We start from the raw sequence: 181,115 nt of genomic DNA on the forward strand, positions 1-181,115 counted from the left end.
GCAGATGGACCAGGTCCAGCGCCCGTTACCCTGGGCAAGCGACGACGCCAAATGGACGATCGCCACCCGCATCTTTTGCCTGGCGGAGCAGCCCTGAGGGGAGAAACCGCAAATTTCCGTCATTTGTGGGTGGTGCCGCTTACAGGACTCGAACCTGTGACCCCCGCATTACGAATGCGATGCTCTACCAACTGAGCTAAAGCGGCATATCCCCCGGTGCGGCCCTGGACGGGCTGTCGCGAGGGGGCGGCGCTTATCATCTGGTTCGGCGCCTGACAAGCGCTCAGGGCCGCAATCGCATCGCGCCACCCCTTTACGCAACGTTTACCACGCCGGGTGCAGACAGTTCCCGTAACGGGCTGGTCCAAGGCCCTTAAGGGTGGCTTTCTGCATGGATAACGTCCGCGGTTTCGAAGAGGATCGGGGGATCGAGCACGATCACGATGCGGGCGCGAGCGGCGTCGAGGATCCGCGACTCGATATCGGCACCGACGAGCGGCGCATGCATGTGCGCGCCTATAATCACTGGGTCTCGCTGCTGCGCGGGCGCGCCTATCCCTCGATCGAGGATCTCGATCCGGCCAATATCGCCGATTTCGGCCCGCACAGCGTGCTGCTCGATTTCTCGAACGGCATCGAGGATCCGGCGATTCCCTATCTGGGCAAGCTGCTGCGCGAGGAATGCGCGCTCGATCACAATGTCACTCATATCGCCCAGGTGCCCAGCCGCTCGCTGCTGTCGCGCCTGACCGACCATTATCTGCAGATCATCGCGAATCGCGCGCCGATCGGCTTCGAGGCCGAGTTCGTCAACACGCGCGGCCACAACACCATGTATCGCGGCATCCTGATGCCCTTTTCCTCGGACGAGGATTCGATCGACTACATCTATGGCGTGATCAACTGGAAAGAGCTGGTCGACGCCGAGACTCAGGCCAGGCTGGATGCCGAGGTCGATGCCTCGCACCGCACCGCGCCCAAGCCCGCTGCGACCGCGCCGGCCTGGGCCGATGGTCCGAGCGCCGGAATCGAGTCGCTGGAAGAGGAAGAACCGGCGGGCCGCGGCATCGGATCGAACGCGCCGAGCGGCAGCCTGACCGACCAGCTGATGCTCGCGCAGCAGACCGCCGCCGCGGTCCGCGCCGCCGACACGCGCACGCGCAGCACGCTCTACCGCGCGCTCGCCCGCGCGCATGATTTCGCCGCTGCCGCCGATGCCGATCCCACCGCCTATGAGCTGCTGCTCGATCATGCCGGCATCGCGGTGCAACTGCGCGCGCCGATGACGCCGGTGGTGAAGCTCGTCTTCGGCACCGATTACGACAAGACCCGCCTGACCGAATACGCCGCCGTGCTCTCCCATGCCCGCCGCATCGGCGTGGCACCGGGCGGGCTGACCGACTTTCTCGATGGCTTCGAGGGCGGCATCAAGGGCGTGGTCAAGGCCGAGCGCGATGCGAAGAAGCCGGCGTCAGCGCCGAAATCAGCCGATCCGGCCACCGTGCTGGATGCGCGCCCGGTGCTCGCCAGCCTGACGCTGGAGACGGGGCTTCACCTCGGCGACTATGTCGTCCTGCTCGCCCGTGCGGGCGACGGCGACACGCTCGATATCGTCGCGACGGTTGACGGCGATATCGCCCTTACCCAGCGCGCGATGCGCCAGGCGATCAGCTGACCGCCGGCGGATCGCTGGCCGGGAAGCTTTCCACCAGCGCTTCATCCAGCTCCCGGTCGAGGCGCCGTGCCTGCGCCGTCCCGGCCAGCCATCGCGCCAGATTGGCCACGTAAAGCTGCGCCGATCGCCATGCCTCGGGGGTCGCGACCAGGCTGCCGCCCGGCGGCTCGGTCACGAAGCTCGGCGCGCCATGCGCCACGTCCCAATTATAATCGACGAAATGATGGAAGGTGGATTGCGCCACCGCCGGCCCGGCACCGTCCCGCGGCTCGAACGCCACCGCGATCGCGAATTCGGCCCCGGTCACCTTGCTGCGGCCAGTCGCGATGACGCGTGCGCTCGGATCCTCGGGCGGTGCCGACACATCGCCTTCATGCGGGTGAGCGGGCAGATAGCGCAGGAAACCCTCCGGCGCCTCGGGGTCGGCGAGCAGCGGATGGACCGGGTCCGCCGGCACGATCTCCTGATAGTCGCCGTTCGAGCCCGAGTGAAAGTTCGGCCAGAGAATATAGGTCGTATAGGGATCGTCGATCGCCTGGCGCGCCGGATCGGGATCGACATTGTGCGTATGGAAATGATGCGCCCGGCCGACCCCGCCCAGCTCGCAGACTGACGACCCCAGGTCCATATGGTCGCGCGACACGAGCAGGCCGCCCCCGCCCGCGCGGAACCGGCCGATCGCGGCGCATTCGGTCGCGTTCAGACCGTCGCCGACATCGACCGCGAACAGCCACAATTCGTCGAAATCGCTCTCGTCGATCCGCGCCAGCACGGGGTCGTCGGCGCCCGGCGGTGCCGCCCGGTCGCGTGCCGTCACGTCGTAGAGCGGGGCGCCGTCGTCACCGCGCGCGCCCTCCAGCAGCCCACGCAGCACGGAGAAGCGCGCGACGCTCCAGTCGTCCTCGGCCGGCTCGATCGTGGTTTGCAGCAGGATGCGGATTGGCGTCGGCACGGTTTGATCCTCAGTCGCTCGGCGGAAGCCCGCAGCCCTCGCCCAAGGGCATAGATAGGCTGTGCGACCCGCTTTTCACCCCGTACCTAGGGCGTAATTGACGCTTGCAACGCCGTCCTCCTAAGCGCGTCATTGCCATTTCCGGCCGATCGCCCGGATCGAGTCGGAAACCGCGCTGGGGCAAGAAGGGCAGGAGCGTGGCGGAATACGTCTTCAAGCCGCACGAAAAGCCGACGCTGCCGGGGTCGCCGGCCAATCCCGACCACCCGTCGCACCGCCGCGTCTTCTATTTCCTCATCGGCTGTCTGATCGGCATCACCGGCGGGCTCGGGAACGCGCTGGTCACGGTCAATCTCAACTTCGCGCAAGGGACGCTCGGCCTCAACAGCAACGAGAGCGCCTGGCTCACCGCCGCCTATTTCATGACCAATGTGACGGCGAACCTGCTGCTGGTGAAATACCGTCAGCAATTCGGGCTGCAGCCCTTCGTCCGCTATACCGTGGGTGCCTATGCCGCGACGACGTTGCTACATTTGTTCCTCCATGATTTCTGGACCTCGGTGGCGGTGCGCGCAATGAACGGCATCGCCGCCAGCGGCCTGACCACGCTTACCATCCTCTATTTCTTCCAGGCGATGCCGGCGCCGAAACGGCTGGCCGCGGTGATGATCGGCATCAGCATCCCGCAGCTCGCCTCGCCGTTGGCGCGGGTCTTCTCGCCCCGGCTGCTCGAATGGGGCGACTGGCACAATCTCTACTGGTTCGAATTAGGCCTTGCGCTGGCGACGCTCGCCGCGGTGATGAGCCTGCCGCTGCCGCCGAGCGAGCGCGAGGACGTGTTCGAACCGCTCGACTTCCTTACCTTCGGCCTGTTCGCACCGGGCCTGTGGCTGCTCATCGCCGTCCTGTCCGAAGGGCGGATCGAATGGTGGACCGACCGCGCGTGGATGGGATGGGCACTCGCCGTCAGCGTCGCGCTGATCGCCGCAGCCGTGATCGTCGAACACCGCCGCGCCAACCCGCTGATCAACACCCGCTGGCTCGCCACGCGGGAGGTGCTGCGGCTGATGGCGGTCGCGGCCTCTGTCCGCGTTCTGCTGTCGGAACAGGCTTATGGATCGGTCGGGCTGCTGACCGTGCTCGGCATGATCAACGACCAGATGGTCGTGCTCAATGTGATCGTCGTGCTCGCCTCGATCGCCGGCCTCGCCACTGCGGTACTCACCTTCCGGCCCGACAATATCGCCCGCCCGATCACCGTCGCGGTCATCCTGATCGTGATCGCCTCCTTTATGGATGCCAACGCCACCAACCTCACCCGCCCAAGCAGCTTCTATATCAGCCAGGCGCTGATCGGCTTCGCCTCACTGCTGTTCCTCGCCCAGGCAATGGTGATCGGCATCGCGCGCACCCTGCTCGCCGGCGGGCGCAACTTCATCAGCTTCGTCGTGCTGTTCAGTATCAGCCAGAGCATGGGCGGCCTGGTCGGCAACGCCCTGCTCAGCACCTTTCAGGTGATGCGCGAGAAATTTCACTCGCATGAGCTGGTCCAACACATCGTGATGACCGACCCGCTGGTCGCCGCGCGTATTCGCGCAGGCGGCGGCGCGATCGCCGGCGTGGTCGGCGATCCGGCGCTGAGGAGTGCCCAGGGTGCGGCCATCCTGGCACAGCAGGTCGCGCGCGAGGCAAACATCCTCGCCTTCAACGACGTCTTCCTGCTGGTCGGGGTGCTCGCGATCCTCGTCGCCTTGTGGGGCTTCGCGATCCGCTGGTCGGTCCGGCGGCGGGGTGAAAAATCGCCAGTCGTCCTGTTGCAGCAGGCGATGCAAAAGGCACAGGCGCAACAGGAACAATGAGATGAGCGACACCAAAACGGAAGCGCCGCCAGCAGCCGAGCCCGTTCCAGCCGTCGATCTGCCTGCGGAAGCGGCCCCGAGCAGCTGGCGCCCCGCGGTCAAGACCCCGCCGGTGATCATCCTGATCGTGCTTCTGGCGCTCTGCGCGATCCTGGCCATCCTCTATGCCTGGCGCCTGCCGCCCTTTGCCGGCTGGAGCGAGAAAACCGACAATGCCTATGTCCGCGGCCGGGTGACGATCATCAGCCCGCAGGTCAGCGGCTATGTCACCGAGGTCCCCGTGCAGGATTTCACCGAGGTGAAGGCCGGGCAGGTGCTCGCCACGATCGACGACCGCATCTACCGCGCCCGCGTCGCCCAGGCCGAGGCGAATGTCGCGGCGCAACAGGCGGCGCTGGCCAATTCGAGCCAGGCGCAACGCTCGCGCGAGGTCGCCATCCAGAGCCAGGATGCCGGCATCGCCAATGCCACCGCCCAGTTGGTCCGCGCCCAGGCCGATATGAAGCGCGCCCAGGCGCTGGTCGCCGACGGATCGATCTCGACCCGCGAATTCGACCAGACCCGCGCCACCCTGCTCGCGGCGGAGGCGGGCGTGCGCCAGGCCCAAGCCAGCCGCTCGATCGGCACTCAGGACGTGCGCACGGTGGTGGTCGGCCGGAGCGGGCTCGAAGCTTCGGTGGAGGCAGCCAGGGCGCAGCTCCGCCTCGCCCAGATCGATCTCGACAACACCATCATCCGCGCGCCCGAGGCAGGGCAGCTGTCCGAGATCGGCGTGCGCCGCGGCGCCTATGTCACGGCCGGCGCGCAATTACTGTTCCTCGTGCCGCACAATGTCTGGGTGGTCGCCAACTACAAGGAAGCGCAGACGCGCGACATGGTCGTCGGCCAGCGCGCGCGCTTCAAGGTCGACGCGCTGGGCGATGCGGCGCTAACCGGTCATGTCGAGAACATGGCCCCCGCCGCCGGTTCCGAATTCGCCGTGCTAAAGTCGGACAATGCCACGGGCAATTTCGTGAAGGTCGCGCAGCGTATCGCCGTGCGTATCCGGATCGACCCGGGCCAGCCGCTCGCGGCCCGTCTGCGGCCCGGCATGTCGGTCGAGCTCAGCATCGACACCCGTAAGCGCCCATGATCCGGGCAGCATCCGTCGCGCTGCTGATGCTCGCGTCCTGCGCCGGCCCGGCGGTGGAAACAGCCAGTGTCGCCCCCGTCGCACCACCCGCCGCCTGGCGCACCGACGCCGGGCCGGTCGCCCCGCTCGACCGCACCTGGTGGCAGGCGTTCGGCGATCCCGCGCTGACCGCGCTCGTCGAGAAGGCGCTGGCCAACAACCCGGACATCGCCATCGCCGCCGGCCGCATCCGCGAGGCGCGCGCCAATCTCGACCTCGCCCGCTCGCAGATGCTCCCCGCGATCGATGCCGGCATCAGCGGCGGCCGCTCGCGCTCGGTCAGCGCCTTCGGCCAGCCGCTCGAGCAGAACGCGTTGCAGCCCCAGCTCCAGGCAAGCTACGAGATCGACCTGTTCGGCCGCCTCGCCGACCAGCGATCGGCCGCGCGCAACGCGTATCTGGCAAGCGAGGCGGCGCGCGATGCCGTCCGGCTCTCCGTCGCTGCCGCCACCGCGAGCGGCTATGTCACCCTGCGCGGCCTCGACGCGCGGCTCGAGGTCGCCCGCTCCACGCTCAACGCCCGCACCGAATCGCTGCGCATCGCCCGGTCGCGCGTCGGCCGCGGCTACTCCCCCAAGCTCGAACTGCAACAGGCCGAGGCCGAATATGAGGCGACCGCGCAGATCATCCCGCAGATCGAGCTCGGTATCGCCCGCACCGAGGACGTACTCAGCACCCTCACCGGCGAGACGCCGCAGACGATCGCGCGGGGCCTGTCGCTCGACGCGCTGACCGAACCCGCCATCCCCGCCGGCCTGCCCTCCGAGCTGCTCCGCCGCCGCCCCGATGTCGCCCAGGCGGAGTATCAGCTCGCCGCGACCGACAAGTCGCTCGCCGTCGCGCGCAAGCGTTTCTTGCCCCAGGTCCGGCTCACCGCGGCGGCCGGCGCCGCCTTTTCCACTCTACTCCAGGACCCGATCACCATCTGGTCGGCAGGCGGCAGCGTGCTCGCACCGATCTTCTCGGGCGGCCGTCTCACCGCCCAGGCGGAAGCGGCTGGCGCCCAGCGCGACCAGGCCGCTTTCACCTATCACCGCGCGGCGCTCACCGCCTTCCGCGAGGTCGAGGACGCCCTCGCCGCAGCCGCCCGCCTCGACGAACAGGCCGCCTCCGCCCACCGCCAGCGCGATGCCCTGGCCGAAGGGCTCAGGCTGGCGACCAACCGTTACCGCGAGGGCTATTCGCCCTATCTCGAGCAGCTCGACGCCCAGCGCGGGCTGCTCGGCGCGCAATTGTCGCTCCTCCAGATCCGCACCGATGCCCTCACCGCCCGCATCCAGCTCTACCAGGCCATGGGCGGCGGCTGGTCGCTGTGCGAGGCCAGGGCGGAGGCCTGCGCGACCCCCGGGTCCTGACCCTGTTGAGAAGCGCACGGTGTCGGCTATGGTCGCCCGTCGCGATGGGGTCTGGTCTGCAATGAACGGCGTAATCGGCATCGCGGGGGTGTTGGCCCTGCTTCTTCTGGTGGGTACCGCGATCGGCCTGATCGATCGCCGGAACTTCTCCCTGCGCTGGCTGCTGATCGCGGGCGGGCTGGTGCTGCTCAACGACCTCCTGCTGACGCGGGCCTATGGCCTTTTTCCGGACGTCTTGCCGGGAAGCTGGAACTGGCAGGGCAAGATCCTCGCGCTCGCCGCGACGCTGGGCATTGCCGCGCTGCCGGCCTTTGGCTGGCGTCCGGCTGGCCTCACCTTCGCGCAAGCGAAAGGCAGCCTGAAGAGCTGCATCCCGGTCGTCTTGCTTTACTGCCTGTTCTTCGTGGCGATCGCACGGCTCTTCCCGAGCGACTCCGCCTCGCCTGAAACGATCGCCTTCCAGCTCACCATGCCCGGCTTCGAAGAGGAGCCCTTTTACCGCGGCATCCTGCTGCTCGCGCTCGACCGGGCCTTTGCCGGGCGAGTCCGGTTTCTCGGCGTGGACTGGGGCTGGGGCGCGATCCTTTCCTGCGTGCTGTTCGGGCTGGCACATGCCTTCGGCTATTCGAGCGACGGATTCTCCTTCGATTCCGTAACGATGGCGCTGACCGCCATACCGTCCTTGCTCGCGGTCTGGCTCAGGCTGCGGACGGGCAGCATCCTGCTCCCGGTTCTGCTCCACAATTTCGGCAACTCCATCTCGCTGCTTCTCTAACGATTCCAGCCAGATCCCATATTCCGCAGATCCCTCAAGAAAAGGGGTCGGAGTGATGTATGATAAATCACTCCGACCCCTTTTTTACGAAGCTGAACACGCCGTAGCGCATCGCGCCGGTGCGATAGGCCAGCATCAGCCGCGGCACGCTGAGCGCGAACAGACGGTTGCGGGCGCCGAACACGAGACGGCGCAGGTCGCGATCCCCCGCCACGCCGCGCACCAGCCGCCCCAGGCAGATGGCCCAGGTCCGCGCGACCGAGCGGCTGACATCCTCGAACCCCGCGCACTCGAACCCCGCGGCCCCGGCCATCGCGCGATACTCGGCCTCGCTCCCCATCGAGGGCAGGCTGCCTTCGCGGCAGATCGGCTCGAGCAGGTGCCGCACCTCCCACGCCGACGGCGCCTCCTTCGCCAGCCAGGCGCACACCACCAGCCGCCCGCCCGGCTTCAGCACCCGCCACGCCTCGGCGAAGAAGCGCGGCTTGTCGGTCATGTGCTCCGAGCTCTCGATCGCATAGGCCCCGTCCGCCGACACCGCCTCCAGGCCATTGTCCAGCCAGTCGCGGCACAGCAAGGTCACGCCTCCGGCCGCCGGCGCCTGCGCGACCTGCTCCGCCGACAGGGTGAAGCCGATAACGATCGCCCCGCGCCCGGCAAAGCGCCGCGCCGTCGCGCCGTACCCGCAGCCGATATCGACCAGCCGGTCGCCCCTGCCGAAGCCGAGCCGCGCGCCGACCAGGTCGCTCAGCGCCTCGACCGCATCCCGCGGGCTCTCCCGACCGCTGCGCCACAGCCCGTGATGGACATGCTCGCCCCAGAGCCGCCGATAGATCGGGTCGAGTTCGTCATAATGATCGGCGACGGCCGCGCTGCTCTGGGAGGTCCGGGGATGGATCATGCGAGCCTCCGCCAAGGGAGGCCATGGTCTATGGGGCCGGGGCGCGCGGCACAATGGCTGCGGCCCACTACCGTCATAACGAACGCAAGCCGCATTGCCCCCGCCCGCCGCATGGCTATGCTCGGACGATCGAGGCGATCCAGTTCCGGGAGAGACGGCGTGCCACGTTCGATGACCTTCGTCGCCGCCGCGATACTGGCGCTCTGCTCCGCCGAGGCATGGGCCTGCGACATGCCGCCCATGCCGGTCGAGTTCGTACGGGGGTCGACGGTGCTGAAAGACGATGGGGGGTATTTCCTGGCTGGCACAGCCGAGACGTGGAAGCTCTTCGGCCGCCGCGACAACGCCATCCGCCTCGTCGTCTACAATAGCGGAGCCTCCTCCCCGGCCTTGTGGGAAGCCAGGATCGCTGCCGCCCGGGCCGAGCTGGCCGCGAACAAGGTGCCGGCACGCAATATCGAACTCGTCCGCGTGAAGACGCAGGGCGGCATGCTCGCCGGCAAGTGGATCGGCCGCACCACCAAGATGACGGTCGAACTCGCCAAGGGCTGCGGCCGCTGAGGAAAGCGCCATCATGAGCGGCGTTCCCCGGCATCGTCCGCCGCTAGTTTCATTCGCGTGACCTTGTACACCGCGCCGGCGGAATCATAGGTCGTCCATTCCCCGGCCTGTTCGCCGTTCCGGAAATGGCCGGAGCGCATGAGGGTGCCATCCTTGCGGAACCATTCCCAATAGCCGGTCGGCACGTCGTCGACCTTCTGGCCGCGCGCCCAGAGGCTGCCGTCGCGGTGGCGCTTCTCGTACGGGACCGGCGAGGCCACCCTAAAGCTCCCCCCGCTGCTTCCGGCCGCGCGCCACCTCGGTCGCCAGTGCTTCCAGCTTCGGCGCCCAGAAGCTGCGGAAGCGGGCGAGCCAGGCGTCGACCTCTTCCATCGGCGCCGCGTCGACTGCGTAGATCCGCCGCGCGCCCTCCACCCGCACCGCCGCGAAGCCGCTGTCGCGCAGCACCTTCAGATGCTGCGACACCGCCGATTGGGTGATGCCGAATTCGGCGCGCACCACCTCGGTCATGTCGCCGGACGAGCGCTCGCCCTCCGCCAGCAGCTCGAGCAGCCGGCGGCGGACGGGATCGCCCAGGACGTCGAACGCATGCATCAGCCGCCCTCTCCCCCGCCCTCGCCATGATCGTGACCGCCCTCGCCGCAATAAAAGGCAGCGGTCCGCCCCGCCATGCCGTGCGCGACCTCGTCCGCCTCGCCCCCGGCAATATGCGCCGCGGCCCAGGCATCCGCGCTCGCGCGCATAAAGGCCTTGCCCTCGTCGGACGCAGTCCAGCCATGCGCTGCCTCCAGGTCCACCTGCGCGCCGCCCGAGACGATATGCATGCCCAGCCCCATGAAGCTGAGGTCCCACCCGACCCCGACCGCGCCCGGCCCGAACTTCTGCCAGAATTCATCGTCGTCGGATTTGGGGAAGATATGCTCGAGCGTCAGCCGCGTCCCCTCTCTCTCGCCCGCAAGCCGCACCGCCACCCAGCTGGTCGCCCCGGCGAATTCCCAGCTCAGGTCGAGCGCGTGCGGCGCGTCGCAGCGCAGGATGGTGCCCCCGGCATTGCCGATCAGCTGATAGCGCCCGCCCAGCTTCAGATCGCCCTCGATCGGCAGGAACCAGCGCGGCAGCCGCTCGGCGCTGGTCATCGCATCCCACAGGTCGGCGGGGTCAGTCGGATAGGTGCGCGCGGCGACCGCGACGCGGACGGGCTGCCCCTCCCGCTCGCGCTCCTCATAACCGCGGAATTCGGCCCCGATGGCGTTGCTGTTGATCTCTGACATAAGAATCGGCCTCCTCTCGAATGCGAGGAAATGTGACAGCATGGGCTTATATAAGCAATATCTAATATAATCCCATGCTCCGCCCCCGTGCCGAGGAGACCTGCAAAAATACCGATTGCCCCGATACGGTTCTATTAACCGGACCCTTGCTAGAGTGCGGTCATGGACAACCCGAACAAGCAGGGGCGCAGCGAAGATCGCCGTGCACGCGCGGGCACGTCGCCGCAGGGGCGGCGGCAACGCACCCTGTTGCCGGACGTGGTCTATCGCGAGCTGGTCGACATGCTGTTCAGCATGACCCTGCCGGTCGTCGCGATGGGCGTGGTGGTCGCCGGCGTGGGCACGCTGATCGCGCTGCAGTGGCATGATCCCGTGGTGATCGGCCTGACGGCGGCGGTCGTGGCCGTCACCGCGGCGCGGCTGATCGTCCTGCTCGGCTATCGGCGGCACGGCCCGGCGACGATGGACATGGCCGCCATCCGCACCTGGGAACGGCGCTATGCGATCGGCAATTATGCCTTTGCGGGGCTGCTCGGCCTGCTCAACGCCCGCATGCTGATGTTCCATTATCCGATCGTGCACATGATCACCGTCAGCCTGGTGTTCGGCTTCGGCGCGGGCGTGGTCTCGCGCATCGCGATCCGGCCGCGGATCTGCGTGACCAGCCTGTTGCTGGCGGTGGTGCCGACCGCGACGGCGCTGGGCCTGCATGCCTTCATGACCAACAACAGCCCGCTCCACGCTCAGCTCTTCGGGGTCGAGGCGCTGCTGGTGGCGACCACCGCCGCGCTCAGCCTGCAGAGCGTCCGCCATCTCTACCGATCGATGGTGAAGCATCTCACCGCCGAGCACGACCTGTCGCTGCTGGCGAAGCGCGATGCGCTGACCGACCTGCCCAACCGCCTGCTGCTGCGCGAGCGCTTCCAGGCGAATCTCGCGACCGTCGCGCAGGGCGGCGGCCGGCTGGCGCTGCACTGCCTCGATCTCGACGGGTTCAAGCCGGTCAACGACGTGTACGGCCACCCCGCGGGGGACGCAGTGCTGCGCGAGGTGGCGCGGCGGCTAACGGCGGCGGTGCGCGCCGACGACACGATCGCGCGGATCGGCGGGGACGAGTTCGTCGTGGTGCAGGCGGGCCTGGAGCATGACAGCGAAGCGGAGATGCTCGCCCGCCGGATCATCAAGCAGCTCAGCCAGCCCTATGAGATCGACGGCAAGACCATCCGGATTGCCGCCAGCGTGGGCATCGCCCTGGCGCCGGACCAGGGGATGGACCTGGAACGCCTGATCGGCTGCGCCGACCGCGCGCTGTACCAGGCCAAGCGCGCCGGCAAGGGCCAGTTGCGCTTCGGCGGGGCGGAGGCGCCGGCGGGCGGGTTGCGCGAGGTGGCTGCATAACGCGCCGTGGCGACCGCCGCGCGATCGTCCCCGCAAGTCGTGTCAGCCCCGCCCGGCAGAATGGGCCACGAGCGGACCTTCCCTATCGATGGATGCGGCGCGGCAGCAGCTTCCAGGCGTCGCTGATCACCTGACTCAGCCGGCCGGGGAACAGGATGCAGTGTACCGCCAACACGATCCAGTCGGCCGGATGCGCCAGCGCCGAGGCGGCCAGCAGCGAGACGGGCAGGAACACCTCATAATAGCCGTTGAGCAGGATCAGCTGGCGTGGGCGCGGCTGGACGATCGCGGCGTGCATCTGGAACCGTTCGAGCTTGAAGATCACCAGGAAGGCATAGAGCACCAGGGCGATGAACGGGATGCGATCGTCGAGCAGCCAGAGCAGGGCAAACAGCGCCGCATATTCCAGCGGGAACGCCACGCATGACCCGATCGCCCGCGCCCACCGCCCGCCATGCCGCTGGACGAAGGTGCGGACATGGGCGATCCGGTCGGCCTCCTCATCGCTCAACTGGTGCCACAGGATGCCGCGCACCCCGAACGCGCCGGCCCATAACCCGATCAGCCCGACCCAGACGGGATCGGGCGTCGCGCCGCCTGCGCGAAACGCCAGCAACGCCGCGACCAGCGCCGGGAAGAGATGCGCGCCGCTCGCATCGGCCATCACGCCGAACAGGCCGCGCGTCTTCAAGCGCAGCGGCGGCAGCGAATAGGCGCTGAAGGCGCACCAGGCCCCGCCATAGGTCGCGAGCAGCAGCGGATCGCCGCGCCAGCGCCACGCCATGGCGATGCCGATCAGCACGGGCACGGCGATCAGCAGGCCGATCACCACGGCCGACCGCCCCTCGGTCCGGTTCGGTTTGCCCGCCCGCCTGTCCTCGTCACGGTCCGTAAGGTCGTTGATCACGCTGACATAGACGGCGCCCGGGGCGATCGCGACCAGCAACTCGAGCGCCATCGGCCAGGCGGCGGCAATCGACGCGTGGCGATAGGCCAGGGTCGCGTAGAACACGCCGAGGATCGGGAGCAGCTTATATTCCCACCACTCGGTCGCCCGGATGATTTCCCCGATCCGCACCTGATTCATCCCCCCTGGTTCGGGCGATCATCGCCGATAAATCGCCCCCGCATAACCATCTTGTTTGGAAAATAGTGAGATTTTCCATTGACGGAGCAAAGGGGCGGCGTGGTAGCGAGACCCGCAACAAGGGGACGCGATTTTGAAGAGTGCCGATCCGCGCCATATTGCCTTCGTCAGCTGCAATGAAACGCATTGGGGCGGCAGCGAGGAACTATGGGGCGCAGCAGCCGCCGAACTGGCGCAGCGGGGCCACCGCATCTCGGTCGCCAAGCCGAACCTGCCGAAGGGCGAGCCGGCGATCAAGCGGCTGCACGATGCGAAGTGCAAGCTGCACGATCTCGCCAAATTCCCGCTGCTGCCCAAGAAACTCTACGGCATCTTCTCGCTGATCAGCCGCGCCGCCGGGTTGAGCTGGCAGCTGGTGCGCCTCGACGTCGCGCTGCGTTTCTCCCGTCCCGACCTGGTGATCCTGTCGCAGGGCGGCAATTGGGACGGCTTCCTCTATGCCGGCGTGCTGCGGCGGCTGGGCATTCCCTATGCGCTGATCTGCCAGAAGGCGACCGAGCTCTACTGGCCGTCGGACTGGATGCGCGCGCGGTGCAAGGCGATGTATGCCGGGGCGCAGGGCGCCTATTTCGTCTCGCACCACAACCACCGGCTCACCGAAGAGCAGATGGGCATGGCGATTCCCAATGCCGAGGTGGTGCGCAATCCGTTCCTCACCGCCTGGGACGCGCCCCTCCCCTGGCCCGAGGTCGGCGACGGGCTGAAGCTTGCCTGTGTCGGCCGCTTCTTCCCGATGGAGAAGGGGCAGGACATGCTGCTCCGCGTGATGGCGCTGCCCAAATGGCGCGAACGCGACGTTCACGTCTCCTTCTTCGGGGCGGGCGACCGGGCCGAGGGGCTGAAGGAGATGGCCGCGTTTCACGGGCTGGACAATATCACCTTCCCCGGCTTCGTCCGCAACGTGCCGGGCGGGATCTGGGGCCGGCACCACGCCCTGATCCTGCCGACCCGCGCGGAAGGCCTGCCGCTGGTGGTGGTCGAGACGATGATGGCCGGGCGCGTGACGATCACGACCGATGTCGCGGGCAGCGCCGAGGTCTGTACCGACGGCGAGACCGGCTTCATCGCCGCCGCGCCGACCGAGGCGGCGATCGACGAGGCGATGGAGCGCGCCTGGGCCGCACGGGCGGACTGGCCGGCGATCGGCGCTGCCGCAGCCGCCAGCATCCGCACCCAGGTGCCGCCCTGCCCCGCGAGCGCCTTTGCCGATATCGTCCTGCGCCTGATCGACGGAAGCACCGTGCCGGCCGAGGCCGCACAGCCTGTCGAGGAATTCGCCAAGGCCGCGGAGTGAAAACGACGTCCGACCAGGCCAGGCAAAGTCCACATCCAGCATAGGGAGCCACGGCATCACGCAAGAGGTCCCATCACGCGATATCGCCGATCTCGACGCCGCGCGTTTTCACGGGGAGGTCGTGGCGGCGGCGACGCCTGTCATCTTGCGGGGCCTGGTCGCTGACTGGCCAGTGACGGCCGCGGCGCTGGACGGCAACGCAGCGCTGGCGACATTCCTGCAGCGCAATGACGGCGGCAGCCCGGTAACCTTGAAGGTGAAGCCCCGCACCGGGCATGGCCGGTTCAGCTATGACCATGGCCTGCAGACCTTCGATTTCAGCACGGCGGAGATGACCGTCAGCGCAGTGCTGGACAGGCTGATATCGGCGGCAGCGCAGGACGATGGCGACTATCTCGCGGCCCAGGCCGGGCTGGCGGAACAGGCAATGCCGGGTTTCACCGCGACCAACCCGATGCCGCTACTGCCGGATTCGGTCACGCCCCGGCTGTGGCTGGGCAATGCGGTGACGGTGCCGGCGCATCACGACTGGATGGACAATATCGTCTGTGTCGTTGCCGGCCGGCGGCGGTTCACCGTGTTTCCGCCCGACCAGGTCGCCAACCTGTATCTGGGTCCATATCGAACGACCGCCAGTTCAGCCGTCAGCGTCGTGGATTTCGACGAGCCCGACTTCGTGCTTTATCCGCGCTTCGCCGACGCGATGGAGACGGCGTTCATCGCGGATCTCGGCCCTGGCGACGCCCTCTACCTTCCGGCCCTGTGGTTTCATCATGTCCGCTCCATCGAGCGCGTGAACATGATGATCAATTACTGGTGGCGCGCACCAACCGCCCATCATTTACCGGCAATACCCGCGCTGTTTCACGCGATGCTGGCGATCAAGCACCTCCCCGAGCCGCAGCGGGACGCCTGGCGAGCGCTCTTCGATCACTATGCCTTTGCGAAGGACGGGCCGCCGGGCATGCACCTGCCGCCCGAACAACGCGGCATACAAGGGGAAATAGGCGCCGAAATCCTCGGAAGCTATACCGATGTCATCACCCGCTCTCTCGAAAAGCCGGCGCTTCCCCGCGAGGAACGGCGCGAGGGACTGGCGGGACGACTGCTTCGCCGCCTTGGCGCGCGGCGCCATTGAGTCTTTCGACGAACCCTGCTCGACACGAACGGGGTGCTTCATCCGGGCCAGTTACGTTCTAGGGATTCGGATCCGGTTTCAGCCGATGCTCGAACAGATAGTCGCGGGCGAAGGGCGTGTAGATCGGGTCGGCCGCCAGCCCGTCGCAAAGGCCACGCGCTTCTTCGAGCAAGGCGTCGGTGATGATCGTTCCATCGACCGGTTTGGCCGGCGACAGGCGATCGAGCAGCGCGATCAGCGGGGCCAGCCGGTTGTCGAAGACAAGACCGAGATACAGCCGCGCCATCCGTCGGCGAAAGGGCAGGCGCCGGACCAGACGCGCGAACCGCGGATACCAGCGCAACTCGATGGGCGAGAGGGCGCGATTGACCACGGCATCCTCGAAATCGAACGGCGCGACCCCGAGCCGGCGCTCCATCTCGGCACGGAACGCGACCGGATCGCGCGCCAGCAACTCATAGGGCAGCACGATCACCCGGTCGCCGAACCGGGCGCGGTACATCGCGATCGCCTCGTCATAGCGCCAGGGATTCTCGCCGCCCTGCCAGATCTGCGTCTCCAGGTCGTCGGTGCCGCCCACCCGGACATATTGCGAATAGGAAGACAGGATCATCGAGCGGAATCCGCGCGTGACGATCAGCACATGCGCGTCGGGGAAGGTTTCGGCGAGCAGTGCGCAGGCCCGGGATTGACGTTCGCCCAGCGTTCCATCGCCTAGGTGCGATAAATCGATATTCCGCGTCCCGGCATCAGCAAACGGCGACGTAAACGACTCCTGGCTGGTGACACGCCACAGATAACTCGGCTGCGCTACGGCTGCTTCGGCGACTATCGAATACACGCTCCGAAAACCGGCCAAGCCGCCATGGACATAGGCTATCTGCGGATGCGCCGCGAACCAGCGCTGGAGAAAGGTCGAGCCGGTCTTGGGATAGCCGATATGGATCAGGTGACGGGTCACGCCGCGCCCGCCGGCAGCGACCGCGCGAGCGCCTCGATGCAGAAACCGGTGGTCATCTCCTCCGATCCCCAATGGGGTGTGTCCGGATGCGCCGGTGCGAGCGTGCCATCGCGGCGGCGTTCCCGTCCCCCGAAATAGACCGGCGCGCGGGGCCAGCTTCCATCGGCCGTCTGACGAGCGAGCAGCGCCTCGATCAGGCTATCCGGGGGGGACCCGCAATAGAGCCGCGCAGCGATGGACAATGCCAATTCCAACGCATTGGCGGGCGCTGCAGCGTCAAGCTTGGCGAGCAGCAGTTCCCGTGCTTCCGCCGATCGACCTCCGATCGCGCGGGCGAAGAAATACCAGAGCACGAACGGATCATCGTACCATTTGTCGGCATCCGCTTCCGCGTCACGGCGCAGAATCTCGACCAGCCGGGCGACCACGCGCTCATGGCCCGGGAAGTCGCCCAGATAGTGCAGGCAATTGGCGTTAACGCCCGCATCGACATCGCCCGGCGCGGCCGAGGTCTTTTTGAAGAAGAACCACAAGGTCGCCAGATGGCGAAGCTGCGGCAGCGTCACCCGCATATGCGCGGCGCCGGTCCAGCGGGCGCGGGGCATGATCCAGGTCAGGAACATGCCCTCGGCATCGCGGTTCGCCAGCAGCAGCGCCGGATCCGCGACCTCCGCCGATCCTCCCGCGGCAAGCGCCGCCGACACGCAGCAAGTGTCGTCCATGTCGGGCGGCAGCTGGCGGAAGAAAGGGTGGTCCTTCGTCCAGTGTCGCCACAGGCCGTGGCGATCGCGCTGGGTGAGCAGGAATGCCAGTGCGCGCTGCCGCATCGCGTCGGCTTCTGGCGCGAAGGACAGGCACTGTGCGACCAGGGCGGTCGGGAAGATCGACGGGTCGGGCTCGCAATCGCCCGCCATGTCCCGGCGGAGCGAGGTCACCACGCGGAATTCACCGCTTGGCAGTTGCGCGCCGTCGAGAAAGGCCAGGGCCTTGTCCAGCGCCGCTTGCGCCCTCGACATCACAGGGTCCGACCCGTTCCGAACGCTTGCCACGATCGTCATTCCCCCGCGCGCAGGGCCGCACATCTGCGCGCCATCGCCATCATCGGCTGCTTAGCCACTCGCCCTTTGCCTGTCGACGGCTGGACCGCCAACGCCTGAGCGGCTAGCGCCGCATCATGGACGCGGAAACTTTCGGCACTCGCTACGATGCTCTGCTCAAGGAGCCGCGCATGCGCTCGCTGTATCGCGGCAGCGGCTATTTCAACATCGGCTATTGGGAAACAGGCACGACCGACCTGGTGGCCGCCTGTAATCGCCTCGTCGACGAGCTTGCCTCGACCGTCCCCGACGACGCATCCTTCATCCTCGACATCGGCTGCGGCGTCGGCGGCGGGACGCGCCGGCTGACGGATCGCTTTCCCGACGCGCTCGTGCTCGGCGCCAATATATCGCACTGGCAGCTTGCCCAGGCGAAACAGCGCGGGGTGACGGTGGCCGTGATGGATGCCGTCCATCTCCCGCTTGTTTCCGGATCGGTGGATGCGGTGATCGCGGCCGAATCCGCGCAATGCTTCGACACCCGCGCCGACTTCTTCGCGGAAGCGTACCGCGTGCTGCGGCCGGGCGGCACGCTCGCGGTGGCCGACATGCTGTTCCGCGATACCGGCCCGACCGGCAGCTGGATGATCCCGGCCGCCAACCATGTCGACTCGCTCGAGCAATATGGCGCGCTGATCACCGCTGCGGGCTTCGCGCTCGGCTCGGTGCGCGATACCGCCGGCTCCTGCTGGAGGCCGTATTGCGCGGCGATGCGCGGGGTCTTTCCGGGCCGCGAATTCCGGGTCGACGAGATCGAGGCGTCGCTCGCCTTTTACGCGCTCGCCTTCGCGACCAAACCCTAGATCTTGCGCGCCGCCTCGATCAGCAGGACGGGGATGCCGTCGCGGATCGGATAGGCGAGGCCAGCCTCGTCCGAGATCAGTTCGCCCGCGGCCGCATCGTAGCGAAGCGGGGTGCGCGTCGCCGGACAGACGAGCTTGGCGAGCAACGCTTCATTGAAATCAGGCTGCACTAGGAAACTCCCTCGGGCCGATCGCCCGCTTAGCGTTGCTCGCCATGAGGCCCCTCCCATTCGGCGTCCAGCCGCACCAGCTGGTTCACCCAGGCCTGCATGGTCAGAATCGGATCCGGATCCGTCCGCACATCGATATGGCATTCCCGGTTGGACGCGTTCTCGATCGCCAGCGGATACATGGTGGCGGCGTCCAGAAGGCTTGTGCGGACGACGTAGCGCCCGGCGAGGAGCGCCAGGTTCGGCAGGGTACAGCGCAGCACGCCGCGGCCCGCGTCGAGGCGGCGCGCCACCGGATCGGCCGCGCCGCCGATGCAGGTCCAGCGATCCTCGGTCCAGATGCTGAGCGCATAGATCACCTCGCTCGGGATGTCCGCCTCGTAATGGACCGTCACCTCGAGCGGCTGGCCCGTGCGGATATCCCCGCCATCGCCCGATCGGACGCTGACCCCGCCCATGCGCACCGGCCCGTCAGCGGCGAAGTCGCCAAGCTGGTTCGAGTCGGCAAGCGGCCGTTGCTCCAGCATGCTGCTGATCACGTGCGCCACATCGCCTTCATGGACGACATGGCCTCGCTCGATCAGGATCGCGCGGTCGCACACCGTCTGAACCTGCCGCATATTGTGCGACACCAGGAGCAGCGATCCGCCGCCCGAAACGAACTGCCGCATATGGCGGATGCATTTGTGCTGGAACGCCAGATCACCGACCGCCAGCGCTTCATCCACCAGCAAAAGGTCCGGCCCGAGATGCGCCGCGAGCGAATAAGCGAGGCGCGCCTTCATGCCCGAGCTGTAGGACATCAGCGGCGCATCGATGAATTCGGCAAGCTCGGCGAAATCGATCACCACCTCGAGCAGGCGCGCGGTCGCGTCCGGATCCAGGCCGTGCAACGCGGCACCGACCTCGACATTTTCGCGGCCGGTGAGCAAGGGGTTGAAGCCGGTACCCAGCTCGATGATCGCCTCCGACCGGCCGGCGATGCGCACCTGCCCCGCATCGGGCTTCAACAGGCCGTAGATCACGCGCAGCAAGGTGCTCTTGCCCGCGCCGTTGCGGCCGATCACGGCCAGCGCTTCGCCGCGCTTCACCTCGAACGAGAGGTCATCCAGCGCCCAGAACTCGCCGGGCCGCAGGCGATGGGCTGTCGTCTGCCGTCCCGAAAGCTCGCCGGCGATGTCGCGCAGGCCGTAGAACAGGGCCTTTTTGAGATCGCCGCAATATTTCTTGGACAGGTTCGACACCGACAGGGCGGTTCCGCCCTGGTGCGAACCGGTGGCGTGATCGGCGGGAAGGGCTGCGACCTCCATGGTTCTCAGCCCAGCCGGCTGACGACATGCGGCCGCGCCAGCCGGTACCAGAACCAGGCGATGGCCAGCCCGACCAGGGCACTGGCGACGACGACGAAGAAGCCGGCCGACATGTGCCAGCGGCCGAGCAGCCAGGCACGGCTGGCGATGAGGAGCGGCGCGACCGGGTTGAGGTACAGCAGCCCCCGGGCCGGCAAGGGATAGACCACCGGAGTCAGGAAGAACCAGAAGGTCGTCGCCAGCATGACCACCCGTCCGACATCGTCGTACAGCAGCCCGAGCGGGGCCAGCGCCAGCCCGATGGCGAAGCCGAGCAGCACCAGCGCCGCGACGCCGAGCGGGATCAGCAGCATCGTCGGGGCGAGCGGGACCCAATAGACGATGACCAGCATGAGGATCGCGACGCGGACCGCCGCATTGACCATCACCTCCATCACGCCGGCAAGGATGATCGCCTCGTGCGGCACGCGGCTGCGCGTGATCAGCTGTCGCGCTGCGGTCAGATGCTGCAACGGCGCGTTGATCGCATCGATGAAGCATTGCCACAGGATCATGCCGGACAGCACGAACAGGGGGTAAGGCAGCTCGGTCGCCGGGATGGTGATGATCCGCCGCGACTGGATGTAGCTACAGATGAGCGCGGTACCGATCGCCGGCAACAGCAGCCAGAGATAGCCGAGAAAGGTCCGGCGGTGCCGCACCCGGAGATTGCTGCGGAACAATCGCCACGCGATCATACCCGAAGCGCGCAGGTCGGCCATCGCCTTGGCCCCGAACTGGCGCGGCCGGCGCAGTTCGGGGCTCGCGGTGTAGACCATGTCTTCCATGACCGGGCTATGGCGCAACGGGGCGTGCAACGATAGCCGCCCTATCGGCCGATGAGCCGCTGGAACTGTTCCCGCGACACTGCCTGGTTGCGGTTCGGCACGAAGCCAAGGCTTTCCGCCGCACCTGCATTGCCGGCGAGGCGATCAGCCACGGCCTCCATCCCCGCGCCGTCCATCGCGAACAGTTCGAACCGCGTGCCGCCCCCGGCACGGTCCAGCGCATAGGTCACCGCGCGCGCCTCGGTCGGGATGCAGGCGGACGAGATCGCCGGGCGCGGCCAGGGCGAGCGATTGGCGCGCGATCCGTGGATGGTCTTGTAGTCGAAGATCACCGCCTCGCCCGCGCTTAGCGGCAGCGAGACCGACAGCTGAGTGAGGAGATCGCCATAATCGGCGAAGAACGGCCTGACATGCGCCGCCTCGATATTGGGGACGATCCTGTGGCTGCCGGGCAGCAAGGCGAGCGCGCCGTTGCTCTCGTCGACGTCGATCAGGGGGCACCAGACATTGAGCGCGATCTGCTCCATATCAGGCAGCATCGTCCAGTCGCGGTGCATCGACAGCGGCGCGGCGCCGGCCGGCTTCACCAGCAGGCCACCAGTCAGCATGCGATAGCCCGTCAGGACGGAAGCAAGCGCCTCGCCCAGCGCATCCTGCACAAAGGCCCAGGCCGCCTTGCGATAGGCGACGTCCGGATCGAGCAGGCTGACATGATAGGCATGGTCGAGCGTCGAGCTATTGGGCGTGAAGTCGAGCGCCGGCCTGATCGCCGGCAGCTCAGCGGCAAGCGCCGCCGCCCTCTCCGGCGAGAGCAGGCGAACGACCGCATAGCCGTTCCGGTCGAAGTCGCGCTGCCCGTCGAGATCGGCAAAGATGCTTCCCGTCATCGCTCTCTCCGATACTCCCGTCATGCCGGCATCGCCTCGACAATGGCGATGTCGAGCGCGGTGCGCACGATCCGTTCGATCCGGAAACCCGCCCGCGCCAGGAATTCCGCATATTCCGCGGCGCGGCGCACGCGACCGTTGACGGTGGCGAGCAGGAGCAGATCGAACGCCTTGCCCGCCATGCCCTGATCGTCGTCGGCGATCACATCCTCAACGATCAGCAAACGGCCGTCCAGCGCCATCGCCTTGCGGCAATTTTCGACGATCGCGATGGCACGCGCCTCGGGCCAATCGTGCAGGACATGCGACAGCAGATAGGCATCGCACCCCTCGGGCACCGCCTCGAAGAAATCGCCGCCGACGACCCGGCAACGCTCGCCCAGGCCGATCCGCTGCATCGCCTCGCGCCCCGCCTCCGCATTGGCCGGCAGGTCGAACAGGATTCCTTCGAGATGCGGGTTCGCCAGCAGGATGGCGGCGACGAGATTGCCTGCCCCGCCACCAACATCGACGATCCGGCGGATAGGGCCGAAATCATAGGCAGCGACGATCGCATCCGGCTCGTCGCCATGAAAGCCGATCATCGTTTCCCGCACCCGTCGGGCCGTCTCGCTGCCAAGATGATCGTACATCGCGCGCGGCCGGGCATCGAGCAGCGCCGAGCGCCCGGTCCGGACGCTGTCCGACATCTTGCCGACCGCACTCCACATGCCGGGCACGCCCAATGCGCGGACCGCGCTGCGAAGGTTGCTCGGATCGTTCGCGCGCAGCGCCATGCCCAGCGACCCGAGCGAGAAGCGCCCGTCCGGGCCCTCGACGAAGAAGCCATGACCGGTCAGCGAGCGCAGCAGCCGGTAGACCGCAAGCGCGTCGCAGCCGCTTTCCCGCGCCAGATCCGCCGCGGTCCTGGGGCCCTGTTCCAGCATGTCGGCGAACCCGAAATCGGCGACGACCTGTACCGCGCGCGCCACGACATGGGCGCCGGCGAGACCGATCACCTGGGCGCGGATGCTTTTATCCGTCACAATGCCACCTGAAGGCTTTCCGGCGACAATGCTGTCTCCGTCGCGAAATAGCGGATCTCGTCAAGCGGGCGGATCGAGCGCAGAGCGGAGGACCGCTTGAGCAGGGTCGCCACCGCGATATTGACCGTCGCCCGGCCGATCTGCGCGCCGATACAGGCATGGGCGCCGGAGCCGAACGCGAAATGCCGGCTATTGCCCCGATCGAGCCGAAGCCGGTCGGCCTGCTCGAACTGCGCGGGATCGCGATTGGCCGCGCTCACGCAGAGCCGCACCTCGGCGCCCGCCGGAACCATCACCCCGTCAAGCTCGACATCGGCTCGCGCCACGCGCGGCACCATATGCTCGGGCGGATGGAGCCTCAGCACCTCCTCGACGAACGGCCTGACCAGAGCGGGATCGGCCCGTAGCGCCTGCTGGTCCCGCTCGTCCTCGATCATGCGCAGGATGGCGCGGGAGATGACCCTCTGGGTGGTCGTCGTGCCGGCCAGCCACATCAGCCGGACGAGGCTCCGCGCCGATTCTTCGGGGATCTCGGCGTCGATCAGCGCGTCGAACATCGACGAGCGGTGCGCCATCGCATCGAGGCTCGTGATGAAAGCGGCAAGCGGGTCGGCCGTGCTCATGGAGCGCGCTTCGGCCGCGACGATATCCTCCACGCCGGCCGCGTCGAGCCCGAGCAGATCGGCGGTAACGCCGCGGCTGACCGGGATGCCATAGTCGGAGACCACGTCCAGTTCGGGCCGTACCAGCGCATCGGCCAGGCGCGATACCGTCTCCTCCAGTCGCGCCGTCACCGCGGGCGAGAAGAGCTTCGCGACGGTACGCCGCATCGCCGTCTGCTCGGGCGGATCGGCGGCGAGCAGCACCGCGTCGACATCGCGATAGGGCGCGTTGGAGAAATGCTCGGGCCGGGCAAAGGCCGAGCGAACCGCTTCGTGGCCGAGCACGATCCAGTAATCGTGCCGGGGCAGGAACAGCACCGATCCTTCCCGCCGCAGCGCCTCGTAATGCGGAAAGGGATCGCCGACGATCTCCGGCGCGCGCAGGTCGATCGTCGTCGCCGACAGGGGCGGCGCAGCCGGCGGCCGGCGGCGCAACAGCGGCCGCACGCGGCGCGCAACGGCGGCGACATAGCGCCTCATCGACCTTCCCCCTCTCTCGCTGGCCCACCCAGCCCAACGCGGCCCGCAGGCCCGGATTGGGCAGCATATGCCCGCGATACTTCAGATGGTTGGTGTCGATATAGATCGGCCCGCCATCCCGCAACGCGCCGGGAACATGATGCCGAATAGCGACGCCGCGGAGAGGGTTGAATCGACGCGGCGGCCGGGGCCGGGCGATACGCTTGCTGGAAATGTCAGTAGGGTCACTGACATTTTCAGCAGGGCTGCTCAACATCATTGTTATATATCAATGATTTATGCAGATCGTAAAATTGCAGCCACTGACATTTTGTCAGTGGGTCGGTGAAGCGCGGCAGGCGCGGGCCCTCAAAATTCACTCTGCCCCCTTTTCCTGCCGGTAGCCTGGCGGTCGCCGTCGCACCGGGTTGACACAGTAGAGCACCCTTGGCCATTCCACCCATCCGGGACATAAAATAACAAGGGACATTGCTCATGCGGTTCGGGTTCGCGCTTCTCGCCACGACGCTCCTTTCCTCCATGGCCGTCGCTCAGTCGACGCCGACTACCGCGCCAGCCAAGGACGCCTCGGCGCCGGGCGGCGACATCCCCGCCAAGTTCACGCCGCCCACCGCCGACCAGGATTATGTGAAGCGCGAAGTGATGGTCCCGATGCGCGACGGGACGAAGCTCTACACCGTCATCGTCTATGCCAAGGGGCTGACGAACGCGCCGATCGTGCTGACCCGCACGCCCTATAACGCCAAGGGTCGTGCCAATCGCATGGACAGCGCGAGCGAACTGTCGACCCTGCCGCTCAGCGACGAGATGTTCGTCAAGGCCGGCTATATCCGCGTCTATCAGGACATCCGCGGCAAATATGGCTCGGAGGGCGATTATGTCGTCACCCGGCCAGTGATCGGCCCACTCAACCGGACCAAGGTCGATCACGTCACCGACGCCTATGATACGATCGACTGGCTGGTGAACAAGGCGAACCTGCCCGAATCGAATGGCAAGGTCGGCATGATCGGCTCCTCTTATGAGGGCTTCACCGTCGTGATGGCGCTGCTCGCCCCGCACCCGGCGCTGAAGGTCGCTGCGCCGCAAAGCCCGATGATCGATGGCTGGATGGGCGACGACTGGTTCCATTACGGTGCCTTCCGCCTGACCAATATCGGCTGGCTCGGCGGGCAGACCGGCTACAAGGGCGCGGGCAAGGCGCCGCCATCGGGCGGCTATGACGATTACGAGAATTTCCGGAAGATCTCGGCCGGAGACTGGGCGAAGAAATCGGGGTACGACCAGCTGCCGTACTGGAACCGCATGGTGCAGCATCCGGCCTATGACGAATTCTGGTCGGGCCAGGCGCTCGACAAGCTGCTCGCCGCCAGCCCTTCCAACGTGCCGACGCTCTGGGAACAGGGCTTGTGGGACCAGGAGGATATGTGGGGCGCGATCCACAGCTATGAAACGCTGGTCAAGGCGGGGCATGCATCGAACAACTACCTCGTGATGGGCCCGTGGCGGCACAGCCAGATCAACCGCGAGGGCCGCAGCCTGGGCCCGTTCAACTGGAACGGCGACACCGCAGCGCAGTATCGCGAGGACATGGTCCTGCCCTTCTTCAACCAGTATCTGAAGGACGGCCCGGCGGTGACGCTGCCGGCGGCGGCGATCTACAACACCGCCGCAAACCATTGGGACCGCTTCAGCAGCTGGCCGCTTGCCTGCGAGAAAGGCTGCGCCACACCGCTGACGCCGATCTATCTCCAGGGCGACAAGGGCCTCGGCTTCGACAAGCCAGCGGGTGGGGGCGATTCCTATCTCGCCGATCCCGCCAACCCGGTGCCGCATCTGCCGCGCCCGGTGAATTTCGACGACGGGCGCTGGGGCGACTGGCTGGTGCAGGATCAGCGCTCGGTCGACGGGCGGCCCGATGTGATGAGCTACACCTCACCAGTGCTGACCAAGACGGTGAAGGTATCGGGCGTGCCGATGGCCGATATCTTCGCGAAGACGACGGGCACGGACGGCGATTTCGTCGTCAAGCTGATCGACGTCTATCCCGACGAAGTCGCCAGCAATACCAAGATGGGCGGATATCAGCTGGCGATCAGCCTCGACATCTTCCGCGGGCGCTATCGCGACAGCTTCTCGAACCCGACTGCGATTCCCGCCGGCAAGGTGCAGGAATACAAGTTCAGGCTGCCTGCCGTGAACCATGAATTCCTGCCGGGGCATCGCATCATGGTGCAGGTCCAGTCCTCGCTGTTCCCGCTTTACGATCGCAACCCGCAGACCTTCGTGCCGAACATCTTCCTGGCCAAGCCGGGCGATTACAAGAAGGCGACCGTCTCGATCGAGCGTGGCGGGGCGACTGCCAGCGCGGTGCTGCTGCCGGTGGTTTCCGGGGCGGAGTGAGGTGCAAGGGGCGCCCGGAGATTCGACGATCCCCGGGCGCTGCTCGCTGGTGCCGTGCGCCTATGCCGAAGCGCGTGACGCTGCAGCCTGATCAGCCGGCTCTTGCAGCAACAGCCACGCAGCAAGCGGGGCGAACGTGACGAACACCAGCGGCAGGTAAAGGTCCGAATAGAGCGCGTCGAAGCGCGGGCCGAGGACGTTGACATCAAACATGCGCAAGGCGAGGCGGGCGGCATTCAGCCCGAAGGCGAAGCGGGCCAGCCAGTCGTATCGACCGCCACCCAGCGCGAAGCAGAGCAGCAGGCTGCCCAGCAGCCAGGACAGGCCGAGCGGGAAATAGACGGCGCTTTGCACGGCGGCGAAGACACCCGGGATCCGCAACAGCCACGCCTGGGTCGCGGCGTCGGTCGCGGCCTGATATTGCGCGGGCAGCTGAAGGTAGATGTAGAACAGCTCGACGGCGCGCAGCTGGATCTCGAAGAGGCAGAAGGTGAAGAAGCCCAGAAAGGCCAGGATCGAAAGAGTCGGCCTGCGCCGGAAGGTCGCCCCGCAACAGACCAGGAAGAGATAGATGAGCCCGAAAAAGGAGAGCAGCATCAGGATCGCGCGCGCAATGTTGAGCGGCGCGGCGCCTTGCAGCAATTCCTGTACTGGGCCGCTCGGCGGCGGCAGCTGGCCGAACACGAACCACTGGAAGGACTGGATCGCGATATAGACGATCGCGACGGCGGCCGCCGCGATGCGGTGCTGCTTCGACTCTGTCATCTGCACTCCCATGCATCGCCCGGAAGCCACCGGTCGCCTGGCGACGCTGGATGGTGGAAGCAGCGCGATCAATCGTCAACGGCGCATGGTGTCCGTTTTAGCGGTTCACCGTCTCCGACGCCACGCCTGATCAGAGGGGAATTTTCCACCCGATACTGGAGTCGATATCGCACATCGCCTGATCGAGATACTCGGACGAACCTGTCCGGCTGGTTCCACTGATATCATCATCTTCCGCGAGCCGATCTGCGTAGGCTCCCGCCCGGTCGAGATGAAAGTCGCGAAGCTCGACCGTGTCGGCCGCTTTCGACCGCCGCAATTCTTCGCGAAGCCCATGCCAATATTCGACGCGTTCGGGCTTTATCATCGGCTTGCTCCAGCGTGAGCCGCGGACATGGCGAGCGCGGTTGGCCCGCGCAAGGCTGGCGCTCCCGCTAGGCCGTCTCGCTCCGCCACCAGTCGAACACCTCCTCCTGCAGCCCGCGCACGAAGGCGAGCGCCTCGGCCCCGGTCCAGGGCCCGTCATAGCCATGCCGCATGGCGATGCCGCCGACCCACCAGCCCTGGCCGGGCAGTCCATCGGATTCGCGCACGACCAGCACCGCCAGCCCGGGCTCGCCCGCCTCGGCGCCCGCGCTGTCGACCGCATCGAGCGTCTTGCACACGGCGCGCATCTTCGGCCGGGTGAAGCGATGGCCCAGTTCGGCCAGCAGGTGCGAATAGCTGATCGGCTCGCCCGCTCTGGCCGAGGCGACCAGGATGGCGCGGACCCGGGCCACATCGCCGATCGCGTTGTCGGCGGGCGTGGGCAGGTGCGCCGGGCCGTCCATGGCGGTGCGAGGCTTGCTCATCGCTGCGGATCATGCCGCATGGCGACGGGTTTCGCGAGCCTCGTCTTGATCGCCCGAACGGGCGGCTCGTAACGAGCCGCCCGGCAGGTTCAGGCAGCGGCGGCATAGGCCGCGCGCGGGCGATGGCCGAATTCGAGCCAGGCCAGCACTGCTACCACCAGCGCCTGAGCGAGGACGAACGCCGTGCCGAACAAGGTCGGCTCCGTCATCAGCACGACGGCGATGCTGGCCGCGACCCAGCCGATATTGCCGATGACCGCGAGCATCACCAGCGGGCCGCTCAGCATCGCAGTCTTCGCCATCCAGCCGAACAAAGCGGCGACCGGGAACAGGCTGCACCCCGCCACCAGCAGCAACGTCGGGTGGAGCCCGGTCGGGCCAGCGAGCAAGCCTGCGCCGAGGCTCATCGCCGCGCCGGCCGCGAGGCAGGTGAGCGCGTCCAGGCCCAGGATCGTGCGGATGGTTTTGGTCGTGTCGGTCATGGCTACCTCCTTCATGTTGGTGCGGCGCTTTTCGGCGAAGGAGGTAGGCGCGTCGATTACCTGTGAGGTAATGGTGGCGCGATGAGTGCCGGGCCATGGTCCGGCGCAGATGGAGGAAGGACATGACGCCTGCGCGGAATATCGGGGATCAGTTGCGCGAATGGCGCCGGATCCGGCGGATGAGCCAGCTCGATCTCGCGCTGGAGACGGAGATATCCTCGCGCCATCTGAGCTTCCTCGAAACCGGCCGCGCGCGGCCGAGCCGCGAGATGGTGCTGCGCCTGTCGGAGCAGCTCGACATGCCGATGCGCGAGCGGAACCTGATGCTCGCCGCCGCCGGCTTCGCCCCGCTGTTCGGCGAACGATCGCTCGACGACCCCGCCATGGCCGGCGCGCGCCGGGCGATCGACCTGATCCTGGCCGGGCACGAGCCCTGGCCGGCGCTGGCGGTCGACCGGCACTGGAACCTGATTGCGGCGAACCGTGGGGTGGCGCCGTTGCTGGCGGGGGTCGAGGCCGCGCTGCTGGACAAACCGAACGTGATGCGGCTGGCGCTGCACCCGCAGGGGCTCGCGCCGCGCATCGTCAACCTGGCGGAGTGGCGGCACCATCTGATCGCGCGGCTCAGGCGCCAGGCACAGGCGGCGGGCGACAGGGAGCTTGATGCACTGGTGAGCGAGCTGGAGGCCTATCCCGCCCCGCCCGCTTCCGATGCGCGGCCGGAGGATCTGGGCGGGATCGCGGTGCCGCTGAAACTGCTCGCGGGCGACCGGGTGCTGAGTTTCCTCAGCACCACGACCGTATTCGGGACGGCGCAGGACGTGACCTTGTCCGAACTGACGCTGGAGACGTTTTTTCCGGCGGATGACGCTACGGCAGAGGCGGTGCGGGGGACGATCTGAAGGATAGCAGCGGCTCCTGCTTCCTTGTGCTCCCGCGAAGGCGGGAGCCCAGACTGGGTCCCCGCCTTCGCGGGGACACAATAGGCCTTGTCCAAAAGGGTCAGGCAGTTCCGCAAACCAAGCGGCCAAAGAATGTGCGGAACGGTGGATGCCGGAACGAGTCCGGCATGACGAATGGAAAGCCCTACCCCACCTGCTCCACCGCCAGGCTGCCCGCCGGCAGCGCGTGCAGCACTTCCTTCGCCGGCACCGAAGGATCGAGCCAGTCCACCCAACGCGAGCGATCCAGGATTGCGATCTGGCGGTCGTGATAGGGCGCGATGTCAGGCCCCGGCTCCATCGTCAGCATGGTGAAGGCCTCGCCCACATCGCTGGTGCGCCACAGGCCGGCGATGCAGAACCAGGGCTGGCCCTTCATCGTGAACAGCCATTTGTCCTTGCGCTTCTTCTTCGGGTCCTCGGGCGTGGTGAATTCATAGAAGCCGTCAGCGAGGATCAGGCAGCGGCCATTTGCGAACTCGCGGCCGTCGGAGCGGAAATTATAGACCGGCTTGCGGTTCGGACCCGGCCAGCTCCAGCGGCGCTGCACCAGTTCGCCCGCGGCGCGCGTGCCCGTCACCGAACGGACGATGGGCGCCGTATCGGTGATCTTGATGTCGGCGCGCGGCTCGATATTGGGCTGGCCTTCCGGGAAGCGGATGTCGATCTCAAGCTCGGCAAAGCCGTCGATGATCGTCGCGCCGTCGATCACGAGCCGATAGTCGTTGCACATATGACCTCCATAACCCTGCCTGCGACAATATAAAGCCGCTCGCCGGCTGGAAGGAGCCGCCGGCCCGCCCGGCCGTGGAACTTCGCCAGGCGCTCTGTCATTATCCCGCAAAATCCGGGAGAGAGATCATGGCGACCGCGACCAAAGACCTGCCCACGGCGAACGAACTCGCGGCGCGGAGCCGCAGCCGCTACCCCAATGAAAGCGCCGACTATCGCCGCGCGCGCACTGCCCTGCTTGCCGAGGAGATCGAACTGCGCCGCCGGATCGAGCGCGTCGCCGAGCAGCGCCGCAACCTGCCGCCAGGCGGCGAAGTGCCGCGGGATTATGTGTTCGAGGGCGAGAACGGTCCGGTCAGCTTCAGCGCGCTGTTCGGCGACCATGATACCCTGGTCGTCTACAGCTACATGTTCGGGCCCGAGCGCGAGCGCCCATGCCCGATGTGCACGGCTTTTCTCGGCCCGCTCAACGCCAGCACGCCCGATCTGCAGCGCAACATCGCCCTGGCTGTGGTGGCGCGTGCGCCGATCGAACGGCTGCTCGCCTTCAAGCAGGAGCGCGGCTGGCGGCACCTGCCGCTCTATACCGATACGAGCGAGGCCTATGGCCGCGACTATCTGACCTGGTTCGACGAAGGTGACGGCTCCGGCATCAACGTCTTCACGAAGCGCAACGGAGTCATCCGTCATTTCTGGGGCGCCGAGATGGGCGGCGAGACCGCCGATCCCGGCGAGGATCCGCGCGGCGCGCCGGACATGACGCCGCTCTGGAACATGCTTGATCTGACGCCGCGCGGTCGCGACCCGACATGGTATCCCAAGGTCGATTACGACTGATTTCTTCGCAACATGTACAGGATAGTCGGAAGTTCTTTCAGGCCCGGATTGACCAATTTCCACCAACCGTCGCGCCGCCGGCAGGGCGAGTGGGCATAATGCGCTAACCTGGATCAAGAATCGGGCGACCCGGTTACTGCGCCGATGCGCTCGGCTTGTTGCACGTGCGCCAATTCAGGTGCCGCTCATCTCGAAAAATTCAGTAGCTGTTGAGGAACGGTGCGGTATGTTGCGCATCGCGAGGCCGGGGGGCCGGACAAGGACCTTGGGGTGGGGAGAGTGTCAGGGAGCTGAGCTTGAACATCGAAACCCCGCGCGAGTCGCTCGACCGCCGCCAGATCGTGTCCGCCCTGCGTGCGCTTCGCCGCGGCGATTTCACCACGCGCCTGCCGGAAGACCTGTCCGGCACCGATGCCGAACTCGCCACTTTGTTCAACGAGGTCGTCGGGCTGAACCAGCAGATGACCGAGGAATTCGAGCGCCTGTCGCGCGTCGTCGGCAAGGAAGGCAAGATCACCCAGCGCGGCCGGGTGAAGGCCGCGACCGGCGGGTGGGAAAGCGCGATCCGCTCCGTCAACGAGCTGATCGAGGACATGGTGCAGCCGACCGCCGAGGTCGCGCGCGTGATCGGCGCGGTGGCGAAGGGCGACCTCTCGCAATCGATGACGGTCGAGATCGACGGGCGGCCGCTGCGCGGCGAATTCCTGCGCATCGGCAAAGTGGTGAACACCATGGTCGAGCAGCTCGCCTCCTTCGCATCCGAAGTGACGCGCGTGGCGCGCGAGGTGGGGACCGAGGGCAAATTGGGCGGCCAGGCGACGGTGCGCGGCGTGGCCGGCACCTGGAAGGACCTGACCGACAACGTCAACGCGATGGCGACCAATCTTACCGGCCAGGTGCGCAACATCGCCGAGGTGACCACCGCTGTGGCGTCGGGCGACCTTTCCAAGAAGATCACGGTGGAGGTGAAGGGCGAGATCCTCGAGCTGAAGAACACCATCAACACCATGGTGGACCAGCTCAACAGCTTCGCCTCCGAGGTGACGCGCGTGGCGCGCGAGGTCGGCACCGAGGGCAAACTCGGCGGCCAGGCACGCGTGGAAGGCGTCGCGGGTACCTGGAAGGACCTGACCGACAACGTCAATCTGATGGCGGACAATCTTACCGGCCAGGTGCGCAACATCGCCGAAGTGACGACCGCCGTGGCGTCAGGCGATCTCTCCAAGAAGATCACCGTCGACGTGAAGGGTGAGATCCTCGAGCTCAAGAACACCATCAACGTGATGGTCGATCAGCTCAACGGCTTCGCGTCCGAAGTGACGCGCGTGGCGCGCGAAGTGGGCACCGAGGGCAAGCTGGGCGGGCAGGCGCAGGTGCCGGGCGTGGGCGGCACGTGGAAGGATCTGACCGACAACGTGAACCTGATGGCCGACAATCTCACCGGCCAGGTGCGCAACATCGCCGAGGTGACGACCGCCGTGGCGTCGGGCGATCTCTCCAAGAAGATCACCGTCGATGTGAAGGGCGAGATCCTCGAACTCAAGAACACCATCAACACCATGGTGGACCAGCTCAACGGCTTCGCCTCCGAAGTGACGCGCGTGGCGCGCGAAGTGGGCACCGAGGGCAATCTCGGCGGCCAGGCGCAGGTGCCGGGCGTCGCGGGCACCTGGGCCGACCTGACCGACAATGTGAATTTGATGGCGGCGAACCTGACCGGCCAGGTGCGCAACATCGCCGAGGTGACCACGGCCGTGGCGCGCGGCGACCTGTCCAAGAAGATCACCGTCGACGTGAAGGGTGAGATTCTCGAGCTGAAGAATACCATCAACGTGATGGTCGATCAGCTCAACGGCTTCGCGTCCGAAGTGACGCGCGTGGCGCGCGAGGTGGGATCGGAAGGCAAGCTCGGCGGGCAGGCGCAGGTGGAAGGCGTGGCCGGGACCTGGAAGGACCTGACCGACAACGTCAATCTGATGGCGGGCAATTTGACCGGCCAGGTGCGTAACATCGCCGAAGTGACCACCGCCGTGGCGCGCGGCGACCTGTCCAAGAAAATCACCGTCGACGTGAAGGGTGAGATCCTGGAGTTGAAGGACACCATCAACGTGATGGTCGATCAGCTCAACAGCTTCGCCTCGGAAGTGACGCGCGTGGCACGCGAGGTGGGCTCCGAAGGCAAGCTCGGCGGGCAGGCCAAGGTGGAGGGCGTGGGCGGCACCTGGAAGGACCTGACCGACAACGTCAACGAGCTGGCCGCGAACCTGACCGGCCAGGTGCGCAACATCGCCGAGGTGACGACCGCCGTGGCGCTGGGCGACCTTTCCAAGAAGATCACCGTCGATGTGAAGGGCGAAATCCTCGAGCTGAAGAACACCATCAACACCATGGTGGATCAGCTCAACAGCTTCGCCTCCGAGGTGACGCGCGTGGCGCGCGAGGTCGGCACCGAGGGCAAACTCGGCGGCCAGGCGCAGGTGCGCGGGGTCGCCGGGACCTGGAAGGACCTCACCGATAACGTTAATCTGATGGCTGATAATCTAACCGGTCAGGTTCGCAACATCGCCGAGGTGACCACCGCCGTGGCGAAGGGCGATCTGTCCAAGAAGATCACCGTCGACGTGAAGGGCGAGATCCTCGAGTTGAAGAACACCATCAACGTGATGGTCGATCAGCTCAACGGCTTCGCCTCCGAAGTGACACGCGTGGCGCGCGAAGTCGGTACCGAGGGCAAGCTGGGTGGGCAGGCGCAGGTGCCGGGCGTGGGCGGCACGTGGAAGGACCTGACCGACAACGTCAACCTGATGGCGACCAACCTGACCAACCAGGTGCGCGGCATCGCCGACGTGGTGACCGCGGTGGCGCAGGGCAACCTCAAGCGCAAGCTCGCGGTGGACGCCAAGGGCGAGATCGCGGCGCTGGCCGACACGATCAACGGCATGATCGAGACGTTGTCGACCTTCGGCGACCAGGTGACCAACATGGCGCGCGAGGTCGGCATCGAAGGCCGGCTCGGCGGCCAGGCGCGCGTGCCGGGCGCCGCCGGCCTGTGGCGCGACCTGACCGACAACGTCAACCAGCTCGCCGCCAACCTGACCAACCAGGTGCGATCGATCGCCGATGTGGCGACCGCGGTGACCAAGGGCGACCTTACCCGCTCGATCGCGGTGGAGGCGTCGGGCGAGATGGCCTCGCTCAAGGACAACATCAACGAGATGATCCGCAACCTTAAGGAGCAGACGCTGAAGAATGCGGAGCAGGATTGGCTGAAGACCAACCTGGCCCGCTTCTCGCGCATGCTGCAGGGCGAGCGCGATCTGACCACCGTGTCCAACCTGATCATGACCGAGCTCGCGCCGCTGGTGAACGCGCAGTATGGCGTGTTCTACGTCACCAATCGCGACAATGACGAAACCGTGCTCGAGCTGGCCGCAAGCTATGGCGCGGAGAATCGCAGCGAGTTGAAATCCGAGTTCAAGCTGCGCGAAGGACTGGTCGGCCAGGCGGCGGCGGACAAGCGCCCGATCCTGCTGCAGAACATGCCGGCCGATTTCATCCGGATCGGCTCCGGCCTGGGCCATGCCGCGCCGACCAACGTCAACATCCTGCCAGCCCTGTTCGAGGACGAAGTGAAGGCAGTGATCGAACTCGCCTCGTTCAGCGAGTTCAACGAGACTCACCAGACCTTCCTCGACCAGCTGATGGAATCGGTCGGCATCGTGCTCAACACCATCGCCGCGACGATGCGCACCGAGGGCCTGCTGAAACAGTCCCAGCTGCTCACCCAGGAGCTTCAGGCGCGCCAGACCGAGCTGACCACCAAGCAGGAGGAGCTCCACGCCACCAACGAGGAACTGCAGGAGAAGGCGCAGCTGCTGGAGAACGAGAAGAAGCAGGTCGAGGCGAAGAATCTCGAGATCGAAATGGCGCGGCGCGCGGTGGAGGAGAAGGCCGAGCAGCTTGCCCTCACCTCCAAATACAAGTCCGAATTCCTCGCCAATATGAGCCACGAGCTGCGCACGCCGCTCAACTCGCTGCTGATCCTGTCGAAGCTGCTGGCGGACAATCCGCACGGCAATCTCAACGAGAAGCAGACCGAGTTCGCGCGCACGATCAACTCGGCCGGGTCCGACCTGCTCAACCTGATCAACGACATCCTCGATCTGTCGAAGATCGAATCCGGCACCGTCTCGATCGAGGTCGGCGACATGCCGATGCACGCGCTCAAGCAGCATATGGAACGCACCTTCCGCCAGCTCGCCGCGGACAAGAACCTGGAGTTCAAGGTCGAGTTCGACAGCGACCTGCCCGCCACGATCCGCACCGACGAAAAAAGGCTGCAACAGGTCGTGCTCAACCTCTTGTCCAACGCGTTCAAGTTCACCGCGCAAGGATCGGTCACCTTGTCGGTCGGCAGCGCCCGGGCGGGATGGAGCAGCAACCATCCGGTGCTGCGCAACGCCGATCATGCGATCGAGATCGCGGTGACCGATACCGGCATCGGCATCCCGCAGGACAAGCAGAAGCTGATCTTCGAGGCGTTCCAGCAGGCCGACGGCACGACCAGCCGCAAATATGGCGGCACCGGCCTCGGCCTCTCGATCAGCCGCGAGATCGCACGGCTGCTCGGCGGCGAGCTGAAGGTCCGCTCGACCCCGGGCGAGGGATCGACCTTCACCCTGTTCGTGCCGCTCCAGGCGCTCGATACGGGCACCGGCCCGGCCGCGACCACCACTGCACGCTACGACAATAGCGGGGCGATCGTGCCCAACGCCCTGCCCGCGCCGCTCGACGTGACCGACGACCGGGATTCGCTCGGCGATTCCCCGTTCGTGCTGATCATCGAGGACGACCCGACCTTCGCCTCGATCCTGCTCGACATCGCGCGCGAGACCGGGCTGAAGGGCGTCGTCTCGACCACCGGCGCCGGCACCCTGGCGCTGGCGCGGAAGCTCCAGCCCAATGCGATCACGCTCGATCTCGGCTTGTCGGATATCGACGGCTTCGTGCTGCTCGATCTGCTGCGGCACGACCCCAGGACCATGCACCTGCCGATCCATGTCATTTCCGGTGCCGACAAGCTGGGCATGGCGATGGACATGGGCGCGTTCGGCGTGACCGAGAAGCCGGCCGCGCCCGAGGCGCTGTCGGCGGTGTTCCGCGATCTCGCCCGCGTCGCGCGCAGCCAACCCGCGGCGCCGGCCGCAACGATCGTCGATGGCGCCGAACCGGTCTCGGGCCTGCCCGAGGTACCCGAACTGGCGGGGTCGAAGATGCTGATCGTCGACGACGATATCCGGAACATCTATTCCCTCACGAGCGTATTGGAGAGCTACGACGTCGAGGTCGTGCACGCCGAGGGTGGCAAGGACGGCATCCTGATTCTCGAACAGACTCCGGGCATCGATCTGGCGCTGATCGACATCATGATGCCCGAGATGGACGGGTACGAAACGATGCAGCGCATCCGGGCTCTTCCCGAGCTTGCCGATATCCCGCTGATCGCGGTGACGGCCAAGGCGATGAAGGGCGACCGCCAGAAATGCCTGGATGCGGGCGCCTCCGATTACATCGCCAAGCCGGTCGACATCGAGTTGCTGCTGGCCTTGCTCCGTGTCTGGGTCGCCCGCTCGCGCGATCGTGCGTCGGCCGCCAGGCCGAGGCGCCGCCCGACTGTCCGAACCGCCACGGCGGCGGAGTGATCCGGTGCCGCGCAAACATCCTCTCGCTGTTCAGCCCGTGGCACTCGCCGAGGCGCCGCCGTTGCTGAAGGTCGTGCCCGAGCCGGCGGCGCGCGCGCGCATCCTGGTGGTCGACGACGACGAACATAATCTGCTCGCGATCCGCACCGTGCTCGAGGATGTCGGCGACGTGATCGTCGCCAAATCGGGGCCGGAGGCGCTGCGCGAATTGCTGCGCGGCGATTTCGCGGTGATCCTGCTCGACGTCTATATGCCCGGCATGGACGGCTATGAGGTCGCGCAGATGGTGCGCGGCCGCGAGCAGACCAAGCGCATCCCGATCATCTTCCTCTCCGCCGTCAACAAGGAGACGGAACATCTGATCCGCGGCTATTCGATGGGCGCGGTCGATTATGTGTTCAAGCCGGTCGAACCGATCGTGCTGCGCTCCAAGGTGGCGGTGTTCGTCGATCTGTTCCAGATGACGCTCGAGATACGGCGCAAGGCCCAGGCCGAGCAGGCGTTGCTCGACGCCACGATCAGGGCCAATGACCAGCGCTTGAAGGCGGAACGCCAGCTGCGCCTCGCCGAACAGCGCCAGGGCGCGATCATCCAGTCGCTGCCGATCCTGCTCTATCTGGAGACCGAGGGCGTCTACCCGCGCGTGCCGAAGCTGATCAGCGGCGATTTCACCGCGATGACCGGGTTTCCCCTGGACGCGGTACGGCGCACCCCGACCCTGTGGCACGACCGGCTCCATCCCGACGACAAGGATCGAGTCGAAGCGACGCTCAGGGGCCGGGCGCACGGCGCGCCGCTGGCGATGGAGTATCGCTGGCAGCATGCCGACGGGCGCTATCGCCATGTGCTCGACCAGGCAGTGATGATGCGCGACATGGACGGCAAGCCGATGGAATATGCCGGCACCCTGCTTGATGTGACCGACCGCAAGGATCTGGAAACGCAGCTGCTCCACGTCCGCAAGATGGACGCGATCGGCAAGCTGACCGGCGGCATCGCGCACGACTTCAACAACCTGCTCGCCGCGGTGATCGGCGGCCTCGGCATGATCGAGCGCCGCGTGCCGCTGGCCGAGGAGCATCGCAAGATCCTGGCGATGACCCAGCATGCCGCGGGCCAGGGCAGCGAGCTGGTCTCCCGCCTGCTCGCCTTCGCGCGCAAACAGAAGCTCGAGCCGGCGGCGATCGACCTGGCCGCCCTGTCCGACTCCGTCAGCAACCTGCTGTCGCACACGCTGGGCGGGCTGGTGGAGATCGCCTGGGACATCGAACCCGGCGTCGCCCATCCCTATGCCGACGAAGCCCAGCTCGAGCTGGCGATCATGAACCTCGCGATCAACGCGCGCGACGCCATGCCCGAAGGCGGCACGATCCATATCTCGGCGCGTAATGCCGAGGTCGGCGCGCGCGACGATCTCGATCTGCCGCCGGGCGACTATGTCGTGCTGACCGTCGGCGATACCGGCTGCGGCATCGCCCCCGACCTGCTCGAACGCGTGATGGAGCCGTTCTTCACCACCAAGGATGTCGGCAAGGGCACCGGGCTCGGCCTCAGCATGGTCTATGGGTTCGCCAACCAGTCGGGCGGCACCGTGCGGATCGACAGCCGCGAGGGCGAGGGCACCAGGGTCGCGCTGTGGCTGCCCCGCGCCGCGGCGTGCGCGCCGAAGCCGGCACCGGCTGAACCGGCCCAGGCACTCGCGGAAAGCACCAGCCTGAACATCCTGCTGGTCGACGATCATGAGGGCGTTCGCGCAACCACCGCGGCGTTGCTTGAGGATCTCGGGCACGTCCCGGTCAGCACCGCGGACGGCCCTGCGATGCTCGACCTGCTGGAGCGCGATCCGGACAAGGTCGACCTGATCATCAGCGATTATGCCATGCCGCATGTCTCCGGCGCCGAAGTGATCCGCCGTGCACGCCAGATCCGGCCGGCGCTGCCCGCGATCATCATCACCGGCTATGCCGACAGCAGCGCGCTCGACCTGACCGGCGAGCATGTCATCGCGGTCAACAAGCCCTTTTCGCCGGCCCAGATGAAGGACGCCATCCGGCGGGCGATGGAAACAACCATAACGGATGGCGCCCCAGCGTAAACCGCGCCGCGACGAGGCAAAACCGCGGGCGAAAAATCTCCAAAACGGTTTCACCGCTTTTTAACCCGCTTGCATGCAAAAAAGGCGATCCTTGCGGTGCGTGGTTGCGCCGGGCCCATTTTGCGGAACCACGTCAATGATCGACGTCGCTTTGTGCATCGCCAGAGACCATGATCCATGGCTCGTGCTGCTCGCCGTCTTCGTCTGCTGCACGGGCGCCTTCGCCATCGTTCAGATGTTCGGCCGGGCCCAGGCCACCACAAGCGCGCAACGTTTCGGCTGGCTGTTCCTCACCGCAGTGGGTGCCGGCGCGACCATCTGGTGCACCCATTTCGTCGCGATGCTCGCCTATGACGCGGGCGTGCCGGTCAGCCTCGATCCGGTGCTGACGATCGTGTCGCTGATCGTCGCCATCGCCGGCACCGGCATCGGCTTCGCGCTGGCAGCGTGGCGGCGGAGCCTGATCAATTCCCTTCTCGGCGGCGGCCTGGTCGGCCTCGCCATTTCCACCATGCATTTCACCGGCATGGCAGCCTATCGCATCGACGGCGTGGTCGCATGGCGCTGGCCCTATGTCGTCGCCTCGGTGCTGTGCTCGGTGATCTTCGCCGGTGCGGCGCTCGCCGCGCTCGGCTCGGGACGGCTCGGCCGCTACCGTGTCGCGACCGGCACCGGCCTGCTCGTCACCGCGATCGCGACGCTTCATTTCGTGGCAATGACAGCGCTGGAAATCACCCCGCTCCGGCTTAGCAACACGCCGCTCGATCCCGGGCAGATGCAGGCGCTGGGGCTGGCCACGGCGCTGGTCGGGCTGGTCGTGATCGCGACCGGCGTGTTCGCCGCGCTGATCGACCGCTGGACAAGGTCGGACGCGATGGAGCGGCTCCATCATATGGCGATGAACGACGCCCTGACCGGCCTGCCCAACCGGGTGAGCTTCCAGGAACAGCTCGCGCGCGAACTCGATAGCGCCCGGGCCACCGGCACCCAGCTCGGCGTGGCGGCGATCGACCTCAACCGCTTCAAGGAGATCAACGACGTCCATGGCCACAAGGCCGGCGACGACGTGCTGGTCGCGCTGGCGCAACGGTTGCGCGGTATGATGAGCCGGGGCGAGACGGTCGCCCGGCTGGGCGGCGACGAGTTCGTCGCGATCACCCGATTCAGCGACCATGCCCAGTTGATCAGCTTCACCGCGCGGATCAAGGCGGCGCTCGAGACGCCGGTCTCGCTCGGCGCGTTCGAGGCGCGGGTCGGCGCGAGCATCGGCGTCGCGGTCTATCCGCAGGATGCCGCCAACGCCCATGTCCTGACCAACAATGCCGATCTCGCCATGTACCGCGCCAAGAGCGAGGGGGCGGTGGCGCCGTGCTTCTACGATGCGGCGCTCGACGAAGCGATCCGCGAGCGGCGCGAACTGGCCAACGACCTGCGCATCGCGATCGACGCCAATCTGCTCGAGGTCCATTATCAGGTCCAGGCATCGGTCACGACGCATGCGGTGACCGGCTATGAGGCGCTGGTGCGCTGGACTCATCCGGTGCGCGGCGCCATCTCGCCCGAGGTCTTCATCCCGATCGCCGAGGAGAACGGCCTGATCCTGTCGCTGGGCGAATGGGTGATGCGCCGCGCCTGCACCGATGCGGTGGGCTGGGATCACGAGTCGAAGGTCGCGGTGAACGTGTCGGCGGTGCAGCTCGCCCATGCCGATCTGCCGCGGCTGTTCCACCAGATCATGCTCGAAACCGGCCTGCCGCCGCGCCGGCTGGAGGTCGAGCTGACCGAGACGGCGATCATGTCCGACCGGATCCATGCCCTGCACGTGCTGCGCCAGATCAAGGCGCTGGGCGTCGGCGTCGCGCTCGACGATTTCGGCACCGGCTATTCCTCGCTGGAGACGCTGCGCGCCTTCCCGTTCGACAAGATCAAGCTCGACCGGATGTTCGTGTCGGAACTGGAGGACAGCCCCCAGGCGACCGCGATCATCCGCGCCGTGCTGGCGCTGGGCAAGAGCCTCGCGATCCCGGTACTCGCCGAGGGCATCGAGACCGAGCAGCAGCTTCAGGTGCTGCAGCGCGAGGGCTGCGACGAGGCGCAGGGCTTCCTGCTCGGCTATCCCCACCCGCTGCCGGTGACGGGAAAGTCGCCCTTTGCCGACCGGCCGCTGGACATGCCGGCGGTCGAAGCCGAGCGGGAGAGCAGCGCGGCCTGAAACCTTACCGCACCAGCAAAGTGAACGGCGGCACATAGGCCATCAGCATCACCACCACGCCGACCAGCGACGCCAATATGATGCTGTGCAGGAAGACGTAGCGCAGGATCCGCCCTTCCTGCCCGAACCACTGGGTCGCGGTGGAGGCGACGACGATGCTCTGCGCGTCGATCATCTTGCCCATCACGCCGCCCGCGCTGTTCGCCGCCGCCATCAGGGTCGGCGACAGGTTGAGCTGTTCCGACGTCACCTTCTGCAGCCCGCCGAACAGCACGTTGGAGGCAGTGTCCGATCCGGTCACCGCGACGCCGAGCCAGCCGAGCATGGTGCCGAAAAAGGGATACATCACGCCGGTCGCGGCGAAGGCCAGGCCCATGGTCGCGTCAAGCCCCGAGAAGCGCGTGACGTTGCCGAGCGCCAGCATCGCGGCGATGGTCAGCAGCGAGGGGACGACCATCACAAAGGCGCGGCCATAGCTCCTGGCGATGCCGGCCGGATTGAGCCCGAGCAGGAAACCGCTGAGCACGCCCGCCAGCAGGATCGCCGATCCCGTCGCCGAGAGCGGGTTGAAGTTGAAGATCGCCGGTTCCGCGGCAGCCGTCGCCACGACCGGGGGCACGCGCATGATGGCCATGTCGAGGCCGGGCACATGGATGGCGAGCTTGAAGACGCCGTCGAGCACCGCCTTCACCGCGGGCACGCCCCACAGGAACACGATCACCGTCAGGATCAGCCACGGCATCCAGGCCTTGCGCATCGCCGCAGCGCTGACCGGGCCGGCGCCCGTGACCACCGCATCCTCATGCTCCGTCACATGCGCCGCGTCGGTGGTCGGCACGCGCTCGTCGCCCTTGGCGAGCGGCGCTTCGTTGACGTGCATGATGTCGCGCGGTTTCCACACCCGCAGGAAGCCGACCAGCACGACCAGGGTTACCAGTGCCGAGCCGATCGCCGCGAGCCACGGCCCGTGCAGGTTGGAGATGAGGAACTGCGTGCCGCCGAACACCACGCCGACCAGCAGCACCGCGGGCCAGATCGCGAGCGTCCGCCGCCAGCCGCAATAGGCGACCAGCAGCCAGAAGGGCACCATCAGGCAGAAGGGCAGCATCTGCCGCCCGACCATCGCCGACAGATCCTCCAGCGGCAGGCCGGTGACGGTGGCCAAGGTGACGAGCGGCGTGCCGAGCGCGCCGAACGCGACCGGCGCGGTATTGGCGATCAGCGACAGGCCCGATGCCTGGAGCCGGGTGAAGCCGAGCCCGATCAGCATCGCGCCGGTCACCGCGACCGGCGTGCCGAAGCCCGCCGCTCCTTCGAAGAACGCCCCGAGGCAGAAGGCGATCAGCAGGAGCTGGAGCCGGCTGTCCTCGGTCACCGTCGCGATCGAATCGCGCAGGACCTGGAACTGCCCCTGCTCGTTGGTGAGCTGGTAGAGGAAGATGATGTTGAGCACGATCCAGCCGATCGGCAGCAGGCCATAGGCCGCGCCATAACCCGCCGCGCGGGCGGCGAGACCGGCGGGCATGCCGAAAGCGAACATCGCGATCAGCAGGGCGGCCGCGAGGCCGAGCAGCGCCGCGATATGCGCGCGGACATGGAAGAAGCCGATACAGCCGAGCAGCACCACCAGGGGTGCCGCGGCGAGCACGACCGACAGCCAGCTTCCCAATGGATGATAATCTTGTGACCAGGTCATCGATGCATCCCCTCGCCGTATCGGTTTAGTCGGCCCCCTCCGGCGCGATCAGGATCACGCGCAGATCGTTGACATTGGTGCGGGTCGGCCCGGTGACGATCAGGTCGCCGAGCGCCTCGAAGAAGGGATGGGCCAGGTTCGCGTCGAGCATCGCCCGCGCGTCGAGGCCGAGGGCGCGGGCGCGGGCGAGCGTGTCGGGCGTGACGATCGCGCCGGCATTGTCCTCGGTGCCGTCGATGCCGTCGGTGTCGCAGGCGATCGCGTGGAGGCGCGGGGCGCCGTCGAGCGCGATGGCGAGACCGAGCAGATATTCCAGATTGCGCCCGCCGCGGCCGTCCGGGTTGGTGACGCGCACCGTGGTTTCGCCGCCCGACAGGACCGCCCGGGCCTGCCCGTCAGCCGCGAGCCGGAGGGCAAGGGCGGCATGCTCTGCGCCGAGCTGCCTCGCTTCGCCTTCGAGATGATCGCCGAGATCGGTGACCGCATAACCCTGATCCTCGGCAAGGCGCGTTGCCGCCACCAGCGCATTCCGGGCACTGGCGACGACCAGGACCTCCCCGCTCACCATGGCGGGCGCGGGGGTCTCGTTGGCGGGGTCGTCCAGCGCGGCGGCAACATTTTCGGGCAAGGTGATGCGGTGGCGGGCGAGGATCTCGCGGGCGGTTTCAAGCGTCGTGTGATCGACGACGGTCGGGCCGCTGGCGACGAAGCTCGGGTCGTCGCCGGGCACGTCGGAGATGACCAGGGTCGTCACCCGCGCGGGCGCGGCGGCGACGGCGAGGCGGCCGCCCTTCACCATCGAGAGGTGTTTGCGCACGCTGTTGATCTCGGCGATGGTCGCGCCGGAGCGGAGCAGCGCGCGGGTCACCGCCTGCTTGTCGGCGAGCGAGACGCCGGGGACCGGCAGGGTCAGCAAGGCCGAGCCCCCGCCCGAGACGAGCGCGAGCAGCCGATCCTCGGGACCGAGCCGCCGCACCAGCTCGAGCGCGCGGGAGGCCGCGGCGAGGCTGTCGGCATCGGGCACGGGATGCCCCGCCTCGATCACCTCGACATCGGACGGGAGGCGGTGGGGCGGGCCGGAATGGCCGTGACGCGTGACGACCAGGCCGGACAGCGGCCCGGACACCATGCCGGCCACAACCGAGGCCATCGCCGCGGCCGCCTTGCCGACCGCGACGATCAGGGTGCGGCCGACGACGGGTTCTCCAACAATGTCGGCTGGGATGCAGCGTTCGGCGGTGACGGCATCGACTGCCGTATCGAACAGGGCCCGGAGCAACTGGCGCGGCGGCATCGTCGCGTCGGGCACCGCCGTCACCGGTGGCGCGTCCGCGCGGGATTCAGGCATGGCCGTGCTCGCCGCAAACGCATCCTCCCTCCACCTGTTCCTCCGCGCCTTTCGGGGGCGGACCGGCGGGCACCTTCCGTGAAAGGGCGGGCGACTGCAATGTCAGTGTTGGCGGGGAGCATCATCATTCGACCGATCGGCCGACGGGCGGCGCGGGCCCATAGCCACCACCGGGACGGGGAAAGGGCTCGAACAGGCGCGGACGCGGTGGTGGGGCTGGCGTCGGCGGCGGCGGTGGAACCAAATCCGCATAGGTGGCCGGGTGCGGGTCGTCCTGCGGGCATAGGCGGGGCTCCGGCGCCGGATCGTCGTCCGGGCGTGTGTCGAGGTCGGGGTCCGGCTCCGGATCGGGGTCCGGAGCGGCGGCTTCGGGTGGCGGCGAGGGTTGCTGCTCCGGCTGTCGCGACGCCGGCCCGGCTCGCCCGGCCTCGGCTAGCCTGGCCTTCTCCTCTTCGAGTCGTTGGTCGGCCTCGACGCGGGCCCAGCCTTCTTCGATCTCCTTCGCCAAATCGCGATGGCCCTCTTCCTCGTCGCGGATGCGCCACTTCTCCGGCTGGCGCACGCGGAGCCAGTGCAGCGCGGCGACGGGATCGGGCGGCAGATGATGCTGGTAGGTCGCGTAGACCGGGTCCGGATCGCCGGCATGCTTGAACACTCTGGTGCGCTCGACGGTGCAGCCCACGGCGCGGGAAAAGAGCGCGCGTTCGACGCGGGCGTCAGCGTGCTCCTTGCCGGCGACGACTGCCTCGGCGAATTCTTCGTGCGTGTTGCGCCAGCGATAGATGGTGCGGACGCAGGCGCCGAAATGCTCGGCGAGTTCCTCGTCGGTGGCGCCGAGACGGCACATGGCGCGGGCCTGATCGGCGAATTCTGGTTGGTAGATCATGGTGCCGGGATAGCGGCACTGGGGTGAGGTTTGAATCAAGGGCCGGGTGGGCAAAATGTCAGGGAGTTCGCTGACATTTTGAGTGAGGCACGATTTGTATAAGTATATATATAAATCAATAGCTTAAATAAGATGACAGGTGCAAATTGCTGGACAATGCATCAATTCAACGGCGTAGGAAATCGACGCCTATGCTCTATGAATTAAATGCACTGTCACCGCCATTCCCCACCGCCATTCCGGCGAATACCTTCGTCGCGTGTCGGCGCCGGACCATTGTCACGTCAGCCCCATCCGCCGCATGGTGATGTCGATGCAGGTCTTCACCAGCGCATTGTCGGCGAAGTCATTGAGCAGGACCGTCAGATAGCCGCTGGACAGGTTGTTTGCGACGTTCTGCTCCGCCCATGCGAGCGTCGCCTGATCGAACCGCGCCTTGGTCGCCATCAGCGGCGACGCGGCCCAGCTTGTCGATGCGACCGTAGCGCCAATGACCCCCGCAATCCCGTTCGCCGTGCCTTGCAGCTGCATCACCGTATAGGTGCCGCCCGCCTGACCGGTCTGGTTCATCTGGTTCAGCGCCGTGATGATCGACGCCGGGTCGAGCGTCTGGTAGGCGGAGGGATCGATGGAATATGAGTCATATTTGGTCGTTTCTCCATCGATCTGATTGAGGAAGATCAGGCGCGTATTGCTGCTGCGAAGCGCCGACAGCGACTGGGTGAGGGCGCCCCGGTCGCCATTCTGCACCGTCTCGGCGGTAACGCCGGTGGCCTGGCGCGCCTGGGCGAGGCAGTCGTTCAGTTTCGCCGGCGTGGGGTTCATCGTGTCGTTCGCAAAACCCTGGATGTTGCAGCTGACGACCACGACCTCGCTCGGATGGGCGCTGAGCCAGGTGAGCATTTCGCTCAGGAACTGCACATAGCTGGTGCCCGGAATCACGGCGTGCTGGTGGAACAGGTCGTTGCTGTACGCGCGCAGCACGGGATACATGTGGCCGGGACGGAAGTCGAAATAGCGGACCCCCAGGTTGAGCATCTGCGTGAACGAGTCCTTCTGCGTCATCGACAGATTCTGGATCGCGTAGGGGCCCATGGCCAGCCCTATGGTCCCGATGCCAGCGGTCACCTCCACCAGGCACGACAGCAGCTCGTCCGCGTGGGGCGAATTCAGGATCTGGTTCACGGTCGCCATCGAATTCATGCCGGCATCATGCGCGCCCGGCAGTGCAAACTGGCAAAAGGGCAGTTGCGCCGCTTGCGGATAGGCGGTGGTGAGATCACCCATCCACTGGGTATAGACGTCGGTGAAATAGACATAGGACTGGTCCTGGTTCGGCAATCCGAAGGTGCCCATTCCCGCGTCATAGAAGCCATAGGATATCGCGTAATTGGAGCCGACGACCGAGGGCGTGTTCATGATCGATATCATCCCGCCGCCCTCCAGATTCCCGGTGAGCGTGTTGATGTCATTATATTGCGAAAGGACATGAGCGCCGTTGACCGACGCATGCCATTCATATTTTCCGGTATAGTTGAACAGGCCCGGGATATTGCCCGAGTCCATCTGCAGATTCTGGAACTGGACGGCGCCGGGATTTTCAAAGGTAAACTCGCTTCCCGGCACCACGAACTTGGTCGAGAACGTCGTGTTCGTCTGAAACGAATAGCAATCGATGCCCTTTGCAACCATGACGACCCCCCCTCATAATTCCGGTATAGAATGCCGATATGCAGGCATTTTGGCACGATAAAGAGAACACGCCGGCGCAAACAGCGGAGCGGTTCGCAGGCTAGTTAGCGTCGTGATCGATCGCAACCCCCAAATATTGGGTTCGGCCCGGGGACTATTCGCGGCATTTGGCGCCAAGCTTGAGAGCGCCGAAAACCTCGGGCCACTTTCCAGGCTGCCACAGATTACGGTGACGTTGCGTAATTGAGCTAACCATCCTCCTGCCTAGGTGCGGAGTCGCCTTTCGGCGCTCCAGTGCAGGAGGATGACCGACGACATTTATGCAGGATTGGATATGTCCGACAAGACGACGCACATGCGCGTTGCCGGCGATGACGGCATGCCGATAACGCATGCGGACATCATCAACCGCGATCTTCTCGCGTTCATCCGCAGCTGACGTCGACCGCCGCCTGTGGCGGAGGTCATCATGGCAAACTCCCCGCATTTACCCGTGGTCAGGGCGCGCCGGCGGCCATGACGGGCTGAACCAGCAAGCGGGGGAAAACCACCTCGAGCGGCTTGGTATCGGGCAGCACATAGACATATCCGCCCTTCTTCTGGAAAAGCGGACGCACGCTCTTGTTGTAAAAGGCCATGGGCACGTTGATGCACCCGAAGGTTATGCGGTTGTCGTCGCTGGTCGGCGACAGCATCCGCTCGCGGCGCCGTTCCTTCCTGCTGACCCCCTTCGGGATCGGGTGGAGCGCCACGGACGTGGCATAATCGACCCAGAGTATCGTCTGCCTGCCGGCGGCCAGTCCGAATTTCGCAAGGAAGCGCCCCGCCGGCGTCGTCTTCTCCGCGGGGCCGATCTCGGCAAGGTTCTTGCTGCCGATGCCGGGGGTGGCATCGTCCCCGGCGGCGACACCGATCAGGACCGGAACCTTGCCGAGCGGTTTCCCCGCCGCATCGAACACAAAGAGAGACGCATCCTGCTTGTCGACGATGATATAGGGCAGGGAACCATTATCGTCCGACGCGGCGATCCAATCGGCGACGCGCGCCGTCGCCGCCGATCGGCTCACGGCTTCGATGCTCGCCGGCTGCGATGCCGGGGGCTGAGCGCTCCGCGCCTCCTGTGCAGGCGCGGGAACGGTCAGCGCAAGCCCGGCAAGCGCCCCAAAGACAGCGATCATCGCCTGAGGCGCTCGACAGGGGACGACGGTCCGCGCCCCGAAGGCGGGCCGATGCGGGAAATCACCGTGCGATCAGCATGCGCGGCGTCAATTGCGCGGCTTCTTCCGCTGAGCCTCCTGCAGCCGCTGCTCGACGCTATCCACCCGGGCAGTGAGTTGATCGAGACGCTGACCGTTATTCTGCGCCTGCCCGGATGCGGCCTGGGCCTGCGCCAATGCCGACTTCGCCGTGCCGTCGGTTTCAGCCAATTTCGCCTCGAGCGCATCGACGCGCTGGCTCACGGGAGCGATCTGTTCCCTCACATATCCCTTGGTGGCACAGCCACCCAGGCCCAGCGCACCAACCAACATCACGACGGCGGGGGCCATCTTCATCACGAACGGCGACATCGCATTCTCCCAGGGGATCAAGGAACCGTGCAACCCGAGTCGGGCGCCCGGGTTCCGACACTTCTGTCCGGCCGTGCATCCGCTCGGGTGAGTGGAGGATGCCGGCGCCCCCGAATTATGACGCCGTCACGCACAAGCGGCCGCGCGGTCGAGGAGAAAGGCCTTTTCCCGCGCGTTGCGGGTGAGGCCGGCCGCAGCCTCGAATTCGCGGCGGGCCTCGGCCAGCCGGCCGGCCCGGAACAGGAAGTCGCCCCGCGCCGCCGGCAAGGGCGCATAGGCGCGCAGGACGGCGGCGTCGGCGATGTCGTCCAGCAGCTTCAGGCCCGTTTCGGGTCCGAAGGCCATGCTGTGGGCGATCGCTCGATTGAGATCGACCACGGGCGAGGGCATCACGATGCGCAGCCGATCGTAGAGCGCGGCGATACGGCGCCAGTCGGTGTCGGCCGCGCTCAGCGCGCGCGCGTGGCAGGCCGCAAGCGCGGCCTGCAGCACATAGGGGCCCCCTCCCCCCAGTTCTTCGGCACGGGCCAGCGCGTCGAGGCCCCGGCGGATCAGCAACCGGTCCCAGCGGGCGCGATTCTGCTCGGTCAGGGTCAGGAGGGCGCCGTCCGGCCCGATGCGGGCCGGCAGGCGCGATGCCTGGATTTCCATCAGGGCCAGCAGGCCGAACACCTCCGCGGTATCCGGGGCATCCCCAGGCATCAGGCCGGCCAGCATGCGGCCAAGCCGCTGCGCCTCAAGGCACAGGCCCGGCCGGACTAGGTCGTCGCCCGCCGTGGCGGCATAGCCTTCATTGAAGATGAGGTAGATGACCTCGAGCACCGAGGAGAGCCGCGCCGCGCGCTCGGCGCCGCGCGGCACCTCGAAGCCGAGCCCGGCCTGTCCGATCGTCTTCTTCGCGCGGACGATGCGCTGGGCGATCGTCGCCTCGCTCGACAGAAAGGCACGGGCGATCTCGTCGGTCGTCAGGCCGCCCACGACCCGCAAGGTGAGCGCCGCGCGGGCGTCGGCCGACACGATGGGGTGGCAGGCGGTGAAGATGAGGCCGAGCAGCTCGTCGCCGGGATCGTCGTCCCCGAGATCGCCTTTCAGGGCCACGCCGACGTCCGTCTCGTCGACCGCGCCGTCGAGTTCCCGCGCGATCTCCTCATGCTTGCGCTCGCGCATCCTGTCGCGGCGGATCGCATCGATGGCGCGGTTCCTGGCGGTCGTCATCAGCCACGCGCCGGGATTGGCCGGAACGCCGGTCCTGGGCCATTCGGCAAGGGCGGTGACCAGGGCATCCTGCGCCATTTCCTCGGCACGATCGACATTGCGCAGGAAGCGGGCCAGGCCAGCGATGAGCCTGGCCCGCTCGATCCGGAAAATCGCTTCGATCGCCTGATGCGTCTCGCCCGCAGCCATGCCGCCTTGTCGGGCAGAGCTTTGCGGGAGGCAAGCAGGTGCGGGTGACCGTCGCGGGGTGCGAAAGCCGGATCCTGCCGCGTTCGCAAAATCTGTGCGCGCCCGCTTGCAAGAGCTGGATGCCAGCTCTAAACTGATTTCAATATGCAATCAGTTTAGAGCGCGTCAACGAAGGATTGCGAGAGATGATCACGGTTTTCGGCGAAGGAAGAGGGTTCCGGGTCGTCTGGCTGCTCGAGGAGATGGGGCTCGCCTATCGGCTCAGGCCGGTAGACCTGCTGGCCGGAGTCGAGGAAGACGTGGCGTTCCTGGCCATCAACCCCGCCGGGTTCATCCCGGCACTCCAGGACGGCGACGTGACGATGGTCGAATCGATCGCCATCATGGAATATCTGATGGCCCATTACGGGCCGACGCCGCTTGTGCCGGACCCGCACGATCCTCGCTTTCCAGCCTATCAGCAGTTTCTTCACCTGGGCGAAGCCGGCCTCGCCGCTTCGATCTACTTCGTCAATGGCGCGCGCAATCTCGCGCCCGAGGCCGAGCGGTACAATTGGAGCGCCCGCCAGGCGCTTGACGTGTTCGAGACCCGGCTAGGGCTGGTGACGCGCCAGCTCGCGCGCGCGCCCTATCTCGCCGGGGACGCGTTCACCGCCGCGGACATCTCGGTGACCTATGCCCTGCAGTCGGCCCAAAGAAGCGTGCGCTTCGCCCTGGGCGAGGCGGAGCAGGCCTATGTGGACCGCACCACCGCACGCGACGCCTACAAACGGGCCATGGAAACCTGTCAGGCCACGAAGGCCTGGGCCGCTAAAGCCCTAGGCCGGTGAGTGCGCTCGGCAGCCGCCGGAGCGCGGCGCGCCAGGTCCGCCACCGATTCCGGTTGTGAGCGGACCTTGTCAGCCGGCCGAGGCGGCGGTGAACACCGCCAGTTGATCGGCGAACGCGCGCTGGTGGGCGGGGCGCGCTTCGCCGCGGGCGACATAGGCGGCGAGGTTCGGATATTCCGCCAGCATGCCCGATGGGCCCAACCGGCGCAGCACCTCCACCATCATGAGGTCGCCAGCGCTGAACGCGCCGTCGAGCCACTCGGCGTCGCCGAGACAGGCGGAAAGGTCGACCAGCCGGGCGCGGATGCGATCCTGGACGAGCGGCAGGCGCTGCCCGGCCCAGGGCTTGTCGCCCTCCACAATCCTGACGACCACCAGATCGAGGATCGGCGGCTCCACCGTGTTGACCGCCGCGAACATCCAGGTGATCGCGCGGGCGCGGGCATTCGGATCGTCGGGCAGCAGGCCGGCATGGCGATCAGCGATATGGAAGATGATCGCCCCCGTCTCGAACAAGGCGAGATCGCCTTCCTCATAGGTCGGGATCTGCCCGAAAGGATGGAGCGCGCGGTGTGCGGGCTCCTTCATCCCGGCGAAGGAAACGAGCCGGACGTCATAGGGCTGGCCCACTTCCTCGAGCGCCCAGCGGACACGCATGTCGCGCGCCAGCCCCTGGCCGCGATCGGGGGATTTTTCAAAAGCGGTGATGGTGACGGTCATGGTAAAACTCCGGGTGGTTGCACGATGCCTGGAAGAGCAATCCGTGGCCTTCTCTCACTGCCAGTCAGACGCCTCGTACAGCGGCCGGATCTCGATCTCGCTCGGCCCCGGCATGGGATTGGGGCAGCGCTTCACCCAGGCGAGCGCCTCGTCCATGTCCTTGACGTCCCACAGCCAGAAGCCGGCGACCAGTTCGCGCGTCTCGGCGAAGGGCCCGTCGATGACCGTGCGGCCGGGGCCATCGAACGCGACGCGCTTTGCCTCGGAACTGGGCTTGAGGCCATCGCCATCGAGCAGGATTCCGGCACTGCGAAGCTCGTCGTTGAACCGGCCCATCGCCTCCATCATCTCCATCGTCTCGGGCGTGGGGACAAAGCCCTTTTCGCTGTCTTCGGTCGCCTTCACGAGCACCATCACACGCATCGTCTGTCTCCTTGTTCGCGCCCGGCTCATCGGCCCGACATCGGAACGACGAACGGGGTTGTCGGGAATCGACAAGGTCCTGCAACTTTTTTTCGTGGCCGAGGCGCGGCGCGCCGTGCCGTTCGTCCGCAAAAGCGTGCCGCTCGGCGGCATCGGACGACGGTGGCGACACGAGGCCGGTCGCTCGGCGCATTCCGGCCGGACCGGTCCTGCCCCCGCGATAGGCATCATCGCATGGAAGCCGGATGCCCCAGGACTCCGTCGGGCGCGACATCAGCGCCCGTACCGGACAGCATGCGATACAAGGCCGCGCGGGCACCGCGTGCGCCGCAACCGGCACGCCATCCGGCCTGGAATGGCCTGCCGCCGGGGCTTTACTGACCTAGCGCGGGATACGCAGCAGGATCGTCGGCTGCTGCACCACCGCGCCGGGCGCCGGCGCCTTTTCGTACAGGTCCCATTGCGCATTGGCGACGACCAGCAGCGCGCCGTCCGCCGTCGCGGCGACCTGGGTGGGACCAAGGAGCGCGCCAGACCGCGCCAGCACCCGCGCCGCGACCGCCCGCTCCCCTGACGCGTCCAGCTCGATCGCGATCAGCCGGGCCGGCCGCCAGCCATTCTGGACCGCCACGATATGGCCGTCCCGCCAGGCGAGGCCGTCGAGCCCGTCGATCGCCACGCCCGGCGCGGTGCGCAGCGGCCGGGCGGTGCCCGTCGCCGGATCGACGATCGCGACGCCGTACGCATAATCGGCGACATAGAGCCGCTTGCCGTCGGGCGAGAGCAGCATGCCCTGGGCGCTGCGCAGCATGCCCGGGGCGAGCACCGTCTCCAGCGCGGTACAGCCGGGCCGGCAGCGATAGACCGCGCCGCTCCTGCCGTCGCCGGCATAGGCGGTCCCGTCGGGCGCGACCATGACATCGCCGATCGCGACATCCGTGCCAGCCAGGGTGACGAGACGGTGAGTCCGGCCATCGAGCGACAGCCTCAACAGCCCGCCCCTCCCCGATGCCGGCGCGCCGGGTGCTTTCGGATCGAGTCCGGCCCAGAGCGTCCGGTGCCGCGCGTCGATCGCGATCGCCATGGGGGATCCGAGATCGGGCGTCAGGCGCAGCATGGCGGCGGGGCGCGCGCCGGCCATGCGGTAGATGGTCCGGCCGACGACGCTGGAGACATAGATGGCGCGGCGTCGATCGTCATGGGCCACGCCCTCGATCAGCCGCACGGTCGCAGGCATTGTCGCCGCGATGGTGCCGGCCTCAACCGGCTCACCATTGGCGGCGAGCGTGGCGAGCAGCGGATCGCCTGCGGGGGCGCTCAGCTCATTCCCGATCTCTTTCAGATCGGCGGCGGGCAGCGTGCCGCCCTGCGCGGCGAAACGGGTCAACAGGGCACGGGCCCGCGCACGATCATGCGCGCGGAGCGCGGCCCCGGCCGCCGACAGGAGCAGGCCGTTGCTGCCGGGCGAGGCATGGATCGCCCGGTCGAACATTGTGGCGCTGTCGGCGGGATGCTCGGCCCCGACCGATCGCGCATTCTGCCACAAGGCGCGCACGCCGAAGAAACCGTCCTCGCCAGTGCCGGCCGCGAGCAGCAACGGCGCGCTCATCGCGATCAGCATCCGCATCCCGGTCACGGCATCCCCATGCCGCGGTTGGACCCGATCGCGCGCGCCGCCGCAAGCATGGATCGGCGAGCGGCTTGCTGGCGACGCGACGGTACTGCTAAGCCCCGTTCGCAGCCTGGGGAATGCCGTTGGTTGATCGCGACCTGAGCCTTACCGATCACGAGGGCACTTTCCTGGCGCTGGTGCTGCGGATCCAGCCGGTCACCGCCTATCTCGTCTCCAAGATCTATGACGGATCGCCCGTCAGCAACTTCAACACCAGCAAGGGCAAGATATATCCGCTGATCCGCCGGCTGGCGGAGCGTGGACTGCTCGACAAGCATGTCGTCGAAGGTGACGCGCGCGGCACGGAGCAACTGAGCTGCACCGCCGACGGCGAGGAAGCGGTACGGGCCTGGGTCAGGGAGATCAGGCCGAGCCATTTGTTGCTCGAGGATCCGCTGCGCACCAAGGTCCAGTCCTTCGGCCTGCTCAGCGAGGCGGAGCGGATCGAATGGATCCTCAGCGCCAAGGACCAGCTCGCCGCGCAGATCGAGGGGCTCGAACGCTATGAGGAAGGCGTCTCGGTGCCGTTCAAGGCCTTCGTCCACGACAATGCGGTGCGATCGATCCGCGCACGGATCGCATGGCTCGATTCCATGCTGAGCCATTTGCTGCGCGGCGATATGGGCGATCACTAGTCCGACGGAATCCGGTCGTTGGCGATCATGTCGCGGACGATGCGGCGATAGCTGCGGCCGACCGGCAGCTTGTTCCCCGCATCGGTGCCGAGCTGGTAGCTGCCCGTCGCCATCCGCTTGACCGAGGCGATGCGGTCGCGATTGACGATATAGGAGCGGTGGATGCGGGTGAAGCGCTGCGGGTCGAGCTGTTCGAGCAGCGCGGTCAGCGACTCCCGATGCAGATAGTTCGCGTCGCCGACATAGAGCCGGACATATTCGCCCTCCGCCGCGACCCAGTCGACCCGGTCGAGATCGACCCGCACCGTCTCGCCGCGTCGCTGGACCCAGATATGGCGGGATTCGGCGACCTCGCCGCCGGCCCGTTCGAGGCGCAGCGCATCGAGCTGGCCGGCCAGCTCGTTGAGCCGCGCGCGGGCGCTGCGGTCCTCGATCGACCGTCGGATGCGGTCGATCGCGATCTGCAGCCGGCCGAGCCTGATCGGCTTGGTCAGGAAATCGATCGCCCCCGTCTCGAACGCGGTCGCGGCGAAATGCGGATAGGCGGTGACGAACACGATCAGCGGCGCGGATTCACCGGCGCGCGCAAGCTCCTCGACCACGTCGAACCCGTCGAGCGCGGGCATCTCGACGTCGAGCAGCACGGCATCGGGCGCGAGCGCCGCGATCTCGGCCAGTGCCGCGGTGCCGTTGGCGGCGGTACCGACCGTTTCGACGCCCTCGATCCGGCCGAGCAGGTCCTGCAGCCGCTGGATCGCGAGCAATTCGTCATCGCACAGAAGAAGTCTGATCATCGCCCTCAACCCGCCGTCGACCAGGGAAGTTCGATCACCACCAGGAAGCCGCCATCGCCCTGGCGTTCGGCCAGGAACAGGCTGTCCTGCGCAAAGCGCGCGCGGAGCCGATCGGCGACATTGGCCAGGCCGACGCCGGTGCCCTTGCTGCACGGCAGGCCGCCGATCGGCGCGCTGTTGCGCACGGCGATGCGCAGCCTTTCGCCCTCATGCCGCGCGACGATCGACAGCAGGATCGGCTCCAGGCTGGTCGCGACCGCGTGGCGCACGACATTTTCGACCAGAGGCTGGGTGACCAGGCTCGGCACCAAGGCAGCGCGGACATCGGCGGGCACGTCGATCTCGACCTTCAGCCGGTCGGGGAAGCGCAGTTCCTCGATCGACAGATAGAGCGACTGGAGCTCGATCTCCTTTTCGAGCGGGATGTCCTCATGCGGATCGAGCGACAGGCCGGCGCGCAGGAAATCGGCGAGATTCTCGACCATCGCTTCCGCGCGCTCCGCCTCGCGCCGGGAGATCAGCGCGGCGATCGAATTGAGCGTGTTGAACATGAAATGCGGGTTGAGCTGATAGCGCAGCGCGCGGAGCTGCGCGGCATGCGCGACGCGCTGCAGATGCGCGATGCGGCGTTCGCGGTCGCTCAGTTCCAGGCTCGAGGTGACGGCAAGCAGCAGCGCGCACAGCGCAGCATAGGACCAGAACCATTGCAGCAAGGCCGCGAGATAAAGCCCGATCGAGAAGGAATCCATGTTCGATTCGGGTACGAGCAGCTCGAAGATCGCGAGGTTCGCGGCGCCGTGGATGAAGCAGCCGATGACCGCCATCGCCACCGCCGCGCTCAGCTTGACCCGCATCGACCGGCTCGCCAGCCGGCGCAACTGGTGCGCGATGACGAAGGACAGGCCGATCGCCACCACCGTCACGCAGAAACGCGGCAGCAGATAGGACAGTTTCTCCTCTTCGCCCATGTTCAGCCGGCGCATCAGCGTCAGCATGGAAAATTGAGTCGTCCAGAACAGCAGGATGAACCAGGTCATCGTGCGCCGGATCGCCCGGATGCTTTCGGTCTCTTCCGGCAGGTTTTCGATCTTCACGTGCATCAGCCATCGTAGCGAGCGACACCTTGAGCGGTAAACAGCGCCACCGTGACGTTGATCGGCCTCAGCGTGCCGTTCGCACCATTTATGCCGTTCGCCTTGGCCCAAGCGCCATTCGCGGCATCCCGGGTGAGACGCCGTGTCGCATGGCTATCATACACCTCATGCACGGCACCGCATCCCGTTCCGATATCGTATCGCGTGGCCCCGCCGCGCCACCGATGACGGGTGCGGAAGGGCGCCGTCCGCTGATCAAGCGCGGCGCGCTCACCGCCACCTTCGACCCGCTCGAAATCTGCTGGAACGGCAGCCGGGTGCCGCTGTCGCCACTGGAGGCAGCGATCATGGCCCGGCTGATCAAGCGCGAGCGCGCCGCCTGGGCGGATCTGCGCGGCCTGCTCGCCGAGAGCAATGCCCGGCCCGACACCTGCGAGGTGCTGGTGTTCCGCATCCGCCGCAAGTTCGCGGCGATGGGGGCGAGCAACCCGATCGAGACGATCCGGGGCTGGGGCCTGCGCCTGCACGTCGAGCGCGACGCCCGCGGATCGCGCTCGCTGTGGATCGGTGCAACAGAGGTTATGGACTGGTCGGCCGGACTGTGAATAATGGCACCATGCGATACGCTCTCGCCTTTGCCCTGATCGCCACCTGCGCGGCGCAGCCGGCGCTGGCCAAGCCGTGCACCTATCCGATGACGCGACTCGCCTCGGCGCAGGCGGACGCGCGCCGCCCGGCGCCCGCGGTGCCGCGTGCCAAGGAAGACCGGCGCCCGCCCTGCACGATCCTGCAGAAATGGATGCCGGGTGCGCCCGAGCGGATGCAGGCGCTGGTCTAGGCTACCGGGTAACACACCGTCACGCGCAACCCGCCCTCCGCGCGGTTGGCGAAGATCACCTCGGCTCCGTCGCGGCCAGCCAGCGCGCGGACGATCGCCAGCCCGAGCCCGGCACCCCCGGTCTCGCGATTGCGCGAGGCGTCGAGGCGGTTGAACGGTTCGCCCAGCCGCGCCAGCACCTCGGGCGGAACGCCGGGGCCGTCATCCTCGACGATCAGGTCGCTACGGTCCCCGGCGGGCACGAGGCGCACCGCTACGGCGGTGCCGTAACGCAGGCCATTGTCGATCAGATTACCGAGGATGCGCCTGATCGACTGCGGCGTCGCGCGAACCGGGAGCGGGCCAGCGGCGTCGAGCGTGACCGCATCGCCAAGCTCCCGCCGCACCGCCACCAGCGCCTCCGCCGCCGCCGCCAGATCGAGCTCGACCGCGGGCGTACGATCGGCCTCGCCCTGGGCGAGGAACAGGGTGTCGTCGAGCAGCGCGGCCATCTCGTCCAGATCGCGTACCGCGCCGTCGCGGTGGCGCGGATCCTCGATGAACTCGGCGCGCAGGCGCAGCCGCGTCAGATAGGTGCGCATGTCGTGTGCGATGGCAGCGAGCATGCGGGTGCGCTCCGCCATCAGGTCGCGGATGCGTCCCTTCATCTCGTTGAACGACGACGACAGCTCGCGCACTTCGCGCGGGCCGGCGACGGGCAGGTCGGGCGCATCGAGGCTGGTGCCGAAGCGCCGCACCTCGCGCGACAACCGGACCAGCGGCCGGGTCGTCTGGCGCACCGCGAGCGCCAGCGCGGCCAGCACGATCAACCCGCCGATCACGCCGAGCCAGGAGCGCGAGCGGAAATAGCGGCGCATCGAGGGCGAGGGCTGGCTGGTCAGCACGACGGCACCACCGTCGCGCAAGCCGATCGCCACGGTGACGGGCGCGAAGAAGCGCGCGGGGCGCGGATGCGCTCCGATCAGCCGGCCGAGCCGGGGCCGCCTGCCGTTCACCGCGATGTCCCGCCCGGGGAGCGCGCGAGCATAATAAAGCGACAGCAGTTCCAGGTCGGGCGTGGGCGTGGCGGCGGCAGCAGGCAGGCCGGGGGCGAGCGCCACGGTGTAGAGGCCGCCGTTAAAGGCATCGAGCAATGCCGGGCGCTGGCCAGCCGGCGCGCGATCGAGCGCATCGGCCATCGCGCGCGCCTGGGTCGGGAGCGGGAGATTATAGGGCCGCCGATCGTCGCCGCGCGTCGGCAGGCTGGTCGCCGCGACGATCAGCAATTGCAGCGCGACGAAGCCGGCGAGCAGGATCGCGGTGATGCGGAGCGACAGGTTCGACGCGATCGTCATGTCCGTTCGACACCGACGGTGAACAGATAGCCGCCGCCACGCACCGTCTTGATCAGCGCAGCGCCGCCCGGCCGGTCGGCGAGCTTGCGGCGCAACCGGCTGAGCTGGACATCGACCGCCCGGTCGAACGCGGCCGCGTTGCGGCCCCGGGTCCAGTCGAGCAGCTGGTCGCGGTTGAGCACGCGCTGCGGGTGGGTGACGAAGCACAGCAGCAGGTCGAACTCACCCGCGGTCAGATCGACCTCATCGCCCTCCGGACAGGTCACGCGCCGCGCGCCGACATCGATCGCCCAGCCGGCGAAGCGATAACGCTCGACCGGAAGCGCGGCGGTGACGCGGTGCTGCTCGCGCGTCCGGCGCAGCACGGCGCGGACGCGCGCGACCAGTTCGCGCGGGTTGAACGGTTTGGGCAGATAATCGTCGGCGCCGATCTCGAGCCCGACGATCCGGTCGATATCGTCGCCGCGCGCCGTGACCATCAGGATCGAGACGTCGCCCGCCGCGCGCAACCGGCGACACAGCGAAAAGCCATCCTCGCCCGGCAGCATCACGTCGAGCACCGCGAGATCGACGCGCTGGCGTTCGTGCAACTGGTCGAACTCGGCGGCGGTGCGGCAGCCGATCGCACGGAAGCCTTCGCGCGCGAGCAGGTCGACCACCATCGACCGAATCTCGCGGTCGTCCTCGACCACGGCGATGCAGCTATTCTCCATGACCGCCAGATTGCCCTGCCCGGCCCTTGCGCGAAAGAGGTGGCGGCCGCGCTGTTACACTCTGTAACCAAGTGACACCTGATCGACGTCAACGGCTTACGCTAAGGCTGCAGATGCCGGTGCGCGGCGGCCGGATCGCCGCCAGTGCAAAGGAGTCGATCATGTACAAGCATATGCTGGGTTTCGCCGCCCTCGCCGCCGCCCTGGGCGCGGCCTCGGCGACCCCCGCCGAGGCCCGCCAGCGCGGGCATGTCGTCAGCATCCAGGGCGCGCATGGCCGCGGCCTGGTCCAGAGCCGATCGGTCAGCCGCCAGCGCGGCGCGGCCTCGGTCGATCGCAGCCTGCAGACGAACAATGGCCGCGGCTACCAGGCGTCGCGCAGCCGGGACTATGGCCCCGGCCATTATTCGAGCGACCGCAGCCTCCACGCCAATAACGGCCGCGGCTACGACACCACGCGCGATGCGAGCTGGGGCAATGGCAGCTATAGCGGCGGCCGCACCACCACGACCGGCGACGGCCGCACCGCCGGCCGCTCGACCACCGCGACCAACAATGGCGACGGCACGGCGAGCTACAGCAGCACCGTGACTCGCCTCAACGGCAACACCCGAACCGTCAGCGGCACCGTCCCCCGCCCCTGACGCCCCGGCGGCCGCGCCGCCCCCTCCGGCGCGGCCGCCCTTTCCCTGAAGGACCCGAGATGACCAAGACTTTCCTGCTTGCCGCCCTGATCGCCGCCGCACTCACCGCGCCCGCCGGCGCGCAGATGTTCGGCGGCGGCGACGCGATGGACCCGTTCGCCAATGCCGATGCCAATGGCGACGGCGTGATCACCCGCGCCGAATTCCTGACCGCGCGCAGCGCCCGCTTCGCCAAGCTCGACCGCAACGGCGACGGCGCGGTATCGCGCGACGATTTCGGCCGGCTGCTCAAGTTCCGCGCCAAGGCCGGCGAGCGGCTCGACGCGCTGATCGAGCAGATGGACAAGAATAATGACGGCCGGGTGAGCCGCGAGGAATTCACCAACACGCCGCCGATCCTGTTCGACCGCGCCGATGCCAATGGCGACGGCAAGATCGACCAGACCGAACTGGCGGCGGCGAAACAGCGTCTGGAGACGCTGAAGGCGCAGCGGAAAGGCTGATGGCGATCGAGCGCTCCCCGGCCTGGCTGGCGGCGATGCTGGCGCTCGTCCTCGCCGAGGCCGGGTGGCGCCTCACGCGGGGCCATGGCTATGACGGCCGCGCCGCGCTGACCACCCTCGGCCTGGCGGCGGGCAACATCCCCTTTGCCGCGCTCAACGCCCTGGCCATCAGCGCGGTATTCGGCCTGGCGAGCCGGATCGCGCCGGTGCACTGGCCGATCGGCGACTGGCGGACCTGGGCGGCGGGTTTCGTCGCGGTGGAGTTCGCCTATTACTGGTTCCACCGCGCCAGCCACCGGGTGCGCTGGCTCTGGGCATCGCACTCGGTGCATCATTCGGCCGAACAGATGACCTTGCTCGCCTCGCTCCGGCTCGGCTGGACCAATCTCTTCTCGGCGGGCTGGGCATTCTACGTGCCGCTGATCCTGCTCGGCTTCCCGCCTCTGGTGGTGGTCGCGCTGCTGGCGTTCGACCTGCGTTACCAGTTCTTCCTGCATACCGAGGCAGTGGGAAAGCTCGGGCCGATCGAATGGATCTTCAACACGCCAGCGCACCACCGGCTGCACCATGCCTCCAATGATGCGTATATCGACCGGAATTATGGCGGCGTGCTGATCATCTTCGACCGGATGTTCGGCACCCTGGCGAGCGAGCGGCCGGACGAGCCGATCCGCTACGGCCTCGCCCACCGCGCGCCGACCGCCAATCCGATCCGGATCGCCTTTCGCGAATGGGGCGCGATGCTGGCCGATGCCCGGCGCGCGCGCAGCCTGCGTGGGCTCGGCCGGGCCCTGTTCGCACCGCCGGGTGCCGTGGAGAAATGATGAAGACCCTGTTCCTCGCAGCCATCGCGGCGACCTCGATCGCAGCCGCCCCGCTGACGCAGTCCAGCGGCATGGTCTGCGAAGCGCTGTGGCGCGATGCCGCGCGCAACCGCATCGTGCCGGTGCGCATCCGCATGCCCGCCGGCTCCGGCAAGGTGCCCGTCATCCTGTTCAGCCATGGCCTTGGCGGCTCGCTCGACGCCGGAACGCTCTGGGGCGAAGCCTGGGCGCGTGACGGCGATGCGGTGATCCATCTCCAGCATGCGGGCAGCGACAGCGGCATCATCGGTACAGGCAGAATCCGTGCCGCCATGTCGATCGAGCAGGTCAAGGCGCGTGCGGAGGATGTGCGGTTCGTGATCGACGAACTGGCGAAGCGAGCCCGCGAGGGCGGATGCGACCTGAGCCGGATCGACCGGACGCGGATCGGCATGTCCGGCCACAGCTTCGGCGCGCAGACCACGCTGACGATCGCCGGTCAGCATTATCCGTTCGCTGGACTGAAGCTCGGCGATCCGCGGATCAAGGCGGCCATCGCGTTCAGCCCGCAACCGGCCATCGCCTCGACCGACCCAGCGGCCTTCGGCGGCATCGCCATGCCCTTCTTCTCGATCACCGGCACCAGGGACGAGGTCGCCTGGCTCACCAAGGTCACGCCGAAGGATCGCGAGCGGCCGTTCCGCGCCATGGCGCCGGGCGGCAAGTATCTGCTGGTGATGGACGGCGCGAACCACCGCATGTTCAGCGGGCAGGACAATATCCCGCTGCCCGGCAGCGCGCCGGTGGCGCATGTGCGCGAGGTGGTGGCCCGGGCGACGACCCTGTTCTGGCGTTGGACCCTGCGCGACGACACGGCAGCGAAGGCGGAACTCGACCGGCTGGGCGCAACTCTCCCGCCGGCGGATCGCTTCGAAAAACGCTGAGGCCGGCGGCCGCCCTCGGGCGGCCGATCACGGCTTATTTGCTGGCGATGTCGCCGGTCTCGGCCTTGTAGGTCTCGCGCACAAAGGCGCGCGCGGCGGTCTGGGTGCGGAACGTGTCCTCGAGCAGCTCGGCCGACACGAGTGGATAGCCCTGCGAATTATAGCGCGTGGTCCGCACGGTGACGCGGAACACGCCGTCCTCGTCCTTGGCGACGAGGAAAGGGCGAACGGGGATTCTTGACATAGAAGCTCCTCAGGAAAGCGCGGGGCCGGTCAGGCCGGGTCAGTGGCGGCGTCGGCGATCGCCGCTTCGGTGGTGAGCAGCAGGCCGGCGACCGACGCCGCGTCCTGCAGGGCGGAGCGCACGACCTTGGTGGGATCGATCACGCCCGACTGGACGAGATTCTCATAGCGCTCGGTCTGGGCGTTGAAGCCCATATTCTGGTCGTTGCCGTCGATCAGCTTGCCGGCGACGACACCGCCGTCATGGCCGGCATTCTCGGCGATCTGGCGGAGCGGCGCCTGGAGCGCGACACGGACGATATCGATGCCGCGGGTCTGGTCGTCGTTCGCGCCCTTGAGATTATCGAGCGCCCGCGATGCATAGAGCAGCGCGGTGCCGCCGCCGGGAACGATGCCTTCCTCGACCGCCGCGCGGGTCGCGCTGAGCGCGTCGTCGACCCGGTCCTTGCGCTCGCGCAGCTCGACTTCGGTCGACGCGCCGACCTTGATGATCGCGACGCCGCCGGCGAGCTTGGCCAGGCGCTCCTGGAGCTTCTCCTGGTCATATTCGCTGTCGGTGTTCTCGATCTGCTGCTTGATTGCCTCGACCCGGGCGGCAATGGCCTCGGGCGCGCCGGCGCCGTCGACAATGGTGGTGTTGTCCTTGTCGATCGTCACGCGCTTGGCGGTGCCGAGCATGTCGAGCGTCACGCTCTCCAGCTTGATGCCGAGATCCTCCGACACGGTCTGCGCCTTGGTGAGGATCGCCACGTCCTCGAGCATCGCCTTGCGGCGATCGCCGAAGCCGGGCGCCTTGACCGCCGCGACCTTGAGGCCGCCGCGCAGCTTGTTCACGACGAGCGTGGCGAGCGCCTCGCCCTCGATGTCTTCCGCGATGATGAGCAGCGGACGGCTGGTCTGGATCACCGCCTCGAGGATCGGCAGCAGCGCCTGGAGGCTCGACAGCTTCTTCTCGTGGATCAGGATGTACGGATCGATCAGCTCGATCGACATTTTTTCCGGGTTGGTGATGAAATAGGGCGACAGATAGCCGCGGTCGAACTGCATGCCGTCGACGACCTCGAGCTCGAAATCGACGCCCTGCGCGTCCTCGACCGAGATGACGCCTTCCTTGCCGACCTTGTCCATCGCTTCCGCGATGCGGCGGCCGATCTCCTCGTCGCCATTGGCGGAGATGATGCCGACCTGGGCGATCTCCTCGTTATTGGCGACGGGCTTGGAGCGTGCCGCAAGATCCTCGACCACGCGCAGCACGGCGATATCGATGCCGCGCTTCAGGTCCATCGGGCTGACGCCGGCCGAGACCGACTTCATGCCCTCGCGGACGATCGCCTGGGCGAGCACGGTCGCGGTGGTGGTGCCGTCACCGGCATGGTCGTGCGTCTTGGACGCGACCGCGCGCAGCATCTGCGCGCCCATATTCTCGAACTTGTCCTTGAGCTCGATCTCCTTGGCGACGCTGACGCCGTCCTTGGTGATGCGGGGTGCGCCATAGCCCTTGTCGAGCACGACGTTGCGGCCCTTCGGCCCAAGCGTGACCTTCACCGTATCGGCGAGGATATCCACGCCGCGCATGATCGATTCGCGGGCGTCGCGCGAGAATTTGACGTCTTTGGCTGCCATGGTCTTGTTCCTTCTTGTTCCCTCGCGAAGGCGGGGGTCCAGATTCTTTGTTCAGGTCTGGGCCCCCACCTGTGCGGGGACACAAGGGATCAGCCGACGACGCCCAGCCCGTTGGCTTCGCCAACAATGCCCAGAACGTCCGACTCTTTCATGATCAGCAGGTCCTCGCCGTCGATCTTGACCTCGGTGCCCGACCATTTGCCGAACAGGATCTTGTCGCCGGCCTTGACGTCGAGCGGCGTGATCGTGCCGTCCTCGGCGCGGATGCCGGTGCCGACGGAGACGATCTCGCCTTCCTGCGGCTTTTCCTTGGCGGTCTCGGGGATGATGATGCCGCCTGCGGTCTTCTCGGCTGCCTCGATACGGCGGACGAGAACTCGGTCGTGGAGCGGTCTGAAGGTCATGCGAAAGAGCCGATTCGTCGCTGGGTCGCGACGAGATCGTCGCTTTCACAAGCGGGAAGCCAGCGCTGCCGATTTGCGATTTGGCGCTCCCCAAGGGAGAGTGCCAGCCACCCCCATGTGGGCGCTATTGCCGCCGGTGGCAAGGGCGTCCGCCCCGAAACGATCCCCGTTCAGCCGCCGATCAGCCCGATCAGGTCGATCATCGCGCGCGCGGCGGGCAGGCCGGGCGGGCTCGCGACATAGCGCGGCTGCCAGTCGGGGTGGAATTTCGCCTTGAACGAGCGCAAGCCGGCAAAGCCGTACAGCGCCTCGGCATGGCCGTAGATCGCATGGCCGATCCGCGACCAGCCCGGCGCGAGCCGCCCGCCGCCCAGCCCCGACAGCGGCGCCATGCCCAGGTTGAAGCGGCGATAGCCCTGCGCCGCGCCCCATTGCATCAGCCGGACGAGCAGGAAATCCATCGTGCCATAGGGCGTGTCGGGCAGATGCCGCATCAGGTCGACCGAGAGTTCGCACCGGTTCCGCGTCGCCCAGATATTGGCGAAGGCGACGATCCGGCCATCCTGCCACAGCACCGCGCAATCGAAACGGGTCATGTAATCGGGGTCGAAGCGGCCGATGCTGAAGCGTTTCTCGCCGCCCGCCTTGCCGCGCAGCCAGGCGTCGGACACGGTCTTCAGCGCCGGGCCATAGGCGGCGACATCGGCGGCGGGCAGGATCTCGAAGCGCAGGCCGGCGGCATCGGCGCGGCGTACCGAATGGCGCAGCGACCTGGCCGCCGGGCCGTCCAGCGTGAAATGGTCGAGCGGGACATGCGCCTCCTCGCCATATTTCATCACCTGCAGGCCGAGTTCGACCAGCAAGGGCAGCATCTCGGTGCTCGCCTGGTAGAAGCAGAGCCGCCCATGCGCCGCGTCGCATTCGGCGCGGATCCGCCAGACCAGCTCGGACCAGGCAGCGGCCGGGCCGACGGGATCGCCCATCACGATCCAGGTGCGGCCCTGCACGCGGTACATCAGGAACGCGTCGGCCGAGGCCGAGACGATGAAATGCTTGTCGCCGGTGAAAGCCAGCGCCGAATCCGCCCGCGGCGCCACAGCCAGCGCACGGTCTGCCACCGCGCGCGGCAGCACGCTTTCGCCATGGGCCCGCACCGGCGCGGCGAGCAGCCGCCACGCCGCGACCGCGACGAGGATGACCATCGCGCCGACGCTGGCACGCAGGAAGCGCGGCGCATTGCCCCGCCAGGCGAACTCCCACCACAGATCGGTCGAATAGGGCACATGCTTGTAGGCGAAGAAGCCGGCCCAGAGACTCAGCGCGACGGCGACCAGCGCCGCGGCGAGCCACAGCCGCTGGAACGGCGCGTCGAACACGCCGGCGCGGCGGTAGAAGGCCGGGCGGCAATATTGCAGTATGCCGGCGATCACCGTCAGGATCGCCGCTTCCTCATAATCCACGCCCTTCAGGATCGAGAAGACCGCGCCGCCGACCAGCAACAGCCGCGCGGCGATGAAGCCGCTGCGCAGCCGCGCGTTGATCGCCGGCGAGACCAGGATCAGCGCGGTGCCGGCGAGGCTCGCCGAGAAATGCGATGCCTCGATAAAGGGCAAAGGCAGGACATCGGCCAGCCAGAAGATGCGGTCATGCACCGCGGGCAAGGCGCCCGACACGAGCAGCACAAGTCCGCCCGTGAAGACGAGAGCGGCGAGCAACGGCGGCGCCAGCGCGCGGCTGGCCTGCTCGACCATCGACACGCCGACCGCGATCGGCCGGCGCAGCCGCCGTCCTTCGAGCACGCCGAGCAACCCGGCGGCAGCGGCGAGCGGCAGGAGATAATAGACGACACGGTACAGCAGCAGCGCCGCGAACAGCCCCGGCCGGTCGCCGGGAACGGTCGCCAGCATCACCGCCTCGAACACGCCGATGCCGCCCGGCACATGAGTGACCAGCACCGCCACCAGCCCGACAGAATAGGCAAGCAGGAACAGGTCGAACGGCGGCGCCGAGGATGCGGGGATCAGCACATAGAGCGTCGCCGCCGCGAGCATCAGGTCGATCGCCGCCGCGCCGATCTGTGCCGCCATGGTGGGAGCAGGCGGGACCGGCAGCGCGAAATCGCCCCGGCCGATGCTTGCGCGGCCCGACGCGCGCGCCACGAAGAGCAGGGCGATCCCCGCCAGCAGCGCCATGCCCGCGAGATGCCCGGCGAACGGCGCGATGGTGACGATGCCGAGATCGACCGGCGCGCCCGCGACCAGCAATGCCCCCGCGCCGACCAGAACGACACCGCCCCAGAAACTGGCCGAGGCAAGCAGGGTCACCCGCGCCACATCGCCCAGCTCAAGCCCGGCATTGGCATAGACGCGGTAGCGCGCCGATCCGCCGGTCAGCAGCGACAGGCCGAGATTGTGGCTGACCGTATAGCTGGTGAACGACGCCAGCGCCGCAGTCCGCCACGGCAAGGGCCGGCCGATCGCCCGGAGCGCCAGCACGTCATACAGTGTCAGGCAGAGATAGCTGCCGATGGTCAGGACCAGCGCCAGCGCGATCCGCCCGTCCGGGATGTCGTGCAGCGCGGCGCGCACGTCCTTCAGCCGGACCTCGGCAAGCAGCGAATGGAGCGCGGCGAACCCGAGCAGGGCGACGCCGAGCACCGCCAGCGCGACCAGCCAGCGGCGGTGCCGCAGCACCCAGGCCGCGCCCGACCGCGTCGAGGCGTGGCTCAGACGCGTTTCCAGATCTGCGACTTGCACAGAAACCCTCCGATCAGGCAGCCGGAGATCTTCAGCGTATCGGGCGAAAGCCGCTCGATCCGCGAGGAGAAGCTGTGCCCCATGTCGGGCACATAGACGGTGCCGGCCCAGCGATCGGGCCCGATCCTGCGATAATCCTTGAGCAGCTGGATGCCGATCAGATTGTCGATCCCGGCATCGCGCGCATCGGCCTCGGCCGTCGATGTCGCGGCGGCGATCGCGCCGCACAAGGCATCGCCGCAGGGCGCGGTGCGGACGCGGAGCGTGCCCTTCGGATTCTGCCACAGGCCAATCGGCAGATCGCGCGTCGCGGTCATGCCGCCCCCGCCGGCAGGGGCGCCGGCCAGCATCAGGAGGAGCGCGGCGATCATGCGGGCATCCCCGGCAGCACGGGATGCAGCGCGGCGACGATCGTCGCGATCAGCCGGTTCGCGTCATTGCCGAGAAAATGCCCGCCGGGCAGCGCGATCCGCTTCACAGGCGCGGCGAGCAACGGGCATAGGCTGTCGGTCTCGCGCGCGCCATAGATGCAGGTCAGCGGCGCCCAGGATAGGGTCCGCGCCGCATCGAGCGCCCGGGCGTCGGGCGTGCCGCGATAGGCGAGGCTGGTGGGATCGGCCCGGAAGAACACGGTCTGGCCCGGCACCACCAGTATGATCGCCGCAACCTTCGACCGCAGGTCGGCCGGCAGGCGCGCGGCGCCGGTGCCGAGCACGTCCGATCCGAAGGACTGGCCGATCAGCACGACCCGGTCGGCATGCGCCCGCGCGAGCGCCCCGCGCACGGCGTCGGCGACCAGGCCCTCGACCTCGGCCCGGTCGCGATGCCGGCCGAAGATCGTCGGGGAATTCACCCCCATCACCGGGATACCCCGCGCCGCCAGCGCGTGGGTGACGTGCGGCCCCATGCCGAAACGAAGGCCCATGTCGCCCGAGAAGAACAGGGCGACGACCGGCACCCGCCCACGCCCGAAATCGCCGAACAGGCGGATCGGATCGCGATCGAAGAAGCCGGCCACCCCCGCCACGGCCAGCAGCGCCGCAGCGATGACCAGCGCGATGCCGCCGATCCAGCGGAGCGCCCTGGGCGAGGAATCGCGGCGTATCGAGCGGTCGGAGAGGATCGTCTTCATCGCCCGCCCCTATGCCCGTCCATCTGACGCGGTGATGGATGGAACATGACAAACCCGTCATCTGATGCGCTGCTGCCCATCGCGCGGAAATGGGGTCAGGCCGCTGTCGCGACACGTCAGACTTAGGTTTAGGGGTGCCGCGGGGCCGGCTGTCCCACCTCGCCGTTAGTCGCGCTTTCCAACCGACAAGTCGAACTTGCCTTCCCATATCCTATCGAATCGATAGGAATAGAGTCGTTCGATACCGGTGAGCAGGTAGCCGGCCGAACTCTGTTCAAACCCGGCGAGGAATTCGTGATGATGCGTGGCCTCTTCCTTCAATAACAACCCGGTATTGCTTGAACGATAACAGGCTCTGAAGAGCCGATTCTTCGTGGATAGCTGACAACGTGCATTTCGCGCGGCGGTTTTCTGCGTCTTTAGCCTCGGAATCCATGGATTCCGGGAACGGTGATCTGTGCCGTTCGACGATCGACCATCAAAAAGGGTATGCCAATCATGAAGTCAGGCCGCAATTTCCGTTTCGCCGCGCTCGCCGGCGCCGCGCCATTGGCGCTGCTCGCCCTGCCCGCGACCGCGCAGACGGCGTTGGACGGCCGGCAGCTCGCCAGCAACGATGCGACCGCCCCCGAAGCCGCCGACGCGGACACCGCCGAGCCGGTCGCCGACGTCGTGGTCACCGCGCGGCGCCGTTCGGAGCGCGCACAGGACGTGCCGATCGCGCTCAGCGTCGTCGGCGAGGAGAGCCTGCGCGCCCGGGGCGACTATACGCTCGGCACGATCCAGCAGAGCGTGCCCAGCCTGCAGGTGTTCAGCTTCAACCCGCGCAACACCAATGTGAACATCCGCGGCCTCGGCTCCAACGTCGCCCTCACCAATGACGGGCTGGAGAATGGCGTCGGCATCTATATCGACCAGGTCTATTACGGGCGCCTGGGGCAGAGCCAGTTCGAGCTGGTCGATCTCGACCGGATCGAAGTGCTGCGCGGGCCGCAGGGCACATTGTTCGGCAAGAACACCACCGCCGGCGCGATCAACATCGCCAGCAAGGCGCCGACCTTCGACCTGCAGGGCTTCGGCGAGGTGACCGGCGGCAATTACGGCTTCCACCAGGTCCGCGGATCGATCAGCGGCGGGCTGATCGACGATCTGCTCGCGGCGCGGATCAGCATCAGCGACACCCACCGCGACGGCTTCATCAGCAACATCACCACGGGCAGGAAAGTCCACGACTTCGACAATTTCACCGCGCGCGGGCAATTGCTGATCACGCCCACGCCGAACCTGACGGCGCGGATCATCGCCGATTACGGCAAGCAGAAGCAGCATTGCTGCATCCCGCTGATCGCCGGGGTCATCACCAGATACGACAATGGCGCCGTGATCGCGAACAACTTCGTCGATCGGGTGAACGGCGCCGGCTATACGCCCCTGCCCTACACGCCCTTCGCCCGAGTCACCGATGCCGAGGCGAATTTCCAGGCGAACATGGACACCTGGGGCATTTCCAACCAGGCCGACTGGGACGTCGGGCCGGTCACGCTCACCTCGGTCACCGCATGGCGGCAATGGAACTGGTTCCCCGCCAATGACGGCGACTATACCGCGCTGCCGGTCAATCTGAAGAGCCACCAGCAGAACAACCAGCGCCAGTTCAGCCAGGAGGTGCGGCTCGCCTCGAACGGCACGCACAGGATCGACTATGTCGTCGGCGGCTATTATTTCTACCAGGTCATCCGCGGCTACGGCACTTCAGCCTATGGCTCCGCCGCGCCCAAATGGCTGTTTCCGGCGCAATATGCGGCAGACCCGGTTGCCGCCAACGCGGCGGTCAACGGTTTCGAGGCGCGATCGCAATCGACGCCGGTCACGCGCAGCTATGCGCTGTTCGGCCAGACCGTATGGCACATCACCGACGCGCTGAGCCTGACCACCGGCCTGCGCTTCACCCATGAGAAAAAGACCGGCGGCTTCGCCCAGCAGCAGGTGGCGGGGCTCTCGCTTGCCGGCCTGACCCAGGCGCAGCGGAACGCGGCCCAGGCGCTGCGCAACCAGCTCAATCCGGTGGTTTCCTATACCGCCGAAACCAGCGACGACAGCCTGTCGGGCCTCGCCACCCTGAGCTGGAAGCCGGTGCAGGACGTGCTGGTCTATGCGAGCTATGCGCGCGGCAACAAGTCGGGCGGACTCAACCTGTCCAACCTGCCCGCCGGGATCAGCGCGGTCATCGCGCCGGAAAAGGTCGACAATTACGAGATCGGCGTGAAGAGCCAGCTCTTCAACCGCGCGCTGACGCTCAACGCGGCCGCCTTCTGGACCGATGTCGCCAATTACCAGACGGCGATCACCGAGCAGATCCCGAGCACCACCAATTTCCGCAACTACATCACCAACATCCCGCTGGCGCGGTCGCGCGGCGTCGAGGCGGATGCGGTGTGGGCGGTGACCGACAAGATCAGCCTCAACCTGTCGGGCGCCTATACCGACGCCTATTATGTGAGCTATCCCAAGGGCCCGGCGCCGGTCGAGACGAGCAACATCTCTGCGTCGACCGACCTTTCCGGCAGGCCGCTGGCTGGCGTCCCCAAATGGGCCTTCACCGGCGGCGGCGACGTCCGCCAGCCTCTAGGCAGCGGCGCAGAGCTGTATGGCCATGCCGATTATAGCTGGCGGTCGTCCTTCTACACCGCGGTCAGCGACAGCCGCTATTCGCTCGTCCCCTCCTACGGGATCGGCAATGCGCGGATCGGCATACGTCTCGACGACGGCCGCTACGACCTGTCGGTCTGGGCGAAGAACCTGTTCGACAAGGATTATTTCCAGACCCTGTCGATCGTCGCCAGCGGCGTGATCACCGCCAATCTGGGCGATCCGCGAACCGTCGGCGCCACCTTCCGCGTGAGGATCTGAGACCATGGCGACGCTGGCCTTCCATGACTTTCCGGCGCCAGCCGCGGAGAAGGCAGCGCCCATGGCGGACCGGCCGGCCGCGCTTCGCCTGATCGGTTTCGCGTCGATGGCGGTGCCGATCGCCGGAGCAGGCCTGCCGCTCGCGATCTTCGTGCCGCAGCTCTACGCGACGCATTTCGGCATCCCGCTCGCGACGATCGGCTTCATCTTCCTGCTCGGCCGCCTGTGGGACGTCGCGTCCGACCCGATCGTCGGGGCGCTGAGCGACCGCACGCGCAGCCGCTTCGGCCGGCGGCGGCCATGGATCGCGGCGGGCGGATTGCTGTTCGGAATCGGATCGGCGCTGCTGTTCTTCCCGCCGCCCGCTTTGGTCGGGCCGCTTTATCTCGGGCTCGTCCTGTTCGTCTTCTATCTCGGCTGGACGATGATCGAGATCCCCTTCTCCGCCTGGGCGGGGGAGATCGACCGCGACTATCACGGGCGCACCCGCGTGGTGACCTATCAGCAGACGCTCCGCGCGATCGGTCTGTTGCTCGTGCTGGTGCTGCCGACCTTGCTCGACCAGGTCCGCCCCGGCGATGGCGGGCTGAAGCTGCAGGTGGTCGGCGGCTTCATCGTCGCCACCCTGATCCCGGCCCTGTTCGCCAGCCTGCTCGCCTTGCGCGAACCGCCCCTGCCCATCGTGCCGCCGGTGCGGGTCGGCTTCTGGAACACGACCAGGGTGGTGTTCAGCGACCGGCTGCTGCTGCGCGTGCTCGCGTCCGACGTCGCGGTGACCGCGGGCCAGAGCGTCCGCGCCGGGCTGATCGTGTTCTTCGCGGTCAATTATATGGGCCTGCCCGCCTGGGCGAGTGGCCTGTATCTGCTGCAATTCGTCTTCGGCGTGCTGGCCGGGCCGATCTGGCTGCGTATCGGCTATCGCCAGGGCAAGCGCCGGACCGCCATCGCCGGAGAGCTGGCCCAGGCTGCGATCAACCTCAGCCTGATCTTCGTCTTTCCCGGCATGCTCGGCCTGATGATCGCGCTCACCGTGGCGCAGGGCCTGACCCAGGGATCGGGCAATCTGATGCTGCGCGCGATGGTCGGCGACGTCGCCGATGCGCACCGGCTGAACACCGGGCACGACCGCACCGGACTGTTCTATTCGGTATTCAGCCTGTCGGCGAAGCTCGGCCCGGCGCTCGGCATCGGGCTCGCGCTGCCGCTGGTCGCCTGGTTCGGCTTCGAGCCCAGGGGGGCGAGCGCACCGGGATCGCTCGAGGCGCTGAAATATGTCTTCGCGCTCGGCCCGGCGCTCGCCCACATCATCGCCGCCGCGCTGATCTGGCGCTTCCCGCTCGACGAGGCGGCGCACCGCGAGGTCCGCCGCGCGCTCGACGCCGACCCGCCCGCCCGCACCGCCACCCTGACTGCCTGAAGGAGACATGCCATGACTGCCCTGATCCATCATTTCGACAATGTCGCCGATGCCGACGGCCCGCTCGACATCGTGCCCGTGGGCGGCCGGATCGGCGCCGAAATCCGCGGCGTCCGCCTCGGCGGCGGCCTGGACGACGACACGATCGCCGCTATCCGCGCCGCCCTGGTGCGGCACAAGGTGATCTTCTTCCGCGGCCAGACCCATCTGGACGACGAATCGCATGAGGCGTTCGCCGCGCGGCTGGGCGAGCCGCTGGCGCATCCGACGGTGCCGGTGGCGGAAGGATCGCGCTTTCTGCTCGAACTGAACTCCAGGGAAGGCGAGGCTGCGTCCGCCTGGCACACCGACATCACCTTCCTGCCGGCCTATCCGTCCGCCTCGATCCTGCGCGCACTGATCATCCCGCCGGCCGGGGGCGACACGCTCTGGGCCAACGGCGCGACCGCCTATGCCGATCTGCCCGCGCCGCTGAAGGCGCTGGTCGAGCGACTGCGCGCGGTCCATACCAACGCCTATGACTATGCCGCGAGCCGGCCCGAGGCATCGAGCGACCAGATACGGCGCCACCGCGAGGTGTTCGCCTCGACGGTGTACGAGACCGAGCATCCGGTGGTGCATATCCACCCCGAGACCCAGGAACGCGTGCTGCTGCTGGGCAATTTCGTGAAGTCCTTCGTGGGAATCAACCGCGACGATTTTGCGCGGCTCTTCCAGCTGCTGCAGGATCATATCACCAAGCCCGAGAATACGGTGCGCTGGCGCTGGACGCCGGGCGACGTGGCGATCTGGGACAATCGCGCGACGCAACACCGCGCGATCGCCGATTTCGGCAAGCAGCGCCGTCTGCTGCGGCGCGCGACGATCGCGGGGTCGGTGCCGGTGGGGGTGGATGGCAACCACAGCCGCGTGGTGAAGCCCGAGCCGGAATTGCTGGCGGCGGAGTGACACCTCTTCTCCCTCTCCCCTTGTGGGAGAGGGAAGGGGCCCATCGCTTTAGCGATGGGAAGGGTGAGGGGGACACGAGTCGTTGCGGTCCCGAACCTCACTCCCCCTCATCCGGCGCTTCGCGCCACCTTCTCCCACAAGGGGAGAAGGGAAGAAGGCGGACCACCTTTCCAAGGTACTATGATGAAACGCTACACCATCCTCTCCGCCGCGATCGTCGCCATGGCGCCGCTGCTGCTCCTCAACGGCGGCACCACGCCGGCGCCGCTCGCGGCCGCCGCGCCGCAGCCGGCCAGGCCCAACATCCTGATCATCGTGGCGGACGATCTCGGCTATTCCGATATCGGCGCGTTCGGCGGCGAGATCCGCACGCCCAATCTCGACGCGCTCGCCGCGCGCGGGCTGAAGCTGACCGGATGGCACAGCGCGCCGACCTGCTCGCCCACGCGCTCCATGCTGCTCAGCGGCACCGACAATCACCTCGCCGGCCTTGGCAACATGGCCGAGATGCTTGCCCCCAACCAGAAGGGGCAGCGCGGCTATGAGGGCTATCTGCCCGCCGATGTGGTCAGCCTGGCCGAACGACTGCGCGACCTGAACTATGCAACACTGATGTCGGGCAAATGGCATCTCGGCACGCGACCGGAGGACAGCCCGGCGCGGCGCGGCTTCGAGCAGAGCTTCGACCTCGCCCAGGGCGGCGGCAGCCATTATGGGCTCGATCTGTCGAAAGCACCGGGCGACAAGGGTACGACCTATTGGGAGAATGGCCAGCAGCTGAAGGCGCTTCCGGCCGGTTTCTATTCGTCCGATACCTATGCCTCGAAGCTGATCGAGTTCCTCGACAAGGCGGACAGGACCAAGCCCTTTTTCGCCTATCTGACCTTCACCGCACCGCACTGGCCGCTCCAGGCGCCGGACGAGGATGTCGCGCGCTATCGCGGCAATTATGACGCCGGCTTCGAGGTGCTGCGCGAACAGCGCCTGGCGCGGCAGAAACAGCTCGGGCTGATCCCGGCCGACGTCGTGCCGCATCCGCTCGAGTTCAAGAAAGGCAAGGACTGGGCGAGCCTCACGCCCGAGCAGAAGCGCGAACAGGCGCGGGCGATGGAAGTCTATGCCGCGATGGTCGACCGGATGGACCAGAATGTCGGCCGGGTGATCGCGCACCTGAAAGCGACCGGGCAGTATGACAACACGATCATCCTGTTCACGGCCGACAATGGCGCCGAAGGGCTGGACGTCGCGACCGCCGAGGTCCCCGGGCTGAGCGACCGCGTGAAGGCGGCCGACAACCGCCTCGCCAATTACGGCAAGCCGACCTCCTATATCGGCTACGGCCCCGGCTGGGCACAGGCGGCGACCGCGCCGTCCTGGCTCTATAAGGGCTTCACCACCGAGGGCGGGACGCGCGTCGCGGCGTTCATCGACTGGCCGGGCGGCGTCCGGCGCGGGGTGAGCGGCACCTATGGCACCGTGATGGACGTCGTGCCCACCTTGGTCGAGGCGGCGGGCGGCGACTGGCGCGGGGCGACCTATGCCGGGCGCGCGGTACAGCCGGTGCGCGGCGCGAGCTGGCAGCCCTATCTGACCGGCAAGACAGAGCGCGTGCACGCGCCCGACGAGCCTGTCGGCAGCGAGTTGTTCGGCCGGCGGGCGATCCGCCAGGGCGACTGGAAGGCGGTCGATCTCGGTGACGGCTGGAAGCTGTTCGACGTGGCGAAGGACCCGGGCGAGACCCGCGACCTGGCGAAACAGGACCCGAAACGTGTCGCCGCGCTGGCCGCCGCCTGGGACGATTATGGCAGGCAGGTCGGCGTGATCATGCCCTCGACGCCGGCGACCTTCCCATGAAGATGATGGCGAACGATCCGCTCGACGGCGTCGTGCTTGGCCTCGCCTCGGCGCGGCGGGACTGGCGCATCGCGCACCAGCGCCACGCCAATGCCGGCACCGCGCGCTTCCCGTCACGCGTGGCGCTCGAATTCATGCTCGAGCATCTCGAGGCGGCATTGTTCCCGCAGCGGCTCGGCCATTTCGAGGGCACGACCGAGGACGTGTTCGTCCGGCTCCGCCTCGAACAGGCGTTCGGCCTGCTCGAGGCGGAGATCGCGCGCGAGCTGCGCTATTGGGAGGCGGAAACCGGGGACCGGTTCGAGTGCGATCACGGCGACACCATCGTCCGCCTGTTCGCCGCCGCGCTGCCCGAGATCCGCCGGCTGATCGACAGCGACGTCGCCGCCGCCTTCCAGGGCGACCCCGCCGCGCGCAGCGTCGACGAGATCCTGATCTGCTATCCGTGCGCGGTCGCCGTGATGTACCACCGGCTGGCGCATCAGCTGTTCGAGCTGGGCGCGCCACTGGTGGCGCGCGTCATTTCGGAGATCGCCAATACCCGCACCGGCATCGACATCCATCCGGGCGCGACGATCGGGCCGAGCTTCTTCATCGACCATGGCACCGGCGTGGTGATCGGCGAGACCGCGATCATCGGGGCGCGGGTGCGGCTGTACCAGCATGTCACGCTGGGCGCGCGGCGCCTGCCGCCCGAGGACGGGCACAGCGTGCGCGAGCGTTTCGCCCGCCACCCGATCGTCGAGGACGATGTGGTGGTCTATGCCGGCGCGACCATCCTCGGCCGGGTGCGCATCGGCCGCGGCGCGACGATCGGCGGCAATGTGTGGGTGACCGAGGACGTCGCGCCGGGCGCGCTGGTGATGCAGCCGCCTGCTTTGTCCTTCGCGGCCGGGGAGGCCCCTCCCCTGTTCCCGGAAGGGTGAAACCTCATTGCGCAACCTTGCGCGAGGGCAGACATTGATCATGGAGAGGAGATCGCCATGGCGACCGCGTTGACCATCCGGACCGACCTGCAGGAGCGCGCGGCGTCGCGCGGGATCGTCATCATGCCGTCGACCCCGACGATCGGCGCTGAGATATCGGGCATCGGCCTGAACCAGCCGCTCGACGACAGCGTGGCCGAGATCGTCCGCGAGGCCTGGCTGACCCACAAGGTGATCTTCTTCCGCGACCAGGACATTGATTACGAGAGCCATCTCCGCCTCGGCCGGCTGTTCGGCGCGCTGGAGGGCCACCCGGTCATCCCGCATGTCGAGGGCTATCCGGAAGTGCTGCTGATCCGGGGCGTCGAGGGCGTGCAGCTCACGTCCGACACCTTCACGCCGTTCAAGGCGTACAATAAATGGCACACCGACGTGACCTTCCGCGAGCGGCCGTCGATCGCCTCGGTGCTGCGCGCGCGGCTGCTGCCGGCGCTGGGCGGGGACACGATCTGGTCGGATGCGGCCGCAGCCTATGAGGGCCTGCCCCAGCCGGTGAAGGACCGCATCGCGACCCTCGACGCGGAGCATGACATCGTCGCGAGCTTCGGCGGGCGGGTGAGCGAGGAGAAAAGGGCGCAGCTCGCGCGCGATTTCCCGGCGGTGGCGCATCCGGTGGTGCGCACCCACCCCGAGACGGGCGAGAAGATCCTGTACGTCAACTACACCTTCACGACACGAATCCTCGGCATCCCCGAAGAGGAGAGCAAGGAGCTGCTGCGCCTGCTCTACGAGCGGATCAAGGTGCCCGAATATCAGGTGCGTTTCCGCTGGACCCCGAACGCGATCGGCATCTGGGACAACCGGTCGACCCAGCATTATGCGGTCGGCGATTACTGGCCGGCCGACCGGGTGCTTGAGCGGGTGACGGTTTCGGGGGATGTGGTGACGCGATAGGGTCCTGCGGAAGGAAGCCGGATGTTCGTTCCAATCCCCGTGCTGATCGCGATCGGCGTTGCCTTCCTGCTGCTGCTTGTGTTGGCCCTGCGAGCGGCGCGCGGGCGCGATCCGTTGATGGGCGGCGGACAGGCGCCGGCCTATCGTGCGCCACCGGCGGCACCCGTGCCCCTGCCGCCCGAGATCGAGGAGCAGGTGCGCACGCTGCTCGCCGCGGGGCGCAAGATCGATGCGATCAAGCTTGCCCGGGATGTCACCCATCTGGGGCTGAAGGAAACCAAGGATCTGGTCGAATCGATGGAGTGAGGTGGGGCGTCGCGATCGCATCAGCGCTTCGTCACCTCGACAATCACCGCCTCGCCCTTCGCGATCGCCGCAGCCGTGGTCAGCTTGCCGGCCTGCACCTCGTCGGCATAGTCCATCAGCCGCTCGCCCGAGGCCGAGCCGGTCTCGGCGACTTCGGCAACCGTAACGCCCTTGTCCTTCGCGATCGCCGAGTCCCACGCAATACGCACCGCGGCCCAATAGTCCTTCGTGGCGGCCCAGTAATCGTCGGCCGCCTTCACGTCATATGCGTCGTCCCTGGCATAGGTGTTGAGCACCGTTTCCTGGACGAAAGGCACGATCTTCCCGTCGACCGGGCCCATCTTGATATTGTCCTGCCAGTGGATCCAGCCGGCCGGCGAGGGCGAGTGGCGGTTGATCGCGAGATAGCGGTCGTAGCGCGGGTGGCGCACGGCATCGCGGCGGGCGAGCGGGCGCCAGGTCCAGCTGCTGCGCCAGCGCCGCACGCCGCCATCGTCGGTCCATTCGCCCCAGCCGCCATAGCGCGGGGAATCGTCGGTCTGCCACACGGTCTGCGACCAGCGGCTCTTGCGCATCCGCTCCGGGATGGCCTCCACATTCCAGCGGCCATTGCCGGCATAGGCGAGGAACGAGGCGGGCTCGAAGCTCCAGTCCTGGCGCCAGTGCTTGATCACCATGGTCTTGCCCTCGCTGGTGACGACGAGCAGGTGCTGAAGCACGATGTGCCGGCCGCTGTCCTCGATCACGCGGACGCTTTCGTGCCCGCCCGAGACCTTGGCCGGGATCGGCGTGTAATCGGCGCGCCACGGCGTGGTTTCCTTCATGTCGAAGGTCACCTTGTAATTGCCGGCCATGGCGAGGATCGCGGCGCGGTCCGCCTCGAACGCCGCCTTTTCCTCGGCGGCGCTGCGCGGCGCGACGGGGCCGTCGGCGCGCGCTGGCGCCGCGAGCGGGAGGCAAAGCAGGCCGGCGGCGAGAGCCAGGCGGAGAGAGAAGGTCTTCATGAGCATCGGTTCCTCGGCAGATCGATAAAAGGGGGAGAGGGGCAGTCCCGGGGGCAAGGCCGGTTGGGTGCGACTGCTCCCCTCCCCAACCCCCTCCGGGGAGAGACAGGGAGGGGAAAGGGGGTCAAAACCGCGCCGTCAGCGAGACGCTCGCGTTGCGGCCGGGCTGGGTATAGGCGTCGGTGATCGCCGCATTGGCGGGCGCCGGTATGGCAAGCCCGCGGACATCGCTCCACCAGGCATATTTGCGGTCGAAGATGTTGAACACGCCGGCGCGAACGGTCAGCACCTCGTCGATCCGGACATAGGCCGTCGCATCGAGGATGGTGAAGCCATCGGGGCGATAGGCCGTGGCGGTGGTCGCCGACCTGGGCTTCTTCGCCGAATAGGTCGCGACGAGCTGGCCGCCGAAGCGCCGGTCGGGCGCGTCATAACCCAGGCCGCCGACCAGCTTGACCGGATCGATCGTCGCGAGCGGCGATTTTACGCCGCCGGCGCCGGTGCTGGTGCCCTTCGCATAGCTGACCGCCAGACGGCCGGTCACGCCGGCGACCGGGGTCACCTCGATCTTGCCCTCGACGCCGCTGATGCGGACTCGGGCGAGGTTGACGAACTGGAAGATGACCGGATCGGCCGGCGAGCCCGCATGGGTGCCGATCGATTCCTGGCTGATGAAATTGCGGTAATTGCCGATGAAGCCGGTCACCCCGGCGCTGACCACCGGGGTGACGATCCGCGCGCCGCCTTCGAAGCTCTCGCTGGTTTCCGGCCGCAGATCCGGATTGGGGATTGTGCGATAGGCGAATTGCGCGCCATTGGGGTTGTCGAAGAACTGGTTGACCTGGGTCGGCGAGGGCGCCTTGAAACCGCGCGCATAATTGCCGAACAGGCGGACCGCGCCAAGCTTCACCAGCGCACCGAGCTTGGGCGACACCCGCGATCCGCTCTGCCTGGCCGGGGCGGCCGAGGCGGCGGGGGCGAGCGCGTCGGGCCTGGGCGTCAGCGCATAATGATCGAAGCGAAGCGCCGGGAACAGCGTGAACGCGCCGCCGGCGATGCCGATCTCGTCCGAGATATAGCCGCCGGCCAGCGTGTAATCGGTGACGGGGAAGGCGCGGGTCGGGAAGACATCGGGCGCGGTCGGCACGGTGCCGTCACGGATCCCCTCCTGCCGGGTGACGCTGACATCGCCGCCATAGACGAGCTTGTGAGTCAGCGCGCCGGTGGAGAAATCGCTGCGCAGCTCGACGCTGGCGCCATAGACCCGGTTCTCGAAGGTGTTGAGCCGGGTGCGATCGGCGGCGGTGTTGCGGTCCTCGGCGGAGAATTGGCGGTTCTCGCCGTCCTGGTACCAGCCCGTCACATGCGCCGAGGCGATCGCGCCGGCGCCGGTATAGAGCCAGTCGAGCGCGACGCGGTCGCGCTTGGTGCGGTCGCTCGCCGTCAGGCCGATGACGCCGGTCGCCGGGACCGGTACCGCGGCGGAGACGCCGCTCAGCACATTGGTGCCGACATGGCCGTCGAGATGATCATAGGTCAGGCGGACGCGGTGATGATCGTCGGGCGACCAGACCAGCTTGGCCAGCACCGCGTTGGACGATGTGTCCTGCGGGTTGGGCGCGGTGCGGCTGGCGTTGGGCGTCTCGTTCGTCCCCTTGTTGTCCAGCTCATGCCCGTTGCGCCCGGTATAGGCGACCATCGCCGACCAGCTGCCGATCGCCCCGGCGACGATGCCGGTTTCGCTGAACTGGTCGTCGGCCGAATCGAAGCCGGCGCGGGCGATGCCGCCGAAGCTCTTGCCGCCGGTGAGGAAATCCTGCGGATCGCTGGTCACGAAGCTGACCGCGCCGGCCAGGCCGTCGCTGCCGTACAGCGCCGAGGCCGGGCCGCGCAGGATCTCGACCGACTTGACCGCGCCGAGATCGACATAATCGCCGCGCCCGGCGGATTGCGCGCCGAATTCGAAGCCGTCGGGCACGCGCACGCCGTCGACCTGGATCAGCACGCGATTGCCCTCGAGCCCGCGGATGTTGAAACCGGCATTGCCGTCCCGCCCGGTGACGCCCTGCGCCGCGCCGAAGCGGGAGGGCGCGCGGCGGACGCTGACGCCGGGTTCGAAGCGGACCAGATCCTTGACGTCGGAGGCGAGCTGGTCGGCGATCGTCTCGGCGGTGATCACGGTGACGGTGGCGGGCACATCGGCCACCGGCTGCGCGATGCGGGTCGCCGTGACGGTGACGAGATCCTTGTCCTCGTTGGCGGGACGGGGCCCCTCCGCGGCAAGGGGCCCATCCGCGGCATGGGCCGCGCCGGCACCCAGCATCCAGGCGATCGCGAGCGCGGCGGCGCCCGTGCGGATGGCCGAGCGCGGCGTGGTGAAACAGTCGATCATGGTAACCCCCGGAGACGTGAAGCCTAATGCTAATGAGAGTGATTCTCGTTTGCATCTGCTAGGAGCGATGGGGGCGGGTGTCAATTCCGTCGAGGGCGGAATGGGAGAGGCGACGGCCGGGTTGCGGTGGTGGGCGCGTGGAGCATTGGGATCGAGTGAGGGCGATCCGAAGATGTCGCCGTGATGCGCGATGCGATCGGGGCGGCTTGGCGTAGAATCCGTATTGACGCGGGGCGCGGCCTGCGGATGACCGTCAACTAATCGCGGAATTATGCGACCCACCTGTGAGTGGGCCAAAATCGAGCGGTTCTTGCGGGCCGCGCGGGATTTAGGCGCGGCGTGGCCCTGCGCCGAGCATGACTGCTTGGCGAGTTCGAGTTCCGACGGCCGAACCGGGGCGGCGTTGATTGTCATTTTACTCGCCGAATTCCGCGAGGGGTATCGGATCTTCTTGATGCTTTACTTGCAGAGGGGGCGGGCATCGCTGGGTCTCCGGGCGCCGTTATGGGCTACAGGATTTCAGCAGATGTGCGGGGCCGCGTGAATCGATGCGGCCAAATTAGGCTGTAGACTCATTCGACGCGAACGGCAGGAACTGGTGGTTAACTGCCGTTCCGTAGCCTGCGCAACGAAGCATATTTTGCGGATTGGGACTGTGACCGGTAGCGCCCACCCGGACGGTAGACTGGCAGCAGATCAGTCAGCCTGAACAAAGCCCGAATCATCAACCGATAGAGACGAGAATGCACGACCAACAACGCGATGGTGGCGGCTGCAGCGATTATAATGAAGATCGTCTCGCTCAAGATTGGTGTCCTCTATGACCCCTCATACCACTAGATCGCAATGACTGCTATTGGGCGCTAGCGGTCATTCCCATTTATGAGTTCACGACCCAGACCGCGCGTCTCCTCAGGAGAAACGGGGGCGCCGAGGGGCAGTGATCAAGCAATCCTTGACGACTGGGTGTCACACCGTGACGTGCGTAACGCCGCGTCACACCGGCGTTACGGACGTATCCTTTGCGACACCGGGGCGTAACCCGGCGTTACGGGCAGGCGGCCGCTCCTGCCAACTGATTCAATTGACTTCAGAATCGCACCATATACGCCGCCGCCCGGCCGGGTTGGTTCGATACTCTGGCGGCCGGGCGCGGTGCGCTACCAGAAGGGGTCCGATCAGAGCGCGTCCCGAGTCCGGAAGGCAGAGCGGGGATCGGCGAGGCGGGAATGCCTCGCAAGCAACTGCCGATCGCTCAGCCATTCCCGGCACGAGCGAGCACGCGAAGCGACGGGTGGCTCCAAAGGTCATGCGGTCGAAAGCGGGCGGGAATGCCTCTGCCTGAGCGGCGGGGGTAGTTGTCCTATGCCCGCTTCGCTCCTGGTTCACCAAAGATCAGGCGGGCCGCCTTTCCAGGGGGCGCACCCTCCCTCCATACCTGACGGACTACCGCTAAAAATGCACTGTGACCGATATCCTGTCACCGATATCGTCACCGTTTTTCGCACGAAATTCTGTAGTCGCCTTTCGATAGCCCTTGACGTTTCCACCGAACGATGACTCAACGCGAAATACATCGCGCTTGGAGGCATAATGGATGTGATCGCTGCCCCAGAATCCGATGAATGCGAGGCGGTAACGCTGCATGATTGGCTAGGCGACCGTCGCCCTTCCCATCTATCGACTAACACCGGAAGCGAGCTCGTTGCGTTTCAGTCATGGCGCAATTTTAAGGAGGCTTTCGCGCCTGAGCTAATCGCGCAAGCGTTTGAAGAAACTGCGATTGCTCTTGAGCGGCCCGTCAGAAGTTCAATCGACCCCTTCGGTGGGTCGGGGACAACTGCTCTTTCGAGTCAGTTCCTGGCTGCTAAGCCATTCACGATCGAGGTTAATCCCTATCTCGCGGATCTAATCGAAGCAAAGCTTGCGTCGTACAATCCGGACGCGTTGCGTGCAGATCTCGATTCCGTTTTTCGGAGGTACGCTCCCTACCAAGGCGAAGATCCGTTTCCGGGAGCACCGCCAACGTTTGTCGAACCGGGCGTCAAAGGCCGTTATATATTTTCTCGTGCTGTGGCCAACAGCATCGCCGGTTTTCGGGCAGCGATAGCCAAGATTAGAAATCCAACGAACCGCCGTCTGCTTCGCGTGGTTTTGGCCTCATTGACAGTTCCGGTGAGCAATGTCGTAATCAGCGGCAAGGGTAGACGATACCGTCGCGGGTGGGCCAATCGCCTGATTACAGCTGAGACGGTTATTGCGATGTTTCGCCAGGCTTCCGAGCAAGCGATTGGCGACATCCTCCGCTATCGCAAGCGGCTATGCTTGGATTTTGAACTTGCCCGAGGGGATTGCCGCGAGCTCATCCCCGTGGACCGCACCTTCGATGTTGCGATTTTCTCGCCACCCTACCCGAACTCCTTCGACTATACGGACGTGTATAATGTCGAACTTTGGGCTTGCGGCTATCTGACCGCCGGCAGTGACAACAGGGCCTTGCGCCTCAAAACGCTTAGAAGCCATGTCCAGATTTCGCGATCCTTCGGCGCCGCGGATATGGAATCGGAAACGCTCAAACGTGTTTCACTAGAGCTTCAAGCGGTCCGAGCCGAACTTTGGAATAAGTCTATTCCAGACATGGTGGTCGCTTATTTCGACGATATGGTTACGGTACTGTCAAAGCTTCATGCTTCACTCGTCCATCGCGGCAGGGCCTATCTCGTTGTAGGTGACAGCCTTTATCACGGCGTCTACGTTCCAGTCGCCACAATCTTAACCGAACTCGCTGAAACTATTGGCTTCGACAAGGTATCAGAAGAGCCCTTCCGCTCGATGCGAGCCTCTCCCCAACAGGGCGGCAAAAAGGAACTGGTTGAAACCCTCCTTGTATTTTCGAAATCAGATTAAATTACTCATACCGTGTGGGGCTCCGCAAACATACGCACTGGCAGTGCGAAATCCGTACGCTGCACATGATAGTCGGGATTATAGGCAATGCCGCGATCACGGTAATAGAGGCCGTCAGCTTGTGTGATTGTCAGCTGGCCTTCCACCAGTCCCCGACGCCGCGCATCAAAGACGACTAGATACCCACGCGTACGCAAACCGGCGGCGGTTTCGGCATCGCCATCGAGGTATTCACTCAACTGTTTCGCGCCCGCTCTGGCGCGGGCATCTCGATAGGGAGTGGTCAACTTGCCCTCTTCGTCCACAGAATCTCCTATCCACTTGATCTCGATGATCGCGCGGTGAGTCGTGTCTGCCCAAGTTATCTTTATATCGACCGGGTGGCTCTCATCGACGATCTGCTCGGGGCGCACCTCAGCATCGGGAAAAGCGTCCCGCAGGTATTGATGGAGAGATCTTCTCATCACTTCTTCAGGCTTCGCGCGAAGGAAGAGACGATTGTCATCCGCCCAAATGCCATCGGCCTCATGCGCCAGGATAAAGCAAACAGTCTTGCGAACTACCTCACTGGCGTATCTGGTGAGCGCAGCATCAAGGCCGGAAAATGTCGGGCGCGCGAAAATACTTGCCATCGCCGCCGGCGAGGGGTTGCGGATGGTGAAGATCTCGCCGCCGACATACACTCGTTCAGTTCGATCGTGGTAGGAGTAAACGACCGCCTCAGCTGACAAAGCGATCGGATCGACCAAACTGTCTCGAATCTCCAATCGCCCGTTTGCTAAAGCCTCTACGGAATGATTTCCTGCGAGTTGGTGCTGAACCATTTGCCCAGCCGAGATGGTGTGGGTTGGCTGGCCCAAGGCCACCACGGGCAGCTTGTCAGCGGGCCGCGCGTAAACGATCAAATTTCCGGCGTACAATGAAGGATCGATATCCCTGTATATCCGGCGAATGGCGCTCACGAGCTGCCGAAGAGCATCCACGCCAAGCGATCCGAAATGCCTTTGGACGTGAGGGATATACATGGCCTCAGCGATTTCACGCATCGCATCCATATCGATTTCGAAAGTCACGCTACAGCGTTCCCATTCGCCGACGAAACCGGCTGCCTTGCCGAGTAGCTCATCCAGAGCATTGAAGGTGTAAGTAAATCTTCTGCCGCCGCTCCGACTACCTGCCGCACTGCCCTGATTTGCTCGTAGAGTAAGCTTTGCGCGCTATTGTTGAGAAGCGGGCGCCCACCGTCTTGCAACGCAGCACTCTTTGATGTCGGCTCTGCATCGATGCCGGCTGCGAGCGTTGAAGCCGGAAGAAACAATGCGCTGTCGCAGGCCGGAATGAGGACACGCTCACGAGCGGTTAGGCGACCTGCGAGGAATGGTCGAAGGCGATCGCTGCTATTGGAATTTTCAGCAAAGCCGCCGTTCACGCTGATACGCATCAGCGATTGCTCGGAAAGCCAATCCATAGCGGCGTTGATGTCTCCGCTGAATGGCGCGCCAAAATCGGACCGAATAAAGAGGTATCCCCAGTCAGCCAAAGGCTGTCCGTCATAGAGCCCAAGCAGACATGCCAGATAGGCAACCCGCTGCACTTCGAAGCGGCTTACCCCACCGAGTTCGGGAGCCATCCTGCGGATTATTGTCACCGCGTCGAAAAAGGCTTCCGGGCTGATCTTCATGATCCGCCCCCCTGAGATTGTTCGAGAGCATCTGAAATCTCGCCATAAGCGTCATGGAAGAGCTGGCTGGCGTTCTGCTGGACGTCAGAAAGCTCAGTCCAGCCGGTCATTTGTGACAACGCCATACGCTCCGCGCCGCATTTGCTGGCAAGCGTCTTCAAGAGAAGCGAGGTATTGATATTGGCGGTCATCAAGATGTCATGACCGCTTTTCACGAAGTTCGCGAACATCTCCCCGGCACGATCCTCATAGGCGATATCGAGTGACCCTTCTGGGGTGTCGATAAAGAGCGTCGCTCGATCCGTTTCTCGTGACATCTGCTGCGCCAAGGACATGCGAAGCGCAATGTCGATGAAGAAGCGCTGACTTTCCGAAAGTTCTTGTGGATCTTGCCGCGCGTCGCCATCGAGTTCGATCGCAAGGCGCAGTTCCGTAGGGGCGGTCTGAATGAGGCCGACAGTAAGGTCAATACCAAGAAACAACTCTGCAAGTTCGCGAAAACGAGGAACAAACTCCTTCTCAGTGGAGGCATATCGGCTCTCCAAACGATCCTGCAATTCCTTGTAGCCCGAGCGCAATTCATCCCGACGCCGATAGTGACCATCGCGGACGCCAATTGAATCTGCATAACTGTCGTTTAGACTCTCAATCGTTTTTTCGAGTTTGGCGCTGCCAAGGTTGCGATGCTCTCGCAAGGCATCAGCTACCGAGGAATTGGCCTCTTCGAACTTAGAAAGCGCGGCTCGGGCTTCAATTACTGCATTGCGTTGACCCTGGTGCTCACGCTCCAAGCGAGAGCGTGCCGCCTCCGCCTCATCAAGCTCGCCCTTCGCAATCGTAAGTTTGTCATCCAGTGCCTTGAGTTCCTGCTCGATTTCGAGCGTGTCATGGCCATCAGAAGTCAGATCACTCTCACAAAGTGGACAGACATGGCGTTTGATCTTCGCTTCAATCGTCGCAATAATCTGCGGGCCAATGTGATGGCAAACGGCGCATTCGCCGTCGGAAAGCGACCCGACAATGGCCGGATGTGCCGCCGCGTTCGTTGGTCCGATGAGCATACGGTTGAACGCATCTGAATATGCGGCCCGCTGTGTGGCGAAGACTGCAGTCGCTCGCGCAAATTTTAGTTCCGCCTCATTTAGGCGCGCTTCGGCCCTTTCAGAAGTGCCAACAGCCGTATTCAAGGCATCTTGGAGTTGACCGTGTTCACGCGCCAGCGCGTCAAAATCTGCGTCGGGAGGAGCCCCGCCAAGCTCTTCTCGCAAAATTTGGATTCGCTTGCGCGTATTGTTTGCTTGATACTGAGCATTGCGCGCTCGACTATCTTCCTGATCCGCTTCACGCTTAAGAGCATCGGCCTGGGCCGCATCTTCAGGGTCGCCGCCGAAAGTTAGAAACAAGACTTGTGATGATGCGCGGTCGTCCCAAAAAAGAAGATGCCTACTTTCGTCGAAAGTAAAGACGAAGTGCTGAAGGAAAACAAATTGATCGAAATTCTTTAAGCCAATCGCGCCGGCGAGCAGGCGCTTGTATTCCTCGGCCCGCTGATAAGAAGCCAGTGCCGATCCGTCGAAAAAATCTTCGCCATTTTTCGTAACCTTGAAATGACTCATGTTCTGACTGGCGAAGAGACCGCGCGTTGCCACAAATTTGAACTCGCCTACGTCGAACTCCAACGTGACGGAGGCCAAATCCCTGTCCTTCTCGTCGATACGGCCATCAAAATAATGCTGAGTAAAGCGGTGCGCCTCCGCCACATAACGCTCGGCGGACAGGAATTTTCTCGCTGGATCAGGTACATAGCCTGTCAGGCCATAATTCACCGTCGATAAGAAAGTCGATTTTCCAATGCCGTTAGCACCAGCGAGGCAATGAACGCCACCTTGAAGATGAAGCGAAATGTTTGGCTGTAACTTATATAAAGAAAAGTTGCTGAGAGTTACCCGGCGAATTCGTGGAAACGCGAAACGCATTGCCAAAGGCGTTCCCCCGCTTTGTCCGCTGGACATAATCGCCAAACCTGCCCTTTTGCTGCAACTGCAGTCCTTCTGCTGATTGGAGTGCCCTTTGGCAACCTACATGACTGTCGACTGAGCCGGATCGAACCTAAGGTGATGGCGGTTCCGCAACAGGCTACGGAGATCAACGCATTACGAATGCGGCAAGCGGTCTTAGCCGCAAATCTCATCCCGTCGATTCAAACCTCCCAAAAACTCCCCCACAAAGCGCCCCATGCCAAGAGGACGCCCCAGCACCTATCGCCCCGCCTATGCCGACATCGCGCGCAAGGCCTATGCCAACGGATCGATCGCCGAGCAGGTTGCCGACCTGCTGGAGATCGACATCTCCACCTTTTACCGGTGGCGCAGCAAGCATGAGGATTTTGCCGAGGCCTGCACCACCGGCAAGAAGCTGGCCGACGAGCATGTGGTGAATGCGCTCCACCAGCGGGCGTGCGGATATGATTATATCGCCGAGCGTGCCTTCATGTTCGCGAGCTGGAATGAGCCGACCGTCGCGCGGTTCACAAGGCGCGTGCTCGCCGACCCCCGCGCGGCGCTGCAATGGCTGCGCATCCGCCGACCCGACGAGTGGCGCATTCCCGTCGAAGAGCGGGACAAGGACGAGCTGGGCGACATCATCCTGCAGGCCTTCGCCCGCGTGGGAAAGACACCCGATTATGACTGATCCCAAACCCAGATCGCGCCGGGCGCTCGTCAACGAGATGAAGCGGTTGGCGCATGACCCGATCGGCTATGCCCGCCTCGCCTTTCGCTGGGGCGAAGGCCCGCTCGCCGGCGTCTCCGGCCCGCGCGCGTGGCAGCGCGAGGTGATGGAGACGATCGGCGCGCACCTCGCCAACCCCGCCACGCGGCACATGCCGTGCCGCATCGCCCGCGCCTCCGGCCACGGCATCGGCAAATCGGCGCTGATCGCGATGCTGATCAAATGGGGGCTCGACACCGGCATCGACACGCGCATCGTCGCGACCGCCAATACCGAAGTGCAGTTGCTGACCAAGACCGCGCCGGAAATCGTGAAGTGGCACAATCTGTCGATCACCAGGGACTGGTTCAGCGCGACGGCGACCGCGCTCGTCTCCACCGTGCCGGGGCACGACCGGAGCTGGCGATCCGACCTCGTCACCTGGAGCGTCGCCAATACCGAGGCGTTCGCCGGCCTGCACAACCAGGGCAAGCGCATCATCCTGATCTTCGACGAGGCATCGGGCATCGCGCCGAAAGTGTGGGAGGTGGCGCTGGGCGCGCTGACCGACGAGCAGACCGAGATCATCTTCCTCGCCTTCGGCAACCCGACGCACAATACCGGCCCTTTCCGCGACTGTTTCGGGCGGCACCGGCATTTGTGGAACACGCGGCAGATCGACAGCCGCACGGTGGAGGGGGTGAACCGCGCCTATCTGGACGAGCTGGTGACGACCTTCGGCGAGGACAGCGACGTGGTGCGGGTGCGCGTGCGCGGGCAATTCCCCTCCTCCTCCTCGATGCAGTTCATCGGCCACGACCTGGTCGAGGCGGCGCGGCGGCGCGAGCTGTTCGGCGGGGTGACCTGGGATCCGGTGATCTTCGGGCTGGATTGCGCGCGCTTCGGCGACGACCATTCGACGCTCGCCATCCGATGCGGGCGGGATGCGCGGACGCGGCCGTGGAAACGCTGGCAGGGGGTGGACGCGATGACGCTCGCCGGGGACGTGGCGCTGCAGGTGCAGGGCTTCCACCCCGATGCGATCTTCGTCGATGCGGGCAATATCGGCGGCGCGGTGGTCGATCGGCTGCGCCAGCTGGGCGTCGAGAATGTCCATGAAGTGTGGTTCGGCGCGAAGGGGCGCGAGGCGGTGTGGGCCGGCGAGATGCGGGTGCAGTGTGCCAACAAGAGATCCGAGATGTGGACCAACATGCGCGGCTGGCTGAGCGGCGGGGCGATCCCGGACGAGGAGGCGCTGGCGGGGGACCTGACCGGCGTCGAATATGGCTATGCGGCGGACCAGGTGTCGATCCTGCTCGAGAAGAAGGCGCATATGAAGGCGCGCGGGCTCGCCTCCCCCGATGACGCCGACGCGCTGGCGCTGACCTTTGCCGAACCGGTGATGCCGCGGCAGCCGAACTGGCTGGATGCGGGGCGGTACCGGGTGGAGCGGCAACCGACCTGGGATGAGGAGGAGGATATCTACAAGGAGCTGAAGGAGGAGGATGCGTCCTGGATCTACCGGGACCTTTATCGGGACGATTAATCCTCCTAATCCTCCCCGGAACGGGGAGGGGGACCACGAAGTGGTGGAGGGGCTTGGAGCGCGGAACGTCTGCCCCGCGCTCCAGCCCCTCCACCACCCGCTGAAGAAGCGGGCGGTCCCCCTCCCCGTGCCGGGGAGGAACTAGGGAGGTTCATTGTGCAGCGCCACAAGGGTTGAAGCCCGCAAGCGGCGGGAGCATAGGGCCTCGATGGCCAAGACCACGCTGAAATCGCTGTCGGACGCGCTTGCCGCCCGGCTGACCAAGGGCGCACTTCCAGGGGAATTGCAGGGGTTCGGAAAGGCCGAGCGGGCAGACGCCGCCGCCTTTGTCGCCGCCACCGCGGAACACCGGCCGCCGGGCAAGCCGGTCATCGCGCTCGAGCCGATCGCCGGGTCAGAACCGCGCCGCACGATGCGACTCGCCATCGTCAATGACGACATGCCCTTCCTGGTCGATTCGATCGCGGCGACGATCGGCGCGAAGAATGTGGTGATCGATCGCATCATCCACCCGGTGCTGAGCGTCACCCGCGATTCGGCCGGCACGCTGACCAGCGTCGGCGGCGCCAGCGGCGAGGGCGGCAGCCCAGAATCGATGATCTATATCGAGATGGAGCGCGCCGATTCGCGCGAGCGGCGCGACCTGCTCTCCGCGCTCGAGCACAACCTGGCGGATGTGCGCTCGGCCGTCGCCGACTGGGCGCCGATGCAGGCGCGCATGGCCGCCGATGCCGAGGCGCTGGGGAAGAGCGAGGGCGCCGAACTGCTGTTGTGGTTCCTCGACCGCAACTTCACCCTGCTCGGCCATGAATTGTGGCAGGGCAAGAGCGAGAAGCCGCTCGGCATCGCGCGCCATGCCCATGCCGTGCCGATCCTGGCCGAGGCGTCGCGTTCGCTCGCCATGGCCTGGTTCGAGAAGGGCGGGGAGGCCCCTCTCCTGCTCAAGTCCAACCAGATCTCCGGCGTTCACCGCCATGTGCCGCTCGACCTGGTGCTGGTGCCGATCCGCGAGGGGCGCAAGGTCACCGGGCTGTCGATCCATGCCGGGCTGTGGACCAGCGCAGCGCTCAACGCGCCGCCGCAGGAAGTGCCGGTGCTGCGCGCGCGGCTTGCGGCGCTTGAGGCGAAGTTCGGGTTCGATCCCAAGGGGCATACCGGCAAGGCGCTGACCCATGCGCTCGCCTCCTTGCCGCACGACCTGGTCACCGCGTTCGACGTCGCCTCGCTGGAGGATGTCGCGCTGACCGCGATGTCGCTGGCGGATCGGCCGCGCCCTGCCCTGGTGCTGGTGCGATCGATCCTGGGACGGCATCTGTTCGCGTTCGTGTGGCTGCCGCGCGACGACCTGACCACCGCGCGGCGAGTCGCGATCGGCGACATGCTGGCCGAGGCGGCGAATGGCGGGCTGCTCAACTGGGCGATCGCGATGGAGGGCAGCGTGGTCGCGCAGATCCGCTACACCATCGATCTGCGCGGCGAGGGCGTGATGCCCGATGCGGCGGCGCTCGACGCGCGGATCGCGCGCATGGTGCGCGGCTGGGTGCCGGCGGTCGAGGCGGCGCTGGCCGAAGCGGTGGAGCCGGCGCGGGCGACTCGGCTCGCGCTGCGCCATGCCGCGACCTTCCCGCAAGGCTATCGCGCGGCGGGCAGTGCGGAGGAGGCAGCGCGCGACATCCTGCGGCTGTGCCGGCTCGACACGCCGGGCGACCGGTCGGTGCGGCTGTACCGCGATGCGAACGGCGCGACGCGGATGAAGATCTACCGCGTCGGCGGTCCGCTGGCGCTGTCGGATGCGGTGCCGGTGCTGGAGAATTTCGGCTTCCGCGTGATCGAAGAAGTGCCGACCGCGCTGGCCGACGACGCGCAAGGCTTCGTGCACGAGTTCTTGGTCGAGAGCGCCAACCCGGCCAAGGGCGACCCGGTGGTGCTGGAGGATGCCGTCGCGGCCGTTCTCGAAGCCCATGCCGAGAATGACGCGTTCAACCGGCTGATCGTCGATGCGGGCATGGCACCCGCCTCGGTGGTGCTGTTCCGCGCCTGGTTCCGGTATCTGCGCCAGGCCGGGCTGCCCTATTCGCTCGTCACCGTGGTGGATGCGCTACGGCGCGCGCCCAAGGTGGCGGCGGCGCTGATCGAGCGCTTCGCCGCCGCGCACGATCCCGCACGCGCCGTCAAGGGCAGGGCGAAGGTCGAGGCGATCCTCGCCGCCGATGCCGCGATCGATGCCGGGCTCGATGCCGTCTCGGCGATCGACGACGACCGCATTCTCCGCGCGCTGCGCAACGTGATCGCGGCGACCTTGCGCACCAATGCCTTTGCGCCCGCGGGCGCGACGGCGCTGGCGTTCAAACTCGACAGCCACCTGATCCCCGGCCTGCCCGCCCCCGTGCCGTGGCGCGAGATCTGGGTGTACTCCCCACGCGTGGAAGGCATCCATCTGCGTGCCGGGCCGGTCGCGCGCGGCGGCCTGCGCTGGTCGGACCGGCGCGACGACTTCCGCACCGAGATTCTCGGCCTGATGAAGGCGCAGCGCGTGAAGAACGCGGTGATCGTGCCCACGGGCGCGAAGGGCGGATTCTATCCCAAGCAATTGCCGCCGGTCTCCAACCGCGACGCCTGGCTGGCCGAGGGAACCGAGAGTTACCGGGTGTTCATCCGCTCGCTGCTGTCGATCACCGACAATATCGTCGAGGGCAAGGTGGTCCATCCCGCGGGCGTTCTCGTCCATGACGGCGAGGATCCCTATTTCGTCGTTGCCGCCGACAAGGGCACCGCGACCTTCTCCGACGTGGCCAATGCGATCGCGCTCGATCACGGCTTCTGGCTGGGCGACGCCTTCGCCAGCGGCGGGTCGGTCGGGTATGATCACAAGGCGATGGGCATCACCGCCAAGGGCGCCTGGGTCTCGGTCCAGCGGCACTTCGCCGAGCGCGGCGTCGATGTGCAGAGCGAGTCGATCCGGGTGGTCGGCTGCGGCGACATGTCGGGCGACGTGTTCGGCAACGGCATGCTGTTGTCGCAGACCCTGAAGATCGTCGCGGCGTTCGACCACCGACACATCTTCCTCGATCCCGATCCCGATCCCGCGGCGAGTTGGGAAGAGCGCGCGCGCATGTTCGCGCTGCCGCGCTCGAGTTGGGCGGATTACAATCCATCGCTGATCTCCAAGGGCGGCGGCGTGTTCCCGCGCACCGACAAGACGATCAAGCTGTCGAAACAGGTCCGCGCCGCGCTCGGCCTCGATGCGAGCGAGATGGAGCCGGGCGCGCTGATCTCGGCGATCCTCAAGGCGCCGGTGGACCTGATCTGGTTCGGCGGCATCGGCACCTATGTGAAGGCGGCGGCGGAGAACAACATCCAGGTCGGCGATCCGGCCAACGACCGGCTCCGCGTCAATGCCGAGGAGATCCGCGCGACCGCGATCGGCGAGGGCGCGAATCTCGGCGTCACCCAGGCGGGCCGCATCGCGTTCGCGGCGCATGGCGGGCGGATCAACACCGACTTCATCGACAATTCGGCCGGCGTCGATTGTTCGGACAACGAGGTCAACATCAAGATCGCGCTCAACCGCGAGATGATCGAGGGCCGGCTGGCCTATGAGAAGCGCAACAGCTTCCTCGCCGGCATGACCGACGATGTCGCGCATATCGTGCTCGAGGATAACCGCCTCCAGACGCTCGCGCTGTCGATCGCGGAGAATGACGGCGCGCTGGCGGTACCGAGTTACGTCCGGTTGATCGAGATCTTCGAGGCATCGGGCAAACTGGACCGCGCGGTCGAGGGGCTTGCCTCGAACGACGATCTGCTGCGCCGCTCGCAGGAGGGGCATGGCCTCACCCGCCCCGAACTGGCCGTGCTGCTCGCGACCGCGAAGCTGGCGCTGCAGGAAGCGATCGAACTGGCCGATCTCGGCCTCGATGCCGAACTGGCGCCCGATCTCCACGCTGCCTTCCCGCCCGCGATGCGCAAGAAGTTCGGCAAGGCGATCGACGAGCATCGGCTGCGCGGCGAGATCGTCGCGACCAAGCTGGCCAACCGCATCGTCAACCGGCTCGGCGTGCTCCACCCGTTCGAGCTGGCCGAGGAGGAAGGCGCGGCGATGAGCGATATCGCCGCGATGTTCGTCGTGACCGAGCGGCTGTTCAGCCTGCCCGCGCTCTGGGCCGAGATCGAGACGGCGGTGATGCCCGAGGCGGCGCGCCTCGCGCTGTTCGACGAGGTCGCGGTGGCGACGCGCTCGCAGATCGCCGACCTGCTGCGTGTCGTGCGCTCGGGCACTGGCCCCGGCCCGGCGCTGGCCCGGCTGGCCAAGGGCACCGCGCAGCTCGACAAGCAGACCAAGGCGCTGCTGCTCGAGGAAGCGAGCGCGCAGAGCGCGCGCATCGCCGCCACGCTGGAAGAGGCGGGCGCGCCGCGCAAACTCGTGCAGAAGGTGGTGCGGCTGTTCGAGCTGGACGGCGCGGTCGGCCTCGCCGATCTCGGCGAGCGGCTCGGGCTGGACGAAGCGGTGCTGACGCGAGCCTTCACCCGGCTCGGCCAGGCGCTGGGGCTCGACTGGGCGCAGGCCAATGCCGCGCGCATCTCGTCGAGCGATCCGTGGGAGCGGCTGCTCATCGCCGGGCTCGCGCGCGATTTCCAGCAGTTGCGGCTCGAATTCCTCGGCCGCGGCGGGGGCGATCCGCAGGCTTTGGTCGAGACATGGCTCGCCGCCAATGCGGGACGCGTCGCGCAGTTCAAGTCGGTGGTGGATCGTGCCCGGCACGCGCCGGCGCCGAACGCTGCGATGCTGGCACAGATCGCGGGCCAGGCGCGGGTGCTGCTGGGGCGCTAGGTCAGCGCGCGAGGAACAGCCAGTAGAGCAGCGCGGCCCAGATCATCAGGCTGACGGGCACGGCGTAGAACAGGCCGTGCACTGCGCTGCTGTCGTCGTCATCGGTCCGGAACGGGCCGGACAGGTCATGCCGTGGCTGGAACATCTCGCCCTCCTGAGCGGGACTGTACGGCGCGTCCGCTTTCCCCAATATTAAGGGGAAATACGATCCGCGCCCGTCCGCAGCGCCTGCACCCCGCGCACCCGGAACGCCGGCACGTCGGCGCGCGCCAGCCAGGCACTCGCCTTGTCGACAAAGGCCGGCGTCGCGGTCTCGCCCGCGCGCTTCAGCCAGTCCATCGCCTCGTCCGCCTTGCCCGCCGCGCCGAGCATCCGGGCATGGTTGAAGCAGCCGCGGAAATCCCCGCCGCGCGCGGCGCGGGCATAGCAGCGCGCCGCCTTGGCCATGTCGCGCGGCACCACCCAGCCATCCTCATGGAAGCTGCCGACGAAGTTGATCGCCTTGGCGTTGCCCAGTTTCGCGGCCTTCTGGAACCAGTCGAGCGCGGCCGCCTTGTCCTCCGCCACGCCGTCGCCGAGCGCGAGCAGGGTCGCGTAATTGTACATGCCCCAGTCGAGCCCGCGCTCGGCGGCGATGCGGTAGCATTCGGCGGCACGCGCCTTGTCCGGCGCGGCGCCCCAGCCGAGATCGTAGCAGCGGCCGACCATGTTGATCGCCATCAAATGATGCTGCGCCGCCGCCCTGGTGAACCAGCCGAGCGCGGCGGGCTCGTCCCTCGCCACGCCGGCGCCGTCGAGCAGCATCTGCCCGTACACGGCCTGCGCCTCGGCCATACCGGCCTCCGCCGCCGCGCGAACGAACGCCGCGCGCTCCTCGGGAGGACCCGAGAGGCGCGCGGCGATGTCGTCAGCGGTCAGCCCATCGAGATCGAGGGCAGCCGTCATCAATAGCGGACGTTCAGCGTGGCAAAGGCCGAGCGGCCCGCGGCGATCGACGCATAATGCGCTGAATAGGCCTGAGTGAAATAAGTCTTGTCCGTCAGGTTCTGGACGTTGACCGACAGCTCGAAATTGCGGTTGAAGCGATAGGACGCGCGGGCGTCGAAGCGCCAATATTCAGGGATGGTCCGGTACAGCACCTTGGTCGCCGGGGTGACCGTCACCACGCCCGCATTGGTCTGGGTCGCCGCGCGGTTGTCGCTGTACCCGCCGAACACGCGGCTGGTGTAGAAGGCGCCGCCACCGAGCGAGAAGCCCTTGACCGGCTCGACCGTGGTCCACAGCGTGAAGCTGTCGCGCGCCGTCTGGGTCGCCTGCTTGCCGGTGTTGACCGAGACGACCTGCACTGTCTTGGCGCCCTGGACAAGGACGTTGCCTTGGCGGATTTCCGGTGCGGTCAGCACGGTGAAGCCGCCATCGACAATCTTCGGATCGAGATGGGTATAGCCGCCGAAGATCGTCCAGCCGGGCAGGATCTGCCCGCTCGCATTGAACTCGACGCCGCGGATACGGCGCTTGCCGATGAACTCGACCCCGCCGTTCGCGCCGACGGCGCGTGCATTGTCCGTATCGGTCTGGAAGGCAGCGAGATTCAACGACAATCTGCCGTCCATCAGATTCGCCTTGGCTCCGACCTCATAGGATCTGGTCTTCTCGATCTTCAGCGAGTCGAGCACCGCGAGGGCCGTCAGATAGGCCGCGTCGGTGGTCGGCGTACCCAGGGCGTTCGACTCCGCCCCTTCGCCCAACAGGCTGTTCGGCGGTGTCGCTGCGGTGGCGTAGGACGCGTAAAGGCTGGTTTCCGGGGTCGGCTTGAAGACGAGGCCGGCCTGCCAGTTGAACAGATCGTCGGACCGCGACAGCTGATAGGTGGTGGTCGCAGTTGCGGCCTGGCCCGGCGTCACGGTCGATTTGAAATGGTCGTAACGGGCGCCGAGATTGAGGATCAGTGATGGCAACAGCGTGATCGAGTCGAACGCATAGATCGAGCGCGTTTCCGCGTCGTTCTGCGTCTCCTGGATCGGCAGCGTCCTGGTGATCGGAGCGACCGTGCTCAGGCTATCGCTCGTATAGTTCACCCATGCATCATTGGGATTGGGGGTGAACAGGCTGGTGCAATTGTACCGCGCGATCATCGCGGTGTTGCAGCGCGGCGAGATGGTCGCGCCGGTCGCGAGCACGAAGGTCCCGCGGCGCGCCTTCTCCCAGGAGAATTCCGCGCCAACCGAGATGTTGTGTTTCACGCTGCCGGTGTTGAAGCTGCCGTACAGGTCGGTCTGGTTGGTGATGTTGTCGGTGTAGCCGTAGCGCGTATTGGCACGGCGCCACACATAACCGCCCGTGATGAGATCGCCGCGGATCGCGGCATCGCTGCCCGCAACCGGCGGAGTCGCCGAGTTGCCAAAGACATTGCCCTGCTGATCGTCCGGCTGGGTATAGATGTACGCCTGCGAATTGTGCGAGAAACGCGAGGTGTTGCGCAGGGTCAGCCCGCCGAAATCATGCTCGGCGCGGATCGTGATCTGATCGGTGTCGGCATCGCGAAAATCGCGATCGACCAGCCCGTAGAAGGTCGAGCGATCGACCACGCCGGTCGTGCCGCCCCTGGTCGTGCCCCTGCCGATCAGCGGCTCCGAATAGATGTTGCCGGTGCCGGGCGCGTTGCCGATCGTGTAGAAATAGGGAATGCCGCTGTCGGGCAGTTCGTGGCTGGTCAGGTGATAATAGGAAGCGGTCAGCCGGGTCGGCGTGCCGAGCCCAAGCGTGATCGAGGGCGCGACACCCCAGCGGCGCTGCCAGATCGCATCGCGGCCGGCCACGTCCTGATCATGCCACATGCCGGCGACACGGACCGCGATCGTATCGGTCAGCTTGTAATTCGCATCGGCGGTGACGCGCTTGTAGTCGTCCGTGCCGAAGCTGGCCGAGCCGGAGATGAAGTTGCGATCGGTCGGCAATTTGGTGATGATGTTGATCGAACCACCCGCGCTGCCGCGGCCGCCGAGCGTCGAATCCGAGCCGCGCACGACCTGGATCTCCTCGACCGCGAACACTTCGCGGGTCTGCGCCGCCAGATCGCGCACGCCGTCGACATAGGTCGAGCCCTGGCTATCGAAGCCGCGGATGAAGGGACGGTCGCCGATCGGGTTCCCGCCCTCGGCCGCGCCGAAGGTGATGCCGGGCACGGTACGCAGCGCATCCTGCAGGCTGGCCGAACCGGTCTGTTCGATCACTTCCTTGGGCAGGACGACGATCGACTTGGGCGTGTTGACGGGGGCGGCGACCTGCTTGGGCGCTTTCTCACGCTGGCCGGTGACGAGTACGTCGTCGCGGCCCTGATTGTCGTCACTGGTCGGCACCGTATCTGGCTCGTCCGCGGCGAAGGCCGCACTGCTGGCGAACGCGCCGACACACGAAAGCGCGAGAAACGCGGGCTTTGCGATAGGCGTGCGTCGAGCGGTGCTGGTGGTGCGCAATTTCTGTCCCCTTTGTATCGCGGGCCAGCTATTGCGAGTCACTCTCATTGTCAACGCTATTGAGAGTAATTCTCACAGGTTTGGGCGGGGAGCAGCGGGTCACGCCAGCGAGCCGCGCCCCGAAGGCCGAGGACTTCGCGGCACGGTGGATGCCGGAACAAGTCCGGCATGACGGTTTAGTGAGAGCCGCCGCCTCTCTCGCGATCGTCACCCCGGACTTGTTCCGGGGTCCACCAGTGTTTCAACGCAAAGGGTCGAGGCCGAGTGCTACGGCCAGATCATCCCATTTGGGGTTGTCGCGCTCGATGAGATTCTTCTTCCAGTCGCGGCGCCATCCCTTGATGCGCTTCTCGGTGGCGATGACGATTTCCATCGTGTCGCCGACTTCGTACCAGACGAGGCGTTTGATATTGTAGCGTTTGGTGAAGCCGTCGAAGGTGCCGTCGCGATGCTGCATGATGCGGCCGATGAGATTCGATGTGACGCCCGTGTAGAGGCGGCCGTTGAAGTCGCTCGCCAGGATGTAGACGCAGGGTTCCCGTTCCCTCATGCCGTAGAGCGTGCCGAACGGTGGATGCCGGAACAAGTCCGGCATGACGGATTGTGATTAGGGCGCGCGCTCCGACATAAGCCAGCTCCGCAATGCGCTGGCCAGATTGGGAGGATCGTCGGCTGTAATACGCAGCGCGTCGATTTCGGCGATCAGTGCGTTGAGCGGCAGGCTGCGCGCCTCCGCCGCTGACTCGAGCGCTTCCCAGAACAAGGGCTCGAGGCTGATCGAGGTCGCGTGGCCGGCGATCGTAACCGACCGTTTGACCGGGCCGACAAACCCGCCCGGCGGCGCGGCGATCATTCAGTCCCCGCTTCTTCAGTCAGTGTCGAACAGCGCGGCAAGCTGCTCGATGATCGTGCCGCCGAGTTGCTCGGCATCCATGATCGTCACCGCTCGCGCATAATAGCGCGTCACGTCGTGGCCGATGCCGATCGCGGCCAGCTCGACCGGCGAGCGGGTCTCGATCCAGTTGATCACCTGGCGCAGATGGCGTTCGAGATAGCTGCCCGAATTCACGCTGAGCGTGGAATCGTCGACCGGCGCGCCGTCCGAGATGACCATCAGGATCTTGCGTTCCTCGGGCCGAGCGATCAGCCGGCTGTGCGCCCAGAGCAACGCCTCGCCGTCGATATTCTCCTTGAGCAGTCCCTCGCGCATCATCAGCCCGAGCGAGGTGCGCGCGCGGCGCCACGGCTCGTCGGCCTTTTTATAGACGATGTGGCGCACATCGTTGAGCCGGCCCGGCTGGGGCGGACGCCCCGCGGCGAGCCAGGTCTCGCGCGCCTGCCCGCCCTTCCAGGCGCGGGTGGTGAAGCCGAGGATCTCGGTCTTGACCCCGCAGCGCTCGAGCGTGCGGGCGAGGATGTCAGCGCTGATCGCGGCGATCGAGATCGGGCGGCCGCGCATCGAACCGCTATTGTCGATCAGCAAGGTGACGACGGTGTCGCGGAAATCGGTCTCGCGCTCGATCTTGTAGCTGAGCGACTGAGTCGGATTGACGACGACGCGGGCGAGGCGGGCGGCGTCGAGCAGTCCTTCCTCCTGATCGAAATCCCAACTGCGATTCTGCTGCGCCATCAGCCGGCGCTGCAGCCGGTTGGCGAGCTTGGTCACCGCGCCCTGTAGATGCACGAGTTGCTGGTCGAGATAGGAGCGCAGCCGCGCCAGCTCGTCAGCGTCGCACAGGTCGGTCGCGGCGATCACTTCGTCGAAACTGGTGGTCCACGCCTTATATTCGAACTGCGGTGCGAAATCGGAGAAGGGCCGGTTGGGACGGACGGGCAGCATGCCCTCCTCGCCGTCATCGCCCGCCTCGCCGTCCATGTCCTGGAATTCGTCGTCGCTGGTCTCGGCGCCCTCACCGTCCTGCGATTCGGCATCGCGGTCGGAACCCCGCGCCTCGATCTCGCCCTGGCCCTGCTCGCCCTCGCCTTCGCCGTCCTCGCCTTCTTCGGACTGCTGCTCGTCAGTGCCTTCGTCCTCGGATCCGCCCTCATCGGCTTCATCGGGGACCATGTCGCCCTCGACCAGTTCGAGATCCTCGAGCAGGCGGGTGACGAGGCTGGCAAAGGTGCGCTGATCGTCGATCGCCAGCGCCAGCGCGTCGAGATCCTTGCCCGCCTTCTCCTCGATCCAGTCGCGTACCAGCGCCATGCCCGGCGCCGTGACGGCGGGCGCCTCGGCGCCGGTCAGCCGCTCGCGCACCATCAGGCCGAGTGCAGTGGAGAGCGGCACTTCGTCGCGGTTGCGGGCGCGGGTGATCGGATCGGCGCGCAGCTTCAGGTCGAGCGCAGTCGCGAGGTTGGCAGCGATGCCGGCATAGCCGCGTGCGCCGAGTGCCTCGACCCGGGCACCCTCGACTGCGTCGAATACGGAACGCGCGACTGCCTCGGCGGGCGCCTGCTTCGCGTGGAGCGCGGCATTGTGGTGGCGCAGGCGCAGCGCGAAGCCGTCAGCGAAACCACGGGCTTCAGCGACCTGGTCGGCCGGCAGGGTGCGTGCCGGCATCGGCACCTTGATATGCTTGCCCGACTGGGTGGGCGCATCGGCAGTGAAGGCGAGCTCGATCTCGGGCTCGTGCGCGATCGCGCGCGCGGCACCGCCGAGCACGGCCTTGAAGCGATCGAGGGGCGTTTCCGTCGTCATGGCTTCTGCTCTGGCACCACCAAACGCCCGGGCGCAAGATCGCGGTCGATCCTGATGCGCGCGATCTTCGTTTCCGGATCGAATTCGAGCACGGTCACCACCGCACCCTGGATCACGCCGTATGCCGGGAGCTTCGCGATCGAGATCTTGTGCCGCGTCTCGGGCAGCGGGCGGTTCATGCCGTAGAGTATCAGCTCGGCATCGAAGGACAGGCTGTCCTTCTCACCCGCCGTGCCGGCATAACGCAGCCGCAACTCGCTGCCATTGCCGAGCAACATACCGCGGATCAGCCCGTAATGCGCGGGCGTGATGGCGAAGGGTTCGCGCCCTGAATCGCCCTTGGCGCCGATCAGGATGGCATGATCGAGCGTCTCGTCGTCATTGGTATCGTAGAGGCAATAGCGCGTGACCAATTTGGTCGGCCTGAGCAGGCCAACCAGGCCGAAGCCCATCGAGCCGACCATTGCCTTGGTGAAGGACGGATCCTGTTCGGTTTCGCAGAACACCACGGGCGGATCGCCGGGAATGCCGTCCACCCGGGCGGATTCGAACACCGTCTCGCGGGTGAAATTGCGCTTCTGGCCGAGCCGGTCGAGCGCGATCGGATCGACCAGCAGCACCGTTTCGGGGCGGCCGAGCGGGCTTTGCGCGATGATCGCGCCCGGGACAGCGATCTGCTCGCCCTTGAGCGTGCGGCCGGGGAGCAGCGGGACCGAGGCTGGCTTGACCTTGTAGTCGGGGGTCTTGGCGGCGGTGAGCAGAAGGGCGGCGGCCATGACGACCGCGGCTTTTGCCAATTTCCTCTTGCCGGAAGGGAAGGCGCCTGGCCCGACGTTCATTGCCAACACCTCGACATCACCCAGCTAGAGCTTCCCCGGCGGAGGCCGGGGTCCAGTTCCGGAACAGAAAGAAACGGGCGTTTCGGCCGACCAGAGAAGTCCCCCAACTGGGCCCCGGCCTTCGCCGGGGAAGAAGATTATGGATGGAGCCGCAACTCAACCCTTGCCGACCACGCTCTCGGGCAGATCCTTGCCGAAGACGCGCTGATAATATTCGGCGACCAGTGCCCGTTCCGCCTCGTCGCACTTGTTGAGGAAGGACAGGCGGAACGCGAAGCCGACGTCGCCGAAGATCAGCGCATTCTGCGCCCAGGTGATGACGGTGCGCGGGCTCATCACGGTCGAGATATCGCCGTTGATGAAGCCGCGGCGCGTGAGATCGGCCACGCGGACCATGTTGTCGACGACCTGCTTGCCCTCGGGCTTGTCATATTCGCCGGACTTGGCGAGCACGATCTGCGCCTCGACCGCGGCAGGCAGATAGTTGAGCGTGACGACGATGTTCCAGCGGTCCATCTGGCCCTGGTTGATCTGCTGCGTGCCATGATAGAGCCCGCTCGTGTCGCCCAGGCCGACCGTGTTGGCGGTGGCGAACAGGCGGAACCAGGGGTTCGGGCGGATCACGCGGTTCTGGTCGAGCAGCGTCAGCTTGCCCTCGGTCTCCAGCACGCGCTGGATGACGAACATCACGTCGGGGCGGCCGGCATCATATTCGTCGAACACCAAAGCCGTCGGCGTCTGCAGCGCCCAGGGCAACAGGCCTTCGCGGAATTCGGTGACCTGCTGGCCGTCCTTCAGCACGATCGCGTCGCGGCCGACCAGATCGATGCGGCTGATATGCGCGTCGAGGTTGATACGGATGCACGGCCATTTCAGGCGCGCCGCGACCTGCTCGATATGAGTCGACTTGCCGGTGCCGTGATAGCCCTGGACCATCACGCGGCGATTGTGCGCGAAGCCGGCGCAGATCGCGAGCGTGGTGTCGCCGTCGAACACATAGGCCGGATCGAGATCGGGCACGCGCTCATCGGCTTCCGAAAAGGCGGGAACCTCCATGTCCGAATCGATGCCGAAGAGTTCACGGACCTTCACCATCTTGTCGGGCGCGTCCATGATCGTCGTCTCGCGGCTGTCGGGCTGGGTGTTGGGTATGTCCGTCATGATCTCGTACCGTTCGGGCTGATCTGCAGAAGCCCTGCTCCTCTTCAACGATCGAGAAGGAAGAACGGCACTTCGACAAGCTCAGTGCGAACGGAAATAGAGTTCGTCAAGCCGAACCCGTCTTGGGCGGCAACGGAAACAGCGTGACGAACCGCTCCGCGAGGGCACGATCGCCCGATAATTTCAGCGATCCGGCCGATTCAGCGTCCTCGATCGGCCGGCCGCCATAGACGACCGACGCCAGGGTCACCGGGTCGGTATCGAGCATCACATCCGCCTCGCGCGGATCGGTCCGGCGAATCGCGATGCCTTCCGCGTCGACGGTCGCGACGAATTCGTCCTCGCCGAAGCGGAAGCCGATGGTGCGGTTCACCTCGCCCGATCGGGACCGGTCGATCATCGTGCGGAAGGACAGCATGATCGAGGCGGCGCTGAGCGGCAGCGTCGTGTCGTGCCGGTGCGACTGCACCGCCCAGCGGCCAAGCTCCTGGATCGCGCGTTCGCTCGCATAACCCCAGGGTGTGAGGCCATAAACCTGCACCGAGGCGGGCGGCGGCAGCTTCCGGCGGGTGAGGATGCCGACCTCCTCCATGCCCTCGAGCCGCTGAGTCAGCACATTCGCGCTGATCCCGCCGAGCGCTTTCTTCAACTCACCGAAGCGGCGCGGGCCGAACATCAGCTCGCGCACGATCAGTAGCGACCAGCGCTCTCCGACCAGCTCCATCGCCAGTGCGGTGCCGCAGGCGTCATCATACCAACGCTTTTCCGCCTTTTTGCTCGAGTCGGTTATTTTTTCTAACTCCATGGTTGCTTTTAATAACTCGATACGTCATCACCGTCAAACAGTGATTCGCCAGAAACGCAGAGGAAAGGATTTGCCATGCCCAAGATGATCTTCGTGAACCTGCCCGTTGCCGACGTCGAACGCTCGGCCGCCTTCTATCAGGCGATCGGCGGGACCAGGGACGAGCGCTTCTGCCAGGAGAGCAGCACCGCGATGCTGATGTTCTCCGACTCGATCAGCCTGATGCTGCTGAGCCATGCCCGTTTCGGCGACTTCACCTCGAAGACAATCGTCGATGCGCGGACCGATTGCGAAGTGCTGATCTGCCTGACCGAGGACAGCCGCGACGAGGTCGACCAGACCTTGGCCAGGGCAGTCGCCGCCGGCGCCCGGCCCGATCCGGTCCCGGCGCAGGATTTCGGCTTCATGTACGGCCGCAGCTTCGAGGATCCGGACGGCCATATCATCGAGCTGACCTGGATGGACGTCGAGGCGGCGATGGCCGCGATGTCGGGCGGCGGCGAGCCTGTCGACGCCTGAACCCCTTCTTCCAAGGAGACGCATGATGAATAGCATTGCCATCGACTCGCCCGGATCGGTCCGCGGCACGCTGCCCCGCAACGGCGCCGTCATCGCCGGCCGCACGATGAGCGGACTGGTGATCCTGTTCCTCCTGCTCGACGGCGCGATCAAGCTCGTGCCGATCCAGCCGGTGATCGACACCACCGCCACGCTCGGCTGGCCGACCGATTTCGGCACGTTGCGGTTGCTCGGCATACTGACGCTCGGATCGGCGCTGCTGTACGCCTGGCCGCGCACCGCGCTGCTCGGTGCGATCGTGCTGACCGGATATCTCGGCGGAGCGGTCGCCACGCACGCCCGGATCGGGAGCCCGTTGTTCACCCACACGTTGTTCGGGGTGTATATCGGCGTGCTTGCCTGGGCCGGGCTGTATCTGCGCACCCCCGCCCTTCGCGCGCTGCTGGCGCACCGCGACTGATCACCCACCCCGCCACCGGAAACGTCCGGGGCATAATCGGCAACTCGCCGACAACCAGGAGACGATCGATGAGCTATATCCAGGGTTTCGTGCTGGCCGTGCCGGCCGCCAACAAACAGGCCTATATCGACCACGCCACCAAGGCAGTGCCGTTCTTCCGCGAATTCGGCATGACCCGCATGGTCGAGAATTGGGGCGACGAGGTGCCGGACGGCAAGGTCACCGATTTCAAGCGCGCGGTGAAGGCGAAGGACGACGAGGTCGTGCTGTTCAGCTGGATCGAATGGCCTTCGAAGGAAGTGCTCGAATCCGGCATGCAGAAGATGATGGAAGACCCGCGCATGGCCGAGATGGCCAATATGCCGTTCGACGGCAAGCGCATGATCTATGGCGGCTTCGCGCCCTTGCTCGATCATGGCTCGGGCGGATCGACCGGCTATGTCGACGGCTATCTCGTGCCGGTCGAGGACGGCAAGCAGGATGCCTATCGCGGCATGGCCGACAAGGCGTCCGAAGTGTTCCGCGATCACGGCGCGACCCGCGTGGTCGAGGCCTGGGGCGACCATGTGCCCAAGGGCGAGGTCACCGATTTCCAGGGCGCGGTGGCGGCGACCGAGGCTGAGAAGGTGGTCTTTTCCTGGGTCGAATGGCCAGACAAGGCGACCCGCGATGCCGGCATGGCCAAGGTGATGGAGGACGAGCGGATGAAGCCGTCCGCCGATGCGGAGATGCCGTTCGACGGCAAGCGCATGGTCTATGGCGGCTTCGCTCCTATCCTCGACGCTTGAGGCACAATCCACCCCCGGACCCAATCCCCAGGAGAGCGACGATGACCAATCCCGAAGGCACGCCGATCTGGTATGAGCTGATGACGACCGATCCCGACGCGTCCAAGGCGTTTTACGACGATGTGATCGGCTGGACGGTGCAGGACAAGCCGGATGGCGACATGGATTACCGCATGATCGACAGCGGCAACAAGGGCGAGCTGGTCGGGGGCGTGATGCGCCTGACCGAGCAGATGACGGCCGGCGGGGCGAAGCCGACCTGGCTCTTCTATATCGGCGTGAACGACGTCGACGCCTCGGTCGAGAAGATCAAGGCGGCCGGCGGCCGAGTGATGATGCCGGCCTGGGACATCCCCGATGTCGGCCGGATCGCGATGGTCACCGATCCGCAGGGCATCCCCTTCTACGTCATGCGCGGCGCGAGCGAAGGAAGCAGCACCGCCTGGGACCGGATGGGCATGGGCAAGTGCAACTGGAACGAGCTGTCCACGCCCGACCAGGCCGGGGCCAACGCCTTTTACGCAGACGTGTTCGGCTGGACCTATCCCGACAAGATGCCGATGGGCGAGAATGGCGATTATATCTTCGTCCAGGCCGGCGATCAGACGATCGGCGCGACCATGCAGACCATCCCGGCGGGCCAGCCGAACGCGCAGCCTTCCGGCTGGCACTTCTATTTCCGCGCACCGGACATCGAGGCGGCCGCCGCCAAGGTCTCGAAGAATGGCGGGACCGTGCATGCGGGGCCGATGGACGTGCCCGGAGGAGACCGCATCATCGTGGCGAGCGATCCGCTCGGCGTGATGTTCGGGGTCGTCGGACCGGGCAATCAATAACGGACCAATCACAATATCGAGGAGAGCAAGATGACGAAGATCGCACCATGCCTGTGGTTCGACGGACAGGCCGAAGAAGCGGCCGCGCTGTATGCCGGGATCTTCCCCGACAGCCATGTCGACAAGGTCAACCGCTCGCCCGGCGACTATCCGGACGGCAAGGCGGGCGACGTGCTCACCGTCGAGTTCACCGTGCTGGGCAGCCCCTTTATCGGGCTGAACGGCGGGCCGCACTTCACCTTCAACGAGGCGGTCTCGTTCATGGTCTATACAAAGGACCAGGAGGAGACCGACCGCTACTGGAACGCGCTGATCGCCGATGGCGGATCGGAAGGGCCGTGCGGCTGGTGCAAGGACAGGTTTGGCCTGTCCTGGCAGATATCGCCGCAACAGCTGTTCGATGCGATGGCCAGCCCGGACCGCGAAGCGGCCAAGCGGGCGATGGACGCGATGATGAAGATGAAGAAGATCGACATCGCCGCGATCGAGCGTGCCTTTGAAGGGGAAAAGGTGGCCTGAGCGCCCTCCGCTCGGGCTGCCGGTTGCGGGTGGCCCGAGCGGGCGGGCGCCGCCCCTAATCGATCGAGGTATTTTCCATGAGAAAGATCATCGCGGGCGCCTTCCAGTCGCTCGACGGCGTGATGCAGTCTCCCGGCGCGCCCGAGGAGGATCCGACCGGCGACTTCACCCTGGGCGGATGGTCCGCCACCCTGTGGGACGAGGCGATGGGCCAGCAGATGGGCGGCGTGATGGGCAGCGATTTCGATCTGCTGCTCGGCCGGAACACCTATGACATCTTCGCCGCCTATTGGCCTTTCCAGAACGGCGATCCGATCGGCGAGAAGTTCGACGCCGTCACCAAATATGTCGTCACCTCGTCGACCGAGCCGCTCGGCTGGGTCAATTCGGTCGCGATCAATGGCGACGCCGCGGCCGGGATCGCCAAGGTCAAGGCGACCGAGGGTCCGGACTTGCTGATCCAGGGCAGCACCAAGCTCTACCCGGCGCTGCTGGCGGCCGGGCTGATCGACCGGCTGTTCGTGATGACCTTTCCGGTCGTCCTGGGCGGCGGGAAGCGCCTGTTCGCCGACGGCGTGACGCCGGGTGCGATGCGGCTGATCGACTCGACCGTGTCGACCACCGGGGTGATCATCGCGACCTATGAGCCCGCCGGGCCGGTGCCGATCGGATCGTTCGTGACGGGCGAGCCCTCGGCGCTGGAGATTGCCCGGCGCGAGAAGATGGCGCGGCAAGGCTGAAAGGGGAGCATCGTCATGGAACATCTCGCCTTTCCGAACGAGAGCCAGGAATATCGGGCGGCGCGTAATGCGCTGCTCGATGCGGAGATGGCGCTGCGCCGCCAGATCGAGGAGGTCGCGGCTCTGCGCCGCGCCCTCCCGCCGGGCGGGGCGGTGGCGCAGGACTATGTGTTCGAACGGATCGGGGCGCATCAGCGGCCGGAACAGGTGAAGCTCTCCGAGTTGTTCGATGGCAGGTCGAGCATCATCCTCTACAGCTTCATGTATGGGCCGGAGCGCGACGCCCCCTGTCCCGGCTGCACGCACATGCTGGACAGCCTGGACGGCGCGGCGCGGCACGTGCCGCAGCGGGTGCCGTTCTGGATCGTCGCGAAATCGCCGATCGCGCGGCTGGTGGCCTGGGCGCAGGATCGCGGTTGGGATCACCTGCGGTTCCTGTCGACCGCGGGCAACAGCTATGACGCCGACTATTTCGGCGACACCTCGAACGTCTCGGCGGCGATGCGCGCCGAGCGCGGTTATGAGGACGGCAAGGACTGGGACGAACCGGTGTTCAATGTCTTTCGGAAGCAAGGCGACACGATCCGGCATTTCTGGGGCAGCGAGCTGGTCTATGCGCCGGAAGAGCCGGGGCAGCATCATCGTGCCGGCGATCTGGTCGATCCGGTCTGGGGGCTGCTCGACATGACGCCCGAGGGGCGCGGGGCGTTTTTCCCGAAGCTTGCTTATTGAAATTCAAGCGAACGCCGCCGCGCCTTTCAGCTGGGTATAGGCCGCGATCACCTCCTGCAGCGCCTTCTCGTGACTGCGGTCGCCGCCGTTGCGGTCGGGATGGTAGCGGCGGACCAGTTCGGCATAGCGCTGGCGCAGGCCGCGGCGGTCGACATCGGTAGGCAGGCCAAGCACCTTCAGGGAATGGCGGTCGCTTTCCGACAAGGGGCGGCCGTCCTTGCGCACCTCCTCCATCCTGCGCTGGAAGCGCGCGCCGATCGCGTCGAGCGGGTCGCTGAAATCGGCCCAGCGGGGTGGACGGTCGGCGCCGCCCGTCTGGGTGAAGGCGCGGGTCTCGCGTTCCCAGCCGGAAAAGGGACGCTGCGCGTCGTGGATCTCGTCCGCGCTCATGCCCTGGAAGAAATTATACCGTGCGTTGAATTCGCGGACATGGTCGAGGCAGAACCAGCGATAGGGCCGAGGTCCCTCGAAGCCATTGGCCGGCCCTTCCTCGGGCGGCGCGCGGAATTCGCCCGGGACGTCGCAGCCCGGATGCGCGCACAGCCTGCCCGTCCCTTCCACGCGACCGTGGAAGCGAGCGTTCGGCCGATCCTTCTTTTCACTATCCCGCGCCACGCGGTTCCCCGATTTGAACAAAGCGGCCTATATAAGAGCGATGTCCAGTATCGCCACCGGCTCCGTCGCGTCCGAAATCGCGACCCGTCTCACCTCCGCGCTCGACCCGACGCATCTGGAGGTGGTCAATGACAGCCACCATCATGCCGGCCATATGGGCGATGACGGCACGGGTGAATCGCACTTCACCGTGATCGTTGAAAGCCCCGCGTTCGAGGGGCTGAATCGAGTCCAGCGCCAGCGGCTGGTGAACCAGGCGCTCGCCGATCTGTTGTCCTCGCGCATCCATGCGCTGGCCATCCGGGCACGCGCGCCGGGAGAATAAATATGGCCTACAGGCTCTGGTACTGGCCTTCGATCCAGGGGCGTGGCGAGTTCGTGCGGCTGCCGCTCGAGGCGGCGGGCATCGCGTATCGCGATTGCGCGCGCGAGACCGACGAAGAGGCGCTGATGGCGAATATGGAGCGGCACGGCGCCGACGGCCCGTTCGCGCCGCCCTATCTCGAGCTGGAGGACGGCGCGGTCGCGCAGGTCGCGAACATCCTGCTGTATCTCGACGAGCAGCATGATCTGGTGCCGGCGACGCGGCGGCACTGGGTCAACCAGATCCAGCTGACCGTCGCCGATCTCGTCGCCGAGGTGCACAATGTGCATCATCCGGTGAGCATGTCGGACTATTATCGCGACCAGAAACCCGAGGCGGCGCGCGCGGCGAAGACGATGCGCGAGGAGCGGATGCCGAAATTCCTCGATCATTTCGAGGCGGCGACCGAAGCACATAAGGGCGACTGGCTGACCGGCGAACGCTGGAGCTATGGCGACACCTCGCTGTTCCAGATCGTCGAAGGGCTCCGCTACATGTTCCCGAAGCGGATGGCGGCGATCGAGGGCAATTATCCCGGGCTGATCGCACTGCACGACCGGGTCGCCGCGTTGCCGGAGATCGCCGCCTATCTGAAGAGCGAGCGGCGCATCGCGTTCAACGAGGACGACATCTTCCGCCATTATCCCGAACTCGACGCGGCATGAGCCTGGCCGAGCGCCCCGCGGCGCGCATCCTGCTGATGGATCCCGCGGGGCGGGTGCTGCTGTTCCGCTTCGATGCGGCCGACCGCCCGCCCTTCTGGGCGACGCCGGGCGGGGCGGTCGATCCGGGCGAGAGTTATGAAGAAGCGGCGCGGCGCGAACTGATCGAGGAGACCGGCATAAATGCGGAGCCCGGGCCCGAGATCTTGCGGCGGGTGGTCGAGTTCGTCACGCTGGAAGGCGTGCCGGTGCTGGCCGACGAGCGCTATTTCCTGATCCGCACCGAGACGTCCGAGATCGACACCGCACGGCATACCGAGCTGGAACAGCGGGTGATGCAGCACTGGCAATGGTTTGACCGCGAGGCGATCGCCGCGCACCATGAACTCATCTATCCCGAGGACCTCGCCGAGATCCTCCAGGGCCTGAACGGAGCCGCTTCATGATCGACGATTTCGTGCTGCAGACGATCCAGCCGACCACGCATGATCTGGGCGGGTTCAAGGTGCACCGCACCCTGCCGTCCAAGCCGCGCACCATGGTCGGCCCGTTCCTGTTCTTCGACCAGATGGGGCCGGCGCATCTCGAGGTCGGCACCGGCATCGATGTGCGGCCGCATCCGCATATCAACCTGGCCACCGTGACCTATTTGTTCGAGGGCGCGATCGACCATCGCGATTCGATCGGCACCTTCGCGACGATCGAACCGGGCGCGGTGAATTTGATGACCGCGGGGCGCGGCATCGTCCATTCGGAGCGCTCGCCCGCCAGCCAGCGCGCGCAGGGGCCCGACCTGTCGGGCATCCAGACCTGGATCGCGCTGCCCGAGGCGCAGGAGGAAATGGACCCCGCCTTCGAGCATGTCGAAAAGGCAGCGCTCCCGGTGATCGAGACGCCCAATGCGCGGGCGCGGATCATCATGGGCAGCCTGTGGGGCGCGACAGCGCCGACCACCACCTATGCCGGGACGATCTATGCCGACATCATCCTCGATCCGGGCGGCGAGGTGCCGGTCGATGCCGATGCGGACGAGCGGGCGGTCTATCTCGCGCTGGGCGAGGCGAGCCTGGACGGCGTGCCGCTTGAGCCGATGGTGCTGTACGTGTTGAAGCCGGGCGTCGCGACGTCGCTCAGGTCACGCGACGGCGGACGGGTAATGCTGTGCGGCGGCGATGCCTTTTCGACACCGCGCCATGTGTGGTGGAACTTCGTCTCGTCGAGCCGCGAGCGGATCAATCAGGCGAAGGAGGATTGGCAGGCGGGACGGTTTCCCAAGGTGCCGGGGGACGAGAAGGAGTTCATTCCGATCCCTGAGATTCCGAAGACCGTGAGTTATCCGTAGAGGACAATAAGCCCCTCCCCTGAAGGGGAGGGGTGAAGGGAGAGAAAATGCCGAACGCTTTCGATCTTCAAACCGTCCCCCTGCCCACCGGCGTCACCCTCGACGTCGCAGTCGCGGGCGATCCCGCCAGCCCCGCGATCATCCTGCTTCACGGCTTCCCGGAATCGCATCGCACCTGGCGGCACCAGATCCCCGAGCTGGCGAAGACCCATTTCGTGCTCGCGCCCGACCAGCGTGGGTTTGCCCGGTCGTCCAAGCCGGCGGCGGTCAGCGACTATACGCCGGACAAGATGGTCGGCGATCTGGTCGCTCTGGCGGACCATTTCGGCGTGGCGACCTTCACCCTGGTCGGCCATGACTGGGGCGGCGCGATCGCCTGGATGGCGGCGCTGACCCGGCCCGACCGGGTCGCGAAGCTGATCATCGTCAACGCGCCGCATCCCTTCATCTTCCAGAAGACGATGTTCGACGACCCGGGGCAGCGCGAGGCGAGCCAGTATATCCGCGCCTTCCGCAATCCCGATCTGGAGAAGCATATCGAGGCGATCGGCCTGTCGGCGTTCTTCGACGGCAGCTTCATGCGCCACACCGATTTCGACAAGATAGCAGGCGAGAAGGCCGCCTATCTCGACGAATGGAGCCAGCCCGGCGCGATGACCGCGATGCTCAACTGGTATCGCGCAAGCGCGATCGTCGTGCCGGACATCGGCGAGGAAGCCGAACGCCCCGCTTTCCTGAGCGCACCCTTTCCGCCGATCAGGCAGCCGACGCTGGTGATCTGGGGCATGGACGACAAGGCGCTGCTGCCGAGCCAGCTCGAAGGACTCGATACGCTGGTGCCCGACATGACGCTGGTGAAGGTCGATGCCGGGCATTTCGTGCCGTGGGAAGCGCCCGACGCGGTGACGAGCGCGATAGGGCGGTGGCTGGGTTAGACTCATCGCCATGGTAGCAGCAGACCATAGCGGGTTTGGCGGCACCGTTGTCGGAAATGTCAGTAGGGTAGCTGACATTTCGGCGGCTAGACCGCGATCTTCGCTCCCTCGGCCAGGTCGATCCCCGGACCGCGTATTTCCGGCGGTCCTGCGTTGATCCAGGTGGCGTGGGCGTGGGCGGTGGCGACAATCTGCCATTCGCCGTCGCCGGGCCAGCTCCGGACCCCGATGACCTGATGGGCGAGGGCGCGATCGGGCTCCATCTTCACCCATGCCAGCGGGCGCTCGGCCGTCGCCCGGGCGCCCGCCGCCTTCATCGCGATCCTGATCCGCTCGGCCACCGCTTCGGGCAGATATTGCCATACCACTGAATGCATCAGCACGCGGGTGACGCCGGTCTCCTGCGGTTCGGCCAGCCGTGCCTCGACCCAATCGGCGGCATCGGCCCGCTCCAGCCGCACGGCGCGGTCGCGCAGCATCGCGATCGCGGTCTTCAGCCGCCGCGCCCGATCGGGCGTCTCCGCCCAGACATAGGCCGCGAGGCGCGCCTCGGCGGCAGGATCGGTCGCGTCGATCGTGTTGATGTCGCAGCCGCGCGTGCTCACGATCTCGATCGGCATCTCGGGCAGCGGCGGCCCCTTCCATTCGGGTATGATCGTGACCGGCGAGTCGGCAGGGCCGACCATCGTACCGCCCAGATCGAAACGGTAGCGATCGATCATCAGGTTGAGCCCGGCGCTCGACCCGATCTCCAATATCTCGAGTCGCGGCCCATGCCTGCGGGCGATCTCCAGCAGGCCAGTCATCAGCGCGGCGGAGCGGCCCGGCTCGTTGGTCTGGGGCGGCCCGTCGAGCCAGGGCAGAAGCGCCGCGTCATGCTCCACGAGCACGCGGGCGAGTTCAGCCTCGATCGCGTCGGGATCGGTGACGGCGCCGGCGAAGACCGCCGCCAGCCCGGCGTCCTTCCCCGCGAGCACCAGCGCGTGCAGCCCGCCGACGAGTCGCAGCGGCAGGGCGGCGCGGGTCGGTTCACCCGGCCAGTCGAGCAATGTCGTCCCGACCCTGCTGTCGCGGTTGAGGCCCCTGGCCAGCGCCGCGCAGATACGCGCATAGGCCGGCGCGGCCATGGCCTTGCAATAATGCTCCTGGATCAGGAATGCGCCGCGGACATTCTGCTCGGTCATAGGGCCTCCTCGCGGCGTCTGTTGCGCCCGCGAAGGGGCGCAAGTAAAGCCCCGCTCACTCATGGCCGATCCGATCATCATCGCCGTCCCCAAAGGACGCATCCTCGCCGAGGCCGTGCCGCTGCTCGAGCGCGCCGGAATCTCGCCCGAAGCGGCGTTCGCCGACGAGGACAGCCGCGCGCTGCGCTTCTCCACCAGCAACCCCGGCATCGACCTGATCCGGGTGCGCGCCTTCGATGTCGCGACTTTCGTGGCGCATGGCGCGGCGCAACTGGGGATCGTGGGATCGGACGTGCTGGCCGAGTTCGATTATTCCGAACTCTACGCACCGGTCGACCTGGGCATCGGGCATTGCCGCCTGTCGGTCGCCGAGCCGGCCGATATGGCCGCGGGCGATGATCCGCGCGGCTGGAGCCATGTACGGATCGCGACCAAATATCCGCATGTGACACGCCGGCATTTCGAGGCACGCGGGGTTCAGGCCGAGTGCGTGAAGCTCAATGGGGCGATGGAGCTGGCGCCGACGCTCGGGCTGGCGCCGCGGATCGTGGATCTGGTGTCGTCGGGCAAGACGCTCAAGGAGAATGGGCTGGTCGAGGTCGAGGTGATCGCCGAGGTCACGTCGCGGCTGATCGTCAACCGGGCGGCGTTCAAGACGCGGCCCGAGGTGGTGCCGCTGGTGGATGCGTTTCGGCGGGCAGTGGAGACGCGCGATGCGGCTTGATGTCCGACGCCTTCCCGAGCGTGACTCCATCCTCCGTTCGTTTCGAGCGAAGTCGAGAAACCTGGGTCAGTCGTCATTGGCCTGTTTCTCGACTTCGCTCGAAACGAACGGGTTAGGGGGCGCGTCCCGCTCATGATCCGCCTTTCCACTTCCGATCCCGGCTTCGAACGGGATTTCACCGCCCTCGTCAACGCGCGGCGGGAAGCCGACGCCGATGTCGCGCGGGACGTGCGGACCATCGTCGCCAGCGTACGCGACGAGGGGGATGCCGCGTTGCAGGCGTTCACGAAGAAGTTCGACCGGCACGATCTCAATGAAACCGGCTGGCGGATCGAGAAGGCCGACTGGCTGGTCGCGCTCGACGGGCTCGAACCGGAACTGCGCGCGGCAATCGAACTCGCAGCGGAACGGATCGCCGCCTATCATCTGAAGCAGAAACCCGAAGACAGCGACTCGACCGACTCCGCCGGCGTCCGGCTCGGCGCACGATGGAATGCGATCCAGGCGGCGGGCATCTATATCCCCGGCGGCCGCGCGGCCTATCCCTCCTCGGTGCTGATGAACGCGATCCCCGCCAAGGTCGCGGGTGTCGAACGGCTGGTGATGGTGACGCCGACGCCGGACGGCGAGGTCAATCCTTTGGTGCTGGCCGCCGCCTATATCGCCGGCGTCGACGAGATCTGGCGCGTCGGCGGAGCGCAGGCGATTGCCGCGCTCGCCTATGGCACCAGCCGGATCGCCGCGGTCGATGTGATCACCGGCCCCGGCAATGCCTGGGTCGCCGAGGCGAAGCGCCAGCTCTACGGCGTGGTCGGCATCGACATGGTCGCCGGGCCGAGCGAGATCGTCGTCGTCGCGGACGGCAGGAACGACCCCGACTGGATCGCCGCTGATCTGCTCAGCCAGGCCGAGCACGACCCGACCAGCCAGTCGATCCTGTTCACCGACGATGCCGCGTTCGGCAGGGCCGTTTCCGAGGCGGTCGACCTGCAGATCGGCCAGCTTTCCACCGCGAAGGTCACTCGCGAGAGCTGGGATGCGAACGGCGCGATCATCGTCACCGCCGACCTGTTCGAGGCGATCCCCCTGGTCGACCGGCTTGCGCCCGAGCATCTCGAGCTTGCCTGTGACGATCCCCAGGCTTTGTTCGACCGGGTCCGCCATGCGGGTTCCGTGTTCATGGGCCGTCACACGCCCGAGGCGATCGGCGATTATGTCGCCGGGCCCAACCATGTCCTCCCGACCGGCCGGCGCGCGCGCTTCGCCTCCGGCCTGTCGGTGCTCGACTTCATGAAGCGTACCAGCTTCCTCCAGCTCGACCACGCCGCGCTCGGCGCCATCGGCCCCGCGGCCGTGGCGCTGGCGGAGGCGGAAGGGCTTCCTGCCCATGCGAAATCAGTGGCGCTCCGCCTCGCGGGCGACCAGACGGAATTGACCCTATGAGCCGAACCTCAGCCCGTTCCACGGCCCGCGCCGCCGCCCGGCTTGCCGCGACCCAGGCACTCTATCAGCACGAGATGGAGGGCACGGCGATCGCACCGCTGCTGCATGAATTCCACCAGCACCGGCTGGGCGCGACGATCGAGGACGCCGAATATGCCGAGGCCGAAGTCGATTTCTTCGACGATATCGTGAAGGGCGCGGTCGCGCGCCAGGCGGAGATCGACGAGGCGATCAAGGGCAAGCTGGCCAAGGGCTGGGCGCTGGAGCGGCTCGACCGGTCGATGCGAGCGATCCTGCGAGCCGGGACCTATGAGCTGATCGCGCGGGCGGATGTGCCGGTGGCGACGGTGATCACCGAATATGTCGATGTGGCGCATGCCTTTTTCGACAAGCGCGAGGCCGGGTTCGTGAATGGATTGCTGGATGCGATCGCGAAGGATGTTCGTGCCTGACCGCCCTCTCCCCTCCGGGGAGAGGGAAGACGAGCGCAGCGAAGTCGGGAGAGGGGCAGTGAGGCTCGGTCCGTCTGACATACTGCCCCTCTCCCCTACCCTCTCCCCGGAGGGGAGAGGGAGCTAGATGAACGAAGCCGAATTCCTTGCCGCGCTCCGCACCCTGCCGCTTCATCCGGCGGCGCGGGGGTTGCTTGACGATACCGCGCTGCTCGATGCGGGCGGGCCGCTTGTGCTGACCAGCGATACCATCGTCGAAGGCGTTCACTTCCTCCCCACCGACCCCGCCGAAGATGTCGCGTGGAAGCTCGGCGCGGTGAATCTGTCCGATCTTGCCGCCAAGGGCGCGCTGCCGCTCGGGATGATGCTTAACTACACGCTCGCCGGAGATTCCGCCTGGGATGCCGGGTTCATCGAAGGCCTCAGGCAACTCGACTGCAATCTGATCGGCGGCGACACCGTATCGCTGCCCTCGGGCGCGCCGCGCGTGCTGACCCTGACCGCCTTTGGCATCGACGCGGCCGCGCCACCGCGCAGCGGCGCTCGGGCGGGTGATGCGCTGTATGTTACGGGCACGATCGGTGATGCCGGCGCCGGCCTCGCCATCGCGCGGGGCGCAGAGGGGCGTGACGAGCTGCTCACCGCCTATCGCCGGCCGATGCCGCGGATCGGCGACGGCCGGGCGCTTGCCCCGGTTGTCCATGCCATGATGGACGTCTCCGATGGGCTGCTGATCGACGGCACGCGCATGGCCGAGGCAAGCGGGCTTGCGCTCGAGATCGACCTGGCCGCCATACCGCTGTCCGCCGCCTATCGCTCCTTTGCCGGCGACGGCCGTGAGGCACGCATCGCCGCCGCGACGGCAGGAGACGACTATCAACTGCTGTTCGCCGCGCCCACCGGCTTCGACCTGCCGGTGTCCGCCACCCGGATCGGCCGCTTCTCCGCCGGGTCCGGACTGAGCCTGATGGATGCCGCCGAAGCGGTGGCGTTGCCGGCGCGGCTGGGTTTTCAGCACGCCGTCTGAACGGCTTGCGCTCTCGTAGAGCGCCTCTATACCTTCCGCCCAAATGCCGAGGACACAGGCCAAAAGGCTTGGCGCGGCACCATCAGGGGAAGGATATCTATGACGATTGTCTATGCGGCCATGATCTGCGGCCTGATCGCCGTACTTTATGGTATCATTACCAGCCGGCAGATTCTCGCGGCCAGTGCCGGCAACGAGAAGATGCAGGACATCGCCGCCGCCATCGCGGAAGGCGCCAAGGCCTATCTCGGCCGGCAATATCGCACCATCGCCATCGTCGGCGTCGTCGTTGCGGTGGTGGTCGGCTATTTCCTCGGCATCACCTCGGCCATCGCCTTCGCGATTGGCGCGATCCTGTCGGGCGTGACCGGCTTCATCGGCATGAACGTGTCGGTGAAGGCGAACGTCCGCACCGCGGAGGCCGCGCGCACCTCGTTGCAAGGCGGCCTGACCATGGCGTTCCGCTCCGGCGCGGTCACCGGCATGCTGGTCGCGGGCCTTGGCCTGCTCTCGATCACCGGGCTGTTCTGGTACTTGATCGCACAGGCCCATATGGACCTGGCCGTACAGGCCGATCGCCGTATCGTGGTCGACTCGCTCGTCGCCCTGGCCTTCGGCGCCTCGTTGATCTCGATCTTCGCGCGTCTCGGTGGCGGCATCTTCACCAAGGCCGCCGATGTCGGCGCCGACCTGGTCGGCAAGGTCGAGGCCGGCATTCCGGAGGACGACCCCCGCAACCCCGCGACCATCGCCGATAACGTCGGCGACAATGTCGGCGACTGCGCCGGTATGGCGGCCGATCTGTTCGAGACCTATGTCGTCACCATCGGCGTGACCATGGCCTCGATCGCGCTGCTCCTGCCGAACGCCGACCATCTGTTCCAGCTGATGACCCTGCCGCTGCTCGTCGGCGGCGTCTGCGTCATCACCTCGATCATCGGCACCTATATGGTCCGCCTCGGCGCCAACAACTCGATCATGGGGGCGCTTTACAAGGGCTTCTGGACCACGGTCATACTCTCGATCCCGGCGATCTATTTCGCCACCCAGTATGTGCTGGGCGACATGAACACCCGCATCGGCGGGGGCTCGTTCCTCGACGGCGGCACCGAAGTCACCACCGGCTTCACCGGCATGGCGCTGTTCTGGTGCATGATGATCGGCCTCGCGCTCACCGGCGCTTTGGTGTGGATCACCGAATATTATACCGGCACCAACTTTCGCCCGGTCCGCTCGATCGCCAAGGCGTCCGAGACCGGCCATGGCACCAACGTCATCCAGGGTCTCGCGGTCAGCCTCGAAAGCCCTGCCCTGCCGACCATCGTGATCTCGGTCGCGGTGATCGCCTCCTATCAGCTTGCCGGGGTGATCGGCATCGCGTTCGGCGCGACCGCGATGCTGGCGCTGGCCGGCATGGTCGTGGCGCTCGACGCTTACGGCCCGGTCACGGACAATGCGGGCGGCATCGCCGAAATGGCGGGCCTGCCCGAGGACGTCCGTCACCGTACCGACGCGCTCGATGCGGTAGGCAACACCACCAAGGCAGTGACCAAGGGCTATGCGATCGGCTCGGCCGCGCTCGCCGCGCTGGTGCTGTTCGGCGCCTACACGACCGATCTGGGCATCTACTTCCCCGATCTCGCGGTCGATTTCTCCCTGAGCAACCCGTACGTCATCGTCGGCCTGCTGCTCGGCGCGCTGCTGCCGTTCAGCTTCGGCGCGTTCGGCATGACCGCGGTCGGCCGTGCGGCTGGATCGGTCGTCGAGGACGTCCGCGCCCAGTTCCGCGACAATCCGGGCATCATGGAGGGCACGGTCCGCCCGAACTATGCCCGCACCGTGGATCTCGTCACCAAGGCGGCGATCAAGGAAATGATCATCCCGTCGCTGCTGCCGGTGCTTGCGCCGATCGCGGTGTATTTCATCATCACGGCGGTGGCCGGCCAGGCGAGCGGCTTCGCGGCGCTCGGCGCGCTGCTGCTCGGCGTGATCGTGTCGGGCCTGTTCGTCGCCATCTCGATGACCTCGGGCGGCGGCGCATGGGACAATGCCAAGAAATATATCGAGGACGGCAATCACGGCGGCAAGGGCAGCGAAGCCCATAAGGCCGCGGTGACCGGCGACACGGTCGGCGATCCCTACAAGGACACGGCGGGCCCCGCCGTGAACCCGATGATCAAGATCACCAACATCGTCGCCCTGCTGCTGCTCGCGGGGCTGGCGCACGCTGCCGGCTGATACCCTCCTCACGGGCGGCGCGTTGCCGCCCCTGTCGACAAGACCGCGTCGGGAGCGATCCCGGCGCGGTTCTTGTAAAAGCGCTAAACGCTTCATTTCGACGCCAATATCCGGAAGCCGGCCGCTTTCCGACGCACCCGGGATGGGCTAGACAGGCGCGGGGAATCAGGGGGCTGTCAATGCGTTGGATGCTGTTGTGCGCGGGTGCGGTGCTGTTGTCCGCCCCGATGAGCGTCATGGGACAGGACAGCGCGGCGCCCGCCTCCACTGCCGCCCCCACTCCCGCAACGCCTCAATCAACGCTGCCGCCACCGGTTCCGCTCGAGCTGTTCGCGCGACTGCCCTTTATCCAGGGGCCCGTCCTGTCACCCGACGGCACCAAGGTCGCCGCCCGCCTCGCGGTGAACGGGGCGCAGCGGCTGGCGATCGTTCCGATTGCCGAGCCTTCGAAGATGGCGCAGATCGCGCAGGGCGAGATGGATCTCAACAGCTGGTCCTGGGTCAACGACCAGTGGCTGGTGGTGCGGATCGGTTCGACCACACCGGTGCAGGGCGACAGCTGGTATATCCGCCGCGCCGCCGGGATCAGCGCCGACGGCAAGAAGATCGTGATGCTCGGCAAGGAAGTGGGCGGGCAGAGCGCCGACGACATCCTGTGGATCGCACGTGACGGATCGCCGCATGTCCTGCTTGCCATGCAGAACTCGATCTATGTCGACAATCCCGCATTCTGGCCGGAGGTACGCGATTTCGACGTATCCACCGGGAAGAGCAGACGCGTCCTCGCGCCGACCGAGCGCGTGATGGACTGGTATGCCGACGGCGCGGGCACCGTCCGGCTCGGCATCGGTTATGACGACTCGTCCCGCACCACCCGGATGCTCTATCGCGATGCGCAGGGTAAGTCCTTCCGGACCGTCGACAAGGTGCGAGGCCCCGGCGCCTCGCTGGGCAATGTGCCGGCGATGTTCCTGCCCGAAGCGGGCAAGGCGATCGCCTATGACGACGAGGACGGCTTCAACGCGGTCTATAATCTCGACCTGGCATCGCTGAAGACCGGCGAGAAACTGTTCGGCGTTCCCGGTTACGACATCGACAGCCTGATCACCGGCGATGGCGGCACGCGCCTGATCGGCGTGCGCTATTCGGATACGCGGGCGCGGACTCACTGGTTCGATCCGAAGCTTGCCGAAGTCCAGGCGCAGATCGACAAGGCGGTCGGCACGCGCCGGGCGCAGATCGTGTCGTGGAGCCGCGATTTCGGCGTACTGATCGTGCTGGTCGACAGTCCCGACAATCCCGGCACCTATTACACTTTCCGGCAGGACGAGGGAGTGATGCACCCGCTCGCCTCGATCAGCGAGGGGCTTGGCAAGAAGCCCTACGCCCCGGTCAGCACGATCCGCTACAAGGCGCGCGACGGGCTTGAGATCGAGGCGGTGCTGACCCGACCCACAGGCGGGGCCAGGAACCTGCCGCTGATCATCATGCCGCATGGCGGCCCCTTCGCGCGCGACGAGGAAAGCTGGGACTGGTGGACGCAGTTCCTCGCCAATCGCGGCTATGTCGTGCTCCAGCCCAATTACCGGGGCTCGTCCGGCTATGGCACCGCCTTCTCCGAAAAGGGCAATGGCCAATGGGGCCTGGCGATGCAGGACGACCTGATCGACGGGATCAAATGGGCCGCGAAGGAGGGCATCGCCGACCCGAAGCGAGTCTGCATCGTCGGCGCATCCTATGGCGGCTATGCGGCGCTCCGCGCGGCGCAGCGCGACCATGGGGTCTATCGCTGCGCCGTCTCCTATGCCGGCGTGTCGGACATGGCGGCGATCCTGCGCCACGACGGTAGCTTCCTGAACGGCAGCCGCAGCAAGGATTACTGGCGCAGCCAGGCGACCGACCTGAAGGGCGCCTCACCGGTGAATTTCGCCGGTGATTTCTCGATTCCCGTGCTGATCATGCACGGCAAGGTCGATGCCCGCGTGCCGGTGAAGCAATCGCGCGAGATGGTCGAGAAGCTGAAGGCGGCCGGCAAGCCCTATCGTTATGTCGAGCAGCCCAAGGGCGATCACCATTTCTCGGAAGAGGCGGACCGAGTCCAGTTCCTGAAGGAGCTGGAGGCGTTCCTGAAGGAAAACAATCCGGCGTGACCCTCGCAAATGCTCAGAGCGAGGAGACGATCGGTGGGGCTTAAGGCCTTGGGAGCAATCCTGCTGATCGCGTTGGCGAACAGCACCGCCACTGCGGACACCGTAGCGACGACCGAGGCTGTGCCGATCGCCACCTTCGCCGAACAGCCCTTCATCAATAATCCTGTCCTCTCACCCGACGGCAAGGCTATCGCGGCGGAATCGACGGTGGGCGGCAAGACATCCCTCTACGTCTTCGCCCTCGCCGACATGAAGCTGATACGTCGTGTCGATCTGGGCGATGCGGGAATCGCGGAGATCCAGTGGGCAGGAAACGGCCGCGTTCTTCTCACAAGATCGATGCAGGCGAACTTCTTCGGCAGCGATATCGAAATCACACAGCTCTATGCCGTGGATCTGACGACCGGGGAGGCAAAGGTCCTGAATCCCAAGGGCCGCTCGCTTTCCGCCGGCGATGTCATCTATACCGATCCCACCGGCCGCTGGATCCTGTTGTCCAGCCAGCAGAGCATGTCCCTCACTCCCTCCGTCAAGCGCATCGATCTGGTCACCGGAGAGATGAAGCTCGTCGAGCCGAGCCGCTCGAACATCTGGAACTGGTACGCCGACGGCAATGGGGTCGTTCGTACCGGCATCTTTTATGACGGCGACCGCTGGACCTTATGGTATCGCGATATGCCGGATGCGCCGCTCAAGGCGATCCGCGCACGCAACGCCGTGAAGAACAATGACGGCGCGGTCGACGGACTCTATTTTCTGGGCGGAGCCGACACAGGGCTGATCGTCACCAATGCGAGAACCGGGCGCTTTGCCGCCTACAGGATCGATTTCCGCACCGGTGAAGTCGGCGAGCCGATCTATGAGAATGCCGAAGTTGACGTGACGGAGGTCCGGATCGACCCGGTCACGCACAAGGTGATAGGCGTCGCGTACGAAAATGATCGCTACCACATGGAATGGCTCGATCCCGAAAAGCGCCAGCTTCAGGCGACGATCGATCACGTCTTCCCCAAGGCGGACAACCGGATCCTGAACAGCAGCAACGACGGTCGGCGCGTGCTGATCTGGTCCGGCGGCGCGGACGATCCGGGAACCTATTATGTGTTCGACCGGACGGCCAAAAGAATGCAGCGGGTCGCCGCTCCGTATGAGAAGCTCCTCGGCGCGAAGCTGTCCCCGGTCAAGGCCATCCGCTATACGGCCAGGGACGGTCTCCCCATCCCCGGCTATCTCACGCTCCCAAGGGATCGGCCGGCCAAGGGCCTGCCGCTGATCGTCATGCCGCATGGTGGCCCGTTCGCCCGCGACAACTGGGATTATGATCGTTTCGTCCAGTTCCTTGCCAGCCGCGGCTATGCGGTGCTGCAGCCCCAGTTCAGGGGATCGACCGGTTATGGCAAGGACTTTGTCCGGCGCGGTTATGGCCAGTTCGGAAGGGCGATGCAGGATGATCTGGACGATGGCATGGATTGGCTCGTCAGGTCAGGCCAGGTCGACCCCAAGCGCGTCTGCATCATGGGCGGCTCTTATGGCGGCTATGCGGCGCTGTGGGGCGCGATCCGCAATCCCGAACGCTATCGCTGCGCGGTGAGCCTAGCGGGCGTGACCGATCTGCCGGGAATCCTCCGATACGACAAACGGATGTTCTCCGCGTCCCGCTATTTCAAGGCCTGGCAGCGCAAGGTGAAGGGGGAAGCTGACAACGAGACCGATCTGGAATCAGTCTCCCCTCTCCTTCAGGCTGATCGCCTGACGGTACCGGTGCTGATCGTGCACGGCGACAAGGACTACACCGTACCGGTAAAGCAAGGGCGGCAGATGGTCGCCGCCCTGGAGCGCCGGAAGGCGTCCGTGCAATCGGCCTTCTACCCCGACGAGGGGCACGGCCTGCAAAAAGAAGAGGATATTGCCGACTTCCTGAAGCGTCTCGACGCCTTCCTGATCAAGAACAACCCGGCCTGAGCAATCCCCGCCCCGGTATCCGAGCCTGTCTCGAGTTCGCTGACGAACTGACAATCCTGCTGGCAATGCCGACTCCGCCCGCCCGAATCGGCAAAGCTTCCCTTTTGGCCGCTTTGGCGCTAAGGCGCCCGCTCACGATTTCCCAACATCGCTAGAGGTTTGTTTGGCCAAGGAAGAATTGCTCGAAATGCGCGGCCAGGTGGTGGAGCTTCTGCCCAACGCCATGTTCCGCGTAAAACTCGAAAACGACCATGAAATTCTCGGCCACACCGCCGGCAAGATGCGCAAGAACCGCATCCGCGTGCTGGTGGGCGACGAGGTTCTTGTCGAGCTGACCCCGTACGACCTGACCAAGGGTCGCATCACCTACCGCTTCAAGTGACGCGCGCAGCGCGGCATCCCGGCGAAGGCCGGGATCCAGCCTGAAAGGAGCCGCCAGTGCGGCTCGTTCTTGCCTCAACCTCCCCGCGCCGGCGCGACCTTCTCGCGCGGCTCGGTGTCGAGCCGGCGCGCGTCGCCGACCCCGATATCGACGAGACCCCGCTGCCCGGCGAGGCGCCGCGCATCCATGCGCTGCGCCTGGCCGAGGCCAAGGCACGCGCGGTCGATCGGGCCGAGGGCGAGATCGTGCTGGCCGGCGATACGGTGATCGCGCTGGGCCGCCGCATCCTGGGCAAGGCCGATGACGAGGCGGAACTGCGGCATATGCTCGGGCTGCTCTCCGGCCGACGCCATCACTGCCTGACGGCGGTGTGCGTGATCGATACCGACGGCAAGGCGCGCACCCGCTTGTCCGACACGGTCGTCGCGTTCAAGCCGCTCACCAGCGCCGAGATCCATGCCTATGTCGCGAGCGGCGAGGGGCTGGGCAAGGCGGGCGGCTATGCCATTCAGGGCAGGGCCGAGGCGTTCGTGCGTTTCCTGTCCGGCAGCCATTCCGGCGTGATCGGCCTGCCGTTGTTCGAGACCCGCGCGCTGCTGATCGCGGCGGGCATGTCCCTTGGCTGAGTGGCTCTACGAGTCCGGGATCGGGGAGGCGCGCGCCGCGCTGGTCGAGGACGGCGCGATCGTCGAGGCGCGGATCGAGCTGGATGACGACGCGCTGCGGGTTGGCGCGGTGCTGGCGGCACGACTGGTCGAGATCACCGTCAAGGGCCGCGAGGGGCGCGTGGCGGTGGAGAATGGCGAGGCGATAATATCCCCCTTGCCGGCCGGCATCACCCAAGGTGCGGCGCTTACGGTCGAGATCGTGCGCGAGGCGATCCCCGAGGCGGGCCGCGCGAAGCTCGCCAAAGCCATGCCCGCCGAGCCGGGCGCGCATCTCGCCCCCGCCCCTGGCCTGCTCGCCCGGATCACCGCGTCGGGGCATCCGGTTCGCACCCTGCGCGCGCATGAGCCGGACGCGCTGGAGGCGGCGGGCTGGTCCGAAGTGCTGGAAGAGGCGCTGACCGGGGAGATCGCCTTTCCCGGCGGCGCGCTGCGCCTGTCGCCGACCCCGGCAATGACCCTGTTCGACGTGGACGGCTATCCGCCGCTGGAGACGCTGGCGGTCAACGCGGCGCACGCGGTGGGCGCAGCGATCCTGCGGCACGATATCGGCGGCTCGATCGGCGTGGACTTCCCGACGATCGAGGGCAAGGCGGCGCGGCAGGCAGTGGCGGCAGCGATCGACGCGGCGCTGCCCTTGCCGTTTGAGCGTACCGCGATGAACGGATTCGGCTTCCTGCAGATCGTGCGCCGCCGGGCGCGCATGTCGCTGCCCGAGCTGCTCCGCGTCGACCGGGCCGGGGCTGAGGCGCGCGCGCTGCTCCGCGCGATCGAGCGTACGCCGCCACCGGGTATGCGGCACCACAAGGTCCGCGCGAGCGTTCTGGCCTGGCTGACGGCGCGGCCCGCGCTTCTCGCCGAGCTGGCGCGCCGCACCGGCATGACCCATGATTTCGAGGCGATCTGATATGGCAAAGACCGACAAATGCCCGATCTGCGGCAAACCCGCGGTCCCGGAGCACATGCCGTTCTGCAGCCGCGGCTGCCGCGATCGCGATCTGCTGCAATGGCTCGGCGAGGGGTATCGGCTTCCCGCGGGGCCGGCCGATCCGGAAGATCCATCGGTTGCAACACCCGGGCTGGACAGCGCCAACGACGCCGATTAAGAGGCCCGCTCTTTCCGGCGCCCATCAGGCGCGCCGGCGATGCCCGGGTAGCTCAGTTGGTAGAGCATGCGATTGAAAATCGCAGTGTCGGCGGTTCGATCCCGTCCCCGGGCACCACTCCTTCGTTGGATACAGAGACGCTTCGGCACGCGCGCATCGATCGCCGATTCGGAGGAGGTCAGCCGCGTGCTCACGGCCATAACCGGTCGCACTCGGGACGTACTCGCAGCTGCTCGACCGGGCCTCCTTTGGAACTCGTCAAAAATGATAAACCCTCTCGACGGACAATTTGGACAGTTGTATGCCCAATAGGCAACACGATGCCTAAGAGGGGATTCGAATGAGCAATAGCGGTTATGCGGGGCTGCAGGAGGACGATGCGGCGGTGATCGCCCGCACCTATGCCAATATGGAAACCAAGCTCGAGCGCGGGGACTTCTCCACAAGGGAGAAGATCGCGCTTGCGTGCCGATTCCTCGCGGACGAGGGCCATGCGCCGACGCTGGCCGGACAAATCAGCGTGCGCAATGATGACGGCACGTTCTGGACGACGGCTTTCGCGCGCGGCTTCGCCGAAGCAAGCGCCGACGCGTTGGTCCGCGTGAACAGCAATCTGGATGTGCTCGAGGGCACGGGGATGGCGAACCCGGGCGCCCGCTTCCACAGCTGGGTCTATGCGGCGCGGCAGGACGTCCGCGCCATCGTCCATACCCATCCGCCGCACGCCTCCGCACTCGCCATCTCGGCCGAGCGGCTCGTCGTCAGTCATATGGACATGACCATGCTGTATGACGACGTGGCCTATCTCGATCGCTGGCCCGGTGTGCCGATCGCCAATGAGGAAGGGCGCATCATTTCCGGCGCGATCGGCGACAAGAATGCGATCATCCTCGTCAATCACGGTATGCTCACGGTCGGCGACAGCGTGGAAAAGGCCACCTTTCTCGCCGCGCATCTCGAACGCGCGGCCAGGGTGCAGCTGCTCGCGCAAGGCGCCGGGCTGACGCCGATCCCCGTCGAGGCCGACCTGGCGCGCGAGGCCAAGCGATTCACGACCGCGCCGAAGTTCGTCGCGGCGAATTTCGACTATTGGATGCGCCAGACGGTGCGTCGGCATCCCGACGCGCTCGAACAATCCTGAAGCCTTGGCGGGGCGGCGCGAGAGAAGCTGACGGTCATATGAAGGCCCGCGCCAGTTGCGCGGCGGCGTCCGGCGCATGGAAGACTTCCTGCAGCGCGGCGACGTCGCGCTGGACCCTGCCGGTACGGATGAACATCTCCCGCTCGTATCTGCCGATGGCGGCTGCGCTGTCGCCAGGTGAGGCGAGAAGCTCCCGGGCCAGCACCAGCGCATCGAGCATCGCCATATTCGCGCCTTCGCCGCCAAAGGGCGGCATGACATGGGCGGCGTCCCCGATCAGGGTGATGTTCCGCCGAGGATGCCAGCGCTGATCGGCCGCCGTTCTGACGAGCGGCTTGGCGGCGAGCGGCATGGAAGCTTCGACCGCCGCGATGATGGCCGGATGCCAACCGCGCAGAAGGTCTCGCACATAGGCACGGACCGCGGTATCGTTCGCAAGATCGACATGAAGCGCGTCTTCAGTGGCGCATCGCTGCGAAACATAGAGCGAAAGCGCGCCATTGCTCCTTGCCTGGACGAACACGCCGATGCCGCGCCCGACGGCGAAAAAATTGGCGCCCTGGACCCAATCAAGGATCGCGGGACAGTCTGTCGAGGGGGCCGCAATGTCCCCCTGGAGCAGGGTCACGCCGGAATATTCGGGAAGCTCGCTTGTCACATGAGGTCGCACGCGCGAGCGTGCGCCGTCGGCGCCGACCACAAGGTCGAAATCGACCACCGAACCATCCTGAAAACGGACCTGCTTCCCTGTCCCGGCATCCGTCAGCCCGGAGAAACGCCGCCCCCATTGGACGGTGTCCGGCAGCAGCGACGAAAGCAGCATCTCGCGTAGTTGCGACCGGTCGATTTCCGGGCGCCCGGCACCAGATGGGGGCGCCAGTGTCCGCAATGCAATGCGACCGGTCTCATCCGAAATCGTGTACGCGTCCCCTTCCGGCCTGGCGAGTTGCGCGAATGCCGGCTCGAGTCCCGCCGCGCGGATTGCCTTGCGCCCGGATTCGGGTGCCATATCCAGGCTGCCGCCGGAGAATCGAGCGGTTGCCGACTCGTCGCGCTCGAAAACAGACGCGTCCGCGCCGCCCATTTGAAGGAGGCGTGCCAGCATGAGGCCGCCGGGCCCGCCTCCGATTATGCCGACCTTGAGAGTCATGATCGCAAGCCTTTTTGCTGTCTGACGTCATCGGAAAAGGCGCGCGCCAGAATCTCGGCGACCAGCTCGGGATCGGTCATTATCGTCCAGTGCCCGCCAGGAACCACGTTGATCTTCCAGCCCTCGCGTGCCGCCTCCATGGCCATCGCGATGCGGCCGGGAAATTCCCGAAAGGCGACATAGTGGCGAGCGCAGCCGAGGCGGCTCGCCGAGTGGTGCGCCGGTTCCTCGTGCGTCAGAATGGGCATCGGCCGTAATTTCGGTGTGACCTCGGCAGCGACCGCGGGCGTGAGACCGAGATAGTCGGGCGTCGCCGGCTGGATGAAACCGGGCTGGGCCGGATTCGCGCGTGCCGCAAAACGTCCGCGCAGTTCGGGAAACCGCTCGAACAAGGAGCGGCCGGCCTGGGCGACCACGCCATCGACCAGCGCGCAATTGCGCACCAGATCCGGCCGGCGTGCCGCTGCTTCGGCCACGACCACGGCGCCATAGCTATGGCCGGCCAGCGACACGGGCATATCCAGCTCGTCGATCAAGGCGAGGATCTCCTCGACATGGACAGCGAGGCCACAGGCGGCGCTGGCGGGACTGGTGTCCTCGAGACCGCTCAACGTCGGGCAAAGACACTCAATGCCGAACGACCTCAGGAGCCGTGCGACCGGCTCCCAGCACCATCCTCCAGCCCATGAGCCATGCACCAGGATCACCGCTTCGCCGACCATCGCCGTCCTTTCTTCTTTCACCGGCATCTTATAGCGCGATGTCCATTAGACAATAGATTGTCTTTCTCGTCCGGACGATCGAGGGTGCTGGTCGTGAGCAGAGGCCCCAACAACGCGGCAAAAACTATTGCTTCCGAGCAGCGCCCCGAAATCGCATTTGACAGATACCTGGACAAGAAGGCAACATGTTGTAGCCCCATATGGGCGGCGGTGCCCTGGAGGTGCGGTCGTGCGCGACCTTGACCACTATCGCGAATTGCTCGACGGATCGAAGGGGTCGCGCATATCAGAGCAGCTTGCGCTCAAGACGTTCGTCGCGCGCGCCGCGTCGCCGCCAAACCAATCCACCGCGCCATCCCGGAAGGCATCAATGTCCGTCACGCGCCAACAGATCATCGAAACCGCCTTCGCCCTGGTCGAGAAAGGCGGGGTGGAAGCCGCCACGATGCGGCGCATCGCGCAGGCGCTCAACATCCAGCCGCCGTCGCTCTACTGGCACATTTCGAGCCGGCAGGCGCTGCTCGACGCGATGGCCGATCACATGCTTGAAAGCATCGATCGCCGAAGCGTACCGGGCGAAGACTGGCGGGAACATCTGCGTCGCATCGCGTATGAGTTGCGCGATACGATGCTGGCACGCCGCGATGGTGGCCGGATTTTCGGCGGCACCTATCCTCTGACCGCGAATATCGTGCGGATCGCGGAGCCATGCCTCGTCGCGCTTCGAGCGGCCGGCCTCACCCGGCGCCAGGCGGTCTGGGCGCTGTTCTCGCTCGTGCATTTCGTGATCGGCGCGGTCATCGAACAACAGGCGGGCAACGAGCCCGACGAGCAACACAGCCCGGCAACCGCCCATGAGGCGTTCGCCGCGTTCGCGGCGGAATATCCCGAAATCTGGCAGGACGATCTGGGCGCGCGTTTCGACTTCGGCCTTGCCGCGATGCTGGCCGGCATTGCCGGCCAGACCACGCCCTGACCACTGGTCGATCAACCGGCGGCAGCGTCCGAAATCTCGCGCCACTGCTCCCAGGTCGCAGTACGCTCGGCGAACGCGGCCTTGGCGGCCGGCAGGCCCATCGGCCCGAGGAACAGGCGCAATGGCGGCGTTTCCGCATCCGCCGCGGCCAGGATGGCCTTGGCCGAGGCCTTGGGCTCGCCGCGGGGGCGACTACCATAGGCCGCCGCCAGACGCTCGCGCAGCGGCGCATATTCGGCCATGTGCGCGGCGTGCGATGAGGACGAGCCATTCCAGTCGGTGGCGAAGCTGCCTGGTTCGATCAACGTCACGCGGATGCCGAAGTCGCCGACTTCCTTGGCGAGCGTCTCGCCCAGCCCCTCGGTCGCCCATTTGGTAGCGTTATAGATGCCCGCGGTCGGATAGGTGATCACACCGGCGACGCTGGTCGTGATCATGATATGCCCGCCCTGCTGGGCACGCAGCAGCGGGATCGCCGCCTGCACCGTCCAGAGCGTCCCGAAGAAATTCGCCTCGAACTGGGCGCGCGCCTGTTCCTCGCCGGTTTCCTCGATCGTGCCGAACAGGCCATAGCCGGCATTGGCGACGATCACGTCGATACGCGCAAGTTGCTCCTGCGCCTTGGACAGGGCGGCGAAGACCGCCGCGCGATCGGTGATGTCGAGCCGGATCACCTGAAGCGCATCGCCGAACCGCGCCGCAAGCCCGTCGAGCCGGTCGATGTCGCGCCCTGTCGCGACGACCCGATCGCCGCGTTCGAGAGCGCCTTCCACCCACGCATAGCCAAGACCGCGCGTAGCGCCGGTGACAAACCAGGTTTTCATATCAGTTACTCCTACTTGCTACTGATGGGTTTCAGCGCGCGACGGCGCTGGCGACATAGCCGTCGGGGCGGAGCGCGATCGCGCTGAGGCCCTCCAGTTCGGCGATGGGCTCGGCGGGCGTGGCAACCGCGCGCACGATCGCGTCTTCGGGCACCCAGGAAGGCAATGGCGCTGCCCCTCCTGCGAGCGACAGGCTCAGCCAGCGTCCCTGGAACAGAAACGCATAGAGCGTCGTGGTTTCCCCGTTCTCGAGCGTGAGAGCGACGTCACGGATGCGGTGGCCGACGAGCGGATGGCCGGGAGCGCCGCCGTCGTCGAGCAGCGGCGTGGGATAATTGACGCCGAATCCCGAGACCTGCATCGCGAAATAGCGATTGGCCTCGGGCACATGCAGCAGATCGTTGAGCACGCCGCGCAGCGCCTGGCCGTGCGGCGAGAAGGCGGTGATCAGATAGGTCTGCGCCATCGTGGTATTCTGCAGATACTCGCCCACCGGCCGGCGCTCGTTCTCATAGGTGTCGAGCAGCGCATCGGGCGCCTCGTCCTTGATCACCATCGCGAGTTTCCAGGCGAGGTTCATCGCGTCCTGGATGCCGACGTTCATGCCCTGCCCGCCGGCCGGCAGATGAATGTGCGCGGCGTCGCCGGCGAGGAACACCCGGCCCTTGCGATACTCGGCGGCGAGGCGGGTCTCGTTGTCGAAGCGCGACATCCAGAGCGGATCATGCGCGCCCATGTCGTTGCCGATGATCTTGCTGGTGACCATGCGCAGTTCGTCCAGCGTCACCGGATCGGCCCGGGTCATGCCGCGGTTCTCGGCCTCGTTGAGCACGATGCGCCAGTGTTTGCCGTTGCCGAGGGGCGCGACCATCGCGCAGCCCTCGCCGTTGAATTGCCGCACCACCGGGACTGAAGGAGGCCGATCGAGGACCACATCCCCCATGAACCACACACCGGTGGCGGGATGGCCCTCGAACGCGATGCCCGCCGCCTGTCGTACCGCGCTGCGCGCGCCATCAGCGCCGATCAGATATCTGCCCTCGAGCGAGATTTTGACATCGCCCTGAATCGCATGAATGCGCACGCCATCGTCGCCGATCTCGATCCCGTCGACATGAGCGCCATGCAGGATCTCGACGCCGAGTTCGACCGCCCGCTCCTCGATGAGCGTCTCGGTCGCGTCCTGCGGCAGGAACAAGGTGTAGGGGAACCTGCTCTCGATGAAATCGAAATCGAGCCCGGTTTCGAGCACCGCGAAATGCCCCTGTTTGATCGGCGTGCTGACACGCACGAACCGGTCTTCGATGCCGCGCAGCGACAGGGTCTCGATCGTCCGACCGTGAATGGTCAGCGCCCGCGATTGGTCGTGGCGCTCGGTGCGGCGCTCGAACACGGTCACGGAGACGCCGGCCAGTGCGAGCTCGCAGGCGGCCCATAGCCCGACCGGGCCACCGCCGACGATTAGAACATCCCTGACGCGGGTCATCACTGTCTCCTCAACGACTCTAGGGCATCATGTTGCCCTAATAGTGTTAGGGAAGCAAGCCCCTATCTGCCTCGCGCTCGCGGCGGACGCGGTCGCGCACACGCAGCGCGAGTATCGCAGCGACCAGCAACGGTGCTGAAAGCAGGGCGAAATACCCCCAGCGCGGCCAGTCCATCGCGATCAGGAAACCGGCGCTGACAGGGCCGAGCACAGCGCCGATCCGGCCGATCCCGACCGACAGCCCCATGCCCGACACCCGGGTGCGCGGCGGATAGGCGCCAATGATGATGGTGTAGAGGCCGACCGCGACCGAATAGAGCGTGACGCCGGCGACCAGGCCGAGCAGCCTGAGCGCCGCGAGATCAGTGACCAGGGCAAGCGAGACGATGAGCGCGAAGGCGATCGCCATCAGCCCGGCGGTGAGGGCGTGCTCGGTGCGGGGACGCGCGACGAGACCGAAGCCGATCGCGCCGACAATGCCGCCGAAGCTCATCGTCACCGACACGGTGATGGCATCGGCCGGCTGCAGTCCGGCGTCGTGCAGGATCTTCGGAATCCATTGCAGCACGAAATAGAGGCTGAACTGCGTGGCGAAGGACATGATGCAGACGAGGATCGTCCGCGCCAGGAAACCCTGGTCGCCGCGCAGGTTCCGCAGGCGGGCGAACAGCCCCGGGCCGGCGCTTTCGCGAAGCCGTGGCAGCTTCGCCTCGGCGAGGAAGTCGGCGGATTCGCGCAGCAGGAGGAACGTCAGCAGGAGTGAAATGATCGAGAGGGTTGCGCCGGCGGCGAAGACGCCGCGCCAGCCGAACGCGGCAAGGACCGGAACGCTGATGATGCCGCCGATCATCGTCCCGATCGGCAGGCCCGCCGCGACGATGGCGATGACAAGGCCGCGCCGCTTCATCGGTGCATTCTCCACGGCGAGCGTGTTGAGGACCGGCGTGATGGTGCCGACGCCGAGACCGGTCGCGACGCGGGCAAAGGCCATCATGGCCACCGAATCCGCCAGCGCGCCGGCGATCATGCTGGCGATCACGCAGGCCAGACCAGCGAGGATCATTGGCCGGCGCCCGAACCGGTCGGCCAGCGGCGCCAGGAAGACCGAACCCACCCCCATGCCGGCCGGCCCGAGGCCGAGCAGGATGCCGAGCATCCTGACATCGAGCTGCCACTGCTCGGCGAGGCTCGGCGCCGCGAACGCCAGGGCAAGCAGATCGAAGCCGTCGACGATGACGACGAAGACGGCCAGGAGGGTGGTCAGCCAGTGCGCCGACGATATCCGGCCGGTCGCCGAAGTCTCGGCAGGTACCGGGGTGCTCGCGGAATTGGTCATCATGGGCTCGCTGATCGAGGGTGGGAGGCACCGCGCCGGCTCGCCGCCGGCGCGGTGCCGGAGACTCAGAAGCGGACGGTCGCCTCGATGCCATAGGTTCGCGGCGCGCCTTCCCAGGCCAGCGCGAAGCCGAAGCTGTCGAGCAGCGAAATGCCGTACTGATAGTAGCGCGTGTCGGTCAGGTTCTTGCCGAACAGCGCGATCTCGTAGCTGTCGTTATGGCCGCGCAGCGCGATGCGGGCATTGAGCACGGCGTAGCCGGTCTGTGCGAGTTCGGGCGTGTTCGGGACGTCGGTAAAGGTCTTGCCCTTGTAGGCGAGGTCCAGCCCGGCGAACCCCTTGTGCCGATCGCCGATCGCAAAGGTGTAGTCGCCGCCGACGGTCGCGGAGAATACCGGCGTGTAGGGGAATTGGCGGCCCGAAAGATCGCCGAGGATCAGGTCCGAATACTGGTCGTATTTCGCCTTGGTATAGCCGAGGTTGGCGAAGAGCGTCGCGCCGTTCGAGCGGAAGTTCACTTCGGCTTCCGCCCCGTACAGCGTCGCCTTCGAGGCATTGCTGATGATCTGGGTGATCTCGCCCTGATATTCGGTCACCGTCGCGAGCTGGATGCCGTCATATTTCACATAGAAGCCGGCGAGGTTGAGCGTGAGGTGGCGGTTCAGCCACTGGGTCTTCAGGCCGACTTCGTAGGAGGTCGCCTCTTCCGGGCCGAACGAGCGTTGCTCGTTGAAGCCGCCGCTCTTGAACCCGGTCGAATAGGACGCATAGGCGAAGATATCCGGCGTCGCCTGATATTCGAGACCGATTTTCGGCGAGAAGCGGTTATATTTGAAGCGGCCGTCGATCGGCCCGTAATTGACGGTCCCGTCGGTGAGCTTGGTCGAGAAGGCCCTTGTGGTTCGCTCTTCATGGGTGAACCGACCGCCCGCGGAGATCGCCAGTTTGGGCGTGATCTTGAAGCTGGCATTCGCATAGCCGGCATAGCTGTTGGTGCCGAGATGCGCGAAATCGAATTCGGAGAGGTCGAGGCCGAGCGGCTGGAACGCCGGAACGAGCGTCGCATAGCCCGTGACGTCGATTCCCTCATGATAGTAGAACAGCCCGCCGATCCAGTTGAGGCGGCCGCCGAAGGATTCGCCAGCGAGCTGGAGTTCCTGGCTGAACTGGTTCTGGTCGATGATGTCGATCGCGTGCGCGATCGGCAGCGGGGTCGCGTCGATGTCGAGCACGGTGAGCGTATAGAGTGAGCGGTAGGCGGTGATCGACGTGAAGCTCAGATCGTCGTCGCCGATCCGCAGCCTGCTCGATACGCCGCCGGTGCGCTCCTTCGGCCGTACCGAGGGGAGCAGCGTGTCGGCCGAGATATCGAAATCGCCGGCGTAGAAGTCCTTCTTGTCGCGCATCACATAAGGGTTGATGTCCCCGATCAACGCGCCGACCAGGCCGCCGATATCCGTGTCGGCCGTCGCCACGATCCGGCCGGTATTGGCACGGCCATAGGATCGCGAAATGTCGCCCGAGACGAGCCAGTCGATCGAATCGTTCGGCACCCATCGCAGCATCAGGCGCCCCGAATAGCTGTTCTGGTCGTGCTCGCGCCGGCCGTTGAAGCTGTTCGACATATAGCCCGAATTGCGCGCGCGCTCACCCGACAGGCGAACGTAGAGCGTGTCGGTGAGCGGGAAATTGACCGCCCCGCGCGCGAGGAACTGGTCGTAATTGCCGACCCCGATGGTCGCCGTGGCCGATGGCTCGGCCACCGGAATCTTAGACGTGATCTTGACCGCGCCGCCGATCGTGTTCTTGCCGTAGAGCGTGCCCTGGGGACCGCGCAGGACTTCGATCGAACCGATATCGACGACGTTCATCAGGCCGCCGCTGATCCTGCCCAGATAGACGTCGTCGACATATTGCGCGACACCCGGCTCGAAGCTCGGATCATCGTCACCCTGGCCGATACCGCGGATGAAAATGAAAGCGGTGCTGCCGCTGTTGCGGCCCGACTGGATCTCGAGATTGGGCGCGAGCGCGGCCACGTCCTGGACGTTGCGCACCGTCCTGTCCTGGAGACCCTGCTCCGAGATCGCCGTTACCGCGACGGGGGTTCGTTGCAGCGGCTCGGCCCGGCGCCGCGCGGTGACGACGATGTCGCCCTGCGCAGGGGCCGCTGATTCGCCCGTCGACGTGCCCGCCGGTGTGGATGCCGGTGCCTCCACCGTCTGCGCATATGCGTGACCCGAGCCGAGCGCGGTACCGGCCGCGATCAGTCCCAATGTGATGGCGCGCCGCTTTCGTATCTTCATTGCCTTCCCCCCAAAAAATGCCGGAGGTGCCGCTTTCTGTTTTTCGGCACCGCGTCCGGCGGGTTACGTCCTCCGCTGATTCGGACAACACGTTGCCCGAATTGCGACGCTGACATGTGCGGAGCGATTGTCAAGTCGGATTGAATGCCTTTCCAGCCAACAAAACGCGGAAAATGAGCATAGACATCCTGTTGCCTATTGGACTAGGGTGACGGCGCGCCGGATATTCCCAAGAGCGGAATGCGCGCCGGGAGGGCCGATATTGTCTCAGGATCTCGCAATCTTCGTGCATGGCTCGTGGATGGGCGCCTGGTGCTGGACGCCGGTGATCGCGCGGCTCGAGCCGGTGGGGGTCACCTGCATCGCGCCGACGCTTGCCGGCCTCGATGATGGTCCACCCAGGCCGGAAGCCGGCCTCTCGGCACATGTCGCGCAGGTCGTCGCCGAGATCGACGCAGCGGCGCCGGAGGCGTCGATCTCGCTCATCGGCCATAGCTATGGCTCGCTGGTGATTGCCGGTGCCGCGGCGGAACGACCGGATCGCATCCGCGCCGTCATCATCGTCGACGGCGTGATGGCCGAGGCGGGCAAATCCCTGCTCGACCAGGTGCCCGAGATCCGCGAGGATCTGCTGGCGCTGGTCGATCCCGATGCGCCCGATTTCCTGCGCCCGCCCCCGCCCGATTTCCTCGGCCTTGCCCCCGAGCTGATCGAGAGCGGCGGGGCGGTATTGCGGCCGATGCCGCTCAAGAGCCACAGCGAGCCGTCGCTCCACAGCGCGGCGGCGCTTGGCGGCCCCTGCTATTTTGTCGGATTCGACCTCTTCCCCCTGAGCGGCGCGCAATCGGCCAAGGCGGCCGCGGCGGGATGGCAGAGCAGGATCCATCCGGGGGGGCATATGTCGATCATGTCGCAGGCCGACCTCGTCGCCGGGCTGCTCCTGCCCGCGATCCGCCAATCATGACCGCGGCCATGCCCGACGGGGGAGCCGCCGTGACGAGCTTCAATCCCCCGACCATGCCCGCGCCCGCCAGCGACATCTATGCGCAGATCTCGATCGCGCCGGCCGGCCGCATCGCCTTCATCGCGGGCCAGGTGGCGATCGGGCTTGACGGACAGCTCGTCGGCTCCGGCGATTATCATGCCCAGGCGGTGCAGTGCTTCCGCAACCTCGCCGCCGCGCTCGACGCCCTGGAGACGGCGCCGTCGCAGATGGTGCGCATGACGATCCATGTCGTGAACCATTCGGCCGAGACCCGGCCGCTCATCTTCTCCGCCGGGCGGGAGGTGTTCGGCGAGGACTGGCCGGTCTGCGCAAGCATGCTGCTCGGCGTGCAGGCGCTCGGCCGGCCCGAATGGCTGGTCGAAATCGACGGGTTCGTCGCCCTGCCCGCCTGAACGGGATCCTGTCGCAAACAAGGAAACATCATGGTCACGAAGCTCAATCCCCCCGAACTCTGCCCGCCGATCGCCAATGTCTATGCGCAGATCACGATCGTGCCGAGCGGGCGCCTCGCCTTCGTCGCAGGCCAGGTCGCGGTCGACGCGCAGGGCCGGCTGGTCGCTCCGGGCGACCATGCCGGACAGGCGCGCCAATGCTTCCGCAACATCGCAGGGGCGCTCAAGGCGCTTGGCGCGGCGCCGGCCGACATCGCCAAGATGACGCTCAACGTCGTCGATCACCGCGACGATCTCGTCGAGCCGATCTTCGCCGCGGGCCGCGAGGTATTCGGCGATGAGTGGCCGCTATGCGCGAGCATCCTGCTCGGCGTGCAGCGCCTCGGCCATTCCGACTGGCTGATCGAAGTCGACGTGATCGTCGCGCTTCCCGCAGAATAATCCCGGCGCCTGCTGACGCTCCCACCATCCCCGCATTTATCCAACCAGTAAGGACAATCATGGCTACCATTCTCGGCCCGCACCACGACATCCGGCTTTCCGCGCAGGCGCTCGATGCCTGGCGAGGCATCGACACCACCATCCTGTCCGACGTCACCGGCGGCACCTTCATCTGCGACCCGGAGATTCGACCGATCCGGCAGGGTTCGCGGCTTTGCGGCCAGGCGCTCACCGTGCGGTGCGATCCAGGCGATTCGGCCGCGGTGATCCACGCGCTCGAGAGTGCCCGGCCCGGCGACGTGGTCGTCGTCGCGGCGAGCGCCACGCCGCAATATGCCGCAATGGGCGATCTGTTCGCCGCCACCGGCAGGGCGGGAGGCGTCGCGGGCGTGCTGATCGACGGCGCCGTCCGCGACGTCCGGACCTTGCGCGACTGGGACGATTTCCCGGTCTGGGCCCGGCACAATGTCGCGCGCGCCTCACCAGGCAAGTCGGGCGGCGAGACCAATTGCCCGATCGCCTTTGGCGGGCAGCCGGTTCGCCCGGGCGATCTCATTCTTGCTGATGACGACGGCATTGCCGTGATCCCGCTCGAACGGGCGGAAGCCTTGCTCCCCGTCGCGAGCGAGCGCGCGCGCTTCGAGGCGCGATCAGCCGAAGCGATTGCAACCGGCGAGAAAGCGAGCAAGCTGTTCGGCCTCGCCGCGCCGGAATATGCGGGCTGAGCGGCGGTTGTCATGTCGATCATTCAGTATCTGACGCAGATCCGTCTGGCCGAGGGTGCCATTCTGGAAATTCCTGGCGAATGCCGGCGTCTCGGTATCATCCGGCCGCTACTCGTCACCGACAAGGGAGTACGGCAGGCCGGCTTGCTCGACCGGGTGTCGGCGACGCTCGACGGCCTGGCCTGGCACGTGTTCGACGAAACGCCGGCCAACCCGACCGAACGAGCTGTACGCAGCGCCGAGCAGCGGTGTCGCGAGGGCAGGTGCGACGGCGTGATCGCGATAGGCGGCGGATCGTCCATCGACCTCGCCAAGGCCGTCGCGCTTGCCGTTACCCATAAGGGGCCGCTTGCCCGGTTCGCACTGGTCGAAGGGGGTGTCGCGCACATCACCGCGGCCGTGCTCCCGGTGATCGCGGTGCCCACCACGGCGGGTACCGGGAGCGAGGTCGGGCGTGCCAGCGTCATCATTGTCGACGATGGCCGCAAGCTTGGCCTGGTGTCGCCGCACCTGATCCCGGCCTCCGCGATCTGCGATCCCGAACTCACGCTCGGCTTGCCGCCGGGGCTGACCGCCGCCACGGGCATGGACGCGATTGCGCATTGTATCGAGACCTTCCTGTCGCCCCTGTTCAACCCGCCGGCGGAAGGTATCGCGCTCGATGGCCTCAGGCGCGGCTGGTGCCATATCTCTGCTGCGGTTGCGCGGCCCGACGATCGTGTTGCCCGGCTCAACATGATGTCAGCCTCGCTCCAGGGCGCGCTCGCCTTCCAGAAAGGGCTGGGCAGCGTACATAGTCTGAGCCACGCCCTCGGCGCGGCCTATCCGGGGCTGCACCACGGCACATTGAACGCGGTCCTCCTGCCCGCCGTCCTCGATTTCAACCGCACGGCACCTTCAGTCGAACAGGACCGGAAGTACGAACGGCTGGCCGAGGCGATGGGACTGGGCGAAGCCGGCGACGTTGCCGAGGCGGTGGCGCTCCGCGTCGGCGAGCTTGGCGTGCCGGGCAGGCTGTCGGTACTGGGCGTCGAGCGGACCCGGTTCGGAGCGATTGTCGAAGCGGCGCTCAAGGACCATTGCCACGCCACGAACCCCCGGCCGGCCGATCGCGAGGATTATCACCGGATCCTCGAGGCAAGCTTCTGAACGGGACAGCAAGCGGTTGCAGCTGCAGTGCGGTCCGATTGGCCTTTCCATCGCGAGGCATCCGATTGTACAGAACCATGGCATGACGCAGCTGGGGCAACTGAATGGCAGATAAGGCATCACGGCAAAACCCGGGTGACGGCCCTGAGGCTGGTGCCCCGGCCGCCAGCATGGTGGGCAATGGCATCCTCACCGTGCGGCGGCGCAAGGGATTGACGCTGGCCGAACTGGCGGAGCGCACCGGACTCGACAAGGGCTATCTGTCGCGCGTCGAACGCGGCCAGAAATCGCCCTCGATCGCCGCCCTGCTGAAGATCTCTCACGCGCTCGACGTCCAGGTCGGGCATTTATTCGGTGAGCGGACCTCGGACGACGCGGTACGGGTCGTACGACGCGACCAGCAGACGCGGATCGCGGGTGACGAGTCCGATCCCATCATCAACATCATCCTGCCCGCCACCGAACACCGCCGGGTCAATGCCTTCATCGTCGAGGTAAGCGCGTCACCGCGCGACAAGGGTGCCGATCACGCGGGAGACGAGTTCATCCATGTACTGAAGGGTGAGATCCTGATCCGCTTCCCGGACCGCGTGATCGAACTCAAGGTCGGCGACAGTGCCTATTTCGATGGCCACCTCCGCCATCAGATGATCCGCCAGGGCGAAGGCAGCGCCGAGGTTCTTGTCGTGGTAGCCCAGGACCTGCCCTGACTGAGGGCCACCGACCCGGCGCCGCGCGAGGCCGGATATCATGTGAGGCAGGTCAGCGACACCTATGTCCGATAGTCGGGCACGAGCGCGGCATCCGGCGGCACGGTGCGATCTGCGACGCGGTTGTGCACGCCACCGAGAAAAGCGGCATTGGGGGGAAGCGCGCCGCGGATCGTCAAGCGCCCGGTACCGTCACGCCAGGCGTTGAACGCCGCGAGTTCGTCGCCGTTGCGCAGCGCGACATTGTGCCAGGCATCGATCCATGGGCAATCGAGTTCGAATTCGCCATGATCGCCCGGCAGCACCGCGGCGCGCGCCTGTACCCTGCCCGCCGCTATGGTCATCACGAAGCCCGGCTCGCCCTCGTCAGGCACCGCGACCCCCGGCGGCGGATCGAAGAAACGTTCGACGACGCTGAGCGTGACCGAAGCGCCGTCCGGCACGGCCGCGAGCGCGGCTTCGGTCTCGGCAATGGCCATCGCCATCCAGCCGGGCGAGAGAAATTCGAATCGCTCGTCCGTTCCAGGAAGCGGGCTGTCGTTCGTCGAATGGACCATGATACCGCCCCTGCTTCGCACTACACGCATCTAGACAACTTGGTGTCTTGAATGCAACTCGTATCAATTAGTCGCGCAGCGACGGTTTTGATGGTGATCCAGCGCAGCTCGGTGACGCTGTCGATGCCGGCCTTGCCACCGAAGCGGCAATAGCCGGAGATCTTGGTGTCGCCGAACGGCATCTGCGCCTCGTCGTGCACGGTTGGGCCGTTGACGTGGCAGTGATGCCGCATTGGTCTCCCCGCCCCGCGCTCTGGCCCAGTGGAGGCCCGGCACCGCCGGTCCCACGGCCACCGCCATTCCTGCCGATTTCACCTCGAAGAGAATCTCCGGAAACAGCCTCGCCTCCAAAGGGTCTTGCATTAATTGTATGGCAAGCATACTGTAATGTCATAAATCAAATTGCGGAGTCGAGCCGCAAGCGAGGGAGAGAGACATGACGGAGCGTAGCGACGTCGATTTCGGCGTCATCGCAGAACGACTTGGCTATCAACTGCGCAGGCTCGACATGCTGGCCATGAGCCGTCTGTTCGAGGCGCTCTCGCAAATCGGCGTAACCCCCGGACGCGCCACTGCGCTCGTCTTCATCGCCCTGCACGAAGGCTGCGACCAGAATGCGCTGGGCCGCGCGCTGGACATCAACCGCGCAAGCACCATGGCCGCGGTGAACGCCCTGGTTGCGCTCGGCGCGGTCGAACGCCGCGCGGGCCGGGATCGCCGAAGCAATGCCCTGCACCTCACCGAAGCCGGGCACCGCCTGCGCGAGGAGGTCGAGCAGATAACGGCAGACCATGATGCGGAATTCTTCGGCGTCCTGAGCGCCGAGGAACGCGCGACGCTCGACCGCCTCGTTCGCAAGGCGCGCGCGCTCAACGCTCCGGACGAGCGACGCGTGGATACATCGACCCGGGCAATCCTGAGGAGAATAAAATGAGGGGAATCTACCTGTCGGGCCTGCTGTCAGGCATTGCGGCGACAGCCATAACGGGGCCGCCCGCTCAGGCGCAGGTGACGAGCGCGTCACCGGCACCGGAGGCACAAGCGACGGACACCGCCGCTCCCGCGGAGCAGGACGTGCCCGGCAACGATATCCTGGTGACCGCCCGGCGCACCTCCGAACGGCTCCAGGACGTACCCGTCGCGGTGACCGCATTCGGCGGCGCGGCATTGGCCAGCCGGAACGTCGATACGTTGGACCAGATCGCGAAATATACGCCGAATATCCGTTTCGACGGCGCGGCGGCGCTATCTGGCGGCAACTATAACGCCACCGTGTTCATCCGCGGCGTCGGGCAGAACGACTTCGCGATCTTCTCCGATCCCGGCGTCGGTTTCTATGTCGATGACGTCTATTATGCGCGGTCGATCGGCGGCGTGATGGACGCGGTCGACATCGACAACGTGCAGGTGCTGCGCGGGCCGCAAGGCACGCTGTTCGGCAAGAACACGATCGGTGGCGCGGTGCTGATCAACACCGCGCAACCCGACCTGAACGAGACGAGCGGCAGGATCGAAGCGACCTATGGCAGCTTCGACCGGATCGACGTGAAGGGGGCGATCAACATTCCGATCGTGTCCGACGTCGCGGCGCTGCGCATTTCAGGCGCGACGCTCAACCGCGACGGCTATGTGAAACGGCTGTTGGACGGCGACACCCAGGGCGACCGGTCGGCACAGATGATCCGCGCCAAGTTGCGTATTCAACCGAGCGACGCCCTGACGATCGACATCGGCGGCGATTATACGCGGGCTCGCGAAACCTCCGCACCGTCGGACCTGCTCGCGGTCGGCAACGCACCGGGCGTGGCCGGAATCCCGTTCCTGGTGAACTACAACACCTATGTCGCCCCGACCCGCGGCATCGTCGCGCCGAACGGCCAGCCGACGCTCAACCCGAGCTTCATCACCGCCAGCCCGTTCGAGACCTGGGCCGGCGGACCGAACGACAACGACCTGGACCTGTGGGGCGTGCAAGCCACCATCGCCTATGATGTCGGATCGGCGACGCTGAAGTCGATCACCGCCTATCGCGACATGCGGGCCTATTTCACGCGCGACGGCGACAATTCGCCCTTCGTCTTCCGCCAGACCACCAACCGCGACAAGCAATGGCAGTTCAGCCAGGAAGTGCAGTTGACCGGCAAGGCGCTGAACGACCGGCTGAGCTATGTCCTGGGCGGCTATTATTTCAAGGAGAAGGCATCGGACATCGCCACCGCCGATCTGGCGATCGGCCTGGCGGCACCCCTCGCCCCTCCACCCTTTACCCCCGCGGTGTTCATCCAGAATTATACCGACAACCGCAGCTATGCCGCTTACGGCCAGATCGATGTCGAGATCGTGCCGCGGCTGAGCATCACGCTTGGCGGGCGATACACCAGCGACAAGAAGGTCTTCACGTCGATCAACACGCGCCAGCGCGACAATGTGCAGTTCGTCAACGTGACCAAGCAGGTGACGTTCGAGAAGTTCACCCCGCGGCTGGGCCTGAACTTCAAGGCAAGCGCCGACCTGTTGCTCTACGCATCCTTCTCGCGCGGGTTCAAGCAGGGCGGGTTCAACGGCCGGCCGCTCGCCAATGCCGGCGAAGTGACGCAATATGCGCCCGAGACGCTCGACACTTATGAGGCCGGCATCAAGGCCCAGTGGCTGGACGGCACCCTGACCACCAACCTTGCGGCGTTCCATTCGATCTACAACGACATCCAGCTGACGGTGAACCAGACGCCGACCAATTTCGTCGCCAACGCCGCCAAGGGCAAGATCGACGGCTTCGAGTTCGAAACCGTGATGCGGCCCGCACGCTGGCTGACCTTCAACGCGGCCCTGGGGTATCTCGATGCGCGGTACACCGCGGTCGGGCAGGGCCTTGGCCCGACTCAGATCCTGCCGATCACGCTGGCCAGCCATTTCGTGAAGGCGCCGGAATGGACGGTCACGACGGGCGTGGAGGTGAGCCACGAATTCGGCGACGGCGGCAAGATGGCGCTCCGAACCGATTTGAGCATGTACAGCCGAATCTATCACGATGTGGCCAATTCGCCGCTCGCGACCGATGACGGCTATGCGCTGCTCAATGCCAGACTCAGCTATACCTTGCCTGGCCAGGCGGTGCAGCTTTCCGTGTTCGGCACGAACCTGACCAATGCGCTGTACCTCGTGTCCGGCAACGTCTCGGGCGCGTTCGGGCTGGCCGAGGCGAGCTATGGCCGGCCGCGCGAATGGGGCGTCTCAGCGAGCTACCGCTTTTGACCGACATCGCGGCGGTCGGGCATCAGGCGTGGCACCCGACCGCTGCGATACCCGGATAGCATTCTTCCCGGCATCGACGGCGCCGTGATCAGCGGATAACGTCCCGTCAGGCGATCGCGGACCAACCGCGACGCCGGCGCGATGACACCGCCGATGCGAAAGGGAGCGATTGGCAGGGGAAAACATTCCGGACCGTCCGGGCGAACCGGACCATGGCAGACGCAATCTCACCGGCAGGATAGTCCATGATCTCGGGCGTGCCATCGTGACCGAGCAATATTCGCGGGGATCACCCTTTCCGGTCGAAGCCGAACTCTGCCAGCGCTTCGGGGCGAGCCGGCCGGTGGTGCGCGAGGCAGTGAAGATGCTGACCGCCAAGGGGCTGCTCATCGCCCGGCAGCGCAAGGGCACTTTGGTCCAGCCCGAGGCGCGGTGGAACCTGCTTGACCCCGATATCCTCAAATGGATGCTCGAGCGGGATTTCTCGATCGACCTGCTGATCGACTTCACCGAGATCCGCCTCGCGATCGAACCGCGCGCCGCGGCCCGCGCCGCCGAGGGGGCGACCGGGCCGCAGCGGCGGGCGATCGTCCACGCGATCGAGCGGATGTTCGCGGCCGAGCGCGGCGAGGAGGATTCGCTCGCAGCGGACATCGCCTTTCACAGCGCGGTGCTCGAGGCGAGCAACAACCGCTTCATGCGCCAGTTCACCGATCTGTCCGAGACCGCGCTGCGCTTCAGCATCCGCCAGACCAATGCCTATAAGGGCGTGACCCGTGCGAGCGCGATGGAGCACAAGGTGATCGCCGATGCGATCGTCGAGGGCGATCCCGGGCGCGCGGCGCGGCAGATGCGCGGCCTGATCCAGGCCGCGCTCGACCTGTTGCTCAAGGCGGCGGGACACCGGCCGTTTCCGGAGGTTTAGAGCGCACGGCCCTGGCGCTGCTGTCCCGACAACAAGAACGAGCGAGCCGATATCCGTCCGGCGAGGGAAGGCATGCCAGATCCCGTGCCTTGATTGAATCGGGCTGTGGGGACGAGCGGTTGCGGTGTGGGGACGAGCGGCGGGAGATATGGGACACCAGTTTGTCCCATATCTCCCGCTGCCGCCTCGACGAGAGTTTGTAATAATATTGTTATAGATTAGCTACTTAGTTGGAACTAATCCTGACCTGCGCCGGGCGCCTGACTCGCAGAGTCGGGCTGCAGCCTTAACCGCCGACCTGGGTCCAATCGAGCCCGAAGCGCGCGAGATATTTGCGCAGGCGGTCCGCATCATTCGACGAGGTCCGCCGCGTGCGCGACGCGGCGAACAGGGCGCGGCCGGCCTCGGACAGCGAGCGGCTGCGGCGGCAGGTCGCGATGACATGCGTCAGCTGCACCCGGTCGAACGGGTCGAGGTCAGCCAGCGCGGCGGCGTCGAGCAAGCGGTCGAGCCCGTCATCGCCCTCGGCGCTCTCCGAGGCCCATAGCCGCATCAGCCGCGCGATCTCGCTTTCCACGCACTCACCGTCGATCCGGCCCTTGGGCGAGAAGGTCGCCATGCGCGTGACGCTCGCCGCGAGGTCGCGGAAATTGCCGGCCCAGATCGCGTCCGGCCCGGTCGCGAACGTCAGATAGCGGTCGCGCGCTTCCTTGTTGAAGGTCACGCGGGTGCCCTCGCGTTCGGCGAAGCGGTCGAGTTCGTAATCGAGATTGGGTTCGATATCCTCGCGGCGCTCGGCAAGGCCGGGCAGCGCGAAGGTCCAGAGGTTGAGGCGCGCATAGAGATCGTCGCGGAACCGCCCTTCCGCCACGGCGCGGCCCAGATCGCGGTTGGTGCCGGCGAGGAGCTGGAAATCGGACGAGGATTCCTTGTCCGCGCCGACGGGCAGGAATCTTTTGTCCTCGATCGCGCGCAGGATCATCGCCTGCTCGTCCAGGCCAAGCTCGCCGATCTCGTCGAGGAACAGCATGCCGGTATCGGCGGTGCGCAGCAGGCCGGGGCGGTCGGCGGCGGCACCGGTGAAGGCACCCTTGCGGTGCCCGAATAGCGCCGACATCGCACTATCGCCTTTCAGGGTCGCGCAGTTCACCTCGACGAAGGGGCCCTGCACCTGGTGCTTGAGCTTTTTCAACTCATAGATGCGCCGGGCGAGCTGGCTCTTGCCGGCGCCGGTCGGACCGATCAGCAGCACCGGCGCGCGGCTGCGCACCGCGACCTGCTCGATCTCGTCGATCAGGCGGTTGAAGGCGACGTTCTTCGTATCGATGCCCGATTTGAGGAAGGAGGTGCTCTCGGCGCTGTCGACGGCGAAACGGGTGGCGATGCTGTCATAGCGGGATAGATCGAGGTCGATGATGTTCCAGGTGCCGGGGGCGCCGGTCGGCATGCCGCGCTGGGGCTGGGTCTGGAGGAGGCGGCCGGGGATATAGTGCGCCTCGGTCAGCAGGAAGAGGCAGATCTGCGCCACGTGCGTGCCGGTGGTGATGTGGACGAGATAGTCTTCCGCATCGGGATCGAAGGGATAGCCGCGCATGAAATCGAGCAGCTTGCCGTAGACTTCCTCGAAATCCCAAGGATCGTTGAGGTCGAGCACACGCTTGTCGACGGTGGTTTCGGGCGAGACGCTGGCGATGTCCTCGGCGATATAGTCGGCGAGGCGTCTATGGGCGCTGCCGTGGAGCATCACGAAGCGATCGACGCGCAGGTCCTCGTGCATAGTCAGCCCGACCGAGGGCCGCCACTTGCTCCAGCGCGACGGGCCGAACTTGCTCGCGTCGAGGGTCGAGCCGAGGAAGCCGATAACGGTGAGCGGTTTCATTACGATACGGTAGGATAAACCCTTATCCATGTCGATATCATTTGCGGAAGCGCGTTACGGGCGTCGCGCATCGCGGAGCCGCATGCGCTCGATATATTTTACGAAATATCATGTACTTATGATTTTATCGCTGCTGCCCCATCAGACTGGCACGCGCTCTGCAATATCCAACATGTCCAGCCGGTTCGTCGAACATCCGGCAGGGCAGCGCGGTGAGGGGCGGTCGGAATGGGCCGACCGCCCCGGATCGCACAGAGAGATTGCGTATCAGGGCGTAGCTCAGGCGCGCAGAGCACCGGTCTTGGGCACCGGGGGTCGTTGGTTCAAATCCAGCCGCCCTGACCAGAAGGATTGAGACGATGGCAAACAAGGGACTTTTCGCATCCGCGATCGCAAGGCTGCTTCCGGCACCGGATATGGTGAACCGCGAAGGCGCGCCTGCCTATGCCCTTGGGGCCGAGGCGAAGCTCGCCCAGCTTGCCGCGACCGGAACGCTCAACGACAGCTTCTATGCGAGTGCTGAAACGCATCTCGCAGACGCAATCGCCGCGGCCAAGGCTGCCGATCCGATGTTCGTCGCCCGGTGCGCGGTCTATGCCCGCAAGGCCGGCGCGATGAAGGATATGCCTGCCCTGCTCACCGCCTATCTGACGGTGGCCGAGCCCGACCTTGCCGTGCGTGTCTTCGGGCGCGTGATCGACAATGGGCGGATGCTCCGGACCTTCGTTCAGATCATGCGGTCGGGGCAGGTCGGGCGGACGTCGCTCGGGACTCGGCCGAAGCGGCTCGTCAAGCAGTGGCTTGAGCATGCCTCGATGCGCGACCTGATGGCCGCCGCGACGGGGAATGATCCGTCGCTCGCCGATATCGTCCGGATGGTTCACCCGAACCCGAAGGACGAGAGCCGGCGCGCCTTTTACGGGTGGCTGATCGGCAAGCCCTATGATGTCGCGGCACTCCCGGTGGAGATCGAGGTGTTCGAGGCCTGGAAACGGGATCCTTCGGGCACGCTTCCGCCGGTGCCGTTCCAGTGGCTTACCGCTCTTCCGCTGACCGCGGAGCAGTGGGGAGAGCTGGCCGGCACGATGGGCTGGCAGGCGCTGCGGATGAACCTCAACACGCTGGCGCGCAACGGCGCGTTCGCGGTGAAGGGGGTCGCCGAAGCGGTTGCCATCCGGCTGTCCGACAAGGACGCGATCTCGAAGGCACGGGTCCTGCCCTATCAGTTGATGGTGGCATTGGAGTCGGCCGGAGAGGGCGTGCCGTTGAAGGTGCAGGCGGCGCTCGAGGATGCGCTCGAGGCTTCGGTCTCGAACGTGCCGAAGGTTTCCGGGCGAGTGGTGGTCTGCCCCGACGTGTCGGGGTCGATGGCCTCGCCGGCGACTGGCTACCGCAAGGGCGCCACGTCGAAGGTCTCGTGCAACGATGTCGCGGCCCTGGTCGCGGCGGCGGTGCTCCGGGCCAACCGGGAGGCGCGCGTGCTGCCGTTCGAGGTCGATGTCGTGCCGATCACGCTCGATCCGTTTGCCCGCCTTGCCGTGAACACGGCGAAGCTGGCGGCGATCGGCGGAGGCGGGACTGCGGTCTCGGCGCCGCTGGCGAAGCTCAATGCGGAGAAGGCGGCGGTCGATCTCGTCGTGATCGTTTCGGATAACGCTTCCTGGGTTGACGCCCGGGCCGGCGCGACCGCGACGATGCGCGAATGGGCGACGCTGAAGCGCCAGAACCGGGCTGCGAAGCTCGTCTGCGTGGACATCCAGGCGCATGGGTCCACCCAGGCTTCCGGGCGGGCGGATATTTTGAATGTTGGAGGCTTCTCCGACGCGGTGTTCGAGACGATTGCGCGGTTCGCTTCCGGCGATGCGCGGGATTGGGTGAGCATCGTCAACGAAACGGAGGTGTAAGAACAGGTCGTGGCGAATGCTGGCGGGACTACAGCGCCAATGAAGGTCCGACGAGTAAAGCGCCCGGAAGCCGGCAACGGCGGATGGGAGATGCGGGTTCGAATCCCGCCGCTGCAACGTAGCTTAAGGACCGCGTCTCGCCGATCCTCGTCGCCACGACCGCGACCTATCAACCGTCATGCCGGATTTGTTCCGGCATCCACCGGATCACAAGAACCTCAGCCGAGGCAAGTGCGGCACGGTGGACCCCGGAACAAGTCCGGGGTGACGGGGTGGGTGTGAGAGCGCCCGACAAGAACATCACGGCGAATGCCGGTCGGACTACATGTGTCGCGGGTTCGAGTCCCGCCTTGCCGAAAGGCTTGTAGCTCAGTTGGATAGAGCAATCCCGTCCGCCAACACTTCGTCGCCGTGAACCATATTCAAGCTGGCGAATGCCGGTGGGACTACATCTGGTTGTGGCCGAAAGGTCTAGCGGTTCGAATCCGCGTGTCTCATCACTCTCGTCGCCAGCACCAGAACAATCCGGCGAATGCCGCGTGGGACTACATCTTGCCACGATGGCCCTCACAAGGGGCCGTCTCACGTACTTCTCGTCGCCGGAACCGGAATACGCTGGCGAATGCCGGTGGGACTACAGGTCAGAGCGCCTGCCGCGAAAGCAGGAGGTCGGTGGTTCAACTCCACCCCCGGGCAACCGGGTAGCTCAGAGGAAAATGTCTCGCTGAACCTCGTCGCCGGCACCGAATACGCAGCCGTGGCGAATGCCGCGCGGGACTACATTGTTAATGCGAAGGTCGCCGGTTCGAATCCGGCCGGGCTTACGCCCGTAGCTCAGCGGTAGAGCGTCGGTCTCGCCACCACCTCGTCGCCACGGCTGCGGCATGCAACAAGAAGACAGGAGGTCGCGATGACCGAGACGAATTTCGATTACCAGCACGTCCCGGGCGGCGTGCCGATCAAGATGTGGACGCGCGGCGTACCGGTCGACGACAAGGCGCGCGCGCAACTCGCGCGGGCGGCGCAGATGCCGTTCGTGTTCAAGCATGTCGCGGCAATGCCCGACGTGCATGTCGGTATCGGCGCGACCGTTGGCTCGGTCATCCCGACCAAGGGCGCGATCATCCCGGCGGCGGTCGGCGTCGATATCGGCTGCGGCATGATGGCGGCGCGGACCTCGCTGATGGCGAGCGACCTTCCGGACAATCTGGAGGGTGTGCGTGCCGCGATCGAGCGCGCGGTGCCGGTCGGCCGGTCGATGAACCGAGCCAAGCGGGACACCGGCTCCTGGGGCGATCCGCCGCCGGCGATCGTCGAGGCCTGGGCGACCATCGCCGAGCGCTTCGGCCAGATCGTCGCGAGATATCCGCGGCTGGGGAACACGAACAACCTCGTGCATCTCGGCACGCTCGGCACGGGCAACCACTTCATCGAAGTCTGCCTCGATACCGAGCAGCGGGTATGGGTGATGCTCCATTCGGGGTCGCGCGGCGTGGGCAATGCGATCGGCAGCTTCTTCATCGAGCTGGCGAAGCAGGACATGCGCAAGTGGCACATCAACCTGCCCGACCAGGATCTGGCGTATTTCCCGGAAGGGACCGACCATTTCGACGATTATGTCGAGGCGGTCGGCTGGGCGCAGGATTATGCGGCGCTCAACCGGCGCATGATGATGACCAATGTGATCCGCGCGATCCGGACGGTCATCGCCAAGCCGTTCGATGCCGAGCTGGAAGCGGTCAACTGCCATCACAATTATGTGACGCGGGAGAATCATTTCGGCGAGAATGTGCTCGTCACCCGCAAGGGGGCGGTGCGTGCGGCGAAGGGCGTGCTGGGGATCATCCCGGGGTCGATGGGCGCGAAATCGTTCATCATCCGCGGCCTGGGCAATGCGGAGTCGTTCGACAGCTGCAGCCACGGCGCGGGCCGCGTGATGTCGCGCACCGAGGCCAAGAAGCAGGTGTCGCTCGCCGATCACATCGCCGACACGGCAGGCGTCGCCTGCCGCAAGGACGAAGGCGTGATCGACGAGAGCCCGCGGGCGTACAAGCCGATCGAGGCCGTGATGGCGGCGCAGGCCGACCTGGTCGAGATCGTCCATACGCTGAAGCAGGTGGTGTGCGTGAAGGGGTGACTTTGGGCGCGCCACCAACCCCTCTCCTTCCAGGAGAGGGGCAAGCTGCGTAGCAGCGCGGGGTGAGGTTGAGTGCGAAACGATGATGGTATCACACCCTAATCGCCCTCACCCTTCCCAAGCTTCGCTTGGGTCCCTTCCCTCTCCCGCTGGGAGAGGGAGCTTTGAAGAGTAACAAGCATGATCATCATCGACGGATCGGAAGGCGAAGGCGGGGGGCAGATCGTGCGCAATGCGTGCGCGCTGTCGCTCGTTACCGGCCGGCCCTTCCGCATCACCAATGTGCGCGGCGGGCGCGAGAAGCCTGGGCTGATGCGCCAGCATGTCACCGCGATCGAGGCCGCGTGCACCATCGGCGGCGGCGAGTGCGAGGGCGTGGCCGTGGGGTCGCGCGAGATGCTGTTCCGGCCCGGCAAGGTTGCCGCGGGCGACTATCATTTCGCGGTCGGCACGGCGGGCAGCACCAACCTTGTCCTCCAGACGGTCCTGATGCCGCTGCTGCTTGCGGACGGGCCGTCTCGGCTCGTGCTCGAGGGCGGCACGCATAACGTGTTCGCGCCGCCGTTCGACTTCATCGACCGGGTGTTCCTGCCGATCGTCAACCGCATGGGGCCGCGTGTCACCGCCAAGCTGGTGCGGCATGGCTTCTACCCGCGCGGCGGCGGGCGGATCGAGGTCGAGATCGAACCGGCACCGCTGGTGCCGGTCGAGTGCGTCGAACGCGGGGCGATGCTGTCCTGCTCGGCGACCGCATCCTTCGCGGGCCTGCCCTTCGACGTCGCGGATCGCGAGATCCGGATGGCGCAGAAACAGCTCGACTGGCCCGAGCGCGCCTTTTCGGTGCGCGAGCTGCCGGAGGAGCAGGGGCCGGGCAATATCCTGGTGCTCGAAGCGGTCTATCAACATGCCACCGAAATCGTCAGCGGTTTCGGCAAGCTCGGCGTGCCCGCCGAACATCTCGCGAAGCGCGCGGCGGCGCGGATGCAGGGCTATCTCGACTCCACGGCCTTTGCCGGTCCCTATCTCGCGGACCAGCTGCTGCTGCCCTTCGCGATCGCCGGCGGCGGGGTGTTCACCACGGTGAAGCCGAGCCTGCATGCGACGACCGCGGCGGGCATCATCGCCTTGTTCCTGGACCGCGAGACGGCGTTCCAGCACGAGGCTGGCGGAACGCACCGCGTGACGGTCGGATAGAGCCTATCCGGCCGCCATGTCGCTGACGCTGAAGCCGCGCGCGATGCGTTGTTCCGCATGGCGACCGGCACCAAGGCCAGTGGCGAGGGCAGCCAGTGCCGCGTCGAGATCGTGCCGGCGGCCGCACAGGAAGATGTCGGCCGCGGCATAGTCGCGCTCGGGCCAGGTGTGGATCGAGATGTGCGATTCAGCGAGCAGCGCGAAGCCCGTCACGCCCTGCCCCGCGCCGAAGCCGTGCAGCCGAAGCTCGAGCAGAGTCGCGCCGCTCGCGGCCACCGCGCCCCGCAGCGCGGCTTCGACCCGGCCGATATCGTCGAGGCCGGTACAGCCGAACAGGTCGGCGAGGAGGTGCGTGCCGCTGTAGTCCACGTGCGTTCCTAGATCAGCGTGTCTTCATAGGGAATGCCAAGATGCGCCATCGCGTCCTGAGCCGCCTGCGTGCCGCGATAATGCGCCTCCTCGAACAGCGAGAGGCCGCTCAGGTCCGAATGGGCGAAGAACAGAGGCGGGCGCGGTTTGGCCGCTTCCTCGCGCGCGCCGCTCCAGAAGAAGCCGGGGACGGGGCGGATCATCGCATGGCCCCAGCGCCAGATGTCGATGCGCGAGATCGCGCCCTCCAGGTCCGGATTGGTCTGGAGCAGATCGTCGCGGACCATGGCCTGCCAATAGTCGAGCGGGCGCTCGAGCAGTTCGCGGCGGGCGTCGGCCGGGGGCATGTCGGACAGCGGCAGATACCAGCTGAGCACGGTCGGCCCGGGCACGGAGCCGAGCGATTGATGCGTCGCGACGACATAGCCGAGCGAGCGGCTGGTCCAGGACACATTGTCCCAGGCAAGCTCGAAGCCGTTGCCCGCCGGCGGTCGGTCGACCGTGACATTGGCGACGATCCAGGGCGCGTAGCCGAACTGCCCCTCCGCCATTGCGCCCGGCGGCAGCAACCGGCGCGTCACGAAATGCGGCGTGGCGAGGATCGCGCTGCGGGCGAAAACGCGCACCGACTCGCCCGCCGCGACGTCGAAACAGTCGATCTCCACCCCGGCCGCCACCGGCCGCACGCGGTGGACGATCCGGCCGCAATCGATCTGCGCCTTGAGCCGCTGCGCCATGCGCCCGACGAGATGCCCATTACCCTCGGGCCAGGTCAGCACAGTATCGCCCGAGGTGTTGGCCGCGACGCCGCGACGCCCGGCGAAATAATGGACGCCGGCCCAGGCCGAGACCTGATCGGGCTCGGTCCCGTAATCGTCGCGGCAGGCATAACGGACATGGCCGCGCAGGATCGGCGAGCGCCAGCCCTTCTGGTCGAGCCACGCAGCGAAGCTCAGCGTGTCGAGCGCCAGCAGGTCCGGATCGCGCGCGCTGAATGCCATCGGCAGTGCGAAGGCCGGGCGGCCCTGTCCGTCGCGGCGATCGCGATAGGCGGCCATTGCGGCGAAAAAGGCGTCGAGATCGTGGCGGTCGGCCGCTGTAAGGCCGACCGTCGGGATCAGCCCTTCCTGCCATTTGCCGAGATTGAGCAGCCTTTCGTCGGGATCGGACACGATCTGATAGGGATCGAACACCGGCTTGCCGTCCTGATGGCCGGTGACGATGCCGAGCTTTTCGAGCAGCTGCACCACGCCCCTCGCCTCGGCATTGGGGATGGGTAGATAATGCGCGCCGAGCGGATAGGCCGAGACGGCGTTGCGCCCCGAGCGGGCATTGCCGCCGGTGCGATCCTCCAGCTCGAGCAGGCGGAAATCGGTCATGCCGGCCTCGGCCAGCGCCCAGGCCGCCGACAGGCCGGCGACGCCGCCGCCGAGGATGGCGATGCCGGTATGCACCCCGCGCTTGGGTGCCGGGAAGGTTGCGCCGTCACGCAGGCGGTGGCCGCGGACGAAGTCGGCGCCGCTCAACGTGCCGGGCATGGGTTTCGCCCGTCCCTGCCAGGCGATAGCGCCCGCGCCGATCGCCGCTGCGGCGGTGACCGAGCCGGCGATCACGGTGCGGCGGGACACGGCCATGCCGTCAGCCCTCGTACACGGCCCACTCGGCCTCGAACTCGCGAACCAGCGCCTGGTTGTCGAGCCGGTTCACCGGGACCGAGCGGCGCGCCATGTCAGGCGGGAAGGTGAAGGCGAGCGCGTCAGTCTGCGGCGTGAGGAAACGAAGCCCCGAGGGCAGTGGTCCGGGCCGGCCGATCGGCTCGTTCGACGCCAGCACGAAGCCCCATTCGCCGAAGCTCGGCACATAGACGTGATAGCCGCGGGTGATCAGGCCCGCTGCTTCGAGCGTGGTTGCCACCGTCCAATAGGCGCGCGGCGCGACCAGCGGCGAGGTGCTCTGCACGCTGACCACTGCGCCCGGGGCGAGTGCCCTGGCCAGCTCGCGATAAAAGCTGACGGTGTAGAGTTTGCCGATCGCGAAATTGGTCGGATCGGGAAAATCGACGAACACCGCATCGAAACGCCGTTGGTTCTCGCGCAGCCAGCGGAACCCATCGGCATTGATCACATGCACCTTGGGCGAGTGGAACGCATCATGGTTGAGCGCCGACAGCATCGCGCTGTTGCGGAACAGGCTGGTCATTTCCGGATCCAGATCGACCAGCGTGACCGAGGCGACGCCTGGATATTTCAGGATCTCGCGCACTGCGAGCCCATCGCCGCCGCCGAGCACCAGTATGTCGCGCGGGTTGTGCGCCCGGCTCATCACCGGATGCACCAGCGCCTCGTGATAGCGATATTCGTCGCGCGACGAGAATTGCAGATTGCCGTTGAGATAAAGCCGCAGGTCGCCCGCGCGCTTGGTGATGACGACGCGCTGATAGGGCGTCGACGCCGCGTAGAGGATCGGATCGCCGTACACCCCGACCTCGGCCGCGCGCTGCAGCTTTTCGGAAACGATGAACCCTGTAGCGAGCCCGACCGCCACCAGAATGCCGACGACCAGTTCCGTGCGCAGGCGCCGCTTGCCCGGCAGCATGAGGATCAGCGCGATGGCGACGGCGACATTGGCGAGGCCGAACAGGAAGCCCGTGCGCATCAACCCGAGCTGCGGGACGAGCAGCAGCGGGAACAGCAACGAGGCGGCGAGCGCGCCGACATAATCGAAGGTCAGCACCTTCGACACCAAGTCGCCGAATTCGAGCCGGTCCTTCAGGATCCGCATCAGCAGCGGGATTTCGAGCCCGACCAGCGCCCCGATCACCAGCACCAGGCCGTAGAGCGGGATGCGGAAATCGGCGACCCGATCGAACAGCAGGAACAGTATCGCGGCCGAGGCGCCGCCGATCGCCGCGATCAATATCTCGACGCGGACGAACACGGCGAGTTCGTCGCGCTTCACATAGCGTGAGCACCAGGAACCGATGCCCATGGCGAACAAATAGGTGCCGATGACGATCGAGAATTGCGTGACGCTGTCGCCGAGCAGATAGCTCGCCAAGGTGCCGGCGAGCAGCTCGTAGATCAGCCCGCAGGTGGCGACGACGAAGGCGGAAAGCAGGAGCGCCGCACCGAGGCGCGATGGCCGGGCAGGATCCCCGGCCGGGCCGTCATCCATGAATCGCCGCCGCGATGATGATCGCCAGCGCGATCGCGACCGAACCCGCCAGGATCGCGATCGCGATGTTGTTCTTGCACACCTCGCCCCACAGATCGACCGGGGTCACCCGGTCCCACAGCCAGAAGCCGGCGACGAAGATGACCAGGCCCATGCCTGCGTAGACGAGGGTGGCCAGGAGGACTGCGGTGGTGAGCATGGGAAACCCTTCTCGCTATTTATGGGTGGGGCCATAGGCGGTGCGCACGAACCCGCGCGTGCCACCCTGGGCGAAGGGAGAAAAACCGTTCATCGTCGCATAGGTGAACCCGCCGACGACCAGCAGGCAGAACACGCCGTACAGGATCGAGGATTTGCTCATTATTCGTCATCCTCGGCGATGGGCATCAGCCGCCGCGTCTCGAATCTATAATGCAGGAAGGCCGCCATCGCCGGCCAGATGAGCAGCAGGATCAGCCCGAGCAGGACATTGCCGCCGAACATGCCGCCCCGCGCGACCTCGATCCCGACGGGGATCACGTCGGGGCCATTATAGGATGCGTAGATGGATGCGCTGGGCGACCAGCGATGTCCGGTCATCTCCACGACCAGATCATAAGAGCCGGGCGGAATGCTCGACAGCTTGATGTCGGGCGAGGTGTCACCCTCGGTCCAGGCACCGTCGCTGTCATTGCCGCTATAGCGTTCGGCCACGGTCGACGCGTCGAAGCTCTGCTGAGTCCGACGGTTGACCAGCGAATAGTCGATCTCGATCCAGCTATTGTCGAGCTGGCCAGCCTGCGCGCCGATGCGGACGGCGGTGCTGCGGCCGGGAAGCTCGATCCCATGGACGACTTGCGTGACGGGCGCGCCGCCGATCGCGACCTGCATCTCGGCGCTTGCTGCGCGGGTCGATCCACCGCCCATCAGCGCGATCAGCAACAGGGTGGCGGCCGCGATCGCGCCGAGGATCAGCGCCTCGACCATCTTGTCGCGATAGGGCGAGGGCTCGTGCGGCGACGGGGTGCTGTAGTCGCGCCGGCGGCGCTCGATTCCGAAGGCCTTTTCCGCCTCTCCCCAGTCGAGCATGAACAGCCGGGTCCAGGTCCGCTCGCTATCATTCTCCTCGCAGGAGATCATCCGGCCCGGGCGGACATAGTCGCTGACCCGGACCTTCTCGCCCTCGGCGACGCGCCAGTAGAATTCGCCGACGACGAACTTCACCCAGGTCGCGTAGCGCGTGCCGAACCTCTTATAGCCCTCGCCGTCGAGTTGAAGCTCGCCCCAGTCGTACCCAGGCAGCCGATCGAGCAGGAAACCGATGCTGAAACGCCGCCCGTCGTCGAGCAGGAAGGCATAGCCCTGATAGGGGTTGAACAGCAGATATTCGGACCAGCCGCCCCCGCCGTCCGATTTCTCGAGATAGCCGACCACTTCCCAGGTCGTGCCGCGAATCTCGGCACGCGTGCCGAGCGGGATGAGCGGAACGCGCATCGCCGCACTTGCCTGGGCAATGATGCGCAGATCGGGATCGGTCGCGTCGAGCGTGGTGCCGCAATGCTCGCAGATCAGGCTGACGGTGTAGCCCGCCGCGCGCAGCGATATCGTGCCCCCGCAATGGGTGCAGCTAAGCGCCCGGACGGTCGACGGCGCGTCGTTCACGCGGCGAACCGCGGCATCGGCCAGCCGTCAAAGGCGCGCAGGCCGGTCGCCTTGAGGTCGCGCAGCGTGACGTAACGCCCGGCATAGACCAGCACCTCGCCACGCTCCTTCTGGATGCTGGCGCAGTGGCCGTCGGGCGCCATCAGGTCGATGCTCTTCGCGGTGAGCCCGGCCGGCGTGCTGAACGGCAATTCGCCGTCGCCGCCGGCGCAGCTGGCCTCCTTCACGTCGGTAACGACATAGTTGATGCCGTCGATCGTCGCCTCGGTGCCGAGCGGCACATCCTGGTCGTCACGCAGGCTGCGCACCACCGCGGTACGAAAGCCGGCATGGGCGAGTTGACGGAGCAGCATGTAGCGACCCATCGCCTCGCCGATCCAGGCGGTCGAACCATCGTCGAACAAGGCGAGCCATTCGTTCCAGCCGCCATCGGTCCAGCGCCAGCGGACCCGGCCGATCAGCTCAAACCCCAGCCTGCCGTCCGTGCCGCGCACGCCAAGCTGCAACGGGCTGACATCTTCCGGCACCTCGGCGATCTTGCCCATCGCCTGAAGCACATCACCATTGCGGACCAGCGAGCTGCGGCAATAGTCGCAGACCTTCACCGGCAGATCGGCCGAGCGAAAATGCACGGCCGCGCCGCAATTGGGGCAATTCGCGTCGAGCACGAAGATCAGCCGATCTTGGCCAGCAATGCCGCCTTTTTCGCGTCGAACTCCGTCTGGGTGATCGCACCGGCGGTCATCAGGCGGTGGAGCTTCTCGATCTGCTGATAGGGGTCCTCGCCGGGCTGGGCCGCGCCGGCCTGGCCGAAGCCGCCCGCCATGCTCTGGCCGATCGCCATGCCGGCCGCGGCACCCGCACCGATCCCGGCGACGCCACCCGACTGCGCCGCGGCGGTATCGATCGCCTCGGCGGTCTGGAAACGGACATAGCGATCGACATCGCCGACCACCCGCATCGAGCTCGCCTTGTCGAGATGTTCCTGCACGGCCTCGGGCAGCGACAGGCTTTCGACGAAGAAGCTGCAGCATTTCAGGCCCCAGGCCTCGAAGGCGGGCTCGACCGCGGCGAGCAGGCGCTGCGACATCGCGCTCTGATCGGCGGCGAGATCGACGAACGCGATCGCGCCGCCGCCGAGCGCGGTGGCCAAAGCGGTGGTGATCGCGCCGCGCAGCTGCGGCTCGACATCGGCGACGGTCAGCATCTCGAGCGTGCCGAGCAGCTTGGCGGCGAAGACGGCCACATTCTCGACCCGGAAGGAATAGCTGCCGAAGGCGCGGATGCGCAGCGGCCCGAATTCCCTGTCGCGCACGGTGATCGGCTGTGCCGTGCCCCATTTCAGCCCGGCCTGCTCGCGCGAGGTGAAGAAGAAGATGTCGGACTTGAAGGGCGAGGCGAAGCCCTTGTCCCAGTTCCTCAGCGCGGTGAGGAGCGGCATGTTCCCGGTTTCGAGCGTGTGGAGCCCCGGCAGGAAGACATCGGCGATCTGGCCTTCATTGTAGAAGAACGCCTTCTGTCCTTCGCGCACGGTGAGCTGCGCGCCGGTCTGGATCTCGCGATCCTGCATCGGATAGCGGATGGCGAGCACACCGGGCTCGTCCACCCAGTCGATCACATCGACGAACTGCTTCGACAGGAAATCCAATATACCCATGGTGCTACTCCCTTGGCAGCCAATCTAGGGCCTTTCGCCGGGGAGGTGAAATGTAAAAGGAGCCTAACCGGCGAGTTGTTGCGGCAAGCCCCGGGTGACGCGGATCACGCGGGCGGGTGGCGCCGGCAATAACGGGACGCGAGGCTGGCGGTGCCAGCTGCGCTTCAGCTCGCGCGTCGCGAAATAGATTCGGTCGACCAGGCTCGAATTGCCGCGCGAGCGGATCGGCCCCTTGGCGAGCGGCTTTTCAGCGACGATGTCGAGATCGAGACTGTAGGTGCTGTTGAGGATCAGCACGTCGCGGTCGCGCGGACACTCCATGATGATCGGCTCGGCAGGCTCGGGCGCCAATGCGGCGACGAGGGCCGGCACCGCGATCTTTTCTTCCCGGACCGGGAGCTCGATCCGCGCGACAAGCTCGGGCTTTGGGGGCTCGATTGCGGGGGGTGCCGATGCCGCAACCGGCTCGACCGGCGCTGCCGCGACCGGCCGCGGTGCTTCCTGGCAGGAGTCGCGCGGCGGCAGGCCTGCCGCGGTGATGCCGATGCGCATACGGCCCTCGAGCGCAGGGTCGATTACCGAACCCCAGACCAGCTCGACCCCGGGATGGACATTCTCGCGCAGGTAATCGACGGCTTCCTCGATCTCGAACAGGCCGATATCCGCCCCGCCGGCGATGGTGACGAGCAGGCGTTGCGCACCGCGCGGCGCATCCTCGAGCAAGGGGTTACGCAGCGCCGATTCGGCAGCGTGCAGAGCCCGCTGCCTGCCGCTGCAACGCTCTCCATAGCCGATCACGGCCCTGCCGCCCGATGTAAGGGTCGAGCGGATATCGGCGAGAGTCAGCCGCTTCAGCGCCGGGCCTGCGACCAGCCCCGCAAAATCGGTCGCGCTGTCGCACACGATCGAGTCGGAGAGCTGCAACGCGCTGCGGAAACTGGTGTCCGGCCCGGCGACGCGCAGCAGATGCTCGTTGCAGACCACGACCAGGGCATCGACGCTCTTCTCGAATTCGGCGACGCCGGCCGCCGCCGAACGAGCCCGGCGCTGACCTTCAAAGGCGAAGGGCTTGGTCGCGATGCCGATCGTCAGGATGCCGCGCTCGCGGGCGGCGCGGGCGATCACCGGGGCGGCGCCGGTGCCGGTACCGCCGCCGAAGCCGGCCGCGACGAAGCAGAGCGAGGTGCCTTCCAGCGCCGCAATGATCTCAGGCAACGCTTCCTGCGCTGCGGCACGGCCAACCTCGGACCGGGCGCCGGCGCCGAGCCCGCCGGTAAGACTGCGGCCGAGCTGGATCTGGCCTGCGCTCGGCGCGGCGCGGAGCGCCTGCACATCGGTGTTCGCGCAGAAGATCTTCATGCCATGGGCAGGCTCACGGAACAGGCGCGCCACGGCGTTGCCGCCGGCACCCCCGACACCGAAGAGCGTCACCCCCAGCGTGTCGTCCAGATTCAGTTCCTGCTGGGTCATCTCACTGTCCTCCTGGTCCGGCGCGACTCGTCGGCGCCGGTGGCAGGATGGCTAGTCACAGAAGTTATGGTTAAACATGTCGTAGAATCACGGTAAGTATTAACTACCAACACTAACCGGGCTCAGTAATTATCCCATAGATTATTGGGTCGAACCGAACCGGACCTGCGAATGACTGTCAATTGCGTCCGCCGGCAACGAATCGAACCGATACCGCAGAATCACCGGTACGCGATTCCACGATATCGTAGTTTTACGCGCTACGCCGACTCGGAGATGAGTCGTTAACCATATTGCTCATCGACAGTGGGAGGCGGGCAACATGGACGAACTCTTCATCGGCAGCGCGGTTTGCGAAATGACCAGCGGGGGCGAGATCCTCCTGCCGCGCGGCTTCCATGAGACAGCCCGGCAGCGATCGCTGGGCGGCCAGATGTTCGTCGGTCTGCACGAGGAATCGCGGTGCCTGGTCGTTTATGACCGCGCCTTCGCCGCTCAGCAGCAATGGGATTTCGATACGCGCCGCGCGGCGTTCATCGGTTCCAACCAGGATGCGCATTACACCCGCCTGCGGCGGACCTTCGGTTTCGTCGAGGAGATCGTGCTGGCGCCGGACGGCATGATGACGCTCGGACCGCTAATGCGCGAGCGCGGCCAGATCGGCGATTCGGTGCTGCTCGTCGCCACCGGCCAGCGCTTCGAGATCTGGGATCTCGAATACGTCCTTTCCCGCGGCCCATCCGAGTTGATGAAACTCGCGTCGCTCCACCTCAAAGTCCATATCGAGAAATGTCATGTCCCTGCTTTGCCGTCTGTCGACCCACGCCGCCGCGCCGCAGGCGCTCCGCAACCAGGGCTTCGAGTTCAGCAGGTGCCGTCGCTGCGGCCACGACATGATCCGGTCCGCTGAATCGCCGGAGACGAAATGGCGGATCGTGCCCGCGGGATTTAGGATCGCGTGGCAAGACATTGATGCAAATCAATCGAACAGAGGCCGCCGGATAGATAGCGCGTCGAGAAACGACGTCGGCTCATCGCTTATTACCGACTTCCTGCGCATCACCACGGTGGCACTATACTGGCGCATTCGGGATTACCTTTCTCGCCCTACGCAGAAGCGTAAAGTAATACTTCGCATTTCACACGCCTGACATTATTTTTCTGACTAGCGCTAACGGTGACTCGGCGAAGGAATCGTAAATGCAGCGCTAACTATAATGCACCGCAACAAACCTTCATTCCGGTTATATTTTTCGATCCGTGTGTCGAAACCACGATCTGTGGCGTTTTGTTTCAGGTCTGTTATTGATGTTCGTTGACACGTTCGCGCGGGAGAGAGGTGTAGTCAGGTTGAAGCAAACGCCCTGCAGCGCATTCGGCGCAGCCCAGCCTCTCCGGCCGGGCGATTCGCATGACTTCGTCATTGCCGCCTGGTTCATCGGGAATTTCCTGGCGAGCGCGGTTGCACGAGGCTCGCCCTGCGTGAAGGCAATGGACCGTTTCACACCGCAGGCGCCGGAGGAGATCGAGCCATGACTCGTAGCATCTATCTTGTCGATGATGACGATGCCGTCCGCGCATCCCTGCACAGCCTCTTGTCGCTGCAATCGGACCTGTTGGTTCGCAGCTTCCGCAACGGCGACCTGTTCCTGACCGGCGCGGGTGATCTTGACCCCGGCGTGCTGCTGCTCGATTTCCACATGCCCGGATCGAACGGGATCGAGGTGCTCAACGCCCTGCAGGAGACCGAGCCGAGGAAATTCGCCTCGGTGATCCTGACCGGGGAGGGCAATGTCGGATTGGCGGTGCAGGCGATGAAGGCGGGGGCGCTGGACTTCATCGAAAAGCCCTATGAGGCCGAAACCCTGCTTCGCACCGTCGATGCGGCTTTTTCGCGCCTCGCCCAGGACAGCGCCGCCACTGCTCATGCCGAAACGGCCAGGGCGAAGATCGACGCGCTGTCGCCGCGCGAGCGCGATGTGTTGATGGGCCTGATCGAGGGCCGCGCCAACAAGGTGATCGCCTATGATCTCGATATCAGCCCCCGCACCGTCGAGATTTATCGCGCCAACCTGATGACCAAGCTGGGCGTCAGGAGCCTGCCTGAAGCGTTGCGCATTGCCTTTGCCGCGGGAATGATCCCCCAGCCCTGACCCTCATCCGCCGCGCGGGACGCGCCACCGCGCCAGCGCCTCGCTCACGCCGGCCAGCGCCTGACCGCGCCGGACGATGCACAGCGGATCTCCGGCATCGGCCTCCTCGACATCCTCGGCGAGCGCGATGACGCCGCGCCAGCGATTGCTGGCGACCACCGCCTGGAGCCGTTCGCCCAGCACCGCCTTGTCGACTACCAGGATGCGGGGCGCGGGGGCGACGCGATGGACATAGGGGTCTTCCGGATCGGCATCGAGCGTGACCAGGCTCTCACCCTGGAGCGACAGGCGCGCGATCAGCGCGCTCCGCAGCCCACCGTCTCGCACGATCAGGACAATCAATTCCTTTGTCGCCACGATATCGCCGATCTCGATGGGTGTAATTCCCCGGAATAAACCTAATCGCTCGCGCACGTTCCATCCTCTCGGGAAAAACACGTACCCAATCCGGGCCTGATCCGGGCGGCTTCGCGATACGATGCAGATAAATGACGGACGCCCGTTACCGGCGCGTTGCGCGGGTCTTATGTATATTCCCGCATGTATATCCCCCCACTTCGCCTGTCCGACGCTCGGGACTATTCATGCCGCAAGGGAATGACCGTGATCCTTCCCGCGGGAGTGGACTATGGCGCGCCTGCATCTTTTATGGCTGCATTATCGGTTTGGCAGGAAGCGCAACGGCGCGGCCGACCTTCCAGGCCGACACGATCCTGGTGACGAAAGCGGCTATTGGGCGCTGGTCGATGCGACCATGCGCGACACCGGGATATCCAACCAATGACTGGCTTTGCTCCCGGCGGCGTGCTGATCATCGACGATTCGCTTACCGTGCGGGCGATCATCGAGGAGATGCTGTCCGGCGACAAGGATTGGCGGGTGGTCGGGTCGGCCAGCGATGTCGATACGGCGCGCGCGCTGATCAGGCTGCATCACCCCAGCGTGATCACGCTCGATCTCGCCATGCCGGGGATCGACGGGATGAGCTTTCTCGACGAACTGGCCGCGAGCCCGCATGCCCCGGTGCTGGTCGTGTCCTCCCATACGCGGGACGGCAGCGACACCGCGCATGAAGCGGTCGCACGAGGCGCTGTCGCCTGTTTCGACAAGGCGCATCTCGTCAGCCATGCGAAGGATTTCCGCCGGGCCCTCCGGAAATCGGCGCTGGCTCGCGATTTGCGGCAACGCTTCCCGCAATAACGCTTGTCCTGGCGCGCTGATCGTGACCATGCCGGGGACATTATTCGCCGCTGCCAATACCGGCACCGCGGCGCCTCCGGCATGACAGGATTTTCGATGGGTCAGCTCCGCACCGCCAACAAGCGGCGCAACCGCGCCCTTGCCGCCAAGGTCGCCGCGGCGTCGGCCACCGCCACACCGGCCGCCAAGCCGGCCCCCGCCAGGAAGGCGAAGCGCGCCACCGCCTGACGCACGCCGCGACGCCCCCCGGCAAGCAAGCCAGGCCCGCCACCGTCCGAGCGACAACCCCCGGCCATAGCGACAGTAAGTCGCATGCCCGGGAGAGAAGATTCGAGTCGTCGCCACACCTGGGATTGGTTAGTGGAGACCGGTGTTCGGCCGATCTACGGCCTGACAGGGGGAGGACAACATGAACTCGATCCGGAATCGCCTCGCGCTACTGCTTGTAGCGCTTTGCACAACTTTGCTTTTCTACACCGCGCCGGCATCAGCCCAGGCGACGCGCACTTGGATTTCCGGCGTCGGCGACGACGTCAACCCATGCAGCCGCACCGCACCATGCAAGACCTTCCAGGGCGCGATCGCGAAGACCGCCGCGGGCGGCGAGATCAATTGCCTCGATCCAGGCGGCTTCGGCTCGCTGACGATCACCAAGTCGATCTCGCTGATCTGCGACGATGTCGAGACCGGGGTCCTGGTGGCTGCCACCAACGCCTTCATCGTCAACAGCAGCACCGCTGTCGTGCATATCAGCGGCTTCGATTTCGAAGGCCTCGGCCAGACCGGATCGGCCGGCGTCAACGGCATCTATATCCTGAACGCGGCTGCCGTTCATGTCCGCAACACCAAGATCCGCGGTTTCCGCAACGGCTATGGCATCAGTTTCTCGCCGAGCAACGCCAGCAGCCAGTTGTTCCTCGACAATGTGACGATCTCCGAGTCCGGCGTTGCGAGCAGCGCGAACACGGGCGGCATCCTGGTCAACCCGGCAGCCGGCTTCTCGGCAAAGGTGACGATCACCAACAGCCTCGTCTCCAACAACATCAATTTCGGCCTGAAACTGGACACGACCGGGATTGTCGGCTCGTCGATCAACGCCACGGTCAGCAACACCATCTTCTCGAACGACAGCACGGGCATCCTGGTCACGAGCCCGATCAACACCGGCACCGCGCAGCTTTTCCTGCGGGACTCGGTCGTGACGCACAATAGCTACTATGGCATCATTGCCAGCGGCCCGGGATCCACCGTTCGGGTGGCCAATACGTCGATCACCGACAACGCCACCGGCATCGCCATGTTCAACACGGCGATGAAAAGCTATGGCGACAATTACCTCGACGGCAACACGGTCGACGGCAGCTTCACCGCGCCGAACCTCACGAAGAAGTAACAAGCACCCGTCGCCGCCGGCATCCGATCCCCACGGGTCGGGCGCCGGCCTAGAGGATGATGCGGAACAGCGCGCCGCCAGTGCGGCCATCGCCGATATCGATCGAGCCGCCATGCGCGACCACAACCTGCCGCGCGAGGTTCAGCCCCACACCGGTGCCCTCGGCCCGGGTGGTGAAGAAGGGCAGGAAGATGTCGCGGCGCAGGTTCTCCGGCACCCCGGTGCCGCTGTCCTCCACCTCGATCCAGACACGGCCGGCGACATTGGACAGCGACAGCAGCACCCAATGCTCGGCGCTGCCGCGATGCGCCGCCTCGGCCGCGTTGCGCAACAGGTTGATCAGCACCTGGGCCAGCAGGTCGGGATCGGCATCGAGCGTGACGTCCGGCTGCACCTCAAGCGTCAGCGGCACATCGACCCATTCCGCCGCGAACAACTTGGCCAGTTCGGCAACGAAGGGCCCGGCCTCGAACGGGCGGCGGCGCAAGGTCGGCGCGTGCGAGACGGCGCGATAGCTGTCGATGAAGCGCCGCAACCCTTCGGCGCGGCGCGACAGGGTCGTCACCGCGATGCGCGCGTCCGGCACGTCGGGCGGCTCGGCATCGAGCAGCATCTCGGCGGTCCCGGCGAGCGAGGTCACCGGCGTGAGCGAGTTCAAGATCTCGTGAGTCAGCACGCGGACGAGATCGGTCTGCGCCGCCATCTCGACCGTGTCGAGCGTGCCCTGGACCGGCTCGACCGTCACCGCACGGATGCGCAGGCCGAGCCGTTCGAGCGAGGCCGAGCGCACGATCGCGCGCTGCGGCCCGCCGGGCATGCGCAGGATCAGCAACTCCTGCCGCGTCTCGCCATCGACCTCGAGCCGTGAGGCGAAGGTCGCGCCATAGACGGCATAGTCTTCCGGCCGGACGCCCTGGTGCCGGCTGAACAGGCGCCGCGCCGCCTTGTTGGCGGTGGTCACGCCGTGCGCTTCATCGATCGTCAGCAGCGCCACCGGCATGTCGTCGACCAGCGCCTCGAGATAGCGCATCTCGCGCGCCGAGCGGTCGCGTTCCTCCTGCAGACCGCGCATCGCCGCGTCCATCGCCCCACCCAGCTCGCTGAAGCCGGCACCCCCGCGCCCGTCGAACCGGGTGGCGAAATCCTTGCTGTTCAGCGCCTCGACGAAGCGCGCGACGGTGCGGTTGGTGCGGTCGACATGGTTCCACAACCCGCCGGCCGCGGAGAGCACGATCAGCCCGGCAACGATCCGCGCGGCGCCCAGCCCCTCGACCTCGAACGACCAGATGAACCCGGCCAGCGCGACGAGCAGCGCGCCGATCCACAGGCCCAGGATCAGCGTGAAGCGGCGGTCAAAGCCCATGCTTCTCCATCCGCCGATACAGCGCCGCGCGCGACAGGCCGAGTTCGGTCGCCGCCATCGAGATGTTGTAGCCGTTCTTCTTCAGCGCCTCTTCGACCAGCCGCCGTTCGACCTTTTCCAGGTTGAGCTCGGACGCGGCCGGCGCGACCACTGCCTCGGGCGCGACGCGCGGCGCCGAGGGCGCACCAAGCGGGAAATCCTCCGCCTCGAGCGGCGCGTCGCCCGCCAGGATCACCGCACGCTCGATCGCATGACGCAGCGCCCGGACATTGCCCGGCCAGTCATGTGCGCTAAGCGCCGCCCGCGCACCGGCAGTCAACTCGGGCGCGGGCCGGTTGTAGCGGCGGGCATAGTGATCGAGGAAATGGGTCACCAGGGCCGCTACATCCTCGCGCCGGTCGCGCAAGGGGGGCAGCTCGATCTCGACGGTGTTGAGCCGGAACAGCAGATCCTGCCGGAAATGCCGATCGTCGCGCAGCATCTGCGGCGTCATGTTGGTCGCGGCGATCACGCGGATATCGACCGGGATCGGGCGGTTGGCGCCGACCGGCGTGACCTGGCGCTGTTCGAGCACGGTCAGCAGCTTGGGCTGAAGGTGAAGCGGCAGATTGCCGATCTCGTCGAGGAACAGGGTGCCGCCGTCAGCCGCCTGAATCCGGCCGATGCGATCGGCGCGGGCGTCCGTGAAGGCGCCCTTCACGTGACCGAACAGCTCGGAATCGATCAGTTCGGTCGCGATCGCGCCGAGATCGACCGTCAGCATCGGCGCGCGCGCACGAAGCGACCTGGCGTGCAACTCGCGCGCGACGATCTCCTTGCCGGTGCCGTTCTCGCCCAGCACCAGCACGTTCGCTTCGGTCGGGGCGGCGCGAGCGATCAGCGAATGGACCCGCGCCATGGCGGGGGACTTGCCGATCAGCGGAGTGCTCGTGCCGGGCTTGGTATCGGTGATCGCGACCACCCGCGCCTTCTCCACCGCGACCGCGCGACGCGAGCGGCGGAGTGACGCGGCGGTCCGCACGGTGGCGAGCAGCCGCTCGTTAGACCAGGGCTTGGACACGAAATCGGTCGCGCCGCGCTTCATCGCCTCGACCGCGACATTCACCCCGGCATGCGCGGTGATCATCACCACCACCAGCTCCGGGTCGATCGCGAGCAACCGGTCGAGCCAGGCCAGCCCCTCCGCCGCATCGGTCGCGCCGCGTGCGAAATTGGCGTCGAGCAGGACGACGTCGGCCGAGCGGCCGGCGATCGCCGTGATCGCCTCGTCGGGCGCGCGCGCGGTCACCACCTCGCTGAACAGGCCGCGCAGCAACAGCCGCGCGGCGGTCAATATATCCTCGTCGTCGTCCACCACGACGCAGAGATCGAATTCCGCCGCTTTCCCCATTGACCGCTCCCGTACAATCCGCGTGCGAAATCGGACAGTCAATTTCCGTGCCAGGATTGGCCCCCTGGTGACGAATGCCCGCAAATCCGCCGATTTCCGCATCTGGCACGCCCCATGCTGAACGGATCATTGCCAACCGGCATCACTCAAGGAGAAGACCGATGAAACTCACCGTCACCCCGCAAATCCTCAGCGCCATCGCCGCGATCGCCATCACCACCTGCCTGACCATCGCGTCGTCCGCGCCTGTCGTGACCGTCGCCTCGCTCGTCAGCGGCCAGATCGCGTGACCGGGATTCGCGTCCGGTTCCGGACGTCACTGTCCGGAGCCGGACACTCGAACAAGGCCTGACCCGTGACTTTCCCAGATACCAAGGCTGGCACGCCGCTTGCTGAGCATGGCCCGAGCAGGGGAGTGCAGATGAGTGTCGTACGCATGAAGGGTGACCAGCCGGGCGGAGACCGTCCGGTCACGGGCAGCGGGATGGATCGTACCGTCGAGACCCGCAAATGGTCGAACCGGACCAAGCTCGCGCTCGGAGCCGCCGTGCTGCTGGTGGCCGTGCTCGCCTTCTGGTTTCTCGCACCGCGCGGCGGATCGCAGACCGTCGCCACCGACCGGCTGACCATCTCGCCGGTCCGCACCGGCCAGTTCGAGGACTTCATTCCCTTGCGCGCCCGCGTCACCCCGCTCCTCACCGTCTATCTCGATGCGATCGAGGGCGGCCGGGTCGAGAAGGTGATCGCCGAGGACGGCGCCAGCTTGGCCAAGGGCGAGCTGATCGTCGAACTGTCCAATGCCGAGCTTCAGCTCTCCACGCTCGCCCGCCAGACCGAGGTCGAGCAGCAGATCAACAATATGCGCAGCCAGGAGCTTGCGCTCGCCCAGACCCGGCTCGCCAATGAGCGGTCGCTGATCGATGCCGATCTCGCCGCGACCAAGGCGCGCCGGCAGTATGAACGCGAGCAGCCGCTCGCCGCGCGCGGCTTCGTCTCGGGCAAGCAGTTCAACGATACGCGCGACGAATATATGTCCGCGCAGAAGCGCATGGACGTGACCCGCCGCAGCCAGGCGACCGACGAAAGGCTGCAGGGCAGCCAGCTCGCCCAGCAGCGCGCGTCCGCCGCCTCGATGCAATCGAGCCTGCAGCTCGCCCGCGCCAATCTCGACGCGCTCAACCTGCGCGCACCCGTCGCCGGCCAGCTTTCGGGCTTCTCGATCCAGGTCGGCCAGTCGCTCCAGCGCGGCGAGCGCATCGGCCAGATCGACAGCCCGGGCCGCAACAAGCTGATGGCCGGCGTCGACGAATTCTATCTCGGCCGGGTCCAGCTCGGCCAGAAGGCGAGCGTCGACTGGAACGGCAAGACCTTCGCCGCCCGGGTCACCAAGATCTATCCGCAGGTGCAGAACGGCCAGTTCCAGGTCGACCTGCAATTCCTCGGCACCGAGCCGGCCAATATCCAGCGCGGCCAGACGATGCAGGCCAAACTGACGCTCGGCGACCCCGCCCCCGCCCGGCTGATCCCAGCCGGCGCCTTCTATAACGAGACCGGCGGCAACTGGGTGTTCGTGGTCTCGCCCGACGGCGGCAGCGCGGTGAAGCGCCAGGTTCGCCTGGGCCGGCGCAACCCCGATTCGATCGAGGTGCTCGAAGGGCTCGACCCCGGCGAGCAGGTCATCACCTCCCCCTATACCGGTTTCGCAGACAAGGACCGTCTCGACCTGACGGCCAAAGGAAAGGACTGAACAATGCTCGAGATGCGTGCGCTTTCGCGGACCTACCGCACCGACACGATCGAGACGACCGCGCTGGACGCGATCGACCTCGACATCAGCGACGGCGAGTTCGTTGCGGTGATGGGTCCGTCGGGCTGCGGGAAATCGACCCTGCTCAACCTGATGGGCATGCTCGATTCACCCAGCAGCGGCTCCTATGTGTTCAACGGGCAGGAAGTCGCCGGCCTGGGCGAAAGCCGTCTTGCCGAGGTGCGTAAGGCGAATATCGGCTTCATCTTCCAGAGCTTCAACCTGGTCGACGAGCTGTCGGTGCGCGAGAATGTCGAGCTGGCCCTGCTCTACCACGACGTACCCGCCGCCGAGCGCAAGCGCCGCACCGATGCGGTGATGGACCGGGTCGGCATCGCCCACCGCGCCCGCCACCGGCCGAGCCAGCTTTCGGGTGGCCAGCAGCAGCGCGTCGCCGTCGCCCGCGCCCTGGTTGCCGAGCCCAAGCTGATCCTGGCCGACGAGCCGACCGGCAACCTCGACACCAATCACGGCGACGAAGTGATGCGCATGCTGCAGCAGCTGAATGCGGAAGGATCGACCATCGTGATGGTCACGCACTCGCCCGCGCATGCCGACTACGCCAGCCGGGTCGTCAACATGCTCGACGGCCGCATCCTGCAACAGCACCGCCGCGCGGCCTGAACGGCCATAGACACCGGAGATCAGCCATGTGGCGCAATTACCTGACCGTCGGCGTCCGCGCGCTCGCCAAGAACCGCGCTTATGCCTTCATCAATATCGCCGGCCTGGCGCTGGGCATCGCCGCGTGTCTGCTGATCCTCGGCTTCGTGAAATATGAGTTCAGCTACGACAGCTGGCTGCCCAATGCCGACCGCACCTTCGAGCTGCAGGATTTCTACCATGCCACGCCCGAGGGCGGCGAAGACATGAAGCTGCAGGTGACGAGCTATGTCTCCGGCGTCGCGCTCAAGAAGGACTTCCCGCAGGTCGAGCACGCCATCTATGTCAAGAACACCGACGCGGTCGTCATCAAGGACGGGCAGCCGGCGACGATCGAGGACGGCGTCTTCACTGACGGGCCGCTCTTCTCCGTGCTCGAAATGCCCTTCGTCTATGGCGATCCGGCGCATGCGCTCGACGATCCGCACGCGATGACGCTCAGCCAGACCCAGGCGAAGAAATTGTTCGGCGCGGGCAATCCCGTCGGCCGGACGGTGACGTTGACCGCCGGTGACATGACGGCGGATTACCGGATCACCGGCGTCTATCGCGACGTGCCGAAGAACACGTCGCTGGCGATGAACATGGTCGCGCGCTTCGATCCGGGTGCCTTCTTCGCCAAGATCCCGACGGTGCTCACCAGCTGGAACAGCCAGGGCGGCAATTATTTCGTCCGGCTCCGGCCCGGTGCCGACGTGAACACGATCAACGCGGCGCTCCCCGCCTGGGAGAAGCGCAACATTCCCGATGAGGACGACGGCACACGGAAGCGCAATGCCGGCGACGACCAGGACTGGAAGCTGGTCAATGTCCGCGACATCCATCTCGGCGCGGCGCAGATGGCGTCGATGCGGCCGGGGAACGATCGCGGGACGATCATCACCTTCGCCATCGTCGCGCTGCTGATCCTCGGCATGGCATGCGTGAACTTCACCAATCTCGCCACGGCCCGGGCGACGCAGCGGGCTCGTGAAGTAGCGCTGCGCAAGGTGCTCGGCGCGACGCGGCGGCAGCTCATCGTTCAGTTCATCGGCGAATCGATCCTGCTCGCCGCCATCGCGATGCTCGTCGCCCTGGCCCTGGTCGAAATCGCCCTGCCCGGCCTCAACGCCTTTCTGAAGGCGGATATCGAACTGCGCTATTTCGCGATCGACGGGCTGATGCTGCCCGTGATCGGGCTGACCCTGCTCGTCGGCCTGGCCGGCGGCGTCTATCCCGCCCTGGTGCTGTCGCGCTTCCAGCCGGCGCGCGTGCTCAAGGCCAATAAATCGGCGGCCGATGCGGAAGGATCGGGCCTGCTGCGCAACGCCCTGGTCGTCGGCCAGTTCGCGGTGTCGATCGGCCTGATCATCTGCACCGCGATCGTCTATGCCCAGACCGTCTATGCTCGGACCAGCGACGCCGGCTACAAGCGCGACGGGCTGTTGCAGGTCGCCAGTATCGGCCGGCCCCAGGTCGAACGGGTTTCGCGGTCGCTGATGGAGGAGATCAGGCGCATTCCCGGCGTCACCTCGGTCGCGCGCTCGACCATCTGGGTCAATCCCGGCAATAATTCAGTCACCACCGTCAACCTGCCGGGCAGCACCAATCCCGTCGCGCTCGGCATCTACGGCGTCGACCCCGACTTCTTCAAGACGATGGGCATGCGGCTGGTCGCCGGCCGCACCTTCTCCGAGAACCAGCCCCGCGACGATGCGACCACCCCGCAGCCGGCAGTCCCCGAGGCGGAGCGCGCGCTGGTCCAGCGCGGCGTCAACATCATCCTGAGCGAGGAGGCGGCGCGACGGCTCGGCTTCACCGACCCGCAAACGGCACTGGGAAAGACGATCATGACCGGCATGACGCTTGCCGAATATGGCCAGGTGCCGGCGACGGTGATCGGCATCGTCAGCGACGTCCGCTATCGCTCGGCGCGCGATCCGCTTCAGCCGATCTTCTATTTCTATCAAACCAGCAGCTTCTACAGCATGGCGGTGCGCTTCCAGGGCGCGGCGCCCAAGGCGATCTACGACCAGATCGAGGCCGTGTGGAAGCGCCAGGTTCCCGACATCCCGTTCGGCGCCAGGTTCGTCGATGACGTGGTCCGCGACCTTTACAATGCGGACGAGGCACGCGCCCAATTGTTCGGTATGTTCGCGATCCTGGCGGTGGTGATCGGGTGCCTCGGGTTGTTCGGTCTGGCGTCGTTCACCGCGGAGCGACGCACCAAGGAGATCGGCATCCGTAAGGTGCTGGGCGCCCGGACGCGCGACATCCTGCGCCTCCTGGTGTGGCAGTTCAGCCGGCCCGTGCTGATCGCGAACCTGATCGCCTGGCCGGTCGCCTGGTGGGTGATGCGGAGTTGGCTCAACGGGTTCGATACGCGGATCGCGCTGACGCCGGTGCCGTTCCTGCTGGCCGGGCTGCTGGCGATGGTGATCGCGATCGGGACGATCTCGGCGCATGCCTATCGCGTTGCCCGCACCAGCCCAATCCGCGCGCTGCGATACGAATAACGGGGACGTCGCGGCAGGCTCCTTTTCCTCGGCCTACCGCGGCAACGTCCCAGGGTAAATCGACATTCAACCGCCGGCTGTTCGCGGCATGCGACAGGTCCAACAAAAGGGCGCCATGCTGGCTGTTCCTGGCTGTTCCTGGCTGATAATTTTTTTGCTGGCTGTTATGTTGGATTTGGAACCTGGATTTACGGCCAGATTTCAAACGTTTGCGGCCATGCTGGCTGTTATCGAATAACAGCCAGCTAACAGCCAGCATGTTGGCTGTTCTGCCGGAAAAACAGCCAGCGCCGATCGTCCGGCATCTTCAAGCTGAGAAAGAGCAGAACGGCGCCCAGCGAGAGCGTCGTCCGAACCCACCCTGCCATGATCCACCGTCAGGTTGAATCGACGCGCGACGTTGAAGGTCGATCGGTCTAGAGGGAGGCGACGAACCCGGCCAGAAACCGCGCGAGCTTTGCGCGCACGGCATCGTCGATCAGATCGCCCTCGGCGTCGAAGACCTGGCCGGCGCCCGAAACCATCAGCTTCTGCCCGGTCCAGAGTTCCGCACCAAGCGTACGCAGGGTCGGCAGCCAGCCATTTTGCGACAGGATCGTGCCGAAATTGCCGGGCGAGGCGCCGATCAGCGCAACCGGCTTGCCGCCGAACACGCGCTGGATGTCCGAGCTGGGGCGCGACATCCAGTCGATCGCGTTCTTGAACACGCCGGGTACGCCGTTGTTATATTCGGGCGTGACGAGCAGCAGCCCGTCCGCCCCGGCCACCGCATCCTTCAACACGGTCACGGCGGCCGGAATGCCCTCCGCCTCGACATCGGCATTGTAGAGCGGCACGCCGGCGATCGAGTGGATCGCCAACTCGGCGCCCTCGGGCATCGCGTCGCGCGCCGCCCGCAACAGGCCGGCATTGTAGGAATGCCGGCGAAGGCTCCCCGAAATGCCGACCAGCCGCACGCGGCTCAACGCTTGCCGTCGACGAGACGCTCGATGCCGAGCGGGTTCGCCTGCTTCAGCGCGGCGGGCAGCAGGTCGTCCGGCAGATCCTGGTAGGACACCGGACGCAGGAAGCGATCGATCGCCTTGCTGCCGACCGAGGTCGAGCGGCCGTCGGCGGTCGACGGATAGGGGCCGCCATGGACCATGGCATGTGCCACTTCCACGCCGGTGCCGAAGCCGTTGACCAGGATGCGGCCGACCTTGCGTTCGAGATGCGGGATCAGCTTGGCCGCCTCGGGATGGTCGGCCTCGACGATGTGGATCGCCGCGGTGAGCTGGCCTTCGAGATGGTCGACGACATTGGTCACCGTCTCAAGGTCGGGGCAGCGCACGATCAGCGACGCCGCGCCGAAAATCTCGTCCTGCAGTTCGTGATGAGTCAGGAAGTCTTCCGCGCTGGTCTGGAACAGACCGGCCTGACCCTGGCAATGATGCCCCGGCTTGCCGCGTGCGACCGTCTCGACGGTGTTGTGGCTGCCGATCGCCTCGACGCCCGACTGATAGGCCTTGGCGATGCCCGGGGTGAGCATGGTCGATGCCGGCATGTCGCCCAGTGCCGTGGCCGCCGCCGCGACGAAGGTGTCGAGATCGGGGCCGTCGATACCGAGGATCAGGCCGGGATTGGTGCAGAACTGGCCGGCGCCGAGCGTCAGCGAGCTGACGAATGCCTTGGCGGTCGACTCCGCCTTGGCGGCGAGCGCGTTCGGGAAGAGAATGACCGGGTTGATCGAGCTCATCTCGGCATAGACCGGGATCGGTTCGGGGCGGTTCTGCGCGATCTTCATCAGCGCCGTGCCGCCGCCGCGCGAGCCGGTGAAGCCCGCCGCCTTGATGCGCGCATCGGCAACCAGGCCCTGGCCGATGGTGCGGCCCGAATCGAACAGCAGCGAGAAGGTGCCTTCGGGCAGGCCGCAATCGGCGACCGCCTTCTGCACCGCGCGGCCGACCAGCTCCGAGGTGCCGGGATGCGCGCTGTGCGCCTTGGCGACGACCGGGCAGCCGGCGGCGAGCGCCGAGGCGGTGTCGCCGCCCGCGACCGAGAAAGCGAGCGGGAAGTTGGACGCGCCGAACACCGCGACCGGACCGACCGGGATGTTGCGCAGGCGCAGGTCCGGCTTCGGCGCCGGTGTACGCGCCGGATCGGCATGGTCGATGCGCACGTCGAGATAATGACCGTCGCGCACGACCTGGGCGAACAGGCGGAGCTGGCCGCAGGTGCGTCCACGCTCACCCTCAAGGCGGCCGCGCGGCAGGCCACTCTCGGCCATGGCGCGCTCGATCAATTCGTCGCCTATGCCCATGATGTTGTCGGCGATCGTCTCGAGGAACTTGGCGCGTTCCTCTGGCGAGGTCTCGCGATAGGTATCGAACGCGGTGTCGGCGAGGGCGCAGGCGGCATCGAGATCCTCGAGCGTCGCGCCGCCGAAAGCAGGCTCCATCGGCTCGCCGGTCTCGGCCTGGATCGCGCGGATCTCGCCCTGGGTGCCGCGGACGGCACGCGCGCCGATGAACATTTCGCCGTTGATGGTCATGCTGATCTCCTTGGCCGCGATCGCGGTCGGTTCGGGGTGTAAATAGTCACGGTTGCGGCGCGTTCGAGAGGCGGGAAGCCCTGAAACGCCGATTGCCGATAAATACTGCGCCGCGATCCGGGGCCGGCGGCGAGGCAAGCCTGTGCCGTGGCCGGTATCACGGTGTCAAAGCCCTTGTTCGATCCCCCTCATTTGAACAGCGACTCATTTGAACAGGGACAGGGGCACGGCATCGCCCATCGCGCGGTGCCCGGCGACGCCCGGGTGGAGATGATCGCCCTTGTCAACATCGGCGCGCAGGCGCATCGGATTCTTCGGGTCGCGCATCACCGCATCGAAATCGACCACCGCGTCGAAATTGCCGGGCTCGCGGATCCAGGCGTTGATCGCCTGGCGATCGGCCTCGTTCTGCGCGTCGGGGTGGTAATAGTCGTTGCCGCCATAAGGCAGGATCGTCCCGCCGATCGCCTTGATGCCGGCGGCGCGGGCGCGCGCGACGATCTGGCGATAGGCGCCGGTGATGCGGCGGACGAACGCGGCGTGCGCCGCCGTGCTCTGCGGCGCATCGCGGGTGAAGGTGCCGAGATCGTTCACGCCCTCGAGCACGATCAGATAGCGCACGCCGGCCTGGGCCAGCACGTCGCGGTCGAAGCGCGCCAGCGCATTGGGGCCGAGCCCATCGAGCAATAGCCGCCCGCCGCCGATACCGTGGTTGAGCACCGAAACGTCGCGCGTGGCGGGCGAGGCCTGGAGCCGGTCGGCCAGGCGATCGGGCCACCGATCATTGCCGTTGGTGGTCGAGCCGTTGCCGTCAGTGATCGAATCGCCGAGCGTGACGATCGCGCGCGCACTGGCGGACGCCAGCACCTCGACTCCGGCGATCTGGTACCAGTGATCGACCGTCCTGGCGCCGATCAGCTCGGCGGCTGCCACCTTGTTGCCCTGCAGGACATAGGAGGTCGCACGCGAGCCCGGATGGCTGGTCTGGCGCGCGGGCGCGTCGGGCAGATGCAGCGTGATGGCGAGGCTGGCCAGTGCCGGCACGCGCAACGCCACCGGATCGGACAGGTAGCTCGCGCCCGCGGGGATCGTCACCTCGGACACGCCGTCGAAGGTCAGCGCCCGGTCGCTTGCGGGGTCGATTGTCGAGGTGGCGCTTCCCGCCGAGAGCGCGACATGCGCAGCATCGACGCGCAGCGGCTCGGTGCCGAAGGCGTTGGACAGCATCACCCGAATCTGCGGCCCACCGACCGTCACGCGCACCACCTGGCGCAGGGTCGCGTCCTTCAGATCGGCATCGGGCAGCGCGTTGTTCGGCTCGGGGATCTGCTGCGACGAAGCCCAGCTCCGCAACCAATGTCCGCGCGGCGGTGCGGCCGAACCGGCCACCGCGATGCACAACAGGGATGCGGCAATCGCGTGCTTGATCATGCTCATCGGCAGATCCCCTCCTATCGTTGCGCCGCGCCGCCCAGGGCGGCCGCAACCGCCTCGCGGACCGGCTTGAGCTCATAGTCCATGCCATAGGGGCAGCAGCGCTTGGGCAGCCCGTCGGGGCGCGGCGTCAGGCCCTGGAGCCAGCTATATTTGTCCGCCAGCCCCCAGAACAGGATCGTATCGAGCTGCGGATAGGCGAGCACGGACTCGAGAAACGCTTTGGCATAATCCGCCACTGCGCGATCACGCGCGACGATGTCGGTCGGCAGCAGCTTGTCGTTCACGTCCATCTCGGTGACGAGCAGCTTCAGGCCCATGCCGGTCACATCGTCGAGGAAGACACGCCACGCCTTTTCGTCCCGCGCGCCGAACGGGGCGCCATTGCCGCGACCCGGCGCGCCGATATGCGACTGGATGCCGAGCGCATCGACCGGCGTGCCGCGCTTCTTCAAGGCTTCGAGCAGCTTGAGCACGCCACCGCGGTGAAGCTCGTTGCCCGGCTCCCAGCTCATATAGTCGTTATAGACGAGCTGCATGCCCGGCGCCGCGGCGCGCGCGGTGCGGAAGGCGATGTCGATGACCGTCTCAGCGCCGAGCGGCCTGGTCAGCACGGTTTCGCGCAGGTCCCGGGTCTTCTCGTCGATCGCCTCGTTGACCACGTCGAAGCTCGGCAGCACCCCGGCATAACGGCCCGCAACCGTCGAGACATGCTCGGTCAGCAGACGCTCGGCTTCGGCGCGCGGGCTGGTGCCGAAATCATGCTCGACCAGCCATTTCGGATAACGCTCGGTCTTCTGCCACAGCAGCGTATGGCCACGCATAGCGAGCCCGACCGATGTCGCCCAGGCGATCAGCGCATCGGCGCGGGTGAAATCGAAGGTCTTCGCATCGGGGCGGAGCGCCTGCCATTTCAGCTCGTTCTCGGGGACGATCAGTCCGCATTGCTCGGCGATCAGCGCGCGATAGCGCTCGTCCTGGAAACCCCGGCCGCCGAGACAGGTGCCGAAACGGATGCCGCGCCGCTTGCCGATCGCATCGAGCCCCGGCGCCGCCGCCAGCGCCGTGCCGGGCATCAGCAACGCGGCCGCCGCCGCCGCGCCCAGCGCTTCGCGGCGGCTGAACCCGGTCACAGCGCTTCCACCGTGGCGCGCGCACCCTTGGCGGCAAGCGATGTCAGGTGCCGCACCAGCGCCGCACGGAACGTCTCATCCGCGGCAAGCGCCGGCGGGAAGACCGCGTCGATCGAGAGCAGCGCCGCGACCTGCGCTTCGGGGTCGGTCACGCCGGCGAGCCGGGCGGCGGTGACGGCCGCCAGCGGATCGTCGACGACATGAGTGGCGCCGCTGTCGTCGCGTCCGCCCTGCCAGCGCATCCATGCCGTGACGGCCAGCGCCAGCGCGTCGGTCTCCAGCCCCTTCGCCCGCCGCGCCGCGATCGGCGCCAGCAGTCGCTGCGGCAGCTTCTGCGAACCGTCCATCGCGATCTGACGCGTGCGATGCTGGAGCGCAGGGTTGGCGAAACGCTCCATCAACGCGGTGCGATAGGCGGCAACGTCGAGCCCCGGCGGCGGCGACAAGGTCGCCTCGGCTTCGTCCCATAGTGCCTCGACGAAGCGCTTGAACGCCGGGATCGCGACGACCTCATGGACGAAGTCGATGCCGGCCAGCCCGCCGAGATAGGCGATGCCCGAATGCGCGCCGTTGAGCATGCGCAGCTTGGCTTCTTCCCATGGCGCGACCGAGGCGGTGATCTGCACGCCGAGCTTTTCGAATTCGGGGCGGGGGCCGCAGAAGCGATCCTCGATCACCCATTGCAGGAACGGCTCGGCCTTCACCATCGCCTGATCGCTCGCACCCAAGGTGCCTTCGAGCTTTTCGATATCCGCCGGGGTGGTGGCGGGCACGATCCGGTCGACCATGGTCTCGGGAAAGGCGCCATGCGCTTCGATCCACTCGGCCAGCTCCGCACGGTGCGCCCGGGCGATGGCGAGCACTGCCTGTTCGAGCCGGCGGCCATTGTGTGGCAGATTGTCGCAGGAGATCGCGGTGAAGGGTGGCAGGCCCAGGTCGCGTCGCGCGGACAGCGCCGCGACGAGGAATCCGGGCGCGGTCTTCGGCGCAGTCAGATCGGCGCAATCGGCCGCGACATCGGGATCGTCGGCGAGCAGCGCGCCGGTCGCCGGGTCGAGCTTGTAGCCCTTTTCGGTCACGGTGAGCGTGACGATGTGCACGTCGGGATCGGCCAGCCGCTCGACCAGCGCCTCCGGATTTTCCGGGGCGACAAGTACCTCGCGCACAGCGCCGATCACTTTCAGCGCATCGCCCGCCCCGTCGCGCGTGACCACGGTGTAGAGCCCATCCTGCGGGTTCATCTCGTCGCGCACGCCAGCCGAACGCAGCGATGCGCCGGTGATGCCCCAGCGCAGGTCGCCGGATTCAAGCGCTGCCTCGAATATCACGGCCTGATGTGCGCGGTGGAAGGCGCCGATGCCGAGATGCACGACGCCGGGTTTCACGGCGAAGCGGTCATAGGAAGGGACCGCGACGTCGGCCGGGAGCGCGTCGAGCGTTTCGTTGGAGAGGCGGGTCACAGCTTGTACGCCGCCTTCACCAGATCATAGGACAGCGCCTTCGCCACCTGATGCGCTTCATCCTCTTCAAGCCGGTGCTCGGCGACGAGCTGGGCCAGGAAGTGGCAGTCCATCCGCCGCGCGACATCATGGCGTGCCGGGATCGACAGGAAGGCGCGGGTGTCGTCGTTGAAGCCGACGGTGTTGTAGAAGCCAGCGGTTTCGGTAGCGCGCTGGCGGAAGCGGCGCATGCCCTCCGGGCTGTCATGGAACCACCAGGGCGGGCCGAGCCGAAGCGCGGGATAATGGCCGGCGAGCGGTGCGAGCTCGCGGCTATAGGTGTCCTCGTCGAGCGTGAAGAGGATCAGTGTCAGGCGCGGGTCGTTGCCATACGCGTCGAGCAGCGGCTTGAGGTTGTGAACGAACTCGCTCGGCAACGGGATGTCGGCGCCCTTGTCGCGGCCGAAGCGCGCGAGCACGCCCGGGTTATGGCTGCGGAAGGCGCCGGGATGGAGCTGCATCACCATGCCGTCCTCGATCGACAGGCGCGCCATCTCGGTCAGCATCTGGCCGCGGAACAGCTCGGCCTCGGCGGCGCTCGCCTGGCCGGTGCGGACCTTCTGGTAGAGCGCCTCGGCCTCGGCGGCCGGGAGGTTCGCCGTGAAGGCGCTGGGATGGCCGTGATCGGTCGAGGTCGCCCCGGCCTCGCGGAAGCGCGCGCGGTGGAACTGGTGCGCGCGGAGATAGCTCGCAAAGGTCGCGATATCCTCGCCCGCGGTCTCGCCGAAGCGGGCGATGTTGGCGAGGAAGCCAGAGGCCTCGGGGTCCATCACCGGATCGGGGCGATAGGCGGTCATCACCCGGCCGCTCCAGCCGCTCTCGCGGATCGCGCGGTGATGGTCGAGCGGGTCGAGCGGGCTTTCGGTGGTGGCGATCGCCTCGATGCCGAAGCGTTCGAACAGCGCGCGCGGGCGGAAGGCCGGGGTCCTCAGCGCGGCATCGATCGAGTCGTAATAATGGTCGGCGGTCGATGGCTCGAGCCGCTCCTCGAAGCCGAAGCATTCGGCGAACACCCAGTCGAGCCACATCGACGAAGGCGTGCCGCGGAACAGATGATAATGGTCAGCGAAGATCTTCCAGATCGCGCGCCCGTCAGTCTCCGTCGGGCTGCCGTCCTGGGTCGGCACGCCCAGCTTCTCCAGCGGCACGCCCTGGCTGTAGAGCATACGGAAGACATAGTGATCGGGCACGATCAGCAGTTGCGCAGGATCGGCGAAGGGCTGGTCATAAGCGAACCATGACGGATCGGTATGGCCGTGCGGGGAGACGATCGGCAGATCCTTGACACCGGTGTACAAAGCGCGCGCGATGTCGCGCGTGCGGCCCTCGGCAGGGAACAGGCGGTCGGGGTGGAGCGTCAGCTTGGTCATTGATTGCCTTCGTTGTGCGCGAGCGTGGCCGGCTCCCAGCGCGGCACGATCAGATGGACGACGAGCAGCGCAAGCAGATAGGAACACGCCGCGAGGATGAAGATCGGCTGGAAGCTGCCGACGGTCTCCAGGATATAGCCTGCGTATTTCGCCATCAAGGCACCGCCGATCGCGCCGGCGAGGCCGCCGAGCCCGATCACCGAGCCGGCACGCCAGCGCGGGAAGAGATCGCCCGGGATGGTATAGACATTGGCCGAGAAGCCCTGATGCCCGGCACAGGCGAGGCCGATCAGCCCGGCCGCGACCCACATGTTCGGCGCGGCGGTGGCGAAGGCGATCGGTAACGCACACAGCGCCATCAGGAACATCGCCGTCTTGCGTGAGCGGTTGATGGTGTAGCCCTTGCCGATCAGCCGCGACGAGATCCAGCCGCCGGCGACCGAGCCGACATCCGCGATCAGATAGATCATGACCAGCGGCGGCCCGAATTCGAGCATTTTCACATTATATTGCTTGTTGAAGAAGTCGGGCAGCCAGAACAGGAAGGTCCACCATACCGGATCGATCAGGAAGCGCCCGGCCATATAGGCCCAAGTCTGACGGTGGCGGAACAGCGCGCGATAATCCTGGACCAGCGCGACCGTGCCTTGGGCGAAGGTCCGCTTCACGCGGATCTGCTCGGGCTGGGCCGGATCGGATTCGATGAAGGCCAGCTCCTCGGGCGACACGCGCGGATGCTGCGAGGGCCGGTTGTAGAAGCCCAACCAGGCGATCAGCCAGATCACCGTCAACAGGCCCGTCAGGATGAAGGCCCAGCGCCAGCCGAACGCGATGGTGATGATCGGCACGATCAGCGGCGTGACGATCGCGCCGATATTGGAGCCAGCGTTGAAGATGCCGATTGCAAAGGCGCGCTCGCGTTTCGGGAACCACTCGTTCGCGGCGGCGAGGGCCGAGGGAAAGGTGCCCGCCTCGCCGAACGCGAGGGTCAGCCGGGCGATCATCATGCCGGTCGTGGTGGTGAACAGGACATGGCCCATATGGCCGATCGTCCAGAGCGTGACCGCGATGGCATAACCGATCTTCGCCCCGACCCGGTCGACCAGCCGGCCGAAGATCACATAGGCGACGCCGTAGGTGAGCTGGAACGCGACCGCGAGATCGGCATAGCCGGCCTCCGTCCAATGATATTGCACGGCGAGATCTGGCTTCAGCACGGACAGGACGAGCCGGTCGATATAGCTGAGCACGACCGCCGCGAAGAGCAGCCCGCAGACGATCCAGCGAACCTTGCCCGATGGCTTGGGCAGGATCGGCGCTTCTGCGCTGACGGTCGCGTTCATTGAAATCCTCTCACCTGCCGGCCTCTCATGATCGGGCCGGTCACCAGTTTGTCATGGTGCCGTCTTGGAGGCGGTTCACCGGGAGATAGGCGCGATTGTATTCGTATCTGGCGGCGAGTTCCTCATCGAGGTCGACGCCCAGACCCGGCTTGTCGCCCGGGTGCATCAGGCC

At 66.3% G+C, this 181,115-nt stretch carries 165 protein-coding genes, 3 tRNA genes and 3 pseudogenes (1 of these 171 only partly in view); 86 read left to right on the plus strand and 85 right to left on the minus strand.

Translation table 11 applies throughout. From position 1 onward, the window contains the following. Window positions 1-97: the final stretch of an L-rhamnose mutarotase gene (locus AC1RT8_RS20075; RefSeq protein WP_493078021.1), read on the plus strand. The gene continues 248 nt to the left of window position 1, outside the view; 97 of the gene's 345 nt are visible here — the last part of the coding sequence; the start codon falls outside the window, past its left edge; its stop codon occupies window positions 95-97. A 33-nt stretch (window positions 98-130) separates the two neighbouring features. On the opposite strand, the gene AC1RT8_RS20080 is transcribed toward AC1RT8_RS20075, so the two are convergent. Then, window positions 131-206 (minus strand) — tRNA-Thr (locus AC1RT8_RS20080). A gap of 185 nt (window positions 207-391) precedes the next feature. Between AC1RT8_RS20080 and AC1RT8_RS20085 the strand changes: the two genes are divergently transcribed. Then, the gene (locus AC1RT8_RS20085; protein WP_493077770.1) at window positions 392-1,675 is read left to right on the plus strand and encodes a PAS domain-containing protein; all 1,284 of its coding nucleotides are present in this window, start codon (window positions 392-394) and stop codon (window positions 1,673-1,675) included. Here AC1RT8_RS20085 and AC1RT8_RS20090 read toward each other — a convergent pair. Continuing rightward, the gene (locus tag AC1RT8_RS20090; RefSeq protein WP_493077771.1) at window positions 1,668-2,627 is read right to left on the minus strand and encodes a hypothetical protein; all 960 of its coding nucleotides are present in this window, start codon (window positions 2,625-2,627) and stop codon (window positions 1,668-1,670) included. The two genes, AC1RT8_RS20085 and AC1RT8_RS20090, sit on opposite strands and share 8 nt — an antisense overlap. A gap of 197 nt (window positions 2,628-2,824) precedes the next feature. Here AC1RT8_RS20090 and AC1RT8_RS20095 point away from each other — a divergent pair, with 197 nt between their 5' ends. The 4 genes from AC1RT8_RS20095 to AC1RT8_RS20110 all read left to right on the plus strand — a co-directional run bounded on the left by AC1RT8_RS20095 (window position 2,825) and on the right by AC1RT8_RS20110 (window position 7,787). Further along, window positions 2,825-4,486, plus strand: coding sequence for an MFS transporter (locus AC1RT8_RS20095; protein WP_493077773.1), 1,662 nt, complete (start codon window positions 2,825-2,827; stop codon window positions 4,484-4,486). Window position 4,487: 1 nt separating this feature from the next. Beyond that, the gene (locus tag AC1RT8_RS20100; RefSeq protein ID WP_493077775.1) at window positions 4,488-5,618 is read left to right on the plus strand and encodes an HlyD family secretion protein; all 1,131 of its coding nucleotides are present in this window, start codon (window positions 4,488-4,490) and stop codon (window positions 5,616-5,618) included. Then, the gene (locus AC1RT8_RS20105; RefSeq protein WP_493077777.1) at window positions 5,615-7,012 is read left to right on the plus strand and encodes an efflux transporter outer membrane subunit; all 1,398 of its coding nucleotides are present in this window, start codon (window positions 5,615-5,617) and stop codon (window positions 7,010-7,012) included. The genes AC1RT8_RS20100 and AC1RT8_RS20105 overlap by 4 nt, the downstream gene beginning before the upstream one ends. Window positions 7,013-7,073: 61 nt before the next feature. Continuing rightward, the gene (locus tag AC1RT8_RS20110; RefSeq protein WP_493077779.1) at window positions 7,074-7,787 is read left to right on the plus strand and encodes a CPBP family intramembrane glutamic endopeptidase, BDIM_20840 family; all 714 of its coding nucleotides are present in this window, start codon (window positions 7,074-7,076) and stop codon (window positions 7,785-7,787) included. 67 nt (window positions 7,788-7,854) lie between these two features. On the opposite strand, the gene AC1RT8_RS20115 is transcribed toward AC1RT8_RS20110, so the two are convergent. After that, entirely contained in the window at window positions 7,855-8,688 is an 834-nt protein-coding gene (locus AC1RT8_RS20115; protein WP_493077781.1) for a methyltransferase domain-containing protein, read from the minus strand. Window positions 8,689-8,847: 159 nt separating this feature from the next. Between AC1RT8_RS20115 and AC1RT8_RS20120 the strand changes: the two genes are divergently transcribed. Continuing rightward, entirely contained in the window at window positions 8,848-9,249 is a 402-nt protein-coding gene (locus tag AC1RT8_RS20120; protein WP_493077783.1) for a hypothetical protein, read from the plus strand. Window positions 9,250-9,260: 11 nt separating this feature from the next. Here the strand turns inward: AC1RT8_RS20120 and AC1RT8_RS20125 are convergent, their stop codons facing one another. From AC1RT8_RS20125 to AC1RT8_RS20135, 3 genes are read right to left on the minus strand one after another with little or no spacing between them, the layout of a single operon-like run. Beyond that, complete coding sequence (locus tag AC1RT8_RS20125) at window positions 9,261-9,509, minus strand: toxin-antitoxin system YwqK family antitoxin (protein WP_493077785.1); 249 nt, start codon at window positions 9,507-9,509, stop codon at window positions 9,261-9,263. A 1-nt stretch (window position 9,510) separates the two neighbouring features. Further along, entirely contained in the window at window positions 9,511-9,843 is a 333-nt protein-coding gene (locus tag AC1RT8_RS20130) for an ArsR/SmtB family transcription factor (protein ID WP_493077786.1), read from the minus strand. Further along, window positions 9,843-10,520, minus strand: a complete 678-nt coding sequence (locus AC1RT8_RS20135; protein WP_493077788.1) for an SRPBCC family protein — start codon at window positions 10,518-10,520, stop codon at window positions 9,843-9,845. The genes AC1RT8_RS20130 and AC1RT8_RS20135 overlap by 1 nt, the downstream gene beginning before the upstream one ends. A 162-nt stretch (window positions 10,521-10,682) precedes the next feature. Here AC1RT8_RS20135 and AC1RT8_RS20140 point away from each other — a divergent pair, with 162 nt between their 5' ends. Next, entirely contained in the window at window positions 10,683-11,918 is a 1,236-nt protein-coding gene (locus AC1RT8_RS20140; protein ID WP_493077789.1) for a diguanylate cyclase domain-containing protein, read from the plus strand. A gap of 82 nt (window positions 11,919-12,000) precedes the next feature. Here the strand turns inward: AC1RT8_RS20140 and AC1RT8_RS20145 are convergent, their stop codons facing one another. After that, window positions 12,001-12,996 (minus strand): UbiA family prenyltransferase, encoded by a 996-nt coding sequence (locus AC1RT8_RS20145; RefSeq protein WP_493077791.1) that lies wholly within the window; start codon window positions 12,994-12,996, stop codon window positions 12,001-12,003. A 142-nt stretch (window positions 12,997-13,138) separates the two neighbouring features. Between AC1RT8_RS20145 and AC1RT8_RS20150 the strand changes: the two genes are divergently transcribed. Both AC1RT8_RS20150 and AC1RT8_RS20155 read left to right on the plus strand, forming a co-directional pair. Beyond that, window positions 13,139-14,359, plus strand: a complete 1,221-nt coding sequence (locus AC1RT8_RS20150) for a glycosyltransferase family 4 protein (RefSeq protein ID WP_493077793.1) — start codon at window positions 13,139-13,141, stop codon at window positions 14,357-14,359. 82 nt (window positions 14,360-14,441) lie between these two features. Next, window positions 14,442-15,497 carry a cupin-like domain-containing protein gene (locus tag AC1RT8_RS20155; protein ID WP_493078022.1) on the plus strand — a complete coding sequence of 352 codons (1,056 nt, stop codon included), beginning with the start codon at window positions 14,442-14,444 and terminating at the stop codon, window positions 15,495-15,497. A gap of 58 nt (window positions 15,498-15,555) precedes the next feature. On the opposite strand, the gene AC1RT8_RS20160 is transcribed toward AC1RT8_RS20155, so the two are convergent. Next, window positions 15,556-16,458: a sulfotransferase gene (locus AC1RT8_RS20160; protein WP_493077794.1), complete on the minus strand. Its 903-nt coding sequence runs from the start codon at window positions 16,456-16,458 to the stop codon at window positions 15,556-15,558. Continuing rightward, window positions 16,455-17,474 carry a hypothetical protein gene (locus AC1RT8_RS20165; protein ID WP_493077796.1) on the minus strand — a complete coding sequence of 340 codons (1,020 nt, stop codon included), beginning with the start codon at window positions 17,472-17,474 and terminating at the stop codon, window positions 16,455-16,457. Before AC1RT8_RS20165 ends, AC1RT8_RS20160 begins: the two co-directional genes overlap by 4 nt. A 158-nt stretch (window positions 17,475-17,632) precedes the next feature. Here AC1RT8_RS20165 and AC1RT8_RS20170 point away from each other — a divergent pair, with 158 nt between their 5' ends. Beyond that, complete coding sequence (locus AC1RT8_RS20170; RefSeq protein WP_493077798.1) at window positions 17,633-18,358, plus strand: class I SAM-dependent methyltransferase; 726 nt, start codon at window positions 17,633-17,635, stop codon at window positions 18,356-18,358. On the opposite strand, the gene AC1RT8_RS20175 is transcribed toward AC1RT8_RS20170, so the two are convergent. The 6 genes and pseudogenes from AC1RT8_RS20175 to AC1RT8_RS20200 form a co-directional block, all read right to left on the minus strand. Further along, window positions 18,355-18,528, minus strand: coding sequence for a Trm112 family protein (locus AC1RT8_RS20175; protein ID WP_372850685.1), 174 nt, complete (start codon window positions 18,526-18,528; stop codon window positions 18,355-18,357). The two genes, AC1RT8_RS20170 and AC1RT8_RS20175, sit on opposite strands and share 4 nt — an antisense overlap. Window positions 18,529-18,557: 29 nt before the next feature. Further along, window positions 18,558-19,610: pseudogene (locus AC1RT8_RS20180) on the minus strand (ABC transporter ATP-binding protein); the annotation flags it as partial. A gap of 233 nt (window positions 19,611-19,843) precedes the next feature. Beyond that, on the minus strand, window positions 19,844-20,665 hold the full coding sequence (locus tag AC1RT8_RS20185) for an ABC transporter permease (protein WP_493077800.1): 822 nt from the start codon (window positions 20,663-20,665) through the stop codon (window positions 19,844-19,846). 41 nt (window positions 20,666-20,706) lie between these two features. Continuing rightward, on the minus strand, window positions 20,707-21,552 hold the full coding sequence (locus AC1RT8_RS20190) for a phytanoyl-CoA dioxygenase family protein (protein ID WP_493077802.1): 846 nt from the start codon (window positions 21,550-21,552) through the stop codon (window positions 20,707-20,709). Window positions 21,553-21,572: 20 nt separating this feature from the next. Further along, the gene (locus AC1RT8_RS20195; RefSeq protein WP_493077803.1) at window positions 21,573-22,577 is read right to left on the minus strand and encodes a methyltransferase; all 1,005 of its coding nucleotides are present in this window, start codon (window positions 22,575-22,577) and stop codon (window positions 21,573-21,575) included. Then, window positions 22,574-23,719 (minus strand): cytochrome P450, encoded by a 1,146-nt coding sequence (locus AC1RT8_RS20200; protein ID WP_493077805.1) that lies wholly within the window; start codon window positions 23,717-23,719, stop codon window positions 22,574-22,576. Before AC1RT8_RS20200 ends, AC1RT8_RS20195 begins: the two co-directional genes overlap by 4 nt. 474 nt (window positions 23,720-24,193) lie before the next feature. On the opposite strand from AC1RT8_RS20200, the gene AC1RT8_RS20205 reads away from it, so the two are divergent. Further along, a complete protein-coding gene (locus tag AC1RT8_RS20205; RefSeq protein ID WP_493077807.1) occupies window positions 24,194-26,122 on the plus strand; it encodes a CocE/NonD family hydrolase in 1,929 nt (642 codons plus the stop codon). 60 nt (window positions 26,123-26,182) lie between these two features. On the opposite strand, the gene AC1RT8_RS20210 is transcribed toward AC1RT8_RS20205, so the two are convergent. The 4 genes from AC1RT8_RS20210 to AC1RT8_RS20225 form a co-directional block, all read right to left on the minus strand. After that, window positions 26,183-26,887 carry a hypothetical protein gene (locus tag AC1RT8_RS20210; RefSeq protein ID WP_493077808.1) on the minus strand — a complete coding sequence of 235 codons (705 nt, stop codon included), beginning with the start codon at window positions 26,885-26,887 and terminating at the stop codon, window positions 26,183-26,185. Window positions 26,888-27,017: 130 nt separating this feature from the next. Further along, the gene (locus AC1RT8_RS20215; protein WP_493077810.1) at window positions 27,018-27,254 is read right to left on the minus strand and encodes a hypothetical protein; all 237 of its coding nucleotides are present in this window, start codon (window positions 27,252-27,254) and stop codon (window positions 27,018-27,020) included. Between the two features lie 67 nt (window positions 27,255-27,321). Beyond that, on the minus strand, window positions 27,322-27,738 hold the full coding sequence (locus tag AC1RT8_RS20220; protein ID WP_493077812.1) for a ribose-phosphate pyrophosphokinase: 417 nt from the start codon (window positions 27,736-27,738) through the stop codon (window positions 27,322-27,324). Between the two features lie 89 nt (window positions 27,739-27,827). Next, window positions 27,828-28,220 (minus strand): hypothetical protein, encoded by a 393-nt coding sequence (locus AC1RT8_RS20225; protein WP_493077813.1) that lies wholly within the window; start codon window positions 28,218-28,220, stop codon window positions 27,828-27,830. A 122-nt stretch (window positions 28,221-28,342) separates the two neighbouring features. Between AC1RT8_RS20225 and AC1RT8_RS20230 the strand changes: the two genes are divergently transcribed. After that, the gene (locus tag AC1RT8_RS20230) at window positions 28,343-29,122 is read left to right on the plus strand and encodes a helix-turn-helix domain-containing protein (RefSeq protein WP_493077815.1); all 780 of its coding nucleotides are present in this window, start codon (window positions 28,343-28,345) and stop codon (window positions 29,120-29,122) included. Window positions 29,123-29,306: 184 nt separating this feature from the next. Here the strand turns inward: AC1RT8_RS20230 and AC1RT8_RS20235 are convergent, their stop codons facing one another. Then, entirely contained in the window at window positions 29,307-29,894 is a 588-nt protein-coding gene (locus tag AC1RT8_RS20235) for an SOS response-associated peptidase family protein (protein WP_493077817.1), read from the minus strand. A 128-nt stretch (window positions 29,895-30,022) separates the two neighbouring features. Between AC1RT8_RS20235 and AC1RT8_RS20240 the strand changes: the two genes are divergently transcribed. From AC1RT8_RS20240 to AC1RT8_RS20255, 4 genes are all read left to right on the plus strand, one after another. Continuing rightward, window positions 30,023-30,730 (plus strand): DUF899 family protein, encoded by a 708-nt coding sequence (locus AC1RT8_RS20240; RefSeq protein WP_493077819.1) that lies wholly within the window; start codon window positions 30,023-30,025, stop codon window positions 30,728-30,730. A gap of 296 nt (window positions 30,731-31,026) precedes the next feature. Then, window positions 31,027-36,432: a HAMP domain-containing protein gene (locus AC1RT8_RS20245; protein ID WP_493077821.1), complete on the plus strand. Its 5,406-nt coding sequence runs from the start codon at window positions 31,027-31,029 to the stop codon at window positions 36,430-36,432. Window positions 36,433-36,469: 37 nt separating this feature from the next. Further along, complete coding sequence (locus AC1RT8_RS20250; RefSeq protein ID WP_493077823.1) at window positions 36,470-38,527, plus strand: response regulator; 2,058 nt, start codon at window positions 36,470-36,472, stop codon at window positions 38,525-38,527. 136 nt (window positions 38,528-38,663) lie between these two features. Further along, window positions 38,664-40,739 carry a putative bifunctional diguanylate cyclase/phosphodiesterase gene (locus AC1RT8_RS20255; RefSeq protein WP_493077825.1) on the plus strand — a complete coding sequence of 692 codons (2,076 nt, stop codon included), beginning with the start codon at window positions 38,664-38,666 and terminating at the stop codon, window positions 40,737-40,739. A gap of 4 nt (window positions 40,740-40,743) precedes the next feature. Here AC1RT8_RS20255 and AC1RT8_RS20260 read toward each other — a convergent pair whose 3' ends face one another. From AC1RT8_RS20260 to AC1RT8_RS20275, 4 genes are all read right to left on the minus strand, one after another. Next, window positions 40,744-42,435: an L-lactate permease gene (locus AC1RT8_RS20260; RefSeq protein ID WP_493077827.1), complete on the minus strand. Its 1,692-nt coding sequence runs from the start codon at window positions 42,433-42,435 to the stop codon at window positions 40,744-40,746. Window positions 42,436-42,460: 25 nt separating this feature from the next. Beyond that, window positions 42,461-43,783, minus strand: a complete 1,323-nt coding sequence (locus tag AC1RT8_RS20265) for a glycerate kinase type-2 family protein (RefSeq protein WP_493077829.1) — start codon at window positions 43,781-43,783, stop codon at window positions 42,461-42,463. Between the two features lie 124 nt (window positions 43,784-43,907). Beyond that, window positions 43,908-44,669: a hypothetical protein gene (locus tag AC1RT8_RS20270; protein WP_493077831.1), complete on the minus strand. Its 762-nt coding sequence runs from the start codon at window positions 44,667-44,669 to the stop codon at window positions 43,908-43,910. Window positions 44,670-44,948: 279 nt separating this feature from the next. Beyond that, window positions 44,949-46,361 carry a PI-PLC domain-containing protein gene (locus AC1RT8_RS20275; protein WP_493077833.1) on the minus strand — a complete coding sequence of 471 codons (1,413 nt, stop codon included), beginning with the start codon at window positions 46,359-46,361 and terminating at the stop codon, window positions 44,949-44,951. A gap of 304 nt (window positions 46,362-46,665) precedes the next feature. On the opposite strand from AC1RT8_RS20275, the gene AC1RT8_RS20280 reads away from it, so the two are divergent. Continuing rightward, window positions 46,666-46,800: a hypothetical protein gene (locus AC1RT8_RS20280; RefSeq protein WP_493077834.1), complete on the plus strand. Its 135-nt coding sequence runs from the start codon at window positions 46,666-46,668 to the stop codon at window positions 46,798-46,800. Window positions 46,801-46,858: 58 nt separating this feature from the next. Here AC1RT8_RS20280 and AC1RT8_RS20285 read toward each other — a convergent pair whose 3' ends face one another. The 3 genes from AC1RT8_RS20285 to AC1RT8_RS20295 form a co-directional block, all read right to left on the minus strand. Further along, the gene (locus AC1RT8_RS20285; RefSeq protein ID WP_493077836.1) at window positions 46,859-47,539 is read right to left on the minus strand and encodes a hypothetical protein; all 681 of its coding nucleotides are present in this window, start codon (window positions 47,537-47,539) and stop codon (window positions 46,859-46,861) included. A gap of 87 nt (window positions 47,540-47,626) precedes the next feature. Beyond that, window positions 47,627-47,929: a hypothetical protein gene (locus AC1RT8_RS20290; protein ID WP_493077838.1), complete on the minus strand. Its 303-nt coding sequence runs from the start codon at window positions 47,927-47,929 to the stop codon at window positions 47,627-47,629. A gap of 126 nt (window positions 47,930-48,055) precedes the next feature. Next, on the minus strand, window positions 48,056-49,333 hold the full coding sequence (locus AC1RT8_RS20295; RefSeq protein ID WP_493077840.1) for an RNA polymerase sigma factor: 1,278 nt from the start codon (window positions 49,331-49,333) through the stop codon (window positions 48,056-48,058). Window positions 49,334-49,518: 185 nt separating this feature from the next. On the opposite strand from AC1RT8_RS20295, the gene AC1RT8_RS20300 reads away from it, so the two are divergent. Next, on the plus strand, window positions 49,519-50,163 hold the full coding sequence (locus AC1RT8_RS20300) for a glutathione S-transferase family protein (protein ID WP_493077841.1): 645 nt from the start codon (window positions 49,519-49,521) through the stop codon (window positions 50,161-50,163). A gap of 69 nt (window positions 50,164-50,232) precedes the next feature. On the opposite strand, the gene AC1RT8_RS20305 is transcribed toward AC1RT8_RS20300, so the two are convergent. The 3 genes from AC1RT8_RS20305 to AC1RT8_RS20315 form a co-directional block, all read right to left on the minus strand. Further along, a complete protein-coding gene (locus AC1RT8_RS20305; RefSeq protein WP_493077843.1) occupies window positions 50,233-50,883 on the minus strand; it encodes a glutathione S-transferase family protein in 651 nt (216 codons plus the stop codon). 54 nt (window positions 50,884-50,937) lie between these two features. Continuing rightward, a complete protein-coding gene (locus AC1RT8_RS20310) occupies window positions 50,938-51,306 on the minus strand; it encodes a YciI family protein (protein WP_493077845.1) in 369 nt (122 codons plus the stop codon). Between the two features lie 382 nt (window positions 51,307-51,688). After that, entirely contained in the window at window positions 51,689-52,942 is a 1,254-nt protein-coding gene (locus tag AC1RT8_RS20315) for an SMP-30/gluconolactonase/LRE family protein (RefSeq protein ID WP_493077847.1), read from the minus strand. Window positions 52,943-53,061: 119 nt separating this feature from the next. Between AC1RT8_RS20315 and AC1RT8_RS20320 the strand changes: the two genes are divergently transcribed. Continuing rightward, window positions 53,062-53,613 (plus strand): hypothetical protein, encoded by a 552-nt coding sequence (locus tag AC1RT8_RS20320; RefSeq protein WP_493077849.1) that lies wholly within the window; start codon window positions 53,062-53,064, stop codon window positions 53,611-53,613. Here AC1RT8_RS20320 and AC1RT8_RS20325 read toward each other — a convergent pair. Both AC1RT8_RS20325 and AC1RT8_RS20330 read right to left on the minus strand, forming a co-directional pair. Then, window positions 53,610-54,407: a LytR/AlgR family response regulator transcription factor gene (locus tag AC1RT8_RS20325; RefSeq protein ID WP_493077850.1), complete on the minus strand. Its 798-nt coding sequence runs from the start codon at window positions 54,405-54,407 to the stop codon at window positions 53,610-53,612. The two genes, AC1RT8_RS20320 and AC1RT8_RS20325, sit on opposite strands and share 4 nt — an antisense overlap. Before the next feature lie 5 nt (window positions 54,408-54,412). Then, window positions 54,413-55,501, minus strand: coding sequence for a sensor histidine kinase (locus tag AC1RT8_RS20330; protein WP_493077852.1), 1,089 nt, complete (start codon window positions 55,499-55,501; stop codon window positions 54,413-54,415). A gap of 149 nt (window positions 55,502-55,650) precedes the next feature. On the opposite strand from AC1RT8_RS20330, the gene AC1RT8_RS20335 reads away from it, so the two are divergent. Both AC1RT8_RS20335 and AC1RT8_RS20340 read left to right on the plus strand, forming a co-directional pair. Continuing rightward, window positions 55,651-56,106, plus strand: a complete 456-nt coding sequence (locus AC1RT8_RS20335) for a hypothetical protein (RefSeq protein WP_493077853.1) — start codon at window positions 55,651-55,653, stop codon at window positions 56,104-56,106. An 11-nt stretch (window positions 56,107-56,117) separates the two neighbouring features. Then, window positions 56,118-56,339: a hypothetical protein gene (locus AC1RT8_RS20340; RefSeq protein ID WP_493077854.1), complete on the plus strand. Its 222-nt coding sequence runs from the start codon at window positions 56,118-56,120 to the stop codon at window positions 56,337-56,339. Here the strand turns inward: AC1RT8_RS20340 and AC1RT8_RS20345 are convergent. Both AC1RT8_RS20345 and AC1RT8_RS20350 read right to left on the minus strand, forming a co-directional pair. Further along, on the minus strand, window positions 56,336-57,673 hold the full coding sequence (locus tag AC1RT8_RS20345) for an ATP-binding protein (protein WP_493077855.1): 1,338 nt from the start codon (window positions 57,671-57,673) through the stop codon (window positions 56,336-56,338). The genes AC1RT8_RS20340 and AC1RT8_RS20345 overlap by 4 nt on opposite strands. Then, a complete protein-coding gene (locus AC1RT8_RS20350) occupies window positions 57,670-58,386 on the minus strand; it encodes a response regulator (protein ID WP_493077856.1) in 717 nt (238 codons plus the stop codon). The genes AC1RT8_RS20345 and AC1RT8_RS20350 overlap by 4 nt, the downstream gene beginning before the upstream one ends. 161 nt (window positions 58,387-58,547) lie before the next feature. Here AC1RT8_RS20350 and AC1RT8_RS20355 point away from each other — a divergent pair, with 161 nt between their 5' ends. The 4 genes from AC1RT8_RS20355 to AC1RT8_RS20370 are packed head-to-tail and all read left to right on the plus strand — an operon-like array spanning window position 58,548 to window position 61,280. Beyond that, complete coding sequence (locus AC1RT8_RS20355) at window positions 58,548-59,030, plus strand: hypothetical protein (RefSeq protein ID WP_493077858.1); 483 nt, start codon at window positions 58,548-58,550, stop codon at window positions 59,028-59,030. Window positions 59,031-59,089: 59 nt separating this feature from the next. Further along, window positions 59,090-59,533, plus strand: a complete 444-nt coding sequence (locus AC1RT8_RS20360; RefSeq protein ID WP_493077859.1) for an EF-hand domain-containing protein — start codon at window positions 59,090-59,092, stop codon at window positions 59,531-59,533. Continuing rightward, a complete protein-coding gene (locus AC1RT8_RS20365) occupies window positions 59,533-60,357 on the plus strand; it encodes a sterol desaturase family protein (protein WP_493077860.1) in 825 nt (274 codons plus the stop codon). The genes AC1RT8_RS20360 and AC1RT8_RS20365 overlap by 1 nt, the downstream gene beginning before the upstream one ends. Beyond that, window positions 60,357-61,280 carry an alpha/beta hydrolase family protein gene (locus tag AC1RT8_RS20370; protein WP_493077861.1) on the plus strand — a complete coding sequence of 308 codons (924 nt, stop codon included), beginning with the start codon at window positions 60,357-60,359 and terminating at the stop codon, window positions 61,278-61,280. The genes AC1RT8_RS20365 and AC1RT8_RS20370 overlap by 1 nt, the downstream gene beginning before the upstream one ends. Window positions 61,281-61,314: 34 nt before the next feature. On the opposite strand, the gene AC1RT8_RS20375 is transcribed toward AC1RT8_RS20370, so the two are convergent. From AC1RT8_RS20375 to AC1RT8_RS20400, 6 genes are all read right to left on the minus strand, one after another. After that, complete coding sequence (locus AC1RT8_RS20375; protein ID WP_465170704.1) at window positions 61,315-61,524, minus strand: hypothetical protein; 210 nt, start codon at window positions 61,522-61,524, stop codon at window positions 61,315-61,317. Between the two features lie 29 nt (window positions 61,525-61,553). Next, window positions 61,554-63,146 carry a chaperonin GroEL gene (gene groL / locus AC1RT8_RS20380; RefSeq protein ID WP_493077862.1) on the minus strand — a complete coding sequence of 531 codons (1,593 nt, stop codon included), beginning with the start codon at window positions 63,144-63,146 and terminating at the stop codon, window positions 61,554-61,556. An 89-nt stretch (window positions 63,147-63,235) separates the two neighbouring features. After that, window positions 63,236-63,550: a co-chaperone GroES gene (groES, locus tag AC1RT8_RS20385; RefSeq protein WP_493077863.1), complete on the minus strand. Its 315-nt coding sequence runs from the start codon at window positions 63,548-63,550 to the stop codon at window positions 63,236-63,238. A gap of 170 nt (window positions 63,551-63,720) precedes the next feature. After that, window positions 63,721-66,306 carry a bifunctional lysylphosphatidylglycerol flippase/synthetase MprF gene (mprF, locus tag AC1RT8_RS20390; RefSeq protein ID WP_493077864.1) on the minus strand — a complete coding sequence of 862 codons (2,586 nt, stop codon included), beginning with the start codon at window positions 66,304-66,306 and terminating at the stop codon, window positions 63,721-63,723. Continuing rightward, entirely contained in the window at window positions 66,276-66,677 is a 402-nt protein-coding gene (locus tag AC1RT8_RS20395) for a DUF2147 domain-containing protein (protein WP_493077865.1), read from the minus strand. The genes mprF and AC1RT8_RS20395 overlap by 31 nt, the downstream gene beginning before the upstream one ends. Next, window positions 66,674-67,438, minus strand: coding sequence for an AcvB/VirJ family lysyl-phosphatidylglycerol hydrolase (locus AC1RT8_RS20400; RefSeq protein WP_493077866.1), 765 nt, complete (start codon window positions 67,436-67,438; stop codon window positions 66,674-66,676). The genes AC1RT8_RS20395 and AC1RT8_RS20400 overlap by 4 nt, the downstream gene beginning before the upstream one ends. Window positions 67,439-67,936: 498 nt before the next feature. Between AC1RT8_RS20400 and AC1RT8_RS20405 the strand changes: the two genes are divergently transcribed. The 7 genes from AC1RT8_RS20405 to AC1RT8_RS20435 all read left to right on the plus strand — a co-directional run bounded on the left by AC1RT8_RS20405 (window position 67,937) and on the right by AC1RT8_RS20435 (window position 76,753). Then, window positions 67,937-70,348 (plus strand): TonB-dependent receptor, encoded by a 2,412-nt coding sequence (locus AC1RT8_RS20405; RefSeq protein WP_493077867.1) that lies wholly within the window; start codon window positions 67,937-67,939, stop codon window positions 70,346-70,348. Window positions 70,349-70,352: 4 nt separating this feature from the next. Beyond that, window positions 70,353-71,765, plus strand: coding sequence for an MFS transporter (locus AC1RT8_RS20410; protein ID WP_493077868.1), 1,413 nt, complete (start codon window positions 70,353-70,355; stop codon window positions 71,763-71,765). 12 nt (window positions 71,766-71,777) lie between these two features. After that, a complete protein-coding gene (locus AC1RT8_RS20415) occupies window positions 71,778-72,713 on the plus strand; it encodes a TauD/TfdA dioxygenase family protein (RefSeq protein ID WP_493077869.1) in 936 nt (311 codons plus the stop codon). A 180-nt stretch (window positions 72,714-72,893) separates the two neighbouring features. Next, window positions 72,894-74,567 carry an arylsulfatase gene (locus AC1RT8_RS20420; RefSeq protein WP_493077871.1) on the plus strand — a complete coding sequence of 558 codons (1,674 nt, stop codon included), beginning with the start codon at window positions 72,894-72,896 and terminating at the stop codon, window positions 74,565-74,567. Further along, on the plus strand, window positions 74,564-75,493 hold the full coding sequence (gene epsC / locus AC1RT8_RS20425; RefSeq protein ID WP_493077873.1) for a serine O-acetyltransferase EpsC: 930 nt from the start codon (window positions 74,564-74,566) through the stop codon (window positions 75,491-75,493). The genes AC1RT8_RS20420 and epsC overlap by 4 nt, the downstream gene beginning before the upstream one ends. 57 nt (window positions 75,494-75,550) lie before the next feature. Beyond that, window positions 75,551-76,447, plus strand: a complete 897-nt coding sequence (locus AC1RT8_RS20430) for a TauD/TfdA dioxygenase family protein (RefSeq protein ID WP_493077874.1) — start codon at window positions 75,551-75,553, stop codon at window positions 76,445-76,447. Between the two features lie 21 nt (window positions 76,448-76,468). Then, a complete protein-coding gene (locus tag AC1RT8_RS20435) occupies window positions 76,469-76,753 on the plus strand; it encodes a ribosomal protein L7/L12 (protein WP_493077875.1) in 285 nt (94 codons plus the stop codon). 20 nt (window positions 76,754-76,773) lie between these two features. On the opposite strand, the gene AC1RT8_RS20440 is transcribed toward AC1RT8_RS20435, so the two are convergent. After that, complete coding sequence (locus AC1RT8_RS20440) at window positions 76,774-77,757, minus strand: DUF6607 family protein (protein WP_493077876.1); 984 nt, start codon at window positions 77,755-77,757, stop codon at window positions 76,774-76,776. A gap of 124 nt (window positions 77,758-77,881) precedes the next feature. Then, the gene (locus AC1RT8_RS20445) at window positions 77,882-80,149 is read right to left on the minus strand and encodes a TonB-dependent hemoglobin/transferrin/lactoferrin family receptor (RefSeq protein WP_493077877.1); all 2,268 of its coding nucleotides are present in this window, start codon (window positions 80,147-80,149) and stop codon (window positions 77,882-77,884) included. 1,593 nt (window positions 80,150-81,742) lie between these two features. On the opposite strand from AC1RT8_RS20445, the gene AC1RT8_RS20450 reads away from it, so the two are divergent. Beyond that, complete coding sequence (locus AC1RT8_RS20450; protein ID WP_493077879.1) at window positions 81,743-83,056, plus strand: hypothetical protein; 1,314 nt, start codon at window positions 81,743-81,745, stop codon at window positions 83,054-83,056. Window positions 83,057-83,061: 5 nt separating this feature from the next. Here the strand turns inward: AC1RT8_RS20450 and AC1RT8_RS20455 are convergent, their stop codons facing one another. The 3 genes from AC1RT8_RS20455 to AC1RT8_RS20465 are packed head-to-tail and all read right to left on the minus strand — an operon-like array spanning window position 83,062 to window position 86,713. After that, window positions 83,062-84,129, minus strand: a complete 1,068-nt coding sequence (locus tag AC1RT8_RS20455) for a hypothetical protein (RefSeq protein ID WP_493077880.1) — start codon at window positions 84,127-84,129, stop codon at window positions 83,062-83,064. Then, window positions 84,126-84,737: a hypothetical protein gene (locus AC1RT8_RS20460; protein WP_493077881.1), complete on the minus strand. Its 612-nt coding sequence runs from the start codon at window positions 84,735-84,737 to the stop codon at window positions 84,126-84,128. The genes AC1RT8_RS20455 and AC1RT8_RS20460 overlap by 4 nt, the downstream gene beginning before the upstream one ends. After that, window positions 84,734-86,713: an AAA family ATPase gene (locus tag AC1RT8_RS20465; RefSeq protein ID WP_493077882.1), complete on the minus strand. Its 1,980-nt coding sequence runs from the start codon at window positions 86,711-86,713 to the stop codon at window positions 84,734-84,736. The genes AC1RT8_RS20460 and AC1RT8_RS20465 overlap by 4 nt, the downstream gene beginning before the upstream one ends. Before the next feature lie 259 nt (window positions 86,714-86,972). On the opposite strand from AC1RT8_RS20465, the gene AC1RT8_RS20470 reads away from it, so the two are divergent. From AC1RT8_RS20470 to AC1RT8_RS20480, 3 genes are all read left to right on the plus strand, one after another. Continuing rightward, window positions 86,973-87,428, plus strand: coding sequence for a hypothetical protein (locus tag AC1RT8_RS20470; RefSeq protein ID WP_493077883.1), 456 nt, complete (start codon window positions 86,973-86,975; stop codon window positions 87,426-87,428). Next, window positions 87,421-88,992 carry a terminase gene (locus tag AC1RT8_RS20475; protein WP_493077885.1) on the plus strand — a complete coding sequence of 524 codons (1,572 nt, stop codon included), beginning with the start codon at window positions 87,421-87,423 and terminating at the stop codon, window positions 88,990-88,992. The genes AC1RT8_RS20470 and AC1RT8_RS20475 overlap by 8 nt, the downstream gene beginning before the upstream one ends. Before the next feature lie 208 nt (window positions 88,993-89,200). Next, window positions 89,201-93,823, plus strand: coding sequence for an NAD-glutamate dehydrogenase (locus AC1RT8_RS20480; protein WP_493077887.1), 4,623 nt, complete (start codon window positions 89,201-89,203; stop codon window positions 93,821-93,823). 1 nt (window position 93,824) lies between these two features. Here AC1RT8_RS20480 and AC1RT8_RS20485 read toward each other — a convergent pair whose 3' ends face one another. The 9 genes from AC1RT8_RS20485 to AC1RT8_RS20525 form a co-directional block, all read right to left on the minus strand. Next, the gene (locus AC1RT8_RS20485; protein WP_372858001.1) at window positions 93,825-93,968 is read right to left on the minus strand and encodes a hypothetical protein; all 144 of its coding nucleotides are present in this window, start codon (window positions 93,966-93,968) and stop codon (window positions 93,825-93,827) included. A gap of 47 nt (window positions 93,969-94,015) precedes the next feature. Then, a complete protein-coding gene (locus AC1RT8_RS20490) occupies window positions 94,016-94,768 on the minus strand; it encodes a tetratricopeptide repeat protein (protein WP_493077888.1) in 753 nt (250 codons plus the stop codon). Beyond that, complete coding sequence (locus AC1RT8_RS20495; RefSeq protein WP_493077889.1) at window positions 94,768-97,299, minus strand: TonB-dependent receptor; 2,532 nt, start codon at window positions 97,297-97,299, stop codon at window positions 94,768-94,770. The genes AC1RT8_RS20490 and AC1RT8_RS20495 overlap by 1 nt, the downstream gene beginning before the upstream one ends. Before the next feature lie 241 nt (window positions 97,300-97,540). Next, window positions 97,541-97,894, minus strand: coding sequence for a GIY-YIG nuclease family protein (locus AC1RT8_RS20500; protein WP_493077890.1), 354 nt, complete (start codon window positions 97,892-97,894; stop codon window positions 97,541-97,543). Window positions 97,895-97,906: 12 nt separating this feature from the next. Further along, on the minus strand, window positions 97,907-98,152 hold the full coding sequence (locus AC1RT8_RS20505; RefSeq protein ID WP_493077891.1) for a ribbon-helix-helix domain-containing protein: 246 nt from the start codon (window positions 98,150-98,152) through the stop codon (window positions 97,907-97,909). A 15-nt stretch (window positions 98,153-98,167) separates the two neighbouring features. After that, window positions 98,168-99,997, minus strand: coding sequence for a cobaltochelatase subunit CobT (gene cobT / locus AC1RT8_RS20510; protein ID WP_493077893.1), 1,830 nt, complete (start codon window positions 99,995-99,997; stop codon window positions 98,168-98,170). Next, window positions 99,994-100,773 carry a hypothetical protein gene (locus AC1RT8_RS20515; RefSeq protein ID WP_493077895.1) on the minus strand — a complete coding sequence of 260 codons (780 nt, stop codon included), beginning with the start codon at window positions 100,771-100,773 and terminating at the stop codon, window positions 99,994-99,996. The genes cobT and AC1RT8_RS20515 overlap by 4 nt, the downstream gene beginning before the upstream one ends. Window positions 100,774-100,992: 219 nt before the next feature. Then, the gene (gene cobS / locus AC1RT8_RS20520) at window positions 100,993-101,997 is read right to left on the minus strand and encodes a cobaltochelatase subunit CobS (protein ID WP_493077896.1); all 1,005 of its coding nucleotides are present in this window, start codon (window positions 101,995-101,997) and stop codon (window positions 100,993-100,995) included. A gap of 106 nt (window positions 101,998-102,103) precedes the next feature. Further along, complete coding sequence (locus tag AC1RT8_RS20525; RefSeq protein ID WP_493077897.1) at window positions 102,104-102,802, minus strand: winged helix-turn-helix transcriptional regulator; 699 nt, start codon at window positions 102,800-102,802, stop codon at window positions 102,104-102,106. Window positions 102,803-102,877: 75 nt separating this feature from the next. Between AC1RT8_RS20525 and AC1RT8_RS20530 the strand changes: the two genes are divergently transcribed. From AC1RT8_RS20530 to AC1RT8_RS20560, 7 genes are all read left to right on the plus strand, one after another. Beyond that, complete coding sequence (locus AC1RT8_RS20530) at window positions 102,878-103,321, plus strand: VOC family protein (protein WP_493077899.1); 444 nt, start codon at window positions 102,878-102,880, stop codon at window positions 103,319-103,321. Between the two features lie 25 nt (window positions 103,322-103,346). Continuing rightward, window positions 103,347-103,781 (plus strand): DoxX family protein, encoded by a 435-nt coding sequence (locus AC1RT8_RS20535; RefSeq protein WP_493077901.1) that lies wholly within the window; start codon window positions 103,347-103,349, stop codon window positions 103,779-103,781. Window positions 103,782-103,849: 68 nt separating this feature from the next. Next, the gene (locus AC1RT8_RS20540) at window positions 103,850-104,569 is read left to right on the plus strand and encodes a DUF1428 domain-containing protein (RefSeq protein ID WP_493077902.1); all 720 of its coding nucleotides are present in this window, start codon (window positions 103,850-103,852) and stop codon (window positions 104,567-104,569) included. A gap of 41 nt (window positions 104,570-104,610) precedes the next feature. Then, window positions 104,611-105,405, plus strand: coding sequence for a VOC family protein (locus AC1RT8_RS20545; RefSeq protein ID WP_493077903.1), 795 nt, complete (start codon window positions 104,611-104,613; stop codon window positions 105,403-105,405). Between the two features lie 30 nt (window positions 105,406-105,435). Further along, window positions 105,436-105,924, plus strand: a complete 489-nt coding sequence (locus AC1RT8_RS20550; RefSeq protein WP_493077904.1) for a VOC family protein — start codon at window positions 105,436-105,438, stop codon at window positions 105,922-105,924. A 77-nt stretch (window positions 105,925-106,001) separates the two neighbouring features. Beyond that, complete coding sequence (locus tag AC1RT8_RS20555) at window positions 106,002-106,664, plus strand: dihydrofolate reductase family protein (RefSeq protein ID WP_493077906.1); 663 nt, start codon at window positions 106,002-106,004, stop codon at window positions 106,662-106,664. Between the two features lie 15 nt (window positions 106,665-106,679). Beyond that, the gene (locus AC1RT8_RS20560) at window positions 106,680-107,396 is read left to right on the plus strand and encodes a DUF899 family protein (RefSeq protein WP_493077907.1); all 717 of its coding nucleotides are present in this window, start codon (window positions 106,680-106,682) and stop codon (window positions 107,394-107,396) included. 3 nt (window positions 107,397-107,399) lie between these two features. On the opposite strand, the gene AC1RT8_RS20565 is transcribed toward AC1RT8_RS20560, so the two are convergent. Then, on the minus strand, window positions 107,400-108,011 hold the full coding sequence (locus AC1RT8_RS20565) for a J domain-containing protein (protein ID WP_493077909.1): 612 nt from the start codon (window positions 108,009-108,011) through the stop codon (window positions 107,400-107,402). Between the two features lie 40 nt (window positions 108,012-108,051). Here AC1RT8_RS20565 and AC1RT8_RS20570 point away from each other — a divergent pair, with 40 nt between their 5' ends. Genes AC1RT8_RS20570 through AC1RT8_RS20590 form a run of 5 tightly spaced genes read left to right on the plus strand, consistent with a single transcriptional unit; the run spans window position 108,052 to window position 111,314 of the window. Continuing rightward, entirely contained in the window at window positions 108,052-108,336 is a 285-nt protein-coding gene (locus tag AC1RT8_RS20570; RefSeq protein WP_493077910.1) for a BolA family protein, read from the plus strand. Between the two features lie 2 nt (window positions 108,337-108,338). Next, window positions 108,339-109,040, plus strand: coding sequence for a glutathione S-transferase (locus tag AC1RT8_RS20575; protein WP_493077912.1), 702 nt, complete (start codon window positions 108,339-108,341; stop codon window positions 109,038-109,040). Beyond that, window positions 109,037-109,483: an NUDIX hydrolase gene (locus AC1RT8_RS20580; protein ID WP_493077914.1), complete on the plus strand. Its 447-nt coding sequence runs from the start codon at window positions 109,037-109,039 to the stop codon at window positions 109,481-109,483. Before AC1RT8_RS20575 ends, AC1RT8_RS20580 begins: the two co-directional genes overlap by 4 nt. Beyond that, complete coding sequence (locus tag AC1RT8_RS20585) at window positions 109,480-110,379, plus strand: pirin family protein (protein WP_493077916.1); 900 nt, start codon at window positions 109,480-109,482, stop codon at window positions 110,377-110,379. The genes AC1RT8_RS20580 and AC1RT8_RS20585 overlap by 4 nt, the downstream gene beginning before the upstream one ends. Before the next feature lie 47 nt (window positions 110,380-110,426). Next, complete coding sequence (locus AC1RT8_RS20590) at window positions 110,427-111,314, plus strand: alpha/beta fold hydrolase (protein ID WP_493077918.1); 888 nt, start codon at window positions 110,427-110,429, stop codon at window positions 111,312-111,314. Window positions 111,315-111,400: 86 nt separating this feature from the next. On the opposite strand, the gene AC1RT8_RS20595 is transcribed toward AC1RT8_RS20590, so the two are convergent. Then, window positions 111,401-112,498 carry a DUF2332 domain-containing protein gene (locus AC1RT8_RS20595; RefSeq protein WP_493077919.1) on the minus strand — a complete coding sequence of 366 codons (1,098 nt, stop codon included), beginning with the start codon at window positions 112,496-112,498 and terminating at the stop codon, window positions 111,401-111,403. Window positions 112,499-112,559: 61 nt separating this feature from the next. On the opposite strand from AC1RT8_RS20595, the gene hisG reads away from it, so the two are divergent. The 13 genes from hisG (at window position 112,560) to AC1RT8_RS20660 (ending at window position 125,788) form a co-directional block, all read left to right on the plus strand. Then, entirely contained in the window at window positions 112,560-113,222 is a 663-nt protein-coding gene (hisG, locus tag AC1RT8_RS20600) for an ATP phosphoribosyltransferase (RefSeq protein ID WP_493077921.1), read from the plus strand. Between the two features lie 132 nt (window positions 113,223-113,354). Next, complete coding sequence (hisD, locus tag AC1RT8_RS20605) at window positions 113,355-114,665, plus strand: histidinol dehydrogenase (RefSeq protein WP_493077922.1); 1,311 nt, start codon at window positions 113,355-113,357, stop codon at window positions 114,663-114,665. Further along, window positions 114,662-115,117, plus strand: a complete 456-nt coding sequence (gene nusB, locus AC1RT8_RS20610; protein WP_493077924.1) for a transcription antitermination factor NusB — start codon at window positions 114,662-114,664, stop codon at window positions 115,115-115,117. The genes hisD and nusB overlap by 4 nt, the downstream gene beginning before the upstream one ends. A 127-nt stretch (window positions 115,118-115,244) precedes the next feature. Continuing rightward, window positions 115,245-116,144 carry a thiamine-phosphate kinase gene (gene thiL / locus AC1RT8_RS20615; RefSeq protein WP_493077925.1) on the plus strand — a complete coding sequence of 300 codons (900 nt, stop codon included), beginning with the start codon at window positions 115,245-115,247 and terminating at the stop codon, window positions 116,142-116,144. 99 nt (window positions 116,145-116,243) lie between these two features. Continuing rightward, window positions 116,244-118,382 (plus strand): sodium-translocating pyrophosphatase, encoded by a 2,139-nt coding sequence (locus tag AC1RT8_RS20620; RefSeq protein ID WP_493077926.1) that lies wholly within the window; start codon window positions 116,244-116,246, stop codon window positions 118,380-118,382. 179 nt (window positions 118,383-118,561) lie between these two features. After that, window positions 118,562-120,532: an alpha/beta hydrolase family protein gene (locus AC1RT8_RS20625; RefSeq protein WP_493077927.1), complete on the plus strand. Its 1,971-nt coding sequence runs from the start codon at window positions 118,562-118,564 to the stop codon at window positions 120,530-120,532. 33 nt (window positions 120,533-120,565) lie between these two features. Further along, window positions 120,566-122,494, plus strand: a complete 1,929-nt coding sequence (locus AC1RT8_RS20630; RefSeq protein WP_493077929.1) for a S9 family peptidase — start codon at window positions 120,566-120,568, stop codon at window positions 122,492-122,494. A 163-nt stretch (window positions 122,495-122,657) separates the two neighbouring features. Continuing rightward, window positions 122,658-122,876 (plus strand): translation initiation factor IF-1, encoded by a 219-nt coding sequence (infA, locus tag AC1RT8_RS20635; RefSeq protein WP_010162480.1) that lies wholly within the window; start codon window positions 122,658-122,660, stop codon window positions 122,874-122,876. A gap of 56 nt (window positions 122,877-122,932) precedes the next feature. Next, window positions 122,933-123,502 carry a Maf family protein gene (locus AC1RT8_RS20640; RefSeq protein WP_493077933.1) on the plus strand — a complete coding sequence of 190 codons (570 nt, stop codon included), beginning with the start codon at window positions 122,933-122,935 and terminating at the stop codon, window positions 123,500-123,502. After that, window positions 123,495-124,448 carry a ribonuclease gene (locus tag AC1RT8_RS20645; RefSeq protein WP_493077935.1) on the plus strand — a complete coding sequence of 318 codons (954 nt, stop codon included), beginning with the start codon at window positions 123,495-123,497 and terminating at the stop codon, window positions 124,446-124,448. Before AC1RT8_RS20640 ends, AC1RT8_RS20645 begins: the two co-directional genes overlap by 8 nt. A gap of 1 nt (window position 124,449) precedes the next feature. Then, a complete protein-coding gene (locus tag AC1RT8_RS20650) occupies window positions 124,450-124,647 on the plus strand; it encodes a DNA gyrase inhibitor YacG (RefSeq protein WP_493077936.1) in 198 nt (65 codons plus the stop codon). A gap of 41 nt (window positions 124,648-124,688) precedes the next feature. Further along, window positions 124,689-124,764: transfer RNA gene (locus AC1RT8_RS20655), tRNA-Phe, on the plus strand. Window positions 124,765-124,987: 223 nt separating this feature from the next. Further along, window positions 124,988-125,788 (plus strand): aldolase, encoded by an 801-nt coding sequence (locus AC1RT8_RS20660; protein ID WP_493077938.1) that lies wholly within the window; start codon window positions 124,988-124,990, stop codon window positions 125,786-125,788. Window positions 125,789-125,822: 34 nt separating this feature from the next. Here AC1RT8_RS20660 and AC1RT8_RS20665 read toward each other — a convergent pair whose 3' ends face one another. Next, the gene (locus tag AC1RT8_RS20665) at window positions 125,823-126,938 is read right to left on the minus strand and encodes an FAD-dependent oxidoreductase (protein WP_493077939.1); all 1,116 of its coding nucleotides are present in this window, start codon (window positions 126,936-126,938) and stop codon (window positions 125,823-125,825) included. Beyond that, window positions 126,935-127,660 carry an alpha/beta fold hydrolase gene (locus tag AC1RT8_RS20670; protein ID WP_493077941.1) on the minus strand — a complete coding sequence of 242 codons (726 nt, stop codon included), beginning with the start codon at window positions 127,658-127,660 and terminating at the stop codon, window positions 126,935-126,937. Before AC1RT8_RS20670 ends, AC1RT8_RS20665 begins: the two co-directional genes overlap by 4 nt. Before the next feature lie 229 nt (window positions 127,661-127,889). On the opposite strand from AC1RT8_RS20670, the gene AC1RT8_RS20675 reads away from it, so the two are divergent. Next, the gene (locus AC1RT8_RS20675) at window positions 127,890-128,636 is read left to right on the plus strand and encodes a TetR/AcrR family transcriptional regulator C-terminal domain-containing protein (protein WP_493077942.1); all 747 of its coding nucleotides are present in this window, start codon (window positions 127,890-127,892) and stop codon (window positions 128,634-128,636) included. A gap of 11 nt (window positions 128,637-128,647) precedes the next feature. On the opposite strand, the gene AC1RT8_RS20680 is transcribed toward AC1RT8_RS20675, so the two are convergent. The 4 genes from AC1RT8_RS20680 to AC1RT8_RS20695 all read right to left on the minus strand — a co-directional run bounded on the left by AC1RT8_RS20680 (window position 128,648) and on the right by AC1RT8_RS20695 (window position 134,588). After that, window positions 128,648-129,460 carry an SDR family NAD(P)-dependent oxidoreductase gene (locus AC1RT8_RS20680; protein WP_493077944.1) on the minus strand — a complete coding sequence of 271 codons (813 nt, stop codon included), beginning with the start codon at window positions 129,458-129,460 and terminating at the stop codon, window positions 128,648-128,650. Window positions 129,461-129,491: 31 nt separating this feature from the next. Continuing rightward, complete coding sequence (locus AC1RT8_RS20685; RefSeq protein WP_493077946.1) at window positions 129,492-130,946, minus strand: FAD-dependent oxidoreductase; 1,455 nt, start codon at window positions 130,944-130,946, stop codon at window positions 129,492-129,494. A 46-nt stretch (window positions 130,947-130,992) separates the two neighbouring features. Beyond that, window positions 130,993-132,282 carry an MFS transporter gene (locus AC1RT8_RS20690; protein ID WP_493077948.1) on the minus strand — a complete coding sequence of 430 codons (1,290 nt, stop codon included), beginning with the start codon at window positions 132,280-132,282 and terminating at the stop codon, window positions 130,993-130,995. 65 nt (window positions 132,283-132,347) lie between these two features. Then, on the minus strand, window positions 132,348-134,588 hold the full coding sequence (locus tag AC1RT8_RS20695; protein ID WP_493077949.1) for a TonB-dependent receptor: 2,241 nt from the start codon (window positions 134,586-134,588) through the stop codon (window positions 132,348-132,350). A gap of 262 nt (window positions 134,589-134,850) precedes the next feature. On the opposite strand from AC1RT8_RS20695, the gene AC1RT8_RS20700 reads away from it, so the two are divergent. The 6 genes from AC1RT8_RS20700 (at window position 134,851) to AC1RT8_RS20725 (ending at window position 139,011) form a co-directional block, all read left to right on the plus strand. Continuing rightward, complete coding sequence (locus tag AC1RT8_RS20700; RefSeq protein WP_493077951.1) at window positions 134,851-135,552, plus strand: alpha/beta fold hydrolase; 702 nt, start codon at window positions 134,851-134,853, stop codon at window positions 135,550-135,552. Window positions 135,553-135,560: 8 nt separating this feature from the next. Next, on the plus strand, window positions 135,561-135,986 hold the full coding sequence (locus tag AC1RT8_RS20705) for a RidA family protein (protein ID WP_493077953.1): 426 nt from the start codon (window positions 135,561-135,563) through the stop codon (window positions 135,984-135,986). 30 nt (window positions 135,987-136,016) lie between these two features. Continuing rightward, window positions 136,017-136,427, plus strand: coding sequence for a RidA family protein (locus AC1RT8_RS20710; RefSeq protein ID WP_493077954.1), 411 nt, complete (start codon window positions 136,017-136,019; stop codon window positions 136,425-136,427). 59 nt (window positions 136,428-136,486) lie between these two features. Further along, window positions 136,487-137,152 (plus strand): RraA family protein, encoded by a 666-nt coding sequence (locus tag AC1RT8_RS20715; RefSeq protein WP_493077955.1) that lies wholly within the window; start codon window positions 136,487-136,489, stop codon window positions 137,150-137,152. 12 nt (window positions 137,153-137,164) lie between these two features. Then, window positions 137,165-138,301, plus strand: a complete 1,137-nt coding sequence (gbd, locus tag AC1RT8_RS20720; RefSeq protein WP_493077957.1) for a 4-hydroxybutyrate dehydrogenase — start codon at window positions 137,165-137,167, stop codon at window positions 138,299-138,301. A gap of 104 nt (window positions 138,302-138,405) precedes the next feature. Beyond that, window positions 138,406-139,011, plus strand: coding sequence for a helix-turn-helix domain-containing protein (locus tag AC1RT8_RS20725; protein ID WP_493077959.1), 606 nt, complete (start codon window positions 138,406-138,408; stop codon window positions 139,009-139,011). A gap of 62 nt (window positions 139,012-139,073) precedes the next feature. On the opposite strand, the gene AC1RT8_RS20730 is transcribed toward AC1RT8_RS20725, so the two are convergent. Then, entirely contained in the window at window positions 139,074-139,568 is a 495-nt protein-coding gene (locus tag AC1RT8_RS20730) for a hypothetical protein (RefSeq protein WP_493077961.1), read from the minus strand. Window positions 139,569-139,588: 20 nt separating this feature from the next. Then, a pseudogene (locus AC1RT8_RS20735) lies at window positions 139,589-139,789 on the minus strand (hypothetical protein); the annotation flags it as partial. A 215-nt stretch (window positions 139,790-140,004) separates the two neighbouring features. Between AC1RT8_RS20735 and AC1RT8_RS20740 the strand changes: the two are divergent. From AC1RT8_RS20740 to AC1RT8_RS20750, 3 genes are all read left to right on the plus strand, one after another. Beyond that, entirely contained in the window at window positions 140,005-140,502 is a 498-nt protein-coding gene (locus AC1RT8_RS20740) for a MarR family winged helix-turn-helix transcriptional regulator (protein ID WP_493077963.1), read from the plus strand. Then, window positions 140,499-142,820: a TonB-dependent receptor gene (locus AC1RT8_RS20745; RefSeq protein WP_493077965.1), complete on the plus strand. Its 2,322-nt coding sequence runs from the start codon at window positions 140,499-140,501 to the stop codon at window positions 142,818-142,820. The genes AC1RT8_RS20740 and AC1RT8_RS20745 overlap by 4 nt, the downstream gene beginning before the upstream one ends. A gap of 169 nt (window positions 142,821-142,989) precedes the next feature. Next, window positions 142,990-143,745, plus strand: coding sequence for a FadR/GntR family transcriptional regulator (locus AC1RT8_RS20750; RefSeq protein WP_493077966.1), 756 nt, complete (start codon window positions 142,990-142,992; stop codon window positions 143,743-143,745). Window positions 143,746-144,031: 286 nt separating this feature from the next. On the opposite strand, the gene rtcR is transcribed toward AC1RT8_RS20750, so the two are convergent. Beyond that, entirely contained in the window at window positions 144,032-145,624 is a 1,593-nt protein-coding gene (rtcR, locus tag AC1RT8_RS20755) for an RNA repair transcriptional activator RtcR (protein ID WP_493077967.1), read from the minus strand. Between the two features lie 268 nt (window positions 145,625-145,892). Here rtcR and AC1RT8_RS20760 point away from each other — a divergent pair. From AC1RT8_RS20760 to rtcA, 4 genes are all read left to right on the plus strand, one after another. After that, window positions 145,893-145,969, plus strand: a tRNA-Pro gene (locus tag AC1RT8_RS20760). A 71-nt stretch (window positions 145,970-146,040) separates the two neighbouring features. Then, on the plus strand, window positions 146,041-147,528 hold the full coding sequence (locus tag AC1RT8_RS20765; protein WP_493077969.1) for a vWA domain-containing protein: 1,488 nt from the start codon (window positions 146,041-146,043) through the stop codon (window positions 147,526-147,528). A gap of 910 nt (window positions 147,529-148,438) precedes the next feature. Continuing rightward, complete coding sequence (locus AC1RT8_RS20770) at window positions 148,439-149,665, plus strand: RtcB family protein (protein WP_493077970.1); 1,227 nt, start codon at window positions 148,439-148,441, stop codon at window positions 149,663-149,665. 180 nt (window positions 149,666-149,845) lie between these two features. After that, window positions 149,846-150,859, plus strand: coding sequence for an RNA 3'-terminal phosphate cyclase (gene rtcA, locus AC1RT8_RS20775; RefSeq protein WP_493077972.1), 1,014 nt, complete (start codon window positions 149,846-149,848; stop codon window positions 150,857-150,859). 3 nt (window positions 150,860-150,862) lie between these two features. Here rtcA and speD read toward each other — a convergent pair whose 3' ends face one another. From speD to AC1RT8_RS20820, 9 genes are all read right to left on the minus strand, one after another. Then, on the minus strand, window positions 150,863-151,228 hold the full coding sequence (speD, locus tag AC1RT8_RS20780) for an adenosylmethionine decarboxylase (RefSeq protein WP_493077973.1): 366 nt from the start codon (window positions 151,226-151,228) through the stop codon (window positions 150,863-150,865). An 8-nt stretch (window positions 151,229-151,236) separates the two neighbouring features. After that, window positions 151,237-152,862, minus strand: coding sequence for a flavin monoamine oxidase family protein (locus tag AC1RT8_RS20785; RefSeq protein ID WP_493077975.1), 1,626 nt, complete (start codon window positions 152,860-152,862; stop codon window positions 151,237-151,239). 4 nt (window positions 152,863-152,866) lie between these two features. Then, window positions 152,867-154,402 carry a polyamine aminopropyltransferase gene (locus tag AC1RT8_RS20790; RefSeq protein WP_493077976.1) on the minus strand — a complete coding sequence of 512 codons (1,536 nt, stop codon included), beginning with the start codon at window positions 154,400-154,402 and terminating at the stop codon, window positions 152,867-152,869. Further along, a complete protein-coding gene (locus AC1RT8_RS20795; RefSeq protein WP_493077977.1) occupies window positions 154,395-154,601 on the minus strand; it encodes a DUF350 domain-containing protein in 207 nt (68 codons plus the stop codon). The genes AC1RT8_RS20790 and AC1RT8_RS20795 overlap by 8 nt, the downstream gene beginning before the upstream one ends. A gap of 15 nt (window positions 154,602-154,616) precedes the next feature. Then, the gene (locus AC1RT8_RS20800) at window positions 154,617-154,763 is read right to left on the minus strand and encodes a hypothetical protein (protein ID WP_493077979.1); all 147 of its coding nucleotides are present in this window, start codon (window positions 154,761-154,763) and stop codon (window positions 154,617-154,619) included. Next, complete coding sequence (locus AC1RT8_RS20805; protein WP_493077981.1) at window positions 154,763-156,043, minus strand: DUF4178 domain-containing protein; 1,281 nt, start codon at window positions 156,041-156,043, stop codon at window positions 154,763-154,765. The genes AC1RT8_RS20800 and AC1RT8_RS20805 overlap by 1 nt, the downstream gene beginning before the upstream one ends. Beyond that, entirely contained in the window at window positions 156,040-156,675 is a 636-nt protein-coding gene (locus AC1RT8_RS20810; RefSeq protein ID WP_493077983.1) for a DUF4178 domain-containing protein, read from the minus strand. Before AC1RT8_RS20810 ends, AC1RT8_RS20805 begins: the two co-directional genes overlap by 4 nt. A gap of 41 nt (window positions 156,676-156,716) precedes the next feature. Further along, window positions 156,717-157,700, minus strand: coding sequence for an SPFH domain-containing protein (locus AC1RT8_RS20815; protein WP_493077984.1), 984 nt, complete (start codon window positions 157,698-157,700; stop codon window positions 156,717-156,719). A gap of 63 nt (window positions 157,701-157,763) precedes the next feature. Then, window positions 157,764-159,170 (minus strand): cell division protein FtsZ, encoded by a 1,407-nt coding sequence (locus AC1RT8_RS20820; protein WP_493077986.1) that lies wholly within the window; start codon window positions 159,168-159,170, stop codon window positions 157,764-157,766. Window positions 159,171-159,492: 322 nt separating this feature from the next. On the opposite strand from AC1RT8_RS20820, the gene AC1RT8_RS20825 reads away from it, so the two are divergent. Together AC1RT8_RS20825 and AC1RT8_RS20830 are read left to right on the plus strand one after the other, a co-directional pair. After that, window positions 159,493-160,080 (plus strand): division/cell wall cluster transcriptional repressor MraZ, encoded by a 588-nt coding sequence (locus AC1RT8_RS20825; protein ID WP_493077988.1) that lies wholly within the window; start codon window positions 159,493-159,495, stop codon window positions 160,078-160,080. A gap of 622 nt (window positions 160,081-160,702) precedes the next feature. Next, on the plus strand, window positions 160,703-161,323 hold the full coding sequence (locus tag AC1RT8_RS20830; RefSeq protein ID WP_493077989.1) for a response regulator transcription factor: 621 nt from the start codon (window positions 160,703-160,705) through the stop codon (window positions 161,321-161,323). 3 nt (window positions 161,324-161,326) lie between these two features. Here the strand turns inward: AC1RT8_RS20830 and AC1RT8_RS20835 are convergent, their stop codons facing one another. Continuing rightward, window positions 161,327-161,680 (minus strand): hypothetical protein, encoded by a 354-nt coding sequence (locus tag AC1RT8_RS20835; protein ID WP_493077991.1) that lies wholly within the window; start codon window positions 161,678-161,680, stop codon window positions 161,327-161,329. A 271-nt stretch (window positions 161,681-161,951) separates the two neighbouring features. On the opposite strand from AC1RT8_RS20835, the gene AC1RT8_RS20840 reads away from it, so the two are divergent. The 4 genes from AC1RT8_RS20840 (at window position 161,952) to AC1RT8_RS20855 (ending at window position 163,916) form a co-directional block, all read left to right on the plus strand. Beyond that, window positions 161,952-162,107, plus strand: a complete 156-nt coding sequence (locus AC1RT8_RS20840; RefSeq protein WP_493077992.1) for a hypothetical protein — start codon at window positions 161,952-161,954, stop codon at window positions 162,105-162,107. Further along, window positions 162,104-162,523: a response regulator gene (locus AC1RT8_RS20845; protein WP_493077994.1), complete on the plus strand. Its 420-nt coding sequence runs from the start codon at window positions 162,104-162,106 to the stop codon at window positions 162,521-162,523. Before AC1RT8_RS20840 ends, AC1RT8_RS20845 begins: the two co-directional genes overlap by 4 nt. A 96-nt stretch (window positions 162,524-162,619) precedes the next feature. After that, window positions 162,620-162,751, plus strand: a complete 132-nt coding sequence (locus AC1RT8_RS20850; RefSeq protein ID WP_493077996.1) for a hypothetical protein — start codon at window positions 162,620-162,622, stop codon at window positions 162,749-162,751. Between the two features lie 235 nt (window positions 162,752-162,986). After that, the gene (locus AC1RT8_RS20855) at window positions 162,987-163,916 is read left to right on the plus strand and encodes a right-handed parallel beta-helix repeat-containing protein (RefSeq protein WP_493077998.1); all 930 of its coding nucleotides are present in this window, start codon (window positions 162,987-162,989) and stop codon (window positions 163,914-163,916) included. A gap of 49 nt (window positions 163,917-163,965) precedes the next feature. On the opposite strand, the gene AC1RT8_RS20860 is transcribed toward AC1RT8_RS20855, so the two are convergent. Together AC1RT8_RS20860 and AC1RT8_RS20865 are read right to left on the minus strand one after the other, a co-directional pair. Beyond that, complete coding sequence (locus AC1RT8_RS20860; RefSeq protein ID WP_493078000.1) at window positions 163,966-165,279, minus strand: sensor histidine kinase; 1,314 nt, start codon at window positions 165,277-165,279, stop codon at window positions 163,966-163,968. Continuing rightward, window positions 165,269-166,669: a sigma-54-dependent transcriptional regulator gene (locus AC1RT8_RS20865; protein ID WP_493078001.1), complete on the minus strand. Its 1,401-nt coding sequence runs from the start codon at window positions 166,667-166,669 to the stop codon at window positions 165,269-165,271. Before AC1RT8_RS20865 ends, AC1RT8_RS20860 begins: the two co-directional genes overlap by 11 nt. 161 nt (window positions 166,670-166,830) lie before the next feature. On the opposite strand from AC1RT8_RS20865, the gene AC1RT8_RS20870 reads away from it, so the two are divergent. From AC1RT8_RS20870 to AC1RT8_RS20885, 4 genes are all read left to right on the plus strand, one after another. Further along, entirely contained in the window at window positions 166,831-166,959 is a 129-nt protein-coding gene (locus AC1RT8_RS20870) for a hypothetical protein (RefSeq protein WP_493078003.1), read from the plus strand. A gap of 131 nt (window positions 166,960-167,090) precedes the next feature. Further along, window positions 167,091-168,416 (plus strand): efflux RND transporter periplasmic adaptor subunit, encoded by a 1,326-nt coding sequence (locus AC1RT8_RS20875; RefSeq protein WP_493078005.1) that lies wholly within the window; start codon window positions 167,091-167,093, stop codon window positions 168,414-168,416. A 3-nt stretch (window positions 168,417-168,419) separates the two neighbouring features. Beyond that, window positions 168,420-169,100, plus strand: coding sequence for an ABC transporter ATP-binding protein (locus AC1RT8_RS20880; protein WP_493078006.1), 681 nt, complete (start codon window positions 168,420-168,422; stop codon window positions 169,098-169,100). A gap of 26 nt (window positions 169,101-169,126) precedes the next feature. After that, window positions 169,127-171,634, plus strand: a complete 2,508-nt coding sequence (locus AC1RT8_RS20885; RefSeq protein WP_493078008.1) for an ABC transporter permease — start codon at window positions 169,127-169,129, stop codon at window positions 171,632-171,634. 416 nt (window positions 171,635-172,050) lie between these two features. Here AC1RT8_RS20885 and AC1RT8_RS20890 read toward each other — a convergent pair whose 3' ends face one another. The 8 genes and pseudogenes from AC1RT8_RS20890 to AC1RT8_RS20925 form a co-directional block, all read right to left on the minus strand. Next, window positions 172,051-172,590 (minus strand): NADPH-dependent FMN reductase, encoded by a 540-nt coding sequence (locus tag AC1RT8_RS20890; protein WP_493078024.1) that lies wholly within the window; start codon window positions 172,588-172,590, stop codon window positions 172,051-172,053. A gap of 5 nt (window positions 172,591-172,595) precedes the next feature. Further along, on the minus strand, window positions 172,596-174,164 hold the full coding sequence (locus tag AC1RT8_RS20895; protein ID WP_493078009.1) for an aldehyde dehydrogenase (NADP(+)): 1,569 nt from the start codon (window positions 174,162-174,164) through the stop codon (window positions 172,596-172,598). 204 nt (window positions 174,165-174,368) lie between these two features. Further along, complete coding sequence (locus AC1RT8_RS20900; protein ID WP_493078011.1) at window positions 174,369-175,601, minus strand: SGNH/GDSL hydrolase family protein; 1,233 nt, start codon at window positions 175,599-175,601, stop codon at window positions 174,369-174,371. Between the two features lie 14 nt (window positions 175,602-175,615). Further along, window positions 175,616-176,731 (minus strand): endo-1,4-beta-xylanase, encoded by a 1,116-nt coding sequence (locus AC1RT8_RS20905; RefSeq protein WP_493078012.1) that lies wholly within the window; start codon window positions 176,729-176,731, stop codon window positions 175,616-175,618. Further along, window positions 176,728-178,191, minus strand: a complete 1,464-nt coding sequence (locus AC1RT8_RS20910) for a mannitol dehydrogenase family protein (protein ID WP_493078014.1) — start codon at window positions 178,189-178,191, stop codon at window positions 176,728-176,730. The genes AC1RT8_RS20905 and AC1RT8_RS20910 overlap by 4 nt, the downstream gene beginning before the upstream one ends. Next, on the minus strand, window positions 178,188-179,600 hold the full coding sequence (gene uxaC, locus AC1RT8_RS20915; protein ID WP_493078015.1) for a glucuronate isomerase: 1,413 nt from the start codon (window positions 179,598-179,600) through the stop codon (window positions 178,188-178,190). The genes AC1RT8_RS20910 and uxaC overlap by 4 nt, the downstream gene beginning before the upstream one ends. Beyond that, window positions 179,597-180,943, minus strand: a complete 1,347-nt coding sequence (locus AC1RT8_RS20920; RefSeq protein WP_493078017.1) for an MFS transporter — start codon at window positions 180,941-180,943, stop codon at window positions 179,597-179,599. Before AC1RT8_RS20920 ends, uxaC begins: the two co-directional genes overlap by 4 nt. Before the next feature lie 40 nt (window positions 180,944-180,983). Next, window positions 180,984-181,115 (minus strand): annotated as a pseudogene (locus tag AC1RT8_RS20925) (bifunctional D-altronate/D-mannonate dehydratase); the annotation flags it as partial.

The organism is Sphingomonas sp. GW821-FHT10F11, from assembly GCF_058809095.1.

Coding starts and splice junctions, on each gene's coding strand:
- AC1RT8_RS20850 (WP_493077996.1), top strand. CDS start 162,620: ATGGGTCAGCTCCGCACCGCCAACAAGCGGCGCAACCGCGCCCTTGCC.
- AC1RT8_RS20450 (WP_493077879.1), top strand. CDS start 81,743: ATGGATGTGATCGCTGCCCCAGAATCCGATGAATGCGAGGCGGTAACG.
- AC1RT8_RS20200 (WP_493077805.1), bottom strand. CDS start 23,719: ATGAGGCGCTATGTCGCCGCCGTTGCGCGCCGCGTGCGGCCGCTGTTG.
- AC1RT8_RS20270 (WP_493077831.1), bottom strand. CDS start 44,669: ATGATCTACCAACCAGAATTCGCCGATCAGGCCCGCGCCATGTGCCGT.
- AC1RT8_RS20625 (WP_493077927.1), top strand. CDS start 118,562: ATGCGTTGGATGCTGTTGTGCGCGGGTGCGGTGCTGTTGTCCGCCCCG.
- AC1RT8_RS20290 (WP_493077838.1), bottom strand. CDS start 47,929: ATGTCGCCGTTCGTGATGAAGATGGCCCCCGCCGTCGTGATGTTGGTT.
- AC1RT8_RS20255 (WP_493077825.1), top strand. CDS start 38,664: ATGATCGACGTCGCTTTGTGCATCGCCAGAGACCATGATCCATGGCTC.
- AC1RT8_RS20295 (WP_493077840.1), bottom strand. CDS start 49,333: ATGGCTGCGGGCGAGACGCATCAGGCGATCGAAGCGATTTTCCGGATC.
- rtcA (WP_493077972.1), top strand. CDS start 149,846: ATGATCATCATCGACGGATCGGAAGGCGAAGGCGGGGGGCAGATCGTG.
- AC1RT8_RS20140 (WP_493077789.1), top strand. CDS start 10,683: ATGGACAACCCGAACAAGCAGGGGCGCAGCGAAGATCGCCGTGCACGC.
- AC1RT8_RS20465 (WP_493077882.1), bottom strand. CDS start 86,713: ATGCGTTTCGCGTTTCCACGAATTCGCCGGGTAACTCTCAGCAACTTT.
- groL (WP_493077862.1), bottom strand. CDS start 63,146: ATGGCAGCCAAAGACGTCAAATTCTCGCGCGACGCCCGCGAATCGATC.
- AC1RT8_RS20185 (WP_493077800.1), bottom strand. CDS start 20,665: ATGGAAGACATGGTCTACACCGCGAGCCCCGAACTGCGCCGGCCGCGC.
- AC1RT8_RS20105 (WP_493077777.1), top strand. CDS start 5,615: ATGATCCGGGCAGCATCCGTCGCGCTGCTGATGCTCGCGTCCTGCGCC.
- AC1RT8_RS20475 (WP_493077885.1), top strand. CDS start 87,421: ATGACTGATCCCAAACCCAGATCGCGCCGGGCGCTCGTCAACGAGATG.
- AC1RT8_RS20505 (WP_493077891.1), bottom strand. CDS start 98,152: ATGATCGCCGCGCCGCCGGGCGGGTTTGTCGGCCCGGTCAAACGGTCG.
- AC1RT8_RS20535 (WP_493077901.1), top strand. CDS start 103,347: ATGAATAGCATTGCCATCGACTCGCCCGGATCGGTCCGCGGCACGCTG.
- AC1RT8_RS20420 (WP_493077871.1), top strand. CDS start 72,894: ATGATGAAACGCTACACCATCCTCTCCGCCGCGATCGTCGCCATGGCG.
- AC1RT8_RS20435 (WP_493077875.1), top strand. CDS start 76,469: ATGTTCGTTCCAATCCCCGTGCTGATCGCGATCGGCGTTGCCTTCCTG.
- AC1RT8_RS20350 (WP_493077856.1), bottom strand. CDS start 58,386: ATGGAGAATAGCTGCATCGCCGTGGTCGAGGACGACCGCGAGATTCGG.
- AC1RT8_RS20585 (WP_493077916.1), top strand. CDS start 109,480: ATGATCGACGATTTCGTGCTGCAGACGATCCAGCCGACCACGCATGAT.
- AC1RT8_RS20170 (WP_493077798.1), top strand. CDS start 17,633: ATGGACGCGGAAACTTTCGGCACTCGCTACGATGCTCTGCTCAAGGAG.
- AC1RT8_RS20230 (WP_493077815.1), top strand. CDS start 28,343: ATGACGCCTGCGCGGAATATCGGGGATCAGTTGCGCGAATGGCGCCGG.
- AC1RT8_RS20685 (WP_493077946.1), bottom strand. CDS start 130,946: ATGACCCGCGTCAGGGATGTTCTAATCGTCGGCGGTGGCCCGGTCGGG.
- AC1RT8_RS20360 (WP_493077859.1), top strand. CDS start 59,090: ATGACCAAGACTTTCCTGCTTGCCGCCCTGATCGCCGCCGCACTCACC.
- AC1RT8_RS20795 (WP_493077977.1), bottom strand. CDS start 154,601: ATGCTCACCACCGCAGTCCTCCTGGCCACCCTCGTCTACGCAGGCATG.
- nusB (WP_493077924.1), top strand. CDS start 114,662: ATGAGCCGAACCTCAGCCCGTTCCACGGCCCGCGCCGCCGCCCGGCTT.
- AC1RT8_RS20860 (WP_493078000.1), bottom strand. CDS start 165,279: ATGGGCTTTGACCGCCGCTTCACGCTGATCCTGGGCCTGTGGATCGGC.
- AC1RT8_RS20115 (WP_493077781.1), bottom strand. CDS start 8,688: ATGATCCATCCCCGGACCTCCCAGAGCAGCGCGGCCGTCGCCGATCAT.
- AC1RT8_RS20485 (WP_372858001.1), bottom strand. CDS start 93,968: ATGTTCCAGCCACGGCATGACCTGTCCGGCCCGTTCCGGACCGATGAC.
- AC1RT8_RS20210 (WP_493077808.1), bottom strand. CDS start 26,887: ATGACAGAGTCGAAGCAGCACCGCATCGCGGCGGCCGCCGTCGCGATC.
- AC1RT8_RS20800 (WP_493077979.1), bottom strand. CDS start 154,763: ATGAGCAAATCCTCGATCCTGTACGGCGTGTTCTGCCTGCTGGTCGTC.
- AC1RT8_RS20430 (WP_493077874.1), top strand. CDS start 75,551: ATGGCGACCGCGTTGACCATCCGGACCGACCTGCAGGAGCGCGCGGCG.
- cobT (WP_493077893.1), bottom strand. CDS start 99,997: ATGACGACGGAAACGCCCCTCGATCGCTTCAAGGCCGTGCTCGGCGGT.
- AC1RT8_RS20260 (WP_493077827.1), bottom strand. CDS start 42,435: ATGACCTGGTCACAAGATTATCATCCATTGGGAAGCTGGCTGTCGGTC.
- AC1RT8_RS20725 (WP_493077959.1), top strand. CDS start 138,406: ATGGCAGATAAGGCATCACGGCAAAACCCGGGTGACGGCCCTGAGGCT.
- AC1RT8_RS20275 (WP_493077833.1), bottom strand. CDS start 46,361: ATGGTTGCAAAGGGCATCGATTGCTATTCGTTTCAGACGAACACGACG.
- AC1RT8_RS20110 (WP_493077779.1), top strand. CDS start 7,074: ATGAACGGCGTAATCGGCATCGCGGGGGTGTTGGCCCTGCTTCTTCTG.
- AC1RT8_RS20825 (WP_493077988.1), top strand. CDS start 159,493: ATGGACGAACTCTTCATCGGCAGCGCGGTTTGCGAAATGACCAGCGGG.
- AC1RT8_RS20880 (WP_493078006.1), top strand. CDS start 168,420: ATGCTCGAGATGCGTGCGCTTTCGCGGACCTACCGCACCGACACGATC.
- AC1RT8_RS20560 (WP_493077907.1), top strand. CDS start 106,680: ATGGAACATCTCGCCTTTCCGAACGAGAGCCAGGAATATCGGGCGGCG.
- AC1RT8_RS20745 (WP_493077965.1), top strand. CDS start 140,499: ATGAGGGGAATCTACCTGTCGGGCCTGCTGTCAGGCATTGCGGCGACA.
- AC1RT8_RS20695 (WP_493077949.1), bottom strand. CDS start 134,588: ATGAAGATACGAAAGCGGCGCGCCATCACATTGGGACTGATCGCGGCC.
- AC1RT8_RS20480 (WP_493077887.1), top strand. CDS start 89,201: ATGGCCAAGACCACGCTGAAATCGCTGTCGGACGCGCTTGCCGCCCGG.
- thiL (WP_493077925.1), top strand. CDS start 115,245: ATGAACGAAGCCGAATTCCTTGCCGCGCTCCGCACCCTGCCGCTTCAT.
- AC1RT8_RS20190 (WP_493077802.1), bottom strand. CDS start 21,552: ATGACGGGAAGCATCTTTGCCGATCTCGACGGGCAGCGCGACTTCGAC.
- AC1RT8_RS20650 (WP_493077936.1), top strand. CDS start 124,450: ATGGCAAAGACCGACAAATGCCCGATCTGCGGCAAACCCGCGGTCCCG.
- AC1RT8_RS20365 (WP_493077860.1), top strand. CDS start 59,533: ATGGCGATCGAGCGCTCCCCGGCCTGGCTGGCGGCGATGCTGGCGCTC.
- AC1RT8_RS20355 (WP_493077858.1), top strand. CDS start 58,548: ATGTACAAGCATATGCTGGGTTTCGCCGCCCTCGCCGCCGCCCTGGGC.
- AC1RT8_RS20740 (WP_493077963.1), top strand. CDS start 140,005: ATGACGGAGCGTAGCGACGTCGATTTCGGCGTCATCGCAGAACGACTT.
- AC1RT8_RS20555 (WP_493077906.1), top strand. CDS start 106,002: ATGAGAAAGATCATCGCGGGCGCCTTCCAGTCGCTCGACGGCGTGATG.
- AC1RT8_RS20830 (WP_493077989.1), top strand. CDS start 160,703: ATGACTCGTAGCATCTATCTTGTCGATGATGACGATGCCGTCCGCGCA.
- AC1RT8_RS20670 (WP_493077941.1), bottom strand. CDS start 127,660: ATGGTCGGCGAAGCGGTGATCCTGGTGCATGGCTCATGGGCTGGAGGA.
- AC1RT8_RS20595 (WP_493077919.1), bottom strand. CDS start 112,498: ATGACCGAGCAGAATGTCCGCGGCGCATTCCTGATCCAGGAGCATTAT.
- AC1RT8_RS20620 (WP_493077926.1), top strand. CDS start 116,244: ATGACGATTGTCTATGCGGCCATGATCTGCGGCCTGATCGCCGTACTT.
- AC1RT8_RS20575 (WP_493077912.1), top strand. CDS start 108,339: ATGGCCTACAGGCTCTGGTACTGGCCTTCGATCCAGGGGCGTGGCGAG.
- AC1RT8_RS20410 (WP_493077868.1), top strand. CDS start 70,353: ATGGCGACGCTGGCCTTCCATGACTTTCCGGCGCCAGCCGCGGAGAAG.
- AC1RT8_RS20680 (WP_493077944.1), bottom strand. CDS start 129,460: ATGAAAACCTGGTTTGTCACCGGCGCTACGCGCGGTCTTGGCTATGCG.
- AC1RT8_RS20770 (WP_493077970.1), top strand. CDS start 148,439: ATGACCGAGACGAATTTCGATTACCAGCACGTCCCGGGCGGCGTGCCG.
- AC1RT8_RS20900 (WP_493078011.1), bottom strand. CDS start 175,601: ATGAGCATGATCAAGCACGCGATTGCCGCATCCCTGTTGTGCATCGCG.
- AC1RT8_RS20570 (WP_493077910.1), top strand. CDS start 108,052: ATGTCCAGTATCGCCACCGGCTCCGTCGCGTCCGAAATCGCGACCCGT.
- AC1RT8_RS20875 (WP_493078005.1), top strand. CDS start 167,091: ATGAGTGTCGTACGCATGAAGGGTGACCAGCCGGGCGGAGACCGTCCG.
- AC1RT8_RS20885 (WP_493078008.1), top strand. CDS start 169,127: ATGTGGCGCAATTACCTGACCGTCGGCGTCCGCGCGCTCGCCAAGAAC.
- AC1RT8_RS20580 (WP_493077914.1), top strand. CDS start 109,037: ATGAGCCTGGCCGAGCGCCCCGCGGCGCGCATCCTGCTGATGGATCCC.
- AC1RT8_RS20590 (WP_493077918.1), top strand. CDS start 110,427: ATGCCGAACGCTTTCGATCTTCAAACCGTCCCCCTGCCCACCGGCGTC.
- AC1RT8_RS20515 (WP_493077895.1), bottom strand. CDS start 100,773: ATGGCCGCCGCCCTTCTGCTCACCGCCGCCAAGACCCCCGACTACAAG.
- AC1RT8_RS20265 (WP_493077829.1), bottom strand. CDS start 43,783: ATGCCTGAATCCCGCGCGGACGCGCCACCGGTGACGGCGGTGCCCGAC.
- AC1RT8_RS20815 (WP_493077984.1), bottom strand. CDS start 157,700: ATGGGTATATTGGATTTCCTGTCGAAGCAGTTCGTCGATGTGATCGAC.
- AC1RT8_RS20300 (WP_493077841.1), top strand. CDS start 49,519: ATGATCACGGTTTTCGGCGAAGGAAGAGGGTTCCGGGTCGTCTGGCTG.
- AC1RT8_RS20370 (WP_493077861.1), top strand. CDS start 60,357: ATGAAGACCCTGTTCCTCGCAGCCATCGCGGCGACCTCGATCGCAGCC.
- gbd (WP_493077957.1), top strand. CDS start 137,165: ATGTCGATCATTCAGTATCTGACGCAGATCCGTCTGGCCGAGGGTGCC.
- AC1RT8_RS20840 (WP_493077992.1), top strand. CDS start 161,952: ATGGCGCGCCTGCATCTTTTATGGCTGCATTATCGGTTTGGCAGGAAG.
- AC1RT8_RS20310 (WP_493077845.1), bottom strand. CDS start 51,306: ATGCGTGTGATGGTGCTCGTGAAGGCGACCGAAGACAGCGAAAAGGGC.
- AC1RT8_RS20730 (WP_493077961.1), bottom strand. CDS start 139,568: ATGGTCCATTCGACGAACGACAGCCCGCTTCCTGGAACGGACGAGCGA.
- AC1RT8_RS20340 (WP_493077854.1), top strand. CDS start 56,118: ATGCGATACGCTCTCGCCTTTGCCCTGATCGCCACCTGCGCGGCGCAG.
- AC1RT8_RS20285 (WP_493077836.1), bottom strand. CDS start 47,539: ATGATCGCTGTCTTTGGGGCGCTTGCCGGGCTTGCGCTGACCGTTCCC.
- AC1RT8_RS20440 (WP_493077876.1), bottom strand. CDS start 77,757: ATGAAGACCTTCTCTCTCCGCCTGGCTCTCGCCGCCGGCCTGCTTTGC.
- AC1RT8_RS20335 (WP_493077853.1), top strand. CDS start 55,651: ATGGCTATCATACACCTCATGCACGGCACCGCATCCCGTTCCGATATC.
- AC1RT8_RS20405 (WP_493077867.1), top strand. CDS start 67,937: ATGAAGTCAGGCCGCAATTTCCGTTTCGCCGCGCTCGCCGGCGCCGCG.
- AC1RT8_RS20540 (WP_493077902.1), top strand. CDS start 103,850: ATGAGCTATATCCAGGGTTTCGTGCTGGCCGTGCCGGCCGCCAACAAA.
- AC1RT8_RS20790 (WP_493077976.1), bottom strand. CDS start 154,402: ATGGATGACGGCCCGGCCGGGGATCCTGCCCGGCCATCGCGCCTCGGT.
- AC1RT8_RS20785 (WP_493077975.1), bottom strand. CDS start 152,862: ATGGCCGTGTCCCGCCGCACCGTGATCGCCGGCTCGGTCACCGCCGCA.
- AC1RT8_RS20895 (WP_493078009.1), bottom strand. CDS start 174,164: ATGACCATCAACGGCGAAATGTTCATCGGCGCGCGTGCCGTCCGCGGC.
- AC1RT8_RS20920 (WP_493078017.1), bottom strand. CDS start 180,943: ATGAACGCGACCGTCAGCGCAGAAGCGCCGATCCTGCCCAAGCCATCG.
- AC1RT8_RS20545 (WP_493077903.1), top strand. CDS start 104,611: ATGACCAATCCCGAAGGCACGCCGATCTGGTATGAGCTGATGACGACC.
- AC1RT8_RS20550 (WP_493077904.1), top strand. CDS start 105,436: ATGACGAAGATCGCACCATGCCTGTGGTTCGACGGACAGGCCGAAGAA.
- AC1RT8_RS20690 (WP_493077948.1), bottom strand. CDS start 132,282: ATGACCAATTCCGCGAGCACCCCGGTACCTGCCGAGACTTCGGCGACC.
- AC1RT8_RS20240 (WP_493077819.1), top strand. CDS start 30,023: ATGGCGACCGCGACCAAAGACCTGCCCACGGCGAACGAACTCGCGGCG.
- AC1RT8_RS20130 (WP_493077786.1), bottom strand. CDS start 9,843: ATGCATGCGTTCGACGTCCTGGGCGATCCCGTCCGCCGCCGGCTGCTC.
- AC1RT8_RS20715 (WP_493077955.1), top strand. CDS start 136,487: ATGGCTACCATTCTCGGCCCGCACCACGACATCCGGCTTTCCGCGCAG.
- AC1RT8_RS20845 (WP_493077994.1), top strand. CDS start 162,104: ATGACTGGCTTTGCTCCCGGCGGCGTGCTGATCATCGACGATTCGCTT.
- epsC (WP_493077873.1), top strand. CDS start 74,564: ATGAAGATGATGGCGAACGATCCGCTCGACGGCGTCGTGCTTGGCCTC.
- hisG (WP_493077921.1), top strand. CDS start 112,560: ATGGCCGATCCGATCATCATCGCCGTCCCCAAAGGACGCATCCTCGCC.
- AC1RT8_RS20470 (WP_493077883.1), top strand. CDS start 86,973: ATGCCAAGAGGACGCCCCAGCACCTATCGCCCCGCCTATGCCGACATC.
- AC1RT8_RS20305 (WP_493077843.1), bottom strand. CDS start 50,883: ATGACCGTCACCATCACCGCTTTTGAAAAATCCCCCGATCGCGGCCAG.
- AC1RT8_RS20220 (WP_493077812.1), bottom strand. CDS start 27,738: ATGAGCAAGCCTCGCACCGCCATGGACGGCCCGGCGCACCTGCCCACG.
- AC1RT8_RS20665 (WP_493077939.1), bottom strand. CDS start 126,938: ATGACTCTCAAGGTCGGCATAATCGGAGGCGGGCCCGGCGGCCTCATG.
- AC1RT8_RS20530 (WP_493077899.1), top strand. CDS start 102,878: ATGCCCAAGATGATCTTCGTGAACCTGCCCGTTGCCGACGTCGAACGC.
- uxaC (WP_493078015.1), bottom strand. CDS start 179,600: ATGACCAAGCTGACGCTCCACCCCGACCGCCTGTTCCCTGCCGAGGGC.
- hisD (WP_493077922.1), top strand. CDS start 113,355: ATGATCCGCCTTTCCACTTCCGATCCCGGCTTCGAACGGGATTTCACC.
- AC1RT8_RS20165 (WP_493077796.1), bottom strand. CDS start 17,474: ATGTCGAGGGCGCAAGCGGCGCTGGACAAGGCCCTGGCCTTTCTCGAC.
- AC1RT8_RS20445 (WP_493077877.1), bottom strand. CDS start 80,149: ATGATCGACTGTTTCACCACGCCGCGCTCGGCCATCCGCACGGGCGCC.
- AC1RT8_RS20765 (WP_493077969.1), top strand. CDS start 146,041: ATGGTGAACCGCGAAGGCGCGCCTGCCTATGCCCTTGGGGCCGAGGCG.
- AC1RT8_RS20865 (WP_493078001.1), bottom strand. CDS start 166,669: ATGGGGAAAGCGGCGGAATTCGATCTCTGCGTCGTGGTGGACGACGAC.
- AC1RT8_RS20710 (WP_493077954.1), top strand. CDS start 136,017: ATGGTCACGAAGCTCAATCCCCCCGAACTCTGCCCGCCGATCGCCAAT.
- AC1RT8_RS20345 (WP_493077855.1), bottom strand. CDS start 57,673: ATGACGATCGCGTCGAACCTGTCGCTCCGCATCACCGCGATCCTGCTC.
- AC1RT8_RS20525 (WP_493077897.1), bottom strand. CDS start 102,802: ATGGAGTTAGAAAAAATAACCGACTCGAGCAAAAAGGCGGAAAAGCGT.
- AC1RT8_RS20235 (WP_493077817.1), bottom strand. CDS start 29,894: ATGTGCAACGACTATCGGCTCGTGATCGACGGCGCGACGATCATCGAC.
- AC1RT8_RS20215 (WP_493077810.1), bottom strand. CDS start 27,254: ATGATAAAGCCCGAACGCGTCGAATATTGGCATGGGCTTCGCGAAGAA.
- AC1RT8_RS20490 (WP_493077888.1), bottom strand. CDS start 94,768: ATGACGGCTGCCCTCGATCTCGATGGGCTGACCGCTGACGACATCGCC.
- AC1RT8_RS20705 (WP_493077953.1), top strand. CDS start 135,561: ATGCCCGACGGGGGAGCCGCCGTGACGAGCTTCAATCCCCCGACCATG.
- AC1RT8_RS20325 (WP_493077850.1), bottom strand. CDS start 54,407: ATGATCAGACTTCTTCTGTGCGATGACGAATTGCTCGCGATCCAGCGG.
- AC1RT8_RS20100 (WP_493077775.1), top strand. CDS start 4,488: ATGAGCGACACCAAAACGGAAGCGCCGCCAGCAGCCGAGCCCGTTCCA.
- cobS (WP_493077896.1), bottom strand. CDS start 101,997: ATGACGGACATACCCAACACCCAGCCCGACAGCCGCGAGACGACGATC.
- AC1RT8_RS20460 (WP_493077881.1), bottom strand. CDS start 84,737: ATGAAGATCAGCCCGGAAGCCTTTTTCGACGCGGTGACAATAATCCGC.
- AC1RT8_RS20280 (WP_493077834.1), top strand. CDS start 46,666: ATGACCGACGACATTTATGCAGGATTGGATATGTCCGACAAGACGACG.
- AC1RT8_RS20870 (WP_493078003.1), top strand. CDS start 166,831: ATGAAACTCACCGTCACCCCGCAAATCCTCAGCGCCATCGCCGCGATC.
- AC1RT8_RS20205 (WP_493077807.1), top strand. CDS start 24,194: ATGCGGTTCGGGTTCGCGCTTCTCGCCACGACGCTCCTTTCCTCCATG.
- AC1RT8_RS20820 (WP_493077986.1), bottom strand. CDS start 159,170: ATGACCCAGCAGGAACTGAATCTGGACGACACGCTGGGGGTGACGCTC.
- rtcR (WP_493077967.1), bottom strand. CDS start 145,624: ATGAAACCGCTCACCGTTATCGGCTTCCTCGGCTCGACCCTCGACGCG.
- AC1RT8_RS20500 (WP_493077890.1), bottom strand. CDS start 97,894: ATGCCGGACTTGTTCCGGCATCCACCGTTCGGCACGCTCTACGGCATG.
- AC1RT8_RS20400 (WP_493077866.1), bottom strand. CDS start 67,438: ATGAAGACGATCCTCTCCGACCGCTCGATACGCCGCGATTCCTCGCCC.
- AC1RT8_RS20135 (WP_493077788.1), bottom strand. CDS start 10,520: ATGTCAGAGATCAACAGCAACGCCATCGGGGCCGAATTCCGCGGTTAT.
- AC1RT8_RS20085 (WP_493077770.1), top strand. CDS start 392: ATGGATAACGTCCGCGGTTTCGAAGAGGATCGGGGGATCGAGCACGAT.
- AC1RT8_RS20660 (WP_493077938.1), top strand. CDS start 124,988: ATGAGCAATAGCGGTTATGCGGGGCTGCAGGAGGACGATGCGGCGGTG.
- AC1RT8_RS20415 (WP_493077869.1), top strand. CDS start 71,778: ATGACTGCCCTGATCCATCATTTCGACAATGTCGCCGATGCCGACGGC.
- AC1RT8_RS20225 (WP_493077813.1), bottom strand. CDS start 28,220: ATGACCGACACGACCAAAACCATCCGCACGATCCTGGGCCTGGACGCG.
- AC1RT8_RS20395 (WP_493077865.1), bottom strand. CDS start 66,677: ATGATCGCCGCGCTCCTCCTGATGCTGGCCGGCGCCCCTGCCGGCGGG.
- AC1RT8_RS20375 (WP_465170704.1), bottom strand. CDS start 61,524: ATGTCAAGAATCCCCGTTCGCCCTTTCCTCGTCGCCAAGGACGAGGAC.
- groES (WP_493077863.1), bottom strand. CDS start 63,550: ATGACCTTCAGACCGCTCCACGACCGAGTTCTCGTCCGCCGTATCGAG.